This is a genomic window from Klebsiella sp. CTHL.F3a, assembly GCF_019890895.1.
In the GTDB taxonomy this organism is placed as follows: Bacteria; Pseudomonadota; Gammaproteobacteria; order Enterobacterales; family Enterobacteriaceae; genus Klebsiella; species Klebsiella grimontii.
On sequence record NZ_CP082360.1, the window covers coordinates 849,920 to 1,080,605 of the forward strand.

Sequence of the window (230,686 nt, forward strand, 5' to 3'; positions counted from 1 at the left end):
GCCCACAGGCTTAATGAAGTAAAGGGATGCATTTAGCGTACAGCAGACATGGTTGGGAAATGGCGCGTTGTGCGCAGCGGAAGCTGGCGCAACAGTACCCAGACGATGACCGCCGTCAGGATTTTATCGACCAGGTTCGCGCCAAGCACGGTAATCGCGACGGACTCCACCAGATTCTGGCCGACCGAGTGCATCCAGGCGACAAAGAGATCGGCACCGCTGCCGGTGACGCCGCCAAACAACGTAGTGCGAATAGGCACGGCGACAAGCGTGACGGCAAGAGTAATGATGATACCGCTGCCCACCACTTTCGGTAAGGTGCGAAACCATCCCGTCCGCGCCAGCCATCCGGCCACCAGCCCGATAACCATCGCCACCGGAGCGAAGGCGGCGGCGATAGGATCGGTCAACAACCCCCACAGCAGGTTAGTGAGTAGGCCAGTCAGCATTCCGACCACCGGGCCTAACAGCACCGCGCTGATTAAGGTGCCAATAGAGTCGAGAAAAATCGGTAATTTCAGCATGCTGATCAGCTGCCCGCCGACCATATTGATGGCGATAGCAATGACGATCAGGGCCAGAGACTGGCTGGAAAATTGGCGACGCGCCATAGAAGACCTCGTTTAAGTGAAGCGTTAGCGGGATGAAATGACCAGTTCGTCATAGCCGGACACCGCGCACGGCTGACGGCTAAACGCCACGGAGGTCAGTTCGCCGATCACCAGTTCAAGAGTGGTGCGGACGGTACAGCCGGGCATCATATGGCCGCCGAGCATGGCGCCTTGCGGATCGGACAGGGATAAATGGAGATGTTCTCCGGTTAATTCCAGCGTGCCATTCAGAGAAATCAACTCATATATTCCGTTCAATAAGGTGGTTTCATCCTGACCTGCAAAGCGTAACGCTACGTTGCTTAGGCTGCCGGTACAGCCGGCTATCCAGGCGGCCTGAATATGGTGTTGCTGCACGAACGCGCGCAGAAGGGAAAAAACCTCCTCGCCCGGAAGTAAGCGAAGCGCATAGTAACGTGCCGCAGAGGGCTGAATGTGGGGAATTGTCATGATTTTAGAGGGACTCCGAGACTCGGACGTAACGGTAATAATATCGCCGCTCTTCAGTATAGTTTCTGATATAAATCAGTATTAGCGGCCCGGCAACGAAAAGATATTGCTACGCTTATTCGCCATTCTGGAATATGGAATAAATTCCCCAGCAGATAGCGCGAAAGTGTGATGTAAGTCAGATAAATGGTTTCTCCAGCTGGACAATCATTCCTTTTATTCCTTGTTTGGCTTATTCTAGCTGAAGCGTTTCAGTCGTCTAAATGTTCGACAATTAATCAATCAGTCGCAGTTTGCGACAGGTAAGGTTTCCCTCAGAGCGTTGCTGCATTACTCTGTCAGCCACCTCTTATCATGGACAGCCTTGCAGGAGACCTATGACCATACGCATTGCGATTAATGGCTTCGGTCGCATCGGGCGTAACGTGGTTCGTGCTTTGTATGAATCCGGGCGTCGTGCGGAAATTACCGTGGTGGCAATCAATGAACTGGCGGATGCTGCCGGCATCGCGCATTTGTTGAAATATGACACCAGCCATGGGCGCTTTGCCTGGGATGTTCGCCAGGAGAGAGAGCAGCTGTTTGTCGGCGATGATGCTATTCGCCTGCTGCATGAGTCTTCCCTTGAGGTGTTGCCATGGCGTGAGCTGGCGGTGGATGTGGTGCTTGATTGTACGGGCGTTTACGGCAGCCGTGAACATGGCGAAGCCCATCTTCAGGCTGGCGCGAAGAAGGTGCTCTTTTCACACCCTGGCGGCAACGATCTCGACGCAACGGTTGTTTTTGGCGTCAATCATGATGAACTGCGAGCCGAGCACCGTATCGTCTCCAACGCCTCCTGCACGACCAACTGCATTATTCCGGTCATTAAACTATTAGATGATGCCTACGGCATAGAGTCAGGAACGGTAACGACGATCCACTCATCAATGAACGATCAGCAGGTCATTGATTCCTGGCATCCGGATTTGCGCCGGACGCGAGCAGCCAGTCAGTCGATTATCCCGGTTGATACTAAGCTTGCTGCGGGGATTACGCGTTTTTTCCCTCAGTTTAACGATCGTTTCGAAGCGATTGCGGTGCGTGTGCCGACCATTAATGTGACGGCTATCGACCTTAGCGTCACGGTGAAAAAACCGGTAAAAGCAAGTGAAGTCAACCAGTTGCTGCAAAAAGCAGCACAGGGTGCATTTCATGGTATAGTTGACTATACGGAATTACCGTTAGTCTCGATAGATTTCAACCACGATCCGCATAGCGCCATTGTTGATGGCACGCAAACGCGAGTGAGTGGCGCGCATTTGATCAAAACGCTGGTCTGGTGCGATAACGAATGGGGCTTTGCTAACCGGATGCTCGACACCACGTTAGCGATGGCCGCACAAGGTTTCAGGTAAGGCGCGCAGGCGCCTGCAAAACTTTATCAAGAATCAACGAGAGGATTCACCATGTCTGTAATTAAGATGACCGATCTGGATCTGGCTGGTAAACGCGTTTTTATCCGTGCTGATCTGAACGTACCGGTTAAAGAAGGGAAAGTAACCAGCGACGCGCGTATCCGTGCTTCTCTGCCGACCATCGAACTGGCCCTGAAGCAGGGTGCGAAAGTGATGGTCACTTCCCATCTGGGTCGTCCTACCGAAGGCGAGTACAACGAAGAATTCTCTCTGCTGCCGGTTGTTAACTACCTGAAAGACAAACTGTCTAACCCGGTACGTCTGGTTAAAGATTACCTGGACGGCGTAGAAGTCGCTGCCGGTGAGCTGGTGGTTCTGGAAAACGTTCGCTTTAACAAAGGCGAGAAGAAAGACGACGAAGCGCTGTCGAAAAAATACGCTGCGCTGTGCGATGTATTCGTCATGGACGCGTTCGGTACCGCTCACCGCGCGCAGGCGTCTACTCACGGTATCGGCAAATTCGCTGACGTGGCTTGCGCAGGTCCGCTGCTGGCCGCTGAGCTGGACGCTCTGGGTAAAGCGCTGAAAGAACCGGCTCGTCCGATGGTCGCTATCGTGGGTGGTTCTAAAGTTTCCACCAAGCTGACCGTTCTGGATTCCCTGTCTAAAATCGCTGATCAGCTGATCGTCGGCGGCGGCATCGCCAACACCTTCGTTGCCGCTCAGGGCCACAACGTTGGTAAATCCCTGTACGAAGCCGATCTGGTTGACGAAGCTAAACGCCTGCTGACGACCTGCGATATCCCGGTTCCGACTGACGTTCGCGTGGCAACCGAGTTCTCTGAAACCGCAACCGCCACCCTGAAATCTGTTAACGACATTAAAGATGAAGAGCAGATTCTGGACCTGGGCGATGCTTCCGCAGAGAAACTGGCTGAAATCCTGAAAAATGCGAAAACCATCCTGTGGAACGGCCCGGTCGGCGTGTTCGAATTCCCGAACTTCCGCAAAGGGACGGAAATCGTGGCTAACGCCATCGCAGACAGCGAAGCGTTCTCTATCGCCGGCGGCGGCGACACTCTGGCAGCAATCGACCTGTTCGGCATTGCTGACAAAATCTCCTACATCTCCACCGGCGGCGGCGCATTCCTCGAATTCGTGGAAGGTAAAGTTCTGCCGGCAGTAGCCATGCTCGAAGAGCGCGCTAAGCAGTAATTCAGTTCAGGCGGGGAGACCCGCCTGTTTTTCAGCGCGCGTAAAAGCTCGCGAACCTTCTTCAACGGTCGAAGATACAGATACAGGACTACGTAACATGTCTAAAATTTTTGATTTCGTAAAACCGGGCGTCATCACTGGCGACGACGTTCAGAAAGTGTTCCAGGTAGCTAAAGAAAACCAATTTGCTCTGCCAGCGGTAAACTGCGTGGGTACTGATTCCATCAACGCCGTTCTGGAAGCAGCTGCAAAAGTTCGTTCTCCGGTTATCGTTCAGTTCTCTAACGGCGGCGCTGCGTTCATCGCGGGCAAAGGCGTGAAAACTGACGTTCCTCAGGGCGCAGCCATCCTGGGCGCTATCTCTGGCGCGCATCACGTTCATCAGATGGCTGAGCACTACGGTGTTCCGGTTATTCTGCACACCGACCACTGCGCGAAGAAACTGCTGCCGTGGATCGATGGTCTGCTGGACGCTGGTGAAAAACACTTCGCTGCAACCGGCAAACCGCTGTTCTCTTCTCACATGATCGACCTGTCTGAAGAGTCCCTGCACGAAAACATCGAGATCTGTTCTAAGTACCTGGCGCGTATGGCCAAAATGGACATGACTCTGGAAATTGAACTGGGCTGCACCGGCGGCGAAGAAGACGGCGTGGACAACAGCCACATGGATGCTTCTGCGCTGTACACCCAGCCGGAAGACGTTGATTACGCGTACACCGAGCTGAGCAAAATCAGCCCGCGTTTCACCATCGCCGCTTCCTTCGGTAACGTACACGGCGTTTACAAGCCGGGCAACGTAGTACTGACCCCGACTATCCTGCGCGACTCCCAGGAATACGTTTCTAAGAAACACAACCTGCCGCACAACAGCCTGAACTTCGTATTCCACGGTGGTTCCGGTTCTTCCGCTCAGGAAATCAAAGACTCCGTAAGCTACGGCGTGATCAAAATGAACATCGATACCGATACCCAATGGGCAACCTGGGACGGTATCCTGCAGTACTACAAAACTAACGAAGCTTACCTGCAGGGCCAGCTGGGCAACCCGAAAGGCGAAGACCAGCCGAACAAGAAATACTACGATCCGCGCGTATGGCTGCGCGCTGCACAGACTTCCATGGTGACGCGTCTGGAGCAGGCATTTAAAGAGCTGAACGCGATCGACGTTCTGTAAGAAAATTTCGTTTCTTACCCGGAAGCCCGCAGAAATGCGGGCTTTTTTATTATTGGAACAACATGAAGTTTTGCTAAATAAATGTGATCAATTTGGCAAAACGCACTGTTATTGTTTACCCTTAACCTGTTTGCAATTATCAGGTTTGGTTATTTTATTTCCCGTCCGGGTATCCATAAGGAAAGTTGAATGGAAGATTTGAACGTTGTCGATAGCATAAATAACGCCGGTTCATGGCTGGTGCGCAATCAGGCATTACTGCTGAGCTATGCCGTCAACATCGTCGCGGCTCTCGCGATTATTATTGTCGGCTTGATCGTGGCGCGCATTGTTTCCAATACTGTGAATCGCCTGATGCGGGCGCGGCATATCGATGCCACCGTTGCCGATTTTCTTTCTGCGCTGGTGCGCTATGCCGTTATTGCTTTTACGCTGATCGCCGCTCTGGGCCGCGTGGGCGTGCAAACCGCCTCGGTCATTGCCGTCCTCGGCGCCGCGGGTTTAGCTGTAGGTCTGGCGCTGCAGGGCTCGCTGTCTAACCTTGCCGCTGGCGTCCTGCTGGTGGTCTTCCGCCCATTTCGCGCCGGTGAATACGTTGACCTGGGCGGCATCGCGGGAACCGTGCTGAACGTGCAGATTTTTTCTACGACCCTGCGCAGCGCGGATGGCAAAATCGTGGTGGTGCCGAACGGTAAAATCATCGCCGGGAATATCATCAACTTCTCCCGCGAGCCGGTGCGCCGCAACGAATTTATCATTGGCGTGGCCTACGATGCTGATATCGATAAAGTGAAGCAACTGCTCACTAATATTATCGAATCGGATGAGCGTATCCTCAAAGATCGTGAAATGACCGTTCGTCTGAATGAACTGGGCGCGTCATCGGTGAACTACGTGGTACGCGTATGGAGTAAAAGTAGCGATCTGCAAAGCGTTTACTGGGATGTTCTGGAGCGCATTAAGCGCGACTTTGACGCCAACGGCATCGGCTTCCCGTATCCGCAGATGGATGTGCATGTGATTCGTCCGCAGGAAAAAACAGAGTAGTTTTCCCCTCCAAAAGGCCGGTATGCCCGGCCTTTTATTCGAACCTGATTATTAGATTGGCTTATCAATGATTAATATTTTCAATTTCCTCTAATGATATTTGCGCGCTATATTCCCCGGCATTGACTCTTTCAGTGGAAATCACTCCCCATGTTATCGTATTACTTTCAGGGCCTTGCTCTGGGAGCGGCCATGATTTTGCCGCTCGGCCCGCAAAACGCCTTTGTGATGAATCAGGGCATTCGCCGTCAGTACCATCTGATGATCGCGCTGCTGTGCGCCATCAGCGATCTGCTGCTGATTTGCGCCGGGATTTTTGGCGGCAGCGCGCTGCTGATGCAATCGCCGTGGCTGCTGGCGCTGGTGACCTGGGGCGGCGTCGCTTTTTTATTGTGGTACGGTTTTGGCGCGCTGAAAACGGCCTTTAGCAGCAATCTGGAGCTGGCCAGCGCGGAAGTGATGAAGCAAGGGCGCTGGAAAATTATCGTCACCATGCTGGCGGTGACCTGGCTGAATCCCCACGTTTATCTGGATACGTTTGTGGTGCTCGGAAGTCTCGGCGGGCAGTTGGCGATGGAGCCGAAGCGCTGGTTTGCCTTAGGCACCATCAGCGCATCGTTCTTGTGGTTCTTTGGCCTGGCTCTGCTGGCCGCCTGGCTGGCTCCGCGCCTGCGTACGGCGAAGGCGCAGCGCATTATCAACGTGTTGGTCGGTCTGGTGATGTGGGTCATTGCCTTCCAGCTGGCGAATGACGGCTTCGCCCATGTGCAGGCGCTGCTTAACTAAGCCTTGTCCGATGGACTTTCTCCGCGTAAGCGCTAAGCTTGCTGGCATGCGTCTGTGTATAGACGACCAATGTAATATGGAGAAACGACAGTGAAGTTAAAAGTCATGGCCCTGGCGGCGGCACTCGGATTTAGCGCAATGGCAGTTCAGGCAAACGAGTTGCCAAACGGCCCACATATCGTCACTTCAGGTACCGCCAGCGTCGCTGCGGTTCCTGATATCGCTACGCTGGCGATTGAAGTAAACGTCTCCGCGAAAGACGCGGCATCCGCTAAAAAACAGGCCGATGAGCGCGTGGCCCAGTATCTCTCCTTCCTGGAGAAGAGCGGCATTGCGAAGAAAGACATTAACTCAGCTAACCTGCGTACCCAGCCTGATTATGACTATCAGAACGGCAAAAGCATTCTCAAGGGCTATCGTGCGGTGCGTAGCGTTGAAGTGACGCTGCGCCAGCTGGATAAGCTCAACGGTCTGTTAGATGGGGCGCTTAAAGCCGGTCTGAATGAGATCCGTTCAGTCTCACTGGGCGTGGCGCAGCCGGACGCTTATAAAGATAAAGCGCGTAAAGCGGCGATTGATGATGCCATTCACCAGGCTCAGGAGCTGGCTACCGGCTTCCACGGCAAACTGGGGCCAGTCTATAGCGTTCGCTATCATGTCTCCAATTACCAGCCAAGCCCGATGGTGCGGATGATGAAGGCCGATGCGGCGCCGGTTTCTGCCCAGGAAACCTACGAGCAGGCAACCATTCAATTTGATGACCAGGTGGACGTGGTGTTTGAGCTGCAACCGACCCAGCCTGCGCCAGCACCTGCTGAACCGGCGAAACCCGCCGAACAACCCAAAGCGGCGCAGTAATCCCATCGCCCGGCCTTCGCGCCGGGCTTTTTCTGTGACTATCTGTAAAAGTGAGAGCGCGACAAAAGTCTTTTCCCTGAATGAGGTAAGGATATATCCCTGTTCGACTATGAGGTGAGCATGGATATCTTTATTTCGAAAAAAATGCGCAATTTCATTTTGTTGGCGCAGACTAACAACATCGCCAGAGCGGCGGAAAAAATCCATATGACCGCGTCTCCCTTCGGCAAAAGCATTGCTGCGCTCGAGGATCGGATAGGCTATACGCTATTTACCCGCAAAGATAACAGCATCAGCCTCAATAAAGCGGGGCAGGAGCTCTATCAGAAGCTGTTTCCCATTTATCAGCGCTTATCGGCCATCGATAACGAAATTCACTTTTCCGCGCGCCGCTCGCGCAACGTCGTCATTGGCATCGACAATACCTATCCGACGATTATTTTCGATCAGCTCATCAGCCTGGGCGATAAATACGATGGGGTGACCACCCAGGCCGTAGAGTTCAGCGAGAATGGGGTGATTGATAATCTGTTTGACCGTCAGCTCGATTTTATTATCTCACCGCAGCACGTTTCGGCCCGCGTGCAGGAGCTGGAAAATCTGACCATTAGCGAACTCGCGCCGCTGCGTCTTGGGTTTCTGGTTTCCCGCCGTTATGAAGATAGGCCGCCGCAGGAACTTTTACGTGAGCTGCCCTGGCTGCAGATGCGCTTCCAGAACCGGGCCAATTTTGAGGCAATGTTGGACGCGTATATGCGCCCCAGCGGGATCAACCCGACGATTATCTATCGTCCCTACAGCTTTATGGCCAAAATTAGCGCCGTAGAGCGGGGGCAGTTTTTGACGGTTATTCCTTACTTCGCCTGGCGTCTGGTCAACCCGGCGAAGCTGAAGTACTTCGATGCGCCCGGCAGCGCGATGTATATGCAGGAGTATCTCTATTCGCTGAAAAACCATCGCTATACCGCCACGATGCTTCAGCACATTACTGAGGATCGCGTCGGTACGGAGGACTAGCCGAGCATGGAGCCGTACTCAAGCAGATTACGATGCAGGTCGAACGCGTGGGCGAGGTCGTGATGAATATGCCCACCGGGCGCGTTATCCAGGTAGCGGTGTAAATAGTCCCGATAGAGCGGGTGCGCGCAGTTATCAATGATGACGCGGGCGCGTTGCAGCGGCGATAGCCCGCGCAGGTCGGCGATCCCCTGCTCGGTCACGATCACCTTTACGCTGTGCTCGCTGTGATCGACGTGGCTGCACATTGGCACGATAGTAGAGATTTTTCCCTCTTTGGCGATGGAGGGGGCCATAAAGATAGAGAGCCAGGCGTTGCGCTCAAAATCGCCGCTGCCGCCGATACCGTTCATCAGATTCACCCCGGCCACGTGCGTGGAATTAGCGTGGCCGTAGATATCAAACTCCAGCCCCACGTTGAGGGCGATAACCCCGAGGCGGCGGATAATTTCTGGATTATTGGAGATCTCCTGCGGGCGCAGGACAATACGGCTGGCGAAGAAATCCATGTTGTCGTAAATCTTGCGCAAAGCATCGGCGGATACCGTCAGGCTGGAGGCGCTGACGCCGGTAATTTTCCCGCTTTCCAGCAGATTAACCACCGACTCCTGTAATACCTCCGAATACATCATAAAAGCGGGAATATCCGGATTCTCACCCAGCCGCGCCATAACCGCGTTATTGATATTGCCCACGCCGCTTTGCAGCGGCAGAAATTCAGGCGGGATGCGTCCGCGAGCTATTTCTTCGAGCAGAAAGGTGACCACGTTATCGGCGATTTGCTGACACACGGGATTGACTTTATCAAGCGCATTGCCGGCGTCGGGCAGTTCGGTCTCCACGACCGCGACAATCTTTTGCGGATCGATTTGCACGTACCGACTGCCCACGCGATCCATCGCATGAAAGATGGCGATGCTGTTGCGCCGCGGCGGGGCGCCGGGGATGACGATATCAGCCAGCTCGGCGACGCGCGGATTGTGGTAGTGATTAAGCTCGATGATCACTTTCTTCGCCCGCAGCAGCCAGGTTGGCGCGTTGCCGATACCGCTGGTGAGCCAGACTCGTCCGTCCGGCGCGATAGCCGAGGCTTCGATCACCGCGACATCAATCTCGCCAAAGAAGCCGTAGTTGACCATTTGCGCCACTTCGCTCAGGTGCAGGTCGACAAACCTCACCTCCCCTTGGTTGATTTTTTGCCGCAGCCCGGAGGCGGTCTGATACGGTGCACGCCACGAGACGGCATCGGCCGCCGAGAGCGCATCATCGGCGGCGGCGCTGATGGAGGCGCCGGTCAGCAGGCGGATCTGGAAAGGCTGCTGCGCCTGATGTAATACACCGGCGCGGCGAGCGATGGCCGCGGGTAGCGCTTTAGGCGAACCGGCGGGCGTGAACCCGCTGAACGCAACCATCTGGTCATGCTGGATAATCTCCGCCGCTTCATCGGCGCTCATCCGTTTCATTTTATACTCCTTAACCCGGCGTGATTAATGGCCGACGAACTGAGGTTTACGCTTTTCCATAAACGCGCTCATGCCTTCCTGATAATCCTCGCTGTCGTAAACGGCGCGACGCATTCCCTGAATACGTTCAAACTCATCGGAATTCATGGTGTGCGCTTCGCCAAGCACGCGCAGCTCTTCCTTAATAACCGCGATCGCCAGCGGTGCTTTCTCGGAGATGTGGTGTGCCATCTGCAAGGTAAAATCCTCCAGTTCGTCGGCGTCCACCACGTGATTGAGAATACCGACCGCCAGCGCGCGCTGGGCGGTAATCGGCAGGGCGGTGAAAATCAGCTCTTTCACGATGTGAAAGCCGGCGTCGCGGGTCAGATTGTGAATGCCGACCAGGTTGTAGGGCACGCCGAGATTCACCGGCGTCATAGAGAACGTTGACGTGCTGGCGGCGATGATCAGATCGGAGCTCATGATCATCTCAAACGCGCCGCCCCAGACGCTTCCTTCGACCATGGAGATCACCGGTTTCGGATATTTTTGGATCATGCGGGTGATCTGACGCAGCGGATCGTCATAGGAGAGCGGATCGCGGCGGCCGCTGGGCAGTTCATGGATGTCATGGCCGGCGGAGAAGACTTTTGCGCCCCCGGGCGCGCGTAAAATAACGCAGCGTATTTCCGGCCGGTTGAGATCGCTCAGCGCCTGCATCAGATCGTCGATGAACACCTTGCTTAAGGCGTTGAGCTTGCGGCTATAGTTGAACTCAATGACCGCGACTTTCTGAATAATTTCGACATTAACATATTGATAAGACATAAATATCCTTTCACGCAAAGTAATGATTCTGGAGAAATTCGCTAATCTGCCGCAGGCCGGTGCGCGGCGAGAGGCCGTTGTTTTTCACCGCCTGTAGCGTCTGCTGGAAGTAGCGCTCGAAGTCGGTTCGGGCAAACAGCAGGTGCAGCGCCTCGGTTTCGGTCTGCTTTTGCAGCCACTCCAGCGCCTGGCGCTGGCGCAGTTTTTCAAGCTCTCCGCTGTCAGTCAGGGTTGTTTTGAAATCCAGAACAGCGAGCCAGACGGCTTCGATGCCGCTCCGCTCCAGCGCGCTACAGCTCAAAACGCGCGGCTGCCACGCGGCGTGCTTGCGGCGTAGAATATGCAGGGCGGATTCATACATATGCCGGGTGATGGCGACGCTGGCGCGATTCTCGCCATCATCTTTATTGATGACGACAATATCCGCCATCTCCATAATTCCTTTCTTGATGCCCTGCAGATCGTCACCGCCGCCGGCGATCTGCAGCGAGATAAAGCAGTCCACCAGGCGGGAGACTTCGGTTTCCGACTGACCGACGCCGACGGTTTCGACAATCACCACATCGTAGCCCGCCGCTTCGCACAGCAGTATCAGCTCCCGCGCGCGCAGGCTGGTGCCACCGAGATGGCCGCTTGAGGGCACCGGGCGGATAAAGGCCGAATCCGATCGCGCCAGGTCGATCATGCGCGTTTTGTCGCCAAGGATGCTGCCGCCGCTGACCGGGCTGCTTGGATCGACCGCGATCACCGCAACCCGCAGGCCATGTCGAATCAGCAGCATGCCGAAGGCTTCCAGAAAGGTACTCTTTCCGGCTCCCGGCGTGCCGGTGACGCCAAGGCGCAGGGCGTTGCCGGTGAAGGGCATAATCGCATCCAGCAGCTGGGCGCTCAGCGCCTGGTGGCGTGGATGCTGACTCTCTACCAGCGTCATGGCCTGGGCAAGCGTGGCCCGTTCGCCCAAACGTAATCGCCGAATGGCGTCGGTCAGGGTGGATAGGTTAATCATGATGCTGGCTAATCCTCGTCAGGACGTCACGCACGCTCTCCAGCATCGGCGTGCCGGGGCCGTAAATGGCGGCCACGCCGCGGGCCTGCAGAAAGGCGTAATCCTGCGGCGGGATGACGCCGCCGGCGATGACGCAGATATCTTCCCGCCCCCATTTTTTCAGCGCGGCGACCAGCTCGGGGATCAGGGTTTTGTGGCCTGCCGCCAGCGATGAGGCGCCAACCACGTGCACGTCGTTTTCTATCGCCAGACGAGCAATCTCTTCCGGCGTGGAAAACATCGGGCTCAGGTCAACATCGAAGCCGAGATCGGAATAGGCGCTGGCGATCACTTTGGCGCCGCGATCGTGCCCATCCTGGCCCATTTTGGCGATCAGAATGCGCGGTCGGCGGCCGTTATCCATCAGGAACCGTTCGGTTTGCGCAACAATGGCGTCAAATTCGCAGGCGGCTGTGTCTGACTGATGGTAACTTTGCGCAATCACGCCTGTGACGCACTGGCTGGGTACCAGATAGCGGTCAAACGCCGCCTCCAGCGCGTCGGAGATTTCCCCCAGGGTGGCGCGAACGCGGGCGGCGTTTATCGCGGCAGCCAGCAGATTTTCATGATGCTGCGCGGCGTGGGTGAGGGCGTTCAGCGCGGCTTTTACCGTCACATCGTCACGCTGAGCGCGAATTTTTTCCAGCGAGGCGATCTGCTCGTTGCGCACCTTGACGTTATCGATCTCCAGCACCGCTGTTTTATCCTCTTTTTCCAGCTTGTACTTATTAACGCCGACGATGACGCGCTTGCCCTGATCGATCAGCGATTGTTCGCGGGCGGAGGCCTCTTCGATCATCCGTTTCGGCAGTCCGGCTTCGATCGCCTTAGCCATTCCACCCGCCTCGGCGATCTGTTGAATAATGGCCCGCGCCTCCTTGACGATGCGATCGGTCAGCGACTCCACGTAATACGATCCGGCCAGCGGATCCACGGTGCGGCAGATCTCCGACTCCTCCTGAATGATGATCTGCGTATTACGCGCAATGCGGGCGGAAAAGTCGGTCGGCAGGCCGAGCGCCTCGTCAAAGGCGTTGGTGTGCAGCGACTGGGTGCCGCCAAGCGTGGCGCCGAGCGCTTCGATGGTGGTACGGATCACGTTGTTATACGGATCTTGCTCGGTGAGGCTCCAGCCGGAGGTCTGGCAATGGGTGCGCAGGGCTAAGGATTTCGGATTGGTGGCGCCGAAGCCGCTTACCGCTTCGCTCCACAGATAGCGGGCGGCGCGCAGCATCGCAACGTTCATAAACAGATCCATGCCGATGCCGAAGAAAAACGACAGGCGCGGCGCGAAGTCGTCAATTTTCAGCCCGGCGGAGAGCGCGGCCTTGATATATTCGATACCGTCCGCCAGCGTAAAGGCCACCTGCTGCACGCAGTTAGCTCCCGCTTCACCCATGTGGTAGCCGCTGATGCTGATGGTATTAAAGCGCGGCATATTGCCCGAACACCAGGCGATGATGTCGGCGATAATGCGCATTGAGGGTTTTGGCGGGTAAATATAGGTATTCCGGCATAGATACTCTTTCAGAATATCGTTCTGGATTGTCCCGGTGAGCTGTTCCGGCGCAACCCCTTGTTCTTCCGCCGCGACGATATAAAACGCCATCACCGGCAGCACCGCGCCGTTCATGGTCATCGACACGGACATCTTATCCAGCGGGATCCGATCGAACAGAATTTTCATATCTTCGACGGTATCGATCGCCACGCCCGCTTTACCGACGTCGCCCGCCACGCGTGGGTTATCGGAGTCATAGCCCCGGTGAGTGGCGAGGTCGAAGGCGACGGAAAGTCCTTTCTGCCCGGCGGCGAGGTTGCGGAGATAGAAGGCGTTGGACTCTTTGGCGGTAGAGAAACCGGCGTACTGGCGGATGGTCCACGGCTGCGCGGTGTACATGGTGGCGCGCGGGCCGCGAACGTAAGGCGGCAGACCGGGCAGGGTGCCGGTCACTTCCAGATTATCAAGATCGGCTTTGGTATACAGCGGCTTAACGGCGATGCCCTCTGCCGTCTGTTTGATCAGGTCGTCGACGGTTTTTTCCCGCCGGCTAAGCTCTTTGTTGGCGAGCGTTTGCCACTCCTGCAACTCAGACATGTTGTGCTCCGTATTCGCAATAAAATGGGGTATTGCGAATACGGTGAGCTTTTTCATCGGCCCTGTCGCCAGCAAAAAACAGCCATCGATGCGTCGTTTTTTGCCGGATAAAATGTTTTATTTTGTGATGTATTTCAAAGATATGAGCAAAGAATGGTGGGTCACGCGGGCCGGAGGGCTCCGGCCTGCTTGCGGGGGTTAATCTTGCCTCAACACCTTGTGGCCGTAATCGATCAGCGCATCGGTCACCCGGCGCATCATGCGGCTTTCCGGCGCAAAACGGTGCCAGTAGAGCATCCGGCGCTGGAACAGGCCCGGCGTGAGGTTGATAAGCTCGCCGCTGTTCAGCTCTCTTTCAATTTGCAGATGCGGGATCATACAGCAGGTCGTTCCCTGGCGGGCCAGCTGCACGAAGGCTTCAGAAGAGTTGACGATATGGCAGGGCACGCTGCCCGGGGGCAAATCGAAGTTCTGCTGCAAAAAAGCCTGATGCATATCATCGAGATGATCGAATGCCACCACCGGTGCTTTCAGCAGCGCCGAGCGGGTCACTCCATTAGGGAAATAGCGTTGGGCAAACTCCTTCGAGGCGACGAACAGGTAGTCGAGGGCGCCGAGCTGATCGACCAGACAGCTTGGCAATGCCTGCGGCTGGATACTGACCGCGCCGACCACTTCGCCGCGGCGCAGGCGTTCCTGGGTCCGGGTCTCGTCTTCCACCTGCAGATTCAGGCGAATCGGGGAGTCCGAAAGCACGCTGGAAAGCGCGGGCAGCAGCCAGGTGGCCAGACTGTCGGCGTTGACCGCCAGCGATAGCAGCAGCGGCGTGGAGCCGGTTTGCTCATCGCCCAGCCACTCCTCTTCCAGCAGCTCAACCTGACGCAGCAGGGCCAGCAGCTTTTGCCCCTGTTCGGTAGGACGCGGCGGTACGGTTCGCACCAGCAGCGGCTGTCCAAACATGTTTTCCAGCTGTTTGATGCGCTGAGAGACGGCGGACTGCGTAATACAAAGCTTCTGCGCGGCGCGCTCAAACCCTCGTTCCCTGATTACTGCGTCCAGCGCCTGTAGTGTTCTGTAGTCCGGTCGTTTCATTGCCCTGGCGTGCCCCCTAATACTTTTCGTTAACTCGCACTATGACATAAATTTGTTTTTGATGAAGATGAAAAATTGGCGACTGCGTTGTGTGATCGCCATCGCAGGGACAATGGCCCCCCTGATGTTCTATAATGCGCCACAGGAATTCACATCTCGGACCATAATCATGACGCAAGATGAACTGAAAAAAGCGGTAGGCTGGGCGGCATTGCAGTATGTACAACCGGGCACTATCGTTGGGGTCGGCACGGGCTCCACGGCGGCGCATTTTATTGATGCGCTGGGTACCATGAAAGGGCAGATTGAAGGAGCGGTTTCCAGCTCTGACGCCTCTACTGAAAAACTGAAAAGCCTCGGTATTACGGTTTTTGATCTGAACAGCGTTGACCGTCTTGGTATTTATGTGGACGGCGCAGATGAAATCAACGGCCACATGCAGATGATTAAGGGCGGCGGCGCCGCGCTGACGCGCGAGAAAATTATCGCATCGGTCGCCGATAAATTTATCTGCATCGCCGATGCTTCCAAGCAGGTGGATATTTTAGGTAAATTCCCTCTGCCGGTAGAGGTGATTCCGATGGCGCGCAGCGCCGTAGCGCGTCAGCTGGTTAAGCTGGGCGGCCGTCCGGAGTATCGTCAGGGCGTCGTGACCGATAACGGTAACGTGATCCTCGATGTGTTTGGTCTGGAAATTCTGGACGCTATTGCGCTGGAAAATACCATTAACGGTATTCCGGGCGTCGTGACCGTCGGCCTGTTTGCGAATCGTGGTGCGGATGTCGCGCTGATTGGTACCGCTGATGGTGTAAAAACTATCACTAAATAGTCTGATCCGAGGGAGCGAATCGCTCCCTCGCAAATATTTTTTCTCCAGGCCTATTTTGGTGACTTCTGTCACATTTATGCGCCTTGTCTCAGTAACAATCTACCTTTCTTTTACTTTCTGGTGTTTTGTCCTGCTATTTCCCGCTGATTGATATTTCTTCAGGATGCCGACGCAAACGTTCATATTGCCGCAATAGTTTTTTTTGATATGTTGCTGAGAAGAACTTTCGTTCCGCACGACATCAGTTAAGACAAAAACAGGACGGGGAAATGGCTAAGGTATCACTGGAAAAAGACAAGATTAAATTTCTGCTGGTTGAAGGTGTGCACCAAAAAGCGGTGGACAGCCTCCGCGCAGCGGGCTACACCAATATCGAATTTCATAAAGGCGCGCTGGATAGCGAAGATCTGAAAGCGTCCATCCGTGATGCCCATTTCATCGGCCTGCGTTCCCGTACTCATCTGACGGAAGAGATCTTCGCGGCGGCGGAGAAGCTGGTTGCGGTCGGTTGCTTCTGTATCGGCACCAACCAGGTTGATTTAAACGCGGCGGCAAAACGCGGTATCCCGGTGTTTAACGCCCCGTTCTCCAATACCCGTTCCGTTGCTGAACTGGTAATCGGCGAGCTGCTGCTTATGCTGCGTGGCGTACCGGCGGCAAACGCTAAAGCGCACCGCGGCGTATGGAACAAGCTGGCGGTCGGCAGCTTTGAAGCGCGTGGCAAAAAGCTGGGTATCATCGGCTATGGTCATATCGGCACGCAGTTGGGTATTCTGGCCGAATCGCTGGGGATGCACGTCTATTTCTATGATATCGAAAGCAAACTGCCGTTAGGTAACGCCACCCAGGTTCAGCATCTCTCTGATTTGTTGAACATGAGCGATGTGGTGAGCCTGCACGTGCCGGAAAACGCCTCGACGAAGAATATGATCGGCGCGGAAGAGCTGGCGCTGATGAAGCCCGGCGCGCTGCTGATCAACGCCTCCCGCGGCACCGTGGTGGATATCTCGGCGCTGTGCGATGCGCTTGCGAGCAAGCACCTGGCGGGCGCGGCGATCGACGTATTCCCGACCGAGCCGGCGACCAACAGCGATCCGTTCAACTCTCCGCTCTGTGAGTTCGACAACGTTATCCTGACCCCGCACATTGGCGGCTCCACTCAGGAAGCGCAGGAGAACATCGGTCTGGAAGTGGCGGGCAAGCTGGCGAAATACTCGGATAACGGTTCAACGCTCTCCGCGGTTAACTTCCCGGAAGTGTCTCTGCCGCTGCACGGCGGGCGCCGTCTGCTGCACATCCATGAAAACCGTCCGGGCGTTCTGACCGCGCTTAACCAGATTTTCGCGGCCCAGGGTATTAACATCGCGGCGCAGTATCTGCAGACCACTCCGCAAATGGGCTACGTGGTGATTGATATCGAAGCCGAAGAAGATGTCGCGCAGAGCGCGCTGCAGGCGATGAAGGCTATTCCTGGCACCATCCGCGCCCGTCTGCTGTTCTAACTCCTTTTTTGCCAGCGGGCAGGTCATCGACCTGCCCCTTGTCTCCTGATAGACCCTTCTGCCATTTCCCGTCACCACCCAAACGCTTTGCGAGGCCTGCCGCAAACGGCGATTAAAACCGTCGGAGGTCGTTGTGCCTGAAAGAAAGGGATTTACGATAAAGACTCAGCGTGGGGCTGAAACGGGAAAGCCCCTACCGGGGCAGGGGCTCTAAAAGGAAAGGGACGATGATGAGACTCTTCATCATGCTGCTTATCCTGTTAATCATCGCCTGGCCAGCATATTAACTGAGAGAATGCAGGAGGGAGGTTCGCCTCCCTCACCCTTTACCCAGGAATTTAGGTGAAAAAAACAGCAATGTCAATTGTTCGGGCGTTTTACCAGAGCCAGGTTTTTGACGGCGTGATGACCGCTGGCAGCGGGATATCCCACTGCTCCGTCGGTAGCGCGTCGACCTGCTGGCAATCATGCGCGTAGCCGACCGGCTGCAGGCGATGCCGCCGCCAGTTTTGCAGCGTCCGGTCGTAAAATCCGCCGCCCATACCCAGACGCTGTCCGGCGGCATCAAACGCGACCAGCGGCGTTACCAGTACATCCAGCCGGCTAAGCGGGAGGACATCGCGCACGTCGAGCTTCGGTTCGCGGATTTTCAGACGATTCACCACCAGATCGCTGCTTGGGTGGTAGTGCAGAAACAGAAGATTGCCGGGGCTGAATGGATGAAGCACGGGGAGATACACCCGTTTGCCCGCCCGCCAGAGCTGATCAATCAGCGGCCGCGTATCCAGCTCGCCGTCAAACGAAAGAAATACCGCGACCGTCTGCGCGAGCAGAACCGGCGTATACGCCATCATTCTGTCCGCCGCCTGGAGGGCGAACTGGGTTTGCTGCTCCGGCGTTAGCGCGCGTCGGCGCTGGCGGATCTGCTGACGAATTTGCTGCCTGGTATAGGGGGGATCTGACAGTAGAGTCATACCTGAGTCTCATCGGTAAGCAAACGATACAAACAGGCGTAGTTTAATACACGACGGCAAAAGCCGAAAATTAACTTAAGGGGGATGAAACGAAAAAGAAGGGAATCTCCGAGATGCCGCCGCAGGCTGTAACCCTTGAACCCTTGGTTCAAGGTGAATGTGTCGTCACAGTTTTAAGGCTTCTCGGACGGGCCGAGCATGCTCACCAACCGTGGAGCGCCACATTCTTGTGGTATGAAATATCGGCTCAGGGGACTGGCCCGCTTGCAAACATCTCAGAGAAATTTTGTTCTTGCGATTACTCTAACACAGTTAAATGCAAAGTGTTATTCAAACTTCTGCCCGGGTCTTTCGCTTATGCGACCTTGCTCAAGCAATGCTTGTTCGATGGTCTGCTGAAGCATCCGAATACGCTGCTCCATGCTGGCCGCGTAGTCGCGGGTTTTCGCTTTTTCCTGAGTCAACTCATAGCTGATGTTCAACGCGGCGATGAAGACCAGCTGCTCAGTATTTGTGACTCTAGTGCGTTCTTTTAAATCTTGCAACCGCTGATTCAGGTCGTCAGCTGCCTGGTTTAAGGCATCCCTTTGTTCAGGCGGGCAATTCACTCGTAGTGAACGGCCAAAAATTTGGAGATCTACGGGTTGTGCAGACATGCCACCTTCCTGCTGATTGACTGCGCGGCCTTCACGCCCTGGGAGGGTCTGCGAAGGGGCGACACTATAGCTACCCTGGTTTTAAGATACAAGCCCTATTCTGGTTCACCAGGGTCCAAAGTGGTAGCATATCATGAATATTCCTCCCAACGATGACGAATGCGCATGTCTATACAGAACGAAATGCCTGGCTATAACGATGTAGACCAGTTACTGAACCAACAAGGGGTGGGATTAACCCCTGCCGAAATGCACGGTTTGATCAGCGGGATCCTGTGCGGCGGCAACAAAGACAGCAGCTGGCAGCCGTTGGTGCACGATCTGACCAACGAAGGTCTGGCCTTTGGCCATGAGCTGGCGCAGTCGCTGCGTAACATGCATTCCGCCACTAGCGATTCGCTGGAGGACGACGGCTTCTTATTTCAGCTCTACCTGCCGGATGGCGATGCGGTGAGCGTGTTCGATCGCGCTGATGCGCTGGCGGGTTGGGTAAACCATTTCCTGCTTGGACTGGGCGTGACGCAGCCCAAGCTGGATAAAGTGAAAGACGAAACCGGCGAAGCCATCGACGACCTGCGCAATATTGCTCAGCTTGGGTATGACGAAGACGAGGATCAGGAAGAACTCGAAATGTCTCTGGAGGAGATTATCGAATACGTACGCGTTGCCGCGCTACTGTGTCACGACACCTTCTCTCTCCAGAAACCCACCGCGCCGGAAGTGCAAAAGCCGACGCTACATTAATAAATTCATTAAATCGTTCAGGGGGCGTCATGACTCAGCAGGAATTTCTCTCTCGTCGCCAGGCTCTACTGGCGCAGATGCAACCGGGCAGCGCAGCGCTCATTTTCGCCGCGCCGGAAGCGGTACGCAGCGCAGATTCGGAATATCCCTACCGGCAGAGCAGCGATTTTTGGTATTTCACCGGCTTTAATGAGCCCGAAGCGCTGCTGGTATTGATTAAAAGCGATGAGACGCACAACCACAGCGTGTTGTTTAACCGCGTGCGCGACCTGACCGCTGAAATCTGGTTTGGCCGTCGCCTTGGGCAGGAAGCTGCCCCCGAGAAGCTGGGCGTCGATCGCGCGCTGGCATTTAGTGAAATCAATCAGCAGCTGTTCCAGCTCCTTAACGGCCTCGACGCTATCTACTTTGCGCAGGGCGAATATGCCTACGCCGACGAAATCGTGTTTAACGCGCTGGAAAAACTACGCAAAGGCGTGCGGCAGAATCTACAGGCGCCGAACTCGGTCATTGACTGGCGGCCGCTGGTGCATGAGATGCGCTTGTTTAAGTCGCCAGAAGAGCTGGCGGTGATGCGCCGCGCAGGCGAGATTTCCGCCCTTGCGCATACCCGTGCGATGGAAACATGCCGCCCGGGGATGTTTGAATATCATCTGGAAGGCGAGATCCTCCACGAGTTCAACCGTCACGGCGCGCGTTTCCCTTCTTATAACACCATCGTGGGCGGCGGCGAAAATGGCTGCATCCTGCACTACACCGAAAACGAATGCGAGCTGCGCGACGGCGATCTGGTGCTGATTGACGCAGGCTGCGAATACCGCGGCTACGCGGGCGATATCACCCGAACCTTCCCGGTTAACGGCAAGTTCAGCCCGGCGCAGCGCGAGATTTACGACATCGTCCTTGAATCTCTGGAAACCTCGTTGAAGCTCTATCGCCCCGGAACCTCGATCAACGAGGTTAACCAGCAGGTGGTGCGGATTATGATTACCGGCCTGGTGCGTCTGGGGATCCTGAAAGGCGAAATTGATGAGCTGATTGCTAATAACGCCCATCGTCCTTTCTTTATGCATGGCCTGAGCCACTGGCTGGGTCTCGACGTGCATGATGTCGGCAGCTATGACATCGACCGCTCGCGTATTCTCGAACCGGGAATGGTGCTGACCGTTGAGCCTGGGCTGTATATCGCCACGGATGCCGACGTTCCGGCCCAGTACCGCGGCATCGGCATTCGTATTGAAGACGACATCGTCATTACTGAGGACGGCAACGAGAATCTCACCGCCGGGGTAGTGAAAAAGGCTGATGATATTGAGGCGCTGATGGCGGCGGCGCGCCAGCTATGAGCGTCCTGATCGTTGGCGGCGGAATGACCGGCGCGACGCTGGCGTTAGCGATATCTCGCTTAACCGGCGGTACGCTGCCCGTGCATCTGGTTGAAGCATCCGCGCCGGAATCCGCGCAGCATCCGGGTTTTGACGCCCGCGCCATCGCCCTGGCTGCTGGTACCTGCCAGCAGCTGGCGCGCGTGGATATCTGGCAAGAGATAGCCGACTGCGCCACGGCCATTCAGCGCGTGCATGTTAGCGACCGCGGCCATGCGGGGTTTGTCACCCTCGAGGCTGAGGACTATGGGCTGGCGGCGCTGGGTCAGGTGGTTGAGTTGCACGATGTCGGCCAGCGCCTGTTTGCGCAACTGCGCAAAGCGCCGGGCGTGACGCTGCACTGCCCTGCCAGGGTGGAAAATGTCAGCCGCAGCGAAGAGAGCGTGAGCTTGCAGCTGGATAACGGCGAAACGCTCAGCGGTAAGCTGCTGGTCGCCGCCGACGGTTCGCGCTCCACTCTGGGAGCCCGCTGCGGTATCAGCTGGCAGCAACAACCCTATGAACAGCTGGCGATTATCGCCAACGTCAGTACCGCTCAGCCGCATAGCGGGCGCGCGTTTGAACGCTTTACCCCACACGGTCCGCTGGCGATGCTGCCTATGTCGCAGGGCCGCTGCTCGCTGGTGTGGTGCCATCCGCAATCGCGGCATGAAGCGGTTCTGAGCTGGTCTGACGAACGCTTTTGTCACGAGCTTCAGCAGGCGTTTGGCTGGCGTCTTGGCCGGATCGTCCAGGCCGGAAAGCGCAGCGTCTATCCGCTGTCGCTGACCTCGGCTACCCGCACGGTTGCGCATCGTCTGGCATTGGTCGGCAATGCGGCGCAAACGCTGCATCCTATCGCCGGACAGGGGTTTAACCTCGGTCTGCGGGATGTGATGAGCCTGGCGGAAATGCTGGCGCAGGCGCATGCTGACGGAGAGGATCCGGGTAGCTATCCGCTTTTAAGTCGCTATCAGGCCCGGCGCGCCGCAGATAAAGCCGCCACCATCGGCGTGACCGATGGGCTGGTGCATCTGTTCGCCAATCGCTGGTCGCCGCTGGTAGCGGGGCGCAATCTGGGCCTGATGGCGATGGAATTATTTACCCCGGCGCGCGATGCGCTGGCGCAGCGTACCCTCGGTTGGGTCCCCCGTTAAGGAGTGAAACGTGCAAAGTGTTGATGTCGCTATTGTTGGCGGTGGAATGGTAGGACTGGCCGTTGCCTGCGGTTTACAGGGTAGCGGGCTGCGCGTTGCGGTGCTCGAACAGGCCGCGCCTCAGCCTTTGAGCGAGGATGCGCCGCCGGCGCTGCGGGTGTCGGCGATTAACGCCGCCAGCGAGAAGCTGCTGAACAAACTGGGCGTCTGGCAGGATATTATCGCCCAGCGCGCCAGCTGCTACCACGGTATGGAAGTGTGGGACAAAGACAGTTTTGGCCGCATCAGCTTTGATGACCAGAGCATGGGTTTTAGTCACCTTGGGTATATTATTGAAAACGCCGTGGTTCACCATGCCCTGTGGAAAAATGCACAGCACTGTGCAGACGTCACCCTGCTGGCTCCGGCGCAGCTGCAGCAGGTCGCGTGGGGGGAGAACGAGGCTTTTCTTAGCCTGCAGGACGGCAACATGTTAACCGCCCGGCTGGTGGTTGGCGCCGACGGGGCCAATTCATGGCTGCGCAATAAAGCCGATATTCCGCTGACCTACTGGGATTATCACCATCATGCGCTGGTTGCCACTATTCGCACCGAAGAGCCGCACGAAGCGGTGGCGCGTCAGGCGTTTCACGGTGAAGGGATCCTCGCGTTCCTGCCGCTGAGCGATCCGCACCTTTGCTCTATTGTCTGGTCGCTCTCTCCTGAAGAGGCGGAGCGGATGCGGGCGGCGGACGATGCCGCTTTCAATCAGGCGCTGAATATTGCCTTCGATAACCGCCTCGGCTTATGCGCCGTGGAGAGCGAGCGCCAGGTCTTCCCGCTCACCGGCCGCTATGCGCGTCAGTTTGCCGCCCATCGTCTGGCGCTGGTCGGCGATGCCGCCCATACCATTCATCCGCTGGCGGGGCAGGGCGTTAATCTTGGCTTTATGGATGCCGCCGAGCTGATCGACGAACTGAAGCGCCTGCACGCGCAGGGCAAGGACATCGGCCAGCATCTGTATCTGCGTCGCTATGAACGCAGCCGCAAGCATAGCGCCGCGGTGATGCTTGCGGGGATGCAGGGTTTTCGCGACATGTTCTCCGGCAGCCATCCTGCGAAAAAGCTGCTGCGGGATATCGGCCTTAAGCTGGCGGATACATTGCCCGGCGTGAAGCCGCAGCTTATTCGTCAGGCGATGGGGCTCCACGACCTGCCTGCCTGGTTACGTTAAGTACATCACACTTCTCTCACCCGGCCTCGCGCCGGGTTTTCTCCTCTCATTTGAAATAATCTAATTTCACCTCGTTTTTCGCATTAGTTTTATTAATGTTACCTTTTTTTTGTTATAGAAATTAGGCTCATCATTTCGCAGAAAATATCATCATGCGCTGCTTTTTCACTTTATTAGTTTAATTTTATGCGGTTTAACCCGCTTTATTGCAGCCGAAAACTCTGTAGTCTCTTTAGCTGATTTTAGTCATAAGCTAATGTGATGTCCTGACCAGGCTTATGGTTTAGTGTGGATATCGGTGGTAAGTTCAGGCCAAAGAGAACGTTTGCGTCAGCGTCCGTTAGCGATGCCGGCGGCGTTTTTCGCGGCGCAAAAACGCCAGAAATAGTGGCTGGTTCCGTTTTATTCGATGAGGAAAAGATGGCTCAACAGACTCCGTTGTTTGAACAACACACGCTATGCGGCGCGCGCATGGTGGATTTCCATGGCTGGATGATGCCGCTGCATTACGGATCCCAGATTGATGAGCATCATGCGGTGCGCGGCGATGCCGGAATGTTCGATGTGTCGCACATGACCATCGTCGATTTCCACGGCAGCCGAATCCGCGAGTTTCTGCGCTATTTGCTGGCTAACGACGTAGCGAAGCTCACCGTGCCAGGTAAAGCGCTCTATAGCGGCATGCTGACCGCCTCCGGCGGCGTCATTGATGACCTGATTGTTTATTTCCTTTCTGAAGACTATTTCCGCCTCGTTGTTAACTCCGCCACCCGTGAAAAAGATCTCGCCTGGATCACCGAGCAGTCTGAATCTTATGGTCTTGAGATAACCGTGCGCGACGATCTTTCCCTGATCGCAGTCCAGGGGCCCAGGGCGAAAGAGAAAGCGGCGACGCTGTTTACCGATGCGCAGCGTCAGGCCGTGGAAGGCATGAAGCCGTTCTTTGGCGTGCAGGCTGGCGATCTGTTTATTGCGACCACCGGTTATACCGGCGAAGCGGGCTATGAAATCGCGCTGCCGAACGAGCAGGCGGTAGATTTCTGGCGCGGCCTGCTCGATGCGGGCGTTAAGCCATGCGGCCTCGGCGCGCGTGATACGCTGCGCCTGGAAGCGGGCATGAATCTTTACGGCCAGGAGATGGACGAAGGCGTCTCTCCGCTGGCGGCTAATATGGGCTGGACCATTGCCTGGGAACCGGCTGACCGTGATTTTATCGGGCGTGAAGCGCTGGAAATGCAGCGTGAAAAAGGCACCGAGCAACTGGTGGGCCTGGTGATGACCGAGAAAGGCGTTCTGCGCGGCGGCCTGCCGGTGCGCTTTAGCGATGCCGACGGCAATCAGAAAGAAGGCATTATCACCAGCGGCACCTTCTCCCCGACGCTGGGCTACAGTATTGCGTTAGCGCGCGTACCGGAAGGCATCGGTGAAACCGCCGTAGTGCAGATTCGCAACCGCGAAATGCCGGTCAAAGTGACTAAACCTGTTTTTGTACGCAACGGCAAAGCCGTGGTGTGATTTCCCTTTTGGAGATGAATTGATGAGCAACGTACCAGCAGAACTGAAATACAGCAAAGAACATGAATGGCTGCGTAAAGAAGCGGACGGCACTTATACCGTTGGTATCACCGAGCACGCGCAAGAGCTGCTTGGCGATATGGTTTTCGTAGACCTGCCGGAAGTGGGCGCCGTCGTTGAAGCGGGCGCAGACTGCGCGGTTGCCGAATCCGTCAAAGCGGCTTCCGATATCTACGCGCCGATCAGCGGCGAAATCGTTGCCGTCAATGACGAGCTGAACGACTCCCCTGAGCTGGTCAACAGCGAGCCGTACGCCGGCGGCTGGATCTTTAAAATCAAAGCCAGCGACGAAGCTCAGGTTGCCGCGCTGCTGGATGCGACCGCATACGAAGCTCTGTTAGAAGACGAATAAATACGCTTCATCTTTCACGCTGCAGGGGCGTTGGCTTCCTGCTACGCCAATGATTTTGCGTATTCTGGCCCGGTAAGCATCAGTGCTCGCCGGGCAAACCAGTCAGACAATCACGATTCACCGCACGTTCAGGAACCATCGCTCATGACCCAGACTTTAGGCCAGCTTGAAAACCGTGACGCCTTTATTGAACGTCACATCGGCCCGGACGCCCTGCAGCAGCAGGAGATGCTGAAAACCGTTGGCGCCGATTCGCTTAACGCCCTGATTGGCCAGATTGTGCCGCAGGATATCCAGCTGGCGACGCCGCCGCAGGTGGGCGAGGCAACCACGGAATTCGCCGCGCTGGCGGAACTCAAGGCGATTGCCGGTCGTAACAAGCGCTTCAAGTCGTACATTGGCATGGGCTACACCGCCGTGCAGCTGCCGCCGGTGATTCAGCGCAACATGCTGGAAAACCCGGGCTGGTATACCGCCTATACGCCTTATCAGCCGGAGGTTTCTCAGGGCCGTCTGGAATCGCTGCTGAACTTCCAGCAGGTGACCCTCGACCTGACCGGTCTCGATATCGCCTCGGCCTCGCTGCTGGACGAAGCCACCGCCGCCGCGGAGGCGATGGCGATGGCCAAACGCGTAAGCAAACTGAAAAACGCCAACCGTTTCTTCGTCGCCGCCGACGTTCACCCGCAGACTCTGGACGTGGTGCGCACCCGCGCGGAGACCTTCGGTTTCGATGTGATTGTCGATGATGCGGAAAAAGCGCTCGACCATCAGGACGTCTTCGGCGTACTGCTGCAGCAGGTGGGCACCACCGGCGAGGTTCACGATTACAGCAAACTGATTGCTGACCTGAAAGCGCGCAAAGTGATTGTCAGCGTCGCCGCCGATTTTATGGCGCTGGTTCTGCTGACCGCCCCGGGCAAGCAGGGCGCGGACATCGTTTTTGGCTCCGCCCAGCGCTTCGGCGTACCGATGGGCTACGGCGGCCCGCACGCGGCTTTCTTTGCCGCCAAAGATGAATTTAAACGCTCCATGCCGGGCCGTATTATCGGCGTATCGAAAGATGCGGCGGGCAATTCCGCGCTGCGCATGGCGATGCAGACGCGCGAGCAGCATATTCGCCGCGAGAAAGCGAACTCCAATATCTGTACTTCTCAGGTGCTGCTGGCCAATATTGCCAGCCTGTACGCGGTATTCCACGGTCCGGCTGGCCTGAAGCGTATCGCCAGCCGTATTCACCGTCTGACCGATATTCTGGCGGATGGTCTGCAGAAAAAAGGCCTTAAGCTCCGCCATGCGCACTACTTCGATACCCTGTGCGTTGAGGTTGCCGATAAAGCCGCTGTGCTGGCGCGGGCGGAAGCGCTGCGCATTAACCTGCGCAGCGATATTCATCATGCCGTCGGGATCACCCTTGACGAAACCACCACGCGTGAAGACGTCCTGAATCTGTTCCGCGCCATCATTGGCGACGATCATGGCCTGGACATCGATACCCTGGATAAAGACGTGGCCCTCGATAGCCGTTCGATCCCCGCCAGCATGCTGCGCGACGATGCGATCCTTACTCATCCGGTGTTTAACCGCTACCACAGCGAAACCGAGATGATGCGCTATATGCATGCGCTGGAGCGTAAGGATCTGGCGCTCAACCAGGCGATGATCCCGCTGGGCTCCTGCACCATGAAGCTGAATGCCGCCGCCGAGATGATCCCTATCACCTGGCCGGAATTCGCCGAACTGCATCCGTTCTGCCCGGTCGATCAGGCTGAAGGCTATCATCAGATGATCGCTCAGCTCTCCGACTGGCTGGTTAAGCTGACCGGCTATGATGCGGTCTGCATGCAGCCGAACTCCGGCGCGCAGGGCGAATACGCGGGCCTGCTGGCAATTCGTCATTACCACGAAAGCCGCAACGAGGGGCATCGCGATATCTGCCTGATCCCAAGCTCTGCGCACGGCACCAATCCGGCTTCCGCGCAGATGGCGGGAATGCAGGTGGTAGTGGTGGCCTGCGATAAAAACGGCAATATCGATCTGGCGGATCTGCGGGCGAAAGCCGAGCAGCATGCGGCGAACCTCTCCTGCATCATGGTGACCTATCCGTCCACCCACGGCGTTTACGAAGAGACCATTCGCGAAGTGTGCGAAGTGGTGCATCAGTTTGGCGGCCAGGTTTATCTCGATGGCGCGAACATGAACGCCCAGGTTGGCATTACCTCTCCGGGCTTTATCGGCGCGGACGTCTCGCACCTCAACCTGCATAAAACCTTCTGCATTCCGCACGGCGGCGGCGGCCCGGGTATGGGGCCGATCGGCGTGAAATCGCACCTCGCGCCGTTTGTACCGGGCCACAGCGTGGTGCAAATTGAAGGCATGCTGACCCGCCAGGGCGCGGTTTCCGCTGCGCCGTTCGGCAGCGCCTCCATTCTGCCGATTAGCTGGATGTATATCCGTATGATGGGCGCAGAAGGGCTGAAACAGGCGAGCCAGATGGCGATTCTGAACGCCAACTACATCGCTACACGGCTGAAAGACGCGTTCCCGGTGCTGTATACCGGCCGCGACGGTCGCGTGGCGCACGAATGCATTCTGGATATTCGTCCGCTGAAAGAAGAGACCGGCATCAGCGAGCTGGATATCGCTAAGCGACTGATTGATTTTGGTTTCCATGCACCAACCATGTCCTTCCCGGTTGCCGGTACGCTGATGGTTGAACCAACCGAATCGGAAAGCAAAGTGGAGCTGGACCGCTTTATCGATGCGATGCTGGCGATTCGCGGCGAGATCGACCGCGTGAAAGCCAGCGAGTGGCCGCTGGAGGATAACCCACTGGTGAACGCGCCGCATACCCAGGGTGAACTGGTGAGCGAGTGGAACCATCCGTACGCCCGCGAACTGGCGGTCTTCCCGGCAGGGCTGAACAACAAATACTGGCCGACCGTTAAGCGTCTGGACGATGTTTACGGCGACCGTAACCTGTTCTGCTCCTGCGTACCGATGAGCGAATACCAGTAATCTGCTGATGAGACTATCTTTTAAAGGCGCTGCGGCGCCTTTATTTTTTGGGAGAATGGCATGACGATAGCACTGGTAACGGGCGGCAGCCGGGGAATAGGTAAAGCGACGGCGCTGCTGTTGGCGCAGGAAGGTTATACCGTGGCGGTGAATTACCACCAGAATAGCGCCGCCGCGATCGGCGTGGTGAACGAGATTATCGCCAGCGGCGGCAAAGCCGTTGCGCTACGGGCGGACGTCAGCGATGAAGCGCAGGTGATGGCGATGTTTGCCTCGATCGACCGTCTCGGCGAACCGCTCTCCGCACTGGTCAATAACGCCGGGATTTTATTTACCCAAGGGACGATTGAAAGCCTTAGCGCCGAACGGATTAACCGGGTGCTGGCCACCAATGTGACCGGTTACTTCCTCTGCTGCCGGGAGGCGGTAAAGCGGATGTCGCACAAGCACGGCGGTAAGGGCGGGGCGATTGTGAATGTGTCGTCCGCGGCGTCGCGCCTCGGGGCGCCGGGGGAGTATGTGGATTACGCCGCGTCGAAAGGTGCGGTAGATACTCTGACCACTGGCCTGTCGCTGGAGGTGGCGGCGCAGGGGATTAGGGTTAACGGCGTGCGTCCCGGCTTAATCTATACCGACATGCACGCCAGCGGCGGTGAGCCGGGGCGCGTGGATCGCGTGAAGTCGATGCTGCCCATGCGGCGCGGCGGGCAGCCGGAGGAGGTGGCTCAGGCCATCGTCTGGCTGCTAAGCGATAAGGCTTCCTACGTTACCGGCAGCTTCCTTGAGCTGGCGGGCGGAAGATAATCGGCAGCTCGTTTCCCGGGGGGCGGCTAACGCCTTGCCCGGGCGACAAAATCTGCATACCGCACCCCATCCGTAGCCCTGCTAAGCGCAGCGCAAGCAGGGAAATGCCCTACGACGCCAGCCACAGCCGCAGGCGCATCCCCCAGCCGCTGGTCCAGCCGGTGGTGATTGACTTAACCTCGCCGCGTGAAATCACGATCAGGGTCGGCGTGACCTGCACATCCCACCGTTGGGATAGCTGACCTGTAGCGTCATTGATCGTCGGCAGCGCCGTTTTTTTATGCGCCAGCCAGCGCGTCAGGGCGGCGTTGTCGCCGGAACGGAGCGCTACCGTCATGACGTTGCCGCCATCGTCGGCCAATGCGGCCACCGAAGGCGTGGTATAGCGGCAAACGCCGCACCAGGTGGCCCAGACGTACAGCAGCAAAGGGCGCTCGTGGCTCAAGGCCGCCAGATCGACCGTTCGGCCATCAAGCGTTTGCAGCGGCGTGCTGGAGAAATTCTGCGGCAGCGCGGGCCTGCGCAGGTAATCCACCGCCAGGCTAACGGCGGCGACAATCAGCAGCCATATCAGGATCTGTCTGAAGACGTTTAGCATCATTTTTCTACATAGTGATGCGCCGGAAAGGCCGGCAGCGTGCGGCGTTGATTCGCGGAGTAAGCGTCAGCGGCTCAACGTTTGATGTGGTTTATCTTATCGGCTCAGCGCGCGTTAGCAATGCTAAAGCTGTAAAGAAGTGTCTGTTTTGTAGGAAGTTTTGCCCCCTTCCGGCTGGAAAGGGGCAAGATGATTACAGTTTCTCGCCGTTGCTGGCGATAACATCTTTGTACCAGTTAAAGCTCTTCTTGCGCGAGCGGGACATATCGCCGGTACCATCGTCATGTTTGTTGACGTAGATAAAGCCGTAGCGCTTGCTGTATTGACCGGTCGTGAAGGAGACGCAGTCGATGCAGCCCCACGGGGTATAGCCCATTAGCTCAACGCCGTCGTAAATCACCGCTTTGATCATCTCTTCGACGTGAGCGCGCAGATAGTCGATGCGGTAGTCGTCGTTGATGCTGCCGTCTTCTTCGACTTTATCGTACGCGCCGAAGCCGTTTTCGACGATAAACAGCGGTTTCTGATAGCGCTCATACAGTTCGCACAGCGCATAGCGCAGGCCTACCGGGTCAATTTGCCAGCCCCAGTCGGAGGCTTTGACGTGCGGGTTGGGCACGCTGCCCTCGAAGCCGGAAATTGCGTCGCCGCTGCCGCCTTCCGCTTTCACCGCATTGGTCATGTAGTAGCTGAAGCCGAGATACGCGCAGGTGCCTTCGCGCAGGATTTGGGCATCGCCGTCCTCCATGTTGATACTGAAGCCGCGACGTTCCCATTCGTTCAGGACGTAGCTCGGATAGTAGCCGCGCAGCTGGACATCGGTGAAGACGTAGCGTTCGCGCATGGATTCCTGGGCAAACATCACGTCTTCCGGCTTACAGGAGAACGGATAGAGAGGGACCATTGCCAGCATGCAGCCAACCTGCATCTGCGGATTGATTTGACGTGCCGCCTTCACCGCCAGTGCGCTGGCGACAAACTGATGGTGCAGCACCTGATACATGGTCTCTTCCGGGTTTTCATGCTCGGTATAGACCACGCCGGAGCAGCAGTAGCCAAACAGCGGCGCGCGCCAGTTACGCTGGTTATTGATCTCGTTAAAGGTCATCCAGTATTTCACTTTATGCTTATAGCGCTCGAAGACCACTTCGGCGAAGCGCACAAAGAAATCGACCACTTTGCGGTTGGTCCAGCCGCCGTACTGCTGAACCAGATGCAGCGGCATCTCAAAGTGGGAGAGGGTGATTACCGGCTCGATGTTGTACTTCAGCAGCTCATCGAACATGTCATCGTAGAATTTCAGCCCCTCTTCGTTCGGCTGGCTTTCGTCGCCCAGCGGGAAAATGCGCGTCCAGGCGATGGAGGTACGGAAGCACTTGAAGCCCATCTCGGCGAAGAGCTTGATGTCTTCTTTGTAGCGGCCATGGAAGTCGATGGCTTCATGGTTCGGATAGTACTTGCCCGGCTCTACCTGCTGGGTTATCTCGCGCGGCACGCCGTGCGCGCCGCCGGTAAGCACGTCGCAGATGCTCGGACCTTTACCGTCTTTATTCCAGCCGCCTTCAACCTGGTGCGCGGCGACGGCGCCGCCCCATAAAAAGTCTTTTGGTAAAGGAATTTTCTTCATCTTTGCTCATCTCGTCATAATTACTTGTTGGTTTCGAGTCTAACAAAGGCGATATAAATGTCACGATATAACAATTTTCCCTGAATGGAATTTGTTACATTGAAAAAACATCCTGTTATTTTCAGCGGAGTTTGCGCGCTAATTTACGCCCCAGTGTCTCCAGAATATAAATGACTGGGATCTGGGTGGTAATGTCATAGACGCCGCCAATGCGCGTTTGCGGAACGTGCCAGGAGAGATTAAAGTCGGCAAGCTTTGCCAGCCGCGAGTGCTCGTGGCTGGTAATGGACATCACTTTACAGCGATGCAGGCTGAACTGGCTGGCAAAGCGCAGGATCTCTTCGGTTTCGCCGGAGACCGACAGCACAATCGCCAGCGCATTACGCGCCATATCATTGGTCACCGGGAAATAAGGGTCATCGATATGGTTACTGAATTTCCCGACGTTAGAGAAGAAACGCGCGCCATATTTCGCCAGCGCGCCGGAGGTGCCGGCGCCGACGAAAATAATACGTTCCGACGACAGAATAATATCGACCGCCTGCTCGAGCAGTTGGTCAAATTCATCGTTATTAACGCTTTTAAAAAAGCTCATTATTTCGCTGGCACCGATATTTGCCTGTTGAGGCTCATTCTGCTCCAGATATAATTTAAAGCGTACGCGGAATTCCGAGTAGCCTTCGCACTGCAGCTTGCGGCAGAAGCGCAGGACGGTGGTCGTGGAGACTCCGGCCGCTTCCGCCAGTTCGCGGATGGTCATGTACATCACTTTGTCGCGATTTTTAATGACATAGTGATACACCATCATCTCAAGATTATTGAGACTGGCGATAGCGGCGTGGGAGAAGATACTCACAGTGGCAAACTCACAATTCATAATGACCAGGACGGAATGATATCATGCAGCCAAATAACATAACCTTTTTTCAGCGTTTTCAGGACGACATCCTCGCCGGACGTAAAACCATTACCCTCCGCGATGCTGCGGAATCGCACTTTAAAGCAGGCGATGTACTGCGCGTTGGCCGCTATGAAGATGACGGCTATTTTTGCACCATTCGCGTAGTCGCAACCTCGACGGTGACGCTGGATACGCTGAGCGAATGGCATGCGCAGCAGGAGAATATGACCCTGGCGCAGCTGCGCGAAGTGATAGCGGAAATCTACCCCGAAGAAAAGCAGTTTTATGTTATTGAATTCGAAAAACTTTAATTAAATAGTGAACGCCTGTTAGTTGAAATATTTATGTAAGCTATTGATTTTATACTGTTCACAAATATTCATCCTTTTATTTTAGCTAACAGGTGTTCACTGGAATCATTCTCAGTTAACCTAAGTGTGCTATTGAAAGCGTACTTGTTTTCGGAGTCAAATATGGTTCGCAAATCGTTAATCACGCAGGGATATTCTCTGGCAGAGGAAATTGCCAACAGCATCAGCCACGGGATTGGGCTGGTGTTCGGTATTGTCGGTCTGGTGTTGTTGCTAGTACAGGCGGTGGACAGCAACGCCGGCGCAACGGCCATCACCAGCTACAGCCTGTACGGCGGCAGCATGATTCTGCTGTTTCTCGCCTCTACGCTCTATCATGCTATTCCGCATCAGCGGGCAAAGCTGTGGCTGAAAAAATTCGACCACTGCGCCATCTATTTGCTGATTGCCGGGACCTACACGCCGTTTCTGCTGGTGGGGCTCAATTCGCCGCTGTCGCGCGGGCTGATGATCGTCATCTGGAGCCTGGCGCTGCTGGGGATCCTGTTTAAGCTGACGATTGCGCATCGTTTTAAGATCCTCTCTTTAGTGACCTACCTGACTATGGGCTGGCTGTCGCTGATTGTGGTTTATCAACTGGCGATTAAGCTGGCGGTGGGCGGCGTGACGCTGTTGGCCGTTGGCGGGATTATTTATTCGCTGGGGGTTATTTTCTACGTCTGCAAACGTATTCCGTACAACCACGCTATCTGGCACGGTTTTGTCCTGGGCGGCAGCGTGTGCCACTTCCTGGCCATTTATTTGTACGTCGGGCAGGTATAAATTTCGCGAAATCTCCCGGCTCGCGCTACGCTTTGCCGGGCTACAGGTTCACCGTCGCCTGAGGGCTGGTAGCCCGGACATGGCGCGCCAGCGCCGCCTCCGGGATATTCTCCGTTGGTGATGGCTTGCTTGCCTGGGCTACGGCCTGGTGTTTTTGATTCAGACCACGGCTTTCACAATATCCATTAATCTGCGGATATCTTCTGGCCGGGTATTGCCGGTTTGCGGGTCGATTATCGAGCTGTAAACATGAGGCATCACGCGAGGTACGCCGGCTTCCAGACAGCTTTGCAAAATAATGCCAAAGTTATCGAGATCGATTCCGCCGGTTGGTTCTATCAGCGTCATCCCGTTGCGCGCAGCGGTGGTCGCCAGCACATACAGCTCCGGTAGCGACTTCTCGCCGCCCATGGGGAAAAACTTCGCCGCATGGGCCCCCATATCCTGCATCATGCGTACCGCCGCATCGCAGGAGACGCGGGCCGGCGTGCCCTGACAGCTGCTGACGCCGGTGGAGATAAGCACCTCGCCTGGGGTTCCCGTCGGGCTGACCAGCGCATTAATGTAGGTCTGCTGCCCGCCTGTAGCCGCCAGCGCGCCTGCGGCAAACCCGCTGCCGGTAAAGGTCTGATTTACGTGCGCCGGGTGCAGCGCTGACGCGATCATCGCCGCTTTGTAATACTGTGCTGGATCGCCGGCCCCCAGGCCGACGGAGAGGGAGGGTATCTCCGCCATCCAGCGTTTGACTTCCTGGATACCTTCTTCCACGGAGGCAAACTGTGCCGAAAGGACGCCGATCGCCGCATGGCCTTCGGCGGCATCATAAATTTCCCGGGCGTTGGCGATATCTTTCGCCAGTACGTTAATTGCCACTCGTTGGCGATAAAAATTAATTTGCTGCATGGTTTGCAATCTCCTTTAAGCGCGTCACGATCAGGGCCATCTCCCCTTCAGCCACCGTTCGTGGGTCCAGACTAAAAACCCCCTGATGGAGGTTATAGCGCCGGGCGTAAATGGCGATATCGCCGTTGCGCAGCTGTGCTTCGACTTCGCGGGCATCCAGGCCCAGCTCCTCGGCATTCACCTGAATGCGGATACGCCAGATAGCGCGTCCGGCTTCATCCTGCTCAATATCGGCGGTTAAGCCCTTGATCTCTGAAATCGCTTTCGCGACGGGCTGGAGCTCCTCGGCAGCGACCGCCTTCTGTCCCTGATGATAGTGTTCCAGCGCATAAACCAGACCGACCATATTCTCCTTGCCGATTTTCATCGCCCGCGCAATACCGTGATGCTGCGCCTTACACGCCGCGATCCACTGTTTTTTTCCGGTGATGAATCCGGAGGTGGGCGCGTTAAACGCTTTTGCCCCGCTATAGATAACCATGTCCACTCCGCTCGCGACCCAGACGCGCAAATCCTCCTCGGCGGCGGCGTCGACAATCAGCGGCAGGTTGTGGCGCTGCGCGACCTGGGCGAAGTCCTCAATGCTCAGCATCCCTTTTTGCACGCAGTGGTGCGACTTCACGTACAGCAGGGCGGCGGTGCTGGTAGAGATCGCGCTCTCCAACTGCCAGCGCGCCGCCAGATTGCTTGAACCGACCTCCACGACGCGCCCACCGCCTAAGCGAATCGCGCTGGTGATGGGCGCGCCGTAATCGACGTTATGCCCGCGGAGCATGACGACTTCGTTGGCCATATCGCGACTGTCCGGCATCTGCATCACTCGCGCCTGGTCGCCATGGGTAATCGCGGCGGCCACGGCGATGGCGATTCCCGCCGAGGCGCAGGAGGTGATATAGCTGTCCTCCGCACCGGTAAAGCGGGAGACCCGCTCGCCGGTTCGGTCTACCAGCCTGTCGATTTCCACAAAGGCCGATGCCGCCCGCGCCGTTGCCTGCATCACCTCCGGCGCCACGCTGGAAACGCCCAGAATCGTCATTTTGCCGCAGGCGTTAATCACCTGTTTTAACCCCAGCTGTTGATAGATATTCTGCGTCATGGTTTACAGCACTCCCAGCAGCGAACAGACCACGCTGAGCGCGACAATTGACAGCAGAATGGTGGTGTAGCGCGGCCCTTTCTTCACCAGATAGAAGTAGATGGCAAACACCGCCGCCAGCGGCAACAGGCCGGGCGCGATAGAGTCGAGAATTTGTTGGACCACCACCTCCGAGCCCTTCAGCGCGCTGAGCTTTAAGGGGGTGGTGATTTTGACGTAGCTTGCGGAGAGCGCGCCCATCATAATCAGGCCCAGCACGTTCGCGCCGTAGATAAGCTCCTTAATTCGTCCTCCCTGGAGCAGGCCGATTATTGAGTCGCGTCCCAGGGTGTAGCCTTTGTGCACCATGCCGTAGCTGATCGCCAGCGTAATGGCCGGATAGAGAATTAAGGGCACAATGCCGCCCATCGCGCTGCCGCTGGCGGCGAACGGGATGAAAATAGCAATCAGCAACGGCATGACGGCCGCCCAGATGATCGAGTCCCCCATCCCGGCCAGCGGCCCCATCAGCCCGGTCTTAATCCCGGTGATAGACGCGTCGCTAATCGGTTCTCCGCGGGTTTTCTGCTCCTCCATCGCAATCGAGATCCCCTGAATCACCGCGCCAAAGGTTTGCTCAGAGTTGAAGAAGTTCAGATGGCGTTTTAGCGCCTCCACCTGCTCTTCTTTTTGCGGGTAGAGTTTTTTGATAATCGGCGTCATGGAGGCGCAGAAAATCAGACTTTGTAAACGTTCATAGGAGCTGGAAACTTCCGCGCCCAGCCAGTAGATAAACCAGGCCTTGGTGATGTCCGCTTTGGTCAGCGTACCGCTCTCACGTGCGCGCTCAACCAGTTCATGCTGCATTACGTCGCTACTCATCATGCTGCTCCTTCATTTTTCGCCAGGCCTTTAATCAGGAAGGCCACGCAGGTCCCAAAGATCGCCATCGCCATGATGTCCACCTTCAGGTACAGCACCGCAAAGAATCCGCCGATAAACCACGGCAGCAGGCTCTTCTTGCCGATCACCATAATGGTGATGGCAAAGCCCAGCGCCGGCAGAATGCCGCCCATAATTTCAAAGGAGTGAGTCAACCAGTGCGGCATCAGCTTGAGGAAACTTTCCACCACGTCCTGGCCAAAATAGTTGGCAGCAAACACCACCGGGAAACGCAGCACCAGGCCGAGCAATGCCGGGTAGAGGAACGCGCAGCGCATAATACCGCCCATGTTGGCCGTTTCCGCGTGTTTATCCGCCATATGGACCCACGCGGCGTTCAGCGTGCGTCTAAGCTGGTCAAGGAATACGCCGATCACGCCAAACGGGATGGCCAGCGCGATGGCCAGGTTCGGATCCATTCCGGCTTTTACGGCAATAGGAATTGAGATGCAGGCGGCCAGCGCCGGATCTGACGGCACGTTACCGCCGGGCGTTGAGGTCACGCCGAGGTAAACCAGCTGCATGCCAGCGCCAATAATCATCGCTGTTTCCATGTTGCCCAGCAGCAGGCCGACAAAAACGGCGATCACCACGGGTTGAAGCAGCATGGCGGAGAAGGTGTAGCCAAGGCGTAAGCGGGCAAACCAGTAATACAATCCCATCAGGCTTGCAAAGACTAAAGTATCCATAATTATTTACCCTGTTATCAGAGGATTAGAATTTTTTCAGGATATCGTCCAGCGACTGCGGCTTATCTTCCGGGATAGTCTGGAAGACCGCCTTAATCCCTCGACTTTTCAGGTCGTGAAGAATGGCAACGTCTTTTTCATCCAACGTGATGTTCTGGAAAACGACCTTGCGGTTCGGCCCGCCGCCTAAGCCGCCAACCTGAATGGCGGAAACATCAAACCCGAGCTGTACGGCCTCCTGAATCGCCGCGAGGGAAGGGAACAGCACCAACACGCTGCCGTCACCAAGCTGGTTTTCTTTCCACGATGCGGCAAAGCTCTGATTGCTGTAGCAATCCACTTTGATGTTTGGCGGTGCCGCCATCAGATAGATATTTTTCATAAACGGATCGGCGTCCAGCTCATCACTCACTACCGCAATCCGGTTGGCCTGGGATTGTCCGACCCATTTTGTCACCACCTGACCATGAATGAGGCGGCTGTCGATACGACATAACACGATGTTAGCCATGATATTTTTTCCTTATTGTGATTGTTGTAGCTGACGAACGTGGGCGACAACGTCCAGACAGCTGCTGCGCGCGGCTTCAACTAAGTCGGCTACGCAGGCGGATAGCGGCCCCTGTTCACGCTTGTCCAGCGCCTCCAGCAGCAGCGAGGCATTCAGTCCGGAAATCACCGCCACCGGATAATCGGCGCTTAGCCGCGCGGCCACGTTAGAGGTAGTCCCACCGATAAAATCGGTCAGAATAAGTGAGCCTTCGGGGAGGGTTTTCACGACAGCTTCTACGCGCTGATAAAACTCGCCCAATGTATCGACGGGCATCAGGGCTATTTCCGTTACGCCTTTAATTTCGCCCGTCACCATGCACAGGCTGTTGCAGAGCTGTTGTCCCCAGCCGCCATGGGTCAGCAGCAGGATCTGGGACAAGGGTTCAGTGGTAATCAAAATGGCCTCCTGGCGCTATTACGTTGACATACGTAATAAGAGCAAAGGCTATGCCAGAATTAGTGTCACATGGGGGGATAAGAGGGGCTGGCGCAGCGTAAAGCCACGCCAGTTAAGGGGTTAGCGATACAGCAGTTCGTAGATATAAAAATATTCCGCGTCGGATAACCGAATGGCATAAGCCTCTTCGATCGGCTGGAAGGCGGATTTAATGACACTAAACGCGCGGACGTCCAGCGCGGGCTGGCTCTCCAGCGACATCTGTAACGGTTTTCGGTTAATCACGATACGCTCGACCATACAACAGCAGTGGATCAGGAAGCGTAGTGTCACCTGGCGGCTGGGTTTTAGCGAAAGCGAGGTGGTTAAATGGTTAAACACGCCTTCCATCTCTTTAAGAATACGCTGGGGGTTGAGTACCGAAATATGGTTGATGATACTTTCCATGGTCAGCGCGCTGATAAATCGCATCGCGCTGCGCTCCATCTCCAGACGGCGCTCACTGCTTGAAAGGTCCGGCGTGAGCAGGCTAAGCACCAGCTCCGGCCCCTGCTCGGAGAACAGCTCTTCAAGTGAGATAAACGGAATGTCCGGTAGCCCCGGCTGGAAGGTGCCGACAATCCCCGCTAGCCGCTCACCGGCCAGCAGCGACTGCTGAACGCGCTCCAGGCTGCGAACCTCGTTGTAATCAAGGATTACCATTCGCGTATCCTGTGACATCAGCTCGCCAAAACTTTCCTCCAGCACTTTTTTGATTTTCTCTGCGGTTCCCATGCCCGTAATGCAGGAGATCACCAGCACCTTACCGCCATTCTCCTGCTGCGGAGTACAGAGCTGACAGGGGATATTTTTACTCTGCATTAATTCCGCAAGCTGCGGTAGCTCGCTGGTTTCATAGCTTAAATCCAGACCCAGCTCCAGCAGGCTGGTCAGCGTAATATTTGGCAGTAACAGGACGTCAATCTGGAATAACTTGCTGATGGTACTGCCAAAATGCACCAGTGAGCCGATATCCACCATCAGAATCAGCCGCCGGTAGCGTTGGGTTTGGATCAGCTGGGTTAGCGTTTCCAGCGTGTCATGCACCGACTGCTCAAATGGCATATCGATGGCGCTGAACAGCTCCCGCTCCAGCACTCGATTGACGTACTGGGCCTGGCTGGTCGCGGTCGTCGCGCCGTGAGCGATTAAAATGACGCCGCAGTCGGGACTGGCGTCGATACGCTGGCGATAATGGCGGCACTCTTTCAGGAACAGACATAACCAGACAATCTCCGTCGCCGGGCACTGAATATGCAGCAGCTCGTTGATTTTCCGGCACAGCAGAGTCGCGTTTTCATACTCGTCTTTGCAGCGGTCGAGGATCAGGCTGGAGGAGTAGAGCTGCGGGATCAGCCCGCGCTGGACGTAGCCAATCAGCGCCAGAAAGTGTTTTCGCAGCGGATTCATCAGGTTTTCTGGCAGCGTAAAGCCCAGCACCTGTTCCACACAGCCAATCAGCAGGGTCACCCGCTCTTCAATCCGATCGCCGTAGCGCGGCGGATGGGCCACGCTGTCGCGGCTGTAGAGACCATATTCAAAGATTGAACTGAGTTTGTTTTTGAGGATCGCCAGCGTCTCAGCCGGTGGGACATTGCTGTTGCGCAGGTTGATGTATTCGCGGGTGAGGAAGCTGTAAAACAGATCGCTTTCTTCGATCTCCGCTCCTGTCGCCAGAGAGGTTTTCAATGCGGGTAACGTGCGCGCATCGACGCTTAGCCGATCCTGGCCGTCAAACAAGGTATCGACGAGCAGGCGCTGTTCCGGGGTGGCGTTGAACGGCATGTCTACCAGCCGTTTATCCAGCCGGAGCGTGTCGTTATGCTCGGTCATTCCCGCGGCCCACGCCTGGGCGCAAAGAAACTGGATATCGCTTTTGAGCTGGCCGATATTGCCTTCCAGCGGCTTATTCAGCAACCAGAGCAACAGCGTTTTGTCGATACTGACCGTACGCTCAATTTTGCGGCTCTCACGCTGGAGAAAACCGACGATAAGCTCCACCTGTTCCTCCACCGAGCGCTGACGGATCCCAGGAAGATCGATACAGACCTGGATGCGCCTCTGGAACGTTCGCAGCAGCGCCGAACTGACCGGTTCGGTAGTGGCGCAAATCAAGCGTACCGTGATGGAACGCGCCGTGGCGCTTGAACCGAGCGGGCGATATTGACCTTTATCGAGAATGGAGAAGAGTTTTTCCTGCCCTTCATAAGGCAGGCGATGCACCTCATCAAGCAGCAGATACCCGCCGTCCGCCTGCTCCACCAGACCGGCTTTATTCTCACTGGCGCCGGTAAAGGCGCCCTGCCGATGACCAAATAAATGCGAAGAGAGCAGTTCCGGGTTGTGCGCATACTCGGCGCAGTTAAAGTAGACCAGCGGCGGGGGGGAGCCCGCGGCGTGTTCGCAGGCAAAGCGGTGCATCAGTTCGGCAAAGAAAGTTTTTCCCACACCGGAGGGGCCAGTCAACAGCACATGGAGCCCGTGAGGATAAAGCACCGCGGCGCGGCCTTTTTCCACCGCGTCACGGAGGCTACGGTCGTAGCCAATCAGCCCGCTGAAGGGGTCATCCGGCGAGCGATCTTCCTGATGCGGTAGAAGGTCGCCAACCGTGCGCACTTCACATTCGGTATCATTCAGTCTGCGCCCCAACAGCGTTTCCATTGCCTGACGGTGCAGAAAGAACACCGGTCGCCCTTTGCTTTTAATCGCCAGGCCGTCGTTCCATAACTGATTGAGGTCTTTACTGACCGAGTTACGCGCAAGCCCGAGGTTAAAGCCGATGGCTTCCGCCGTAAAAGCTGTTTCCTGTTCCAGATCCGCAAGACTCAGCCCGCGCGTTAGCCGCTCCAGTTCCCCCAGTATGACCTCAATCCGTCTCATCTCTTTACCGCTTAAGAAATAAATGATTGTTCAGAACATACACTATTATTCTACGCAAGAAAGTGGCCTGGGCCAGAGATGGCGCATTTGCGCAAAGCGCGGTCGCGGGTGTTTCGTGGTTTGCGGGTAGGGTAGCGCCGCCTCCGGGGAGAAGGCGGCCGGGAATGTCGCTTTAACGCTCTTCCAGCGAATACGGCAGCGGCTCAATGCTCAGGCTACCGGCATCGTCGCGCACGCGGAGCACGCTGTCCGGCTCCATATCGTTATTCATTACCACCTGCACCAGCAGACGGCCGTCGTCCAGCTGTACGGCAGCTAAAACGGTGCCGGTACGGCGCCAGTTTTCACCCATTTTCAGCTCCAGGTCTTCCCCGGCTTCAGGCACGCGGCTGGCCGTTCCCGCCAGATACCACAGGGCGCGCTTGTTGGCGCCGCGGAATTTAGCGCGGGCTACCATTTCCTGGCCGGTGTAGCAGCCTTTTTTGAAGCTGATGCCGCCCAGCGCCTGCAGGTTGGTGGCTTGCGGAATAAACTGCGCGCTGTTGGCGCTGTCGATAACCGGCAGACCGGCTTCGATATTCAGCGCCAGCCACTGCTGGCTATTGTTGAGCTGCGCTTCGCCGCGCAGGGTATCGGTGATGCGGGTGGCGGTTGCCACATCGGTCACCAGCAGGAAGCGCTCGGCCGGATGCTCAAACCACAGCACGCTGGTAGCGCCTTCGCTGACCACCTGTTTCTCGGCGTTCGGCAGCTGACTAAACAGCGGCGACAGCGCAGCGCGCGCCTGGAAACCGGCAACGCCCAGCAGCACGGATTCATCATCGGCGGCGATGGTCACCTTAGAGAACACCGCGTATTTTTTCAGTTCGGTCAGCTGCGCATCGCGCAGGCTGCGGCGCTCAATCCACGCAAAACCCTCGTTGCGGCGGAAAACGCGAAGATTGCTCCACATCTTGCCCTTGGCGTCACAATGCGCGGCAAGCAGATGCTGCTCGTCGGTCAGGTGGCTGACGTCGGCGGTAATCTGCCCCTGCAGATATTTTTCGCCATCCGGACCGGTAATCGTCGCCAGCGCCCAGTCGTCCAGCGTCATCAGCGTTAACGGCAGACGAGCGGAAGAGGAAGGCTGACGCGGAGGAAAAGGTGTAAAAGCCATAGTCATATCCTGAATAGCTTAACGCAGAGTGTGTGACTAATGGTAAAAGAGCTATGGTGCAATGCAAGCGCTTTTGACAGGCCATTCGTGCCCTAAAAAACCGGGAGCCAAAACGAGCGAAATAATCAATAACCTGATTATTTTAAGGATTTCATGGAATAGCGCTCGCGAATCTTGATATTCCAGTGAAGTCAGCGCCGAAAACGGGTTAAACTAAGAGATATTTATAAGTAGGAAGTAAAACATGGACATTAACAATAAAGCCCGCATCCACTGGGCATGTCGTCGAGGTATGCGTGAACTCGATATCTCCATCATGCCGTTTTTCGAGCATGAGTACGACACGCTAAGCGATGGCGATAAGGCGTTATTCATCCGCCTGCTGGAAAATGACGATCCGGATCTGTTCAACTGGTTGATGAATCATGGCGAGCCGGCTGATGCTGAACTGCAGCGGATGGTAAAATTAATTCAGACTCGGAATCGGGAACGTGGTCCTGTGGCAATCTGATTTACGCATCTCGTGGCGCGCGCAGTGGTTCTCACTGCTGATGCACGGCGTGGTGGCGGCGCTGGTGCTGGTATTGCCCTGGCCGCTGAGCTATACCCCGCTGTGGCTGATATTGCTGTCGCTGGTAGTCTTCGACTGCGTACGCAGCCAGCGGCGGATCCACGCCCGTCAGGGTGAAATAAAGCTGCTGATCGACTCGCGTCTGCGCTGGCAAAAGGCAGAGTGGGATATCATCGGCACGCCGTGGGTAATCAACAGCGGCATGCTGCTGCGCCTGCGGAATACGGAAAACCAACGTACCCAGCATTTGTGGGTCGCGGCGGATAGCATGGACGCGGGAGAATGGCGCGACCTGCGTCGGCTAGTGTTACAGAAACCGACGCAAGAGTAGGCAAGGGCTCAGGAGAACTGCTCAGCCATTTCACCGAGGATTTGCTCGCACCAGTTCTGAATGCGCTCATCGCTCAGGTCGTACTGGTTCGTTTCATCAAGCGCCAGGCCAACGAACAGCTGGCCGTCGGCGATGACCGGTTTCGGGCTGGTGAATTCATAGCCTTCGGTAGGCCAGTAGCCAATGAACTTAACCCCTTTGGTCGCCAGCTTATCGTGCAGCATACCGAGCGCGTCGAGGAACCATTCGCCGTAGCCGATCTGGTCGCCCATGCCGTACAGCGCGACGATTTTATCCTGCAGATCCAGCGTATCAAGCTGCTGCCAGACGGCCTCCCAATCCTCCTGGATCTCGCCGAAATCCCAGGTCGGAATGCCGAGGATCAGCACGTCATACTGCGTCATCAGGGTAGGGGAATCATCTTTCAGGTTGTGCAGCGTGACCAGTTCAGGGCCGATAATATCGCGGATTTTTTCTGCCGCCATTTCGGTGTAGCAGGTGCTGGAACCGTAAAAAAGACCTATGTTCATCGCGGAAACGTCTCAATTCTTGCTGTGACTTTGCGCTTAGTGTACCAGAAAGGCCGCGCCCGCCTGCAACTCGAATTATTTAGGGTATAATGGCGCCGTTTTAATAAGCAAAGAGGCCGGAGTGGAACAGGATCTCGCACGAATCGAGCAGTTTCTTGATGCCTTATGGCTGGAGCGTAATCTGGCTGAAAACACGCTAAGCGCCTATCGCCGGGACCTGACGATGGTGGTCGAATGGCTGCATCATCGTGGCCTGTCGCTTGCCAGCGTCAGCGGCGAAGATCTCCAGTCGCTGCTGGCGGAGCGGCAAACCGGCGGCTACAAGGCCACCAGCACCGCGCGCCTGCTAAGCGCGGTGCGTCGCTTCTTCCAGCATCTTTACCGGGAGAAAATTCGCCCGGACGATCCCAGCGCGCTGCTGGCCTCACCAAAGCTGCCGCAGCGGTTGCCGAAGGATCTGAGCGAGGCGCAGGTGGAGCGGCTGCTCCAGGCGCCGCTGGTTGAACAGCCGCTGGAGCTGCGCGATAAAGCGATGCTGGAAGTGCTGTACGCCACCGGTCTGCGCGTTTCCGAGCTGGTGGGCCTGACCATGAGCGACATTAGCCTGCGCCAGGGCGTTCTGCGCGTGATTGGTAAAGGAAATAAAGAACGTCTGGTACCGTTAGGCGAAGAGGCGGTGCTGTGGGTTGAGAACTACCTTGAATACGGCCGTCCCTGGCTGCTGAACGGCGTGGCGTCCGATGTGCTTTTCCCCAGCCAGCGCGCGCAGCAGATGACGCGCCAGACCTTCTGGCATCGAATTAAGCATTATGCCGTACTGGCGGGGATTGATAGCGAAAAGCTCTCCCCGCACGTGTTACGCCACGCGTTTGCTACGCATTTACTTAACCATGGCGCTGACTTACGCGTGGTGCAGATGCTGTTAGGACACAGCGATCTCTCCACGACGCAGATCTACACCCACGTGGCGACCGAGCGTCTGCGACAACTCCATCAACAGCATCACCCGCGTGCGTGAGTGCTGAAAAAAAGGACTGAGTATGAAAAAAGGTTTACTGATGTTCACTCTGCTGGCGACCACCTTATCTGGTGCGGCACATGCGGATAGCGCGGCGATTAAGCAACTGCTGGCGAAGCTGGGCGTGCAGAGTTCGGACGTGCAACCTTCGCCGATCAAAGGCATCAGCACCGCATTGACGGACAGCGGCGTGATATACGTTACCGATGACGGTAAGCACATTATCCAGGGGCCGATGTACGACCTCAGCGGCGCGCGGCCGGTAAACGTCACCAATACGCTGCTGGTCGGTAAGCTGAACGCGCTGGAAAAAGAGATGATCGTCTATAAGGCGCCGCAGGAAAAACACGTCATCACCGTCTTCACCGATATTACCTGCGGCTATTGCCATAAACTGCACGAACAGATGAGCGACTACAACGCGCTGGGGATTACCGTGCGCTATCTGGCCTTCCCGCGCCAGGGGCTGCAAAGCGAAGCCGAACAGAACATGAAGTCTATCTGGTGTGCCAAGGATCGCAACAAAGCCCTGGATAACGCGATGAGTGGCAAAGGCGTACAGCCGGCCAGCTGCGATGTTGATATCGCTAAGCACTACACTCTCGGCGTTCAGCTTGGCGTTAACGGCACGCCGGCGATGGTGCTGAGCGACGGCACGCTGATGCCCGGCTATCGCGATCCTAAAGACCTGAAAGCGCTCCTTGATGAGCATCAAAAACAGACAAGCGGTAACTGATTCGCGTGAAACAACAGATACAACTACGCCGCCGTGAGGCGGTTGACGGCGTCGATTTACCTGCCGATCTCCCGCCGCTGTTGCAGCGGCTGTACGCCAGCCGCGGCGTGCGCAGCGCGCAGGAGCTGGAGCGGGGGGTGAAAGGCATGCTGCCGTGGTCGCAGCTGACCGGCGTCGAAAAAGCAGTAGAGATACTTTATGGCGCATTTAAGCAGGGGCTGCACATCGTGGTGGTCGGCGACTTTGACGCCGACGGCGCCACCAGCACCGCGCTGAGCGTGCTGGCCCTGCGCGCGCTGGGGTATAGCAACGTTTCGTACCTGGTGCCAAACCGTTTTGAGGATGGCTACGGCCTGAGTCCAGAAGTGGTCGATCAGGCTCACGCCCGCGGCGCGCAGCTGATTATGACCGTGGATAACGGCATTTCTTCGCACGCTGGCGTCGATCATGCCCACGCGCTGGGTATTCCGGTGCTGGTGACCGATCACCACCTGCCGGGGGATTCGCTGCCCGCGGCGGAAGCGATTATTAACCCGAACCTGCGCGACTGTGAGTTCCCGTCGAAATCGCTGGCCGGGGTGGGTGTGGCTTTTTATCTGATGCTGGCGCTGCGCACTTTTCTGCGCGATAAAGGCTGGTTTGAGGAGCGCGGCATCGCGCCGCCGAATCTGGCTGATTTACTCGATCTGGTGGCGCTTGGCACCGTGGCGGACGTCGTACCGCTGGATGCCAACAACCGGATCCTGACCTGGCAGGGGCTGAGCCGCATTCGGGCGGGGAAATGCCGTCCGGGCATTAAAGCGCTGCTGGAAATCGCCAACCGCGACCCGCAAAAGCTGGCGGCAAGCGATCTCGGGTTTGCGCTCGGTCCGCGCCTGAACGCGGCTGGACGGCTGGACGATATGTCCGTCGGCGTGGCGCTGCTGCTGTGCGACAACACCGGCGAAGCGCGGGTGCTGGCCAATGAGCTGGACGCGCTGAACCAGACGCGTAAAGAGATAGAGCAGGGGATGCAGGCGGAAGCGCTGACCCTGTGTGAGAAGCTGGAGCGCAGCGGCGAGACGCTACCCGGCGGCCTGGCGATGTACCACCCGCAGTGGCACCAGGGCGTTGTCGGTATTCTGGCCTCGCGTATCAAAGAGCGTTTTCATCGCCCGGTTATCGCCTTTGCGCCTACCGGCGACGGTACGCTCAAAGGCTCCGGCCGGTCGATTCAGGGGCTGCATATGCGCGATGCGCTGGAGCGCCTGGATACCCTCTATCCGGGGCTGATTATGAAGTTTGGCGGCCATGCCATGGCGGCAGGACTATCGCTGGAAGAGGCGCGCTTTGAAGAGTTCCAGCAGCGCTTTGGCGAGCTGGTGACCGAGTGGCTCGATCCGGCGCTGCTGCAGGGCGAAGTGGTCTCCGACGGTCCGCTGGCGGCGGCAGAAATGAGCATGGAGGTCGCGCAGATGCTGCGCGACGCCGGGCCGTGGGGGCAGATGTTCCCCGAGCCGCTGTTTGACGGGCGTTTTCGTCTGCTGCAGCAGCGGCTGGTCGGCGAGCGTCATCTGAAGGTGATGGTTGAACCGGTCGGCGGCGGCCCGCTGCTGGACGGTATCGCGTTCAATGTTGATACTTCCCTTTGGCCGGATAACGGCGTTCGCGAAGTTCAGCTTGCCTATAAGCTTGATATCAACGAGTTCCGCGGCAACCGCAGCCTGCAGCTGATCATCGACCACCTCTGGCCAAATTGACAACAGTATATTAATGAGAGCGCGAATCCGGTAGAATTCCGCTCTTATCACCGCATTTTGACGAATCCATTAAAAGAAACCGACCATGTTTGAAATAAATCCGGTAAAAAACCGCATTCAGGACCTCACGGAGCGCTCGGGCGTTCTTAGGGGGTATCTTTGACTACGATGCTAAGAAAGAACGTCTCGAAGAAGTAAACGCCGAGCTGGAGCAGCCGGACGTCTGGAACGAGCCCGAGCGCGCACAGGCGCTGGGCAAAGAGCGTTCCTCGCTGGAAGCTATCGTGGATACGCTGGATCAGATGTCTCAGGGGCTGGAGGACGTTTCCGGCCTGCTGGAGCTGGCCGTTGAAGCCGACGACGAAGAGACCTTCAACGAAGCCGTCGCTGAGCTCGATGTGCTGGAAGAGAAGCTGGCGCAGCTGGAATTCCGCCGCATGTTCTCCGGTGAATACGACAGCGCCGATTGCTACCTCGATATCCAGGCCGGTTCCGGCGGTACGGAAGCGCAGGACTGGGCCAGCATGCTGACGCGCATGTATCTGCGCTGGGCAGAAGCGCGCGGCTTCAAGACCGAGATTATTGAAGAGTCTGAAGGCGAAGTGGCGGGCATTAAGTCCGTGACCATCAAGATTATCGGCGACTACGCCTACGGCTGGCTGCGTACCGAAACCGGCGTTCATCGCCTGGTGCGTAAGAGCCCGTTCGATTCCGGCGGCCGCCGCCACACCTCTTTCAGCTCCGCGTTCGTTTATCCGGAAGTGGATGACGATATTGATATCGACATTAACCCGGCGGATCTGCGCATTGACGTTTATCGCGCATCCGGCGCGGGCGGTCAGCACGTTAACCGTACGGAATCCGCGGTGCGTATTACCCACATTCCGACCGGCTTAGTGACCCAGTGCCAGAACGACCGTTCACAGCACAAGAACAAAGACCAGGCCATGAAGCAGATGAAAGCGAAGCTTTATGAGCTGGAAATGCAGAAGAAAAATGCCGAGAAGCAGGCGATGGAAGACACCAAATCCGACATCGGCTGGGGCAGCCAGATCCGTTCTTACGTGCTGGATGACTCCCGCATTAAAGATCTGCGCACCGGGGTGGAAACCCGCAACACTCAGGCGGTGCTGGACGGCAGCCTGGATCAATTTATCGAAGCAAGTTTGAAAGCAGGGTTATGAGGAACCAACATGTCTGAACAACAAGCACAGGGCGCTGACGCGGCAATTGACCTTAATAATGAACTGAAAGCCCGTCGTGAGAAGCTGGCCGCGCTGCGTGAGCAGGGTATCCCGTTCCCGAATGATTTCCGTCGTGACCACACCTCTGACCAACTGCACGCTGACTTCGATGGCAAAGAAAACGAAGAGCTGGAAGCGCTGAACGTTGAAGTCGCCGTCGCTGGCCGCATGATGACCCGTCGTATCATGGGTAAAGCCTCCTTCGTTACGCTGCAGGACGTTGGCGGCCGCATTCAGCTGTACGTTGCCCGCGACGATCTGGCGGAAGGCGTCTATAACGAGCAGTTCAAAAAATGGGACCTCGGCGATATCATCGCGGCGCGCGGTAAGCTGTTCAAAACCAAGACCGGCGAGCTCTCTATCCACTGCACCGAGCTGCGTCTGCTGACCAAAGCCCTGCGACCGCTGCCGGACAAATTCCACGGCCTGCAGGATCAGGAAGCGCGCTATCGTCAGCGCTACCTGGATCTGATCTCCAACGATGAATCGCGCAACACCTTTAAAGTGCGTTCGCAGATCCTGGCGGGCATCCGCCAGTTCATGGTCGGTCGCGGCTTTATGGAAGTCGAAACCCCGATGATGCAGGTGATCCCTGGCGGCGCATCTGCGCGTCCGTTCATCACCCATCACAACGCGCTGGATCTGGATATGTACCTGCGTATCGCGCCGGAACTGTACCTGAAGCGCCTGGTGGTTGGCGGCTTCGAGCGCGTGTTCGAGATCAACCGTAACTTCCGTAACGAAGGTATCTCCGTTCGCCATAACCCAGAGTTCACCATGATGGAACTCTATATGGCCTATGCGGACTACAAAGATCTGATTGAGCTGACCGAATCCCTGTTCCGCACCCTGGCGCAGGACGTTCTCGGCCATACTGAAGTGCCTTACGGCGATCAGACTTTCGATTTCGGCAAGCCGTTTGAAAAACTGACCATGCGCGAAGCGATCAAGAAGTACCGTCCGGAAACCGAGATGGCCGATCTGGATAACTTCGATTCTGCAAAAGCCATTGCGGAAAGCATCGGCGTTCACGTTGAGAAGAGCTGGGGTCTGGGCCGCATCGTGACCGAGATTTTCGAAGAAGTGGCGGAAGCGCATCTGATCCAGCCGACCTTCATTACCGAATATCCGGCAGAAGTCTCTCCGCTGGCGCGTCGTAACGACGAGAACCCGGAAATCACCGATCGTTTTGAATTCTTCATCGGCGGGCGTGAAATCGGTAACGGCTTTAGCGAGCTGAACGATGCGGAAGACCAGGCGCAGCGTTTCCTCGATCAGGTTAACGCGAAAGCCGCCGGTGACGACGAAGCGATGTTCTATGACGAAGACTACGTGACCGCGCTGGAGCATGGTCTGCCGCCGACTGCGGGTCTCGGTATCGGTATCGACCGTATGGTGATGCTGTTTACCAACAGCCACACCATCCGCGACGTGATCCTGTTCCCGGCGATGCGTCCGGTAAAATAAGCATTACGCGAATAAAAAAACCCAGCAGAGCTGGGTTTTTTTATGCCTGATTGCTAAAGCTGATTAATGCGTTACGCGCATTATCGTCCGCCGACTGCAGCACCATCCACGGGCTAAAAGCCCACGGCGTCGCGCGAATCCCGCTTAACACATCCGCAAGATGGCTCCATTGAAAATCCATCACTTCGTCAGGATTTATCCGTAATGCGCTGGCGACTCGTGCCGCATAGACCGGACAGACCTCGTTTTCGACAATGCCATTCGGCGCGACGGCCCGGTAACGGAACTCCGGAAAGACCGGGACGATGCGGGTAATCTCAACGCCGAGCTCAAAGCGGCAGCGGCGCTCAACGGCCTGTTCGAAGGTTTCGCCGGTTTGCGGATGCCCGCAGACTGAGTTTGTCCACACGCCTGGCCAGGCTTTTTTGCCCAGCGAGCGGCGCGTGACCAGCAGTTGGCCTTGTTCATTGAACAGCCAGCTGGAAAACGCGAGATGCAGAGGGGTATTGAGGGTGTGGGCGGCATACTTATCCAGCATACCTGTAGGCTTATCTTGCTCGTCCAGCAAAATGACATGTTCCCCGGCCATGACAACTCCTGAAATAGAAAATGACCCGGCACAAACCCGCCGGGTCATGTACTCAGGCCACTAGGGTAGCCCATAAATGGGACAAAGGCATTACCAAAACATGTTGGCCACGGGGGAGAGTGTGATATTACAGATGCGCCGCCAGGCGGCTCATGGATTAACTAGCCGTTTAACCCGAAGCATCATGAAGATCCTGGCGATGATATGTAGCCGCTTAGCCGGCCTTTAATACTTCTGTATGAAGGGTAGCGATTGGGGATTGCCCTGGGGACTGGTATGATAATCCCCCCTGGTTTTGAGGTGAATGTTTGTGTTAAGCGCAGGACGCCTGATGAGAAAACGCTTTGTTATCGCAATAATGTTGTTGAGCAGCCTGATCGTCGCGGGGTGTTCCAGCTCATCCGATTCCGGTTCCACCTATACCGTGAAGCGCGGCGACACGCTGTACGCTATTTCACGTTCCACTGGCACCAGCGTCAGGGATCTCGCCCGTCTCAATAATATTTCACCTCCCTATACCATCGAAGTTGGGCAAAAGCTGAAGCTGAACAGCGGCTCAGGGACTACGGCGAAGGCGGGGGCATCCGGCAAGAAATCGTCAGCGAAACGTACCGCAGCCGTGACGCCATCTTCGGCGGTGCCGCAGTCCTCCTGGCCACCGGTCGGGCAACGCTGCTGGCGCTGGCCAACCAGCGGTAAAGTAGTGCTGCCATACTCCACCAGCGATGGCGGCAATAAAGGTATCGATATCGCCGGTAAGCGCGGCCAGCCGGTGTATGCGGCAGGGGCGGGCAAGGTGGTGTACGTGGGCAACCAGCTGCGCGGCTACGGCAACCTGATTATGATTAAACATAATGAGGACTATATCAGCGCCTATGCGCACAACGACAAGCTGATGGTGAACAATGGCCAGAGCGTGAAGATCGGCCAGCAGATCGCCACCATGGGCAGCTCGGATGCGGATTCCGTGCGTCTGCACTTCCAGATTCGCTACCGGGCGACGGCGATCGACCCGCTGCGCTATTTGCCGCCGCAGGGCAGTAAGCCCAAGTGCTAAAAGGTTATTTTATCGGCAGTTAGCCTGGTTTGGGCTTGTCAGCGGGTGCGTAAGGTCTATAATGGCCCTCGCACCTCTTCGCGGGCGTAGTTCAATGGTAGAACGAGAGCTTCCCAAGCTCTATACGAGGGTTCGATTCCCTTCGCCCGCTCCAAACTTACTTCTACGTGACTCTCCTGAACTCAACTAACCCTTGTAATATCAACGATTTTACTTGTTTAATAGTCTACTGAACTCAATGTACTTCTATCCAGGTCAAGCCTGTTGTGGGGGTACGATAGGGGGTATTTTGATACCCCTGTTTGGGAGATACCCCCTATGAAACTTACTATTCGTCAAATAGACACGCAGAAACCAAGAGATAAAGCTTTCAAACTTTCTGATGGTGGAGGCCTCTATCTGCTGGTTAACCCTAACGGTTCACGGTACTGGCGTCTCAAGTACCGCTTTGCTGGTAAAGAGAAGCTTCTGGCTGTTGGCGTTTATCCTGACGTTACGCTGGCGCAGGCTCGCAATCGCAGAGAAGAGGCTAAAAAATTACTTGGAGAAGGGAAAGATCCTGCGCAGGAGAGAAAGCTGGACAAGCTCTCCCGTCAGATCGAGGTTGAAAGCTCATTTGAGGCGATTGCCAGGGAGTGGTACAAAAGGCGGTTTGATAACTGGTCTGTTTCATATCGTGAAGAAATGATGAGAACCTTTGAAAAGGACGTGTTTCCTTTCATTGGGCACAGACCAATCAAAGATATTAAACCGCTTGAATTGCTTGACGTTCTCTCAAAGCTGGAAGAACGAGGTGCAACAGAGAAGGCCAGAAAGGTTCGGCAGCGCTGCGGAGAAGTCTGGAAATACGCAGTGATCACGGGGAGAGCTGAATATAATCCGGCACCTGATTTAGCGAGTGCGCTAGTACCGCATGAGAAAGAGCACTATGCCTTCCTGACCAAGGAGGAATTGCCGGATTTTCTACGTATTCTAGAAACCTACAGTGGAAGCATCCTGGTTAAAATCGCTATGAAATTAACGATGCTCACGGGCGTCAGACCTGGAGAGCTGCGTAAGGCAGAATGGTCAGAGTTTGATTTTGAAAAGCAGCTATGGAATGTTCCAAAAGAGCGAATGAAGATGAAACGTCCTCATATGGTTCCATTGTCGAGTCAGGTAATAGCGCTTCTTAATCAACTCCGTCCTATAACAAGCATTAGCGGCTTATTATTTCCGGGACGAATCGACCCTAAAAAACCAATGAGCGATATGGCCCTTACTGTTTTGGTTAGGCGTATAGGGTATGCCGGTCGAGTTACAGGGCATGGTTTCCGCCACACGATGAGTACCATTTTGCATGAGCAGGGCTTTAATTCAGCATGGATTGAGCTACAGCTTGCCCATGTGGATAAGAACAGCATTCGCGGCACATACAACCATGCGCAGTATCTGGACGGAAGGCGAGATATGATGCAGTGGTATGCGGATTACCTCGACTCACTGAAAGCTTCGTAAGTAAAGCAGTACATTAAATAGAGAAGGCATCCCTTCATTAATGTTCGGGTGCCTTTTTGCTTTTTAACAACCCAAAATCAGGAGAATAACAAATGACTACGATATGCCCGCAATGTGGTTCTGAGCGCGTCAGTGAGCGAAATATTGGTAGGAAGGCAGGAGGTATTGTCGGCGGAGCGGCTGGCGCTCTTAGTGGTGCAGGTACGAGGGCAGCAATAGATTCTGTTGGTCCGGTGGTGGGAACAGCTACAGGGGCTGTCATTGGCGCAATACTGGGAAGATTTGTCGCCGGTGCGACGGGTGGCGCGGTAACAGGAGCATCGCTTGATGGCGTCCTGTTCGATCAATATGAATGTCGTGACTGTGAACATACATTTGACTAATTAGCTTTGGTTTTCCTTCTATCTACTCACCAAAAAACTCAGTAAATCCCCATTCATTTTCTTAATTACTTTTTCTTATTGATCTGCGCGACCGATCGGTATTGATTATTTTAATAGATAATAACTATCTATTGTGTGTTATTGATCGTTTTTATCGATAGGTAAAACAGATCAGTTTCTAAATTTCGATCGGTATTAACAATTTTACACCTCTCAGCCTTCCTGAAAAGATCACAAAAATTTGTCTTCATCAGTGAGTTACCTGCTGGGATTTTTGGACGTTGTTCGATGATTTTCGCAGCAATATTTTTGTCTGGATTGATTAGAAAAGAGAGGGAGTTAATGGAATACAAAGATAAAGGCGGTTTTAACCCGGTCAAAGATGCACTGGAGATTTTACCTGAAAATATCAGGGAGAGTATTTCAAGGCGAATAAATGAGGTTATCAACTATGAGCCAGTGATTGGCATCATGGGTAAGACCGGTGCGGGTAAATCCAGCCTGTGTAATGCGATCTTCAAAGGGAATATTTGTGCAGTCAGTGATGTGGAAGCATGTACACGGGAAACACAGGAAGTACGCATCCAGTTTGGCAAACGCGCAATCAGAATGATTGATATTCCGGGGGTGGGTGAAAGTGCAGTGCGTGACAGTGAGTACGAGCAGCTTTATCGGGAATTGCTTCCGAAGCTCGATCTCGTTCTCTGGGTCATTAAAGGGGATGATCGAGCATTTTCAGCCGATGAACATTTTTACAAAAACGTTCTGAAACCTGCCGGGGGTGAAGAGAAGACGCTGTTTGTGCTTAATCAGGTAGACAAGATTGAGCCTTGCCGAGAGTGGGACTTGAAAAATGCTCAACCTTCCCCGGCTCAGTTGAAGAATATCAGCGACAAGAAAGCAGATATCACTCGCCAGCTTGGTTTTACTGACCATCCGGTTATCGCTGTTGCGGCCAGTGAAGGTTACAACGTGACTCAACTGGTTGAAGCGATGGTTCGGGCTCTCCCGAAGCATGCGCAAAGCGGTGTAGCTTCGCAGGTAAAGGAGGAACACAAAACAAAAAACGTCGTAGAAGAAGCTACAGAAGGGTTCGGAGATACCGTTGAACGGATCCTTGATGACGTTATTGATGCCACGCTACCAAAACCGGTGGCAGTCGTGGTGAAAGCGGCGAAATCTGCCGTTGTCGGTGGTTTAAAGAAAGCCTGGAATTTCTTCTTCGGTTAAAAATCTGTTCAGCCTCCTGAAACTCAGGGGGCTTTTCTCATTGATGAAGGATTAAGTATGAAAAGATTACTCGGCGGTGCAATGCTGTTAAGCGCAGGTGTGCTCTCTGTGTCTGCTTATGCAAACCCGGAAGATTCCTGTGATGGCGAACAAACCATCTTTGATGCATATACCCTTAAGGGTGGGAAGCATGTCGGCGTGTGTTATGTCTACGGTAACGTCCGCTATGTTTTTGGTAGGGATTCCGGTAAACCTGAAATTTTACTCAATATTCCTGCTGAAAAAGTTGATTTCAGTATGGCAGGAAATGGTGATCAGAGTGTGAGCATACCCAACGGTAATTATACCTATGAGGTTGGAGAATATTTGCGGGGCGGTCCTTTCATTCAGGTCTGGAAAGGGCAGAAGTTTATAACTGAAATCAAGTTAGATGGCAGTAACTTTGCGAATAACATAGCGCAATATGTCAATCATTAATATCCTTTATTGATATGACAATTCTCAATGATTATTGCTTATTCGGATCTAGCTAATGGGTTTACCAGATTAAGAAGGAGCCTGAAGTGGAGAAATATATTAAATCTCTTATGCTGATTATTTCAGTGTCAGTATTTTCTGCGAATGCTGGTCAGCAGAAATCACCATTCAAAATGTTAGTGCAAACGTCTAAAACTTATGTCCATAGTGGTATATACAGCTACCGCTATAAATATACAATCACATCAATGACTGATGGGCTGGTAGTTAATGGTGTTATACTTAATCGAGGTCAATGTAAAACCGATGCTATTGCGCCGATGTCTGCCGAAAAAGAACGTCAGATCATGGAGCGTTTAAACCGTAATGCTATTATGCCGCGAGAAAATAGTACCTCGGCCCAACGGGATGAACCTCTCGGTGTAAGCGGCGTGCTGAATTTCTCCAAAACCTGGGTTTTTCATTCAAATACAAATAGTTCATACACGGACTACGCCCCCATTGAGATTGTCATCAATACCAATAAAGGTCAATGGTCATTCAATTATTGACAGGCGACAAGTACCCGGCAAATTTTTAGTATCATATATAAAGGATTGAAATGGAAAATATCAATGTACTAAAGAATAAAATCGATATAAAGGTAACAAAGTTTGTATTGCTGTCTGTTGTAACTGGTGGCATTTACCCCATGATGTGGCTATATCTGAACCAGCCAAAGTTAACAGAGCACATGAAAAATGAGTTTGTTGCCAGTGATTATCCTCTCTGGCTGTCTATAGTAACCGGATTTGGCTGGTTACTGTCAGATTTTGGTGTCGCGATAAGCGACGATGTGACAATTCTGGATCTTGTCGCAAGAGTCCTGTCGTTGGCATCAACTGTGATGGTTATCGTCTGGGCTTTCAAAGCCAAAACAGCCTTACAGGCTTATGTTTTAAAAGAATTTAAATTTGAACTGAAGATGAATCCATTCTATACGTTTATTTTTAGCATATACTATATCGTTTATTGCATTAATGACATGGAATCAGAGTTACAAAAACATAACATCATCTATAGCAAATAATTAATATTCTCCGGGGAGCCCAGCCGTTACGGCTGGGCTCCCCGACTTGCTTTTTATGTTTATTCAGAAAGCATAAGAATTACAGTGGTAACCAATTGTTTTCGTAGTTCTTTTAAAAAACATGGGGCCTTATGTTATCCATCGATGATATAGTGTGTTGATTAGATTTTATGTGCTTACTTGCAATGCTTTTTTCATTAATCATAAGAAATGGTTATCCGGTAATGTATTTCGTGCTGCTGCTCACAAGCAGACATGGTCTTGTTGCACCTGCCTTCCTTAAGGTTGTATTGAATGCGATGACCGTAACCTGGCGGGGGGGCACATGGTTTGAATGACTCTGGAATACATATATATCATCCGGATGCCTCCTTCGCCTGCGCTTCAGTATCTGTTTAATCGGAGCAGTTTTCAATACATAGTTCTTCCAGTCGTCCTCGTATGCCTGTATTAAATGAGTTATCGGTTATATGATCGTATTTAAGTCTTGTTAACCTTCCAACACTTAATTATGTATAATAAATCATAACCAATAGGTCTGATCACGTGTCTGATATATGCATAAGTTTGCTGTTAATCTCAAGGAACTGTCTGAAACTTAGTCTCTTGTCCATGCTTAGCTCCTGTATAATTCACTGTCGATACTATTCAAAAGTTGTGTCGCTCGTTGGTCCTGTGATTCCTGGACCACTGTAACTTCAGCTTTGTTAGGTTGTGTGATTTTTGCGCAACAAAATGAAGAACAGTTGACCTGGCATGTACATCAACCATTTCCACCTTTTAGTCACACCTGAAGGGCATTCTTCCTTCCGGGTGACTGTACGTCATATTACTGACCATAGACTGGCATTACGTTCTTTGACTCTGAGTATAAAATTACAATCCGCAACGTTAACATTCTGATTGAATTGATTTCATACTATTTCAGTCAGTCAGATTTTTTTCGGGAAACGCGGGGCTCGTTGAAGTCTCTTCCAGCCTTTAAATTGAGACCCATTCGTATTTGCGTTTGTTGAGCCGCCTCGCTCAACCCACTAAGGTTGTCGAGCCTGTGAGGAGGCCGCTTTGACTTTCGAACGCATTCATTATGCTTCTGCCTTGCCTTATCCTGGTCATTCCTGTCATGTGACATGAGCATGACTTCAAGCCATCGCTGAGCGGCTCTTCTGTATAATCCTCTGGCCTCCAGTTCCTCTGCTTTACTGTCCTTCATTTCACTTTTGTCCTTTACTTCCGGGTTAATGTTGCTATTCCATATTTTCATTCGCGAACAGTAAGTTATGTAGGGATACCCCTTCAGTCCCTCTCTCCAGCTTCTGTTTCTCCGGCATTACCCTATCGCTTAGTCAGGTTAATATGTAATGACTTAAATACGTGGCCACAGGTCAAAACATCTTGGCCAATTATATATCCTCAACCCTGAATCACTGGTCTGATGTTGCGTCTTTTTCAGCTGAAGTGCTTTCAGGCACATTGACCTGATGAGGCGGGGCGCATATTCTTTTGCTCTTATCATTCGCCGGGACATTCCTCAACGATGCTCCGGGATACTGAGAGAAGCAGCCCCTGGCAACAAAGTCAACTACCCCTTTGTCCCGCTCAGAGGTTGATTTACTCCTGCTGTCTGGGGCTTTTATGTTGCTGCCAGTACAGAAAGGAACATGCGAAGGTGTTCAGGTACTATAACACGTAGTATCCGCATATTGCCCGGGACTGCCATTCGTACAGGAGCATTTGATGCGGCATACCCGCCATAAGCTAATTGATAACTGGTATCTGGGAATATGAAGCTAAATTCAGAAATCAGAGTGAAAGTCACAGCATTTATGTTAGCGCATCTGTTTACTTAAAGTAGAAAAAAAGATAAATTATCTCTCCTGGTCTGGATATCTAAAAATAAGAACCAGGAACACTCTAAACATAACCGTTTGACCCGCTTTCTCTGTGCGGGTTATTTTTTATCAATGATTAGCCCAGTCAGAACAACGCCTGACTGCATGAGTAGCAAGTGTGGTGCCGGGTGACGACCGGAGAGCCTTTGATCAGCCATCGTGACTCGCGTCCTTTTAAGCATCAATAAATAACACATGCTGTTTACGCCCTTTTTATAAAAAAGGTACACCACTACCAGTAACTTATCGGGTATGGTACTGTATGTCAATGATTCGGGGGGAGTGTGATTATCCCTCACGGAATGACATGGGCAGTCCATGTCCGGATTTCTCAATCGATCCAGATATGCTTATTTTATCTGGCTGGTTATTAATGTTATCCGTACTAGTATATATGTACGGTGATACCATGACTTCTGAGGACCAGAAGTGTATGCCATACGAGGCAATAAAAAGTAATGACAATGAATGCCAGGGCCACAAGTATGCTCACAAATGGCGCATCACCTTCCTGTAAGAATATCCAGAAAGCATAAAAAAACAAAAGCACTGAAAATGATATCGCAACCAGTGCGAGTGAAATAAGCAGTACCTGCATATAGCCTTCCTTGAAATGTGACGGATAAAATGCGCGCTTTATCTTATTTTTGTCAAGTTTTTTTTCGCTGACATTTAATTTTTATTGAGGTTCAGATTGCATAAATATAATTTAAAAATGGACCTATAAGAATAATCCTATCATCATCACGATGTGAAGAAAGTACACTTATAAAAATAAAATGTTGTTAGCGATGGCAAAACCATCTTCTTTTCATTTTGAATAAGGATATATCATGAGATACATTAAAACAACTCTGGCCTGTCTTACAATAACTGGTTCGCTTTTATCATTCACAGCACATGCATCCAGTGAACTGAAGGGATGTGCTGCAAAAGAACATGAAATCCAACAACAAATTGACTACGCAACCCAGCATGGCAATCATCACCGGTTATCAGGTCTCGAAAAGGCACTGAGTGAATTACGTCAAAACTGTACTGATGAAAAACTGACTCTTGAACGTCAGCATAAAATTGCCGAGAAGGAAAGAAAGGTCAATGAAAGAATGGCTGAACTTGATCGGGCGAAAGAAACAGGCAGTACGGATAAAATCCGTAAGAAAGAAAAGAAACTTCAGGAAGCCAAAAGTGAACTTCTGAAAGCTCAGAATGAGTTGAATAAGTAACACTCCTACATCCGGAAGATACTTGATCGTAACGTGAAATCCGCGTCATATTTCAGACGCGGATTTTTAAAACTTTTCATTAAGGTTCAGAATAGCATTCTGCGTTTTAATGAGCTCTTCTATCTCTTCGAGTCTGTGATTAACTTTAATAGGTTCTTGAATGTCCTTTATAAATACAACCGATTTATCTCCATGACTGTGCACCATGCGTATTTCAGTTATCCTGACAATCACCGTTTTGCCTGTAAAATCTGTTAGTTTTATCATTATGTTATGCTGTGATAGTAATTTTTAACATTCTTCTGAATAGTCAGGAAATATCTGTATGCTTCAGACTATCAGCACACTTCGATCCCTGAATCAAAGATGTAAGGTCGGTTATGCTCACGGGCTTATAGAACAGATATCCCTGAAAGAGTTCAATACCTAACTTCTTTAGTTTTTCAAATGTAAACATATCTTCAACCCCTTCAGCGATGCAGTGTCTCCCGGTCATAGAGCAATAACCTGCAAGCGAAGTAATTAATGCCATATCTTCTTTGCTGGTCAATATATTATCTACAATACTTTTATCCAGCTTATACCCGTCGAAAGAGTATTTTCTGACCGGGAAAAATACACTTCCTTCAGAGAAGCAGTCATCGAGATAAAGTGTCACGCCCAGCGTACTGATGGACTCCAGCACATCTATAATATCGTGCGACTTGTGAAAGTCTGATTTTTCAGAGTATTCAAGTACGAGCCGGTTTCGCCATTGCATATTTTTTATCTGACGGCATGCCTCGGCACACATTCTTATCAGCCCGGAACACCCAGCTAATTTAGAATGAATATTAACCGAAAAGAAGACTTTCCCATCGTACCTGTTAATGCCGTCAATGGCATTTTTGAGACCCATCGCCGTCAGCAGCAACAAAACACTTTCGGATTTTAGTTCCGGTATAAACGTTTCTGGTGGAATATTCTTTCCCTTCTGACACCAGCGGGTTAGTATTTCAACCCCACATATCTGTCGTGAAGTGTCCACGATAGGTTGAAAAACAGGGTATACCTCCTGCATCTCAATACCTGCTATAAATTCTTTCTCGCCGGAAGATAATTCATCAGGGGCGATCGCTGCCTTCCATCTCCTGGATGCACCAGAAAGTCTCCTGGCCAGCTCTGCTGAGTTTTCGACCATTTTTTTTAGTCCCGATTTTCTCTGATTATACAGTGTCTTGGGTGCTACCTGACTATTCCTCGGGACAAGTGTGCTCCCGGGCAAACTGAAATAGTCGATAAGAGCCTCGGCTTCACGCAAGGTCAGTGCCGGTGTGTCGATGCCGCTTTTTTCGGCGATATAGTATTCTCTTACTTCATAAGGCAGGTTTAATTCAGTCCGCTCGATATACATACCAAGACGTTTTACACCCAGTTTTGAGGAAATAACCTTGGTTACGAAATGATCAAAAGAGCCTTCTGACATGTGTAAAATATTCTGTCTGACCCAGAAGCACGACACGCCACTGACAAATATGAACTTCGACTGAGGACAATAATATTTATCTGCGGTAATAATAATTCTCAGGACCAAGAGAAAATAAAAAGGTTCATCAGGAAGGTAAACCATATAGCTGTTAACTTCCGAGTTTGTCATCTTCAGGAGAATCTCAGATATGTCAGTATCTTCATTGATGACCACACTCACAGACTCTTTTTCAAAGACACTTTTAAGAAGATGACTCAGGCCTGAGGCAGCATAATTACACGGAGATATAATTCCCCAGCGACTGTCCCGACAACAATCTTCATTCTTATCATTATTCATTTCTTACACCTGGGAGATATATCTTCAAGATTTCTGTAGATTATGCATACTTCAGAGTGAGTCTATCCAAAACATGCTTACTTTAAAAATAATTAGTCTTGTGCTTATTATTTTTGTGAACGTGGAGTCTAGAGGCCTGCTCTTAACACCCCCTGCGATATTGCATCTTCATTAATTCTTTCTGTTAATACAGTTGTGTTCTGCAGGTCGGCCCCGTTTCGCGGGATGATAAGCAACGCGGGGAATCTGGTCAATCCCAGACTACCGGCCAGAGTAAGATCGTCCTTCAATACCTTCTGGCTTTTCTCTCTAAAATCAGGCAACGATACTTCGTCAGTAAACTCTTTTATTGTCGCTGCAATTACGTTCTTCTTGTCTGGCGTATCGTGAGATAAAATATCGGCGATACGTGAGAGATATGTTTTGTAAATAACCTCCCCCCTATCTTCGCGGATGAGCATACCCGCCACAATGATTTCCTCTTCATGGTTATTATCCACTCCCCCCGGAAGAGATAGACCTTTAATGATCACCCGAATCCCTTGCGGATGTTCTGACGACAAGTTAACAAGGCGGGGAATCAGTGCAAGGCTCTCGGGCTGTCTGAAATCAACAAATGCCACCACAGCAACCGGTGCTTTTTCCGGACCGAATGATGGTGTACTCACTGAATGCAATAATCCGGTCAGTTGCCCCAGAACCGCCTGAGCCATCGCCTGCTGCTGTGCAATTTTTTGCTGCTGACGTAATGTTTCACTCGCGGCAACTAAAAACTCAGGATGTTGTACCAGATACATCGCCATTGCCTGACCAACATTATCCATATCCAGTTGCTCAGCCGTTATCTTACCACTGCGCTCACCACCAGTATTATTAATTACCGGTGATGCCATCCCCGGCTGACTCAGCATGCCCAGAATAATAAGTGAATTTAACAGACACCAGCTAACTTTCTTCCCGAGACAATGATGAGTAACGTGCGAAAATTTACTTTCCCTGGCGATAGAATCAGACTGTAAAAAGACTCTCAATGGTATGCTCTCCATAAAATTTAACGGTAATGTTCTCTGTAACGCCTTCAGGGCATTCTTACTTCAGCGGCCCTGTACTTCTTTGTCAGGACACAAGTTGCAGGCAATATCCTTCCATCATCGTCAATTGTTTTCCATTCAATTTGACATTCCTCTCTTTTTCCACATCCATCTTCCTGCCGGCTAGAATAAGGAGGAAGGGGACTGACTGTTGGTACCTCAAGACCATTTACATTCAGTTCATAGAGCGTCACGTAATAAGCCGTAGGGTTTGATACCCATAAGTGTCCGTCTCTGTTCACCCATGTCAGTTTTTTATAGGCCTGACGGGCGTCAGCGGCGTTCAGCCCTTTCGGGCGATAAATTACTTTAAAGCGCGAGCGTACAGCAATCTGCACCGAATTAGGCCCTGAATGCCCTGACGGTATTGCGCTGACTGCCAGACGAAACAAGGATTCTCTGTCCTGCGGTAACAATCCACACTCTATACATGACATCAGTAGCTGGTTACTGCGCCCGGGTTTCAGGGCGATGAGCGGGGGAGTAATGATCAGTGCTGGCTTCTTTGCACATATTCCGGACCGGCTCTGTTTTTGTTGTACGTTATCTTGGACGCAGTCTGCTGCAGACTCAATGTCGCTTTTAACCAGGTAATTCAGCGTCCCGGTATTCTCCACCGTCACTCCTGTTGCCGGCCTCTCACCAGTAACCAGAAAGCGAGTGCCGTATACAACCAGTCCTGCCTGGGCGGATGAAATCGCAGTCAGCGTTAACAGGCAGATAACAATAAGCCGTGAAAAAGCATCGCGGCGTGGATATTCCCCGCTCACTCGTAGGTTACCGTGAAGCTGGTTGTGGCATCGGCTTTACCGGCGGACAGGGGCAGCCCATTTCTGACATACTGCGCATAGAACTTCATGGTCAGACTGGTACTGCCCGCAGGCAAAGGATACGCCGCTGTTGATGTTTTAAGGGGGATCCGTACTCTGTTGCTGTCGAGCAGGGCAATAGCAATCCCCGAGGCAACCGAAGGATCGTCATCGAGAGATAAGAGTTCAGTGTTGCTACTGTCCGGTGTACCTGAAAATTTGACCGATATTCCTGAAACCTGTGAAGCACAATTCGTAAACGTCAGCATAAATGAAGTCGGAGAAGCCTCGCCATTACCATTGGTGAATTGTTTAACCGGGACCGATCCCATCGAGACTGACTTTTCCTGATCGGCGGGCAGGACAGTACAGGTGTTAGCAATGATATTGCCTGTAACATTCACTTGCCCGCCGGCAGCATAAGAAACCCGGTCGAGTATTGTCGCCAGAACAACCAGCATGATATAGCCCGAATAAGTACGAAGCTGTGGTCTCAGAGAAAACATTATCGCGTCCTTACTGGTATTCAAGATCAAAAAACATGACTGCGTCTGCGAAGCCTGCAGTGACCACATTACGGGTTGATTTATACCTGAGCCTGTATGTCAAAGTATTTTCACCAGGAGAAATTGCGCCCGCACTGACCTGCGTGTTGAGTGCGATACTGCTCTCAGCATTCCCCTGCAGAATCTCCACGCCAACGCCGGTTGCCGCCCCTTCTTTCTGGGTGAGCTGCAGGAGCGCAGTATTATCCGGATCGGCATTTCCCTGAAAAGTAACTTTGGCACCGGATACCGAATCGGAACAGTCTTTCAGGTGAATACTGAACGATTTTGCCTGACTGGTATCACCGACAGACTGGAATGTGCCTATGCTCACGTCTCCAAGCGGCACCGTGATATTTTGCGATGTTGTTTCTACATCACAGGACGTTGCCGTGACGGTACCAGTGACAGTGAGGTTGCAACTGTTACTGGGGCAGGTCGCCGCCCCGGCTATCGATACCGTCAATATTCCCGTTACCAGCACGGCAACATTGAGTTTATGGATGAAAAAGTGACTGGATTTTGTCACCTGCTTAATCCTGCCAAAGTCAAAATGATACACAGTCCGGATTTTCATTGTTTCCTCCGTTAATTAAAGTCAAATCGCAAAACGGACAATGATGTAAATAATCCTACTGGCGGAGCGGTACCCGTAAGACTGATGGGATAAGCCTGTATAATAACATTCCCGGTTCCCCCGGAAAGCTGGAACGGAATTGTACTGTTGATATCATTTGGCACGAGTGGTGTGGTGCCATCGGGCTTGGTGATAACCACACCGACGGCACTGTTATCCGTCGCGAGTGCATTTGGGTAAGCTGTTGTAGGTTGCCCCTGAAGACGAACGGTCAGGCTGGCATTTTGTTCAACACCGCCTGCACACATAACCTTGACGGTTAAAGGACGGTTTATATACCCGGTGGGTCTGTTTCCTGCGCCACCAGAAACAAAATTTTTCTGCGCTATCTGGCCCAAATCGATCTGAAAAACAGAGTCAGGCATAATAGTGCAGGTTTCAGGGACTGTAATATTATAGTTAAGATAAACTAAAGCCGCTACCGTACCACCATTGCAACTTGAGTCTGAGAAACATACTCTCCAGGTACCGAGAAGCTTGGTTGATGAATAAGTACCACCGATCATGGGTTTTAGTATTTTAATTCTGGAATGCCAGTTTGTATTTGCCCATCGAGTTGAATTAGCCAAATCACGGCAGGTCAACGAGTTCCATACCCTGCGATTAAAGGGGGCATATATGTATCCGCAAAACTGCGACATAGCAACAGCCAGTGATATATAATCATCCATATCCTGGAAAACCCAGTCAGTCGGGCGGGTTTGATACGCAGGTATTGCCCCATTAATATCACTAAAAGATGAGCTGCAATATCCGGGGCAGTTATAAGGAAAGCCAGCGACGGTAAAGCTCGTTGATGACAGGACAGTGCCAGTTGTGTTGGTTGTCGTGGTTAGTGTGTTATTCAAACTGAGTGTGACTGTAGTTGCAGCAAATGCAGATGTCACGGAGCAAACAGTGGCAATCAGTAATAAGTAAATTTTGCTCATTTTTCTCTTCTCGTTGTTTGCCTGTAAAACAAACGCAAAACTGATATTCTTTGCTGTCAGTAATATCCAGAGTGTCAATTTTAAAAACTGATTAAATACAAGGAATACTGACCTACATATGATTGATTTTTTACTTGTTAAATGCATTCTGCTTTCATCCGGGTGATGGCCTGGTGAAGACTCTTCTCTTCGAGGCTATATTTAGCCACGCACTGTTGATGAGCCTCCTGTCCCCACAGGGCTTTAACTGTTCCAGTCAGAGGCAACCCGGACAAATACGCCTGTCCGTCATCGCCAACAATGCCTGAGTTATCATTACCCGGTATGCTGACCATTGCGCCAAAAGGAACAGGTTTACCATTGTGCATTAACACCATCAGGGCCCTTACCCCGACTCTGGCATTAAATTTAGCGCGTACCAGTGCACCTTTTGTCGGGACCACATTGACCACAGCATCATCAATGTCGGTGTGCGTATTAAGAGATGTCACATCGAGAGCAACACGATTTCGACGATATGTTGTGGCATAGGGAACAACAGCATATCCACGCCAGTCAGTACTGACCCCGGTTGTATTCTCTATACTCACACCATCGGCCCCCGGCGCTTCAATGAGCACATTAGTATCGCCGAGAGGCTGACTCAATGTCAGTCCATGCTCATGTAATACCACACCACCGTTCAGACCGTAGTTCAGTTGCCTGAAGCCCGGGCTGTAACTGTACCCGGTACTGACATTTCCGTATGTTCCCTGGTAATCCAGGCTGGCGTTGCCATTAGCACCACCTCCGGTATGATTGCTGTACCCCTGCTGAACACTGTAGTTAAGGTTATTGTCCCGCAGAGTCGTCCCGCTCAGGCCTGCCATCTGAGTCATGTTACCGTGTTTATCGGTGCTGCTATTGAGTGTGGCGTATAACGGTTTATTGCTGTCCGGAAAGAGCCATCTTCCCAGAGGCAAGGACATGTTAAAGGCGAAGACCTGGTCAGAACCGGCCTGTCCCTGTGCCTTATTATAGTTATATGTCAGGCTGTAACTAATATCGTTCCATGTTCCGGCGTAGCCTGCCTGCAGAAGTGCCGTTTTCTCATCAGTATGCCAGTATGACTGCTGGCTTGCAGATATAAAAACAGAACCATTGCGCCCGGCCTGTTGTGAAAGGTTTAGCTGAATTTTCCCTTTCCTGGCATAACGCAGATTGAAGTAATCACCGTAGGAACGTAATCCATCTTCGGTCTGATAGTTATACCCCTTCATTTTTTTGTAGGTCGTTTCATCTAACGTATAAAAACCCTGAGTTGAATAGCGATACCCCAGCAACTGGAAATTCGTTCCAATTTCGTTGAGAGACTTGGCATATAAGAATCGCATTGACTGTCCGCTGTGCGTACTATCGTCGGCGAGCTTACTGTTCGCTTGTGTGACATCCATTGAGAATGCCCCCCAGTCTCCCAGATTTTTACCTGCACCGACGGCAAAGGCCCGGTATCTATCTGATACCTGACCGCCACCGTACACCGTGAATCCATGACCTATGCCCCTGACAACGGTGGCCTGGACAAACTCAGGGTCTGTCTGACTGCTTATACTGCTTCTGTACCGGGCCGCAGTGAGTGCATATCTGAGGCCGCCTTCTCGCTGAAGTATGGGGACAGCAGAGTAGGGAACGGTGTAGGACGATACACTTCCATCCACTTCCTTAATACTGACGGTCAGATCACCACTTGACGAAGTCGGGTATAAATCGTTCACCACAAACGGGCCCGGAGGAACGTAAGTCTGGTAAATCGTATAGCCGTTTTGCCTCACCGTGACCTGAGCGTTACTTTTAGCAATCCCCCGGATCGTTGGCGCGAACCCTTTCATGCTGTCGGGCAGCATATTGTCATCGGAGGCAAGCTGCAGACCGCGAAAACTCAATGAATCGAATACATCACTGTTTGTCCGGCTGTCCCCCAGTGTCAGCGCAGCCCTGAGAGGAATGATGGTTCTCTCAAGGTAAGTTGACGCATGCTGCCAGTCACTATTCGTCTGAGTCCGGCTCTGGCTGTAATTCCAGCTGGAATTATCCCTCAGGCGCCAGGCGCCAATATTGAGCCCGCTGTTAAGATTCAGAAAGTAACTGTTATTTCGCGTATCTCCGCTGACTCTGCTGCCTGTAAAATTATAATTAAGCAGAACGGCCGGGATCCCTTGATCCCATTGTTCTGGCGGGATATAACCGCGGGCCTGATTCAAAAGAGCGGCCTGAGGAATGGTGATATCAAGCCGTTGCCGGTCAAAATCTAATGATGTACTGGCGTGAGGAATTGATGCCGGCAGATTTATGCACTCTTCATCCGAGGCCGCTTTGAGTCGGTCAAAGGCGGCTGTATTGACGCCCAGTGCCTCAATGTATTTTAATTTGAGGCAAGGTACGAGCCCAGTTCCGTCATCAACAGAACTGTCAAGCACTGCCTCAGACGTATTATCTTGTGCGGGCTTTTCGTTAAAAAGCTGGGAACGCGTTACCACAAACTCATTGTTCAGATAAATATCGACCCGATACTCACCAGGTGCCTGCTGGTTTTTCTGAAACCGGGAAAGATCCGCGACGGCATGAGGATCGTTTGACAGGAATGCGGGGTTAAAAAAGTTTTCGTTATCCCCTTGCTCAGCACGGGAACCCTGTGGATAGCAGGATAACGCTCCGATTAACGCGGCAGCGATCGGGAGCTGTCTGCAATAAAGACCTGGTAATGTCTGACTGTCCCTGTAATCTTTGCCGGCAGTGTACTTAGCTGAAGAGAAATGCTTCATATTGACTGCTTACCCTGTTTTAATTATGAAATGTATCTGCTGCGACCTTTTTAAAGGAGTCTTCATCCCACCCGGTTATTCAAATCAGAAGATTGATCATCCGTGAGCCCGATATTAACCAGCGGAGCAGGTTAATTTAGGTGTATAAGATCCATAGTCATTGACGGCTTTAAAGGTCACGCTGCCTGCCGCATTTTGGGGAACACGGAGAGAAATATTTCCCTTTGGTGGAACCATAGTGTTGTCCAGTTTCTGGAGTCCCACATTAACCTCAACCAGTGAAACATAATAAGGGGAGGGGTTTGTTATTTTCAACTGCCCGCCACTTCTTGTGCATTTCAGCTGTGCCGGGGCCTTATCTGCTGGCACAGGTAATCCTTTTGGGCGGACAAAGACTTTAATCACGCTTTCAATCGCAATCTGCAATACATTCTGACTCTGAATGGTATTGGGGTTCACAGACGGTATCGTTTTACTGTGCAGATAGAACACCGTTTCTCTGTCTGCCGGGAGTGCACCGCCAATATACATAATTCGTAATGTGCTTTCTGCTTTTGGTTTACTGACAAACAAGGGAGGGGTCACAACAAAGTCCGTCGTTTTTTGACCTGCGGCATTTTCCATCCAGCTCTGAATGAGATAACGTGACGTGCTGGATGAGTTTGTCACCGGTACGGATATTTCTGTTGCCCCCTGAGGATAGATCAGGCGAGTAGCGCCAAGTGAGGTCCCCCCTTTTTTGGTGTCCGCCGCACTGGCTGGCAGAATATAACCTGTGCTTAATAAGCCCATCAGCGATAAAGTGACAGAAATGTTTTTCAGTGTCTTATTCATATGAAATTTATGCCCATTCCCGGTTATATAATGTCCTGTATCTTATTCAGGCGAAGATCTTATTTTTGTACAGGGGACGCATCTTTTTCTGCCTGGTACCTGTCAGGGATAGTAGAGAGTAAAAAATACATTCGAGCTTGCATCACCAGCAATGACCTGCCGGCTGGTTGCCCGATAACGGGCTGTAAACGGTAATGTCACCGTTTCGCCGTTAAGAGAAGTAAGCTGCTGAGGCCGGGTATTGGGTATGATAAGTTCACCAGAGGCACTGAATATCCCAATTCCGACCCCCTGTGCAGCATTTGCGCCTTCTCCTGCACGGAAAACGAGTGGGTCTTTGCCATCGCTGACGCCATTGAACATAATTCCCACCTGCTTTTCTGAGGCGATGGTACAGTCGACAAGTACCAGACTAAATGCCACAGGATCTGCCCACGACCCTAATTCTTCGAAACGGGAGCTTTGCACCTGCCCCATATAAACCTGTTTGTTCTCGCTCTCCGTACTGACCGCACAGGTGCCGTCAGTGACCGCGCCCCGAAGATGAACAACACCGCCGTACTGGGTTCTGTTTTCAGCGAAAGTGACAGCCGTCCCAAGTAGGTAAAGGCAGACACATAAACAAAGTTTTTTTCGGGTATATGTCATAGAAGCTGTGTTCCTGAACCATCTGACTAATCCCTCCCTGAATACAAATTCAGGGAGGGGCAGAGAAACGATAAATCCGGCTCTATGCGAAGAACTTAGTTGTAGTAAACAGTAAACTGCGCATCAGCATCCGCTGCACCCGCGGTGGCGGAGCCGTAGGAGATAAACTGTGCAGTGAACGGAAGTGTTACAGTAGAGTTATCAATGTTTTTAGCTGCGCCCGGGACACCCGAGTTCGGTTTGATAACGGCATTGTTCTGGTCAAGGATTTGAATACCTACGTTGGTCGCAGCAACACCCGGAGTGGTGATACTGCTCACAGACAGGGCATCACCGGCTGCTGTGGCCGGGCCGCTGAATGCCACAGCAGCAGTCGCAGCAACAGTGGTGTCACAGTCAATCAGGTCAATATTAAAGGCGGTCTGGTTGGAAACTTTACCTGCGGCTGCCAGGGAAGTCGCTTTAGCCTGACCCAGTTTAACAGTCTGGTTGCCGCTGTTTGCAGATACAGCACAGGTTCCGTTGGTGATTTCACCAGTAAAGTGAACCGTGCCGCCATTAGCAGTTGAAGCCGCCAGCGCAGCAGTTGAGCTCAGGGCCAGTGCAGAGGTGACAACAAATGCCAGTGTTTTGATTTTCATAGCTTTTCCTTGGTTTTCCTTTGAAACGTTTAAGTGTTTGAAACACAAAAATTGCGGCTTTCAGGCGCTCCATGCATCCACTTCGGTACTCCAGACACGCAGCCACATAGCTGACACCTTTCGAAACATTTAAGAGTCAATTGGGGCCATTTTGACTCGTAGTAGATCATGCGGAATCATATTTTGATTTTTACTATGTTAATCATGAGGTTAATTATTTTTTCTGGAACTTTTTGAGAGGGTAAGGAAGGGAGGAATCTAGGTTTTTTTCTGGAGCGGCTGATAGCGAGAGTTATTCAGGGAATGGAGAAAGGGATAAGAAATTTCACCTTCTTCAATTAATTCATTATAAATCAATCATATAGGTGTTTTGTGGTAAATAATTCTGAAAATTCACTTGCGCAAAAAATAGAAATATTTTTACATATAGACAGTTTGGCCCCAATTGACCAGTTCGAATATGTTCTGATTGGGTATTTTCGCTGCTTGTTTCATCTCTTCGCTGAACCTCATTAGCCCTCTGCCAGAGTCCGACAAAACGACCTGCGTTGCTTGCTGTATACCGAACGGTATGACGGATGTTGCGGTGACCAAGGTAATCCTGGATAAGGCGGGTATCAGTTCCCCTTTCTGCCAGTTCAAATCCACAAGAATGCCTCAGCATATGGGGATGCGTTTCAATAACAATGCCAGCCTTTTCTCCTGCGCGACGAACAATGCGATAAGCCTGCTGGCGTGAGAGAGCTGTTCCCCGTCGGGAAAGAAAGACCAGGTCAGATTTGTCGGCTCCTTTCCAGCCTGAACGCTCACAGCTCCATGCATTTATGGCCTGTCTTTCATCATCTTCAAGCGGATGAATCGTGGAGAATCCGTTCTTAAGTCTGCGAACGTTAATACGACCGGCCCCCATATCGAAATCACGATAGCTGAGACCAAGAACCTCGCTTATTCGCATACCGTGCCGGAATGCAAGCAAAATCAGACAGTAGTCGCGTTTACCACTGTTTGTGGTAAGGGCAGCGGTAAGCATTGATTCAATTTCATCAGAAGTCAGATAAAGCCTGTGTTTCAAAATGATATCTCTCTGTAAAGTTGCTGAATGTCGTCTGACAAGTTTTAGAACGTCAGGCGTACAATTTGCTGATTGAATGTTTGTGCTAATAATAGCACAAGAAAAGCTATAAAATTCTTGATTTAAGACGGATTATTTATAAATAACAAAATTTAAATCTAAATATATTTGTATTTAAAAATGTTGTTATAACTTTAAATTGTGATGTTTTGACTGGCTCCATGAATCTCCGGGTCGTTGATATTACTTAAGTTAGTGATAGTCTTAATATTGCTTTTAACCGGTCGTTTAGTCCGGATGATTGATGTTTTAGGTCCGTACAGGTGCAGACGGCGAAGTGTTCAGGAAAAAATCACCATTGTTCAGCAGAGCCTTGAGCCCGGAATGACCATGTCGCTGGTAGCCCATCAGCATAGCGTTGCTACCAGTCAGCTGTTCCTGTGGCGTAAGCAGTATCAGGAAGACAGCCTCACAGCCGTTGCCGCGGGAGAACAGGTTGTGCCCGCGTCGGAGCTGGCATCTGCGATGAAGCAAATCAAATAACTGCAGCGCCTGCTGGGCAAGAAGACCATGGAAAACGAGCTGCTGAAAGAAGCTGTTGAATATGGTCGCCAAGAAAAGTGGATAGCGCATGTGTCCTTATTACCGGAGGATGGCAAATAAGCCTTCTCAGTCGTTGCCTCCGGGTATCACTTGCGCAATTGCATAACATGGCCCGGCGGTGAACTAACTAGCAGGATCGTCGGTGCAAGCGCAAGCCTGATGATACTGAAGCACTGGATCGTATCCATACAGTGATCGGCGATCTGCCTACGTATGGCCATCCTCGGATTGGGCACTGCTGCGCAGACAATCAGAAACTCACGACATGGACGTTTTCAATGCCAAACGCGTATACCATATCGTGCGTCAGAATGCGCTGCTACTTGAGCGTAAACCTGTAATAACGCCCTCGAAACGGGCGCATACAGGGAAAGTGGCTGTCGGGCAAAGTAATCGGCGATGGTGCTCTGACGACTTCGAGTTCAACTGTGATAATGGCGAAAAACTGCGTATCACGTTCGCGCTGAACTGCTGCTATCGCGAGGCACTGCACTGGGCAGCCATAACCGGTGGATATGACAGCGAAAACGAAAAGACGTCATACTGGGGCAGTGGAGCATCGCTTTGGTAACAGCCTGCCGACTTCTCCCGTTGAGTGGCTGACAGACAACGGTTCAGCCTACTGTTCTCATCGGACGCGTCAGTTCGCCAGAATGGTAGGACTGGAGCCTAAACACACGGTGGTACGTAGCCCGGAAAGCAATGGGATGGCGGAGAGCTTCGTGAAAACGATGAAGCGCGACTACATCAGCATCATGCCGAAACCTGACGGGTTAACAGCGGTAAAGAACCTTGCGGAGGCCTTCGAACATTACAACGAATGGCATCCGCACAGTGCTCTGGGATATCGTTCGCCACGGGAATATCTGCGGCGTCGAACCAGTAATGGGTTAAGTGATAAAAAGTGTCTGGAAATATAGGGGCCAAACCAGATTGAGAATCCATGAGAGGACAGATGTATTTCTGACCTCATTCCGACCGAGTTCCGCCACCTCCCAGGGATCAAAACGTATGCTACTATACTGAATCGATTTTAATGGTTCCGAGAGTTGCTCAAAAAGAGAGGCTAACTTCGTACAATCAATTCTAAAATTTCTTTCTGGTGTGGTATTTTCAACAATACCTTCAGGCCACTGCTTAAAAAAGTCAGGCAACCATTCATTCAGGGATGAACCAACATATTCCATCATGTACATCCTGTAAGTTCCGGAACGACTGAATATAAAATTCAGACATATTTTTTATACTAAAATTCGTAGTGTAAAGTTAATCACATAATCTGTGAAGCATCCATCTCAAAGAAAAGATTGATCAACATTATATTAAAATTGCATGAAGTGCCATGACATGAACATTGATTCTACTGTTTTGAGACAGATCTTGCGCTGCTGCTGCACACCTTCAATCCTGGCATGTTACTGCTTGCCTTTCTTAATGCTGCGTTAAAAGCGATTACCGTGACTGGGCGAGGGGAGCTTTTTACACGATTTGAATGACTCTGGAAGACATAGATATCATCAGGATATTGTTTTCTCCTGCGTTCAAGTATTTTTTCAACCGGAGTTGTTAATTCAATACATTGTTCTTTCAATCGTCCGTGTTCACGCAAAAGCAATGAGTGACCATCTATATCTTTGTATTGAAGGTCTATCAGTCTTCCTACACTCATACGAGTGTAAAAAACCAAAACCCACAAATCGGACCATGTATCTGAGATATGGATAAGTTTGCTGTTAATCGCCAGAAACTGAATGAAATTTAGTCTATTTTTTCTGTTCATGTAGAACTCTGATTTTTAAACTTAATTGCATAAGTAATTGTTTTTTTTAATGGTAAATAAGAGTTGGGGTTGAGTTATTTTCTTTTGTAAACTTCAGAAAAGACTTTATATAATAGATAATTCATTGTTGCCAATCTGGTTTAAAATGCAAAGACCTACCTAAAAAGTATATTGAAGTAGTTTATTCTAATTGATATCTATCTTTGCCAAATCTAGATTAGCGAAGGAGCATTGTTTACTTTCGGTTAAACGTGCTCCTGTTTTTTTTAATCAGCTATTATACTGATAAAAAATCCACACCAATCTCATTGATAAGACGAATCCTTATATGATGAATAATTATAATGAGAGGAACAGTTATAGAATACGCAGGTCCTGAGAAATAAAGCGATTTGAGGTTCGACTTTTTAATTAATTCAACAAGTTTAATAAAAGCTTCCATGTGTGTGGTATGATAATATCCATCTTCAGAGTGTCTATATAGCGTTTGAATTATTTTACTTATTAGTATTTTTTTGTTCTCATCTGTTGAAATAGACTCCTTTTTTAATTCATTCAAAACTTTTTCCAGAATAGACTGTTCTAAATATTTAAATCCAGTATTCTGATAATCTGGGATATTCAAATGCTCAGCAACATTATGAACAATTTCACTGTATATTACTCCATGACCTCTAACTTTATTAATGATGGAATCTCCACCCATTAATTGTATTTCATTAGTGAGTTTTATAGGATTCTTTTCATTCTCAGAGATTGAACTACTGTTCTTTAAACAAATTAGTTTTGCGATTATTTCCTTTTCCGAAACTGATGCATAGCATATTGGAATGTATAAAGGTACGTCCTTAGCAGGGAATGGGTTATTTTCAAAAGTGTTGTAGCCCGGAGCTACAAAGGAATTGCTGGCCCCGTCTAAGTTTAAATATTTTATTATCTCTCTTATATTTTCCCAGTAATCCATATGACCAAGAAAATCAAAAGGATGGTTTTTTATCCGATAAGATAACTCTGGTTGTGCCTGTATGGGATGGCGGCCTATGCATTTTTCAAAATCTGGTTTGACAAGTTTTAATACATAATCACTTGATGAGTAAATGTTATATATACGGCCAGATATGATTGACAATAAATTTTCACATTCACTATTATCCAGACTCCTGGCTCCTCCCATAAAAATGAGGTTGTCAATTTTTAGATCTTTGCAATCATCAGGATTTTTGAAAATAGTTTCTATTATTAATCTTGCACCTAATGAGTGTCCATACAGATTAATTCCTGTGTTTTTTAAATCATTATCTTTGATGAATTTTTTTAACTTACAAATAAATTCATAGGTTAAATTAGGAATGTTGCTCTCAATCGTTTTGAATCGCAATATTTCGTCATAACTTAATTTTGCTAATGCAATCATTGGATTGATTGCTACGTATTTAATCAGATTTTGGGGCTTTAACATATTCCCGAAAATTTTACCACAAGGCCAAAACATAAAAATATTAGTTTCTTTTTTTCGCTCAGGAATGAATTGTTTGAGAGATAGTTTATTATTATTACATCTAACTGCTGAATAACCATGAATAAATATATTTATGGTTTCTCCACGGTTATCGTTACAAAACTCAAAAGTTAATTCATTATCCATTTTATTTCTTTCTCCTTATTATTTAGCTATAAAGCTAATGAAACATTAACATCATCTTAGGTCTAAAAGCCACGCATTCCGTTGATAAAGGTATCAATCACACCACAAACCTTGTCATAGACACGTCTAAGCACCGTCTTCCTTTCAAGGATCCTTGGTGTCCACGTTAGAGCCCTGGCTACCTTGTCCTCACGTGGGGTCACATCTGTAAACAGGTAGTTATCCAGCAATGCGGCAATTTTGCTTTCATCCAGATTCTCTTCAGTACGAAGCATTACAACCGCTTTACGATTTTTATGTTCCGCTCTTCTTTTTGTAAACAGCACCGGCCGCCGAGATTAGATTTCCATTTTTATCAGGAGTTAATATGAAGTCCCCACCAACTCCACTAATAATAAGAGAACCATCCTTTTTTCTATACAATGCACCATCATAGTAACCATTGAGTCTTTTATTATTAAATATCACATAAAATCCATTAAAATCAGTTTCTCTCTTTATTTCAAATTCACAAAGATCACTACAGTTTCCCGTTATATCAGACCATACTCCGATTGGATTTCCTGTCCTTACGTACTTATCACCTGTTTTGTTGTATAGATAACCATTCCTCTCTTTGAGAAAATAATCACCACTGGAACTATTCACAATAAAAAGGTTGTTCTTCTGTTTTATTAGTGGCCCGTTAACTCCAGACGAAAAAGGCCCTTTGTCAAAATACACAAATAAATCGGACAGAGCAGAGTCCTTCTTCACTATTGTAAAACCACAGAGTACGGTGCATTCAGGGCTTTCATTCGCCCAGTAACCGGTGATATCTTTTTTTTCAGAATCGCAAGAAACAATAAGCAATGATGCTAAAATAACAATAAGAATTTTTATTCTCATTTCTTTCTCAATCCCATCGTTCAAAGTGTCGGTAAAAGATCATAAAGTATCAAGTGGAGTAACTAAACTTGCCCACCAACGCCTTTAAATTTTTCGATAAACGCCCCAATTTTCTGGAATACGGTCTGCTTTTTCGTTTTGTACTGAGGATTCAGCGGACTGAGTTTTGGTAGCGTCTCATTTAACTCCGTCCCATTTTCGGTAGCATATTCCCGTTTGAGTGATGTACGGATATAGCGCCTTGCCGCCTCTTCATTGAGGTTTTCTTCCTTAATCAACGCTTCCGCCTCCTGTTGTGATGTGATGGACGCCCTTCCCTGAAGTAGCCAGTGCCATACTCTACTGACTGCAATTAATTCTGGAGTGATATCACATGAACACAATCAGAGTTGTTGGTATCGACATTGCCAAATCTGTTTTTCAGGTATGCGTCTGGATGGTTGATGGTTCAATTGCATATAACAAAAAGATCTCCCGTTCAAAATTGCTGGATATCATTCGACAGTTCGAGCCCGGAACGCTTATCGCGATGGAAGCCTGCTCTACTTCGCACTTCTGGGGCAGAACTTTCAGAACGATGGGATACAACGTCAGACTCATACCTGCCCAGCACGTGAAAGCCTTTGTAAGAAGCCAGAAAAATGATGCAAATGATGCGCTGGCGATTTGTGAAACAGCATGCCGCCCCGGTATCCATTTTGTTCAGGTTAAAACTGCTGAGCAGCAGGATATCAAAGTGCTGCGAAATGCCCGTCAGCTCATGGTTGAGCAAAGAACGGCGCTGGCTAACCAGCTTCGTTCTCTGCTCGCTGAATATGGTCTCATTATCCCTGTTGGGATCCAGTGTATCCAGCAACACCTGCCTGAACTTATTGAAGATGCGTCGAACGAGTTAACTTTCACCGTTCGCCGTTTACTTTCTTCATTGCGGGAAGATATGCAGGCACTGAATGAACGCGTCACCGGTCTGGACAAGGAAATTGCTGCACTGTCTTCACAGCAGACAGCATATCGCCATTTATTAACGATCCCGGGAGTCGGCCCGCTCATTGCGGCGGCATTTATCAGTGATGTGGATGCAGGACAATTTTCCAGCGGCAGAGAATTATCCGCCTGATGCGGCCTGGTTCCCCGGCAGCACAGCTCGGGAGGCAAGCAACGATTATCCTCCGTGACAAAAAATGGCAATCGTAGTCTCAGAACATTAATCATCCATGGAGCACGGTCTGTAATGCGCTGTATGAAAAAGCGCGATGACAGTCTGGGCCTTTGGCTGCAAAGGCTTGAGGCTCGCCGAGGGTTCCTGAAAACCACGGTTGCACTGGCGAATAAACTGACGAGAATTATCTGGCGTGTGTTGACCGATGGTGTTGATTTTAATATGCACAAGGCCGTTACGATGAATTAACTAAAAACAATAATTTACAGAAAGCATATTTAACTGAGTTTGCAGGCACTGATGAGAAAACGGCTACCGTCCCTGTAACAGCCTGAAGTTGACCTGGGTAATCATATACCGGTGTAGTGATAAGGAAACAGGGCTCGGATAACATCATGGCGCGGGTAAATTAACCCACTAATGACGTCGGATATATGGTCGCAAACCGTATCGAACCAGTACTTGTAACACCCGGGGCGTCCATATATGGTCAACTAATTTTGGCCACACGACCTGACTGTTCATGGAACAGCCCCTCTGATTCATTTGGCGTTAAGCCACCGTTATACCAGTGGGGCCGGATGGCACTGTAATAGCCCGTGATGTAGCGGATTATCGCGCTCTGAGCCTCGTTGAAGCTGTTATAGCCCTTCGTCGGCACCCATTCGGTCTTCAGGCTCCGGAAGAACCGCTCCATCGGGGCATTATCCCAGCAGTTACCCCGTCGACTCATGCTCTGCTTTATCCGACAGCGCCACAGAGCCTGCCGGTACTGACGGCTGGTATAGTGGCTGCCCTGGTCGCTGTGGAACATCACGCCTGTTGGCTTACCCCGAAGCTCCCAGGCCATCTGCAATGCTTTGACCGTGAGGGCCGAGTCCGGCGACGTCGATATCGCCCAGCCCACAGGTTTGCGGGCGAACAGATCCAACACTACTGCCAGATAAGCCCAGCATTTTCCCGTCCAGATACAGGTCACATCGCCGCACCAGACCTGATCCGGCGCGGTAACCGCGAACTGCCGGTCGAGATGGTTCGGTATTTCAATGTGTTCGTTCCCGCCGCGTTTGTATTTATGCGCCGGGACCTGGCAACTGGCGATATCCAGCTCTTTCATCAGCTTACCGGCCAGCCATCGCCCGAGTCTGACGCCCTTAGCGCTGACCATCGTGGCGATACTTCTCGCGCCAGCAGAGCCACCACTGGCGTTCCAGACTTCACTGACGAGACTCCGTTTAACGGCACGCTCAGCGTCAGAACCCCTGCCATTTTTACGAATGTAGCGATAACTGCTTCGGTGAACACCGAACAGCCGGCACAATGGCGCTACCGGGTAGTGCGCCCTCAGACTGTCTATTATCGTGAACTGTTCAGGGAGTCGGACATCAAGAGCGCTGTAGCCTTTTTTAGGATTTCATTCTCCATTTCAAGGCGTTGTATCCGTTTTCTCATTTCCCTGAGTTCAGTCTGCTCAGGCGTCAGAGGCAGGCCCGGAGGCGTTTTCCCCTGGCGCTCCATACGTAACGATTTTACCCAGCGGTTGAGGGCGGAGAGGCTGACGTTCATCGCCTTAGCCGCCTCGCCGTGAGTGTAGTTCTGATCCAGGACCAGTTTTGCCGCTTCGACTTTAAATTCAGCAGTAAATGCTTTGCTCATTGGTTCACCTATAAGATGTTGAGGTGAGCATATCACCTCTACTCAGGTGGCCAAATTCAGTGTGCCACTACAAACTGACTCTGGTAAATGAAATAGCCTTTAGTCCTGATGGCATCGTCTTTGATGTCATCGGTAATGATGCTGTCATCAAGTGCTGCATAATGTATGCTCTCGTCCCCTTCTTCCATGTAGCTGGAAAAATTCTCACTGATGAAGCGATAGAAAAGTGCACCGAGTACATACTGTTTAAAATCCCATCCGTCTACTGAACCTCTGACATCATTGGCAATGGCCCAGATTTGACGGTGTAGCTCTGCACGCTGCTGAAGGCTTGTCATTTTTGATCCTGTCACTTTGTTTTTAACGACTACTGTTTCCGTGATTTTATCTTGATTTCTTGGTATCGGAAGCCCTGAGCCAATGATATCAGGTCGACAGGGCGGTTAGCGTAGTCATCACTTTTATAAAGGCAGGATTATACCACTACCTTCAACAGGTTTCGTACTGATAATAGTTGCTAAATTAGATTGTTTTCTCGTGCTATTTTACATAAACAAGGCTAATAAAAGGCGAATTCATTATTATTTCCGTAAAATATTACGCATTGCATGGTTTGTTGCCGTATTATAGTTACCATCGAGGATGGTGCGAGTTGGTTAAATGAAGAATAATTACAGTCAGCATAGTTGGGGGGAGCCCCCTCTACCAAAAGGGCCTGAGCACTTTGGTGAGCGCCTCAAAACTGTTATCGGGAAACAGTCTGTCGCCTCGTTTGCCAGAGATTGTGGGGTTTCCGAAGCCTCCATGAGGAAATACCTTAAAACCGATACCGTGCCGGGTATCGACAGTGTGGCTATGATTGCTGCCTGCTCGGGGCGTTCTCTGACCTGGCTCATTACCGGTGAAGGTGATCCCTTTACGGACAACGCCAGGCAGAAATGCTTTTCAGAAGAAGAAATCAAAAAGTGGTGGACTCTGATTTTTGACGCCCTGGATGCGGAAGATAAATCCAGTGTTATCATGGCTTTTCAGCAAGGCGGCCTGAACGCGGTGTTCAGCCCTGAGATTATGACTGGTAAAAGGAAGGGATAACGGTTTGAGCCACAAGAAAGAACACACTGTCATGGTCAACAAGGTGCTTCAGGAGCTTGCCAGGCAGCAGGGCCAGCCTGTCGAGGCTGTTCTGGAACAATTATTCTGCCGGGCCAGCATCGTTAATACGGGGCTAATGAATGAGTCTTTTCGTGAAGCCTTTCAGCAGCATTATCCCGGCAAGCCATTCAACCACGTTACCTGGTGTCCTTTCTGCCAGTGTTTCGACCTTATACAGCGCCCCGACCCAATGGTACAGGGAGAAGCTCTCTGGACATTCAGTTCCACACAGTTTTGATAACGGGTACTCCTTCCCCCCTATTTAATAAATAATCAAATAAAACAATGAAGTAAGTTCATTCCAGTCGTCAGTGAAATACGCTGTAAACGATTTTCACGCTAAGGGCAGGGAAACGTAAGGGTTAATCTGGTTAACGCTGTCAGGATAGGGTACAGGCTGCCTGGTGATGATGATTTATGTCGGTGACTGTATGGTCGCTGATTTCTGATACATTTTCCTTCTGATTATAATTCCAGCACCAGTCGCCATGGCTGATGCTGTATATCCCCATGTTGCAGGCTTTACAGTGTTTCTCCCCTTCATAATGCGCCTTGCACCATACACAGAACCAGTACCGCGTTGCTGTCAACGTCTCCAGTTCGTCAATTATCGTGCGTAACCGCAGGATGAAGACACGCCTTTTGATTTCAGTGTTGAGATAAACACAATTCGCCAATAGCGGTTTAGTTGCCTCATCGGGGCTGTGTACAAACCAGGCATCTTCTCCCGAGGTATCGTTGCGGAGTTTCACAGGGCAAGAGAAGGAAGGACAGAACCACTGAGCATCAGAAGCGTTTTTCATTTCTTTCGAAATCACGTAATGACCGTCACTGTCGAGAGCAAGGTATAATTTCAGATTTTTTTAACGTGGACTTATGCATAATTATTCACTCTCAGATGCAGGATGATTGTGGTTTATGAGCTATTTGAAATAGCTGTTCGTGTTATTCGATATGCCATCTCTCCCGTCGATGTTGTTTAAACGCACTGTAAGGCGTTTTGAGAGGGGGTTATGGTTAACACGATGAATTTACTGGGTTTATAGTTCGAGGGTCTTACAGGGCTTTACAGGCTGCCTTATGGGGGAATACGATTAATTGATTGTTATTATTGGAGTTTAATTACTTCCGTGACTGACTGATACGCTGCTGAACCCAGGCTTCGACTTCGCTTTGCATCCAGCGGGAACTGCGGCCCAGTTTGATTGGTTTCGGAAATTCACCGTCTTTAATCAGCTTGTAGAACCATTTGTCAGTTAATCCCGTAAAACGGGTGATGAATGCCATATCTACCATTTTGTCGTTAAGCAAAGTGGTGTTGTTATATCGAGTGGTCATGATGGCTGTCTCCATAGAGATAATGAGATATGGAGAAGCGCCGATACTGGTGATGTTTAACCGTTGACGCATTCTCCTTCTCAACATCCACATGCCAGTAAGAAATGACTGATTAGCCCTGGGAACATCCAAAACTACGATAGCCGTCGGACTTATCCTTGCTACGTTCTTTAGCGAGATAAAGCGCTCTTTCGGTCAGTTCCTGTAAATCTTGTCTGAAATAAGGTTTTTTACTGTTCAGTAAGTAGTATGCCCTGTAGGGGATATGAACCAACCCATGATACTTTTTCTCAGCATAATCCCGTTTGATTGCCCTTAACCATGCACGGACTATCATCCTGAAGAGAGTACAGCGATCGTAGTTATCATCGAGAGTCAAATAACCAGGACGGTGATAAGCATCTTTGTTTAGCAGAAGCAGAACGTGATAATGCCTTTTGTTACCTTCCTGATTGTATTCCCTGACCCAGATATACCTCATTTTACAGTTGAGTGATTTCTTTCCGGCTTTTTTCTTGCGGTAAATATCGGCTCGAATTTGGGCTTTCATTGATGTGATGAAGCGGGAGATTACATCCGGGCCTGTATAACACTGTGTAGGGCAATCCTGCCTGTCCTCTTCATCGGGAAAGCGTAGGTCAATCCGGATTGCCAGCGTACGAGGATATTGATTGAGAGCGTTGTCAACGGTGTCGATGATGCGTTCTACATAGATCGCGTTCATTAAGCCGTAGTGCTTATGGCGTTTGATGTTCATGAGGTGGTGTCCTTGGCTGATGGTGTTCAGTGTATCGGATACCTGGTAATGAATTACGGAATGCCGATTGCTCTTCTTCACTCCTACAGTTTGTGATCTTACGTTCCTTCCATCACGTCACAGGTTCTTTACCCCTTCATCCATTGGTTCTACATCTCTGTAGCTATTTGTCTATGTCTCTGTGTATGTCTATGTAGCCATTATTATTAACAATACGGAGCCCGGAAGGGCTGGAGCAGGGGATTTGCAATAGAAGAAGAAAACCATCAGAAAGAGCATACATACACCTGAAAATAACTCCGTAGTTAGCAGGACATCTCTGGGCTTAAGACCTGCCGCTTAGGCCATCGATTAATGAAGAAGAGGTGGACTGGCGGGAAGAAACACCAGGGAGTATTCCAGTATTATTTTACGATAAACCTGTGATCCATCACTGATAGAACCCCCTCACGTCAACGAATGCTGGAGAAACTGTTTTTCTTGCGTTATTTTAGTAACTGTATGTTTTTAAAGAAGGTGATTCACTTTGTGGGGATTCACTTTTTAATAAAGATATATAACCATAAAAATGTAAAAAGTGCGTCACTTTGTTAGGGCGGCATAGAAAATCAGGAGGGTACTAATGGCCGGAAAAAACCGAATGATCGTCAATTTCTCATCGAAAAAACTGAGGGATTTGATTGTTGAAATCGCGGAAAAAAACCATATGAGTCACTCGAAAGTCATCGAGAAACTGGTTTCATTCAGGCTTTTCGAGAGCAACGGTGATCCGGTGGTTGATGCTTTCTGTGATGCCAGTAAGACCGTCATGGAACAGCAGCAGAAAGACGATGGTGAGTTCAGTGTTGCTTTGTGTACTCCTTATTTAAAGCATAACGCACGTCTTTATAAAGTCTTTGGGGATTTATTCGGTAAGTGCTCTATTACTGTCGACAATATAAATAATGAAAAGTTGAACACCCTGAGTTTTGAAAAAGAATTAAGAAAATTAATAGAAGATAAAATAAATGGAATGAAGCCCCATGAATGGGAGTGGGTGTTTAGCAGCGCAAGGATTATATTGGCCGATTTGTGGTTGATCTTTTTTAACAAAATAAATATTGAGTATAAAGTTGAAAGGCGGGAGGGCAATTTCAGTGAGGTTAGTGTTAAATACAAAGCCAGTGATATATGTTGCATTCCTTTTAGTTTTAATAAACATGCTTCTCTGAAAGAAAAATATTGTAATGCAATGAGCCATCTTGATTTTAGTTCAGTCAGATATTACTCTTTCAAAAATGTAGCGACAAAAGGGTGGTGCAGGAATAAATATTCACATCTTCTTTTTATTCATCAGTCTTCGTCATCTGATAAAGGCGGTTTTTTTATTGGTGTGCAGTATGAAAAGAATGATATGAATTTTTCTGATGAATCGCCATCTACTCCCTTTGTACACCCTGAGGGGACATATATGTATACTGAGAAGGACAGCGCGGAGGATTTATATTCCCTCCACAGTTATGCACCATACAGCGATGTTAATCCTGAACTGAAAATCAACATTTATCATGAGCCTGCAAATATAAAAATCCGGAATCTCACCCCTGAGTTAAAAAGCAAAATCAAATAATGAGTTAAAGATAACATGCATAAAAATTCAGGAATACATAATCTGTATGTATAACAGAGATGGTTGGTGCAAACTTAACTTCGGGCAGGATGAACTGGTAAGTGGTAATATTATCCCTCATCGTCTCCTGTTTAACTGAGTATAGCGGGTTTACCACGAATTAACTCGCAGTGGCATCGGTTTCGCAGTCTCTGAGAGCAATACCTGTTTTTTTATATCAATCAGAAATAAAGGCCATGTTCCGTAAGGAGCATGGCCTTTTCTTTTTTCTTTGAGAAAGGAAATTGACCATGAAATTAGCCAGTCGTTTTGGTCGGGTGAACCAGATCCGCCGCGACCGCCCTTTAACACGTGAAGAGCTGATGAACCACGTTCCCAGCGTGTTCAGTGAAGAAAAGCATGAATCCCGCAGTGAGCGTTACACGTACATCCCAACCATTACCCTGTTAGATAGTTTACAGTGTGAAGGCTTTGAGCCTTTCTTTGCCTGCCAGACACGCGTTCGTGACCAGAGCCGACGGGAGCATACAAAGCACATGCTGCGTCTGCGTCGTGCCGGACAGTTAACCGGCCACCAGGTTCCCGAAATTATCCTCCTCAACAGCCATGACGGCTCATCCAGCTATCAGATGCTGCCGGGCCTGTTTCGTGGTGTCTGCACCAACGGCCTGGTCTGCGGGCAGTCATTCAGGGAAGTACGGGTGCCGCATAAAGGGGATGTGGTTGAAAAAGTCATTGAAGGGGCTTACGAGGTGCTGGGGATATTTGACCGGGTGGAGGAGAAGCGTGATGCGATGCAGTCCCTGATGTTACCGCCACCCGCACAGCAGGTACTGGCGCATGCCGCGCTGGCGTATCGCTTTGGTGAAGACCACCAGCCGGTGACTGCCTCCCAGGTGCTCACCCCCCCGCCGCTATGAAGACCGCAGCGATGACCTCTGGACCGTTTACCAGCGCGTGCAGGAGAACCTGATGAAGGGAGGGCTGTCAGGACGAACCGCACAGGGTAAACGCAGCCGGACTCGTGCCGTGAACGGCATTGACGGGGACGTGAAGCTCAACCGGGCATTGTGGGTGATGACTGAAAACATGCTGGCCCTGTCTGACCGTTGATGCCAGTCATTTTGATTACAGGAGATATATCAATGGATAAACACATTTCACTGACCCCTGAGGTGACAGAGCCATTCATCCTCACTGCCACTGTCGTACCGGATGAACAGCGCCTCTGTTTCTGGCCACAGCATTTTGGCCTTATTCCGCAATGGATAACCCTTGAGCCCTGCATCTTTGCCTGGATGGACCGGCTGTGTGCGGATTACAGCGGTGGAATCTGGAACTTTTACACCCTCAGTAACGGCGGTGCCTTTATGGCTCCGGAAGAGAGTGACGGTCTCTGGTCGCTGTTTAATAACCTGAATGGTAACGGCGCTGAAATGAGTGCTGAAGCTGCGGGTATTGCGGCCTGTCTGATGGCTTACAGCCACCATGCCTGCCGCACGGAGTGCGATGCCATGACAGAGCATTATTACCGTCTGCGCGACTATGCGCTGAACCACCCTGAGTGCAACGCCATTATGCACATCATCGACTGAGGTACTGCACCATGGAAAAACAGTTACCGTTGTTTGCATATGAACTGACGGCATCAGCACAACAGACCATCCGTGAGGCGCTGGCTCTGCTGGAGCGCCAGTTACGCGAGCCCGGCGCGTCGTTTACCTCCAGCAGCTCAGTACGTGACTGGTTAAGGCTTCAACTGACGATGGAGGAAAGAGAGGCATTTATCCTGCTGCTGCTGGATAACCAGCATCGCCTGATTAGGCACGAAACGCTGTTCAAAGGCACCATCAGCCACACCGAAGTCCATCCACGGGAAGTGGTGAAGGCCAGCCTGAGACATAATGCGGCAGCGGTCATTGTTGCTCACTGTCATCCTTCAGGTCATGCCGAACCCAGCCAGGCTGACAGACGGGTGACAGAGCGTCTGAAGAATGCTCTGGACCTTGTGGGTGTGCGTCTCCTGGACCACCTTGTTATCGGCGGAATGGATATCGTCTCGTTTGCCGAACGGGGCTGGTTGTAAGGGAGGAGTATTAATGAAAATTATCAGTAAGTGTCAGGCAATGGCGATATACCGCCAGCATCCACAGTCCCGGTTGTTCCGCTTCTGTACCGGCAAATACGCGTGGTCCGGCAGCATCTGCCACTATGCCGGTCGCGAGGTGGAAGATATCAGGGGGGTACTGGCCGTATTCGCAGAGCGCCGCCAGGACCGCAATGGTTCGTATGTCGTATTACGCAGCGTAAGCCTGAATTAATTCACGATTAAGGAGGACTACATTTTGTCGAAGAACACCACGATAACAACGCATGATATCAGCGAACTCTGGTGGGGGCTAAGACGCAGTGTCTCCCCGTGTTTTGGGGCCCGTCTGGTCCAGGAGGGAAATCGCCTGCATTACCTGGCTGACCGCGCGAACTTTGATGGTCAGTTCTGTGATGCGGATTTGCACCATCTTGACCAGTCTTTCCCGGTATTGATGAAACAGCTGGAGTTAATGCTCACCAGCGGTGAACTGAATCCCCGTCATCAGCACTGCGTCACGCTGTATGCAAAAGGTCTGACCTGCGAGGCCGATACGCTCGGTTCGCATGGCTACGTTTATATCGCGATTTATCCCACTCCCGTCACCACAGAATAACACCGTAATACTTCACCCTTCAGCAAACACATATTCCACTATAGAGATAACGTTTATGCAAACCAAATCATCCCCCTTCATGCGGGCGGCATCGTCACGTCCGTCTCCCGTGGGCGTCTGGCAGACCCTGCTGACCTCCCTGCTGGAACACCACTATGGCCTTACGCTTAACGATACGCCGTTCAGTGATGAACAGGTGATTCAGCAACATATCGAGGCGGGTATCTCGCTGGCCGATGCCCTGAATTTTATTGTAGAGAAGTACGAACTGGTCCGCATTGACCGGCCGGGCTTCAGCATTATGGAGCAGTCTCCGTTTATCACACCCATTGATATCCTCAGGGCCAGAAAGGCCACGGGGCTGATGAACCGTGGCACGTATAAAGAGGTGACGGCTATTACCAGAGGACAACAACCGCAGGCCAATACTTCAGGTAAGCGATGACTCGGATAAAAAGAACCGCATCCCGCAAGTACATAAACACCAGCCCTGAACGGCTGGTGTTTTTCTGACTATGAAGGAGAGAAATAATGGCCGGAAATAATGTTAATGAATCCGAAGTGTTAACCGGGCACACTGATGTGATTTGCTCCACCAGCATTGAACGTATTGTTACAGGCCGTAATGCTGCGCTGACACGGATTCAAAGCCTTATCAGTGAACTTGATGATATCTCCATTCTGACCCACGATATCGGCGGTGGTACAGCACAAGAGTGGGGAATGCGGGAGGGCCATCGCTACGATTGCTGGTTCACGGAAAAAACCGATAAAGCAATGAAAGCGATGACCCGCAATATTGATCGCCGCATCTGGCGAGAGCTGATGAATAAATCAGGCATGCTGAGCCTGATGGATGCTCAGGCGCGTGACGAGTGGCACCAAAGCCTGGAGAAAGACGATATCCCCGCGATCTCTGAAGACAATATCCTGAGTACCTTTGAGCAACTGCATAAAAGCAAAGGTGAGGTATTTGAGCGTGGCGTAATCAATGTCTTCAAGGGGTTAAGCTGGGACTATAAAACCAATAACCCCTGTAAGTTTGGTAAGAAGATCATCGTGGATGGTCTGGTTTCTTTCAATCGTTGGGGGTTTAGCTTCACCCATGGATACCGGCGTGACCAGCTGGTCGATCTGGAGCGTATGCTGACTCTGCTTGACGGCAAGACGCTACCGGATAACCGGGCTGATATTGCCTGTCGGCTGAGTGACCATATCGGTCAGCAGCGTACTTCGACGGTGTATGACGATGAGCTATTCAGAATTCATTATTTTCAGAAGGGGAGTGCGCACATAGTGTTCAAACGTCCCGAGTTGATTGAGCGACTGAACGATATCATTGCCAGGCACTATCCGGGGATGTTGTCGAAGCACACAGAGTGAAAGCAGGATATCATTACGTGCGATCGATTATGAAGTTAAGGGTGTGATGCTGAGGAGGAGTTTGTAACTGAACATAGTTTCTATTGTTCGCTAGAGCAAACCATAAATCATCAACTAATTGAATTTAATGAAGAAATTATAAGGGGGTATGTTTGGGGGTATGTAGTAAGATATAACCAAATAAATACATAAAAAACATATTGTTATCTATTGGGTTATAATCCCTTCGCCCGCTCCAGACTTCTGAATTCTGTTCTTCCCCTATAAATTGATCTGGTTAACCCGCCTGGCATACTTGCCTCTTGTTTTTTGTTATTTAATACATATGATTTTTAATATGTGATGTTGAACTTATATCTCTGTGGAGTATCCTGTCCGTCGACGATCGGGAGGAATGATGTCATTAACATCCTTACAGCTTTTCAAAAATCTGTCCGATGAAACCCGCCTGGGTATTGTGCTGCTGCTTAAAGAGATGGGGGAGCTGTGCGTGTGCGATCTCTGCACGGCGTTGGATCAGTCGCAGCCCAAGATCTCCCGTCACCTCGCTATGCTGCGGGAAAGCGGATTGTTGCTGGATCGCAAGCAGGGTAAGTGGGTGCACTATCGCTTATCACCACATATGCCTGCATGGGCGGCACAGGTAATAGAGCAGGCCTGGTTAAGCCAACAGGAGATCGTACAGACCATCGCCCGCAAGCTGGCATCAGCAAACTGTTCTGGGAGCGGTAAAGCGTTCTGCCTTTAAAAATTTGCCGTAACATATATGTTTTTTCGAATGTGATTTTCAGGGGGGTGGTATGCTACTGGCAGGTGCTATTTTTGTCCTGACCATTGTTCTGGTTATCTGGCAGCCGAAGGGGTTAGGCATCGGCTGGAGCGCGACGCTGGGCGCGGTACTGGCTTTGATTGTTGGCGTCGTACATGTCGATGATATCCCGGTGGTGTGGAATATCGTCTGGAACGCGACGGCGACCTTTATTGCCGTAATTATTATCAGCCTGCTGCTTGATGAGTCCGGCTTTTTCGAATGGGCAGCGCTGCACGTATCTCGTTGGGGAAACGGTCGTGGCCGTTTGCTGTTTACGTATATCGTTCTGCTCGGCGCAGCGGTGGCGGCGTTGTTTGCCAATGATGGCGCGGCATTAATATTGACGCCAATCGTGATTGCCATGCTGCTGGCACTAGGATTCAGCAAGGGCACGACGCTGGCCTTCGTGATGGCTGCCGGGTTTATCGCCGATACGGCCAGCCTGCCGCTTATTGTGTCGAACCTGGTGAATATCGTCTCGGCGGACTTCTTTGGGCTGGGATTCACCGAATATGCGTCGGTGATGGTGCCGGTCGATATTGCCGCCATTGGCGCCACGCTGGTGATGCTGCACCTGTTCTTTCGCAAAGATATCCCGCAGTCCTACGATCTGGCCCTGCTTAAATCACCGGCAAACGCAATTAAAGATCCGGCTACGTTCCGCACCGGCTGGATAGTATTGATTCTGCTGCTGGTCGGTTTTTTCGTCCTCGAGCCGCTTGGCATTCCGGTCAGCGCGATTGCCGCGGTAGGGGCGGTAATACTGTTTACCGTGGCAAAACGAGGTCATGCCATCAATACCGGTAAAGTGTTACGCGGTGCGCCCTGGCAGATCGTGATTTTCTCACTGGGAATGTATCTGGTGGTATATGGTTTGCGCAACGCCGGGCTAACCGAATACCTTTCAGGAGTGCTGAACGTACTGGCGGATAAAGGACTCTGGGCTGCGACGCTGGGTACTGGCTTCCTGATGGCTTTCCTGTCTTCGATCATGAACAACATGCCTTCCGTGCTGGTGGGGGCGCTCTCTATCGATGGAAGCACCGCAACCGGCGTTATTAAAGAGGCGATGATCTACGCCAACGTGATTGGCTGCGATCTGGGCCCGAAAATTACGCCGATCGGTAGCCTGGCAACGCTGCTCTGGCTGCACGTACTTTCACAGAAGAATATGACCATCACCTGGGGCTACTATTTCCGCACCGGGATTGTCATGACTCTGCCTGTGCTGTTTGTAACGCTGGCCACGCTGGCGCTACGTCTCTCTTTCACTTTGTCATGAGATACAAAAATGACCAACGTTACTATTTATCACAACCCGGCCTGCGGCACGTCGCGTAATACGCTGGAGATGATCCGCAATAGCGGTACTGAACCCACCGTTATTCATTACCTTGAAAATCCACCGCCACGCGATGAGCTGGTCAAACTCATTGCCGATATGGGGATCGCGGTACGGGCGCTGCTGCGTAAAAATGTTGAGCCATATGAAGAACTGGGCCTGGCGGAAGATACATTTACCGATGACCAGTTAATCGACTTTATGCTGCAGCATCCGATCCTGATTAATCGCCCGATTGTGGTGACGCCGCTGGGAACGCGCCTGTGCCGCCCATCGGAGGTGGTACTGGATATCCTTCCTGACGCGCAAAAGGGCGCGTTTGAAAAGGAAGATGGCGAGAAAGTGGTGGATGATAAGGGCAAAAGGCTGAAGTAAATTTCCAGCGGGACGGTATCACTATCACTGAACGTTGCCCTGGACGTGACGATTATCTGTAGATGCATCCTGATGTCGTTTCAGCCAGTATTGAATACTAATAATACCTGGCTGAAAAAGATCCGTGGTCAGGTAAGCTGGAAAATCACCAATAATCATCGCCAGCGGCAATAACATGACGCTGCCGTAACGGGAAATCGATGTTACTGATCTTTGGCGGTCTGCCCGGTACCGGGAAATCAACTATCGCTCGCCTGCTGGCCGCCAGGCTGGGCGCCGTCTGGTTACGGATTGATTCGATTGAGCAGGCGCTGATCCGCGCCAAAACCGTCACCCTGCACGATATAGGGCCGGCTGGATATCTGGTGGCGTACGCCATTGCCGCGGATAACCTCAGGCTGGGCAACGTGGTGATTGCCGACTCAGTTAACCCTATAGCCATTACCCGCCAGGCCTGGAGAGCGGTCGCGACCGGGAATGCCGTGCCTTTTCTGGAGATAGAATTGACCTGCCCCGACCAAACCCAGCATCGGTATCGCGTGGAAAACCGCGCGGCGGATATTCGCGGCCATATCCTGCCGGACTGGCAAAAGGTGATCACCCGTGAGTATGAGCCCTGGCGCACCGCCAGCCTGACTCTGGATACCTCTGTATTGACCGCCGAAGAGGCGGTCGAGAGGATCCTTCAACATATCCAGTCAGGCGGCCTGGCACGCCGGTAAGCGCATAAATAGCCTCCCGGGATACTGCCCGGCATCGGCGGCAAGAACCTACATAAAGAACTTCACGGCCTGCTGGAGGGTGGTGCCGACTCCCCATAACAGCGGCACGCTCACCGCTAACCAGCTTACGGTTAACAGCAGCGTGGACGGACGGGCCTCCCACGTGAGCTGGGCATCCTTATTGATAGTATACAGACCTTTCGCCTGCTGCTGCTGTTCCGCGGTCATCGCATGCTCTTCCGTCAGCGGACGCACCAGCTGATTACAGATAAAACCCATTACCAGCAGGCCGGTCAGGACCATCAGCGTAATATCATAGACGCGCTCGGGCGGAACCCCGTGCGTCAGCTGATACTCGCGCAGATAGTTCACCAGCACCGGGCCGCTGATCCCTGCCGCCGACCAGGCGGTTAACAAGCGCCCGTGAATCGCGCCCACCATTTGTGAACCAAAGACGTCGGCCAGATAGGCGGGAATACTGGCAAAGCCTCCGCCGTACATCGAAATGATAATGCACATCGCGCAGACATACAGCGCGATATAGCCGCCGTGATTCACCAGCGGCAACGTCCCGTACAGCACGGCGCCCAGGCAGAAAATAATCGCAAAGGTCATTTTGCGCCCGCACAGGTCCGACACCGATGCCCAGAAAAAACGTCCCAGGATGTTAAACAGGCTGAGCAGGCCGGTAAATCCTGCGGCCATGGTAGCAATGCGTTTCAGCTGCTCGCCGTTCAGCTCATGCCAGCTGAGATCGAGCGACAGCAGTTTACCGGCAAAGATCTCCTGCAGCATCGGCGAGGCCATACCGAGAATACCGATTCCCGCGGTGACGTTGAGCCATAGCACCATCCACAGCAGCCAGAACTGCGGAGTGCGGCAGGCAACGCGGACGTGCACCTGGATGGTGGGATTATTGCGGATCGTTTTTTGCGCCTTCTCACCCGAAGGATGCCAGCCCATGGGCGGCAGGCGATAGCCAAAGGTACCGGCAAGCATAAATAGGGCATAAATCGCCGCCAGCGCCAGAATGCTTTGCCATACCCCGTTGCCGGCCGGACTGGCAAAGTAATTCATCAGACCGTTTGCCAGCGGCGCGCCCACCAGCGCTCCCCCGCCAAAACCCATAATCGCCATCCCTGCCGCCATTCCGCGCTTGTCAGGGAACCAGCGCAACAGCGTCGAAACCGGTGAAATATAGCCCAGTCCGAGACCGATTCCGCCGATGACCCCGGCCCCCAGCCACAGCAACCATAGCTGATGGAAATAGATAGCGGCGCTGGATAGCAGCAGGCCGCCGCACCAGCACAAGGTGGCAATAAAGCTCACCAGCCGCGGTCCAACCTTCTCCAGCCAACTGCCCCACAGCGCCGCCGAACAGCCGAGAAAAACAAAAAACAGCGTGTAGGTCCAGCCGAGCATGGAGATTTTCCAGTCGCAATCGCGGGTAAACAGCTGCTGCCAGAACGACATATTGACGGGGCATTGCAAGGACGTGCTTCCTCCTATTAACTGCGACATAGGCAGCCAGTAAACGGAAAACCCATAGGCCATACCTATGCAGAGATGAACCGCCAGCGCGGCCGGTGGCACCAGCCAGCGGTTAAAGCCGGGCCTGGCGATGATACGGGGTTTCGCGAAAAAATCGCGTAAGGGAGAGACCGGTGCGGTCGCGATGTTTTCATTCATTTGCGCCATTTTCCTGTCCTTTTTGTCTATATTGGCCGACGAATGCCGCCGTCGGGGAACGTAGATAAAAGGCAAGAAAGATGCCATTTGATTAAAATATGTACAGAAATGGCGACTGAAGCGAGCAAGCTTCGCCGAACGGCTGAGGCGAAAAGCCCGCCACCGGCGACGGGCGCCCCTCTCGCGATAAAAATGCCGGGCGCGCTATTATTTTGATAAACGTCGGTCTCAGAGTGATACGCCGCGACCTGTAACGTTCGGGCCGTCTCCTCCCGGACATGGCCGGAGCACATGGCTAAGGCGTATTTCCCTGCAGGGCGGGCGAGAGCACCCGCCGCTCTTTAGCTTAAGGTATCAATCCATTCGCTCTGGCGCGGGTTCTGCCGACGATAGCAGTGTACCGACACCGCCAGCTGCGTCAGGTCGGTGAAGACCATCGGATCGAGCTGAATATGCTTTTTAATCTGCTGCAGCCGGTAGGTGAGCGTATTACGATGAATCCCCAACAGCAGCGACGTTTTGCCCGGTTCGGCGTTATTGGCTATAAAGCTGCTCAGGGTATCCAGCAGCACTTCGCCGGAATCATGCTCAAGCAGCTGGCGTACGTTATTGATAAAAAAATTCACCATATAGCTGTCCTCCAGCACCCGGAACAGGCAGAGCATCGCCATCTCGCGAAAGTAGTAGATTTGTCGCTGCGGCTGCACTTTGCTCCCCACCTCAATCACCGACCTGGCGAATCGGATGGCCTCGCGAATATCCGGGGCGTTGTCCGCCTGCACGCCAATCCCGATATGGTAATGGCTGATCTGATTGCTGAGAACAAACTCGATGCCCCGCAGCATCGTCTCCTGGGGGTCGCATAGCGTATTGAGGATAAGTATTTCATTGCTGCCCAGCAAAATGACGTCCCTTACCCCGGACAGCTGCGAGAATTCCCGCAGCAGCGTACTCAGTACTTCGCTTAGCTGGTGCTGTTCGACCTGCACGGTCACCACAACCGGCATCAGCGGCGCATTAAAACTGAAGCCGAGCTCCACCAGGCGATGAAGCGCTTCCTGTCCGGCGGGCGCGGCTCCCTGCTCAAGATACTGACAAAACAGAGTGTCGCGCAGACGCTGTCGCCAGTTAGTTTCCCGCATCTCTATGGCCTGGCGGACCAGTAGTTCGGCGGTGAGCACCGCCAGTTCAGCATAGCGGCTGATCGCCGCAGGATCGCCGCTGATGCCCACTACCATCACCACACGATCGTCATACATAATGGGGTGATTAATCCCGGGATGCACATTCTGAAAACGCGCCGCTTCCACGGTGTTATTAATACAAATGCGTTTACCGGTGCGTATCACCTCGCGAGCGATTTCATGCTGTTCGCCGATACGATGACGTTCACCTGAGGCAATAATCTGTCCATGATGGTCAATCACGTTCACGTTATGATGAATTATCGCCATTGCCCGGGCGACAATTTCATTAGCCAGCGCCGTCGTAATAATCATACAGTTATCCGCTTATGTGCCTCTCCGCGCCGTCCGCTCAGAAAGGTTCGTAGAACATTCTCCGCTGCGTCGGCGAGGAGCTGTTCGCATGTGTTCATCGACTCCGCCAGCGGCATAGGGCGCTGGCAGATAGACCACATCGCGTCAATATGGTGTTGATATAATTGCCGACTGCTCTCATCGCGTCCTCCGCAAAGGGCCACAACCGGTACGCCATGGCGCGCGGCTTTGCCCGCTACGCCCACCGGGGCTTTACCAAATGCGCTCTGACGATCGAGCCAGCCTTCACCGACGATGGTCAGCGCGGCATTGCTAAGATGGCGGTCGGCGTTTAGCAATTCCAGCACCAGGTCAATGCCCGGACGCAGCGTGCCGCCCGCATAGGCGATCAGCGCAGCTCCCATACCGCCCGCGGCCCCGGCTCCGGGCACTTCGCTGACGTCGTAGCCGAGCGTTTGCGTAAGCTGCCGGCTGTAGTGCGTCATACCCGCCTCCAGCTCGTTCAGCGCCGCCTCATCCGCCCCTTTCTGCGCGCCATAAACCCAGGTGGCGCCATCGGTTCCAAGCAGAGGGTTGGTGACGTCGCAGGAGGCCTGAATTTCGGCTTGCCGTAAACGTGGGTCCAGTTCGCTTAAATCGATGCGCTGGATATGCGCAAGATCCTGGCCCGCGGCGGGAACCGGCAGCAGCGTGCCGTCCTTACGCCAGAACCGTGCGCCAAGCGCCTGGGCAAAACCGATGCCGCCATCGTTGGTCGCGCTGCCGCCCAGCCCGATAATCAGACGCCGGCAACCGGCATCCAGCGCCGCTCTTACCTGTTCGCCCAGTCCAAAGCTGCTGGCCAGACGCACATCCCGCTGCGCTTTCGGCGTAAGCTCCAGCCCACAGCTTTGCGCCATCTCAATAATGGCCCGCTCGCCGGGCAGGATCAGAAACGCGGCCTGCATGGAGACACCGTAAGGCGAGGTACAGCGCTGCTGCTGCCACCTCGCGCCCTTCAGCTGCGGACTTTCCGCAAGGGTCGAGAGCAATCCCTCACCGCCGTCCGAGACGGGCATTTCGACCAGCTCCAGCGCCGCGTCAACCCGGCGCAATCCCTGTGCTACCGCTGCGCAAGCGGCCTGCGCGCTACAGCTGCCCTTAAACGAATCCAGCGCGATAACAATCTTCATGCGTTCTCCTGCGTTAATGCGCTTTGCGCGGCGTTTTATCGGTGGTCATGAGCTGCAACAACATCCCCAGCAGCGCACATCCCGCCATGGTAAAGAAGGCGTAGATATAACCCGCCGGATTTTCCCATCCCCCGCCAAACTGGATGAGCCAGCCCATAAGCAATGGCGAAATGCCGCCGCCGATAAACATCGCCGTGGTGATAATTCCGTTGGCGGTAGAGGTGGCGCGTTCTTCGGCGGAGTCCGAGGCCATTGCGTAATAGATAGGCCACACGGCGTTGGCCACCAGGCCAAAAAATAGCTGAATGGCGATAAGACGCGGCATATTGGTGGCGAAATAGAACAGCGCAATGCCGATACTCATCCATAGACCGCAGACGATCAGGGTACGTTTACGGCCAAAGCTATCGGACAGCCAGGGCCAGATTATCTGTCCCAGGGTACCGGTCAGCGTGAAGATAATACTTAGCCCGGCGGATGCCGCCAGCGACAGGCCGGAGACGTGATAAAGGTACGGCGGCAGCACAACGTTAATGCCCATATAGACAATTTGCGTCAGTAGGGTATTGCCCGCCGTCAGCGAAATATTGCGGTTGCGCAGGGTGCGTAAAAAGGTCTTCATCCCTTCGCCTTTGGCAACATGGCTGCTTTCCTGCGTCGCCGGGCGCGTCATCCCCTGGCTATCGATATGCTGATAAAGCGTGTTGATGCGATCGGCGGTGGAATATTTCGCCCAGAAGATCATTAGCGGTATGGCGACGATCAGCGCCAGCAGGAAGCAGTAGCGCCAGCTGCCTTCGCCAAATGCGGAAAGCACGAGGCTTGCCACCACGCCGCTCAGCAGCGCGCCAATCGGGTAGCCGGTATGATGTACCCCCAGCGCGAAGCCGCGCTTCTCTTTCGGCCACCACTCCGCGGTGTTGCTGACGCCGACGGGCTCGCCCCAGCCGGCCCCGAGGTTGACGCCAACGCGCAGCAGCACAAACGCCGTCAGTCCGTGGCTGATCGCTTTAATCCCGGAAATAAAAGAGAGGGCGGTATAGCCCAGCACCAGCGGTACCTGAAAGCGCGCTCGCTTCCAGCCTGAACCGTAGCGATCGCTCCAGATGGCGCCGGGGATATCCAGCACCGCCAGGGCAACCATAATCAGCGCGACGACGTTACCCCACTGTTCCGGCGAGAGCGAGAACTCCTTAGAGATGACCGGGCCAAGGCGCAGGATCATCTCCCGGTCGTAGGCGTTAAGCACCCAGATTAGCCAGCAAACCAGCAGCGAAACCCAGGAGAAACGATGTATCAGCCGCTTTTTTGCGCCTTGTTCGCCGGCAGGTGTGTGATTGATTGTTGTCATAGTCGTGTTTACTCCGCGGCGTCGCGACAGCATGGCGCGCGCCGCCAGGTATCAGGGTCAGAGTGGGTTCGCCGGGTATTATTGTTATCGCGGCGAGCCGGAGATTCGCTTAACCGGCAAAGCGCCGTTCCGCTACGCCGGTCACACCCAGGTCGTAAATGGCGAACAGGCTGCCGCGTAGCTGATTATCTTCCGGGAAGCGCGGTAGCGGCGGCTGCGCCATTGAGGTGACGTACAGCACGTCGAGGTTTTCGCCGCCGAACATCACGCTGGTGACTTTTTTCACCGGCATCTCAATGATGCGATCGACCTCGCCCTCCGGCGTGTAGCGCACCAGCTTGCCCGCGTAGACCAGCGCGTTCCACAGATAGCCTTCGCTGTCCACGGTGGCGCCATCCGCCGCGCCGCCTTCGCTGCGATCGACGTGGCAAAAGACTCGTTCGCCAGAGAGATCGCCGGTCGCGGTGTTGTAATCCCAGGCGCCGATCTCGCCTGTCCAGGTATCGGCAAAGTAGAACGTTTCGCCGGAGGGGCTCCAGCAGGGGGCGTTAGAGACAATGATATTTTTCTTCAACACGTGCAGTGACAGATCGGTATCCAGGCGATATAGCGCGCCGCTTGGCTCCTCTTCGCGCATATCCATCGACCCGAACAGAAAGCGTCCCTGACGATCGACTTTACCGTCGTTGAGCCGGTTAAAGGGCCGATCCGCTTCCGGTTGGTGCAGCAACGCCAGCTCGCCGCTGGCGAAGTCGAGCAGATGAACGCCATTCTGTAGCGCCACCACCGCGCCTTCGCCGTTCTGGCGCAGGGCGAAAGAGCCAATTTTCTGCCGCACGTCCCAGCTCTTAATCGCGCTGCCCTGCGCATTACAGGCGAACAGGCGCCCGTCGAGGCTATCTACCCACCAAAGACGCTGCTGCTCGACATCCCATACAGGACTCTCGCCGAGGCGAGTTTTTAAATCCAGTAACACTTCGATACGCATAAGGCGCTCCTGATTAAGCGTTTTCGCCGCGGGCCTGTTTTGCCGAGGCGGGGGTAGAGGATGACGAACTTTTAATCAATAGAGATGCCAGCGCGCCGACGATCAGTAGCGCGACGGCGAACCATAAGCCGGACGTCGCCGCGCCGGTGCGGTCCTCAAACGCGCCGAGGATAAACGGCCCGAGAAATCCGCCGCACAGTCCGAGGCAGTTAAGCAGGCCGAAACTGCCCGCCAGCATATGCCCGCTCATGATCGAGGGGAGCCAGTTAAAGATGATGGATTGCATGGCGAAGAACATGAAGGCGGCCAGCGAGAAGCCAAGCAGCGCCACGCCGTGGCCGGCAATTGCGCCAATCGCCATGCCGGTCGCCATGACCAGATACCCGGCCATCAGCATGCTGCGCGAACGCTGTTCCGTCCGGGCGAAACGTGGCAGCAGGATCCCGCCCGCGGCGGCGGCGATCCACGGGATGGCGGTCAGCAGACCGATCTGTAGCGGCGTCAGTTGGCCCCAGCTACCGATGATCCCTGGCAGGAAATAACTCAGGCCGTAAACCGAAAACTGATGGGTAAAGTAAATCAGCACCAGCAACAAAAATACGCGGGTGGTGAGCGCGGTTTTCAGGGAAAAACGGCTCGGCGTATGGCGCGTCTCCTCGGCTTCTTTCTCCAGCACCGCAGTGATTGCCTGCACGTCGTTGCTGTCCAGCCAGCGGGCGTCGGCGGGTTTATCCGGCAGCCTGCGCCAGACGACGAACGCCAGCGCTATCGCAGGCAGCCCTTCGATAAAGAACATCCACTGCCAGCCGTGCCAGCCGGACATTCCATCAAGGCTTAATAACAATCCGCCCAGCGGCGCGCCGATAATATTGGCCAGACAGACCCCCAGCAGGAACAGGCCGGTGGCTTTAGCGCGCTCTTCGCGGCCAAACCAGAGGGTCAGGTAGTAAATAATGCCCGGATACAGCCCCGCTTCGGCGGCGCCGAGCAAAAGGCGCATCACGTAAAAGGATGTAGGCCCGGTGACAAACGCCATGCCGCAGGAGATGATCCCCCAGGTGATCATGATGCGGGCGATCCAGCGCCGCGCGCCAATCCGGGTTAAAAACAGGTTGCTGGGGATCTCCAGCACTGCGTAGGTGAGAAAAAACAACCCGGCCCCGAGGCCGAATGCGGTTGCGGAAAGGCCGATATCCACCGACATGGTCGCTTTCGCCATGCCAATATTGGTACGATCAATAAAGCTGATGATGTACGCCACGATAAGCAGCGGCATCAAATGACGGTAGATCTTTTTATGGGTGCGCTGTAGCTGCGTCCCGTTTACCGCCTTTTCATTTATTGCGGACATGGTTATTATTTCCCCGTATTCGTGGTCAGAAGCCTTGCCGGGATCGCGTCGATCCCGTTCGTCAGCTCACAGGTTGTCGCCGGGTGCTGACCCGAACGACGCCCGGCCCGAAGCCCCACTTCGGGCCGTCTTTTCCTAAGCGCCTTCGCGCTCGAATAGCATAGAAATCCCCTGGCCGCCGCCGATGCACATGGTGACCAGACCGGTGCGCGCGCCGCTGCGCGCCATTTCATACATCAGTTTGACCGGCAGGATGGCACCGCTGGCGCCCACCGGGTGGCCGAGGGCGATCGCGCCGCCGTTGACGTTAACGCGGGCCGGATCGAGATGCAGATCGTTCATCACCGCCAGCGCCTGGGCGGCGAAGGCCTCATTGAGTTCAATTAAATCGATGGCGTGGACATCCATATTGAGACGGTCCATCAGACGCCGGGTAGCGGGAGAGGGGCCAAACCCCATAATATCCGCGCCGCAGCCGGCAACCGCCCAGCCGCGAATCCGCATGCGCGGGGTGAGGCCGCGTTTTTCCGCCTGCTGGCGGGTCATCATCACCAGCGCGGCCGCACCGTCGTTAATGCCGGAGGAGTTGGCCGCCGTCACCACGCCGTCGGCTTTAAATGCCGGGCGTAGCGCGGCAAGCTTTTCACGCGGGGTGTCGCGCGGGTGTTCATCGGTCGCAAACAGGCGGGTCGATTTTTTGCCGTCCGGCACCTCAAGGGCCAGAATCTGCTCGCGGAAGCGATCCTCAGCGATCGCCTTCAGCGCTTTCTGCTGGCTTGCCCAGGCGAAATCGTCCATCGCTTCGCGAGAGATACCGAAGCGTTGCGCGACATTTTCCGCCGTGATGCCGTTGTGATAAGGCCCTTCCGGCCAGGTAAGAATGGAGATCAGCCCATCTTCCAGCTCGCCGTGGCCCATGCGATAGCCATCGCGCGCTTTACGCAGGTAGTAGGGGAGCTGGGTCATATTTTCCGTTCCGCAGGCGACGACCACCTCGGCCTGGCCGCTTTGCAGCTGCATCATGCCGTCCGCGAGGGCCTGGAGCCCGGATCCGCACTGGCGGTTAACCGAATAGGCAGTGTTCTCCTGCGGGATCCCCGCCCGTAGCTGGCAGATGCGGGCGATAAAGCCGCTTTCGGCGATTTGCCCGACGTTGCCGACGATCGTTTCGTCGATATCCTGCGGCGCAAGCCCGGCGCGGTTGACCGCTTCGCGAATAACCGCTGCCCCGAGGTCATGCTGGTGGGTATGCTTAAGACTGCCGTTAAAGGTGCCAATAGCGGTACGAACGCCGCTGACAACCACAATATCATTAGCCTGTGTCATCGTTTTTCTCCTTACAGCACCATGCCGCCGCCGACGTTAATCACTTCACCGTTGATATAGCGTGCGCCGTCGGATGCCAGAAACGCCACGCACTCGCCAACGTCTTTCGCCTCCCCGGCGTAGCCCGCGGGTATCTTATTGATCATGATTTGCCAGACGTTTTCCGGGACGCCGCGCGTCATATCGGTATCGATAAAGCCCGGGCAGATGGCGTTAACCGTGACGCCTTTCTTCGCCAGTTCGCGGCAGGCGGTTTTGGTCATCCCCACCACGCCGGCTTTTGACGCCGAATAGTTGGTTTGCCCGACGTTGCCAAGCCAGCTGGCGGAAGCGATATTGATAATGCGGCCCGCGCCGCGCTCGCGCATGCGGATGGCGGCCTGCTGCATACAGAGAAAAGTGCCCTTCAGATTGACATCGATCACCGTGTCCCAATCCGCTTCGGAGAGTTTGTGCAGCATGGCGTCTCGGTTAATTCCGGCGTTATTCACCACAATATCCACCGGGCCAAACGCCTCTTCGGCCTGGGAAAACAGCGCTTCGACCTGCGGTTTTTCACCGATATTGCAGCTGATAAACAGTGCCTGCGCGCCCGATTCGCGCAGGGAGGCGGCGGCGGCTTCGCCGTGCGCGTCGCGATCGGCGATGATCACGCGCGCGCCTTCCCGCGCAAGCACCTGGGCAATGCCAAAGCCGATACCGCGAGCGGCGCCGGTGACAATGGCGGTTTTACTGGCAAGTTTCATAGCTAATTTCCTTATGAGTCAGAGGATGAATTCCGGGACAGATGTTCCGCGAGGCCGCAGGGCTGCGGGGTGAACAAGCGGCTGTCCATAACCTGAAGGTCCGTGGCGATCGTCGGACGAAAATCCATATGCGCCAGGATGTCGCGCTCAAGATCGATACCGGGGGCGATTTCCGTCAGCACCGGCCCCTCCGGGCGCAGTTCGAAAACCGCCCGTTCGGTGACGTAATGCATGGTTTGTCCTTTGGCGCGGGCCAGCTCGCCGTTGTAAGAAATCTGATTAACCCCGGCGACGAATTTGCGTACCTCGCCTTCGCGACGGATATGCAGCGCCCCTTGTTCACAGGCGATCTCCAGCCCTTTGGCGGTAAAAGAGGAGCAGAACACGACGTGGCGGGCATTCTGGGTGATATCGATAAAACCACCCGCGCCGGGGCAGGAGGTGCCGAGCCGCGTGGCGTTGACGTGGCCGTGCGGGTCCATCTCGCCGGCGCCCATAAAGGTGATATCGACCCCGGCGCCGTTGTAATAGAGCATTTGATCCTGGTGGCTTATCATCGCGCTCAGATTACGGCCGATGCCGAAATCAACGCCGCCCGCCTGCTGCCCACCGTAGATCCCTGACTCCACGGTGATGGTGACCTGCTCGCCGAGCCGTTCTTCGTGAATGATGGCGCCAATAACGTCGTTGGGAATGCCGGTGCCGAGATTGATGACGCAGTCGGGCGTCAGATAGCGGCAGGCAATCCGCCCGATGAGCTTGCGCAGGTCGAGCGGCAGCGGCGCGTTCTGCGCGGCGGGAAGCTGGATATCGCCGCACAGCGCCGGATCGAAGTCCCAGCTGGAGGTCTGGCGGTGATCCGTCTGCGGCTCTTCGCACACCACAATGGCGTCGATCAGGTTGCCGGGAACGGTGATGCTTTTCGGATGCAGCGAGCCTTTCGCCACGCGATATTTCACCTGCGCCAGCACCTTCGCCCCATAGCGTCTGGCGGCGAGAACCGCGTGCAGAACTTCCAGCTTCATCACCTCTTCATCGGTCGTGAGGTTGCCGTCTTCATCAGCATGGGTGCCGCGCACAATGACCACGTCCAGAGGAATGGCCGGGTAGAACAGATACTCGTCGCCGCGAAACGTCACGTGCTCGATCAGATCGGGCCGTTCGCGGGTGCGGGCGTTCATCCGCCCGCCTTCCATGCGCGGATCGACAAAGGTACCGAGCCCGACGGGGGAAAGGCGCCCCGTAAGTCCGGCAGCCATCGCGCTATAGAGATGAACGATCTGCCCCTGCGGCAGACACCAGGCTTCCACTTCGTTGTTGTTGATCATCGCCATCCAGCGCGGCGCCAGGCCCCAGTGCGAACCGATGAGGCGCGTCACCATACCCGGATGGGCGAAGTGCTGGATACCGCGCTGGCGATCGCTTTGCCCTGCGGCATGCAGCAGCGTCAAATCGCGCGGCTCGCCTCCGCTCAGAAAACGCGCTTCGATGGCGCCTAAAATGGATTCCGCCGCGCCGATAAGCGTCATCCCGACGGTACAGACGGTGTCTCCGCTGGCGACCCGCTGCGCCGCTTGATGGGCGCTGATAAATTTGTTGCTCACTTTTTATCCTCCGTTGATAGCGTGATGATGGATTCCGCGAGGCGCGTTTTAAGCTGCTGTTTGCTCACTTTTCCGTTATGGGTACGCGGTAAAACGCGGGTGAAAATAATGCGCGCCGGCAGCTTAAAGCGGGCGATTTTGACCTTCAGCCAGCCGAGGATCTCTTCGCTGGTCAGGTGGTGCTGACCGTCCGGCACGATAAACGCCACCGGCTCTTCGCCATAGACCGGGCTGGGGGTCGGGATCACGGCAACTTCCCGCACGCCCCGATAGGTAGAGAGGATGTTCTCCAGATCCAGCGAGTAGATCTTCTCTCCGCCGCGATTGATCATGTCTTTGCTACGGTCTTTGATGTACAGCCAGCCTTCGTCGTCGAGATAGCCAAGATCGCCGGTACAAAACCAGCCCTGCGCATCGCAGCTCGGGCGTCGTTCGCTGTGCTGCCAGTATTCGCGGATCACCACATCGCCTTTTAGCCAGATATGCCCGATTTGCCCGGCGGGGAGGGGCTGCTGGCGATCGTTGCGGATCGTAATGGCGAGACCGGGGATCGCCTGGCCCGAACTGCCGCATTTAGCGCTGCCCCAGACGTCGCCCGGAAAAATCGTCGCGGGTGAGGTCGTTTCGGTGAGACCGTAGATCGGCTGAATCGCCGTATGCGGGAACAGGGTTTTTAGCTCCGCGATCAGTCCGTCGCTCAGGTGGCCCGCGCCGCAGGCAATCGTGCGCAGCGCGGGGAAATCGCCTGGATGGCTGGCGCTCTGCTCGCGCGCAGCCTGGCAAAGCAGGATAAAAATGGTTGGCGAGCCGTGCAGAAAGGTAATGTTCTGCTCGCGCAGTGTGTTGATTACCTGCGGGGCGTTGAACCGGTGCTGTAGCCAGATGCTCGCGCCAAGGCTAATAAACAGCGCCAGCAGCGCCGACAGGCCGGTGATGTGATAGATAGGCACCGCCAGAATGGTGCTATCCGCGGCGGTAAGATGCAGTTTTTGCGTGTAAGCGTCAATCGCGCAGAGCAGGTTGTGGTGCGTGATAATCGCCCCTTTAGGCTCGCCGGTGGTACCGGAGGTAAACATCATCACCGCCGTATCATCGCGGTTAACCGGGGTCGGCAGACGGGTTAGCGGATCGGGAAGAGAGAGCGCCTGCCATTCGCTGAGCGAAATGCAGCGGGCGTCGGGAGTGTGTTTCAGCCAGTCCTGCACGGTCGCATCGAACAGCACGGCCCGGGGGGCGATATGACCCACCAGCTCCTCGCTTTCGGCCTGCTTAAGCTTAGTGCTGAAAGGGACCACTTCGATGCCCAGACCCAGCGCGGCAAATAGGACTTCGCAAAAAGCGGGATGATTCCCCCAGGCCAGCAGGATTCGATCGCCTTTGCGCAGCGACCAGACCTGGTCAAGCTGCGCCATCGCTCGCTGTACCCGCAGGTGAAAATCGCGGTACAGATAGCGCCGATCCTCAAACGCCAGCGCCAGCGCATCCGGGCTGCGGGTGGCGCTGCGGCTCAGGGCCTGGTAAAGATTCTGGAAGTCGGCGGAGGTGCTGCTCATTTGTCTCTCCTGATATCGCGTATTGACTGGATGTAGTCTGGGGAAATTCAGGAGAGGAAATTGCCGAATGGCTCACAATAGAAAATCAACAAAACAGAAGCAATTTTGTAACATTGCACAATAGGCAGGAGAGGCTGGGTAGGGGAGAGAAATCCTCGAATTACCTCGGTTTTTGTAAAGCCAGAGGAAGCCCGCTTTTAGACCCGTATTAACCGGGCCTAAAAGGGAGAAGGGAATCAGGCCGGCCGCTTAGCGCTTAAAGGCATCAAACTCGAGCCGTTCGCCGTCGGGGCCGCGAATAAGCAGGAAGCGCACATTTTCTTCCTCAATCGGCCCTTCATCGAGCGGATAACCGAGCGCCGCCAGCCGCCGCTGCACCGCATTCAGGTCGCTAACTTCCAGCGCCAGATGATCGATACCGCAGCGAGGAGCGTCAAAAGGCGTTCCTGTGGGCAGCTGGTACAGCTCAAGAACGGCGCCCCCCATTTCAAGGAAAGCGACTTCAATGGCGCCCTGCGGCGAAGGTTTGCTAAACCGCTGCTGGCGCTGAAAGCCCAGCGGTTCATAGAAGGCCAGCGAACGCGTTAAGTCGCTGACCTGATAGCCGATATGAGCAATTTTATTAACCAGTTCACGCATTTTATATCCCCTTACGCACGCACCAGAAACCGTAGAAAGCGACATATACAAAGCACAGGAGCGGGGCGATAAAGGCGATTTGCATATTGCCGCCGTTCATATCCGAGATAATGCCCATCACCAGCGGAATAACGGCCCCGCCGATAATCGACATCACCACGATCGAGCCCGCGGTCTGGGTATCTTTCCCCATGCCTTTAATGACCAGGCCAAAGTTAGTCGGCCAGCATGGCGCCATACAGAAGCTGACCAGAATGAGTGCATAGACCGCCAGCATTGAACTGCTGAACACGGCGACCAATAAAAGGACAGTGGCGGCCAGGGCAAAGGTGCCGAGCAGCAGCGCCGGATTCAGGCGGTTCATCAACCAGGTGGCCACGGTTTTACCCACGGCGTAAATCACCAGAGAAGCCAGCAGCCAGTAAGTCGCGGAGTGCTCGCTGGTGCCCTGCTGCACGAGCTGCACAAAGCGAATCGTGAAGCTCCATACGCCAACCTGGGCGCCGACGTACAAAAACTGCGACAGGATCCCGAGGCGAAAGCGCGGGATAGCAAACAGGCGTTTCAGCGTAGGTCCCATGCTTTCTGTCGGGATCTGCTGCTGTTGAGACGGCGTGCCCTTGCACGACGGGAATTTAATAAACACGAACACCAGCGCCAGTACTACCAGCACGGAGCCGATAATCAGATAGGGCCCGACCACCTGGCCGACCATCTGATGGCGCGCGGCGTCCGCGGCGGCGGCGGGCATCGCCAGCAGCTGTTCATGGCTCGGATCGTTTTCGCCAAAGACCATCACCTGGCCAATCAGCACGCCGGAAATCACGCCCAGCGAGTTGAAGATCTGCGAAAAGTTAATGCGTTGGGTGGACGATTGAATCGGGCCCAGCAGGCTTGAGTAGGTATTTGCCGACGTTTCCAGAAAAGAGAGTCCGCAGGCGATCACCCCCAGGCAGGCGAGGAACGCGCCGTAGGTCATGATCTGCGCGGCCGGAACGAACAGGAAACAGCCGAGGGCGTACAGGCACAGCCCAATAATAATCGCCGCTTTATAGGAATAGCGCTTAATCAGCGCCGCCGCAGGCAGGGCGACAAAAAAATAGCCGAGGAAAAAAATCGACTGCACCAGCGCCGTCTGGGTATCCGTTAAATCGAAGCCCTTTTTAAACTGGGCGATCAAAATATCATTCAGGTTACCCGCCATGCCCCATAGAGCAAACAGGCAACAGACCAGTAAAAATTGCAGCCAGGGGGTGTGCGGTAAATACGCGCTGGTGTCCAGTTTTTCATGGTGGACCGCCGCTTTATCGACCTTATCCGTTATTAGCGTACTCATTGAGCTATCCTCTTAATGGTTTTTATACAGTAGGGTTTATGCCATTTGATAATCAGAGGCGGCACGCAAAAGCCGTTCTCGTGCCTCCTGGTAATCCGGTAAAGATGATGCGCCCTGCTTTTCGACGCTGACGGCGGCATAGGCCGCCGCGAATCGGGCCGCGGTATGCAGCGGCTCGCCGCAGGCCAGACGCGCCGCCAGCGCGCCGTTAAAGGCATCGCCCGCGCCGGTGGTATCGCGGGGATGAGAAGGAAAGCACGGGATAGGGGATTTCACGCCCTGCTCGCTCAACAGGGCGCCCTTTGCGCCAAGGGTGATAATGACATTGCGCGCGCCCTGAGCATGGAGCATATCGGCGGCCTCGGCCGCGGCCGCCAGACTGTCAACCCGGCGCCCGGTCATTAGCCCGGCCTCCGTCGCGTTCGGCGTGAGCAGATCCACTTTGCTTAGAAAGGCGCGCTCAACGGGCTGCCAGGGGGCGGGATTGAGCACCACGAAGGCCCCGGCTGCTTTCGCGGCGTCAACGACCTGTTCAATGGCGGAAAGATTGTTTTCCAGCTGAACCAGAACCACATCCGCGCAGCCGATAGCGGGGACGCAGCTGGCGATTTCATCATCGCTAACCGTCATATTCGCACCGGGGTCGACGGCGATCATGTTTTCGGCATCGTTGCCGGCCACATAAATCAGCGCATTGCCGGTGGGGACATCTTCGGCGACCAGCAGCGTTACGGCGTTAAACCCCACGCCTTTTAGATGGCGGCGGGCAAAATGGCCGAACGTATCATTACCAATCTTGCCGATATAGTGGACATTCGCTCCCGCTTTTAGCGCGGCGGTGGCCTGGTTCGCCCCTTTTCCGCCGGCGCTGGTCATGCTCCCGCAGGCCACTAACGACTCGCCCGGGACGGGAAAGCGTTCCACTCTGGCCACCATGTCGAAATTGAATGAACCAAAAACGCAGACTTTTCCTGACATCATTCGCTCCTTTATACGCACTCGGGGGAGTGCAGCGCGGCGGACAGTTCCCGGGACATTTTTTCCCAGGCCTGCTCGAGCGGCATATCCGGGCGGAATAAGCCGCTGCTGCCCATCACTAATACCTGCGCCCCGGCGCCCAGCAGCTCACGGTAGGTGGTGCGGTTGCATGAGCCGTCGACTTCCAGCAAGAAGTGGAGGTCGCGGGTCTCTTTTAGCTGATGAAGCTGCGCGATTTTGGCGGTCATTTCGGGAATAAACGGCTGACCGGCATAGCCCGGATCGACGGTCATCACCGTGACCTTATCGAGCAGATGCAGATAGTGCTGCATGCTCTCAACCGGCGTGGCGGGATTGAGCACCATGCCCACCGCTTTACCCGCCTGGCGGATGGAATTGATGATGCGAAAGGCTTCCCGGCAAATGGTTTCCGGATGCAGTGAAATGGCGTCTGCTCCGGCTTCTATCAGCGCCGGGATAAATGCCGCAGGTTCCTCAACCATCAAATGGACGTCGATCGGCAGCGACGTGTAAGGACGAATCTGCGCGACAAAGCTGGCTGATAGCGCCAGATTTTTAACGTAGTGCCCGTCCATCACGTCGACGTGCAGCCTGTCGGCTTTGCTATTTAAAAAGCGCAGCTGTTCGGTCACTTGCATCATGTCCATGCACATGAGCGAAGGAGAAAGGTAATAACGCATAAGGCCTCTTTTTATTCCGGTAGTGGCTGATTTCAGGCAAAGTCTGGCCCTGCCGCGTGAAGCAGCGTTTCGACAATGCGCGTATTGGCCGTCACGTCATGACGGCGCACTCAGGCGATTTGTAAGCCGACGTTGTGCCAGGTCATCTCTTTTTCCAGCAGCGGATCGGTAAACTTTTCGGTAATTAAACAGTCCAGTTCGCCTAACCCGCCGATCCGCGCGACGCCCGTTCGCCCCAGCTTGCTGCCGTCGACTAATGCCACCGTCTGACGGGCGGCCAGCATCATCTGTTTCAACAGGGCGGCGTGGGCTTCCGTACCCGCATATAAGCCGCTATCGCGCTCCAGTCCCTGGCAGGAGAAAAAGAGCGTATCGACGGCGTACTCCCGCAGCGTTCGTGAGGCGGTTTCACCGAAGAACGACTCCTCGGTCGGGGAAAAATCGCCCCCCAGTCCCACGAGATGCAACGAGCGTCTGCTCATCAGCGTTTGCAAGATGCGGATGGAGGGCGTAATCACCGTTAGCGCCATCTCCGGCATCTGCCGGGCCAAAAACCAGCTGGTGCTGCTGCCGTCCAGGACGATGGTCTGTCCCGGCTGCAGAAACTGCAGCGCTTTGCGGGCAACGCGCATTTTTCCTTCGCTGTGCAGTAGCGTTCTCTGCTGAAAGCTTCCCTGGCTATCTTCGACCGGCAGAGCGGGCGACGCCGCCCGGATTGCCGGCAGCGGGTTCTCCGCCGCCAGCGCTCCTCCATGGCTCCGATTTAAGATCCCTTTCCGTTCCAGCGCGCTCAGATCGCGGCGAATCGTTTCCCTGGAAACCTGGGTCGCTTGCGCGATCTCATTGACCCGCATTACGCCGTGTTGGCCCAGCAGTTCGACAATCAAACGGTGACGTTCCAGCGGCAACATAGCTCTCTCCTGAAGTACATAATCAGATTACCTTTCCCTTGCGCGGGGCGTTGAGAGCGCGGGAATATCCTCTGAAGGCGATCTTTTCGTCGCCGGAGAGTGTGACAGGAAACGCATTTCAACCTCCCTCCCGGCACCCGTTTCCGCTACCTCGCTCGTTATCCGGTCATAAACAAAAACAAACAAAAATAAATGCAATATTGCGGTTGTGCCCGTTTATGCCCATTTACGCCCGTTCAGCAAGAGCTTCGCTCATTTTCCGTCTGCTAATTAAAAACAAATGAAAATAAAAAAATGCTAATTTGATCACGTTATTTTCATTTAATGCGTTTTTAAATGGATTTAAGCCGATTAACAGCATTAAATGAAAGCAACTAAAAACAAAGAGCAGGATGAAACCATGAATGAAACAACCCGTCGTTTTGCGCGTTTAGTCGACCTGAGCGCAGTCCAGGCCACCAGTACCGAAGCGGACGTTCGCGCCTGCGCCGAGCTGGCTACCCGATACAACATTATTTCCGTCCATGTGCTGCCCTGCTGGACGCGTTTTCTCAGTACGTTGCTGCCGCAGCAGGGAACGGGAGAGGTGATGATTGGCGGGCCGGTCGGCTTTCCCGGCGGCGGGCATGCTACTGATACCAAGGTTCAGGAAGTGCGGCAGCTGATTGCCGATGGCGCCCGCGAAGTCGATATGGTGGTGAACATCGGCAAAGTGTTATCCGGCGATTATGACTATGTGCGCGAGGATTTACGCCGCGTGGTGGACGCCGCCGCGCCGGTACCGGCGAAGGTGATCCTCGAAACGCACTATCTCAATGAGGAGCAGATTCGCCGCGTGTGCGATATCGCCGTAGAGGTGGGGATGAAGTGGGTCAAAACCTCCACCGGCTGGGCGCCGACCGGCGCGACGGTGGAAAAAGTCAGCATCATTGCCGACCAGCTTAAAGGCCGAATCGATATCAAAGGCGCAGGAGGCATTCGCGATCTGGAAACGGTGCGCGCGCTTTACCAGCTTGGCGTCCGCCGCTTTGGCATGAGCCACGGTGCGGTCAGCAAAGTGCTGACTGAACTGGAGCAGCACCCGGAGCGCTTTCCCGAGCTGAACGCCGATTAAACTGAGAGACCGCGGGCCTGATGGCCCGCCATAAAACGTCACCGGAGTCAGTGATGAAAGATAAAATACTCACGATTGATGTTGGCACTGGTAGTACCCGCGCCGCTATTTTGTGCGTTGATGGCACGATGGTCGGCTTTGCGCAGAGGGAGTATGAGCAGACCACGCCGCGTGCGGGCTGGTCAGAACAGGCTCCTTCTCTATGGTGGCGGGCCGCCTGTGAATGCATACGCGAGGTACTCTACCGCTATCCAGAAATGGTTACGCAGATTGCGGTCATTGGCGCCTGCGGACAGATGCACGGCACCGTCCTGCTGGACGACTGCGGCGAGCTGGTGGAGGACCGGGCGCTGCTGTGGAATGACAAGCGCAGCCAGCCGCAGGTGGATGCCTTTACCGCACGCGAAGGGCGGGAAAAGTGGCTGGCGCATTTAAATAATCCGCCCGCGGCGGCCTGGCCGGCTTTTAAATTAGCCTGGTGGCGTGAACATCATCCGGAGCGTTGGCCAAAGCTCGCCAAAGTGTTAATGCCGAAGGACTATATTAATTTCATGCTCACCGGCGCCCTGGCAACCGACTATAGCGAGGCGTCCTGCTATTTCCTGATGGACAGCGAAACCCGCAACTGGTCTTCGCAAGCCTGCGAAACGTTTGGCCTGCGGGTCGATCAGCTACCTGAGCTTAAACTTTCCAGCGACATCATCGGCCAGGTGACGCCGCGCGCATCCGATACGACGGGGCTACCTGTCGGTATCCCGGTGGTGGCAGGCACGTCCGATATGGCGGCCTCTCTGCTCGGTTCTGGCGTGTATGAGCCGGGGATGGCGTCCGACTCCACCGGCACGTCGACGCTAATAACGGTGGTATCGCAGCGGCCGTTACGTCATCCGCTGGTCAATAATCTTCATCTGGCTAACGCGGCCTGGGGTGGATTTACGATTCTGGATGCCGGAGGCGATGCCGTCCGCTGGGCGCGGCTGGCGCTGGCCGATAACCAGATAACGCACCCGCAGCTTTTGCAGGAAGCAGCCGCGGTGCCTGCCGGTGCGGAAGGGCTGCTCTTTCTTCCCTATCTGACGGGAGAGCGCCTGGCCGAGCACACGAACTCGCGGGCGCAGTTTTTCGGCCTGCAGCGCAAGCATCGCCGCGGCCATTTATTTCGCGCGGTTCTGGAAGGGGTGGCCTTTGCGTCCTGGCGCAACCTTCGCCAGCTGCAAGCGTGCGGGCAATATCCGCAGCAAATGATCGCTTCCGGCGGCGGCGCGCGCAGCCCGCTGTGGCTTGAAATCAAAGCGGCGGCGTACAATCTTCCGATATTATCCACGCGCAATCAGGAGAATGGCGTCACCGGATGCGGTATTATCGCCGGGGTTGGCGCAGGGCTTTACGCCGATTTTGCCAGCGGCGTGCGGCAGACGGTGCAGTTCGACAAGCTGATTTCGCCGGATCCCCGTCTGCGGGAATATTACCAGGCCTGCAGCGAGCTTTTTGATACGCTCTACCGGCAATCCGCCGCCTTATACGACAGGCTGGATGCGCTGAGTGCGGGACCAGACTGAAGGTATGCTATCGCGCGGAGAGCGCCGTAAATATAGAGAGAGGCAGAATGTTTGCAGAAGAAAGACAGGAGAAGTTGCTCAGTATTCTCAGGGAAAAACGCAAAGTGGCTGTTTCTGAGATGTGTGACGTCTTTAATGTATCTGGCGCCACCATTCGTGCCGATCTCCGACAGCTGGAAGAGGAGGGGCTGCTGACCCGTACCCACGGCGGCGCCGTTCTTCGCACGCGGGCAAGCTTTGAACAGGCCTCTGACGCGCGCGAAATCGTCAACCTCAGCGCGAAAGAGCGCATCGGCCAGCGCGCGGCGGCGCTGGTTGAGGATGGCGACATTATCGTGCTGGATACCGGTACCACGACCCTGCATATCGCGCGCAATATTCGCGACAGACAAAACGTCACGGTGGTGACCAACGATTACCAAATCGCCCGCGAGCTGGAAGCCAGCCCCTCTATTCAAACCATTCTGCTGGGTGGGATCGTGAAGAAGGGGTACCACTGCGTGGTGGCTATCAACGGGCGCTCCATTCTCGATACGCTGAACGTCGATAAAGCGTTTATGGGCGCCAATTCGCTGTCGCTGAAACACGGCGCCTGCGTGGCCGATATCATGCTGGCAGAAACGAAACGCGGCATGGTTGAACACGCCAGCCAGGTGATTATCGTCTGCGACTACAGCAAGCTGAATAACACCTCCCTTGCCCAATTTACCGCCGCGGATCGGATTGATACCGTGGTGGTCGATCGTCTGCCCGATGACGTTCAGGCGTATCGCAACGCCGGCATTCAGGTGATCTCCCTGGATGAAGAGGCGCACCCCTAGCGTTCTGTTCCGGCAGCGGCGCCACCGGACCCGGAGTGCCACGGTAAAGGGCTCGGTAATGCGCTGCGTAAAGGATACCCGCTGTTGGCTAAGATAAACCCGGCGCTGAGAAAGTGATGGTTTCTCCAGAATATAGCGAAATGAAACCACGCTGGATGAAATCGTCGTTGATAGTGGCGTACAGGAAAGATACCCCCGGAGGGTATAGCGCCTCAAACGTACCTGTATGCCATCGGGAGCATCGGCCTATCCGTCAACGAACAAACGGGTCACTGGTTTTCCCGCTTTTTAAAAGTTTTCAATACATTATGCGCATAGCTAATATAATCCTTAGCAAGTAGACATTTAAAATGTTACGTGAAACTTCTGAAAAACATGTCTAATGAAATAAAAAGTGGATTTTATTTCAATCTTTATGTCAGAATCGCGTTATGACAGTAAAAACCATATTTTATATATTGTCATTATGCAAGCCATAATGAGCGGTTATTACCGAACGCTACAGAAATAATATTCTGAGGCGTTGTCTGATTATCCGCATGGAGAATTATCGTGATGCTATCCTATTTTAAAAACTTCGCTGGTGATTATGTAGGATAGACATCATATGGCAGGAAGAATAAATGAGTTCGATGACAAATAGCCTGGAAAGATTAAGGGAAGAAAAGGAGAAAATAAAACGACAGCGGCATGAGTTTAAAATAAAATTCGTGTGCTTGTATGTCTCAATATTGTCACATCTAAAAGCTAACCCTGATAATAAAGTTACCAAGGGATCTTTTGGTGATACCAAAAAAATAACCGTGGCAAACGATGGATTCTTTTTTGATATTAGTTTCAAATATGACTATGCAAGAAATAAAGTGCGGATCGTTGTATCTGAAGAAAGTCTATCGCTGAAAGTCAGGCTCACCCTGAGGCTGGTGACATCAAAAGCGAAATGGCGCATTGTAAAAATATCCCATAAAAAGTTTAAGTATCTTTTTAGAGTCATGAAGCCACAAATGATTGAGGGGCTTATCGTCTTTTTGATCCGCTATCTGTAGATATTTCCTCTCCGTCAGCGGGCCATCTAGTCGGGATGCTCGCTACGAGCGTTCCTCCGGCTGCCGGTTGGAATATTCCCTGCCGCGAGTCCCGTCTTGTTTGAGTCGATGAGAATGCCATTAAACGGCGTTACTCAATAAAGCCCACCATTAATGCTGTTTTTTCCTGCTTTTCCCCCTTTTACCGCCCGGGTTTCCTGGTGGGATGAGGTTGCTATGGTAATTTATTAACTTATTGTAATTAAATAGAAAAGTATCATTTTTGTCATGAATGCCTCTGTCAATCACATTTCCCCTCTCACCAACTTTAAATCTGTAAAAGTAGACGTTTGTCGACTTTTCATCTAAAAAGTTGGGGGAAGGGACTAGACAGGACCATTATTAGGTTATCAAATGGTTAAATTACGTCACATTAAATGTGAATGATTGGTCTTATGTATAAAAGGCCAACACGCTTTCCGCTGCGTTAAAGCGCTGCGGACATCTTTGGGAGAAGTTATGCATTCCTCTGTTAATAAAAATGAAACTCGGACCTTTTTTGGTCATCCTTATCCCCTCGGTTCACTGTTTTTCACCGAAATGTGGGAACGGTTCTCGTTTTACGGTATTCGTCCGTTACTGATCCTGTTTATGGCGGCCACCGTCTATGACGGTGGGATGGGGCTGGCGCGCGAGAACGCGTCGGCCATTGTCGGGATCTTTGCCGGGACCATGTATCTTGCCGCGCTGCCGGGCGGCTGGCTGGCTGATAACTGGCTCGGGCAACAAAAGGCGGTCTGGTACGGTTCGATACTGATCGCTCTGGGCCATCTCTCCATCGCCCTGTCGGCGGTGATGGGCGATAGCCTGTTCTTTATTGGCCTGATGTTTATCGTGCTCGGTTCCGGCCTGTTTAAAACCTGTATTTCGGTGATGGTCGGTACCCTCTACAAAAAAGGCGATGCGCGCCGCGATGGCGGCTTCTCGCTGTTTTATATGGGCATCAACATGGGGTCGTTTATCGCCCCGCTGATCTCCGGCTGGCTGATTAAATCCCACGGCTGGCACTGGGGCTTCGGCATCGGCGGCATCGGGATGCTGGTCGCGCTGATTATCTTCCGCGTTTTTGCCGTCCCGGCGATGAAACGCTACGACAGTGAAGTCGGCCTCGATTCCACCTGGAACAGCCCGGTAGTGAAACGAAATGGCGTCGGCGCATGGTTGCTGGCGCTAACGGTGGGCGTGGCGGTTATCATCGCCTTGATTGCCCAGGGCGTTATCGTGATTAACCCGGTGGCGGTCGCCAGCGTACTGGTCTACGTGATTGCGGCGTCGGTGGTACTCTATTTTATCTACCTGTTCGTCTTCGCCGGATTGAGCCGCAAAGAGCGCGCCCGCCTGCTGGTATGCTTTATCCTGCTGATCTCTGCCGCCTTTTTCTGGTCGGCGTTTGAGCAGAAACCGACCTCGTTTAACCTGTTCGCTAACGACTATACCAACCGTATGCTCGGCTCCTTCGAGATCCCGGCGGTGTGGTTCCAGTCGATTAACGCCCTGTTTATTATTCTGCTGGCGCCGGTATTTAGCTGGGCGTGGCCTGCGCTGGCGCGTAAAAACGTGCGTCCGAGCAGCATCACCAAGTTTGTTATCGGTATTTTATGCGCGGCGGCGGGCTTTGGCCTGATGATGCTGGCGGCGCAAAACGTCCTGAGCAACAACGGCGCGGGCGTCTCGCCGATGTGGCTGGTGGGCAGTATTCTGATGCTGACGCTGGGCGAGCTGTGCCTCAGCCCGATTGGCCTCGCGACCATGACGCTGCTGGCGCCGGAAAGAATGCGCGGCCAGATGATGGGGCTGTGGTTCTGCGCCAGCGCCCTGGGGAACCTGGCGGCGGGTCTGATTGGCGGTCACGTGAAGGCCGATCAGCTGGATATGCTGCCCGACCTGTTCGCACGCTGCTCTATTGCGCTGCTGATCTGCGCCGCGGTGCTGTGCCTGCTGATTGTTCCGGTTCGCCGGATGCTGGAAAACACCCGTAGCGACAAGCCGCAGGAGCCCGCGGCTAACGCGTAACCCCGCAAAAACCCGGCGCGTTCTGCGCCGGGTTTATCCCTTAACGGTAAACAATACCGCCATCGATCAGAATCGACTGACCGGTAACATAATCGGAATCCGGGCCTGCCAGATAAGAGACCAGGCTTGCCACATCGTCCGGCGTTTCGGCGCGGCCAAGGGCGATGCCTTCAACGTATTTTTTATAAGTTTCGCCCACCGGCGCACCGGTAATTTCCGCAAAGCGCTTATCGATTTCGGTCCACATCCCGGTTCCCACAATCCCCGGACAGTAGGCATTAACCGTAATGCCGCGGCTGGCATATTCCTTCGCCGCCGCCTGCGTCAGGGCGCGTACGGCAAATTTGGTGGCGGAATAAACGCCCAGCAGCGCGAAACCATCATGACCGGCGATAGAGCAGGCGTTGATGATTTTCCCTTTCTGCTGACGATCGATGAATTTTTTCGCCGCCGCCTGAATACCCCACAGGGTACCCTGAACGTTGATGCGCATGATGCGGTCCACTTCTTCAGGCGTCACATCGGCCAGCGCCTGAACCTGGGCGATCCCGGCGTTGTTCACGATAATATCAAAGCCGCCCAGCTGTTTTTCCGCTTCATCAATGGCGGCGTACACCTGCGCGCGATCGGCGATGTTAGCGACGAAGGTGGCTGCTTTGCGTCCCAGCGCTTCCACTTCGGCGGCGACGGCGGCAATCCCTTCAGGGTTCACGTCGACCAGCATCACCGACGCGCCGTCTTTGGCCAGACGCAACGCAATACCGCGGCCAATGCCCTGACCGGCGCCGGTTACCAGCGCAACTTTATTTTCGATAGCCATGTCTGTACTCACCTTGTACTGATTAATAAACAGGGAGGCCCGCGGCCGATGTCGTCGTAGCCGCTGCGGCGAATGGCACTACTCTATCGGGCGCGATAAGCGTGGCCTACCCCCCTGATGGGGGGGATAATGAGCGTACGGACTGGATTAAGGAGTAATCGTGGTATGGCCTTTTTATCCTCGGCGGATGATGCGCTGGCAGCGCTTGTTCATCAGGAACCTTTACGCTTCACGGGGACGCTGCCGCTTATCTCCACGCGCTTTACGCCGCCCCGTACGCCGGAAAGTCTGCTGTCGCGGGAGCGCCTGCTACAGCGCCTCGACGCCGCCGTCTCCCGCCGTTTAACCCTGGTGCGCGCGCCCGCCGGATTTGGCAAAACCACCCTGCTGGCGCAGTGGTACCGGCACCGCCTTCGACAAGGGGATGCGCTGGCCTGGCTGAGCCTTGAAGAGGATGACAACGCGCCGCTACTGTTTATACGCTATCTGCAGGAGGCGCTGCGGCCCTTGTGGCAGGGGTGGAGCCCGTCGTTTCTGCAGCTGCTGCAAGGCGAGCTTCCGGCCGATCTCCCCCTGTTCTTTGCTGAACTCGTTAATCAGCTTAATCAGTGCCCGCACCCGCTGTATCTGATCCTCGACGACTATCAATGCATCAGCGATCCTGCGATTCATCAGGGAATGAGCTGGCTGCTGAACCATGCGCCGCCGGCGCTGCACCTGATTATCGGTAGCCGCAGTCAGCCGTCTTTAGCCCTCAGCCGTCTGCATATGCAGGATCAGCTGCTGGAGGTGTACGACCCCGAGCTGCGCTTTACCCCCAGCGAAGCCCGCGCCTGGTTCTCCGGCGCATCGGGGCTGGATCCGCAGGCGATCCCGCGGCTAATCGCGCTCACGGAAGGGTGGATCGCGGGAATGAAAATGGCCGCGCTCTCTGCGGACGCCTCCACGGCGATGGGGCACAGCGCCGGCTCGCGGTCAATCTCCCGCTATCTGGATGAGGTGATTTTCGCGCCGCTGCCGCCAGAGGTGCTCGACTTCCTTCTGCAGACCTCGATGCTTAATCGCCTGCATCCGGCGCTGTGCGACGTCGTCTGCGGCCGCAATAACGCCAGCGCGATGCTGGCGTGGATAGAGCGGCATAACCTGTTTCTTTCCGCGCTGGATGAAAGCGGCCTTTGGTTTCGCTATCACCCGCTGATGCGCGACGCGCTGCTGCACCGCCTGCGGCACAGCGGTGAGATTGATATTCGCCAGCTGCACGACCGCGCCAGCGGCTGGTTCGCCTCACAGCAGCTGTGGGCCGAGGCGATACGCCATGCTCTGGCCGCCGGGACGTCGGCGGCGAAGGATGCGGAAGCCGGCGCGCAGTCGCTGGCGGAAGAGGGGGATATCGATACCCTGGTGCAGTGGATCCGCTATCTGCCTGCGCATCCTGACCCGTCGCGCATTGCGCTGCAGCTAAACCTGGCCTGGGCGCTAGCCCACCGTTTCCGATTCAGCGAAGCCCGCCAGCTGTTGGATGCCATTGAGATGCAATCGGCGGCGCATGGCGAGGCGCTGGCCCACAGCGCGTGGGTTAAGCTGCGGGTAGTGCGCGCCATCTGCGAAGCCTTTGCCGACAATATCGACCGCAGTATCGCCATTGTCGAACCGCTGCTGCGCGAGGTGCCCTGCGGCGATATTTGGGTCGATGGCCTGGTATGCAACATCCTCAGCTACTGCCATCTGGCGGACTCCCGGCCGCAGCAGGCGCTGGAGGTTCAGCAGCGGGTATCCGGTGTTAACCTCGCTAACCGCAACCTGTTCGTGACGGTTTACCGGGCGTTCGTCATGGCGCAGAGCTATCTGCGTCAGGGAAATCTTGCCGAAGCGGAACGCCAGGCGGCACGGGCTCTGCGCTACGCGGAGCGGCACGCCGGTGAGAACGCCAGCAGCGGCGCAACCCTGGCGCCCATCCTGGCGGAGATCGCCTGGGAGCTGGGGAAGGGAGAGCAAGCGCAAAGCCTGCTGGTTCCGCGTCTGGAGACTATCGACAGCTTTTGTCCGCCGGACGGCCTTAGCCGCACCTACATCGTCCTGGCCCGCCAGGCCCGAGAAACGGGGCGGCTCGCGGAGGCCGAATCGCTATTACTGCATGCCGAAGGGCTGGCGGCCCAGCGCGGCTGGCTGCGGGCGCAGGCGCCGCTGCTGGCGGAGCGGATCGCCGTCGCGCTTCACGCGGGCGACAAACTGGCCGCTGAGGCGCTGCTGCTTCGTCTGCAGACCCTTAGCCAGACGGAGGCTGCCGGCGGATATATCGCGCTCAGCCAGAGCCGCCTCCTTATCGCCGCCGGCGAACCGTTGGCCGCCGCGCGGCTGTTGGATACGCTGGCCGGCGTACGGGAAACTAGCGGCGAGTGGCTGTTCGCCGTGCGTTTGCGGCTCAGGCAGGCGCTCGCCCTCTGGCGTGCCGGCGAGCGGGAGCAGGCGATGACTATCTGCCGACCGGCGCTTGCGCGCGCGCTGCATCAGGGGTTATGGCGCAGCCTGCTGGAGGGGAGGGAAGAGATGGCTGCGCTGCTGGCGGAGATACACAAGCGCGGCGCGGCGGATGATGCGCTGACCGCCGATATCGCCGCTGTGCTGTCGCGTTTCGCCGCCGCCGACATCGCGATTGATAGCGCCCGCCCGCAGCCGCCCGCCCTGCGGCTGACCGAACGGGAGCAGCAGACCCTGCGTTTAATTGCCGACGGCTATTCCAATAAGGGCGTCGCGCGCGAGCTGGGTATTTCGGCGGAAACCGTCAAATGGCACCTAAAGCAGCTGTATGAAAAGCTGCAGGTGAAGGGACGCATCCAGGCGGTAAACCAGGCGCGCGAATGGCGCCTGTTAAGCTAGCGCGATGGGGCGTTCTCGCTCAGCGCCGGGCCGCGGTAATCGCCGCCCAATGCTTTAATCAACGTGATATCAGTGCTGAGCCGCTGGGCCTGGATATCCAGCAGCAAAAGCTGCTGCGCGATGGCCGGGCGACGCGCCTCCTGCGCCGCATAGTAGCTGACCAGCCCGCGCTGATGGTGCGCGCTGGCGCTGCGGGTGGTCACCATCGCCGCCGTCACTTTCTGCTGCTGCAGGGCGGCCTGCTGGTTCAAATCGTTCAACTGGCTGGAGCTAATCGCCACGTCGCGCACCGCGTCCAGCACCGCCTGGTTGTACTGCTTAATCAGGATATTGCTCGCCGTACGCGTCGATTTCAGGGTGGCGTTTAAGCGCCCGCCGTCAAACAGCGGTAAATAGAGCCCCGGCAGTATATTGATCTGCTGGAAGGAGGACTTAAACAGGTCGCCGACGCTCAGGGCGTTGTAGCCCCAGAAGGCCTTGATATCAAAGCGCGGGTAAAAGGCCGCTTTTGCCGCGTCCACCTGGCTCATCGAGGCGCTAACGTAGCCGCGCAGCGCCTGCAGGTCCGGGCGGCGGGCCAGCAGCTCAAACGAGAGCGAGTCCGGGAGCGTTTCCTGCAGCGCCGGCAGCGCCACCGGATGGATCTCCGGCATGCTATGCGCATCAGCGCCTATCAGTGCCCGCAGGGTTTCCCGATACTGCGTTATCGTTCCCTGCGCCGTAATCACCTGCTGCTGCGCCGCCAGCAGCTCCGCCTGGGCATTGGCGACATCGACGCTATCCTCGACGCCGCGCGCGGTACGATGCTCATGGGCCCGCACCGAGAGACTGGCGATGGCCTCCAGTTGGTTAAGTAATTCGATTTTCTGGAAGGTTGCCTGCATCGCGAAATAGAGCTGGGCGACGCTGCTGGCGAGATCCAGCTCGATACCGGCGGTCTCCGCCTGGCGGGCGTTCTTTTCGCCAATCGCGGCGGCGACGCGGGCGCGGTCGGCGCCCCATAAATCGATATTCAGCGTTGCCCCTACGCCGACCGTATTCAACGTGTACCAGGGGCCGTTTTTATCCACCGGCAGGGAGAAGGAGTAGGGCCAGGTGAACTGTTTATTGGTCACCCGCAGGCGGTTTTGCGCCGCCACGGCGGTGGCCTGCACGCCCATTGCCGACTGCGCCAGCTCCACGGTGGACTGCGATTGCGAAATACGCAGCCGCGCAGCCTGCATAGTGGGTGAATTCTGCAACGCGCGGTTGACCAGCATATTGAGCTGCGGATCCTGATAGCCTTCCCACCAGCGCGCCGTCGGCCAGCCGCTATTCGCCAGATGGATCACCTGCGCCAGCTCGGCCTGCTGCGGCTTGACCAGCGGCACCTGGCCGGGATCGTCCTGAATTAACGCGCACCCGGTTAACAGCGTCAGGGCGAAGGCAAGCGCCGGGGTACGCCAGACGCGCGGAGGAGGAGTGATGTTTATCATGAGCGGGTTGCCTGTCGCGGAATAACGGAGGATGCAAAGGGCCACGCCGGCAGGGCGGCCAACGCGTGGACCAGCGGCGCGCCAAACGGATTCGCCGGGTCCGGGAGAAGCGCCTGAGAGCGTTCTGCGGTGGTTTGCTGCGCGTCGATACTGGCGGCGTAGTCCTCAAGCCGCGGGGCGCAGCGGGATAAAAAGGTATCCCCCGACGCCGCATTCAGGCGATAGCCTTCACTGAGGCGCAGGATCTCTTCTGCCTGACGAAAAGTCGCCCGCGTCGGCCAGTTTTTCGCTTCCGGCCACGGGTGCGCGTAGGTTCCCAACGGCTCGGCGGACACCCGGTTAATTAAGGTTTCGCTTTCGGTCAGCGCGGCAAAGAGCGGTACCAGTTGAACCTCATCGTCGCGGGCGGCGAGGGTCTGCGCCAGCTGACGATACAGCTGCGCCAGACGCGCCTTAAGCCGCGGCGCTTCGCTATCGGGCCATAAATAGAGATGAACAATGGAGGAGACCAGCACGCCGAGCAGGATACCGATAACCCGGTCGCGCAGTTCGGTAAGGTTACTGAGCGGGCCAAACCAGCTGAGGAACGCCAGCGCGAAGGTAAAGCCTATCTGAATGCCGGCGTAGGCGATGCGCTCCGAGCCTGCCGCAATCCACGCCGCCAGCGCGAAAACCGGCAGGGTCATCGCCAACAGGCCGCTTAGCGAGTCGGTCCAGGGTTGCACAAAGACCATCAGCAGAAGCGCAATCAGCGTAGCCAGCAGCGCGCCGCCGATGCGCAGCCACGTTTTCTGCATGGTGGCGCCCAGGCCCGGCTGGGCGACGATCACGCAGCTCAGCATGATGGTGTGGATGCCCTGCCAGTCGGCGGCGGTATAGAAAACGTAGCACAGCAGCGTCGCCAGCAGCGTTTTCAGGGCAAAGTGTAGATAGGCGGGATTGGACCACGCGTCCGGCAGTAGCAGCGGCGCTTTTTCCACTTCACCCTGCGGTAACGCGATGTCTTCGCCGCGCGCCAGCCGCGCCAGCACCTCGGCGATCTCCTGCAAAATGGCGCCGTTGGCGCCGTCGCGCGGGACCATCAACGGCTCAATATCCACCGCCGTGGGGCTGGGCAAATTATCCGCCAGCGCGTTAAGTTCGTGGGCTATCCGCTGACGCGCATCGGAATGGTCGTCGCCCGGCTGGAGCAGCGCCGTCAAATGATAGCAGCGCAGTGCGGCGGCCATCAGCGCCTGCCAGGCCTGCGGGTCGGCGGCGATCTCCGGCGTGGCGCGTGCAGCCTGCTGATACAGGGACTGCAGCTGGTTAAACTGCCCGGCGATCTCGGTAAAGGTAGGCTGCGACTCTCCAGCATCCGGTTGGCTAAGCACCTTCGCCGTCTGGCGCAGCATCACCACCAGCCGGGCTTTAAACTGATAGCCGGGAAAGGCCTGCTGGAAACAGGCGTTGACCAGCAGCGTCACCAGAATGGCGGTATTAATTGCTACCCATAGCCACAGCAGCAGGCGCACCAGAATTTCGCTCTGGCTGGTCATCGACGGGAAGGTCTGGGCGTAGATGACCGCCAGCGCCACCACGAAAAATGCCAGCCCCAGCTTGCCGAGCACCCGCATCAGATAAATGGCGCAGAAGAACAGGATCACCGAGGCGACCAGGCGGATCAGCGGATAGTCATAGGTCCACTTGATAATCAGCAGCACGCCGCCGAGCGCGACGCTGACGGTGAGCACGAAAACCACGCTGACCAGCTTAATCATCAGCACGTTAGGCTGGCTGACGTAAAACACCACGATCAGGGCGACGGCGAGGAAGGGAATATGCAACGTCATAAACAGCACGATCAGCACCGCGCAGCTGAGCGTCAGGCGCAGGGTGTAGTTCGCCCGCCCCGGCGCATCGTGGAGTTCACGGGTGAGAAACGGCCATAAGCTCTGCATGCCGTCTCCTTATTGCGGCTGCAGAACGGCGCTGGCGGAGGCGCCCATACGGAACAGGGCCGGGTCGGGGTCTTTGACGGCGATTTTGACCGGGAAGCGCTGGGAGACGTGGACCCAGTTGATACTCTTCTGGATGACCGGCAGGCCCTCGATGACGCTGCCGCCGTCGGGCAGAACGCCGGTGCCGACCGAGTCGACCACGCCCTCAAAGGTACGGCTGTGGTTGGTCATGACGGTGATTCTTGCCGGAACGCCGGGCCGCACGTTCTGCAAGTCGGTTTCACGGAAGTTCGCCACCACGTACCAGTGGTCGTCATCCAGCAGGGTAAAGACCGGCTTAAGGGCCGAGGCGTACTGGCCGATCGTCGTTTTCAGCGCCACCACTACACCGTTAAACGGCGCACGCACTTCGGTGAATTCAAGGTGCAGCTCCGCCAGCGCAATCTGCGCGAGGATCCCCGCGCGCTGCGCCACCATGGCATCGACGCCGGTCACGGCGGCGGAAGCCTGTTTCGCCTGCAGCAGGGTGGCCTCCAGTTCGGCGCGCGCCGCTTTTTCGGCCGTTCGCGCCTGATCCAGATCTTCTTGTGAGGCAAACCCTTGCGGTACCAGTGGCTCAAGGCGTATGCGTGAAGAGGTGGTCTGCTTAACCAGCGCTTTAGCGCGTTCAACGGCGGCGCTGACCGACTGCGCGTTGTACTCCTGCGCTTTGATCGTGCGCTGGGTCAGCATAATCTGCGCATCAAGCGTGGTCAGGCGGGCTTTGGCATCGTCGAGCATCGCCTGGTAGGGGCGCGGGTCGATGCGGAACAGCAGGTCGCCTTTTTTTACCCGTTGATTGTCGCGAATAGGCATCTCGACGATCCGCCCGCTCACTTCCGGCACCACGTCGATGGTGTCGGCATAGACGTAGGCATCGTTGGTTTCCGGCGAGGTTTGCAGCTGCCAGATAACCACAATTAGCGCCACAATAGCGGCGAGAACGAGCGCCAGCAGGGGCCATTTTTTGCGGATAACGCTTGAGCGGGATTGAGTCATAGGTATCTAGTTTACGAAGAACAGGAACCACAGAATCGTCGCGAACAGGAACATCAGCGCCAGATAGCTGAAGACCAGCGGAGAAAATCGCGACTGCCATCCTTTACGCACAATCAGGATATGGCAGGGAATAAGTAATAGCGAGGCGCCTAATAAGCAGAAGAACCAGCCTGGAAAGGCAGCGCCTAATACCGGAATCGCCGGGGATAATGAGCAGCCGGTGAGCGTAAATAGCGAGAATAAGAGCGAAGGGCGCGCCAGCTTTACAATGCGATTCAAGACTAAATACCTGAGTGCTCGGGTTAGGATGGAATGAGTTTAATCTCACTGCCAGGGAAATTAAAGATGGATATAACAGAAGCGTCCGTACTTTATCGGCAATCAGAACATTTTCTTTGGCTAAAGAGTGCATAGAAAATCATTCATTCTGCATTAATGGCGTGCGGCTACCGAAATAAAATTTCACCCGTTACCGATAGTCAGCGGTTGTTGGCAGGACTATGCTTAGAGACAAAGTTATAAAAAATAGTCAGAACTGAGGCAATGTCATGGATAAAGAACTACTGGACGCGGGTTATCGCGCCTATACCGGCGAGAAAATCGATGTCTATTTTAACACCGATATCTGTCAGCACTCGGGCAACTGCGTGCGCGGCAGCGCGAAGCTTTTCAACCTGAAACGCAAACCGTGGATCGTCCCCGATGAAGTGGACGTGGACACGGTGGTTAAGGTTATTGATACCTGCCCGAGCGGCGCACTGAAGTATCGCCAAAAATAAGCGAGGAAACGATGGAAATACTGGAAGGTCATAATAAGTTTTACGTCAATGATGCCGACGGGAATCAGGTGGCGGAAATTGTTTTTGTGCCTACGGGCGAGCACCTCAGCATTATTGAGCATACCGACGTCGACCCCAGCCTGAAAGGACAGGGGGTAGGGAAAAAGCTGGTGGCGAAAGTGGTAGAAAAAATGCGCGGCGAGCAGCGCAAAATTATTCCACTATGCCCGTTTGCCAAACATGAATTTGATAATACCCGCGAGTACGACGATATCCGCGCCTGAATAAATGCGCCAGCGCGCTGGCGCAACTATTTTAGCCTGGCGCGGTCGGCGACGTCTTCTGGGGATTTTTCATCCGTCGATAAGGCTCAGATTGCGGCCGGATAAAAGCTGGTGGATAAGGTCACTGACGTTTTCCCGCTCCACCGGCGGCGAAATGAGATAACCCTGAAAACGGTCGATCCCCAGAGCTCTCAGTCGGTTGAATTTATCCAGGCTGTCCACGCCTTCGGCAACACAGCGGCTACCGGTTAGCTGGCAGTAGTAAAGCAGGCTTTTGATCAGGGCCATGGCGTGAGGATCGCGCTGCATATCGTTGACGATGCTCATATCCAGCTTATAGGCGCTGAACCTGACCGACCTCACTGGAAACATGACGCTGCTTTGTGAAAAGCAGTCATCGAGCATAATGGCAAAGCCCTGCTTGCGTAGCCGGGAAATATTATCGGCAATTTTACTCTGCAGGTTGAGGTCCAGGGTTTCAGCAAATTCCAGTACCAACCTCGAGGACAGATGGGGCTCGCGCAGCTGTTGGCGCGCGGTCTCCAGCATGCGGATCAGGTTGTCATTGCTGGCGATAGCGGCGGGAATATTGACTGAGAAATAAAACTCACCTGGATGCAAATTGATACTCTCCACGGCCTCGCGAAGCATAAAGGCTGTCAACACCAGCCAGGCGTACGCGGAACGTATCTGCGGTAAAAACTCGCCGGGAAGCAGAACCTGACCTTTTTGCCGCCAGCGACAGAGGATCTCTAAACCTTTTAGCCGCATCCGATCGTCAGTGATGGGCTGGAAGACCGGGAAAATTTGCCGACAGTGAATCGCGTGGACAAATTCGCGCTCAAAGGCGGAGAGCGCGGCATCCGGCTGGATCTTCTGCCCTTTGGTCTGGCTGCCGGGGAAACGGGTTGCCAGCTGAGGATAATGTTCCACCATTTTTTTCAGTCCTGCTGTGCGCTGGTTATAAAGCGTTTTGTGGCTAATGCCGCGGCGCTTTGCCTGGGCGTTGACGCTGTATCCGCTGAGTAGACCGAGAATGGCATTGAGCTCCGGCCTGGTGAGCCCACCGGGGCGCTTTCCGCCGAGGCGTATCTCTTCGTCGGCCAACTGCTTAAGCGAAGGATATCTTTGCAGAATGTAGTCCTGGAGCACTGCGGTCAGGCTGGGGACGGGCAGGTCCGAGGCGGCGGATCGCACTTCAGAAAGTAAATGGCGATCGATGACCTGATGCAGCAGCGTGTGCCACAGCCAACTGGCCGGACTGCGGCTAAGGATCAGCATCGGCAGCGGCGTTGCCGAACGTTCGAGAAACGCAGCGGCCTGCTGTAGGGTGGCGAGCAGCCTGGCCGGCGTTTCCGGCAGAAAAACGATGATGCGGCGAATGTTCGCGTCGCCGGGAAGCCTCGTCGCATCCGACGGCAGCACAACGGGCTGCATGCTGTTGGCCATCATCACTTTGACTAATCCATCGGCGACCAGCGAGCAGGGCGAAAGAATATAGTCCATTCCCGTTCTATCACGCGCCGCAGGCGCGTTACTGGTAAACAAAGGTCACCCCAATAATGGATTGCACGTTGCCCGCGGTGACCTGGCCGCTGGTGCGCGCATAGGTTGCGGTGAGTCCCAGGTTGACCGCGGAGGTGCCCACGGTTCCCATTGAGACGGTACTGTTTGAACGCAGGATGGTGCCATTGCGCAGTAGCTGAACGCCAATGCCCTGAGCCGGTGAGGCGGAAGAGGTATTGGTGAAAACGGTGTTGGCGCTATCCGCCGTGGTGCCGGAGAGGTAAAAACCTATCTTTTGATTTTGCCCGCAGCGTACCGTAAGCGGAACAGCGGTTGAACCCGGGTACTCAGGCAGCGTTACCGTGACGTTGCGAGCGGAAACATCGCAGCCGCCCGTCGGGATAATCACGCTATTGTTGGAATAGATATTCCAGGTAAATTTTGAGGTACGAACGTTACCGCCGCCGTTGATATCGGAACCCACCTGATACATGACCAGCGTGGCGATATGCGAGCCGGCGCTTATCGCCAGCCCGGAGGCGGTGGATATTGGCGTCAGGTAGAGCTGGGTATTCCAGCTGGTGTAGTTACCGGAAGTAAAGTTGTGGCTGGCGGTCGGGGAGTTTAGCGGGAAGCTATAGCTAACCCCATAGTACTTTAAAGAGCCGGTAAAATTGGTCAACAGGCCGCTATAGGCCGAGCCCTGTAGCATGCTTACCATGTCGTTGCGCCGGTCCGGCGCGTCATTTTTACAAAAAATCGAGCTGGATAAGTCGACGACCAGGTTCTGCCCGGCCCCGAGGCTTGGCTGCAGGTTCACGTAGACGTTGGATACTTTCCCGCCGGAATCGCTATTTAATATGGTGCCGGTGGAGTCGTAGCAGGTATAGGCCCTGACGCTGGTGGAAAAGCCCGCTAACACAATCGCCAGCCACAGCGCCTTGACCAGCGCCATATGACATCTACGGGGAGCGGTAATCCGCTGATTCATAACGTTCTCCTGCCTTATAGCCAGGTGTAGGTGACGTTAATCACCGCCTGGATTGTTCCTTGCGTTGGCCCGCCATTAACCGTCAGCGCCCTGACGCGCAATGGAAAGCGGGTGGATTGCGTGGCATCGTTGACGGCCACCGTTTTGCTTGTGCCGTTGTTAAACCGGGCGCCGCTGGTGTCCTGCAGCTCCAGCTGGAGGTTGCCCGCCGTCCCCTGGTTTTTGTAATAGCCGGTGGCATCCGCCGTGCCGCTGAAGCTGGCGGTGACCCGTGAGGTACCAACCGGACAGTTGCTGAGCTCGAGCGTGACGTCATGCCAGCCTGATGCCGAGCCGGGTGAAAGCATGTTAAAGGTGTATAAATCACCGAGGTCGACGGTGGCCTTTGGGGTGGCGATGGTGCAGGGTTTGGCCACCACTTTGCCGTTAACGGTAATGGTCACATCGGCGGCTTGGGGGGCGCTGGCGAAGGTCATGATTACCGCCAGCAGCCAGGGTGCATGAGTCCATTTCATTTCAGCCTCCGGTTACTGAAATTCAAGCGTGAAGGTCGCGGTGGCATTAACGTGTCCTGCCGTAATCGGGACGCGCGCGGCCATCAGCCGGGCGTAAAAGTTCAGGGTGTTGGTCTGCCCAGGTTTCAGCGTGGTCCACGCGATGTTTGACGAGGGGGCGTTGAGTAGCAGGGGGGCCCGGCTGCCGTTAAGGATCTGCACGCCGATGCCGGATGCTGCTGATACGCCGCTGTCCAGCTTAAGCAGGCTGGTGTTGTCGCTATCCGCTACGCCGGTAAAACCGACTTTGACCGCGGTGACGGAACCGCCGCAGGGCGATAGCACGATGCGAAAAGGCACCAGCGGCGTGGTCGTGCCGACGGCATTAAACTGTTTGGCGGCGTTATTCATCAGGTCGACGGTAAAATCTTTTGACTCACCCGCCACGGCGCAGGTGTTATCCCTTACGTATCCGCTAATCGTAATAGTGCTATCGGCGGCAGGGGTGCTGAAGGAGACCAGAGAGAGTATGGCGCCCAGCAGATACAGGTTTTTTCTCATCATCATGCTTTCCTTAGCGGCACGCTGCCGACAGCTGGCTTAACGCCTGGTTCTGGCTTTCCGGCGGCAGACGGTAGTCGGCTTCACAGCTGGCGTCGGGTCCGTCTCCCCACTTCGCGCGCACCTTGCCCGCCAGCGGCATTCCGCTCAGATAAACCTGGCCGTTATCGGCGACGATGCTGCTATTCTGGCTATCGACAGCGGCGGCTATGGCGCCAAAAGGAACCGGTTTACCGTTGTGGGTCAGCGTTATCAGCAGCTTCATGCCGACGCTGGCCTTAAATTCGGCGCGCGCAATCGCCCCGTGGGTGGGCACAATACTGACCACCGCATCATCAAGATCGACGTTGTTGGCCAACGTATTGGTGTTCAGCGCCACCCGGTTTTCCCGGTATTCGGTGGCGTAGGGCAGAACGGCGTAGCCGCGCCAGTCGGTCCGTACCCCGGTCTGGTTTTCTACCTTCACGCCATCCGCGCCGGGGGCTTTGATCAGCACCACCGTATCGTTCATCGGCTGGCTCAGGGTGATGCCGTCGGCATGGGCCAGTACGCCGCCGCTCAGGCCGTAGTACAGCTGTTTGATGCCGTCGCTGCGGCTGTAGCCGACGTTGGCGTTGCCGTAGCCGCCGCGGTAGTTCAGCGCCGCGTAGCCGGTACCGCCGCTGTTGCCCTCACCGCCGCCGGCGTAGCCGGTCTGTACGCTGTAGCTCAGGTTGTTGTCCTCCAGCAGCGTGCCGTACAGCCCCGCCAGGCTGGTGGTCCTGCCGTTCAGATCGTTGGACATGCTGTAGCTGGCGTTACCGTTTCTCCAGGCCGACTTGCTGTCGGAGCGCATCCAGTGGCTGAACGGGATACTGACGTTGACGGCCAGCATCTGGTCACGACCCTGCTGCCAGGCGTTTTTGGTCAGGCTGTAGCTCAGGGTCCAGTTGATATCGTCCACGGCGGCATTAAGCCCGGCCTGGAGCTGCTGGTCGGCGCTGTTGGTTCCCCAGTAGGTCTGATGGCTGCCGCTCAGGTAGAGCGTGGCGGTGCGTCCCAGCTGCTGGGTAACGCTGAGCTGCACTTTGCCGCGCTTGTTGTACGCGAGGTTGTAGTAATCGGTGAACTTCGGCTTCATCTGCACCACCCCGTCCTGGGTCTCGATGTTGTAGCCGTTCATCCGGCTGTAGGTGGTGTCGGCGAAGCTGAAATAGCCGCGCGTCGAGTAGCGGTAGCCCACCAGCTGGATGTTGGTGCCGGTATCCGTCAGCGACTTGTTATAGAGGAAACGTACCGACTGGCCCTGACGATCGCTGTCATCGGGCAGGGTGGCGTTGGCCTGGGTGATATCCAGCGACAGCGCCCCCAGCTCCCCCATATTTTTGCCGACGCCGAGGTTAAAGGCGCGGTAGCGGTCCGCCAGCTGGGTGCCGCCGTACAGCGTCCAGCCCTCAGGAAGACCGCGCATTACGGTGCTCTGGAAGAACTTCGGTTTTTCCTGCTGATTGCTGCCGCTGCGGTACTCCCCGGCGGTGACGGCATAGCGGGTATGGCCCTCGCGCTGGAGCACCGGAACGGACGAGTAAGGGACGGTGAAGACCTGGCTGCTGCCGTCGGCCTCTTTGATGGTCACCTGCAGATCGCCGCCATTACCGGCGGAGTAGAGATCGTTGATGGTGAACGGGCCGGGCGGTACCGTGCTCTGGTAAATCTCATAGCCGTTCTGTTTCACCGATACCTGAGCGGTGCCGCGGGCAATGCCGTGAATGACCGGGGCAAACCCTTTCTGGCTGTCCGGCAGCATATTGTCATCGGAGGCAAGCTGCGCGCCGCGGAAGTTGATGCCGTCGAAGACGTCGCCGTTGGTGTAGCTGTCGCCGAGGGTCAGGCGCGAGCGCAGCAGCGTAATATCACGTTCAAGCCAGGTATTGATGTGCTGCCACTTGTTTTCATTGGTCGACGAGGTGCCGCCGCTGCTGTAGCTCCAGGTGGTGTTGTCGCGCAGGCGCCAGGCGCCGAGGTTGAGCCCGCTCTGCAGGTTCAGGTACGCATAATTGCTGCTGCCGCCAACGTCGTTGTGCACGTTGTTGCCGGTGAAGTTGTAGTTCAGCAGGCCGGCGTTAATCCCGTGGTCCCACAGTTCGGGGGGAATATAGCCGCGGGCGCGGTTGCCCATAAACGCCTGGGGTACGGTCAGATACAGCCGCTGCAAACCGACATCGAAGCGGGTAGTGGCGTCCTTGATGGTTTCGGTTAACGGTACGCAGGCATCGGATGCCAGAGCGCCGATCCCTTCAATGGATAACGTGTTGACACCCATCCCGGCCAGCTGCCCGCGCGTCAGGCAGGGGACCAGCGAGCGATCGTTTTCTCCGCTATTAAAAGTGACATCGCGGGTGGTCATAAACCCGTCATTGAGGTAAATATCGACGCGATAGGTTCCTGGAGGGACCTCCTGGCCGTTGGCGAATCCTGATAAATCCGCCACGGCGGCAGGGTCATCCGCTAAAAAACGCGGATTAAAATAGAGCTCCGCCTGCACAGAAAAGATCGGTGCGGCAAGTAACAGAGCCAGCGTGATTTGAGCGAAAGCGCGCGTATTCCCCGGCCCGTGGCTGCTTTTACGCCCGGAGTCCAGGCCGTCGAGTCCATATTTCAGATGTGACATAGTCCCTCCGGTCCAAAGTCGCCCGGCTGTCAGTTCTTATTTTTATTTCCGGGAGGACGCGGCCTCCCGTCGGTTATTGCGTGACGCCCTGCATCCGTGGGGTCAGCGCGCCGTAGTCGTTAATCGTCCGGTATGTAATCTCACGACCGGCATCGGCGGGCAATTTAACGCTGGCTTCACCCATCGGCGGAACCAGCGCATTTTCCAGCACCCGGGTTCCGGCGTTGAGTTCGGTGACCGTCAGGTAGTAGGGGGTGGGATTGACCAGCGTAAGCGTGCCGGCGCCGCGGCGAAACTTCAGTTTCTCCGCAGCCTGATCCGGCGGCAGCGCCAGCTTTGCCGGGCGGTAATAGAGCTTAATGCGGCTGATAATCGCCAGTTGCAGGGTGTTGTCGCTGAGCTTTGATTTATCCATTGACGGGATCGCCTTGACGTTCATCCAGAACAGCGTTTCCCGATCCTGCGGCAGCTGGTTGTTGGTGGCATCAATGATGCGCAGGGTGTTCTCTTTTTTCCCCTGCATGGCGAACAGCGGCGGGGTGATGACAAAGCGGCCGTCCTTCGCGCCATCGGCATTCTCCACCCATGACTGGATCAAATAAGTGCTCTTTTCGTCGTTGTTGGTGACCGCCAGTTGAACCTGCTTTTGCCCGGCAGGATAGATGACGCGGGTCGCCCCCAGCGCCACGCCGGCCTCGGCGCGAGCGGTAAATCCCATGGCGGCTATCATCAGCGCCCCCGCCAGTAAACCGCGCGTTATCGCCAGTGTTGTTCTCACGTTTACCCCTTTTATCGTCACCGTCGTTTCCTGTTTTCGGTTCGTCTGCTGATTCATTACTGGTAGGTCAGGGAGAACCAGGCCTGAGCGTTGGCCGCGCCACCGGTGACCTGGTGCCCTGTTGCCCGGTATTTCGCTACAAAATGCAATGTGGTTGGCCCGGTATACAATCTTGTCCAGGCGGCGGGAGGACCGTTCAATGGGATCGGATGGTCGTCTTTATCAAACAGAGCGACACCCACGCCGGTCGCTATTCCCGGTCCTTCGCCCACCGAGAGCACGTCCGGGTTTTTACCATCGGCGACGCCGTGAAAGGCCACGCCAACGCGCTGGCTGACGGCGGTACTGCACTCCTGCAGGTGGATATCGAAGGGAACTGGATTCGTATCTTCTCCGGCTGAATGAAGCCGATTACTGCTGATCTGTCCCATATTGACCGTCATCTGCTGGTCGCCAGCTTCAACGCGGCAGGACTCGGCAATGATGATGCCCTGAAAGCGCATATTTCCGCCGGGCAGCGTGACGTTCCATTGATTACCGGCCAGCGCCAGCGATGGGAGCAAAAATATCAACAGACCTGACTTCATCCTTTGCATCGTTATCACCCGAGTTCCGTTATGGATAACGGGCCTTCCTGGCCCGATATGCTTCCCTGCCTGATGAATGAATTACTGGTATTGCACTTTGAAGGTCGCGTCAGCGTTAGCGGTACCGGCAGTGGCTGCAGCGGTCGCATAGTAGCGCGCCTGGAACGGGATGACGTTGGTGCCATCGTTCAGGGTGGAAGCTGCGCTGAAGGTCGCGCCATCCAGCACCAGCGGCGTACCGGTACGGTCCAGGATCTGCACGCCGACGTTATTCGCGCTGCCTGCTGCGGAGCTTTGCAGCGCCAGTACGGTGGTGTTGGTGCTGTCAATTGCGGTGCCGGTGAAGGCGACGGCGGCCTTGGTGGCAACGGTGGTGTCACAATCGTTCAACTGGATATTGAAGCCGACAGCCGTGCTGGTGCTGCCTGGAGTAGCGAGTTTTGCCGAACGAACCTGGCCCATTGGAACGGTCTGATCGATTGAACCCGCGTCAATGGCGCAGGCTGCGTTGACGACTTCCCCTTTAAAATGCACCGTGCCGCCATTTACCGTGGTGTCGGCCAGCGCCGCCGCGGAGCTCAGAGACAGGGCTGACAGAACAACGATTGCCAGTGATTTGATTTTCATGTTGTTTTCCTTTGAACAATATCGGGATTACGAACCGATCTGGCCGTCATCATGACCTCCAGGTATTTCATGTTTCAGCCGAAGTTTTCGGCTGCGGTTCTGCATGTTTTTCACCCAAAAAATGAGACATTTGGGGCCATTTTGACTCGTTGGCGTAATTCACTGAAAATATAGCTTTTTTATGAAAAATTTGGTTTTTTAACCTGCTTTGTTGTTGTTTTTCGAGATAATGAATTGAAATAGTTAAGGCTTAATAAGCCATGGATGGCTATCGGCAACGCGGGGCCACGAAGGATGGGTAGCGGAAAGAAGGATGTTTCTGGAAAAAATTAAAAATAAAAAAATATTATTAATCAATGTGATATTGGTTTTTACACTCTGTTTGATGCATTCGATGGTTGCAAAAGGTTACTGAATATTTTTATGATGCACACAGTTTGGCCCCAATTGACCTGTTCGGTAAGCTATTTCCCCTTATTTATCAAATTCTTATTTTCCATTCTCTGATTTTGTAAATTCCACTCCATCAGGTTGTTGCGTTCCCAGAGTCCGGCGAATCGCGCGGCGTTGCTGGCCGTATAGCGTACGGTATGGCGAATGTTTCGATGGCCGAGGTAGTCCTGGATAAGGCGGGTGTCGGCCCCTCTCTCCGCCAGCTCGTAACCGCAGGCATGGCGCAGCATATGCGGGTGAGTATGGGTAGCCGTGCCAGCGTCTACGCCAGCGGTTCGGATGATTCGGTAGGCCTGCTGACGCGAAAGCGGAGTACCGCGTCGCGATATAAACAGCGCATCGGTTTTTTGCGCGCCTTTCCAGGCGCCGCGTACCTGGCTCCAGCGCCTGATGGCGTCACATTCATCGACCATCAGCGGATGTACGGTGGAGAATCCATTCTTCAGCCGTCGAATATTGATGCGGCCTTCGACCAGATCGAGGTCGCGATAGTGCAGATCGAGTAATTCGCTAATGCGCATACCATGACGAAAAGCGAGCAGGATTAGACAGTAATCCCGCTCTCCCGTTTGCCCGTGACGGGCTGCCAGCATCATCGCCTGAACTTCTTTACCGGTAAGAAAACGACGTCGGTTCACAATAAATAACTCCTGATATGATCTTGATAATTAACACGACCCTGCTGACAGCAGGGGGCGCTCACAAATAATTCGCAAGGTTAATCGCGTATTATATGAAGGGGATTAAGCATAGTTGAATAATGACATTGTAGCGGCTGTGGGACAGAATATTGCCAGATGATAAATCTTATTCTTATAGATTTTATTGATGGCGGCAACCTCTGCGCCGCGGTTCTTTTTCAGGTGTATAAAATTAAAAGGAAAAAAGCATGGTTGCGGCTATTTTAAACGGAAGGGAGTTGGTGCATTTATATGCTGGGTCATGCCCGAGGGGTAATAAGATAAATCATCGTAGCGCTGTGAACTTGCCGGAACAATAATCATAAACACCGTATGGTTAATTTTTATTAATGTTTACCGCTGCCTGACGGTTATTTTGACGCCCTCCATGGCATCGAGCATTACGGCAGAACAGGGCTCCGCTGTCTGTCTCTGCTTTCGTCCCAGATACCATAGAAACGGCCAGCGTTACTGGCGGTATACCATACGGTATGGCGAATGTTGCGGTGGCCCAGGTAGTCCTGGATAAGGCGGGTATCAATGCCCATGTTGGCCAGGGCGAAGCCGCATGAATGACGGAGCATATGCGGATGAATTTCGAGCGACAGCCCGGCATTATCGCCAGAGGCGGAAATAATCTGATAAAACTGCTGGCGAGACAAAGGATTACCTTTTCGTGAGAGAAATAACCATTCGCTGTCGGACTGCGGGTATGAGGCGCGGACATGCAGCCAGTTTTTTAATGCGCGGATTTCTTTATTCAGCAAAGGATGCGTTGTCGAAAATCCATTTTTAAGACGGTGAATATAGATGCATTTAGAACTAAGGTCGATATCGGAAATTTGCAGGCGGCATATTTCACTGGCGCGTAATCCGTGAATAAAACATAATAATGTCAGGCAATAATTACGCGTGGCATGTGCGCCACTGTTGGCCGCTTTGAGTAATGACTCTATTTCGTTGTGAGTCAGGAAGTTCCTTTTTTTTAAAATAGCATTGCTTTTCATTGAGTTCCCTTTATTATGCAGCCGGCTAGCGCATTTTTTGGCCGTTATCAGGTAATGATTAAGCTCGTCTGCATGTGCATTATTTATTGCTGCGGCGGGCAATATTTAAGCGTTGTGGCTTCTTTTGGATAGGTAGTTTTTATATTTATATTTATATTTTTGTTTGGCGTTACTCTTTGGGATAGGGCCGATATTCTGCTCATTGTTTTCTCCTTAAGTGGGTATACAGCAGTATATAACTTCTAATATTGTTAACCATACTGCAAAAACCTTCTTATGAATAGGGGAAACAGGATGCGCAAGAATTCTGGCGGATGGTAAGAGTTATTTTATTTAAAATGAGATAAACCTTAGCTGCTGCTAAGAGGATTATATCGGAAGGGCACATAATCAAAAATCAGGCTGATAAGGATCCCGGAGTCGCGTGTGGGCTAACTTCAGGGAGGTTATGGCTGATGCAAAAATAACCGTGAGGCGGGGCGTTTTACTGTACGTTTTTTCTTAATAATGCACTGGCGCGAACAGGCCGGTCGCTCACGCCTCATACTTCCTCCCTACCTCAACTGCTCCACGAACAGCACGGCGGCTACGGCGACCATCATCACGCCGGAAGCCATACTGACCTTGCGTGCGATTTGAGGCCGGGTTGCCAACAGCGCTCTGGCGCCGTAGCCGACCAGTAAATAGACCAGCGTGCAGGTCACCAGATGAATGCCGCCCAGCGCCGACATCTGCTGAGCCAGAGACCAGCTTCCCTGGGGATCGGTAAACTGCGGCAGCAGGGCCAGAAACAGAAGAAAGACTTTTGGGTTCAGACCGCTAATGCATAGCCCCTTAATCGCCCAGCGATTCCAGCTATCCGCGCTGTATTGCTGGGTGCCTGGCGTTGGCGGATGGCGCAAAATAGCGATTCCCAGCCACATCAGATAGCCCGCGCCCAGCAGGGTAATCGTCGACAGCGCCAGCGGGTGGCCGGCGATTAACACGCCGATTCCGGCGACGACGATCAGCGTGGCCAGTAGGTGGCCAGACATCAGTCCGGCGACGGCGGGTATCACGCGGCGTCCGTTGATTCCCGCGCTGATGGTATAGGCCCAGTCAGCGCCCGGCGTGATGATCAGCAGAAAAGAGACCAGCCAAAAGCTGGCGATAAAGCTCATTTCCATGGACAGCGCACCTCTGCGTGGTAACGGCAGTTTCTCATCATTTTCCCTCGTAAAGCGGCGATTATTTGAAGGAAAGAATATCGAGTTTATTGCGCAATGAGCTTTCAATGTTATGCTCTTAAGCGGTCTTCTGAGGGAAAATATTCCAAATGGATAGCATTGATAGAAAAATTCTTGCTGAACTCCAGTCCGATGGACGACTGTCGATAACCGAGCTAGCCGAGCGGGTGAATCTCAGCCTTTCTCCCTGTCATCGACGGCTGCGGACGCTGGAGCAGGAAGGCGTCATTACCGGCTACCGGGCCAATCTTGATCCGGCCAAAATGGGCTTCAACTTCCTGGCGATTGTCTTCGCGACGTTAAAAGAGGGCGATAAGAAAGCGGTGAGCGCGTTTGAGGACGCGGTAGAAGAGATCCCCCAGATCGTGCTGGCACAGCGCCTGTTTGGCGATCCGGACTACCTGATGCACGTGGTGACGCGCGATCTCCCGGCGTTCCAGAAACTGTATGATGACAAGCTCTCGGCGATGCCGGGCGTGCAGCACCTGCGCTCTACGCTGGTGATGAAGACGGTTGTGCAGGATCGCCCGTTTCCGCTCGGAAAGGGGTGAGCGCAGCCCGGACAGATGCGCAGCATCGCCTCCGGGGAAATAACGGTGATGCTTCATCAAAGATGCTCCGGCAGCAGTATGAGCACCCTGTCAAAGCAAAGTGGTATTACTCTTTTTCCAGCAGGCGCATAAAAACCGTCAGCGCTTCATCCAACTGCAGGCGCTGCGCTGCGGAAAGCCCGCTCAGCAGTTGCCGCTCATTCTCCACGTGGCTTTCCACCGCCTTATCGATGAGCTCTCGTCCCTCTGGCGTTAGCGCCACCAGCATACTGCGGGCATCTTCCGGGTTTGGTAGACGGCAAATAAACCCCCGTTTTTCCAGCGCCTTCAGGCGATGAGTCATGGTGCCGGAGGTGATCATTAACGTTGAAAAGAGCTGGGTGGGCGACAGCATGAACGGCTCGCCCGCCCGGCGTAACGTCGCCAGCATATCAAACTCCCAGCGCACCAGATCGTAGCGCACAAAGGCCGCTTCGATGCGCGGCTCCAGCAGCATCGTGCAGCGTTTCAGGCGGCCGATCGGCCCCATCGGGCTGCAATCGAGATCGGGGCGCTCCTGTTTCCACTGTTCAAGAATGCGATCCACGGCGTCGGTCTGCGGTGATTTGTCCATTCATGCTCACTTGTCTTGATATCAAGATAATTGTCGGTACATACTTAGGCCACAATTTACCTTGATATGAAGATAAAATCATGGCCTTTGTTTCGCGTAATGTGATCGTTGATTTACTGCTGACCGCGCTGGCGCCCGCCATCTGGGGCAGCACCTATATTGTGACCTCGCAGTTCCTGCCGCCCGATCGGCCGTTTATCGCTGCGTTGCTGCGGGTTCTGCCGGCCGGGATCGCTCTGCTGATCTGGAGCCGCCGTTTCCCGCTGCGCGCCGAGTGGTGGAAGCTGATCGTCACCGGGATCCTGAATATCGGCGCGTTTCAGGCGCTGCTGTTTATTGCCGCCTATCGGCTGCCGGGCGGTCTGGCGGCGGTGATTGGCGCCATTCAACCGCTGCTGGTGATGCTGCTGGCCTGGTGCGTCGATCGTCAGCGATCGCCCTGGCTGGCGGTACTCTCGGCATTGATGGGCATCGCGGGAATGGCGATGCTGCTGCTGTCGCCGCAAACCACCCTCGAACCGCTGGGGATCGCCGCCGCGTTTCTGGGGGCGATGAGTATGGCGTTGGGAACCTGGTTATCGCGGCGCTGGGCGATCGCTTTGCCGGTCATCGCGCTGACCGGTTGGCAGCTGCTGATTGGCGGTATCGTACTGGCGCCGATGGCGTTTCTGGTCGATCCGCCGCTGCATCAGGTGACGCTGACTCAGGCGGCGGGTTATCTGTGGCTGTGCGTTGCCGGGGCGATGCTGGCATATGGCCTGTGGTTTCGCGGCATCGGCCGCCTGTCTCCAGTGGCTGTGTCGGCGATGAGCCTGCTGAGTCCGGTGACGGCGGTGCTGTTAGGCTGGATCTTCCTTGGACAAAAAATTGAGGGAATGGCGCTGGTGGGGCTGGTGATTGTGTTGTTCAGCGTGCTGTCGATTCAGCGTGCGTTATCGAATAAGAGCGCCGTCGCGGGCCGATAACATCCCGGAGGCGATGCTGCGCATCTGTCCGGGCTATCGGACTGCAGACGGCAGTGAACCCACAGCCCGGGCTGTGGGTTCACTGTTCGCCAGCAACAAAAAAGCCCCATTAAGGGGCTCGACATTGCTGCGTGCTTATTATGTGGCGGGAGCCAGACCAGCCGCCGTCAGGCGACCTGTCCGGCAGCTCCCTCTGCAACCATTCGGTTATTTAGACAGCTCGGCGGTCATATGCACCTGATTACCGGTATACGCTTCGGTAATGTGGTAAGACTCGCCCTGGTCTTTAGCAATGGCGGCGATTTTGGCTTCGGCGTTGTCCAGCGTATCTGCGGTTACGCTAACAGGCTGAGCGAAGCTAGCGAAAGAGACCAGAGACAGCATACCGGCAGCGGCAAGTAATTTTACGTTTTTCATGGTGTTTATCCTTTTAACTTTTATGGTGGAAAGCGTGTTTGCTTTCGATGGACTTATAATAAGTCTGCTAACTATAACGCGCGTTGCAAAAAGTGCGATTTAGATCACATTTTTATGACGATATGATGACGGGTGTGCAAATTTTAACTTTTTATTTTCAATAAAAACAAAAGGATGGGTTGTCGTGAATCGTATTTTTGGTCACGGAAAATAATCTGACCAGAAGCGCAATTTTCCTGCTTCGGCTTATTAATCATTGTTTTTGTGAATGCAATGGGTGTTTTTTGAGCAAAAAGGCGGCCATATTTCGCTCGTTAACGAAGCATTGGGCTCGGGTGAAAAGCTACTGTGGCTCTCATACTGATTGCGTGAGGACGACGAAATGATTGCAGTACTCTTTGAAGCCGAGGTCACTCCGGCGAGCCAGGAACGTTACCTGGCGCTGGCGGCGGAACTGAAGCCGCTGCTGAACGACATTGACGGCTTTATCGCCATTGAGCGTTTTCAAAGTTTGAGCACGGCGGGGAAAATTCTGTCACTCTCCTGGTGGCGGGATGAGGACGCGGTGCTGGCATGGAAACGCAACCTTTGCCATCAGGCTGCGCAGAAAGAGGGGCGGGAGAGCATTTTCGCCTGTTATCACATTCGAGTGGCTCAGGTGCTGCGCGAATACCGTTCTTCACATTCCGATCCCCTGTAATAGGGTTACGTTTTGCCGTGGGGAAAATAAGCGAGGCGCTATGTTAAAACCTGTTGAACTGATTGAAGACGACGAGTCGCTGGCCGAGGCGATGGCGGTAGTGGCATCGGCGATGGCCGATGCCTCGCGGCTAAAGATCCTTTGCGCCTTAATGGATGGCCGGGCGTGGACGGCCACCGAGCTTTCCGCCGTGGCGAATATTTCCCCCTCGACCGCCAGCGCGCATCTTAGCCGCCTGATCAACAGCGATTTATTGATTTGCCTTGCCCAGGGCCGCCATCGCTACTACCGTCTCGCCGGTAGCGATGTCGCCGGTTTGCTGGAGAATATGATGGCCATGGCCGGCAAGCGCGCGGTGACGCTCTCAACCAGCACGCCGGTAAATTTGCGCGTTGCGCGTACCTGTTACGATCATCTGGCCGGAGAAGTGGCGGTATCGCTATATGATTTTATGCTGCGCGAAGCGTGGATAGCGCCTGACGGCACGGCCCTGACGCCCGCCGGGGAAGCGCACTTTACCCGCCTGGGGGTGACGGTGAAACGCACCTCGCGGCGTAAAGCGTGCTGCGGTTGTCTGGACTGGAGCGAACGCCGCCTTCACCTTGGCGGGGCGGCTGGGGCGGCGCTGCTGCAGCACGGTCTGCAGAAAGGCTGGTTTACCACCACCGCGGGATTTCGCGAAGTGACGATTACGCCGGCAGGATGGCGCGCGTTGCATCTGCATTTTCAACTGGCGGAAAGATCGTCGTGGATGATTAATTAAGAGTGTTCTCTATGTGGAGAAATAGCCTTCTATGACAAGATAGGTTGCTGTTTTGTTAATTCCATATCGCTTTTCCCTGTTCAATGTAAATAACAATGGTTTCGTTTCTTGCTATCAATCCCCCACAATTAATAGTTGTGAGCTATCTGTTACATTGATTAACAGCTCGTGAACATATGTATATTTGTCAGCGAAAAATAGCATTCTTTGACGCCGACAGCCTCGACGAATTCTTTCATTGAATTCGTTCCTGACGCCTTAAATATTGCGGCCTCCGGTCAGTCGAAGTTTCTATTAACAGTTGCACAAGTGAGCATCGCAAATCGCTTCTGACTTTTGTGCGAATTAACTGTTTGCTCATTGATACTTAATTCACTCTGACAAGGAAATGGCAATGAAAAAGGTTCTTCTCTCTGCTGCAATGGCGACTGCGTTTTTTGGTATGGCTGCAAATGCTGCTGATACCAATGTAGGCGGCGGTCAGGTTAATTTCTTCGGTAAAGTTACCGACGTATCTTGTACTGTTTCCGTAAACGGCCAGGGCAGCGATGCGAACGTATATCTGTCTCCGGTTACTTTAACTGAAGTTAAAGCTGCCGCGGCGGATACTTATCTGAAACCGAAATCTTTCACCATCGATGTTTCTGACTGCCAGGCTGCTGATGGTACTAAACAGGACGATGTGAGCAAACTGGGCGTGAACTGGACCGGCGGTAACCTGCTGGCTGGCGCAACGGCTAAACAGCAGGGCTACCTGGCTAACACTGAAGCCGCTGGCGCGAAGAATATCCAGCTGGTTCTTTCTACCGACAATGCTACCGCGCTGACCAAAAAAATCATCCCGGGCGACAGCACTCAGCCTAAAGCGGTCGGCGACGCATCTGCCGTTCAGGATGGCGCGCGCTTCACTTACTACGTCGGCTACGCGACCAGCACCCCGACGACTGTTACCACCGGTGTGGTTAACAGCTATGCGACTTACGAAATTACCTACCAGTAATATCGACTGAGAGATAAAGGCCGCCTCGCGCCGGGGCGGTTTATACCCGTCATTCGAATTATTTAGGGTATACAACAATAATAAAGCGGCCACTGCTGCCGCTTATTTTTTTATTCTGAGGTCAGCATGAAGCGTATTGCCCTTTTTTTCTGTTTCATTTTTAGTTTTGCGGCCCACGCCAATAATATTATTGTCAACGGCACCCGCTTTATTTATCCAGGAAATGAAAAAGAAATAACGGTGCAGCTCTCTAACACCGCCGACCGTCCAGCGCTGGCGCAAGCCTGGCTGGACAACGGTAATGCCGACGCGACGCCGGATACCATTACGACGCCATTTATTATCACGCCGCCTATTTCCCGCGTAGATGCGAAAAGCGGTCAGACTCTGCGTATTAAGCTCGGCAGCAGCGCGGGTCTCGCTAAAGATAAAGAGACGCTGTGGTGGCTGAACCTGCTGGAAATACCGCCGGTTGAGGCCAGCCAGAAGAATGAAGGGCAAAATATTCTGCAGCTGGCGATTCGTTCGCGCTTTAAGTTTATCTATCGTCCCAGCGGATTAGGCAATCGCGACGCCGCGGCAGAGAAATTAGCGCTCTCCGCTAATGGCAACAGCCTGTCCGTCAGTAACCCGACGCCCTTTTATATCACCGTAAGCCGTATCTCCCGTAACGGCGGCAAAGCGCTCAACAGCAAAACGGTCATGTTTGCCCCACAGTCCAGCCAGACCATCGCCCTCTCTTCCGCAGTGAGCAAAGGCGAGATCCTGACCGTTAACAACATTAATGATTATGGCGCAGATGTCGCAGTGAAAGTTACCGTCAAATAAGGGAAACGATCATGAAGCAGAGGTCAATCTGCCCGGGAAGATTAAGCACGGCTATCGCGGTTGCGCTGTGCTGCTTTCCGCCATTTTCCAGCGGACAGGAAAACCCGGGAACGATCTATCAATTTAACGATGGTTTTATCGTCGGCAGTCGCGAAAAGGTCGACCTGTCGCGTTTCTCGACCAGCGCGATTAGCGAAGGCGTCTATTCCCTTGATGTGTATACCAACGGCGAGTGGAAAGGGCGCTACGATCTGAAAATCACCGCCGATAAAGATGGCAAAATGGGCATCTGCTACACCAAAGCGATGCTGATGCAATATGGGATCTCGCCGGAAAAGTTTAACCCGCAGCTCAGCGAAAAAGAGGGCTTCTGCGGACGCCTACAGGAGTGGCGCAACGAGGCCAACGTCAAAGACACGCTGATTCAGTCCTCCCTGAGACTGGATATTGCCGTACCGCAAATCTACGAAGATCAGCGCCTGAAAAACTTTGTCAGCCCGGAATTCTGGGATAAAGGCGTTGCGGCGCTGAATTTAGGCTGGATGGCCAACGCCTGGAACAGCCATATCTCCTCGGCCAACGGCTCCGATAACAGTAGCGCGTATCTTGGCGTTAACGCGGGTCTGTCGTGGGATGGCTGGTTGCTCAAGCATATCGGTAACCTGAACTGGCAGCAGCAGCAGGGGAAAGCGCACTGGAACAGCAACCAGACCTACCTGCAGCGGCCTATCCCGCAGATTAATTCGATAGTCAGCGGCGGGCAGATTTTTACCAACGGCGAGTTCTTTGACACCATCGGCCTGCGCGGGATCAATCTGGCGACCGATGACAATATGTTCCCGGACGGCATGCGCTCCTACGCCCCTGAAATTCGCGGCGTGGCGCAAAGCAACGCCCTGGTGACGGTGCGCCAGGGCAGCAATATTATCTATCAGACCACGGTGCCGCCGGGGCCGTTTACCCTGCAGGATGTATATCCTTCCGGCTACGGTAGCGACCTTGAAGTGTCGGTTAAAGAGGCCGATGGCTCGGTCGAGGTATTCAGCGTGCCTTACGCCTCGGTGGCGCAGCTGCTGCGTCCAGGGATGACCCGCTATGCGCTCTCGGCCGGTAAAGTCGACGATAGTTCGCTGCGTAATAAACCGATGCTCTACCAGGGAACCTGGCAGCACGGTATCAATAACCTGTTCACCGGCTATACCGGCGTCACCGGATTTGATGACTATCAGGCGTTCCTGCTGGGGACCGGGATGAACACCGGCATCGGCGCGCTGTCATTCGACGTTACCCATTCGCGGCTGAAGAGCGAGACCCTCGACGAGCACGGCCAGAGCTATCGCGCCACCTTTAACCGCATGTTTACCGAAACCCAGACCAGCATCGTGCTGGCGGCGTATCGCTACTCCACCAAAGGCTACTACAACCTGAACGACGCTCTGTACGCCGTCGATCAGGAGAAGAACTACAGCAGCAACTACACCGTATGGCGGCAGAAAAACGGCATGACGTTTACCGTCAACCAGAACCTGCCGGACGGCTGGGGCGGCTTTTACCTGAGCGGTCGGGTAGCGGATTACTGGAACCGTTCGGGGACGGAAAAGCAGTATCAGTTTAGTTACAACAACATGTACGGTCGGCTCTCGTGGTCGGTCAGCGCCCAGCGCGTCTATACCCCGGATAGTTCCGGCCACCGCCGCGACGATCGCGTTTCTCTCAACTTTAGCTACCCGCTGTGGTTCGGTGAAAACCGCACCGCTAACCTGACATCGAATACCGCGTTTAACAATTCGCGTTTCGCCAGCTCGCAGATTGGCGTCAACGGTTCACTGGATAGCGAAAACAACCTTAACTACGGCGTGTCGACGACCACCGCCACTGGCGGCCAGCACGATGTGGCGCTGAACGGCAGTTACCGTACCCCGTGGACGACGCTGAACGGCAGCTATAGTCAGGGCGAAGGCTATCGCCAGAGCGGCGTGGGCGCCAGCGGGACGCTAATCGCGCATCAGCACGGCGTCGTATTCTCGCCGGAAACCGGCACCACTATGGCGCTGATCGAAGCGAAAGATGCCGCGGGCGCGATGTTGCCCGGTTCGCCGGGGACCCGTATCGATAGCAACGGCTACGCCATTCTGCCGTATCTGCGGCCTTACCGGATTAACGCCGTTGAGATTGACCCGAAAGGCAGCAACGACGATGTCGCCTTCGGCAGTACCGTGGCGCAGGTTGTGCCGTGGGAAGGTAGCGTGGTCAAGGTCTCCTTCGATACCACGCTGCAGAACAACATCACTCTGCGGGCGCGCCAGGCAAACGGCCTGCCGCTACCGTTCGCCGCGACAATTTACACCCCTTCCGGGAAAGAGATCGGCGTGGTGGGGCAGGGCAGCATGATGTTTATCAGCGACGCCAGCGCGCCGAAGGCCACGGTTAAGTGGAGCGGCGGACAGTGCTCGGTGGAATTAAGTCAGGAAAAAACAAAGGAAACGCTATGTCGCTAATGAAAAAACTGACGCTTTTTATTGGCTTAATGGCGATGGGGACTACGTCGGCGTGGGCGTACTGTACGCGCCTGTCGCAGCCGACGGTAAGCCTCGACATGGTAGTGGGCCGGGTGGTGGTTCCACCGGATCTGCCGGTAGGGTCGGTGATCGTTTCCCGCGACTGGACAATGTCGGCGCCGGGCGGGGCCAGCTATAGCTGTAGCAGCGGCACTAACCGCTTTGTGGCCAAAATCGTCGCCCCCGGGGCGACCGATCTGGGCAATAAAATTTATTCCACCAACGTGCCAGGTATCGGCCTGCGGTTTAGCCGCGGCGGGGCGACGGTCAATATCATCTATCCTGACACTTTCTCCAGCTACGTTAGCAGGACCACAAACTATTCGCTGGAGGGTTCCCGCTTTACGCTGGAGGTGATTAAAACCGCGAGCGTGACCGGCAGCGGTACCCTGGCGGCAGGTAAGTACACCTCTTATGACTGGGAGAACGGCAATAACCCGATCCTCGAAACCCGTCTGAGCGCCAACGCCATCACCGTGGTATCGCCCTCATGTACCATCCTGAGCGGCAAAAACATGAACGTCGATGTCGGCACCATCAAGCGCAGCGATCTCAATGGCGTCGGCACCACCGCGGGCGGGAAGGATTTTAATATTGAGCTGCAGTGCAGCGGCGGGCTAAGCGAGTCGGGATACGCCAATATCCAGACCTCTTTCTCCGGCACGTTGGCCACTGGCACCACGGTGAGCCGGGGCGCATTGCTGAACGAAAAATCCGGCTCCTCGCTGGCGAAAGGGATTGGTATCCAGGTCCTCAAAGAGGGCGTACCGCTGGAATTCAACAAGAAATACAGCGTGGGTACGCTGCGCACGCAAGAAACGCGATACATCACCCTGCCTCTGCACGCGCGTTTCTATCAATATGCGCCGACCACCAGTACCGGTGAGGTGGAGTCGCACATGATCTTTAACCTGACGTACGATTAATTCGGGAGGCGGGTATGCGTGATTCAGCACAATTGAAAAATAGCAAACGACTCATTCAGCTGGCCCTGATAAGCGGGATGCTGATTGCCTCCCCTGCGTCGGCTTTTGAGACCAACTACGATCGGGGACGGGTGGATTTTGCCGGACGGGTCACCGATATTTCATGCAGCGTGGCCCTAAACGGCGGCAACAACGCCGGGAGCGGCAGCGTCTGGCTGGCGCCGGTCAGCCTGGCGGAAGTCCACGAGCGCGGCGCCGGGGCATTTATGAAACCGCAGCCCTTCACGCTGGAGCTGTCGAACTGCCAGCTGCGGCACGACGGCGGCGCGGCGGATAAAAACGAGATCCGCCTGGTTAACGTGCGCTGGGTTGACGGATTTACGGTCAATGCGGTCAGCAATGAGAATGCTGGTTATCTGAGGAATACGCGGGCGGATGGCGCCAGCCATATTTTCCTCGCGCTGTCGACCAATGACAATAATACGCTGGATAAAAGCAATAAAATTGTTCCCGCCGACCCCTTACAAAACCGGGTACCGCTGGTAGAAAAAGCGGTGGATGGCGGCGTATTTACCTATTACATTGGTTACGTTACGCCAGCGCCGGAAAAAGCAACCAGCGGTCCGTTGACCAGCTGGGCGACCTGGGAACTTGTTTACAATTGAAGGGTTGATGGCCTTGCGCAAATGTTACAATTGATGCCGGAATCATCCGGCATTTATTTAAACGGTGAGATCTTCTTTGACCAGCTGTTCAATGCTGACTTCCTTCCAGTAGTGTCCCTGAATAGCAAACCACTCCATTCCCTGTAACCACGCCTTATGCGCTTCGCTTTCTACGCCTTCAATAATCACATTATGGTGATTGCGGGTAAGGAAGGTGACCAGTGCATCCATTAACGGCCGGCCGGAATCTTTTTGCATTAAAAGCCAGAAGAAGTCTTTATCGATTTTGACATAATCGAAATGATAGTCGCGAATGGCGCTAATACCGGCGTTGCCAGAACCGAAATCATCGAGCCAGAGCGTGGTGCTTTGCGGGTTGCTCCAGGTAGCGAGCGCCTTATTTAATAATTTATTTGAGTTCTCGGTAACTTCAAAATGGACGCAGCCGATATGGTTGACGAGCGCTTTAATCTCCGGGCGTAGCAATACGTTAAGTATATGGTCATCAACGTTGATCGTCGCCGAGATGCCATTTTGCTTAAACCACTGTTTATGTTTTTCAATGAGCGCCAGCTGTTCCATAAAAATGCTTTCACGTAATCCGGTATTGGCGTAGCGAAAGAAGTATTCCGGCGATATGGACATGCGGTCAAAGCGGCTCAGGCACTCCACGGCGACGAGCGTACCTTCTGGGGAAAACATTTTTTGAAAGACATAACGAACGGATATATCGCTACGTGATAAATTATGATCAGAAAAAAGAGTCGCGTTCATTATCTCTCGTCAAAATAAGGTCAGAGGTAAAGAGAGGTGGATATTATAGGTGACCTTTCTGCCGATGGGAATGATTATTAATGGCTTGTCGCCAATAAATTATCGGCTTTTGATTGGTCACCCACATATTTCTAGTTTCAACACTGATACATATTGACTATGCTTTTGTTCATTATCCGCGAACTATTCATTCCTAGTTTTTTCATAATATGTACCTTATGACTGTGAACCGTTTTATGATCAATGTCGAGAAGCACCGCAATCCTTTTATTGTTATTGCAGGCAATAATTAACTCCAGCACCTGAAGCTCCCTGGCGGTGAGCTTTCTGCGGGTACATAGACCCTGGCAGCCCTCGGCGGTTAAGGGCCTGCTGAGGATGGCTGAGTACGCTGACAAAGAGGATTTTTCTGTAAGAATCAATAGGTTTTCCAGATCAAGCAGTTCCCGGTACAGGCTGGAGAGCTCGCTTTTGACTATCAGAACCAGCATGGCGCAATGCGCGAGGCGATTGCGCAAAGTGTTCAGTAAGTCAACCGTTGTGGCCGCTGAGATATCTTTATGGATGATATTGATAATAACGGTCGCTGTCGGGGAAGCGCAGACTCCTTTCACGATATCCTGAAAGTTCAGGGTCGTGATGTCCGTGGCGTGATCGATCAAGTAATCATGAACTGATTGTCCGATGATATTATCATCGGTGTAAAGCAATATACTGTCCAATGGTTCAGACTCTCTTTTTTCTCTTGGCTTCCATAATCAAGTCGAGCAGCACTTTCTCTATTCTCTTCTTGTTATCAAGATGACGAAATTTGAACTGGCAAGAAATTTGGTAGTAGCTATCCGACTTTTCGTTATCATCTAAAGTCACCATGACAACGTTTTTTATAACTAAATCTACGGTAACTTCGCCATATTCAGCGAGGGCCAGTATGGCGTTCTTAAGGATGGCGTTATGGCTGAGGAATTTCAGATTGGGACTCTTGGTCATCAGCGCACAACCGCCATCCGAAATGTCTTTGATTTCGAATAGATAATTTTCTCCATTTTTATGCCGACCGTGACAGAAGAATTCGTGCTCGTGGCGCAAACGGAATCGGGGATCGCGCCGACGTTGTACCACCTGGATACATTCCGGCAAGGTAAAAGCGACCTTGTGGCATTTTCCTTCGCCGCTGGCGTAGCTTTTCTTTAGCGTGGAGCAAAACTCGATTTTTCCTGAATCGCTATGCAGAATAAATTTAACTTTATGCCCGGTGGGGATTTTGCTGGTGGTTAAGATATGAAACTCGGCAAAATCCACCCGCGTTAGCTGGGTAATAGTGCTTTTGTTATTAACAAAAACTTCTATCTCCGCCTGCTTTCGGAGCTCTTCCCTGAAAATAGCAATGATTTCATACTTACTGGTCTTTATCGTTCCCTCTGTCATGTGCAATCCTTGTAAATTGTTATTGTGTGTGGTTGATTTTTTATATAGCAATGCAAACATTCTGATTGTGTTAACCAGATGTTTTTATGAGCGTTTGATGTTGTTAGCTATCTTTGCAGCTAAATTGATTTGTATAAACTTTGAATGAGATATTGTTTTTCCTGTAATCAAGACTCCGAAATTTTTGGTGAGACAAAAACGACAGAAGCCTCCAATTAGGAGGCCAGTCGGAAAAGTATAAAGCTATGCTTTGCATAGGGTTATCCGTAAGAGAATAAAGCAGATAACCCCTAATTTGTAGGATGTATAGTGCCAGCGGCGTTAAGGTAATTCCAGGCAAATATTGAGATGAAGGCTTCTGCGAATATTCATCCGCAGAAGCCTGAAATCAGGCGTGGGGTTCCAGATTATCGAGAATGGTTAGCGCTTCAGGCGGAAGCGTTAATTGCGCGGCGGCGAGATTTTCATGCAGATGCGCTAGCGAAGAGGTACCCGGAATGAGCAGAATATTCGGCGAGCGCTGAAGCAGCCATGCCAGCGCCACCTGCATCGGGGTCGCGTCCAGAGAAGCGGCGACATCGTTAAGCTCCCGGGCCTGTAGCGGCGTAAAGCCGCCGAGCGGGAAAAAGGGCACCCAGGCGATATGCTGCGCCGCCAGTTCGTCAATAAGCGGGTCATCCTGACGGTTCGCCACGTTGTACTGGTTCTGAACGCAGACGATGGGCGTCATTTTTTGCGCATCGCTCACCTGTCTGGCGGTAACGTTGCTCAGCCCGATATGGCGAATCAACCCGCGTTCTTTAAGCTCCAGCAGGGTGGTTAAGGGCTCCTCCAGCGAACCTTCTACCGGACCGTGAGTGCCGAGCATACTGCGCAGATTCACCACCTCAAGCACGTCGAGACCCAGATTGCGCAGATTATCTTCCACCGCCTGAGTGAGCTCCGCGGGAGACATCGCGGGGAGCCAGTTGCCTTTTTCATCGCGGCGAGCGCTGACTTTGGTCACGATGCACAGATCGTCGGAATAGGGATGTAGCGCCTGGCGAATGAGCTGATTCGTGACGTGCGGGCCATAAAAATCGGAGGTATCGATATGATTGACGCCCGACTCGACCGCTTCCTGCAGTACGCGGATAGCGGTTTGCGGATCTTTTGGCGGCCCAAAGACGCCGGGCCCCGCAAGCTGCATCGCCCCGTATCCCAGACGATAAACCTGACGATCGCCTAACGTCGCGGTACCGGATAATTTTACGCTGGACATATAAACCCCTGCTCTAATGGTATGCAAAGGATCAGTGTATGTCCGTCAGGGAGATTGGGGGGATGAGAATGTTGGCAGAACGTGCGGCGAGCAAGAAACTCGCCGCAGAGCAAGGATCAGCTAAAAAACATCACTGATACGCAGAGCAAACCGACAACCAGGGTAATGAAGTTACCCACCGAGCGGTAGGGCTTCAGCGCCGGAATAAGGTACGTGGAGAGGGTCGGCATGATGAACAGGATCATCGCAATAAGCGGGCCGCTAATGGCGTAAATCATTGAAATAGCGTTGGGATTGATAAAGCACACCACGAAGGTCAGCGTCGATACCAGCAGGATCGACATCGCCCGGTTGAACGCGCGGCTCTTGCGAATACCCGCCTGAGCGAGAGACGTTTTGACGATTTCGCTGGCCCCTTCAATCACGCCAAAATAGGTACCCAGGAACGATTTCGACATCGCCACCACCGCCACAATAATCCCGGTGACCGCCAGCCACGCCGGTGACCCCGGCATCATCGACAGGGCGGAAAGAATGGTGACCCCTTGATTGCGCGCGGTTTCGATATAGCCCGCTGGTATCGACAGCAGGCAGCTGAAGACGAAAAACAGCACGCTGGCGCAGATGAGGGTGTAGGCCACCTTCATGATTTTTTTGCATTTACCCATGGCCAGCTCGCCGTATTTTTCCTGCTGATCGATAGCAAAAGTCGAGATGATTGGCGTATGGCTAAAAGCGAAAACCATCACGGGAATGGAGATCCAGATTTGGTGGAACGTGTGCGGGGTCAGCTGCATCTGGCTGGTCAGGTAAGCCGGCTGCCAGCTACCCATTAAATAGATGGAGAGGAACAGAAAACAGGCGATCAGCGGGAAGACTAAAAAGCCCATCACCTTAATGGTGACGTGGCGGCCCATTAAAAAGATCAGATTCAGCACCAGCACAACGGCCAGGCTGAGCAGCGCCCGTACCTGGGAGGTGATGGGGACATGTCGGGATAGCTGCTCCGCGAGCGAGTTAGTAATGGCGACCGCGTAGATCAGCACGACCACGAAAAAGGCGAGGAAATAGAGGCCGGTAATCAGGTTGCCGATCTTTTTACCGTAGTAGTGGTTAACGGCGCCGGTAATCCCCTCGCCCGGGGCGATGTTGGCGGAGAGAATAAACTGGCTCAGCGCTTTATGCGGCCAGTAGGTCAACGGCCAGGCGACCAGCGCGGTGATGAAAAGAACAATGGCGCCCGCGGATCCCAGTTGGATCGGCAAGAATAACGTGCCAGCGCCTACAGCAGTGCCATATAAGGCGAAACTCCAGAGAGTTTCTTCTTTAGACCAAATTTTAGACATTATGCGACTTTATCAACCAGAAAACGAACAAAAAGGAGTGCAATTTATCACATTTATGAATGGGCTGCGGCGATAGTTTCTGGCTAATAAGTGAAGCGGCGGAGCGCCCGTCAATCGATCGGGCGATCCGTGCAGGATGAGCGGCGAGCGGCGATTCGCTGCAGGCGAACCTTCATCACGCGCTCGCGCAGCGTATCCCAGGCCCAGTTGAAGGCCATGGTGTAGGGCAGGAAGAACAGCATGAAGCCGATTTCCAGCATAAACGCCTGCATCAGCGAGACGCCCAGCACCAGCGCGACCATGGTGACGCCAATAAGAATAAAGCCTGACTCAAAGCCGATCGCGTGCAGCGCGCGGACCCGCAGGTTGCGGACGACACGGGAAACCGGCCACAGGCGGTCAAACAGGGCGTTATAGATAATGTTCCAGACCATCGCCAGCGTCGCGAGCAGGATACTGAGCCCGCCCATTTCGACTACCGAACGCTGCATTAGCCATGCGGCGGTCGGGGCGAGGATCAGCGTCGCCAGACCTTCAAAGCTGATAGCGTGAATGACCCGTTCCGTCAGCGTTTTGCGCTGGGCGTTAACTTGTTGCATGGCTTGTTGCCTCCGGACTTTATAAGAAATTACCCGGCATTTTATGGATAAATATGATAAACAAAAGATAGTATCCATCGATAAAGTAGATAGTTCATGCGCTATTCTCCCGAAGCTTTAACCGCTTTTGTCGAATCCGTGGCCTGCGGTTCGTTCTCTGGCGCGGCGCGGCGGCTGCGTAAAAGCCAGTCCACCATCAGTACCGCAATCGCCAATCTGGAGGCCGATCTTGGCGTCACGCTGTTCGATCGCACCTCCAGGCAACCGACGCTGACGCCGCAGGGCGAACAGGTGTTGAGTTATGTGAAAGCGATTCTGGCGGCCAGCGACAGGCTGGATGAACTGGCCATTTCGCTGTCTGGCAACACCGAAGCGCGCCTGACCTTTGTGCTCTCCGATACGCTGCATCCCGATGTGCTTGAAGATCTGCTGGCGCAGTTCGATCGCCGTTTTCCGCATACCGAATTTGAGTGCCTGATTGGCGAAGATGACGATGTTATCGATCTGCTGCAAAAAGAGCGGGCGCAGGTGGGGCTGATTGAGGCCAGGGACAGCTATCCGACAGAGATAGGCAGTATCCGCCTGCCGATGCAAACCGAAATGGCTATCTTCGTGGCGCCCCGGCATCCGCTGGCGGCCCAGGGGAGAGTCACCCGTGACGAGCTGTTCAGCTGGCGCGAGCTGCGCCTGAGCACCTATCTGGACAATTCGGCGGAACCGGCGCGCGGTCTGGTCTGGTCGGCGCCAAACTATCTGCTGCTGTTCAGCATGGCGGCTCAGGGGCTGGGGTGGTGTATTTTACCCAGCGCGCTGGTGGAGGAGTTTGCCGGGAGCGGAAGCCTGGTGGCGCTGGATATTGCCGGCTGGCCGCGGATGATCTCTACCGATTTGCTGTGGAATAAAAAAGCGCCGCCGGGCGAAGCCGGAAGCTGGTTGCGTCAGCATCTGCAGGGGAATGGGCGCAAATAGGGGCCATTTATGCCATCGTCGACGATCTTTGTGATTTCCCTCACTTTTTTTAAACAATTGCGAAATTTTTTGATAACAATTCACTACTATGATGCTGTTTCTTTGCGCAGAGGCGGAGCAGAGGTAGAGGATGAAAGATGTCGTAATCGTCGGCGCGTTGCGAACGCCAATCGGCTGTTTTCAGGGCACGCTATCGCGTCATTCTGCGGTGGAGCTGGGCAGCGTTGTGGTAAAGGCGTTAGTGGAGCGCAGCGGCGTCGATCCGCAGAGTATTGATGAGGTGATCCTCGGCCAGGTTCTGACGGCAGGAACCGGACAGAATCCGGCACGTCAGTCGGCGATACGTGGCGGGCTGCCTAATACTGTTTCTGCCATTACCATCAACGACGTCTGCGGTTCCGGGCTGAAGGCACTGCACCTGGCAACCCAGGCGATTCAGTGCGGCGAAGCGGACGTGGTGATCGCCGGAGGGCAGGAGAATATGAGCCGCGCCCCGCATGTGCTGACCGATAGCCGGACCGGCGCGCAGCTGGGTAACAGCCAGCTTATCGACAGCCTGGTCCATGATGGCCTGTGGGATGCGTTTAATGACTACCATATGGGCGTGACGGCGGAGAACCTGGCGCGCGAGTACGGTATTAGCCGTGAATTGCAGGACGCGTGGGCGCTTAGCTCGCAGCACAAAGCGCGGCGAGCGATTGACTCCGGCCGCTTTCGCGATGAAATCGTTCCGGTGACCAGCGAACTCAACGGTATTCCGCGGCTGGTGGATACCGATGAGCAGCCGCGCGTTGACCCCAGCGCTGAAGCGCTGGCCAGTCTGCTGCCGACTTTTGACCAGCAGGGCTCGGTCACCGCGGGCAACGCGTCGAGCATTAACGACGGCGCGGCGGCGGTGATGATGATGAGCGAGACTAAAGCCGAGGCGCTGGGGCTGCCGATACTGGCGCGGATCCGCGCCTTTGCCAGCGTTGGCGTCGATCCGGCGCTAATGGGCATCGCCCCGGTCCATGCTACCCGCCGCTGCCTTGAGCGAGCGGGCTGGAAGCTGGATGAAGTCGATCTGATTGAAGCCAACGAAGCCTTTGCCGCCCAGGCCATTTCGGTGGGTAGGGTGCTGGAATGGGATGAGCGGCGGGTGAACGTCAACGGCGGCGCTATTGCGCTTGGCCATCCGATCGGCGCTTCCGGCTGCCGGATCCTGGTTTCCCTGGTGCATGAAATGATCAAACGCGACGCCCGTAAAGGGCTTGCCACGCTGTGTATCGGCGGCGGTCAGGGCGTGGCGCTGGCGGTGGAACGTTAATAAGTCTTTTCTAATATGCGTTAACTGAGCCTCCCTGTGGAGGCTTTTTTTTTCTTCCCACCAGGCGTTTCCCTCCCAAAAAACTCCTTTTTGACGCGCGATTTTGGTGAGCGTTGTCACGTCTTTTTGTGCCACCTTTTTTGAAACAAATATTTACGATCGCGATCACTAAAACATTATTGCCTAAAAAATAAAATACGGTTTTATAAAAACGAAACGATATTTTAATTATGAGGGGTAATTTATGTTCGCAAGATCTCTGGCCCTTGCTGCACTCTGTGGCATGTCCTTCGCGGCTTCAGCTGTCACGGTAGATTTACGTCACGAATTCATTGATGGCGGGAAAACGGATAAGAGTAACGCCGACCGCGTTTCCGTCTCCCACCGTTTCGCTAACGGCTTCGGCTTCTCCGTTGAGGCGAAGTGGAAATCGGGCGGCGAGAACACCAGCCAGCCTTATTCCGATTTCGTCGGCAATGGTCATGAAGAGAGCATTAGCTGGCAGTGGAAAGCGGACAAGAACTTCTCGGTTACGCCGGGGTTCAATATTGAAAGTAACGATAGCCGCTCGATCTACAAGCCAAACCTGCGCGTGCAGTACAGCTTTGATAATGGCTTCTACGTTGCTGCCCGCTATCGTTATGACTATACCCGCTACCCGGCGAATGCAGGGAAAGACGATGACAAAGTTAACCGTGGCGATGCGTGGGCCGGTTACGTCTTCGGCGACTGGCGTACGGAGCTGAACTACGTTTACGCGCGCAGTAGCGAAGGAGTTAAGCGCAACGACAACAAACCGTACTCGCAGGAGTACAACCTCAAGGTTGCCTATAAGCTGGATAAAAACTGGGCGCCGTACGGCGAGCTCGGCAACGTCGGCGTCAACGATCGCAGCGACCGCCAGACCCGCTTCCGCGTAGGTGTCGCCTACTCGTTCTAAATTAAAAAATGTCTTCATCGTTTACCCCGGAGCGGTCAGCCGGGGTTTTCTGTTGGTATGAATCCCTCTTCCCTGAGGCGGCGCAGCGCGCCCCAGCTACACGTCATGTAGCCCGGATAAGCGCAGCGCAATCCGGGGCAAACGTCGGGCATAAAAAAGCCCTCCGAAAGGAGGGCAAGGCCAGTTACAGAAACACTAACTCAAACAGTGGCTAACGCTATGCCTTCAGCATCTCAGGCTGCGGCGGCAGCTTCGCGATATAAACGGCAGGTTTGCCGTCTTTATCGGAGCTGAACAAAATGGCGCTATCGTCCGGCGTAAAGGACGGGTGCGGGTGGGTCACCTGGCGACTATTGGCCACCGTTGCCCAGGAGGTATCGTGCCGCGCGACGCGGAAATAGGCCTGCTTCGCGACATCGAAAGCGTACAGATACGGGTCGTTATCAATGGTGTAGCCGCTGGTGTCTTTGACGTCCACCGGGGTGCCGGAGCCATCGCCAACCAGCATCGTGCCGTCAAAGTTACTCATCAGATGCGAGCAGGCAGGCATCTGCATCACCGCTTCATTGACGCCGGTATCCGGGTTGAAGCTATAAATTGTTCGACCCTGCTGGCCCTTCAGATAAGAGACGTACACCAGCGCGGAGCCGTTCGGAACCCAGAATTCGTGAGTGCAGCTTTCGCCTTCCGCATGCGCTTTAACTTTACGCACGTTGCTGCCGTCTTCATTCACCATCCACATCCGCGCATCGACCAGGTCGTGCGGGCCTTCATGGCAGAAGGCGACGGTATTGTCATCGAACGGACGATAAATCGGATGGCCTAGCCATTTCTTCTCTTCGTGGATCACGCTGCTTTCGCCGGTTTGCAGGTCGACGCGCAGCAGGCGGCAGCGGGGGCCTTTGTGAAAGAAATCGTGGAAAATCTGCCAGTCGTTAAGCGGCGTCCAGTCGCTTTTGGCAATCTCAATGCCAACCAGTTTGGTGCAATCGCTGTTGGCCACCCAGGTGCCGTAGCCAACCCAGTCATCGGCAACGCGATAAACTTCGCGCTCTTGCAGCGTCGTGAGGTTAACTTCCAGCAGCGTCCGGTCGTTCTTCACGTAATAAAGGGATTTATCATCCGGGGAAAGGAAACCGCCAAATGTGTTATCACCAGCGCCTTCCGTTAGCTGCACCGCTTCGGCTTTTGCGAGGTCCAGCAGATAGTAGTTCCAGTTACCGTCGAACTCGCCGGCGAACAGCAAATGGCTGCCATCGTTAAAAAAACACTTCTGATAGAAATAGTTACGATGACAGGTCACTTCTGGTGGGGTTAAACGGGTGATCTCCGCGCCGGTGTCCGGATCGCGGCTGACGTCATAATTCAGTTTAACCCGCATGCCTTTAGCCATGATGTACTCCTTTTCCTTCCTGAGATGTCGCCCGCCTGCGTTGACCGGCCAGTGGAAGTAGATTTAAAAGATGGGTGTTAATTTATCAAAACATCGTTTCATTATTTGTGATGGCGGACGCAATTCGCAACAACTTCTTGCTGCAGATCGCGTTTTTTTGCTTTACGTGCGGCAGGTATCCCGGCGGTCTTTGTTTTCTTGTCGATTTTTTTCGATCCCTGGTCTTTTTTTTAAGTTCATTTTAACTAGCTGTATTTTAAAGAATTAAATAAATATTTCCGGATCAATTCTCCGGCGCTTCGTGATCTGTTTTGCATTTTTAACATTTAGCAGTCTTAAAATTGAAACGATGTTTTAATAATAATTGAAAATGACTTTAGCCGGGGATAAGATGTGCTCACAGTAAAACGGAACTCTGTTTTATTTTTAGAAGGGTCAATCCCTGAGAGTTCTTCAAACCATAAGGGTCTGCACAAGCAGCAGGCTGGACTATCAGAACCTTGCCTGTACCTACACAGGCTCTGAAAGATTAAGGAACCAAGTATGATTCTCGACGCATTCTCCCTGCAGGGCAAAGTAGCCGTGGTCAGCGGCTGTGATACGGGTCTGGGCCAGGGTATGGCGGTTGGCCTCGCGGAAGCCGGCTGCGATATCGTGGGTATCAATATTGTTGAACCGACGGAAACCATTGAGCGCGTTACGGCGCTGGGCCGTCGTTTTCTCAGCCTGACCGCCGATCTGCGCCAGATTGACGGCATTCCACAACTGCTGGAGCGTGCGGTAGCGGAGTTCGGTCATATCGATATTTTGGTTAACAATGCCGGTCTGATCCGTCGCGAAGACGCGATTGAATTCAGCGAGAAAAACTGGGACGACGTGATGAACCTGAATATTAAGAGCGTGTTCTTTATGTCTCAGGCGGCGGCGAAACACTTTATCGCTCAGGGTACCGGCGGCAAGATTATCAATATCGCCTCGATGCTCTCTTTCCAGGGCGGGATCCGCGTACCGTCCTACACGGCGTCAAAAAGCGCGGTGATGGGCGTGACCCGTCTGCTGGCGAACGAGTGGGCCAAGCACGGCATCAACGTCAATGCGCTGGCGCCGGGCTATATGGCGACCAACAATACCCAGCAGCTGCGCGCCGACGAACAGCGCAGCAGCGAGATCCTCGACCGTATCCCGGCGGGACGCTGGGGCCTGCCAAGCGACCTGATGGGGCCGGTGGTCTTCCTGGCTTCCAGCGCTTCTGACTACATCAACGGCTACACCGTGGCGGTGGATGGCGGCTGGCTGGCGCGCTAATATTTGCCGCGTTATCAGCGCAAAATGGAACCCTGCTTCGGCAGGGTTTTTTTATGGCTGAATAACAATTGTCCATATGATGAAATTGAAATAGTCCATATGGTTTACTTGTTTCTCAGCAGAGTATCTATGTTTAACAAGGGTCGGTGAAGTTGAAATGCTTATTTTCTGTTCTTTCGAAAGTTGAATGTCCATCACAAAACCATTGCCTGTAGCAACTTAATCCATATCTTTGGCTTGTCACGCCTGACACCTTGCGCCGCCGATCCCGTAGTTTCATCGTATGTCTTACTTCGTCTGGCGGGAAAAAAATGACCTCAATCAGTCACGACTCTACAACTATGCCGCGTACGCTGCGCGATACCCGGCGCATGAATCAGTTTGTCTCGGTTGCCGCCGCGGTGGCAGGATTGCTGTTTGGCCTTGATATCGGCGTAATCGCCGGGGCGCTGCCCTTTATTACCGATCATTTTGTTTTATCCAGCCGCCTGCAGGAGTGGGTGGTGAGCAGCATGATGCTGGGGGCTGCCATCGGCGCGTTATTTAACGGCTGGCTCTCTTTTCGCCTTGGGCGCAAATACAGCCTGATGGTGGGCGCAGTGCTGTTCGTGGCCGGTTCCGTGGGCTCCGCTTTTGCCGCCAGCGTCGAAATGTTGCTGGCGGCGAGGATCGTTCTCGGGGTCGCGGTGGGGATTGCCTCTTATACCGCGCCGCTGTATCTGTCGGAAATGGCGAGCGAAAACGTGCGCGGCAAGATGATCAGCATGTATCAGCTGATGGTAACGTTGGGGATCGTGATGGCGTTTCTCTCCGATACCGCGTTCAGCTACAGCGGCAACTGGCGAGCGATGCTTGGCGTACTGGCTCTGCCGGCGCTGGTGCTGATTATTCTGGTGATCTTCCTGCCGAATAGCCCGCGCTGGCTGGCGGAAAAAGGGCGTCACGTGGAGGCGGAAGAGGTGCTGCGGATGCTGCGCGACACGTCTGAAAAAGCCCGCGACGAGCTGAATGAGATCCGCGAAAGTCTCAAGCTGAAGCAGGGGGGCTGGGCGCTGTTTAAGGTCAACCGCAACGTGCGGCGGGCGGTGTTCCTCGGTATGTTGTTGCAGGCGATGCAGCAGTTTACCGGGATGAATATCATCATGTACTACGCGCCGCGCATCTTCAAAATGGCCGGCTTCACCACTACCGAGCAGCAGATGGTGGCGACCCTGGTGGTTGGCCTGACCTTTATGTTCGCCACCTTTATCGCCGTCTTTACCGTCGATAAGGCCGGGCGTAAACCGGCGCTGAAAATCGGCTTTAGCGTGATGGCCATCGGCACGCTGGTGCTGGGCTACTGCCTGATGCAGTTTGATAACGGCACCGCCTCCAGCGGTCTCTCCTGGTTGTCGGTGGGGATGACCATGATGTGTATCGCCGGCTATGCGATGAGCGCCGCGCCGGTGGTGTGGATCCTGTGTTCGGAAATTCAGCCGCTGAAGTGTCGCGATTTCGGTATCACCTGCTCAACCACCACCAACTGGGTGTCAAACATGATTATCGGCGCGACCTTCCTGACGCTGCTGGACGCGATCGGCGCGGCGGGAACCTTCTGGTTATATACCGCGCTGAACGTCGCTTTTATCGGCGTGACGTTCTGGCTGATCCCAGAAACCAAAAACGTCACCCTTGAGCATATTGAACGCAAGCTGATGTCCGGCGAGAAGCTGCGCAATATCGGCAATTAACTATAACGACTCGCGCGGCAGCCACGGGCTGGCAACCCGTACCGTCTCCCGATGGCTGTCGCCGTTAATAATGTGCAGGGCGCTCAGGCGCCCAATATCATAGTGCGGGAGCTGTACCGTTGAGAGCGGCGGAAAAAACAGATCGCCGATCCCCACCATATTGTCGTAACCCACCACAGCCACATCCTGCGGAATGCGCAGCCCCTGCGCCAGTAGCGTCTGATAGACCATAAACGCGATGCGGTCGTTGCCGCAAATCACCGAGTCGAACGGCAGCGTGGGTTGCTGAATATGCGCCAGCACGACAGCGGGAATATCGCGATAGTGCTCATCACCATAGGCCATATAGCTGTGATGGAGCGTATCCGGGTCAATCCCCGCTTCCCGGCAGGCGCGTTCCAGCCCCTGACGGCGGCGGACGGTCGCCAGATGATTCACCGGGAGATGCAGGCACAGCGGACGGCGGTAGCCCGCGGCCAGCAGAGCCTGCACCGCCGTATACTGGCCCTGTTCGTCGTCCGGGATATAGCTGGCCACCGGATCGTGCAGGCTTTCGCAGTTGGCCAGCACGCAGGGGAGGGTTAACAGCTTGGCCGGCAGCGGCACCTGGCGCAGGCCCATCGTGGTATAGATAATCCCGTCCGGACGGTGGGAGAGCAGCAGGTCGACAATGGTTTCCGGGCTATCGTCAGAGAACATATTGACCACGAAGCTGTTCCAGCCGTGCGCCCGCGCGGTCTCTTCGATGGAGAGCGTAATCTCCACCGAGAACGGCGTAGTGACGGTATCCAGCGCCAGCACCCCGATGGTGTTTGGCGTCGCGTGGGCGCCGCGAATTTTCTTCGCCGACAGGTCGGGGACATAGTTGGTCTCTTCGATAGCCGCCTGGACCCGAGCCAGGGTCTCCGGCTTGAGTCTTTCCGGGCTGTTTAGCGCTCGGGAGACCGTCATCAGCGACACATTCGCCAGCTTTGCCACATCTTTCAGAGATGCCATATTAAGTGCTCCACCCATGCCGTCGGCAACGGGTTTTACTAAGTTACTGATGTAAAAGGATCATGCGATATTCTATCGTACACCCGATGCCGATGCAGACGAGGAATATTTGATCGCGATCCCACTCTCATTATGTTAACGTTAACTTTTGTGATTAACATCATGAATCTCAGCAAAATGACATGAGATTCGTTTTTTGTTAACGTTACCATATCAGCATTACTCCTACATGAGAATGTCATGATGAAAGCGCACCCCTCACAAAGCTATCCGTTACTCAGCGCGTTACTGTTTTTCTTTTTCGTGACCTGGTCCTCTTCAGGTTCGCTGCTCTCGATCTGGCTGCACCAGGAAGTGGGCCTTAAACCGGGGGATACCGGGATTATCTTCTCGGTGCTTTCCGTCTCGGCGCTTTTCGCGCAGGTGTGTTACGGCTTTATTCAGGACAAACTCGGCCTGCGTAAAAATCTGCTCTGGTACATTACCGTTCTGCTGATCCTCTCCGGCCCGGCCTATATGCTGTTTGGCTATCTGCTCAAAATTAACGTGTTGCTCGGCAGCATCTTCGGCGGGATTTATATCGGACTGACCTTCAACGGCGGTATCGGCGTACTGGAGTCCTATACCGAGCGCGTCGCGCGCCAGAGCCAGTTTGAATTCGGCAAAGCGCGGATGTGGGGCTCGCTGGGCTGGGCAGTGGCGACGTTCTTCGCCGGTTTGCTGTTTAATATTAATCCGCATTTAAACTTCGCGGTGGCCAGCTGCTCCGGACTGGTCTTTTTTATACTACTGGCGCGACTGCGAGTCTCTTCCGCGCCGCACGCCATGCAGGAGGCGGTATCGGGCGGTAAAGTGACGCTGGAGGACGCTCTGCGTCTGCTGACCCTGCCGCGCTTTTGGGCGCTGGTATTCTTCGTCATCGGCACCTGTATCTACGGCGTTTACGATCAGCAGTTTCCGGTCTACTTCTCTTCCCAGTTCCCGACCTTACAGGAAGGCAACGAGATGTACGGCTACCTGAACTCGTTCCAGGTGTTCCTTGAAGCTGCCGGTATGTTCTGCGCGCCGTGGCTGGTTAACCGTATTGGCGCGAAAAATGGTCTGATCTTCGCCGGGATGGTGATGGCGATGCGTATGGTGGCGTCCGGGCTGGTGGAAGGGCCGCTGCTTATCTCCATTACTAAACTGCTGCACGCGGTCGAGTTGCCGGTGCTGCTGGTCTCCATCTTTAAATACAACAGCCTGAACTTCGACAAGCGTCTCTCCTCAACGCTGTATCTGGTGGGCTTTGCCTGCACCAGCTCGGTTATCGCGACGGTGCTGTCGCCGCTGGCTGGCTATAGCTATGAGAAATACGGCTTCGCCCAGTCCTATCTGATTATGGGACTGCTGGTGTTCTGCACCACCTTTATCTCCATCTTCTTGTTGCGTTCCAGTAAGTCCTCTTCGGACCCGCTGATGCCGCAAACTTCCGCTATCTGAATCAAAAGAGTAATGAATATGACTTATTCCATTCCCCGGGCCGAGCAAGAACTGCAGGCCAAACATGAAAAGCTGAACCTGCGCTGGTATCCGCGCTATCACCTGGCCGCCCGCGCGGGTTGGATCAACGATCCCAATGGCCTGGTCTGGTTCGACGGCTGGTATCACGCCTTTTACCAGCACCATCCGTACTCCACCCAATGGGGACCGATGCACTGGGGTCACGCGCGCAGTAAGGATCTGGTGCACTGGGAGCATCTGCCGGTGGCGCTGGCCCCGGAAGGCCCGGAGGATAAAGACGGCTGCTTCTCCGGCTCCGCAGTGGTGGATGGCGATACGCTGGCGCTGATTTATACCGGGCATAAATTCCATGGCGATCCCAGCGATGAAGCCAACCTGTATCAGGTGCAGTGTCTGGCGACCAGTCGCGACGGGATTCACTTCGAGCGCCAGGGGATCGTGGTCGACACTCCGCCGGGCATGCACCATTTCCGCGACCCGAAAGTGTGGCGAGAAGGGGACAGCTGGTACATGATCGTCGGCGCTCGCGATGGCGATACCGGCCAGGTGCGGCTGTATCGCTCAGCCGATCTGCGCCAGTGGCAGGACGCGGGCGTGCTTGATGAAGCGGAAAAAGAGATGGGCTACATGTGGGAATGCCCGGATTTCTTCGCCCTCAACGGCAAACATATCCTGATGTTCTCCCCTCAGGGGCTGGCGGCGAAAGGCTATCGCAACCGCAACCTGTTCCAGAGCGGCTATCTGCTCGGTGAGTGGCAGCCGGGGCAGGCGTTTGTACGCGAGGGGGAGTTTGTCGAAATGGATCACGGGCACGATTTCTACGCCCCGCAGAGTTTCCTCACGCCCGATGGTCGCCGCATTGTCATCGGTTGGCTGGATATGTGGGAATCGCCGCTGCCGGAGCAGCAGGACGGCTGGGCGGGCATGCTTTCGCTGCCGCGCGAGCTGAGCCTGAGCGCCGATAACCGTCTGCAGATGCGTCCGGCGAAAGAGGTCGAGAGCATGCGCGGCGCCAGCTTCCCGTGGCCGGTGACGACCCTGAAAAACCAGCAGACCACGATGGTGGAGAACTGCGAAGCGATGGAGGTGATCCTGCACTGGGATGGCCTGAACAGCAGCGCCGAGCAGTATGGCCTCAGCTTCGGCGAAGGTCTGCGCGTTTACGTGGATGCGCAGATGCAGCGCCTGGTGCTTGAGCGACACTATCCGCAGTATGGCCTCTGCGGCACCCGCAGCGTCCCGTTGACCGAAGGCGCCGATCTGAAGCTAAGAATATTCTTCGATAGCTCTTCGGTAGAAGTGTTTGTTAATGATGGCGAGGCCTGTCTCAGCAGTCGTATATATCCTGACGCCGCTCGCCGTGAATTAGCGTTATTTTCCTGGAGCGGTTCGGCGCATTTAAAAGAAGCAGGTGCCTGGCAGCTGGAATAAGTTTTACTGAATAGTTGTTAATAACCCGTCTTTGACGGTGGACGGGTTATTATTGTCGAGCTTTACCCATAAATAAAAAATACTATTTAACTAAATAATAAAGGGTTATTCCGATGAATAAAATCTGGGTCGGGTGTGTTCTGACGTCTTTATTTACCCCTCTGGCTAATGCTCAGGCGCCGTTATCCCTTGAGGAGCGGCTGGCGCAAATGGAACAACGGCTAAAGGCGACAGAGCAGCGGGCGGCCAGCGCGGAGGCGGAAATCCGCGCGCTAAAAAAACAGGAGGCACAAGCGACGACGGTGGCCAGCACCGCGCCAGCTAAACCCGCTTTACAACTTAATGATTATGGTGAATTAAAATTCTATGGCGACGTTGAGTTTAATATGGACGGCGCCAGCCGCACCGGTAGCCTGACGTCGGTGAAAACCAGCGCTAATAAAAACTGGGCGCCGGGAGATAAAGAGCGCTGGGATATTAACGGCCGTATTCTTCTGGGCTTTGATGGATTACGCAAAGGGGCTAACGGTAAATATGCCGGATTCAGCGTGCAGCCGCTGGCGGATATGAATGGCAAAATGAATCTTGATGATGCGGCCTTTTTCTTTGGTCAGCAGGATGACTGGAAAATTAAAATCGGTCGCTTCGAAGCCTACGATATGTTCCCGCTAAATCAGGATACGTTTGTTGAATATTCCGGCAACACGGCGAACGATCTGTATAGCGACGGCTACGGCTATATTTATATGATGAAAGAGGGGCGCGGACGCAGCAGCAGCGGCGGCAATTTCCTGCTGAGTAAAAATCTCGATAACTGGTATTTTGAGGTGAATACGCTGGTGGAGGACGGCAGCTCGCTGTTCGTGGACCAGAATTATCACGGCAACGCGCTGGATAACCGTAAAAATGTGGTTTACGTGCGTCCGGTCGCGGCCTGGCAATCCGGCGCCTGGTCGGTGGCGGCAGCGATGGAAAGTAACCTCGTTAATAATGCTTACGGTTATGAGAATCAGAATGGCCGCTGGGTCGATCAATCCAGCCGTACCGGTTACGGTATGACCATGAGCTGGAATACGCTGAAAACCGATGCCGAGAACGGGGCGGTGGTGAACGTAAGCACCGCGTATCTTGATGCGGCGGACGAAAAGGATTTCAGCGCCGGTATCAATGCGTTATGGCATCGCGTGGAGCTGGGCTATATCTATGCGCATAACAAAATCGACCAGTTTAATATGTCCGGCGTCAACGCGGAGTGCGATGGCGACTGCGCCATCCTGGCGCCGGGGCGCTACGATATCCACACCCTTCATACCTCATGGCATCTGCCGAATATTATGGATATGCCGAACTTTAATATTTATCTCGGAGCCTATGCGTCATGGCTCGATTCATCGGCGGCGAAAAGCGGCAATACCGATGAACGCTACGGCGCGCGGGTGCGGTTTAAATATTTCTTCTGACGGTCTTCCCGGGTCGCGGCGTCAACGCCTTACCCGGGCTACCTGTCCGCAGACGGCGGTGAACCTGTAGCCCGGGCAGGCGCTTTGCGCCGCCCCCGGGGAAGCAGGGTGATAATTCCCGGAGGCGATGCTGCGCATCTGTCCGGGCTACCTGTCCGCAGACGGCGGTGAACCCGTAGCCCGGCTAAGCACCGCGCGAGCCGGGACGTTGCCGAATCACTACACCTCCGCCAGATATAGCGCCGGCATGCCCTCTTTATCGGAGGTAAACAGTACCCAGCGGTTATCCGGTGAAAATGACGGATGCGGATGCGTCGCCTGCCGCTCGCCTTCAATCACTTTCCAGGTGGAGTCGTGGCGGCACACCGCAGTCTGCTTATCGGCGGCTATATCAAACACCCAGATAAACGGATCGTTAAGCTGTATATCGCCGGTGCTGTGCGGCGCGCCGTCGCCGACCACCAGCGAGCCATCGTGATTGCTCATCAGATGTGAGCACGGAGGAATGGCCATCAGCTGGCGGTTTTCCAGGGTTGCCGGGTCGGCGCGATACAGATAGCGATGCGGATCGTTTTCCTGATGCGCGACATAATAAAGCGCGGATCCATCCGGCACCCAGAATTCGTGGGTAAAACTCTCCCCCGGCTGGTGCTGGCGAACCTTGCGCATATGGCTGCCGTCAGCGTTGATAAGCCACATTCGGGCATCGATAGCATCGCGCGGGCCTTCGTGGCAGAAGGCGATGGTGCCGTCATCAAACGGGCGGTAAATCGGGTGGCCGAGCCAGCGTTTTTCCTGCAATACCACGCGCTGTTCGCCGCTGCGCAGGTCGATATTAATCAACCGGCACTCCGGCTCGGTGAAGTAGAAGGCGCGGAACTTGCCCCAGTCGGTCAGCGGCTGCCAGTCGCTTTTTTTGATTTCGATACCGACCATCTGGCTGCAATCGCTATTGGCGACCCAGGTTCCGTAGGCCACCCATTGGTCATCCACCTGATATACAACCTGCTCTTCCAGCGTCGCCAGGTCCACGCGGCGCAGCTGCTGGTTGTTTTTCACGTACCACAGCGACCGGTCGTCGGCGGACAGGAAACCGCCAAAGGTGTTATCACCCGGCCCATCGGTCAGTTGGGTGGCCTGCTGGGCGGCGATATCGAGTAGATAGTAATTCCAGTGGCCTTCAAAGGCACCGCCGAAAATCAGTTTGCTGCCGTCCCGGGTAAAGCATTTTTGATAGAAGTAGTTGCGGTGGCAGATAACATGCGGTGGCGTCATCCGGATCACCTGGTGACCGGTTTCGCTGTCCTGCGTGTGCAGAAAGCTCAGCGGGATGATTTTGCCTTTCATGATTCGATTCACTCCTTGCTAAAAAAATACCCCGCAGCCGGAGCTGCGGGGTAGATACGGATAGCGGTTAATTAGCGCATCGCGCGGCGCAGGATTCGGTCAGACTGACGTTGGAAGTCAATTGCCGTCTCTTCTACGGTTTTCTGCCCGTAGTCGATGTACTGCAGAGAGGTGCCGAACTGGGCAACGATCTGCGGGTCGTCAAAGTATGGCGACACCGAGAGTTTGGCCGGCAGGGACTGCGCCAGACGCAGGCCAGATACCGCCGGATCGTCCTCTTTGATCGCGCCGTTTTCGGTCAGGTATTGCACCGCGACTTTGCTCAACGGCACGCCGCGCTCCAGGCCCAGCGTCTCAACCCCTTCTTTGCTGTTCAGCAGGAAGTTGATCACCTTCGCCGCCGCTTCCGGGTTTTTAGTCGATTTACCAATCGAGAGCATCTGCGCGGGTTTAAAGAACAGGCCCGCGTCGGTGGCGCCCGGCAGCATCGGATAGCTGCCCAGCTCCAGCTTCGCCGGCGGCTTCAGGTTGTCGGAGTATTTGTTGATGGTGGAGTTCCACATATAGGTTCCCGCCCACTCGCCCTGAATCCACGGCTTCATTTCATACATATTGCTCTTGCCGAACGAGGCGTAGTACTTGGTGTCCGGCATGACGTGGCTGTCGATAAGCTTTTTATACATCTGGAAAAATTCGACCCACTGCTCTTTGCTGTAGGAGAATTTTTTGGTTTTTTCATCGATAGCCGGCTGGTTGTACTTCTGAATCATATATGAATTCAGCAGCGCCAGGGTGTCCTGGTGCTCCAGCACTACCGGGTAATACTGTTTACCCAGCTTGCTCTCGAAGGTTTTACCCGCCGCCATCAGCTCGTCCCAGGTTTTCGGGTACTCAACGCCCGCTTTTTTCCAGGTTTCGTCATTGAAGTAGAAAACGCGCGCGGTGACGGAGATCGGAATACCGTTAAGCTTGCCGTCCACCGTGGTGGACTGCAGCTCTTTGGCGTCAAACTGGCTCAGGTCGATCACATCCTTCATCTTATTCAGATCGTAGAAGCCTTCGCCGTTTTTCGAGAAGATCGGCAGCCAGTTCCAGTTGGTTTGCATCACATCCGGCTCGGTGCCGCCGGCGATTTGCGTGGTCAGGCGCGAAAGGTGACCGTCCCAGCCGGTATATTCCGCCTTCACGTTAATATCCGGATTGAGTTTATGGAACTCTTCCAGCGCCTTCAGGGTCACCTGGTGGCGGCCGTTGCCGCCCCACCATGACATACGCAGGTCGACATCCTTCGCCATGGAAGGCAACGCGGTAAGGGCCAAAGTTGCGGAGATTGCGGCGCTTAAAAGCACTTTTTTCATTTTAATACTCCAGGGTTCACAGAGAGATGTTCTGTTCAGTTTTGGCGTCAAAGATATGACACTTGTTGAGATCGAATTTGAAATGCACCTTGCGATGCAGCCCTTTCTCAATCATGGGCTTCGCTTCATCTGACGGCACGCGGGCGGTCAGTTCATAATCGGCGACCTTCAGATAGACGAAGAATTCATGGCCCATGTTTTCCACGCGTACCATTTCGCCGGTGCATGAACCTTCGGCGAACGGTTCATCGGAGATGGAGACAAACTCCGGGCGCACGCCGAAGAACACCTGCTGGTTCTTGTGGGTGTCGACCTTGCTCTGCAGCCTGTCGTTGAGCGGCAGCAGGCCATCGCCAACGGTCAGATGCAGACGGCCCGCTTGCTCAACCAGCTTGCTGGGACGAATATTCATCTCCGGCGCGCCGATAAACCCGGCCACAAACATGTTTTTCGGCTTGTGGTAGAGGTTGTCCGGGGTATCCACCTGCATGATATGACCCAGCTTCATCACGCAGATGCGGTCGCCCATGGTCATCGCTTCGGTCTGATCGTGGGTAACGTACACGGTGGTCGCCGGTTTACCGGATTTCTTCAACTGCTTATGCAGGTCGGAAATACGGATGCGCATCGAGGCGCGCAGCTTGGCGTCAAGGTTAGAGAGCGGTTCATCGAACAGGAACACATCCGGTTTCTTCACAATCGCGCGGCCAACCGCCACGCGCTGCGCCTGGCCGCCGGAGAGCTGACGTGGCAGACGATCCAGTAGCTCTTCCAGCTCAAGGATTTTCGCCGCTTCGTTAACCTGGGCTTCAATCTGATCTTTCGGCAGCTTGCTCAGCTTCAGGCCGAAGGCAAGGTTTTCGCGCACCGTCATATGCGGATAGAGCGCGTAGTTCTGGAACACCATCGCGATACCCCGCGCTTTCGGCGCGAGGTTGTTTACGATTTTCTCGCCGATCCGCACTTCGCCGCCGCTGATGGTTTCCAGACCGGCCAGCATGCGCAGGGTGGTGGATTTGGCGCAGCCGGACGGCCCAACGATAACCATAAACTCGCCGTCCGCAATTTTCAGATCGATACCATGTACCGCCTTGAAGCCGTTGGAGTAGACCTTTTCCAGTTTGTTGAAAATAACTTCAGCCATGATATTTCCCTCTTAACCTTTAATTCCGCTGCTGGTAACGCCCTGTACGAAGTAGCGTTGTGCCAGGAAGAACACGATGATGGACGGCAGAATGGAGATGCTCGCCATTGCCAGAATTTCGTTCCACGGAGCGCCTTCCGTGACGTCGATGGACATTTTCAGCGCCAGCGCGATCGGATATTTATCCACGCTGTAGACGTAAATCAGCGGACCGATAAAGTCGTTCATGGACCACATGAACTGGAACAACGCCACCGAGATAATCGCCGGTTTCAGAATCGGCACCACCACGTACCACAGCACCTGAATGGAGTTGCAGCCGTCGATCTGCGCCGCTTCTTCCATGTCGCGCGGAACGCCGCGCAGGAACTGAATCAGCATGAAGACAAAGAACCCCTGGGTGGCGAAAGCCAGCGGCAGGTACAGCGGCAGATAGCTGTTCAGCATGCCCATTTCACGGAACATCAGGTACTGCGGAATCAGCAGTACGGTGCTCGGCAGGAGCATGGTGGTGATCAGCGTCGCGAACCAGAATTTCTTCCACGGGATTTCGAAGCGGGCAAAGCCGTAGGCCACGATGGTGGAGGAGATAATGGTCAGCAGTACTTTCGGGATCACATACTTGAAGGTGTTCAGCATGTAGTGACCGAAGTTGTACTCGGTACCGGTTTTCCAGCCGTTGATAAAGCCATCCCAGGTCGCGTGGGCAGGCCACAGGCTCAGGGTGGTGAAGATCTCGTGGTTCGGTTTGAACGACGCCGAGAACATCCATACCAGCGGGTAGAGCATCAGCAGGCCGACGAACAGCAGGATCACATAGCGAATCGAGCGGCTAATTTTTTCACGACGCAGCGTCCGCGCGACTTCACGTTCGGCGATGTCCCTTGCTTCAGAGATGTGTTGGATATCAGCCATTTTTGCCTCCCTTATCGGCGGAGTAGAACACCCAATATTTCGAAGACTTAAACGCGATGGCGGCAAAGACCGCGACCACCAGGAACAGCACCCACGCCAGCGCCGCGCCGTAGCCCATATCGAAGTACTTAAAGGCGGTGTCGTAGATGTAGAGCGAGAACAGATAGGTGGAGTAGGTCGGGCCGCCGCCGGTAATGACGTACGGGCCGGTAAACTCCTGGAACGCCTGGGTGGTCTGCATGATGAAGTTGAAGAAAATCACCGGCGTGATCAGCGGCACCGTGACCTTCATAAACATCTGCCATTTTGACGCGCCATCGATCATCGCCGCTTCATATTGTGATTGCGGAACGTTCTGCAGCGCCGCGAGGAAGATAACCATGGCCGAACCGAACTGCCAGACGCGCAGCAGGGTGACGGACATCAGCGCCAGCGAAGGCTCGCCGAGCCAGTTGACCGGATCGAAGCCGAGCACGCCGATAAAGCTGTTCAGCAGGCCGTCGATAGCAAACAGCGCGCGCCACAATACGGCAATCGCCACCGAGCTACCGAGAATGGACGGGATATAGTAGGCGGTACGGAAAAAACCAATGCCGCGCAGCTTAAAGTTGAGGACAAACGCGATCCCCAGAGCGAAAGCCAGTTTTAACGGGATGGTTAAAAAGACATACGCGAACGTCACGCCCATGGATTTCCAGAAGAGGCCATCTTCGGTCAGCATGTAGCGATAGTTTTCGATGCCGTTAAACACCGGTGGGCTCATCAAATCGTACTCAGTGAAACTGAGGAAGAAAGATGAAACAAAGGGAAAGGCGGTAAAGACTATCAACCCTATGATATAGGGCGATATCCATGCCAATCCCAGCATTTTGTTTTCATTCATACATACCTACCTGGCTTGCGAGTTTGTAATACGGATTCGGGTTGACTGTCTCTCCCGCGGTAGCCGCCGGAGAGTTAATGCGTTCCTGGTATGTCGGCGGTAAATGCTTCCTTGTTAACTGTGCGTTTGTTGAGAACTTTTGCGCTCTTATCATCCCTGGAGAGCATATGTTTTTTGATTTTGTCTTACCCAGCGTTCTGATTTTGTAAAACGCCGTTTTAATTTTATTTTATTGCTATTTATTACGGAGTCATTCGGTTCATCGCGGAAATGTGATCAAAGTCGAAACGATGTTTCAAAAAGGTGCTGGCGCGCGCATTTTGCCAGGGGGGCAGGTCATAGAAAAGGATGAGAGACAGGCGCAGTGAGGTGATTCAGGTGGGATTAATTGCTCGGCTAATCATTGCGACATGACATACATTATGACAATTATTATTGGCGGAAAAGTTCAGAAAATGGTGGGCATGCGCGGCATGCCCCAGGGAGGAGAGATTACTTTTGCAGAAAATCCTGACGAACGGGGGTAAAGGTATCCAGCAGCGTGCCCGGTTTCAGGCACACGCAGCCGTGCATAATGTTCGGTTTCTTGTAGAGCGTATCGCCGGCGCTGACCACGTGCTTTTCATCACCGATGGTGAACTCAAACTCGCCGGAGAGCACATAGGTGAGCTGCTCGTGCGGGTGATTATGCATCGGCCCGATAGCGCCCGCTTCGAAGTTCACTTCAACCGCCATCATCTTGCCATCGTGCGCAAGGATGCGGCGGGTGACGCCATTGCCCAGATCTTCAAGGGTGGTCTCTTTATGAAAAATAAACATCCGCTGGTCCTGTAATTAAATGAAACAATGTTTCATTTAATCTATCGCATAATCTTCTAAAAGGAAACGATCGCCTGGAGAAGTGGAAAGTCGATCACAACTTTGTTTTACTGAAACTTCACGCACGGAGGGATGATGAAAACAATTGGTCTGTTAGGCGGCATGAGCTGGGAATCGACGATTCCTTACTATCGTCTTATTAACGAAGGTATTAAAACGCGCCTCGGCGGCCTGCACTCTGCCAGCCTGCTGCTGCATAGCGTAGATTTCCACGAAATTGAAGTCTGCCAGTCCACCGGCGACTGGGATCGGGCGGGCGAGATCCTCGCCCGGGCGGCGCTCGGGCTACAGCAGGTGGGCGCCGAGGGGATTGTCCTGTGCACTAACACCATGCACAAAGTCGCGCAGGCCATTGAAACGCGCTGCGATGTGCCGTTCCTGCATATTGCCGATGCGACCGGCCGGGCGATTACCGCGAAGGACCAGCGCCGCGTGGCTCTGCTGGGGACGCGCTATACCATGGAGCAGGATTTTTATCGCGGCCGCCTGCAGCAGCAGTTCGCTATCGACACGCTGATTCCGGAGGCGGAAGATCGCGAACGTATCAACCAGATCATCTTCGACGAGCTGTGCCTGGGAACCTTTAGCGCAGACTCGCGCGACTACTATCTTCAGGTTATTGAGCTCCTGGCGGAGCAGGGTGCGGAAGGGGTGATTTTCGGCTGTACCGAAATCGGCCTGCTGGTGCCGGAAGAGAGCAGCCCGCTGCCGGTATTTGATACGGCCGCGATCCATGCGGCGGACGCGGTGGAATTTATGCTGTCGTAAGTACTGCTTCGAGCGGCGTCAGGATGCGCGGCATGCTCTCTTGCAGATGGCGGGCGAAGGCATCGACCAGCGCGGAGCCGGGACGGTGCAGCGGGCGCACCAGGCTAACGGTAAAAGGCACTTCCACGCTAAAGCGGCGTACCACCACGCCGTTCCCGGCATAATCGAGGGCGGTGAGCGGGTTAACCACCGAAATGCCGACCCCGGCCCGCACCATCGCGCAGATGGAGGCGGCGCTGTGCGTCTCCACCACCATCCGCCGTTTGACCTGATGTTCGACAAACAGGGCATCGAGCAGCTGGCGATAGCTATCGGTGCGCGACAGGCTAATGTAGTTTTCGCCGTGAAAATCCGCCGGCGTCAGCGCCGGCTTTGCCGCCAGCGGATGGCCCTGCGGCAGTACGCACACTTCATTGAGGGTCAGTAGCGGCGTACGCTCGGTTCCGGCGGGGGTATGCAGGGTTTCCGTTAATCCCAGATCGTGGCGCTGGGCCGACAGCCACTCCTCCAGCAGCGGTGATTCCTGAGGGACGATTTGCAGGCTGACGTCCGGGTAACGGGCTAAAAACGGCGCCAGCAGCAGCGGCAATAGCGATTGGGAGAAGACCGGCAGACAGGCTATCGACAACTCCCCCTGGCGGAATTCGCGCAGGCTTTCCGCGGCGCTGACGATTCTGTCCAGGCCATACCAGGAGCGTTGGACCTCTTCAAACAGACGTAATCCCTGAACCGTAGGCTGCAGGCGCCCGCGGGTACGGGAGAACAGCGTCAACCCCAGCACCTTTTCAAAACGCGCCAGCTCGCGGCTAACGGTGGGCTGCGAGGTATGCAGCATACGTGCGGCCTCGGTCAGATTGCCGGTGGTCATCACCGCATGGAAGATTTCAATATGGCGCAGGTTGACGGCGGGCATGGGTGTTCCTTAAGTGGCGCAAGCCATATCATTTTTGCATAGACTGGCAATAAAACGATATTTTTTATTACGTACGCGCTGTGGCGTAATCGTAAAAAACAGAGATAACGCACACACATAGCACCGGAGTTCTTTATGCCACACTCGCTTTACGCCACCGATACCGACCTGAGCGCAGAAAACCTGCTGCGTCTGCCCGCCGAGTTCGGCTGCCCGGTTTGGGTTTACGACGCGCAGATTATCCGCCGCCAGATTGCCCAGTTGAGCAAGTTCGACGTGGTGCGTTTTGCGCAGAAGGCCTGCTCCAATATCCACATTCTGCGCCTGATGCGCGAGCAGGGCGTGAAGGTCGATTCGGTGTCGCTGGGCGAGATCGAGCGCGCGCTGGCGGCAGGGTACGATCCGCATCAGCATCCGGACGATGTTGTCTTTACCGCTGACCTGATCGACGACGCGACGCTGGCGCGGGTTAAAGAGCTGCAGATCCCGGTCAACGCCGGCTCAATTGATATGCTGAGCCAACTGGGCGAAGTTTCTCCTGGCCATCGCGTCTGGCTGCGGGTTAACCCGGGCTTCGGCCACGGCCATAGCCAAAAAACCAATACCGGCGGCGAGAACAGCAAGCACGGGATCTGGCACAGTCATTTAACGGCGGCGCTGGAAGTGATGCGCCGTTACCAGCTCCAGCTGGTGGGTATTCATATGCATATCGGTTCTGGGGTCGATTATGGCCACCTGGAACAGGTTTGCGGCGCGATGGTGCGCCAGGTGGTTGAATTCGGTCAGGATCTGCAGGCGATCTCCGCCGGAGGCGGGCTGTCGATCCCCTATCACGAAGGTGAAGAGGCGATCGACACCGATCACTACTTCGGCTTGTGGAACGCCGCGCGCGAGCAGATCGCTAAACATCTGGGCCATCCGGTGAAGCTTGAGATCGAGCCGGGTCGTTTCCTGGTGGCGGAATCCGGGGTGCTGGTTTCTCAGGTCCGCAGCGTGAAGGAGATGGGCAGCCGCCACTTCGTGCTGATTGACGCCGGCTTTAATGATTTGATGCGCCCGGCGATGTACGGCAGCTATCACCATATTACCGCTCTCGCCGCGGACGGCCGCGATCTGCGCGCTGCGGCGGAGGTTGAAACCGTGGTGGCCGGGCCGCTGTGCGAATCGGGCGATGTCTTTACCCAGCAGGAGGGTGGGAAAGTGGAAACCCGCCTGCTGCCTGCGGTGGCGCCGGGGGATTATCTGGTGCTGCACGATACCGGCGCTTACGGCGCGTCGATGTCTTCAAACTACAACAGCCGTCCGCTGCTGCCGGAGGTGCTGTTCGACAACGGCAAAGCGCGGCTGATCCGCCGTCGCCAGAACATTGAAGAGCTGCTGGCGCTTGAGCTGCTGTAAGGTGGTGCCCGATGGCGCTTCGCTTATCGGGCCCGCTCATTATGGGTAATACGGCCCAATTGTCACCGATTCGCGCAGCACCAGGGTGCCGGTAAACGGCGGGATGGTCTCGATCGGCTGACCGTTGGCCAGCTTGATGGCCTGATCGATAGCGGTGGTGATCATGTTATCGATCGGCAAATAGACCGTCGACAGCCCTGGCTCCAGCCATTTGGCGCTCGGCGCGTCATCAAAACCAAACAGCGAAATATCCTGCGGGATCCGCAGCCCTGCCTGATGCAGCGCTTTCGACGCGCCCAGCGCCATATCATCGTTACAGGAAAACAGCGCGCTAAAGGGCGTCTTCTCTTCCAGCAGCTCGCAGCACAGCTCATAGCCGCGGCTCATGGTGGAGTCACCGTATTTCACCTTCGCCGGATCCCACTTGATTCCGTGCTTTTTCAGCGCGTTACGATACCCTTCCAGGCGGGCTTTGCCCGTCGGCGTGTGCATCGGCACGGTCAAACAGGCAATATCGCGATGGCCCTGGGTAATCAGGTACTCCACCGCCTGGAACGCCGCATCCTGCTGTTCAAAGAACACGCAACGTTCCCGCGCCTGGCTAACATCGCGGTTAATCACCACCAGCGGCATGGCGATGGACTCAATCAGCGACATGATCTTCTTTTCGCTCATATGGCGGGTGTAGAGCACGATGGCGTCGCACTGGCGATCGGCCAGCATCTGCACCGCCTCTTCTTCACGCTCTGGCGCATCGTGGCCGTCGGTGACGATTAGCTGTTTGCCCCAGGCTTCCGTCTGGCGGGAGGCCTGCTGCAGCAGGCGGCCAAAATAGAAGCCATCAAAGGTGGAAACCACCAGGCCGATGCTGTTGCTCGTGCGGTTCGCCAGCGAGCGGGCGAGAAAGTTAGGCCGATAGCCCAGCTCTTCCATCGCCTTAAAAACCTGTTGGCGGGTGCTCTCTTTTACCTGACCCGTGCCGTTCAACACGCGGGAAACCGTCGCTTTAGAGACGCCTGCGCGAATTGAGACATCCAGCATTGTAGCCATTCATCCGATTCCTGATATCACGTGGTAACCCGCAGTTTATCACAGACATTCAGGGGGATATGGCCTCATGGCGCGGCAAAAAAACCATCGCGATCACGCTTTTACAGGAATTGATCGAGTGGAAAATAAAACCGCCAATGCGGTATGCCAATTATCGCCATTCTGGAATACCAATGAGCGCGTTGAGAGCTTAATCACAGAACTTATTTTCACCAGTCGCTATTTTTTGGTATGCCAATAGGTGTTTGGCTGTACACCTGGTGCGCTATAAGCCCTTAAACCTGAGGTATCCTCTATGGCATTGCAGGACAAACTGATCGACTCACTGGGGAGTTTCGCCACGAAATTCAACAGCTACCGCTACATCATGGCGATAAAATCCGCTTTTATTACCCTGATGCCGGTGATCATCGTTGGCGCCTTTTCGGTGCTGATTTCCAATATGGTGCTGGATCCGAAAAACGGACTCGCCAGCTTTCAGTCGCTCTCATTTCTGGCGGCGCTCAAACCGATTACCAGCGCCATCAATTATGCGACCCTTAACTTTCTCAATATTGGCGCGGTCTTTCTTATCGGCATCGAGCTGGGGCGGATTAACGGCATCAAGAGCCTGTTCCCCGGTCTGCTGGCGGTGATCTGCTTTATCTGCGTCACGCCGACCACCGTCGAGATGATGGTCGACGGCCAAATGCATGAAGTGAAAGATGTGCTGCTGCGCCAGTTTTCCGATACCCGCAGCCTGTTCCTCGGCATGTTTATCGCCATTCTGTCGGTGGAGATCTACTGCTGGCTGGAGGGTCGCAAGGGGCTGAAGATCAAGATGCCGGATACCGTACCGCCCAACGTCTCGGCGTCATTTTCCGCGCTGATCCCGGCCATTATCACCACCACGGCGATCGCCACCTTTGGCTTTATTTTTCATCAGGCCACCGGCATGTACCTGTATGACGCGGTCTATCAGGTGGTGCAGCAGCCGCTGGAACGCGTGGTGCAAAGCCTGCCGGGGATCCTGCTGCTGATGTTTGTCGCGCAGCTGTTCTGGGTTATCGGTATCCACGGCAACCAGATGATCAAACCGATCCGCGAACCGCTGCTGCTGGGAGCGATCACCGTCAATATGAGCGCCTTTGAGCAGGGCAAAGAGGTGCCGAATATCATCACCATGCCTTTCTGGGATGTTTATATGAGCATCGGCGGATCGGGGCTGACGATTGGCCTGCTGATCGCGGTGATGATCGCCACCAAACGCAAAGAGATGAAAGAGATCGCTAAGCTGTCGATTGGGCCGGGCCTGTTCAACATCAACGAACCGGTGATTTTCGGCATGCCGATCATGCTCAACCCGATCCTCGCGATCCCCTTTATCATCACGCCGCTGGTGACCGGCAGCATCGGCTACTTCGCGACCGCCGCCGGTTTTGCCGGTAAAGCGGTAGTGATGGTGCCGTGGACCACGCCGCCGCTGATCAACGCCTGGCTCTCCACTGCAGGTTCGATGGGCGCGGTGGTGACCCAGCTTATCTGTATCCTGACCGCGGTGCTGATCTATCTGCCGTTCGTCAAAATTGCCTCCCGTCGCGCGGAAAACGCACAGCGCCAGGCGGAAAATCCCCCCACCAGCCAACAGATATGAGGACACGATGACGACAGTAAGGATGGCGATCCCCCACGACTTTATCCTCGGCGCCGCCGCTTCGGCGTGGCAAACCGAGGGCTGGAGCGGCAAAAAAGAGGGCCAGGACTCCTGGCCGGATCTGTGGTACAAAAACGACCGCCACGTCTGGCATAACGGCTATGGCCCGGCGGTGGCGACCGATTTTATCAACCGCTTTCGCGAAGACGTGCAGTTGATGAAGCTGGCGGGGCTGACCCACTACCGCACGTCGATTAACTGGTCGCGCTTTCTCACCGACTATGAAAACGTCACGGTCGATGAAGACTATGCGGCGTACTACGACCAGCTCTTCGATGAACTGCTGGCCAACGGCATCGAGCCGATGATCTGCCTTGAGCATTATGAACTTCCCGGCCATTTGCTGGAGCAGTACGGCGGCTGGGCGTCGAAAAAGGTGGTTGAGCTGTTTGTGCAGTACGCGGAGAAAGTGTTCGCCCGTTATCACCACAAAGTGACGCGCTGGTTTACCTTCAATGAACCGATCGTGGTGCAGACCCGCGTTTACCTGGACGCGCTGCGCTGGCCTTACGAGCAGAACACCGGCACCTGGATGCAGTGGAATCACCACAAGGTGCTGGCGACGGCAAAAGTGGTCCGGCTGTATCGCGAGAAAGGCTATTGCGGCACGGTCGGCTGCATTCTTAACCCGGAGGTCACCTACCCGCGTTCAAACGCGCCGCACGACGTGCGCGCCGCCGAACGCTACGATTTGTTTTATAACCGGGTTTTCCTCGATCCGCTGGTACACGGCATCTACCCGCCCGAGCTGTTGACCCTGCTCGAACAGCACCACGTCTCCTGGGATTATGACGCGGAAGAGCTGGCGCTTATCCGCGAAAATACCGTCGATGAGCTGGGAATTAACCTTTACTACCCGCATCGCGTCAAAGCTCCCTCGCGCGCCTGGCATCCGCAGACGCCGTTCCACCCGGCTTACTATTATGAGCCCTTTGAGCTACCGGGGCGGCGGATGAATAGCTCTCGCGGCTGGGAAATTTATCCGCAAATCATTTTTGATATGGCGATGCGGATCAAGCAGGACTATCGCAATATTCCGTGGTTTGTGGCGGAAAGTGGCATGGGCGTGGAAAACGAAGGGCAGTTTCGCAATCGCGAAGGCGCTATCGCCGACGACTACCGGATCCGTTTTATCAGCGAGCATCTGTGGCAAACGCTGCGCGCGAGGGAAGCGGGGGCCAACTGTCACGGCTACATGCTGTGGGCCTTTACCGACAACGTTTCGCCGATGAACGCGTTTAAAAATCGCTACGGGCTGATTGAAATCGATTTACAAAATAATCGTGCCCGGCGGCCCAAGGCTTCCGCCAGCTGGTTCCGTAAGCTAGGCGAGAGTCGCGAATTGACGCTGGATATTGACGATGAGTGGCGCTAGGCGGGCGGAAATTTTGCTAAGATAGCGGCCGATATTGACTCGCAGGTTCATAACGCACAGGTGATATTGTGGAGAAGGCTATCATTCCGCCGGAAAAGAAACCCTACCAGGAAATAGGTGATGATTTACGCGCACAGATTGCGCAGGGGCGCTACCCCATCGGGTCGCGCCTGCCGCCGGAACGCAATATCGCCGAGACCTACGGCGTGAGCCGGACCATAGTGCGCGAAGCGCTGCTGATGCTGGAGCTGCAGGGGACGGTCGATATTCGCCAGGGCTCCGGGGTGTACGTCATGCGCATCCCGCACGAGGACGATAGTGAGGAAGAGCAGATGCTGAGCAGCGACGTCGGGCCGTTCGAAATCCTGCAGGCCCGCCAGCTGCTGGAGAGCAATATCGCCGCCTTTGCCGCCAAAATGGCGACCCGCGCCGATATCGATAACCTGAAGCGTATTATCGAGCAGGAGCAGCGGGCTATTGCCGCCAACGATACCAGCCAGGATAACGCCCGGCTGTTTCACCTGGTGCTGGCCGGGGCGACGCAAAATCAGATGCTGCTGGCGACGGTCGAGCGCATCTGGCTGCAGATGGACAGCAGCCCGCTGTGGCAGCAGTTCAACGTGCATATCGCCAGCCGGGCGTACCGGCTGAAGTGGCTCGGCGACCGGCAAACGCTCCTCGCCGCCCTGCGCCGACGCGATGTGATGGGGGCCTGGCAGGCAATGTGGCAGCATCTTGAAAACGTCAAAAACAGCCTGCTGGAGCTCTCCGATGAAGACGCGCCGGACTTTGACGGCTATCTGTTTGAATCGGTGCCCATTTTTCAGGGGAAGCTGGTGTGATCATTCAGCCCCTGCACGCCGCGCCGCAGCACGCTTCACGGGTGACGGAATGGCTATGGCAGGCTTTTGGCGGTGAAACGCTGCCGCAGGCGTTCTTCGCCAGCATTGTCGGGCATAGCCAGACGCCGGGGGCGCTGCCGATGACCTTTATTGCCGCTGAAGGGGAGACGCTGCTGGGCACCGTCGGCCTGTGGCGCTGCGATTTAATCAGCCGTCAGGACCTTTATCCGTGGATGGCGGCGCTCTACGTGGCTCCTGAGTCGCGCGGGCGCGGGCTGGCGGGGAAACTACAGCAGCACGTGATTGGCTATGCCCGAACGCAGGGCTATAGCGAGCTGTTTCTCTACTCCGCCTGCCGCGATTTTTATGAACGTTTCGGCTGGCAGTATATCGGCGAAGGCCTGGATTATCCGGCCGCCGCCGTCAGTTTATACCGCTACGATTTATCGCTATCGAGAGGCGCAATCACCGAGTGACGGCGGACCAGCGTGGGGCTGAAAAGGTGGGTAATCTCCGGCGGCGGGCGATGTTCCGCCAGCGCTAACGCCAGCTCCGCGGCCTGCGTCGCCATGGTGACAATCGGATAGCGTACGGTGGTCAAACGCGGGCGCACGTAGCGCGAAATCAGCACGTCATCAAAGCCAATCAGCGAAATCTCGCGCGGCACATCAATCCCGTTATCGTTTAATACGCCCATAGCACCGGCGGCCATTGAGTCGTTATAGCAGGCTACGGCGCTGAAGTTCCTGCCGCGACCCAACAGCTCGGTTATGGCCTGTTCTCCACCGCTCTCATCGGGTTCGGCAAAAGTCACCAGGCGATCGTTGCACGGCAGATCGCTCTCTTTTAACGCCGCGTAGTAGCCCTGCAGGCGGTCTTCGGCATCGGAAATAGCGTGGTTTGAGCAGAGATAGCCGATGCGGGTGTGGCCCTGCTGGATCAGGTGGCGGGTCGCGAGCCATGCGCCGTAGCGGTCATCCAGCGCAACGCAGCGCTGCTCGAAGCCGGGGAGGATGCGGTTAATCAGCACCATGCCGGGAATTTGCTTCATCAGCGAGGCCAGTTCGTCATCGGGGATCATTTTGGCGTGGACCACCAGCGCGGCGCAGCGGTGGCGAATCAGTTGTTCAATCGCCTGGCGCTCTTTATGGAGATTGTGATAGCCGTTACCGATCAGCAAAAAATTGCCGGTATTGTAGGCGACCTGCTCGACGGCTTTCACCATCGCGCCGAAGAAGGGGTCGGAGACATCGCCCACCACCAGGCCGACGGTTTCCGTTGACTGCTGCGCCAGCGCGCGGGCGTTGGCGTTGGGGTGATAATTTAGCGTTTCCATCGCGGCGCCTACCGACTGGCGCGACGCTTCGCTGGCTTTCGGGGAATTGTTGATAACGCGGGAGACGGTAGCGACGGAAACTCCTGCGAGCCGGGCTACATCCTTAATAGTCGCCATACCAGGCCTTTTTTAGGGTAAGCGTTTACATAACGTTTATGTTACGGGAAAGCGCGGCAGATTCAAGGGTTGCTACTTTTGGGTTCATGCAATTGTGACGCAGATTAGCGTTGCTGGTGAAATAGTTACCCACAGGCGAGCGGAGAATGATTCCGGAAAACGACAATTCACACCTTTGCTTACACTTTGCGATTGGCTGTTGCGAATGTTCGCTGGTTTACCCATTCATTGCATTGATATTCTGGCTATCCCAGAGGTATTGATAGGTGGAGTCAACTTCAGGTTGACCACTTAATTACACCAGCCTGCGCAGATGCGCAGGTTTTTTTTTGCCCGCCGTTGGCCATTGTTACAGTTCGCGAAAAAAGTAATAACTGGTTGCACTTAGGCTCATTCCTTTGCGTTTTATGGCTGGCGGCGGCGGCGGGAAAAACGAGACAATCAGGATCCCAGAGGTATTGATTGGTGAGTTTTTTAAGTACGCTTTTCGTACTGATTATCTTGCACCGACCTGCGCGGATGCGCAGGTTTTTTTTGTCCTGAATTCCGCTCCTCCTGGTGCATTTTCCGCCCCTTCTCATGTAACCTGCTTTGACTGATTAACCGGTCAAACGGAGTTGTTATGCTTTTGGGATTTTTTAGACTGCTTTTCAAAGGATTGTACCGGGTCAAGTTAACCGGTGACCCGCAGGCGCTGTATCAGCAAAAGGTGCTGATTACGCCAAACCATGTCTCATTTATTGACGGCGTACTGCTGGCGCTTTTCCTGCCGGTGCGCCCGGTGTTTGCGGTCTATTCCTCAATCAGCGATCGCTGGTTTATGCGCGCGCTAAAGCCGATTATTGATTTTGTGCCGCTGGACCCGACCAAACCGATGTCGATAAAACATCTGGTCCGCCTGATTGAGCAGGGGCGCCCGGTGGTGATTTTCCCGGAAGGGCGGATCACGGTGAGCGGTTCGCTGATGAAAATTTACGACGGCGCCGCCTTTGTGGCGGCGAAGTCGCAGGCGACCATCGTGCCGCTGAGAATCGAAGGCGCTGAATTAACCCCCTTTAGCCGCCTGAAAGGGCTGGTCAAACGCCGTCTGTTCCCGCGCATTCAGCTGCACCTGCTGCCGCCGACGCATCTGCCGATGCCCGATGCGCCTCGCGCCCGCGAGCGGCGTAAAATTGCCGGTGAAATGCTGCATCAGATCATGATGGAAGCGCGGATGGCGGTGCGCCCGCGCGAAACGCTGTATGAGTCGCTGCTGGCGGCCCAGTACCGCTTCGGCGCGCGCAAAAACTGCGTGGAAGATATCAATTTTCAGCCGGACACCTACCGTAAGCTGCTGACCAAAACCCTCTTCGTGGCGCGCATTCTGGAAAAATACAGCGCCCAGGGCGAAAAAATCGGCCTGATGCTGCCGAACGCCGGAATAAGCGCGGCGGTGATTTTCGGCGCGATCGCCCGCGGCCGGGTCCCGGCGATGATGAACTATACCGCCGGAGTCAAAGGCCTGAGCAGCGCCATTACTGCCGCGGAAATCAAAACCGTGTTCACCTCACGCACCTTCCTCGAAAAAGGCAAACTCTGGCACCTGCCGGAGCAGCTGACTCAGGTGCGCTGGGTGTTCCTCGAAGATTTAAAAGGCGACGTCACCGCCGGCGATAAGCTGTGGATTTTTGCTCACCTGATGATGCCGAAGCTGGCTCAGGTTAAGCAGCAGCCGGAAGACGCGGCGATGATCCTCTTTACCTCCGGCTCGGAAGGCAACCCGAAAGGGGTGGTGCATAGCCATAAAAGCCTGCTGGCCAACGTCGAACAAATTAAAACCATTGCCGACTTTACCGCGAACGATCGCTTTATGTCGGCGCTGCCTCTGTTTCACTCCTTTGGCCTGACGGTCGGCCTGCTGACTCCGCTGTTTACCGGCGCGGAAGTGTTCCTCTATCCCAGCCCTCTGCATTATCGCGTGGTGCCGGAGCTGGTGTACGACCGCAACTGTACCGTGCTGTTCGGCACCTCCACCTTCCTTGGCAACTACGCCCGCTTCGCGAATCCGTATGATTTTTACCGCCTGCGCTACGTTGTCGCCGGGGCGGAGAAGCTGCAGGAGAGCACGAAGCAGATCTGGCAGGACAAGTTTGGCCTGCGCATTCTTGAAGGCTACGGCGTCACCGAATGCGCGCCGGTAGTCTCGATCAACGTGCCGATGGCGGCGAAAGTGGGCACCGTTGGCCGCATTCTGCCGGGGATGGACGCGCGTCTGCTGGCGATGCCGGGAATTGAAGAGGGGGGCCGTTTGCAGCTTAAAGGGCCAAACATTATGAACGGCTATCTGCGGGTGGAAAATCCTGGGGTACTGGAAGCGCCAGCGGCGGAAAATCAGCATGGTGTCATCGAGGCTGGCTGGTACGACACCGGGGATATCGTCAGCTTTGACGAGCAGGGCTACGTGCGGATTCAGGGCCGCGCGAAGCGCTTTGCCAAAATCGCCGGTGAGATGGTGTCGCTGGAGATGGTCGAACAGGTGGCGCTGGCGGTTTCGCCGGACAAAATGCACGCTACGGCGATTAAACAGGACGCCAGCAAAGGCGAGGCCCTGGTGCTGTTTACTACCGATAATGAACTGAATCGTGAAAAACTGCTGCGCTATGCCCGTGAACACGGCGTACCGGAGCTGGCGGTACCGCGCGACATTCGCTGGCTGAAGCAGCTCCCGGTACTGGGCAGCGGCAAGCCGGACTTTGTCACCCTTAAAGGCATGGTTGAACAGGCGGAAGATTCGGATGAGTGAGTCAGTACACACTAACACGTCGCTGTATTCGAAAGGGATGATGGCGGTTATCTGCGCCCAGTTTCTTTCGGCATTTGGCGATAACGCGCTGTTGTTCGCCACCCTGGCGCTGATGAAGCAGCTGTTCTACCCGGAGTGGAGCCAACCGGTATTACAGATGTTGTTTGTGGGCGCTTACATTCTCTTCGCGCCGTTTGTCGGACAGTTTGCCGATAGCTTTGCCAAAGGGCGGGTGATGATGGTGGCGAACGGCCTGAAGCTGGTTGGCGCAGGCTGTATCTGCTTCGGCGTGAATCCGTTTATTGGCTATACGCTGGTGGGCATCGGCGCCGCCGCCTATTCTCCGGCTAAATACGGCATCCTCGGCGAGCTGACCACCGGCGATAAGTTAGTGAAAGCGAATGGCCTGATGGAGTCATCGACCATTGCGGCAATCCTGCTCGGCTCGATGGCGGGCGGTATTCTCGCCGACTGGCACGTTGTGGCGGCGCTCAGCGTCTGCGCGGTGGTGTATGCCGGGGCGGTCGTTGCCAACCTGTGGATCCCGAAGCTGCCGGCGGCTCGCCCCGGACAGTCGTGGCGCTTCAGGCCGATGACCCACAGCTTCTTCAGCGCCTGTACGACGCTATGGCGCAACGGTGAGACCCGCTTTTCGTTAGTCGGCACCAGCCTGTTCTGGGGGGCGGGCGTGACGCTTCGCTTCCTGCTGGTGCTGTGGGTCCCGGTGGCGCTGGGCATTACCAGCAACGCCATGCCAACCTACCTTAACGCGATGGTGGCGGTGGGGATCGTACTGGGGGCCGGCGCGGCGGCGAAGCTGGTGACGCTGGAAACGGTGTCGCGCTGTATGCCTGCCGGGATATTGATTGGCGTGGCGGTTATCTTTTTCGCCATCCAACAGGCGCTGCTGCCGGCGTTTGCTCTGCTGCTGCTGCTCGGGGCGTTCGGGGGCTTCTTTATCGTGCCGCTGAACGCGCTGCTTCAGGAGCGCGGCAAACATACGGTTGGCGCGGGTAACGCTATCGCGGTGCAGAACCTCGGCGAAAACGTGGCGATGCTGCTGATGCTGGGCCTCTATTCGCTGGCGGTGAGCATCGGTATTCCTGTCGTGGGCGTAGGGATTGGCTTTGGCGTGGTGTTCGCGCTGGCGATTACTGCCCTGTGGATTTGGGGACGACGCAGATAGTCTCTCTGGTGGCGCTTCGCTGACCGTATACGTATTTTCCCGGAGGCGGCGCGTCGCGCCTGTCCGGGCTACAAACCGCACGAACTTGTAGCCCGGACAGATGCGTAGCATCGCCTCCGGGAGCTTTTACGGCCTTACGGTGCCGGGTAGGTATAAACCTGATGCACCGCTTCAATCTCGGCTAAAACCTCTGCGCTTAGCTCCAGATGGAGGCTTTCGACGTTGGTCTTAAGCTGCTCCATGGTCGTCGCGCCAAGCAGGGTGCTGGCGACAAAAGGCTGACGACGCACGAAGGCCAGCGCCATCTGCGCCGGATCAAGGTTGTGCCGCCTGGCGATATCGACATAGGCCGCTACCGCTTTTTGCGTTTGCTCGCCGCTGTAGCGCGTAAAACGGCTGAACAGCGTGTTGCGCGCGCCAGCCGGTTTCGCGCCGTTGAGGTATTTCCCGGTCAGCGTACCGAACGCCAGGCAGGAATAGGCCAGCAGCTCCACGCCCTCATACTGACTGACTTCCGCCAGGCCCACTTCATAGCTGCGGTTCACCAGGCTGTACGGGTTCTGAATCGTCACGATGCGCGGCAGATCGTGCTTATCCGCCAGGTGGAGATAGCGCATTACGCCAAACGCCGTTTCGTTGGAGACGCCAATATAGCGAATCTTACCAGCGCGCTGGAATTCGGCCAGCGCGTCCAGCGTATCCAGCAGGGTGACGACCGGCGCGGAATCGGCCCAGGTGTAGCCCAGCTTGCCGAAACAGTTGGTCGGGCGCTGAGGCCAGTGTACCTGATAGAGGTCGAGATAATCGGTCTGCAGACGCTTCAGGCTATCGTGCAGCGCATCGCGGATGTTTTTGCGATCCAGCTTGTGGTCAGGACGAATGCTGCTGTCGTTATTGCGGGCGGGGCCGCTGACTTTAGAGGCGACAACCAGCTTTTCGCGATTGCCGCGCTTCGCCAGCCAGTTGCCGACGTAGGTTTCCGTCAGGCCCTGGGTTTCCGGGCGCGGCGGGACGGGATACATTTCCGCGACATCAATCAGGTTAATGCCCTGACTCACCGCGTAATCGAGCTGTTCGTGCGCGTCTGCCTCGCTATTCTGCTCACCAAACGTCATTGTGCCCAGCCCCAGCGTGCTGATCTCAAGAGAACTGTGTGGGATACGGTGATACTGCATAGCCGGCTTCCTTTTTTTATCAACAAGGTCAGGCATTACCCGACAAAGGAATATAAAAATGGCAGAGGGGGAGAAAAAGGGGAAGTAAAAAATCAAAAAAGCCGGGTTGACGCGCTCCGGCCCGCTTAATGCTGGCGGGCAGATCCGGTTTGTCCCGACTCTTTTCTTAAATCTGAAGAATAATGAAAGCTGCTCAACCCGGCGATAAATGAGACATCGCTGCCCGGCGGCGGGTCTTAACGTTTAATAATCTGCGAAACGTCGTCACGATTGATCTGCATTTTATTACCCTGCTGATCTTCGTAGCTGATAAGGCCGGTATCGTCATCTATGGCGGGCTTACCGTCGGTCAGAATCATGCGACCATCTTTGGTTGCCATGACGTAATCGCTGCTGCAACCGGAAACCGAGAACGCCAGTCCTACGGCGGAAATCAATACTGCCCATTTTTTCATCGTTATCACCCCTATTATAGCCGCACCTCGTACCAGTATATTAATAGCCTGATTTATGAGACATAAAAAGCAGTTAAGTCTTAAAAAAGGATTGCAGCCCGTTTCAGGGCTGCATTTTAGCGGGCTACAGCGGATTTTTTTTATTGCGCAGCAGGTTGAGGCTTTCAACTGCAATCGAAAAGAACATCGCGAAGTAGATGTAGCCTTTCGGCACGTGCACGTCGAAACTTTCGAGCATCAACGTGAAGCCGACGAGGATCAAAAACGACAGCGCCAGCATTTTCACCGAAGGATGGCGGTCAACAAAATCGCCTATCGGACGAGCGGCGACCATCATTACCAGCACCGCGATGACCACTGCCGCCATCATGATAAACAGATGGTCCGACAGCCCGACGGCGGTGATCACCGAATCGAGACTGAAAATAATATCCAGCAGCATAATCTGCACGATGGCGCCCATAAAGGAATGGACGTTGGTTTTCAGCCCTTCTTCTTCGCCTTCAATGGATTCGTGAATCTCTTTACTCGCCTTCCAGATCAGGAATAGCCCGCCCAGCAGCAGGATCAGATCGCGAAACGAGATCTCCTGGCCTAACACGGTAAAGAGCGGATTGGTGAGCTTGACGACCCACGCGATTGACGCCAGCAGTGCCAGACGCATGATCATCGCACCCATTAGCCCAATGCGGCGAGCGTGAGCCCGTTGCGCCGTGGGCAGCTTAGCGACCACCAGAGAGAGGAAAATAATATTATCGATCCCGAGCACTATCTCCAGCAGCGTCAGCGTACCAAGCGCCAGCCAGGCGTTAGGATCGGTTACCCATGCAAATAACATCGTTCAAAGTCCTGCAAAATAGAAAGATGCGATTATATGCAACCGCTACGGCAGAACAAAAAAATAATCATCCGCAGGCCGTTATTTAGGAGGAGAGAAGGAAGTGGCGGGCCAACAGGGCGGCGGTAAAGTTTTTCTTCAGGTAGAAACCGCGCGGTAAGGTGAGGATCGGCTCGCCGCGGGCGCCGACGGCCTCGGTCAGCGCTTTGCTGTTTGCCGCTTTCGGGCGCAGCTGCAGCACTTCGCCATGGCGGGCGGTAATACGTTCGACCTGGCCGAGCACGATCAGATCCATCAGCTCTTCCCAGTCCATCCGCAGCTGGCGATCTTCTTCTTCGCTGGGGCTCCACAGCAGCGGAGCGCCGACGCGGCGATCGGCCAAAGGGATCGTCCGCTCGCCCTCTACCGGCACCCACAGCACGCGCTTGAGCTTATGGCGCACGTGGCTGCTCTCCCAGGTCACGCCGCTGTTGCCGGTGAGCGGCGCGACGCAGACGAAGGTGGTTTCCAGCGGGCGGCCTGAAGAATCGATGGGGATCGTTTTCAGCTCGACGCCGAGGGCGGCGAAATCCTGCTCCGGCTTACTGCCTGCGCTGGCGCCCAGCCATATCTCCAGCAGAATGCCGATCCAGCCTTTATCGCGTTTTAAATCGCGCGGAATCGGAATCCCGGCAAGCTGGGCCAGTTCACCCAGCGAATAGCCTGCCAGCTGCTGCGCCTGGGCCAGAAGTTGCTCCTGGCTTTGCGGGGGGGATAAGAGCGGCGCGATGGTCGGCATAACGTAAAACCTCTGACTAAAAAGTGAGCAGTAATTTCATCCATTGTGGATAGAGTTTACCTTTTCTTGAGTAAGTATGACAATTTGATGATTCGTATGGCTTTTTTTTCATTTTTTTGTCGCTGTGAAAATGGTGAAACCGGGTTTTCCAGAACTGGTCACCGACAATGAACAGGATCTTACACCCTGTTATCCACAGAAAAATGGGATAACTGGGGAAAAGCGCCACTACTGTTTCCATTTACAGCCTTGACGTGAGAGGAAAATCGAGTTTTTAGACAAAATATGCCCAGCTCGATTGTGTAATCTGTGGATAAAATCAACATTGCTCGATCTTTCATCAGTTCCAGGATCGCTTATGTGATGATCGTCACGTTATACTGTGAATTATGAAATTTAAACATGCTAACATAATGAAAATTAGGTCATTATTATTAATGGTTATGGCTACGCCGTTCGGATGATTCCGGGTTTTCCCGGGTTAATTCCATACTTCTTCACAACTCTATCCACAGAAAAAGTGAATAAAATCGTCCGGGTATGGCTTTCGCTGTTTATAACTCTGGGTATTACTGTGAGTTATTCAAATGTTATTCGAACTCATCGCTCTCACAGAGTGGTTTACCGTTTCCAGCGAGTGTGAAACAATCATTCACATTGAAGCTTATTTTGAGGTAGTCCGGTGATTGATGACGATGGCTACCGCCCAAATGTCGGTATTGTAATCTGTAATCGCCAGGGCCAGGTTATGTGGGCCAGGCGCTATGGTCAGCACTCGTGGCAGTTCCCGCAAGGGGGCATAAATCCAGGAGAATCAGCAGAGCAAGCGATGTATCGGGAATTGTTCGAAGAAGTCGGGTTAAGCCGCAAAGATGTGCGGATCCTCGCTTCAACCCGTAACTGGTTGCGTTACAAATTGCCTAAACGTTTGGTGCGTTGGGACACTAAGCCGGTATGTATCGGCCAGAAACAGAAGTGGTTTCTCCTGCAATTGATCGGCAGCGATGCGGATGTCAATATGCAAACCAGCAGTACACCTGAGTTTGATGGCTGGCGATGGGTAAGCTACTGGTACCCGGTGCGCCAGGTGGTGTCGTTTAAGCGCGACGTATACCGCAGGGTGATGAAAGAGTTCGCCAGCGTCACGATGGCGCTGGCGGAAAGCACGCCTAAGCCGCAAAGCGCGCCTGCATATCGACGTAAAAGAGGTTAAGCCACGCACATTATGCTCACTCGGTTGCGAGAAATAGTCGAGAAGGTCGCGAGTGCGCCGCGTTTAAACGAGGCGCTGGATATCCTGGTCACCGATATCTGCGCCGCGATGGAGACGGAAGTCTGTTCGGTTTATCTGGCTGACAATGACCGACGCTGTTATTACCTGATGGCGACGCGCGGGTTGAAAAAGCCCCGCGGGCGCATCGTTGCGCTTGCTTTTGACGAAGGCCTGGTCGGCCTGGTGGGCCGCCTGGCGGAACCCATTAACCTCGCCGACGCGCAAAAGCACCCCAGCTTTAAATACATTCCCGCAGTAAAAGAGGGCCGTTTTCGCGCCTTCCTCGGCGTGCCAATTATCCAGCGGCGTCAGCTGCTCGGCGTGCTGGTCGTGCAGCAGCGCGAACTGCGCCAGTTTGACGAAAGCGAAGAATCATTCCTGGTCACTCTGGCCACGCAAATCGCCGGCATTCTCTCTCAGTCCCAGCTGAACGCGCTGTTTGGTCAATACCGTCAGACCCGCATCCGCGCGCTGCCCGCCTCGTCAGGCGTGGCGATTGCCGAAGGCTGGATGGACGTCAGCCTGCCGCTGATGGAGCAGGTGTATGAAGCCTCGACGCTCGATACCGCTTCCGAGCGCGAGCGGCTGACCGGCGCGCTGGAAGAGGCGGCGAATGAGTTTCGCCGCTACAGCAAGCGCTACTCTGCCGGCGCGCAGAAAGAGACGGCGGCTATCTTTGACCTCTATTCGCATCTGCTTTCCGACGCGCGCCTACGCCGCGAACTGTTCGCCGAAGTCGATAAAGGCGCGGTGGCTGAATGGGCGGTGAAGAAGATCATCGAGAAGTTTGCCGAACAGTTTGCCGCGCTCAGCGACGGCTATCTGAAAGAGCGCGCGGGCGATCTGCGCACGCTGGGCCAGCGGCTGCTTTTCCATCTTGATGACAGTATTCAGGGGCCAAACACCTGGCCGGAGCGTATCGTGCTGGTGGCGGATGAACTGTCGGCCACCACCTTAGCGGAGGTTCCTCAGGATCGTTTAGCCGGCGTGGTGGTGCGCGATGGCGCGGCCAACTCCCATGCCGCGATTATGGTGCGCGCGCTGGGCATTCCGACGGTGATGGGCGCGGATATTCAGCCTTCGCTGCTGCACGGGCATACCCTGATTGTTGACGGCTATCGCGGCGAGCTGCTGGTCGACCCGGAGCCGGTGCTGCTGCAAGAGTATCAGCGCCTGATCAGCGAAGAGAACGAGCTTAGCCGCCTGGCTGAGGACGATCTTGAACGCGCTTCCGAACTGAAAAGCGGCGAGCGGGTAAAAGTGATGCTCAACGCGGGCCTCAGCCCCGAGCACGAAGAAAAGCTCGGCAATTTCGTCGACGGTATCGGCCTTTACCGTACCGAAATCCCCTTTATGCTGCAAAGCGGCTTCCCGTCTGAAGAGGAGCAGGTTGCCCAGTATCAGGGCATGCTGCAGATGTTCAACGAGAAATCGGTCACTCTGCGCACGCTGGACATCGGGGCGGATAAACAGCTGCCGTATATGCCGATTAGCGAAGAGAATCCGTGCCTTGGCTGGCGCGGCATTCGGATCACGCTCGATCAGCCGGAGATCTTTCTGGTACAGGTCCGCGCGATGCTGCGGGCCAACGCCGCAACCGGAAACCTCAGCATCCTGCTACCGATGGTCACCAGTCTCGATGAAGTGGATGAGGCTCGTCGCCTGATCGATCGCGCCAGCCGCGAAGTGGAAGAGATGATTGGCTACGCCATTCCCCGCCCGCGTCTTGGCGTGATGCTGGAAGTGCCGTCGATGGTCTTTATGCTGCCGCAGCTGGCGAACCGCGTTGATTTTATCTCCGTTGGCACCAACGACCTGACCCAGTACATTCTGGCGGTGGATCGCAACAATACCCGGGTCGCCAGTATGTACGACAGCCTGCATCCGGGCGTACTGCGGGCGCTGGCGATGATTGCCCGCGACGCCGAGCGTTTTGGTATCGACCTGCGCCTGTGCGGCGAAATGGCGGGCGATCCGATGTGCGTGACGATCCTGATCGGGATGGGCTATCGCCATCTGTCGATGAACGGTCGTTCGGTGGCGAGAGTGAAGTATTTGCTGCGGCGCATCGATATCAATGAAGCCCAGGAGCTTTCCCAGCGTAGCCTGGACGCGCAGATGACCGCCGAAGTGCGCCATCAGGTCGCGGCTTTTATGGAGCGACGCGGACTCGGCGGCCTGATTCGCGGCGGCCGGTAGCGGGGGCTACGGTTCATGAATTTGTAGCCCGGGTAAGGCGTTAGCCGTGACCCGGGACAACGCTGACGAGATTCGAGCGGCCTGAGGGTTGGGTCGTCCGGACAGGCGCAGCGCGCCGCCTCCGGGAATGCTCAACCGCGAATTCGCATTCGTATACATATCTTTTACATGTCCGGCGCGGATCGCCCTTCGCGCTTATGCTATCATTCGCAGCCTTTGGAGCGCCCGTTTCTGACGCGCGCGAACGATCCCCGCTGTCCACTTTCGGCGGAATAACAAGTGTTTATGGTGACAGATGAATAGTGGCTACCTGCATTTTCCGGAGTTTGATCCGGTAATTTTTTCCATTGGACCGGTCTCCCTTCACTGGTACGGCCTGATGTACCTGGTTGGGTTTATATTTGCGATGTGGTTGGCCACCCGTCGGGCCAATCGTCCGGGCAGCGGTTGGACAAAAAACGAAGTTGAAAACCTGCTGTACGCTGGCTTCCTCGGGGTTTTCCTCGGCGGGCGTCTTGGCTATGTCTTCTTCTACAACCTACCGGTGTTCCTCGACGATCCGCTCTATCTGTTCCGCGTCTGGGACGGCGGTATGTCCTTCCACGGCGGCCTGATCGGCGTGATTCTGGTGATGATCATTTTCGCCAAACGCACGAAGCGTACCTTCTTCCAGGTTTCCGATTTTATTGCGCCGCTGATTCCGTTTGGCCTCGGCGCCGGGCGTCTGGGCAATTTTATCAACGGCGAACTGTGGGGCCGCGTCGATCCGAACTTCCACTACACCATGATTTTCCCCGGCTCTCGGGCGGAAGACCTGGCGCTGCTGCCGTCACATCCTGAGTGGCAATCGCTGTTCGATACCTACGGCGCGCTGCCGCGTCACGCTTCCCAACTCTATGAGTTGGCGCTGGAAGGCGTCGTGCTGTTCCTGATCCTGAACCTGTTTATCCGCAAGCCGCGTCCGGCAGGTTCGGTTTCCGGTCTGTTCCTGATTGGCTATGGTCTGTTCCGCATCATCGTGGAGTTTTTCCGCCAGCCCGATGCGCAGTTCACCGGCGGCTGGGTACAGTACATCAGCATGGGTCAGATTCTTTCGATCCCGATGGTGCTTGCGGGTATCATCATGATGGTCTGGGCGTACCGTTGTCGTCCGCAGCAACAAAATTCTTGAGGAACCATGAAACAGTATCTTGATTTGATGCAGAAAGTGCTCGACGAGGGCACGCAAAAAAATGACCGCACCGGTACCGGCACCGTCTCTATCTTCGGCCACCAGATGCGTTTTAACCTGCAGGAAGGATTCCCGTTGGTGACGACCAAACGCTGTCATTTACGCTCCATCATCCATGAACTGCTGTGGTTCCTGCAGGGTGACACCAACGTGGCGTATCTGCACGAAAACAACGTCACTATCTGGGACGAGTGGGCGGATGAAAACGGCGATCTGGGGCCGGTCTACGGCAAGCAGTGGCGTTCCTGGCCCGCGCCGGACGGCCGTCATATCGACCAGATCAGCACGGTGATGGAACAGCTGAAGAACGACCCGGATTCTCGCCGGATTATCGTCTCGGCATGGAACGTCGGCGAGCTGAACAAAATGGCGCTGGCCCCGTGCCACGCGTTCTTCCAGTTCTACGTCGCCGACGGCAAGCTCTCCTGCCAGCTCTATCAGCGCTCGTGCGATGTATTCCTCGGCCTGCCGTTCAATATCGCCAGCTACGCGCTGCTGGTGCATATGGTGGCGCAGCAGTGCGACCTCGAAGTGGGCGATTTTGTCTGGACCGGCGGTGATACGCACCTGTACAGCAACCACATGGAGCAGACGCACCTGCAGCTGAGCCGCGAACCACGGGCGCTGCCGAAGCTGGTGATCAAACGTAAGCCGGCATCGATTTTCGACTACCGTTTTGAAGACTTCGAAATCGAAGGCTACGACCCCCATCCGGGGATTAAAGCGCCAGTGGCGATTTAACCCGGAAGTGACGACGAAAAACCGGTGCCTGCGAGCGCCGGTTTTTTTATGCGCCAGCAAGGCCAAACGGCGCAGTAACCCGCTGTCAGAAGACTTTTTTGCGAGCAGGTATCCTGCGTCTCTGCAACCCGTTGCAATACCATAAATACTCTCTGAAGCGCGACGCAAACCCGCATTTTACTGTTCGAATAAAGCCTCAATGCTCCGCATACTTGGGCCATGAACAGAGAACATGGCTACACCCTGATTGAAACCCTGGTCACGATGGTCGTGGTCGTCATTCTTGGCGCCAGCGGGCTTTACGGCTGGCAGAGCTGGCAACGGCAGCAGCGCTTGTGGCAAACCGCCTGTCAGGTCCGCGACTACCTGGTGCTGCTACGCGATGACGCCAACTGGCACAACCGCGATAGAGTGTTAAGCGTCGGCCAGGGCGCGGCGGGGTGGTGCCTGAGCGCCAGCGGGCCGATGGCCGACTGTAGCGTCAGGAACGCTTTCACGCTGCAACCGCTCTGGCCGGAGGTTTCGCTCAGCGCGATGACGCCGGGGCTGGGATTCTATGGCCTGCGTAATACCGCCTGGGCCGGGCATATCCGCCTGCAAAGCGCGGCCGGCGGCTGGAACATAATCGTTTCAAACTGGGGGCGAATCCGCCTCTGTCGCGGCGAGGAGATAGCATCATGCCTGTAACATGCCGCGGTTTTTTGCTACCGGAAACGCTGATCGCGATGGCTATCAGCTCCGTACTGCTGCTCGGCAGCGCGCGTTTTCTCCCGGCGCTGCAGTGGGCTACGCTTCGCCAGACCCGCCAGCAGTCGCTGGAAAATGAGCTCTGGCAGCGAATCTACACCGTAGCGAAGCACCTGCAGCGCGCCGGCTATTGCCGTGGCCTCTGTCGCGGGCAGGCGCTGTATATTGCAGGCGGCGGTGATTGCCTGCTGGTGAGTTGGGATAGCAACAGCGATGGCGTCTGGAATAGCGCGCCGTCATCGGAATCGGATACCACCGGGTTTCGTCTGCGCGATGGCGCGCTGGAAACCCTGCGCGGAGCAAGCGCCTGTAGCGGCAAAGGCTGGGAGAAAATGACCAACCCGGCGGCGATTCAGGTCACCGCGTTTCAGGTTACGCGCCTGGAGAGGGCGGGCTTCTCGCCTGAATTATCGATCGCGCTGGCGGCGCACTCGGTCGCCGACCCGCAAATCCGCGCGCGGGCGGAATACGCCGTAACGGGATATAACCTGTGAATCGCCAGCGCGGGCTCTCTTCGCTACTGATGGTACTGCTGCTTTTAGCGCTCGGCAGTTTATTACTCCAGGGGCTGAACCAGCAGCAGCGTTCGCTGTTAGCGCAGACGGCCAGCGAAACACAGGCGCTTCGCGATGCCGCTGGCGCGCATTCTGCGCTGCAGTGGGGGAAGGGGCTCGCCTGGTCTCTCCAGGAAACGGTTAGCTGCCAGCAGAACGCGGCGCTCGGCTGGCGCGCCTGCTTGCGGATCTTTAGCGACGCCTCGGTATTGCTAATTGGCGGCAGCGATGGCGGCGGCATGCTGCTGTGGCAGTCAGGCGCAATCGAACAAAGCCGCATTCGCTTTTCGCCTCACGGCTGGAGCGATTTTTGCCCGTTAAAGGAGGCGAGCCTATGCCAGATGCCCTGAGGCGGCAGAGAGGGTTTAGCCTGCCTGAAACGCTGCTGGCTTTAGTCTTGCTTATCGCAACTGTGACCACGCTGGCCGGCTATCAGCGAGGGTTGGCCAACGGCTTTATGCAGCTTAACCAGTACCGTCAGCTGTGGCGCGATGCGTGGCGATTCGCTCAGCTTAGCCCACCGGTGATTCCCGCGAATCGCCAGGTATCCCGTGTGCAGACATCGGTGCAAAGATGTGTCAGCATCACGGTAACGATCACCATGCCCGCAGCCAGGCGGGCGCAGATGACCCGGCTGCATTGCCCGGTCAGTCAGTAACCAGGAGCGAATATGTTAAGGGTGTACCACTCAAACCGTCTGGATGTGCTTGAAGCGTTGATGGAGTTTATCGTCGAGCGCCAGCGGCTGGATGACCCTTTTATGCCGGAAATGGTGTTGGTGCAGAGTACCGGGATGGCGCAGTGGCTACAGATGACGCTGGCGCAGCGCTTCGGCATCGCGGCCAACATTGAGTTCCCGCTGCCCGCCAGCTTTATCTGGGATATGTTCGTGCGGGTACTGAAAGATATTCCCGGAGAAAGCGCGTTCAGCAAACAAAGTATGAGCTGGAAACTCATGACCCTGCTACCGCAGCGGCTTGACGATGAATCTTTTACGCTACTGCGCCACTACCTGCACGACGATAGCGACAAGCGTAAGCTGTTCCAGCTGGCCGCCAGAGTCGCCGATCTCTATGACCAGTATCTGGTTTATCGCCCCGAGTGGCTGATGCGCTGGGAGGCCGATCGGCGCGTGGACGGCCTGGGCGATGCGCAGGAGTGGCAGGCGCCGCTGTGGAAAGCTCTCGTGGAATATACCGCCGAGCTGGGCCAGCCGCTGTGGCATCGCGCCAATTTGTACCAACGCTTTATCAGCGCGCTTGAAGCGGCCGAAGAGCCGCCCGCCGGGCTGCCGTCGCGAGTCTTTATTTGCGGGATTTCGGCGCTGCCGCCGGTATATCTGCAGGCGCTACAGGCGTTGGGTAAGCATGTCGACGTCTATGTCCTTTTCACTAACCCGTGTCGCTACTACTGGGGCGACATTAAAGACCCGGCATTTCTCGCAAAACTGCTGTCCCGCCAGCGCCGTCACCACCGCGAAACGACGCGAGCGCTGCCGCTGTTTCGCGATACGGAACAGGCTCCAGGGCTGTTCAACGACGCCGGGGAGCAGGATGTGGGTAATCCGCTGCTGGCTTCCTGGGGCAAGCTGGGGCGCGACTATATTTATCTGCTGGCGGGTCTTGAGCGCTATGAAGAGCTGGACGCCTTTGTCGATATCGCGCCGGATAACCTGTTGCATAATCTGCAGGCGGATATTCTTGAGCTGCGCAATGCGGCGGTGGCCGGGCGCAGCGCCGAGGAGTTTGCCAACAGCGGCAGCAAGCGGCTGCTGGCCGCGGATGACCGTAGCCTGACGATTCATGTCTGCCACAGCCCGCAGCGCGAGGTTGAGGTGCTGCACGACCGGCTGCTGGCGATGCTGGAAGAGAATCCCGAACTCACCCCGCGCGATATTATCGTCATGGTGGCGGATATCGATAGCTACAGCCCCTATATCCAGGCGGTCTTCGGCAGCGCCAGCGGCGAGCGCTGGCTGCCGTGGGCGATATCCGACCGGCGCGCCCGTGAATCGCATCCGGCGCTGCAGGCGTTTATCACTCTCCTTTCGCTGCCCGACAGCCGCTTCGCCAGCGAAGACGTGCTGGCGCTGCTCGACGTTCCGGTACTGGCCGCGCGCTTTAACATCGACGAAGAGGGGCTGCGCTACCTGCGCCAGTGGGTTAACGAATCCGGCGTACGCTGGGGAATGGATGACGACAACGTGCGCGAGCTCGACCTCCCTGCTACCGGCCAGCATACCTGGCGCTTTGGCCTGACGCGTATGCTATTGGGCTACGCCATGGACAGCAGCGAGGGGGAGTGGCGCTCGGTGCTGCCTTATGATGAGTCGAGCGGTCTTATCGCCGAGCTGGTGGGCAACCTGGCGTCGCTGCTGATGCAGCTCAATCTCTGGCGTCGCGGGCTGGCCCAGGATCGCCCATTAGCCGAGTGGCTGCCGCTATGCCGAGACCTTCTGAACGACTTCTTCCTTCCGGACAGCGAAACGGAGGCCGCCCTGGCGCTGATAGAACAGCAGTGGCAGGCGGTGATTGACGGCGGCGTCGACGCGCAATATGGCGAAACGGTACCGCTGTCGCTACTCCGCGATGAGCTGTCCCAGAGGCTCGATCAGCAGCGTATCAGCCAGCGCTTTCTCGCCGGCCCAGTCAATATTTGTACCCTGATGCCGATGCGTTCGATTCCTTTCAAGGTGGTCTGCCTGCTGGGAATGAACGACGGCGTTTATCCGCGCACCCTGGCGCCGCTGGGCTTTGATTTAATGAGCCAGAAGCCGCAGCGCGGCGACCGTAGCCGTCGCGATGACGACCGCTATCTGTTCCTTGAAGCCCTGATGTCTGCCGAACAGAAGCTGTACATCAGCTATATCGGCCGTTCTATTCAGGATAACAGTGAACGTTATCCCTCCGTTCTGGTTCAGGAGCTGGTGGACTACATCGGCCAGAGCCATTGCCTGGAGGGCGACGAGGAGCTGGACTGCGATGCCAGCGAACGCCGCGTCAAAGAGCACATCACGCATCTACATACCCGCATGCCTTTCGATGCCGCTAATTTTCTGGCCAATGAAGATCAAAGCTATGCCCGGGAATGGCTGGCGGCCGCCAGCCAGCAGGGGGAAGCGCACAGCGCGTTCATCCAGCCGCTGCCGGCGCCGGAAATCGATCGCTTACCTTTCGAACAGCTGCTGCGCTTCTGGCAACACCCCGTTCGCGCCTTCTTTCAGCAGCGGCTGCGGGTGAATTTCCGCTCGGAGGAGAGCGAGATCCCCGACGATGAACCTTTTATCCTCGAAGGGCTGAGCCGCTATCAGCTGAACCAGCAGCTGCTCAACACCCTGATTGAAGAGCAGGACGCCTCGGCGATGTATCGCCGCTTCCGTGCCGCCGGCGAGCTACCCTACGGCGCTTTCGGCGAGCTGGCCTGGGAAACCCAGCGTCAGGAGATGCAAAACCTGGCCGAACGGGTGATTGCCTGCCGCCAGCCGGGGCAAAGCATGGAAATCGATCTGCAATGCAACGGAGTCAACATAACTGGCTGGCTGCAGCAGGTACAATCCGACGGTTTGCTGCGCTGGCGGCCTTCGCTATTAAGCGTGGCCCAAGGGATGCAACTTTGGCTGGAGCATCTTGTCTATTGTGCTAGCGGCGGTAGCGGCGAAAGTCGGCTGTTTGTGCGTAAAGAGGGCCAGTGGCGTTTTCCACCGCTGGCGCAGGAGCAGGCCCAGGGCTACCTTAACGATCTGGTTGACGGTTACCTGCAGGGAATGTCCAAACCGCTGCTGCTGCTGCCGGAAAGCGGCGGCGCATGGCTAAAAGTCTGTTATGACGCCGAAAAGGATGTCATGTTAATGGACGAAGAGACGCAGCAAAAAGCGCGCAGTAAATTTCTACAGGCTTATGAAGGGAACATGGTGGTCAGCGGTGAAGGTACCGACGTCTGGTATCAGCGCCTGTGGCGTACCCTGGAACCAGAATACTATGAAGAGATCCTTACGCATACGCAGCGTTATTTGCTACCGGTGTTTCGTTTCCATCAGTCCGAATAACATTGTAATAGTATAAAAATTGCGCACTGGACGGCAGTTCAATTATGATGCGCAGCGAATCACGGACTGATGTTTTATTAAGAGCTTATCCCATTAGGTTATTTTATTTGCCTGTTTGGGCTTGGGCAGTGCTCACAATCCTCACGTACTATGTGTACGCTCCGGTTGTTCCGCGCTGTCCGCGTCCAAACTGGCTGCAACAATGACACCTACCGGGAAAAGCTCTAAGGCTGCCAATTATGCAGCGCCAGGTTTGTTAATGATGAGGTCCGTGAATGCCCCGCAGTTTATGGTTCAAGGTTATTGTTTTACTGGCCGCCCTCTGGGCGCCGTTAAGTCAGGCAGACACCGGATGGCAACCGATCCAGGAAACCATCCGTAAAAGCGACAAAGATACCCGTCAATATCAGGCGATCCGCCTCGATAACGGCATGGTGGTGCTGCTGGTTTCCGATCCCCAGGCGGTAAAATCGCTGTCGGCGCTGGTCGTTCCCGTGGGATCGCTGCAGGATCCCGCCGAGCATCAAGGGCTGGCCCACTTCCTGGAGCATATGACGCTGATGGGCTCGAAAAAGTACCCGCAGCCGGATAGCCTCGCAGAGTTTCTCAAAATGCACGGTGGCAGCCACAACGCCAGCACCGCGCCGTATCGCACCGCCTTCTATCTTGAAGTGGAAAACGACGCCCTCGACGGCGCGGTCGATCGCCTGGCCGACGCCATCGCCGCGCCGCTGCTGGATAAAAAATATGCCGACCGCGAGCGTAATGCGGTGAATGCCGAGCTCACGATGGCGCGTACCCGGGACGGGATGCGAATGGCGCAGGTTAGCGCGGAAACCATCAACCCGGCGCACCCCGGCTCGCAGTTTTCCGGCGGTAACCTTGAAACGCTGAGCGATAAGCCCGGCAAACCGGTGCTTGATGCCCTGCACGCTTTCCGCGATAGCTGGTATTCCGCCAACCTGATGAAGGCGGTGATCTACAGCAACAAGCCTCTGCCGGAGTTGGCAAGCATCGCGGCGGCCACCTACGGTCGCGTGCCGAACCACGATATCAGCAAACCGGAGATTACCGTCCCGGTGGTGACCGATGCGCAAAAGGGCATTATCATTCACTACGTCCCGGCGATGCCGCGTAAAGTGCTGCGCGTGGAATTCCGCATTGATAACAATAGCGACAAGTTCCGCAGCAAAACCGATGAGCTGGTGACCTACATGATCGGTAATCGCAGTCCCGGCACGCTCTCCGACTGGCTGCAAAAGCAGGGGCTGGTTGAAGGCATTCGCGCGGACTCTGACCCGGTGGTCAACGGCAACAGCGGGGTGCTGGCGATATCTGCGACCCTGACGGACAAAGGTCTGGCACACCGCGATGAAGTTACCGCAGCCATCTTTAGCTACCTCAATCTGCTGCGCAGCCAGGGGATTGATAAACGCTATTTTGATGAGCTGGCCCACGTGCTGGCGCTCGACTTCCGCTACCCATCCATCAACCGCAATATGGATTACGTCGAATGGCTGGCGGACACCATGATCCGCGTGCCGGTGGAGCATACGCTGGACGTGGTCAACATTGCCGATCGCTACGATCCGCAGGCAATCAAAGACCGCCTGGCGATGATGACGCCGCAAAATGCCCGCATCTGGTACATCAGCCCGAAAGAGCCACATAACAAGACAGCCTACTTTGTCAATGCGCCCTATCAGGTGGATAAAATCAGCGAGCAGACCTTTGCCGACTGGCAGCAGAAGTCCAGCGCCATCGACCTCAAGCTGCCGGTGCTGAACCCCTATATTCCGGATGATTTCAGCTTAATCAAAAGCGATAAGGCTTACCCGCATCCGCAGCTGATCGTTGATGAACCGACGCTGCGGGTGATTTACGCGCCGAGCCAGTACTTCGCCAGCGAACCGAAAGCGGATATCTCGCTGGTTCTGCGGAACCCGCAGGCGATGGACAGCGCCCGCCGCCAGGTGATGTTTGCGCTCAATGATTATCTGGCGGGCATTGCGCTCGACCAGCTCAGCAACCAGGCGGCGGTCGGGGGGATCAGCTTCTCTACCGGCGCGAATAACGGCCTGATGGTTAACGCCAACGGCTATACCCAGCATCTGCCTGAGCTGTTTAACGCCCTGCTCGACGGCTACTTCAGCTATACGCCAACCGAAGAACAGCTGGAGCAGGCCAAATCCTGGTACGCTCAGATGATGGATTCGGCGGATAAAGGCAAAGCCTACGATCAGGCGATCATGCCGATTCAGATGGTTTCGCAGGTGCCGTACTTCCAGCGTGAAGAGCGGCGGGCGCTGCTGCCGTCGATTACGCTGAAAGAGGTGCTGGAGTACCGCGCTAATCTCAAGGCGAAAGGGCGACCGGAGCTGATGGTCATCGGTAATCTTACCGCCGATCAATCCACCGCCATGGCGCGGCAGATTCAAAAACAGCTCGGCGCCGACGGCAACGAGTGGTGCCGCAACAAAGACGTGCTGGTCGACCATAAACAGCTGGCGATTTTTGAAAAAGCGGGCAACAGCACCGATTCCGCGCTGGCCGCCGTCTTCGCGCCGCCGAACATTGACGAATACGCCAGCTCCGCCGCCAGCTCGCTTCTCGGGCAAATCGTACAGCCGTGGTTCTATAACCAGCTGCGTACGGAAGAACAGCTGGGCTACGCGGTCTTCGCCTTCTCGATGAACGTGGGCCGCCAGTGGGGAATGGGGTTCCTGCTGCAAAGCAACGATAAGCAGCCGGCTTATCTCTGGCAGCGTTTCCAGGCCTTCTTCCCCACGGCGGAAGCCAAACTGCGGGCGATGAAGCCGGAAGAGTTTGCGCAAATTCAGCAGGCGGTAATTGGTCAGATGCTGGAAGCGCCGCAAACGCTGGGCGATGAAGCGTCGAAGCTGAGCAAAGATTTCGATCGCGGTAATATGCGTTTCGATTCACGTGATAAAGTAGTGGCTCAGATTAAATTGCTGACGCCGCAAAAGCTTGCCGACTTCTTCCATCAGACGGTGGTGGATCCGCAGGGCATGGCAATGCTCTCCCAGGTTTCCGGTAGCCAGAATGGCAAGGCGGAATACGCGCATCCTCAGGATGGCAAAGTCTGGGAGAACGTCAGCGCATTGCAGAAATCCTTACCCCTGATGCGAGAGAATGAATGACCGACACCGCCGAGTCTCTTGACCCCCTGCGCTTGCCCCTGACGGGCGAGCGCCTGATAGAAGCCTCTGCGGGCACAGGAAAAACCTTTACCATCGCCGCGCTCTATCTGCGGCTGCTGCTGGGGCTGGGCGGTGAATCCGCCTTTCCCCGGCAGGTTAGCGTGGAAGAGCTGCTGGTGGTGACCTTTACCGAAGCGGCGACCGAAGAGCTGCGCGGGCGTATTCGCAGCAACATCCACGAGCTGCGTATCGCCTGCCTGCGCGACAGCGCCGACAACCCGCTTTACGCCGGGCTGCTGGCGGAAATCGCCGATAAAACCCAGGCCGCGCAAACGCTGCTGCTGGCCGAACGCCAGATGGACGAAGCGGCGGTGTTTACCATTCACGGCTTCTGTCAGCGGATGCTGAGCCTCAACGCCTTTGAGTCCGGCATGCTGTTCGAACAGCAGCTGATTGAAGACGAGTCCCGCCTGCGCTATCAGGCCTGCGCCGACTTCTGGCGTCGCCACTGCTACCCGCTGCCGCGCGAAATCGCGGCGGTTATCCACGAAGCGTGGAAAGGGCCGCGCGATCTGTTGAAATCCATCGACCGCTGGCTACAGGGAGAGGCGCCGCAGCTTAAATCTCCGCCGCCGGCTGACGAAACGCTAGCCGAACGCCATCAGCAAATTATCGAACGCATCAACGCGCTGAAGCAGCAGTGGCTGGCACAGGTGGGCGAGGTTGAGGCGGTGCTGGAAAACTCGGGCCTCGACCGGCGCAAGTTCAATCGCGGCAATCAGGGGAAATGGCTGGAGAAAGTGACCGCCTGGGCCCAGGAAGAGACCCTGAGCTACCAGCTTCCGGATGCGCTGGAAAAGTTCTCCCAGGTCTTCTTGCTTGAGCGCACCAAAGCGGACGGCGCGCCGCCAGTACACCCGCTGTTCAGCGCGGTAGAAGCGCTGCTGGCGACACCGTTAACCCTGACCGATCTGGTGATCGCCAGGGCGATGGTTGAAATCCGCGAAGCGGTCGCGCGGGAGAAACGCCGCCGCGGCGAGCTGGGCTTTGACGATATGCTCAGCCGCCTGGATGACGCCCTGCGCGGGGAGAGCGGCGAAGCGCTGGCCAGCGCGATTCGCCAGCGCTTTCCGGTGGCGATGATCGACGAATTTCAGGATACCGACCCGCAGCAGTACCGCATCTTTCGCCGCATCTGGCGGCGTCAGGCGGACACTGCGCTGCTGCTGATTGGCGACCCAAAACAGGCTATCTACGCCTTCCGCGGCGCGGATATTTTCACCTATATGAAGGCGCGCGGGGACGTCACCGCCCACTATACGCTCGACACCAACTGGCGCTCCGCGCCGGGGATGGTTGACAGCGTCAATCGCCTGTTTAGTCTCAGCGATAATCCCTTTATGTTCCGTGAAATCCCGTTTATGCCGGTGAAGTCGGCCGATAAAAACCAGGGGCTGCGCTTTACTGTCGATGATGCTGCGGTACCGGCGATGAATATCTGGCTGATGTCGGGCGAGGCTGTGGGCGCGGGGGATTACCAGACGTTTATGGCTCAGCTCTGCGCGGCGCAAATCCGCGACTGGCTCAGTGCCGGCCAGCAGGGCAAGGCGCTGCTGTGGCGCGGTGAAAAAGCGGAGCCGGTGCGGGCTTCAGACATCACGGTACTGGTGCGTAATCGCCAGGAAGCGTCATTAATCCGCGATGCCCTCCAGCTGCTGTCGATTCCTTCCGTGTATCTCTCCAATCGCGATAGCGTGTTTGAAACGCCGGAGGCGCAGGAGCTGCTGTGGCTGCTCCAGGCGGTGTTGGCACCTGAACGCGAAAATACGCTGCGCAGCGCGCTGGCGACGTCGATGTTTGGCCTTAACGCGCTGGATATCGAAAATCTCAATCACGACGAACGGGCGTGGGATGAGCTGGTTGAGGAGTTTAGTCGCTACCGGCAAGTCTGGCGGCAGCGGGGCGTCATGCCGATGCTCCGCGCGCTGATGAGCGCGCGGAGCATCGCTGAAAATCTGCTGGCGACCAACGGCGGCGAGCGGCGCCTGACCGATATTCTGCATATCAGCGAGCTCCTTCAGGAGGCGGCGAACCAGCTGGAGAGCGAACATGCGCTGGTGCGCTGGCTGGCGCAGCATATCGCCGAACCGGACAGCAACGCCTCCAGCCAGCAGATGCGGCTGGAAAGCGATAAGCATCTGGTGCAGATCGTCACCATCCATAAATCGAAAGGGCTGGAGTATCCGCTGGTCTGGCTGCCGTTTATCGCGCGGTTCCGTAAGCAGGATCAGGCGTTTTATCACGACAGAAGCTCCTTTGCCGCCGTTCTCGACCTGGGCCAGGATGAGGGCAGCATGGAGCTGGCGGAGGCCGAGCGTCTGGCCGAAGACTTACGTCTGCTTTACGTCGCGCTGACCCGCGCGGTCTGGCACTGTAGCCTTGGCGTGGCGCCGCTCAGCACCCGACGCAGCGACAAACCTGGCACCAGCGATTTTCATCACAGCGCGCTGGGCCGTTTGCTGCAGGGCGGGGAAGCGATGGATGCCGCGGGGCTGATGGCGCGCCTGCAGGTGTTCTGCAGCGGGGACATTGCCCTGCAGCTGCCGGATATGGCGGCGCAGATGCCGTGGCAGGCTCCGCAGGCGGAGCTGCCGCCGCTTTCAGCCCGTATGCTTGAGCGGTCGGTGACCGATGACTGGCGGGTCACCAGCTATTCCGGCCTGCAGCAGAATGGACACAGCGTGGCGCAGGATCTTCTGCCGCGATTGGATGTCGATGCCGCTGGCGTCGGTAAGGTCGTGGAGGAGCCGCAGCTTACGCCGCACCAGTTCCCGCGCGGCGCGTCGCCGGGAACGTTTCTGCACAGTTTGTTCGAAGATCTCGATTTTACCCAGCCGATTCCCGCCGACTGGATGGCGGAAAAACTTCAGTTGAGCGGCTTCGAGGAAAAGTGGACCCCCGTGCTGACCGCATGGCTCGACGGCGTACTGCGTACCCCTCTGCCTGGCGCGGGGATCGCCCTCAATCAGCTGAGCGAGCGCGATAAACAGGTGGAGATGGCGTTTTATCTCCCCATCGAACAGCCGCTGGATCCCCTGCGTCTGGATGCGCTGATTCGCCAGTATGATTCGCTCTCCGTGGATACCCCAACGCTCGATTTCCGCCAGGTGCGCGGGATGCTGAAAGGCTTTATCGACCTGGTGTTTCGCCACAACGGCCGCTACTACCTGCTGGATTACAAATCCAACTGGCTTGGGGAAAACCGCGAGGCTTATACCCAGGAGGCGATGAGGCAGGCAATGCGTTCGCATCGTTACGATTTGCAGTATCAGCTCTATAGCCTGGCGCTGCACCGCTATTTACGCCACCGTATGGCCGATTATGATTACGAACGCCATTTCGGCGGCGTTATTTATCTCTTTTTACGCGGCATGGACGGGCAGGAAGGCGGGCAGGGGATCTTCACCACCCGGCCGGCGCTGCCGCTGATTAACGGCCTCGATGCGCTGTTTGCCGGGGAAACCCTGGAGGTTGTGCTATGACCATGGATGAACTGTTGCAGCAGGCGGTTGAACAGCGCCTGCTGCGCCCGCTGGACGTCCAGTTTGCGCTCATGGTGGCGCAGGAGGCGCATCCGGCGGTGAAGCTGACTGCCGCAATTCTCAGCCGCGATGCCGGAGAGGGGCACGTCTGCCTGCCGATTTCACGTCTTGCCGACGATGAACTCCTGAGCGCAAAGACAACGGCTCTGAGTGAGCAAATCCTTGAACTGACCGGCGCTGCGGAGGGCTGGCTGCCCCTGCTGCTCGATTCGGAAGCGGTGAGCCGCGGTGAGCGGCCGACGCCGATGATCCTCTGCGGCGAACGGCTCTATCTCAACCGCATGTGGCGCAACGAATTAACCGTCGCGCGCTTCTTTAACGAAGCCAACCAGGTGCTGGAGGTAGATGAAACCCGGCTGGCCTCGACGCTCGACGCGCTGTTTCCGCCAGGGGATGAAATCGACTGGCAAAAGGTTGCTGCCGCGGTTGCTCTGACCCGACGGATTTCGGTGATCTCCGGCGGCCCCGGGACCGGTAAAACCACCACCGTCGCCAAACTGCTGGCGGCGTTGATTCAAACCAACACCAGCCCGCGCTGCCGTATTTGTCTGGCGGCGCCGACCGGTAAAGCCGCCGCGCGCCTGACTGAATCCCTCGGCGCTGCGCTGCGCCGCCTCCCTCTTACCGACGAACAAAAGGCGCTGGTGCCGACCGAAGCCAGCACCCTCCATCGCCTGTTGGGCGCGCAGCCGGGAAGCCAGCGGATGCGTTATCATGCCGGGAACCCGCTGCATCTTGACGTGCTGGTGGTCGATGAAGCCTCAATGATTGACCTGCCGATGATGTCGCGCCTGATCGAGGCGCTGCCTGAACACGGGCGGGTGATTTTCCTTGGCGACCGCGATCAGCTGGCTTCGGTAGAGGCCGGCGCGGTGCTGGGGGATATTTGCGCGTGGGTTAATGCAGGGTTCACCCCGGCGCGGGCGGCGCAGCTTGGCCGCTTGACCGGTCAGCCGGTGCCGGCAGGCGAAAGCGAGATTGCCGGCGCCCTGCGCGATAGCCTGTGCCTGCTACAAAAAAGCTACCGTTTTGGCCGCCACTCCGGTATCGGCCATCTGGCCTGGGCGGTGAACAGCGGTGAACGCCGCGCGGTCAGGGAGACGCTGCGTCAGTCGTTCGACGATATCGCCCTGCATCCGCTGAGCTCCACCGAGGAGTATGAAGCGATGCTCGTTCAGGCGCAGGCAGGTTACGGCCGTTTTCTGCAGCTGCTGCGTGAACGGGCCGAGCCCGCAGAGCTGATTGCCGCCTTTAGCGAGTTTCAGCTGCTCTGCGCGCTGCGCGATGGTCCTTATGGCGTTAGCGGCGTGAACGAACAGCTGGAGCAGATGCTGAACCGCAAGCGGGCGATTGCTCTGCCGCGCCATTCGCGCTGGTATGAAGGACGGCCGGTGATGATCTCCCGCAACGACAGCGCGCTGGGGCTGTTTAACGGCGATATCGGTATTGCGCTGGAAAGAGGCGATGGCCTGCGCGTTTGGTTCCCGATGCCCGATGGCAGCATCAAGTCGGTTCAGCCAAGTCGTCTGCCGGAGCACGATACCGCCTGGGCGATGACGGTGCATAAATCGCAGGGGTCAGAGTTCGATCACGCGGCGCTGATCCTGCCTTCGCGCAGCGTGCCGCTGGTAACCCGCGAGCTGGTTTATACCGCTATTACGCGTGCGAAACGGCAGCTGTCGATTTATGCCGATGAGCAGGTGCTGACCCAGGCGGTTGTCGCGCGTACCGAACGCCGCAGCGGCCTGGGGGATATTTTTTCCGCCGGGTGAGAGCCCGGCGGCTATTAGGACACCAGTAAAAGCATCAGCCATAGCAGCGAGATGGAATTCATGGCGAGAAAATACTTTGCCGAGCCTTTGGGGATCGGAGGCGTTGAGACATTAACCACCACGATAATCACGGTTGAAATCACAAGGTTAATGATAGACAGGACAATGAAAACAAAGAAAATGAACAGCCCGGCTCCCAGGGCGCTTCCGGAAGCGCCGCCGCTGCCCATCATCATCAGCAGAACGAGTAACCAGGGATAAAGCGCAATAACGGTGACGATTAGCTTTATATTCTTCACAAACCAGTTTGGTGATTTCTGCATAATAAGTACACATCCTTTGTGTTTTGCAATGAAACGCTTAGAGATTAAATATCGGGAAAATTACCCACAGTAAAGAGATAGACTTTATTGCCCAGAAATAACCGGTATTTACTTTTTCTCTGGTCGTGATAAATATATTAATTAGCATAATGAAAATTATGGAAATAATAAGATTAATGAATGACAGGGTGGCCAGCGCACAAGCAAATGCCGCGCCTGCGCTGAAAAATCCGCCTGCGAGTTTATTCCTGACATTAAGAGAGACCAACACCATCAGCAGCCAGGGATATAAAGAGAGTAGTGTGCCAATTATTCGCCTGTAGCGAGGGGAACCGTTTTCAAAAAGGATCATTCAGGCTGCTCTCCATGCTTATATTGCAACTCCGTTCTTAAACTACTATAAGCGAGGCCAGCTATCAGGGGAATAGATTATAAATAATTGGGTTGTTGGACGAGAGATAATTATCCCCGGTTACGGATGGGTTTCCGGGGATAATATTATCAGGCCAGGTCTGCCATCAGCACCTTGGAGCGGCGCTGATAGTTGTACATCTCTTTTTTGCTCTCCGGCAGCAGGTCGACGTCGACCGGCGTAAATCCGCGCTCCTGGAACCAGTGAATGCTGCGGGTTGTGAGCACAAACAGCTTGCTGAGGCCCATTTGCTTCGCCTGCGCGGCAATGCGTTCGAGCAGCACTTCGCCGCGCGATGAGCTGCGGTAATCCGGATGCACCGCCACGCAGGCCATTTCGCCGATCTTCTCTTCCGGGAAAGGATAGAGCGCGGCGCAGGCGATGGTGGTGTTGTCGCGCTGAATAATGGTGAATTTGTCGATTTCCATCTCCAGCTGTTCGCGCGAACGCCTGACCAGAATGCCCTGCTGCTCCAGCGGGCTAATCAGCTCGAGGATACCGCCGATATCGTTAATGGTGGCGCGGCGGATCTGCTCGGCGCTCTCCATCACTATCTGGGTACCGATACCGTCGCGTGAGAACAGCTCCTGCAGCAGGGTGCCGTTTTCCTGATAGCTGATCAGGTGGCAGCGGCGTACGCCGCTGCGGCAGGCTTTTACCGCGCCGCGCAGGAAGCGCACCGTGCCGGAGCTGTAGTCTTCATCCGCTTCCATCTCTTCGACGCGCGCCTGGGCTTCGTTGGGGAACAGTTCGGGGACGATCTCGCCGTCCTGATTGTAAACCCCCTGCGATGAGCAGAAGCCAATCATCTTTTCAGCTTTCAGCTTAATCGCCAGCTGGGTGGCAATCTCTTCGGAGGTCAGGTTAAAGCTTTCGCCGGTGACCGACACCGCAACCGGGCCCATCAGCACGATCGCGCCGTTATCCAACTGGCGGTGAATCGCTTCTTCATCAATGCGGCGAATGCGCCCGCTGTGGCAGTAATCCACACCGTCGTCCACGCCTAACGGCTGCGCGATAATGAAATTGCCGCTGACCACGTTGATGTGAGCGCCCTGCAGCGGTGTGTTGTTGAGGCTCATCGACAGGCGAGCGGTAATTTCCAGCTGCAACATGCCCGCCGCCTGCTTAACCAGCTCGAGCGTTTTAGCGTCAGTCACTCGGGTTTGTTTGTGATAAACCGGCTCATGGCGATGTTCGGCCAGATTGGCGTCAATCTGCGGACGAGCGCCATAGACCACCACCAGGCGAATGCCCAAACTGTGAAGCAGACCAATGTCGTTGACAATACTAGAGAAATTATCATGCTCAATGGCTTCTCCGCCCAGCATGATGACAAACGTTTTACCCCGATGGGCGTTAATATAGGGAACAGAATGGCGGAATCCCTCTACCAGTTCGGTGCGACGTTCCTTCACCATGACACAACCTCAATGCATGATTATTCGTAATTAATGTATTTTTATTCTGTTTTGTCGGCAAACGCAAGCCCCAATTTTGGACGGAGCCAGGAAAAAGGTGTGAGCCAAATCAGGGTGTCAAAGATTGTTTACCCTTTTATAGATGACAGGTTATACGCCTTTCGTTAAAGTTTCCGGTCAATCTGTTTGTTTTCAATACGAATGATTTCTTACTGCTTGGGAGTGGCATGTCGGGATACAAGTCAGGATTAAGCCGCCGCCGTTTTTTACAAGGGGCGGGCGCCATGTGGTTAATGAGTGTGAGCCCGGTTGGCCTGGCTGCCGCGGCGCAGGTGGTTGCCGTACGCGTATGGCCATCGTCGACCTACACCCGCGTGACCGTGGAGTCCAACCATATCCTGAAATATCGGCAGTTTGCGCTCAGCAATCCTGAACGTCTGGTGGTGGATCTGGAAGGGGTTAATCTCAATTCCGTACTTAAAGGCATGGGGGGGCAGATTCGCGGCGACGACCCCTATATTCAATCCGCCCGCGTGGGGCAGTTCGATCCGCAAACCGTACGCATGGTGTTTGAGCTAAAACAGAACGTGAAACCGCAGCTGTTCGCGCTGGCTCCGGTCGCCGGGTTTAAAGAGCGTCTGGTTATGGACCTCTATCCCGCTAACGCCACCGACGTGCAGGATCCGCTGCTGGCGCTGCTTGAGGATTACAACAAAGGCGATCTTCAGCGGCAGGTTCCGCCAGCGGAGAGCGGGCCTAAACCGGGTAAAGCCGGGCGCGATCGGCCCATTGTTATCATGCTCGATCCCGGCCACGGCGGCGAAGACTCCGGCGCGGTGGGGAAATACCGCACCCGCGAGAAAGACGTGGTGTTGCAGATTGCCCGACGGCTGCGCGCGCTGATCGAGAAAGAGGGCAATATGAAGGTCTATATGACCCGCAACGAGGACGTTTTTATCCCGCTGAAGGTCCGCGTCGCCAAGGCGCAGAAGCAGCGCGCCGACCTGTTTGTCTCTATTCACGCCGATGCCTTTACCAGCCGTCAGCCCAGCGGATCGTCGGTGTTTGCCCTGTCAACCAAAGGGGCCACCAGTACCGCGGCTAAGTATCTGGCGCAGACCCAGAACGCCTCGGATCTGATCGGCGGCGTCAGCAAAAGCGGCGACCGCTACGTCGACCACACGATGTTCGACATGGTGCAGTCGCTGACCATCGCCGACAGCCTGAAGTTCGGCAAGGCGGTGCTGGAAAAGATGGGCAACATTAATAACCTGCACAAGAACCGGGTTGAGCAGGCGGGCTTCGCGGTGCTGAAGGCGCCGGATATTCCATCGATTCTGGTGGAAACCGCGTTTATCAGTAACGTCGAAGAAGAGCGTAAATTGAAAACGGCGAAATTCCAGCAGGAAGTAGCAGAGTCGATTCTGGCAGGGATTAAAGCCTACTTCGCCGACGGCGCGACGCTGGCAAGGCGAGGGTAACGCAACAGGAAAAGGATATGGCTCTACTGAAGAGCGCCCACGGCGGCAATATCCGCGAGGCCGCCGCGCTGTTGGGCATCTGTGCGGAACAGCTGCTGGATTTTAGCGCCAATATCAATCCGCTGGGGATGCCGGAAAGCTTAAAGCGCGCCATCATCGACAATATGGCCTGCGCCGAACGCTATCCTGACGTTGAGTATCAGCAGCTGCACCTCGCGCTGGCGGAACACCATCAGATCCCCGACTCATGGATCCTCGCCGGAAACGGCGAAACTGAAGCGATCTTTACGCTGGTTCAGGGTCTCAAGCCGCGCCAGGCGATGATCGTCACTCCGGGCTTTGCCGAATACCGCCGGGCGCTGCAGTCGGTGGACTGCGCGGTACGGGAATTTCTGCTGTGTGAAGAGGATGGCTGGCAGCTCACCGGGGCGATTCTTGACGCTCTGACGCCGGATCTGGACTGTTTGTTTCTCTGCACCCCGAACAACCCAACCGGTCTGCTGCCCGAGCGCCGTCTGCTGGAGATGATTGCTGAACGCTGTAAGTCGCTGGGAATCGCCCTGATTCTCGATGAAGCATTTATCGATTTTATCCCCGATGAGCCGGGGTTTATTCCGCTACTGAGCCGCAACCCGCACGTGTGGGTGCTGCGTTCGCTGACTAAGTTTTATGCCATTCCCGGCCTGCGTCTGGGGTATCTGGTCAATGGCGATGCGCGAGCGGTGGCGAGAATGCGCGAGCGTCAGATGCCGTGGTCAATCAACGCTTTTGCCGCGCTGGCCGGGGAAATTATTCTCCAGGATAGCGTCTATCAGCAGAAAACCTGGCAGTGGCTGGCGGAAGAGGGGCAGCGCTTTTACCATCAGCTGCGCCACGTTCCCGGTCTGACGGTCTATCCCGGGCAGGCCAACTATCTGTTTCTGCGCTGCGACGTGCCGGATCTGGATCTGCAATACGTGATGCTGCAACGGCGCATCCTGATCCGCAGCTGCGCTAACTACCCCGGGCTCGACGGACGCTACTTCCGCGTCGCGATCCGCAGCCAGCAGGAGAATACGCAGCTGCTAACGGCTTTCAGGCGGGTTTTTAACGGGTAGATGTTCCGGGCGTCTGCCGCCATTGTTCGTCTGCGTTCTTCCCAGTGGCGCTGCGCTGACCGGGCTACGGGTTTACAGCCGTCTGCGGTCCGGTAGCCCGGGTAAGGCGCGCAGCGCCGCAACCCGGGGAATGCGCCGGGATTAATGCATCGGTGCGGCTTATCCCCGCCTCGCTCTGCGCTTAGCCGGGCTACGGATTCATAGCCGTCTGCGGACCGGTAGCCCGGACAGGCGCGCAGCGCCGCCTCCGGGGAGGTATGGCTGCTGTAGCGTTAGCGAAGCTTGACGCCGCCCTGCACCATGCGCAGCAGATGTTGCCGGGGCCAGAGCTCGCTAAGCCTCGTTTCCTGCAGCCGCCGCTGCAAATACTCAATATCGTGACGCTGGCGGTCGAGCATCAGGCCGACCACGCTGCCGCTGTGCGCCACGTTAATGCCGTATAAATCGCACTCTTCCACCAGCCCCCGCAGCGTATCAAAACCCGGCTTCGGCAGCAGATGCTGGCTGGCGATGGCGCTCAGCGTCGCCGCCTCGCCCATCCGTCGAGGATCGTCGGTCTGGCAGGCCTGCTGAACTTTCTCCCAGGCCTGATGCAGCGCGGCGGAATGGGCATGCAGCTTTTCGAGCCGGGGAAGGCGGTGGTAATCGGTGGTCAGCAGCGTGGCGGGGCTTTCCAGTACCAGCAGATCGAGCTGAGGCTGGCAGCTGCAGGCAATTTGCGTGGCGGCGGTGTTGTGGTCGAACAGGGTCAGCTGGCGGAACAGGGTGCTGTCGGTGGGTTCCAGGGAAACGCAGAGCCGGGCGAGGGTGGCTTCATCCAGCGGATGGCCGAGATGATGCGCGGTGGCCACCGCCGTCGCGGCGATATCCGCGGTGCTGCTGGCCATCCCCTTGGCGACCGGAATCGTAGAGCAAATATCGATCCGAATTTCTTTGCTCAGCGCTGGCGGATAGCGCCAGTAGCTCAGCAGTCGGTCAACCATCGCCCGCGACAGCGGGCGTTCATCCGCGCGAGGCGAACCGTAGTCCACCTCGACGGTGCTGTACCAGTCAACGGGGCAGGAGACCAGCTTCTCGCTGCCGAGGATCCAGCCCTGGATAAGTTCCCCACAGGAGGCGGGGCATTGTGCTACGGCCACGTATTCACCTTTTTACCCGTTATACTTCAAGCTACAGGAGCGTTGGCTGCTCTCATTCACCCCAGTCACTTACTTATGTAAGCTCCTGGGGACTATGAGGGACATCCCTGTCCCTCACTAAAGCCAGCCTTTGGCTGTTCAAATTCGTTCCAGACGAATTTGTCACTCGTTTGCCGCGTTACTCGGCCTGCGGCCTCGCCCCTACGGGGCCAGCGCAAGCGCTGTTCAAAGCACAAGTGCTTTGTCCTGTAACTTGAATTATTTAGGGTAAAGTTTCAGAATTTTAAGCGCATAGTGTCATGCCGATCCCGTTATTACCATGATTCACCGCAACTTGCCGGACGGCGAGCTCAGGCTGAAACGGTTAATGTCTGCGCTTCGGGAAGCGCGAGGCGCATCACGTCGCGGGCAATCATCAGCTCTTCATTGGTATTGATGACCGCCACTTTGACCAGCGCATGTTCGGCCTGAATAAAGGTGGCGTTGTGCTGGTTTTTCTCTTCATCGACCGACAGCCCGAGGAAATTCAGGTTATGGCAGATGGCGCTCCTGGCACGGGCCGAGTTTTCGCCGATGCCGCCGGTAAAGATTAGCGCATCAATTCCACCCATCTGCATGATATAGCTGCCGATGGTGGCGCGAATACGCTCGGCAAATAGCGCCAGCGCCAGGGCCGCCCGACGATTACCGCCGTCCGCCGCCTGTTCGACATCGCGATAATCGTGTGAGACGCCGGAAACCCCCAACAGGCCGGATTCGTTATTCAGCAGCTGATTCAGCTGCTCCGGCGTTTGCCCCTCATGCAGCGCCAGCCACGGTAAAATCGACGGATCGATATCACCGCTGCGGGTGCCCATCATCACCCCGGACTGCGGCGTAAAGCCCATTGAGGTGTTCACCGAACGCCCGCCTTTAATGGCGCAAACGCTGCTGCCGTTGCCGAGATGGCAGCAAACCACGCGCAGAGCGCTCAGCGGCACGCCCAGCTTTTCCGCCAGCGTCGCGCTGACGTACTTATGGCTGGTGCCGTGGAAGCCGTAGCGGCGAATGCCCAGCTCGCTGTAGTAGCGCCACGGCAGCGGATAGATAAACGCGCGCTCGTCCAGCGTCTGGTGAAAAGCGGTATCAAACACCGCTACCGACGGCGTATCGGGCAGCAGCTGGCGGAAGACTTTGATTCCCAGGGCGTTAACCGGGTTATGCAGCGGAGCCAGCTCGGCCAGACGCTCGATTTCCGCTAAGCTTTCATCGGTCACCGGCGTCGAATCTTTAAAGCGCTCGCCGCCGTGCGCCACGCGGTGGCCGACGCCGTCAATATCCTGCAAACTCTCAATAATGCGGTAGCCGAGGAGCTTTTCCAGCAGCAGCGTGACGGCTTCGCGATGATCGGCGATCGGCGCCGATTCCCGCCATTTCTGCGCCGGCGTTTTGAGGGTCACCTGGGCGTTTGCCATACCGATACGTTCAATCAATCCCTGGCAGAGCGTCTCGCCCTGGGGCATTTCCAGCAGCTGGAATTTTAACGATGAGCTGCCGGCGTTGATGGCCATTATTTTGTAAGACATAGGGGGTCCTTCGAATTCAGAAAATCCAGCACCGCGTCGAGTCCCGAATTGTTCAACGCGCTGGTAACAAAAATCCGCCCGGCGCCAGCCTGCGTAAGCCACTCCGCGATGAGCGATATCCGCTGCGGGTCGGCGAGGTCGGCTTTGGTGACCAGGCCAATCGTCGGGCGATTCATCGGGGCGGTAAACCCAGGCGAAAACGGCGACCACTGGGCGTCGGCGTTCAGTACCAGGGCGATAACGTCAGCCTCGCAGGCGCTGGTCAGTAGAGCGCTATACAGGCAGCGGTTCTCCAGATATTCCCCCGGCGTATCGATGGCCATCGGCGACCATTCGATAGCCTGGGTTTTCTTATAATGGAGCGCTTCACCGCGCAGGCTTTGCGTTAGCGAGGTTTTGCCGCACTGGCTGGGGCCGATAAACATCAGGCGCTTCATTGCGCTACGTCCGGGTGATTGCGCAGGTGGTGAACTGCATCATCTCGCCCAGAGTGCGCGTCACCTGCTTGAGGGCATATTCCACGGCGGAAACGTCGCCGGTCAGCACCACGGCCCCGGTAAAACGGTCGAGAAAACCGATCTCCACCGCGCCGGATTTGGTGGCGATATCACAGGCGATAATCGACGCCTCGCTGGGGGTAATGGTGAGGATGCCAATGGCGGAAACCGCATCCTGCAGACCGAGCTTCTTAAAGAGATCTTTTCCGGGATTGGCAATCAGGTGCGCGAGGGTGACCTGTTTCCCCGGCACGTACTCCTGAATCATGCGATCCGTTGTCGGCTGTCTTTCCATTATCCCTCCACCATCTGTCGCCACATCGCTTCATGCGGGCGCGGGATCACTGAACGATAAACCAGTAGCCCTTTTTCGCCCGCGCTTTCGCTGGCCACCGTGACCGCGTTATTGACGTCGGATACGTCGCCCGCCACCACCATGTAACATTTACCGCCGATGCCGAAGGCCATATGCACCCGCACCAGGGTGACGTTTGAGCCTTTCACCGCCCGATCGGCGGCGCTGATGCAGGCCGCAACGCTCCAGGTTTCAACGATGCCTACTGCCTGGCGCTTATCTACGCTGTTCAGGCCGCTGATGGCCGGAAGTACGCTGGGATGAATATTCGCCAGCACCAGGCTGTCAACGAGCATTTCGCTGGCCTGCGACGCGCCAGTTTCAATGGCCTGCTGGATAGCGCCGATATCTCCGCCGAGCATCAGCAAAAACTTACCCGGGCAGATAGTCTTGCTGACCAGCAGATTGACGTTGGCGCTTTTCAGCATCGCATCGCCGAGCTCCATTCCTTTGGCAATGCTGGTGAGTTCTAAAATTCCTATAGCCTGAGACATGGTTAACCTCTTACCACCGTGATGGCCTGTTCGCTGATGGCCGCAACCACGCCGTCGATGCTGGCGTGAATCGGCGCGCCTAATACGCCTGCCGGGATATCGGCAACGCATTGCCCGCGCGTAACGCGTTCTCCTACCGCAACGTTGGCTACCGCGCTGGCGCCGATATGCTGGCGCAGCGGCAACGTCACGGTTGCGACCGCCGGTTCGTCTTCCACCAGCGGCGCCTCCTGATACCAGGGGCTTAGCCCCAGTTTGGCGATCAGCCGCTTCACCGGCACCAGGCGATATTTCGCCATCTCATCTGCCGGATAGAGCGGCCCTTCGTAGCGCTGGTTTTGCGCCCGCAGCTCGCGTTTGAGCATGCGGTTGATGCGCATCGGCGAGATCCCCACCGGGCAGGCCACGCTTTCGCAGACGTTGCACTCTGAGCAGGTGAGGGCGCTCAGCAGCAGCTGCGGCGTGGCGGCCTGATGAAAGTTCACCGCCCGTACCAGCAGGTGCGGAGAGAGTTCGTGGCCGATCAGATGCCGCGGGCAGAGATCGGTACAGAGTCGGCACTGTTCGCAGACGGTGCGGGCCACGGAAAGCACCGTGCGCTCATCCTGCATCCGTCGCTGAATAAGCGAATGGCTTTTCGGCAGCACCAGCAGGCCGCCGGTGGTTTTGGTCACCGGGCTATCGAGAGAGGTAATCAGGCCGCCCATCATCGGGCCGCCGTTAATAAAACCGGGGTCGTCGACCGTCGCGCCGCCCGCCAGCGCCAGCACTTCGCGCAGCGACATGCCGATGGGGACGGTGACGGTCAGCGGCCTGGCGACCGCGCCGTTAACGGTCAGCGTCCGGCGGGTCACCGCAAACTGCTGCTCGACCGCGCGGGCCATGTTGAGCACCGTTTGCACGTTATTCACCACGACCCCGACGCTGGCCGGCAGCGCGGCGGGCGCGACCCGGCGACCGGTCGCCAGCCAGATAGTCAGCACCTCATCGCCTGCGGGATAGACATCGGGCAGAATATGCAGGCGAATACCGGCAGGCAGCAGCGGGGTGAGCGCATCGATAGCCCGGCGGTATTTCTCTTTCAGGGCAATCACCCCTTCGCGCGCGCCGGTTGCCGTCATTGCGTATTGTACGCCGCGGACAAGACGCGCAGCCTGCTGCCACATCAGCTGCTGGTCGACCTTGAGCATCGGTTCGCACTCGGCTGCGTTCACCAGAAAAATCTCTACCTGCGCCTGCAGCTTCACGTGGGCGGGAAAACCCGCGCCCCCCGCGCCGACCACGCCCGCTGCGCGAACGCGCTCACGGATGTCATCAGCGCTCAGGGCCATTTCAACAGCGTTGACGGCGTGACTCATAGCAGTTCCTCCAGCAGTTCCCGAATCTCCTCGGCGCTGGCCGGGCGAGGATTGGTGCGTAGCGTGACGTCAGCCAGCGCGGCCTGCACCATCGCCGGAATGCGCGCTGAAAATGTGGATCGTCCCTCTTTCAACGCCACCGCCAGCGAAGGCAGCGCGCAGCGCTGCTTGAGCCGTTCGATTTGCTGGATCAGGGCATTGATCGCCGTAACGTCGTTGGCCTCTGGCGGGCAAAATCCACAGGCTTTTGCCAACCGCGCGTAGCGTTTGGCAGCACGGGGAACAGCGGCGTTAAAGCGGATAACCGTGGTTAACAGCAGCGCGTTGGCAAGACCGTGCGGGAGATGAAACTGTCCGCCAAGCTGGTGCGCGATGGCGTGGTTAAGCCCCAGTCCCGCCTGGCTGAAGGCCATCCCGGCAAGGGTTGAGGCGTTGTGCATTTTCCCGCGCGTCGCCACGCAGTCGCCTTTTTCCACCGCGGTGGGCAGATACTGAAACACCAGTTTGGCGGCTTTTTCCGCCAGCGCGTCGGTAAAGTCGCTGGCGTGCGGAGAGACCCACGCCTCCAGCGCGTGGGTCAGTACGTCCATGCCGGTGTTGGCCGTAATCTGCGGCGGCACGCTGACCACCAGCTCCGGGTCAAGGATCGCCATATCGGGATAGAGCGCGTTGTTAAACAGCGGATACTTGATGCCTTTATCCGGGTCACTAATCACGCAGGCGCTGGTCACTTCCGAACCGGTGCCGCTGGTGGTTGGTATCGCCACGCAGGTTTCGATATTGATGCCGCTCTGCTGGCTGAACCAGACGATAGCCTTCGCCGCATCCATCGCCGAGCCGCCGCCGAAGCCGATAACCACTTGTGGCTGCAGAGCCTGCATTTGCGCAATGCCCTGCGCCACGGTGCGGATGGTGGGGTCCGGGGTTATCTCGCTAAAGACGCTGATGCGGTTATCTGCGGGTAATGCGTTGCGCAGGGTCTCCAGCAGCGGCGAGCGCGCAAGAAAGCCATCGCAGATGATCCAGATGTGCTTGTTGGTAAAGCGCCTGAGCGCCGCCAGGCTACCCTGACCGCTGTACAACCGCGTTTGTAGTGAGAAAGTCTTCATCGCGACCTCGGTTAGCGAATGGAAAAGCCGTTGGTCAGCACGCAGCGACGGGAGCGGGCAAAGGTGCGCGCCGAGGTCGTCCCTTCGCCGGTCGGCGTGGCAATGGTAAAGGTGGTAAAGCCTTCACCGCCGACGCCGATCCCGGCATAAGAGGGGCCGTTCTTGACGAAAATCGAGGTTTGCAGGGTGCGGGCTGCGAGGTTCAGGCGCGACACATTTTGCGAGTGCATAATGGCGGTATGATGCAGTCCCTCTTCAACCTTCAGCGCCAGGGCCAGCGCGCTATCGAAATCGCTGACTTTCACTATCGGCAGCATCGGCATCAGCTGTTCGCTGGTGACCCACGGGTCGTCGGCGTTGACGATAGCGATCAGCAAGCGCGGCGCTTTCGCCGGAACGGCGATCCCGGCGGCTTCCAGCAGCGCCGATGGGCTTTTTCCGACCAGCTTCTTATTGGCCAGGCCTTCCGGCAGGCAGGCGGCGCGGAGCTTGTCGGTATCGGCCGGGCTTAGCAGCAGCGCGCCGAAGGTTTGCATTTGCTGTACCAGACGTTCAGCGACGCTCTCCACCACAATCAGGCTTTTCTCGGCAATGCAGGGCAGGTTGTAATCGAACGAGGCGCCGTTGATGATATCCTCCGCCGCTTTGACCAGGTCAGCGGTTTCATCAACGATGCAGGGGGGGTTGCCCGCGCCAGCACCAATCACTTTTTTACCGCTCTTCATGCCCATCGCCACAATGCCGGGGCCGCCGGTAATAGCGAGGACCACAATGCGCGGATGGGCCATCATCTGTTGGGTCGCTTCAAACGTCGGTTCCGCTACGGTGACCACCAGGTTGCGGATGCCGCAGCAGCGGAAGGCAATCTCTTCAATCAGGCTGATGAGCTTGAGTGAGACCTTTTTCGCTCCCGGATGCGGGCTGAAGTAGACGCTGTTGCCCGCCGCCAGCATGCTGATGCTGTTGTTGATGATGGTCTCCGTTGGGTTGGTGCTCGGTGCGACCGACCCGATTACGCCAAACGGCGAATACTCAAACAGCACCATACCGCCGTCGCCGGTCAGCGCGGTGGTGGTGAGATCTTCCACACCGGGGGTGTTGTCCAGCGCAGCCTTGTTTTTCAGGTATTTATCTTCTTTGTTGCCCATTCCCGTTTCATTGGCGCTCTCTTCCGCCAGCGCGGTCAGCAGCGGCGTCAGCTCCTGACGTATCGCGCTGATGATGGCGCTGCGGGTTTTCAACGGGCACTGCTGATAACGTAAGAACGCCTGGTGCGCGGCGTCGATGGCCTCGCTGACGGACTGGAAAATCCCTTTGCCCTGCGGCTGGATCGGCGTTTGCGCTGGCGTGGTTAATTGCTCGCTAAGAATGGTGCGAATAAGGGTTTCGAGTTCAGAAGTATTCATTGATGAGTTCCCACATTAATGGCCGCGATGGCGGCCAGTGCTATGTCCATGTCCTGCTCAACGCTGCCGCCGCTGATGCCAAGACCCCCGATTAATAAGCCGTCGCGCCACAGGGCGTAACCACCGCCAAAGGTGACCACTTTTCCCTGTAAATGCGTTTCGAGGCCATAAAGCGCGGCGCCCGGCTGAACCACATCGCTCAGCTCATGGGTCGCCGTTTTCATCGCCACCGCGGTCCAGGCCTTTTTCGGCGCCAGTTCGCTGCTGACCAGCAGGGCGTCCGGCATCCGCCAGGTCACGGTCTCGGTACCGTGGGCGTCAACGATGCTGATCACCACCGGCACCTGTAGCCGCTGCGCGCGCTCGACGGCGGCGCGGGTGAGCTGGTGTAGATCGTGGAATGAGAGGGCCACGGGCGTCGTCTCCTTACTGCGGCTCGGCTGGCTGGCGGCCAGATAGCGCCGGCTTATTTCACGGATAAGGTTGTTCTGGTGCGCGTCGCTATCTTCGGCGCGGGCCAGGGCGTACAGGCAGTCTGATAAGCGATTGATGTAGCGCATCAGCACCTGGCGCACATTGACTTCCGCCGCCAGCTCCACCAGGCGGCGTTCGGCCCGGCGGGCCAGCGTACGGGCAAAATGCAGGCGGCTCGCAGCTTCGCAGCGGCCGGGTAAAATAAAGCTGTGCAGCGGTTCGACGCGGGCCATGGCCCGATCGATGGCGGCTTCCAGGGCGGAAATTTCTTCGCTGCTGATGTAGCGCTGTTTGGGCGACGGCCGTTCGCTGTCGCTGGCCAGTTCCGCGCTAAACCAGAAAATTTGCTGCTGGATGGCCTCGAGCAGGGCGCGGTGATTTTCATCCGCGGCGGCGCAGGCGCACAGGCTCAGCGCGGCATTCAGCTCGTCCAGCGTGCCGTAGGCTTCAACCCGCGGATGGGTTTTACTCACCCGCTGGCCGGTAAAGAGTGAGGTGGTGCCAGCGTCGCCCGTTCGGGTATAAATCGCCATATTCGCTCCTTAACGTGAAAGCGTATCGACAATGCCGACGACGGCGAGGTCGATGGCCTCGTTTGGCCCGGAAAAAACGTGCCTGGCGCTGGAGCCGCCGCTGAGCAGAACCAGCTCGCCGATCCCCGCGCCGACGGAATCCACGGCGACTTCATCGCCGGAGGTGGGCGAGGCGGGAAGTTCGCCATCGGCGCTGACCCTCCGCACAAGCAGCAGCTTTTTCCCGACCAGGGAAGGCGATTTTTGCGTGGAGACAACCGCGCCCGTGACTCGTGCCAGATGCATGATTTACTCCTGCTTAATTAATTGAATATTCCGCGCGCGCGCCGCGTCGCGCGCCAGGGCGGTCACGAGGCATTTGCGCTGAATAACCAGACGCCCGTGACCTAGCGGCGCGACGTCGCGATAGCTGAGCACCGAACCGGCGTGTAAAACCAGCGGCAGCCCGCGTTCGTCGGCAAAGGTCAGCGGCAGGCGAGCCAGTTTTTTAACCGGGATAACCGGCAGCAGCTGGCCGTGCAGGGTGAGCTGCACGCGGATGCCGAAAGCCAGCGCATCGTGAATGTTGCGGGCGGCGGCATCGTCGGTGTCCGCCTCCGCCAACTGGTTCAGCAGCGGCAGGTCGACGAGCAGGATGCGCAGCGACGCGTGCTGGCAGAACAGACTCCGGCAGTCGGCATCACGCAGTTGCGCAACGCTCAGCGTCGCCGTGCTTTCGGCACGCCGCTGCAGCCGGGAGACGATCGTCTCCACAATGCGCTGCAGAAGTTCAGCGTTCATCGCGGGCCTACCAGCCGGGCAAAGACCTGCGGGCTATCGGCCCCGGCGGCGTTAGCCTCATCGGTATCAATATGCATTTCGAGGCGCATGTCCGGCGAAACGCGAACCGCCACGTTGTTGAAGATAAGCCCGCGCTCGTCGCCTTCAATGGCCACCGAAACTCTGTCGCCGTGGGCGACCCGCAGGATCAGCGCATCGAGCGGCGACATATGAATATGCCGCTGCGCGACGATAACCCCTGACGCCAGCTCCAGCTCGCCAAAAGGGCTGACCAGGCGGATGCCCGGCGTGCCCTTGAGGTTGCCGGACATTCTCAGCGGCGCCGCAACGCCCAGGGTTCTGGCATCGGTACGTGAGATTTCCACCTGGCTTACCGAGCGCAGCGGGCCGAGCAGGCGTACATTTTTCAGTTGCCCCTTCGGCCCCACCAGGGTGACGGTTTGCTCCGCGGCATACTGTCCCGGCTGCAGCAGCGCTTTTTTCTCGCTGATGGGATGGCCGGGGAACAGGCGTTCGTAATCCGCCGCGGACAGGTGGATATGACGATTTGAAACCCCCAGCGGGATGGGCCGTAGCCGCATCTCGTCGAGAACTTTACTGACCGTTGATTCCAGAAGCTGTTTATCCATTACGCCTCACCTCGCTTGCCGGGGTGAATGCAAAGCGAGCGCGGCTCGCCCTTCTGGCGCGGACATTTCGGGTCCAGACACAGGTTGCAGCTAACCAGACCCTGTTCCTGCGGGAGCGCTTCGGAAACCCTATCTGCCGTCTCTGACGCTTCAGGCTCAGGTTGCATGACGGAGAGAGGGGGCGTCTGCGTGCGCAGGATCCCTTCTCCTGGCCTGGCGATGACTTTGTGGGCCACCAGGCCATTTCGCTGTTCGGCAAACTGCGCACCGGTGGTGATAGCCGCCTGCACGGAGGCCACATCACCGGTAATTTTAATCACCGTCCAGCCTGAACCATTGGTCTTTTCGAGGGCGACCAGCGTGATAGAAGCGGATTTCGCCATGATATCGGCGCAGCTAATAGCCAGTGCCAGACCACAAACTTCAAGTAATCCCAGTGATTGCTTCACGCGGTGCTCCTTATTCGCCATCAATCAGGCTGATTTCGGTAAAATGGCCTCAACGTCGCTGTGCGGACGCGGGATCACGTGGCAGGATTTCACTTCACCCACTACGCTTGCCGCCGCGCTGCCCGCGTCCACCGCCGCTTTGACCGCGCCGACGTCGCCGCGAACCATCACGGTCACCAGACCAGAGCCAATTTTTTCGTAGCCAACCAGCTGCACGTTGGCGGATTTCACCATGGCGTCGGCGGCTTCAATAGCGCCCACCAACCCTTTTGTTTCAACCAGTCCCAGTGCGTTATTCATCCTGCTGTTCTCCTGTTGCTTAGCGATTCAGGTCCCGGAAAGGGACCCCTTTGACCAGCCGTGCCGCGTTATTACCGGTGTTGCGATAGGCCTGACTGTCCTGATGATGCATCAGCGTAAAAAGCGGCGCCGATGCGGGTAAATTCTTGTAGTGCACGACCAGCGTATGGCGGTCGCAGGCGATGCCCACCAGCAGCGGCGAACTGCGCGCCGCCTGCCAGGCGCTGTCCACGACCTCTCCGGCCGGCTGATGCTGGAGCAGGAAAGGGATGCCTTCCTCTTCAATGCCCAGCAACACTTCGCGCCACAGGCCGTCGCAGCCGTCGATGGCGGTAATGACGATGGCCGGGGCGCTGTGCTTACTGTCCATGCGCAAACTCCTTATGCCAGGAGAGAATCAGCCCGGTGGCCACCGCGTTTCTCGGGCCTTCGCTGCCGCGAATATTTCCCCGCCCGGCAACCAGGCGGTAGTGCGCCAGCGCATCGGTGACCAGCTGCGGGACTTCGAAATCCAGCGACGAGCCGCCGACCAACACCACGAACGGAATATCGCGAATGTTGCCGGTCGGGCTGACCTGACGCAGCGCGCGCAGGGCGTTGGTGACAAAGACCCGCTCTTTGGCGCTGCGGCGAATGGCGCGTACTTTTTCCAGTGCTAAGTCGCCGGGTAGCGGCACCAGTTCCTCCGGTTTCACCACGCAGACACGAGCGAATACAGCGGGAGGCAGCGGCGTTGAGAAGAACTGCACGCTGCCGTCCTCGTGGCGCAAATGGAACAGGCTTTCGACCTTAGCCAGCGGGTATTTCTTGATCTCTTCCGCCAGATAGCGGTCTTCCAGCCCCAGCTCGCGGGCAATGATCATCGTCACCATATCGCCTGCTCCGGCGAGGTGGGTGGCGATGATTTCGCCTTTAGGGTTGATGATGGAGGCATCGGTGGAGCCTGCGCCGAGGTCGAGGATCGCCAGCGGTCGGGTGGTGCCCGGCGTGGTCAGCGCGCCCAGGATGGCGGCTTCGGCCTCGGCGCCGCCGATCTGCACGTCGATATTAAGCTTCTGCTCGATCTCGCGGGCGATCATCGCCATCTGCAGGCGATCCGATTTCACCATCGAAGCGATGCCGACGGCCTGCTCCAGCGAGAACTCCCCGGCCAGACCGCCGGTGACGCTCACCGGTACCGAGGTATCAACGGCCAGCAGGTCCTGGATGAATATTTCGCTACTCGGCTTGTTGGTCAGCTCGGCCATGGTCTGGCGCACGTGTTCCAGCATGCCGCCGATATTGGTGCCAGCCTCGCCGGTGACGTTATCGAGCCTGCCGCAGCCGTCGACCGCTTTCATGATGGCCTCGGCGCCGGCGGCGACATCTACGCGCACGCTGCGCCCCTGGGCCAGCAACGCCAGGTTACCGGCGGGGATCGCCCGCGCTTTGACATCGCCGGATGGCGTTTTGACCACCACGGCGGAACGGTTGCCAATCAGCGCGCGGGCCATCGGGACGATGTTTTTCGTCTCCTCCGGGTTGAGGTTGAATACGGTAGCGATGCCGTAAGGGTTGGAGAGGGTTTCGATAACCTTCCCCGGAACGGCGACTTCAATCGCCGCCAGCATCCCCAGCGGAATGCGGTCGATGTACAGCACTTCGTCAACGATTGGCAGCGGTTTTTCCAGCCGGTTGCTGACCAGCACGCCGTCGTCGCGCTGCAAAATGACGCCGGTAATCTGATACCCGGCGCGCAGGGAGGCGTTGATAACGTTCGCGATATCGGCAAAATCGAAGGTCGATGACACCACCAGGATATAGGGGGCGTCCGCCGGGCGGGTTAACAGCTCCTGCGGCGTAATAGTGATGCCAACGCCAAGCCCCACGCCGCCGGGCGTTTTCGGGTTATGACCGATCATGGTCGATTCGGTGATGATGGTTTCGGTAATGGTTTCCATCGCCACATCGCCAATCACCGGCGTGGCTTCGTTAATGCGGATGAGCGAAATATCGCTGACATTGATCCCCGCGCGCTTTGCAACGAGAGCGAGGGCCTCCTGAATGCCGAACACGTTACGCAACGTGCCTTTAATCCCGGTGGTTTCCGCTAGCGCGCTATGTGTAATCGTCAGCGCGCCGGCCGCATCCAGAGTCGCCAGGGCGACTTCCGTTGATGAGTTGCCGATATCAATGCCAGCTATATATCGCATTGTTTACCCCTAAAGTTAATCGTCGCCTTTAAGTTTCTTACGCTCGACGTACAGCGTGGCCGCTTCGCGAACGAAAGCGGCGCAAATCTTCGCCTGATAGCGACTTTCGAGATCGTCGGCGATCGCCAGCAGCTCCTCTTTCGTCGAGCGATAGGGGCGGAGGGCGTTGTAGATTTCAAGAATGCGATCGTCCGGTACCGCGGTCAGCTCGGCGGCGCGTTCGAAGTTCATCGCCAGCCGGTCGCGGCCCGCGTCTTTGGCGATAGACGCCTGTAAGCGCAGGGTTTCCGGGGTGATACGCATATCCTGGGCGGTGACTTTGTTGCTCAGTACGTTTTCCAGCGTAAAGTCGTCCAGCGTTTTATTGGTGGCGGTTTTCACCCATTCCGGGTGCTTGTTCGCCAGCGGATAGTCGCTGACCCTGGCGCTACGGGGCGCGCCGCCAGCCGCCGGAGCCGCCGCAGGCGCCTCGCCCTGCAGGCTATTCATGCGGCTCAATACGTCGCGGACCATCGATTCAATTGCGTCGGTATTCATGGAGTTATCCTTTATCAAAGCGCCACGCGCAGTTCCTGCGGGTTTTTACCCGTCACCACGTACTTGGTCTCTTTAATGTGCAAAATGGCCGATTTCGCCTGGTACTTTGGCCGCGCCATCTGATCATTCAGTGTCGGGACCGGCTGCGGCGATTCGCGTTTCGCATAGCGGGCGGCGTTCTTACCAATCTGACGGTAGGTGTCCAGGGTCAGCAGCGGCGCCTGTGGGAACAGCTCCAGGTTGGAGAGCGGCGGCAGCCCCTGCTGGTGGATAACCGTGGTGCCTTTCGATTGGATGCCGATAGAGATGCCGGAGCCGCTCAGGCGATTGCCCTCAACGGCGACGAAGGCCACGTCGGAGGATTTAAAGCAGCGAATCACGCGCGCTTTAATGCCTTCTTCTTCAATACCGGCAATCACTTCGCGCAGAATGCTCTTATGCGGGATGCCAACGATATTGACGGTCTGCGCCAGGCCGAAAGCCGGGCCGACGGCGATAATCACTTCGTCCTGCTGGGTTCCCTGACGCGCTTCGCCCACTTCGGTCAGGAAGCCGTCGCCGGCAGGCGCTGCGGAGGCAGCCGGCGCATTAAACGAGACCGGTTTATCGCTGCCCTTCATTTCGCTAAGCACGTCTTCAATTATCTGGCGCAGCAATTTTTCATTAATTTCCATTTCTCACCCCTTAATCAATCTCGTTGGGATCAAGAGCGCCAGGGATGTTTTTAATCTCTTCCCAGCGTTCGCCCTGCAGGCGATAACCCGTTGCCGGACCGGCATAATCGTTAACGTCGTTGACGGCTGATAGCACCTGTCCGTCGCCGACGATAATCGCGGAGGTATGCAGATAGTCCCCGGTCAGCTTGGCCTTCTGGATGTTGAGCATGTCCTGGGCCACGTCGGTAAACCCGCCCTGCGCCAGCGCTTTCACCACTTCCAGACCGTTGCGGTTTTGATTGATGATTTCCTGGGCGAACTTGATGTCTTCGACGATGTTACGCTCCGGCATATCTTTCGAACCGTGAGCGTAGGTCGCGGCTTCAACTTCCTCATCAGTAATCGGCGGCAGCCCCATTCCGGCAAACACGGCCTGCAGCGCGCGGGCGGCTTTGTTACGGATGGCGATGACGTCCTCTTCACGAACCGGACGCAGACCGCCGTCCACCTTCAGGTCGCGCTGGATAACGTTGTAGTCGTCAAAGTCTTCGGCGTCTTCGTTGGAGCCGGCGAACATGTTGTCGTAGTTCGGCACCGCGGAATAACCGGAGGAGATGAAGTCGGTTCCCGGCAGGAACTGCATCAGCAGGCGCGCGGTGCGACGCATATCGGAGTGGGTAAAGGTCTGGTCGTTACTGGAGGCGCATTCCAGATCCAGCGACGAGCAGATCAGGTTTTCCGCCAGCACCGCACGAATGCCTGACGGCACCGCAGACGGTACGCCGATGCAGCTCACCGAGCCGTTTTGCAGCCCCTGAACGCCGGCGGCTTTGGTGATGTAGATGCAGCGCGCTTCCAGATAAAGCATGGATTTGCCTTCGGCGTAGCCCATCTGCACTTCCGAGCCGGAGCCGGAGGTGAAGCGCATTTTCAGGCCGCGAGAGGCGTAGGACGAGGCCAGGAAGCCCTTCGACCACGGGGTGTCGTCGCCGTCGGTAAAGACCGGCTCGGTGCCGTAGACGGAGATGGTTTCGGCGTAGCAGGTATGGCCCAGCATGCCGAGCTTCAGCTCGGTGGCTTCTTCCAGCGAGCACTGAGTCAGCACGCCCGGACGGCCTACCTGCGAGCCCACCAGCAGCGCGATGGCGTTAAACGGCGCATAGCGCGCTACCGCAACCGTGGTTTCTTGTTCGTCAAATCCGCGCCATGCGCCTTCGGCGGCGTCGGCGGCAATTTGTACCGGGTTATCTTTGACGTTGGTGACGTGGGCCTGCTGGGACGGGGTGCGGCGAGCGCGCATTTTCTGCATCGCCATCATCATCTCGACCACGTTCATATGCGAAACCACTTCGACGATTTTCGCCGGCGTCATCGCGGTGGTCAGCGGGACGATTTCGCTGCGTTTGACGTTCGGATCGCACAGCATATTGGCCAGCTTGACCGAATCCATCGCCATCACTTCTTCAGCGCGGTTCAGATTGATGCCGTAGCGGGCGATGAAGTGGTCGATCAGGTCAAATTCGCTTACCGGTTTCCCGTCCAGCTCGGTTACCGCGCCGTTAACGATTTTAATCGACGGTTTCGGGTCGTTCGGGCTTTCCATTGCGATAAAGCCTTCTTCGATCCACTCTTTAACGAAGCCGTCCTGATTCACAGGGCGTTTCGCCAGTGCTTCAAATCTTTTCGATCTCATGAATCAGCCTCGTGGGTATCAGATGTAGGACGGGCGATCGTTTTTCGGTTCAGAACCGAGGGTCGCAAGGACGGTTTTGCCGATTTCGCGCGCCGAGATGACCGCCTGGCGGACCGCGCCGGAGTCGCCGGAAATCACCAGAATGGCTTCGTTACTGAAGCTGGTGCCGTGCGCCGGGGAGCTATAGGCCACGACTTCAACGTTGGCTGACTTCAGCGCGGTATCGGCCATCAGTACGCCAACCGAAGCCGGCGCGCCGACGATGATGCCGCAGGCGCGGCCAATCGGCGCGCCGAACGCTTTTTCCAGGGCGTAGCTGGCGCGAGCGGTGTACTGCAGCTCGATATGTCCGGCTTCGTTGCCGTAAACATCGCCGAAGGTGCGGTCGAGCTCTTTCAGGGCGACTTCGATACCGCGCTTAACGTCGGAAACGTCGTTGCCGCCTAAAATAATCAGCGAACCGTGGCCCGCGCCGCCTTTGGTATCGCGCGGAAGCTCAATGCTGACCACTTCGGTGTTGGTGGCTTTCACCGCTTCGTCCGCCGCCATAATGTGCGGGCCTGCGCCGGTGCGGGCGCCGAGAATGCCGATGGAGCGATAGCGTTTTTCAAGCTTCATCGCGTCCAGCAGGGCGGTATCGACGTTGGCGATCACCAGGCCCAGGGTGTCGCCAATGGCGGTCCCGACAAATTCCGTTAAACTGCAGCTTTTTTCTGCCATAGCCGTCTCTCGTATTGGATGGTTTTCAGTAGGGATGGCCTGCTGTTCCGGCGTTGCCACACGGGCAATCACCTGAGCCATGATCTGTTCAACCAGCTCATTGCTGCTCATTGGCTAATTCCCTTCGGTAAGATTTTTTCTACATCGGTGTGAGGGCGTGGGATGACGTGTACGGCTTTCACTTCTCCCACGTTACGTGCGGCGGCGGCACCGGCATCGGTGGCCGCTTTCACCGCGCCAACGTCGCCGCGCACGATGACGGTGACCAGCCCGGAGCCAATCTTTTCATAGCCCACTAACATCACATTGGCTGACTTCACCATTGCATCAGCGGCCTCTATGGCTGCGGTTAAGCCTTTGGTTTCTACCATTCCTAGTGCTTCTTGTTGCATAAAGACCTCGCATGGAGTGTTCCGATAGTTGGGACTATAAGAAGATGCGAGGAAAAAGAATGGCTGACTTGAATTTGATGGTGAAAAAATAGTGGGTGTTTAATAATATAAAATTGTCATTTATAAATTTAATGCAATGATTTTATTATATATTTTTATTTTGTCTTATGTGATTATCTTGTTTTGTATATTCCATATTTACAAATTTATTCATGACGAATTTAATTTTATCTGCTATGCGAGAAAAACTGATTTGTGATGTTTGTTGGAAAAAGAGGAGTTGGTTTTAGCAATATTTTTGCATGCCAAAGGGACAGGTTAATTACAGAATCCACGCGTCAGCGTAGCTCTTCCGGCTTATTCCATGACAATAATTTGTTATTGATGCCCGAATTTTCCGGAGCTGCCGTCGGCAGGTTGCCAACAATTTGTGGAGCGGAGTTCATATAGTGATGCTCGTTGTACTCTACTGCCAGCAGGAGGTTGGCTGGTCAGGACACGAACTCTGCTAAGAAGGTGTCACCATGAATGATTCGTTAAAAGCGCAATGTACCGCCGAGTTTCTGGGCACCGGGCTGTTTTTGTTTTTCGGCATCGGCTGCCTGAGCGCGTTGAAAGTGGCGGGCGCGAGCCTCGGGCTATGGGAGATATGCATTATCTGGGGGCTGGGGATCTCGCTTGCCGTCTATCTGACGTCGGGAATATCCGGCGGTCATCTCAACCCGGCGGTGACCGTGGCTTTATGGCTATTTGCCTGCTTTCCCGGACGAAAAGTTTTCCCCTATATCGTTTCACAGGTCGCGGGCGCCTTTGGCGGCGCGGTGCTGGCCTATGTGTTGTACAGCACTATGTTTACCGAGTTTGAATCCGCCCACCATATTGCTCGCGGCAGTGTGGAGAGCCTGCAGTTGGCGAGTATTTTCAGCACCTACCCGGCGGCGTCGCTGAGCATCTGGCACGCGGCGCTGGTCGAAGTGGTAATCACCTCCATGCTGATGGGGATGATCATGGCGCTGACCGACGATGGCAACGGCGTGCCGAAAGGGCCGCTGGCCCCGCTGTTGATCGGTCTGCTGGTGGCGGTCATTGGCGCCTCAACCGGGCCGCTGACCGGCTTCGCGATGAATCCGGCACGTGATTTTGGACCGAAGCTGTTTACGTGGATGGCGGGCTGGGGCGATATCGCGATGACCGGCGGAAGGGATATTCCGTATTTTATTGTACCGATTATTGCGCCGCTGATCGGCGCCTGCCTCGGCGCGGCGATCTATCGTTATCTGATAGGGAATAACTTACCGTGTAATACCTGTAAATTAGAGGATTAATGTATCGGCTGAAATAGCTAAAAAATTTCATGAACCGGTATCACGAACTGGCCAAAAACGTCTCCCACGGATGGGAGACTTTTGCTATCGTAATATTCTTTTATCGTTGGCGGTAAATGATGATGAAAGGCAGTGAATATTAAAAAAATGTTTTATTTATAACAAAAAATTAACTGAGAGGTTTTATCATGATTTCTGCGAGCACACTGAACTCA

At 55.2% G+C, this 230,686-nt stretch carries 216 protein-coding genes, 1 tRNA gene, 1 other RNA gene and 7 pseudogenes (2 of these 225 cut by a window edge); 99 read left to right on the plus strand and 126 right to left on the minus strand.

The features are described from left to right. The 3 genes in view from K7H21_RS04055 to K7H21_RS04065 are tightly spaced (at most 24 nt apart) and all read right to left on the minus strand, a layout consistent with a single transcriptional unit that may run on beyond the window. Nucleotides 1–32, minus strand: the start of a protein-coding gene (locus tag K7H21_RS04055; RefSeq protein ID WP_049112186.1) for an energy-coupling factor transporter transmembrane component T. It extends 676 nt beyond the left edge of the window; only the first 32 of its 708 coding nucleotides appear in the window; the start codon lies at nt 30–32; its stop codon lies off the left edge, out of view. Further along, the gene (locus K7H21_RS04060) at nt 33–611 is read right to left on the minus strand and encodes an ECF transporter S component (protein ID WP_223035594.1); all 579 of its coding nucleotides are present in this window, start codon (nt 609–611) and stop codon (nt 33–35) included. 24 nt (nt 612–635) lie between these two features. Next, entirely contained in the window at nt 636–1,061 is a 426-nt protein-coding gene (locus K7H21_RS04065; protein WP_223035595.1) for a PPC domain-containing DNA-binding protein, read from the minus strand. Between the two features lie 377 nt (nt 1,062–1,438). Between K7H21_RS04065 and epd the strand changes: the two genes are divergently transcribed. The 7 genes from epd (at nt 1,439) to srsR (ending at nt 8,558) form a co-directional block, all read left to right on the plus strand. Beyond that, a complete protein-coding gene (gene epd / locus K7H21_RS04070; protein WP_004125050.1) occupies nt 1,439–2,458 on the plus strand; it encodes an erythrose-4-phosphate dehydrogenase in 1,020 nt (339 codons plus the stop codon). Between the two features lie 51 nt (nt 2,459–2,509). Further along, nucleotides 2,510–3,673 carry a phosphoglycerate kinase gene (gene pgk, locus K7H21_RS04075; RefSeq protein ID WP_004125049.1) on the plus strand — a complete coding sequence of 388 codons (1,164 nt, stop codon included), beginning with the start codon at nt 2,510–2,512 and terminating at the stop codon, nt 3,671–3,673. Nucleotides 3,674–3,770: 97 nt separating this feature from the next. After that, nucleotides 3,771–4,850 (plus strand): class II fructose-bisphosphate aldolase, encoded by a 1,080-nt coding sequence (gene fbaA, locus K7H21_RS04080; RefSeq protein WP_004125043.1) that lies wholly within the window; start codon nt 3,771–3,773, stop codon nt 4,848–4,850. Between the two features lie 189 nt (nt 4,851–5,039). Further along, on the plus strand, nt 5,040–5,897 hold the full coding sequence (locus tag K7H21_RS04085) for a small-conductance mechanosensitive channel MscS (protein ID WP_004125028.1): 858 nt from the start codon (nt 5,040–5,042) through the stop codon (nt 5,895–5,897). 150 nt (nt 5,898–6,047) lie between these two features. Then, on the plus strand, nt 6,048–6,683 hold the full coding sequence (gene argO / locus K7H21_RS04090; RefSeq protein WP_032741948.1) for an arginine exporter ArgO: 636 nt from the start codon (nt 6,048–6,050) through the stop codon (nt 6,681–6,683). A 90-nt stretch (nt 6,684–6,773) separates the two neighbouring features. Beyond that, nucleotides 6,774–7,541: an oxidative stress defense protein gene (locus K7H21_RS04095; protein WP_004125023.1), complete on the plus strand. Its 768-nt coding sequence runs from the start codon at nt 6,774–6,776 to the stop codon at nt 7,539–7,541. A gap of 120 nt (nt 7,542–7,661) precedes the next feature. Beyond that, nucleotides 7,662–8,558, plus strand: a complete 897-nt coding sequence (gene srsR, locus K7H21_RS04100) for a LysR family transcriptional regulator SrsR (protein ID WP_004125020.1) — start codon at nt 7,662–7,664, stop codon at nt 8,556–8,558. Here srsR and K7H21_RS04105 read toward each other — a convergent pair. From K7H21_RS04105 to argP, 5 genes are all read right to left on the minus strand, one after another. Beyond that, nucleotides 8,555–10,021: an acetyl-CoA hydrolase/transferase family protein gene (locus tag K7H21_RS04105; protein ID WP_142445241.1), complete on the minus strand. Its 1,467-nt coding sequence runs from the start codon at nt 10,019–10,021 to the stop codon at nt 8,555–8,557. The two genes, srsR and K7H21_RS04105, sit on opposite strands and share 4 nt — an antisense overlap. 24 nt (nt 10,022–10,045) lie before the next feature. Further along, the gene (gene scpB, locus K7H21_RS04110) at nt 10,046–10,831 is read right to left on the minus strand and encodes a methylmalonyl-CoA decarboxylase (protein ID WP_004125013.1); all 786 of its coding nucleotides are present in this window, start codon (nt 10,829–10,831) and stop codon (nt 10,046–10,048) included. Between the two features lie 10 nt (nt 10,832–10,841). After that, nucleotides 10,842–11,837 (minus strand): methylmalonyl Co-A mutase-associated GTPase MeaB, encoded by a 996-nt coding sequence (gene meaB / locus K7H21_RS04115; protein WP_142473821.1) that lies wholly within the window; start codon nt 11,835–11,837, stop codon nt 10,842–10,844. Continuing rightward, entirely contained in the window at nt 11,830–13,974 is a 2,145-nt protein-coding gene (gene scpA, locus K7H21_RS04120) for a methylmalonyl-CoA mutase (RefSeq protein WP_049112566.1), read from the minus strand. The genes meaB and scpA overlap by 8 nt, the downstream gene beginning before the upstream one ends. A gap of 198 nt (nt 13,975–14,172) precedes the next feature. Continuing rightward, the gene (argP, locus tag K7H21_RS04125; protein WP_004105608.1) at nt 14,173–15,066 is read right to left on the minus strand and encodes a DNA-binding transcriptional regulator ArgP; all 894 of its coding nucleotides are present in this window, start codon (nt 15,064–15,066) and stop codon (nt 14,173–14,175) included. Nucleotides 15,067–15,235: 169 nt separating this feature from the next. On the opposite strand from argP, the gene rpiA reads away from it, so the two are divergent. Both rpiA and serA read left to right on the plus strand, forming a co-directional pair. Then, on the plus strand, nt 15,236–15,895 hold the full coding sequence (rpiA, locus tag K7H21_RS04130; RefSeq protein WP_004125006.1) for a ribose-5-phosphate isomerase RpiA: 660 nt from the start codon (nt 15,236–15,238) through the stop codon (nt 15,893–15,895). A 269-nt stretch (nt 15,896–16,164) separates the two neighbouring features. Next, the gene (serA, locus tag K7H21_RS04135) at nt 16,165–17,397 is read left to right on the plus strand and encodes a phosphoglycerate dehydrogenase (protein WP_195729285.1); all 1,233 of its coding nucleotides are present in this window, start codon (nt 16,165–16,167) and stop codon (nt 17,395–17,397) included. Nucleotides 17,398–17,774: 377 nt separating this feature from the next. Here the strand turns inward: serA and K7H21_RS04140 are convergent, their stop codons facing one another. The 3 genes from K7H21_RS04140 to zapA all read right to left on the minus strand — a co-directional run bounded on the left by K7H21_RS04140 (nt 17,775) and on the right by zapA (nt 19,027). Continuing rightward, entirely contained in the window at nt 17,775–18,371 is a 597-nt protein-coding gene (locus K7H21_RS04140; RefSeq protein ID WP_049114439.1) for a 5-formyltetrahydrofolate cyclo-ligase, read from the minus strand. 101 nt (nt 18,372–18,472) lie between these two features. Next, nucleotides 18,473–18,656: non-coding RNA, 6S RNA (gene ssrS / locus K7H21_RS04145), on the minus strand. Nucleotides 18,657–18,697: 41 nt separating this feature from the next. Beyond that, the gene (gene zapA, locus K7H21_RS04150; RefSeq protein ID WP_004105598.1) at nt 18,698–19,027 is read right to left on the minus strand and encodes a cell division protein ZapA; all 330 of its coding nucleotides are present in this window, start codon (nt 19,025–19,027) and stop codon (nt 18,698–18,700) included. 165 nt (nt 19,028–19,192) lie between these two features. Between zapA and K7H21_RS04155 the strand changes: the two genes are divergently transcribed. From K7H21_RS04155 to K7H21_RS04190, 8 genes are all read left to right on the plus strand, one after another. Then, the gene (locus K7H21_RS04155) at nt 19,193–19,771 is read left to right on the plus strand and encodes a YecA/YgfB family protein (protein ID WP_087828548.1); all 579 of its coding nucleotides are present in this window, start codon (nt 19,193–19,195) and stop codon (nt 19,769–19,771) included. Between the two features lie 29 nt (nt 19,772–19,800). Next, nucleotides 19,801–21,117: a Xaa-Pro aminopeptidase gene (pepP, locus tag K7H21_RS04160; RefSeq protein ID WP_223035596.1), complete on the plus strand. Its 1,317-nt coding sequence runs from the start codon at nt 19,801–19,803 to the stop codon at nt 21,115–21,117. Continuing rightward, a complete protein-coding gene (ubiH, locus tag K7H21_RS04165; protein WP_049114440.1) occupies nt 21,114–22,292 on the plus strand; it encodes a 2-octaprenyl-6-methoxyphenyl hydroxylase in 1,179 nt (392 codons plus the stop codon). Before pepP ends, ubiH begins: the two co-directional genes overlap by 4 nt. 10 nt (nt 22,293–22,302) lie before the next feature. Continuing rightward, nucleotides 22,303–23,505 (plus strand): FAD-dependent 2-octaprenylphenol hydroxylase, encoded by a 1,203-nt coding sequence (ubiI, locus tag K7H21_RS04170; protein ID WP_142482091.1) that lies wholly within the window; start codon nt 22,303–22,305, stop codon nt 23,503–23,505. A gap of 420 nt (nt 23,506–23,925) precedes the next feature. Then, nucleotides 23,926–25,020, plus strand: a complete 1,095-nt coding sequence (gene gcvT, locus K7H21_RS04175) for a glycine cleavage system aminomethyltransferase GcvT (RefSeq protein ID WP_049114444.1) — start codon at nt 23,926–23,928, stop codon at nt 25,018–25,020. Between the two features lie 22 nt (nt 25,021–25,042). Continuing rightward, entirely contained in the window at nt 25,043–25,432 is a 390-nt protein-coding gene (gene gcvH / locus K7H21_RS04180) for a glycine cleavage system protein GcvH (protein WP_049114442.1), read from the plus strand. 144 nt (nt 25,433–25,576) lie between these two features. Beyond that, nucleotides 25,577–28,450: an aminomethyl-transferring glycine dehydrogenase gene (gene gcvP / locus K7H21_RS04185; protein ID WP_223035597.1), complete on the plus strand. Its 2,874-nt coding sequence runs from the start codon at nt 25,577–25,579 to the stop codon at nt 28,448–28,450. A 60-nt stretch (nt 28,451–28,510) separates the two neighbouring features. After that, nucleotides 28,511–29,254 carry an SDR family oxidoreductase gene (locus K7H21_RS04190; RefSeq protein WP_112166769.1) on the plus strand — a complete coding sequence of 248 codons (744 nt, stop codon included), beginning with the start codon at nt 28,511–28,513 and terminating at the stop codon, nt 29,252–29,254. A 109-nt stretch (nt 29,255–29,363) separates the two neighbouring features. Here the strand turns inward: K7H21_RS04190 and K7H21_RS04195 are convergent, their stop codons facing one another. The 3 genes from K7H21_RS04195 to K7H21_RS04205 all read right to left on the minus strand — a co-directional run bounded on the left by K7H21_RS04195 (nt 29,364) and on the right by K7H21_RS04205 (nt 32,329). Then, nucleotides 29,364–29,855 carry a protein disulfide oxidoreductase gene (locus tag K7H21_RS04195; RefSeq protein ID WP_142473819.1) on the minus strand — a complete coding sequence of 164 codons (492 nt, stop codon included), beginning with the start codon at nt 29,853–29,855 and terminating at the stop codon, nt 29,364–29,366. Nucleotides 29,856–30,045: 190 nt separating this feature from the next. After that, on the minus strand, nt 30,046–31,479 hold the full coding sequence (locus K7H21_RS04200; RefSeq protein WP_223035598.1) for a 6-phospho-beta-glucosidase: 1,434 nt from the start codon (nt 31,477–31,479) through the stop codon (nt 30,046–30,048). Between the two features lie 121 nt (nt 31,480–31,600). Beyond that, on the minus strand, nt 31,601–32,329 hold the full coding sequence (locus tag K7H21_RS04205; RefSeq protein WP_024358621.1) for a MurR/RpiR family transcriptional regulator: 729 nt from the start codon (nt 32,327–32,329) through the stop codon (nt 31,601–31,603). A gap of 50 nt (nt 32,330–32,379) precedes the next feature. Between K7H21_RS04205 and yqfB the strand changes: the two genes are divergently transcribed. After that, on the plus strand, nt 32,380–32,691 hold the full coding sequence (yqfB, locus tag K7H21_RS04210) for a N(4)-acetylcytidine aminohydrolase (RefSeq protein WP_049115563.1): 312 nt from the start codon (nt 32,380–32,382) through the stop codon (nt 32,689–32,691). A 162-nt stretch (nt 32,692–32,853) separates the two neighbouring features. Next, nucleotides 32,854–33,513 (plus strand): PAQR family membrane homeostasis protein TrhA, encoded by a 660-nt coding sequence (trhA, locus tag K7H21_RS04215; RefSeq protein ID WP_004124978.1) that lies wholly within the window; start codon nt 32,854–32,856, stop codon nt 33,511–33,513. 159 nt (nt 33,514–33,672) lie between these two features. On the opposite strand, the gene dagF is transcribed toward trhA, so the two are convergent. The 8 genes from dagF to ygfZ all read right to left on the minus strand — a co-directional run bounded on the left by dagF (nt 33,673) and on the right by ygfZ (nt 42,146). After that, entirely contained in the window at nt 33,673–34,416 is a 744-nt protein-coding gene (dagF, locus tag K7H21_RS04220; protein ID WP_049115562.1) for a 2-dehydro-3-deoxy-phosphogluconate aldolase, read from the minus strand. After that, nucleotides 34,403–35,512: a D-glucosaminate-6-phosphate ammonia lyase gene (dgaE, locus tag K7H21_RS04225; RefSeq protein ID WP_223035599.1), complete on the minus strand. Its 1,110-nt coding sequence runs from the start codon at nt 35,510–35,512 to the stop codon at nt 34,403–34,405. The genes dagF and dgaE overlap by 14 nt, the downstream gene beginning before the upstream one ends. Before the next feature lie 3 nt (nt 35,513–35,515). Continuing rightward, a complete protein-coding gene (locus K7H21_RS04230; protein ID WP_162626088.1) occupies nt 35,516–36,376 on the minus strand; it encodes a PTS system mannose/fructose/sorbose family transporter subunit IID in 861 nt (286 codons plus the stop codon). Further along, nucleotides 36,373–37,122 (minus strand): PTS mannose/fructose/sorbose/N-acetylgalactosamine transporter subunit IIC, encoded by a 750-nt coding sequence (locus tag K7H21_RS04235; protein ID WP_004124968.1) that lies wholly within the window; start codon nt 37,120–37,122, stop codon nt 36,373–36,375. The genes K7H21_RS04230 and K7H21_RS04235 overlap by 4 nt, the downstream gene beginning before the upstream one ends. 25 nt (nt 37,123–37,147) lie before the next feature. Continuing rightward, nucleotides 37,148–37,633: a PTS sugar transporter subunit IIB gene (locus tag K7H21_RS04240; protein ID WP_004124965.1), complete on the minus strand. Its 486-nt coding sequence runs from the start codon at nt 37,631–37,633 to the stop codon at nt 37,148–37,150. A gap of 12 nt (nt 37,634–37,645) precedes the next feature. Beyond that, complete coding sequence (locus K7H21_RS04245; protein WP_004124962.1) at nt 37,646–38,071, minus strand: PTS sugar transporter subunit IIA; 426 nt, start codon at nt 38,069–38,071, stop codon at nt 37,646–37,648. Nucleotides 38,072–38,191: 120 nt separating this feature from the next. Continuing rightward, entirely contained in the window at nt 38,192–40,990 is a 2,799-nt protein-coding gene (gene dagR, locus K7H21_RS04250) for a transcriptional regulator DagR (RefSeq protein ID WP_004124960.1), read from the minus strand. A gap of 172 nt (nt 40,991–41,162) precedes the next feature. Then, nucleotides 41,163–42,146, minus strand: a complete 984-nt coding sequence (gene ygfZ, locus K7H21_RS04255) for a tRNA-modifying protein YgfZ (protein ID WP_049122979.1) — start codon at nt 42,144–42,146, stop codon at nt 41,163–41,165. Nucleotides 42,147–42,390: 244 nt separating this feature from the next. Between ygfZ and sdhE the strand changes: the two genes are divergently transcribed. Together sdhE and K7H21_RS04265 are read left to right on the plus strand one after the other, a co-directional pair. Continuing rightward, on the plus strand, nt 42,391–42,657 hold the full coding sequence (sdhE, locus tag K7H21_RS04260) for an FAD assembly factor SdhE (RefSeq protein ID WP_004124953.1): 267 nt from the start codon (nt 42,391–42,393) through the stop codon (nt 42,655–42,657). Continuing rightward, the gene (locus tag K7H21_RS04265) at nt 42,638–43,048 is read left to right on the plus strand and encodes a protein YgfX (RefSeq protein WP_004124948.1); all 411 of its coding nucleotides are present in this window, start codon (nt 42,638–42,640) and stop codon (nt 43,046–43,048) included. The genes sdhE and K7H21_RS04265 overlap by 20 nt, the downstream gene beginning before the upstream one ends. Nucleotides 43,049–43,056: 8 nt before the next feature. Here K7H21_RS04265 and fldB read toward each other — a convergent pair whose 3' ends face one another. Continuing rightward, entirely contained in the window at nt 43,057–43,578 is a 522-nt protein-coding gene (gene fldB, locus K7H21_RS04270; protein WP_004124946.1) for a flavodoxin FldB, read from the minus strand. 121 nt (nt 43,579–43,699) lie between these two features. Here fldB and xerD point away from each other — a divergent pair, with 121 nt between their 5' ends. The 5 genes from xerD (at nt 43,700) to lysS (ending at nt 49,782) form a co-directional block, all read left to right on the plus strand. Beyond that, nucleotides 43,700–44,596 (plus strand): site-specific tyrosine recombinase XerD, encoded by an 897-nt coding sequence (gene xerD / locus K7H21_RS04275; RefSeq protein ID WP_004124942.1) that lies wholly within the window; start codon nt 43,700–43,702, stop codon nt 44,594–44,596. 22 nt (nt 44,597–44,618) lie between these two features. Beyond that, nucleotides 44,619–45,332 carry a bifunctional protein-disulfide isomerase/oxidoreductase DsbC gene (dsbC, locus tag K7H21_RS04280; protein WP_142471602.1) on the plus strand — a complete coding sequence of 238 codons (714 nt, stop codon included), beginning with the start codon at nt 44,619–44,621 and terminating at the stop codon, nt 45,330–45,332. A 5-nt stretch (nt 45,333–45,337) separates the two neighbouring features. Beyond that, nucleotides 45,338–47,071, plus strand: a complete 1,734-nt coding sequence (gene recJ, locus K7H21_RS04285; RefSeq protein ID WP_004124937.1) for a single-stranded-DNA-specific exonuclease RecJ — start codon at nt 45,338–45,340, stop codon at nt 47,069–47,071. Nucleotides 47,072–47,156: 85 nt separating this feature from the next. Next, a protein-coding gene (prfB, locus tag K7H21_RS04290; protein WP_098066859.1) for a peptide chain release factor 2 occupies nt 47,157–48,255 on the plus strand; the annotation gives its coding sequence in 2 pieces (ribosomal slippage) (nt 47,157–47,231 and nt 47,233–48,255; 1,098 coding nt in all). 9 nt (nt 48,256–48,264) lie between these two features. Then, nucleotides 48,265–49,782 carry a lysine--tRNA ligase gene (gene lysS, locus K7H21_RS04295; protein ID WP_004124930.1) on the plus strand — a complete coding sequence of 506 codons (1,518 nt, stop codon included), beginning with the start codon at nt 48,265–48,267 and terminating at the stop codon, nt 49,780–49,782. Between the two features lie 40 nt (nt 49,783–49,822). Here lysS and idi read toward each other — a convergent pair whose 3' ends face one another. Further along, nucleotides 49,823–50,371 (minus strand): isopentenyl-diphosphate Delta-isomerase, encoded by a 549-nt coding sequence (gene idi, locus K7H21_RS04300; protein ID WP_223035600.1) that lies wholly within the window; start codon nt 50,369–50,371, stop codon nt 49,823–49,825. Nucleotides 50,372–50,702: 331 nt separating this feature from the next. On the opposite strand from idi, the gene actS reads away from it, so the two are divergent. The 7 genes from actS (at nt 50,703) to K7H21_RS04335 (ending at nt 56,084) form a co-directional block, all read left to right on the plus strand. Then, a complete protein-coding gene (gene actS, locus K7H21_RS04305) occupies nt 50,703–51,428 on the plus strand; it encodes an amidase activator ActS (protein ID WP_004124922.1) in 726 nt (241 codons plus the stop codon). A gap of 80 nt (nt 51,429–51,508) precedes the next feature. Then, nucleotides 51,509–51,582 (plus strand) — tRNA-Gly (locus K7H21_RS04310). Nucleotides 51,583–51,746: 164 nt separating this feature from the next. After that, entirely contained in the window at nt 51,747–52,925 is a 1,179-nt protein-coding gene (locus K7H21_RS04315) for a tyrosine-type recombinase/integrase (RefSeq protein ID WP_223035601.1), read from the plus strand. A 725-nt stretch (nt 52,926–53,650) separates the two neighbouring features. Continuing rightward, nucleotides 53,651–54,538: a GTPase family protein gene (locus K7H21_RS04320; protein WP_223035602.1), complete on the plus strand. Its 888-nt coding sequence runs from the start codon at nt 53,651–53,653 to the stop codon at nt 54,536–54,538. 57 nt (nt 54,539–54,595) lie between these two features. Beyond that, a complete protein-coding gene (locus tag K7H21_RS04325) occupies nt 54,596–55,015 on the plus strand; it encodes a hypothetical protein (RefSeq protein WP_172754582.1) in 420 nt (139 codons plus the stop codon). An 86-nt stretch (nt 55,016–55,101) separates the two neighbouring features. Then, complete coding sequence (locus K7H21_RS04330; RefSeq protein WP_223035603.1) at nt 55,102–55,566, plus strand: hypothetical protein; 465 nt, start codon at nt 55,102–55,104, stop codon at nt 55,564–55,566. Between the two features lie 50 nt (nt 55,567–55,616). Further along, nucleotides 55,617–56,084: a DUF4234 domain-containing protein gene (locus K7H21_RS04335; RefSeq protein WP_223035604.1), complete on the plus strand. Its 468-nt coding sequence runs from the start codon at nt 55,617–55,619 to the stop codon at nt 56,082–56,084. A gap of 928 nt (nt 56,085–57,012) precedes the next feature. Here the strand turns inward: K7H21_RS04335 and K7H21_RS04340 are convergent. Then, the gene (locus tag K7H21_RS04340) at nt 57,013–57,348 is read right to left on the minus strand and encodes a PerC family transcriptional regulator (protein WP_323053392.1); all 336 of its coding nucleotides are present in this window, start codon (nt 57,346–57,348) and stop codon (nt 57,013–57,015) included. 1,461 nt (nt 57,349–58,809) lie between these two features. Between K7H21_RS04340 and K7H21_RS04345 the strand changes: the two genes are divergently transcribed. Then, nucleotides 58,810–59,202 carry a DUF1090 domain-containing protein gene (locus tag K7H21_RS04345; RefSeq protein ID WP_223035605.1) on the plus strand — a complete coding sequence of 131 codons (393 nt, stop codon included), beginning with the start codon at nt 58,810–58,812 and terminating at the stop codon, nt 59,200–59,202. 310 nt (nt 59,203–59,512) lie between these two features. On the opposite strand, the gene K7H21_RS04350 is transcribed toward K7H21_RS04345, so the two are convergent. From K7H21_RS04350 to K7H21_RS04400, 11 genes are all read right to left on the minus strand, one after another. After that, on the minus strand, nt 59,513–61,009 hold the full coding sequence (locus K7H21_RS04350; protein WP_223035606.1) for an EAL domain-containing protein: 1,497 nt from the start codon (nt 61,007–61,009) through the stop codon (nt 59,513–59,515). A 128-nt stretch (nt 61,010–61,137) separates the two neighbouring features. After that, on the minus strand, nt 61,138–62,040 hold the full coding sequence (locus tag K7H21_RS04355; RefSeq protein WP_223035607.1) for a hypothetical protein: 903 nt from the start codon (nt 62,038–62,040) through the stop codon (nt 61,138–61,140). Nucleotides 62,041–62,087: 47 nt separating this feature from the next. Continuing rightward, on the minus strand, nt 62,088–62,870 hold the full coding sequence (locus tag K7H21_RS04360) for a fimbrial biogenesis chaperone (RefSeq protein WP_223035608.1): 783 nt from the start codon (nt 62,868–62,870) through the stop codon (nt 62,088–62,090). Next, nucleotides 62,867–63,415, minus strand: coding sequence for a fimbrial protein (locus K7H21_RS04365; RefSeq protein ID WP_223035609.1), 549 nt, complete (start codon nt 63,413–63,415; stop codon nt 62,867–62,869). Before K7H21_RS04365 ends, K7H21_RS04360 begins: the two co-directional genes overlap by 4 nt. Nucleotides 63,416–63,425: 10 nt before the next feature. Further along, the gene (locus K7H21_RS04370) at nt 63,426–64,031 is read right to left on the minus strand and encodes a fimbrial protein (RefSeq protein WP_223035610.1); all 606 of its coding nucleotides are present in this window, start codon (nt 64,029–64,031) and stop codon (nt 63,426–63,428) included. 11 nt (nt 64,032–64,042) lie between these two features. Continuing rightward, nucleotides 64,043–65,167 carry a fimbrial protein gene (locus K7H21_RS04375; protein WP_223035611.1) on the minus strand — a complete coding sequence of 375 codons (1,125 nt, stop codon included), beginning with the start codon at nt 65,165–65,167 and terminating at the stop codon, nt 64,043–64,045. Continuing rightward, nucleotides 65,158–67,821: a fimbrial biogenesis usher protein gene (locus tag K7H21_RS04380; protein WP_223035612.1), complete on the minus strand. Its 2,664-nt coding sequence runs from the start codon at nt 67,819–67,821 to the stop codon at nt 65,158–65,160. Before K7H21_RS04380 ends, K7H21_RS04375 begins: the two co-directional genes overlap by 10 nt. A gap of 114 nt (nt 67,822–67,935) precedes the next feature. Then, entirely contained in the window at nt 67,936–68,655 is a 720-nt protein-coding gene (locus tag K7H21_RS04385) for a fimbria/pilus periplasmic chaperone (protein ID WP_223035613.1), read from the minus strand. A gap of 102 nt (nt 68,656–68,757) precedes the next feature. Beyond that, a complete protein-coding gene (locus K7H21_RS04390) occupies nt 68,758–69,303 on the minus strand; it encodes a fimbrial protein (protein WP_223035614.1) in 546 nt (181 codons plus the stop codon). A 95-nt stretch (nt 69,304–69,398) separates the two neighbouring features. Further along, a complete protein-coding gene (locus tag K7H21_RS04395; protein WP_223035615.1) occupies nt 69,399–69,944 on the minus strand; it encodes a fimbrial protein in 546 nt (181 codons plus the stop codon). A 346-nt stretch (nt 69,945–70,290) separates the two neighbouring features. Continuing rightward, on the minus strand, nt 70,291–71,016 hold the full coding sequence (locus tag K7H21_RS04400) for a tyrosine-type DNA invertase (protein ID WP_213802239.1): 726 nt from the start codon (nt 71,014–71,016) through the stop codon (nt 70,291–70,293). A 297-nt stretch (nt 71,017–71,313) separates the two neighbouring features. Between K7H21_RS04400 and K7H21_RS04405 the strand changes: the two are divergent. Further along, nucleotides 71,314–72,539, plus strand: a pseudogene (locus K7H21_RS04405) (IS3 family transposase). A 440-nt stretch (nt 72,540–72,979) separates the two neighbouring features. Here the strand turns inward: K7H21_RS04405 and K7H21_RS04410 are convergent. The 5 genes and pseudogenes from K7H21_RS04410 to K7H21_RS04430 form a co-directional block, all read right to left on the minus strand. Next, nucleotides 72,980–73,399, minus strand: coding sequence for a hypothetical protein (locus K7H21_RS04410; RefSeq protein ID WP_223035616.1), 420 nt, complete (start codon nt 73,397–73,399; stop codon nt 72,980–72,982). Nucleotides 73,400–73,676: 277 nt separating this feature from the next. Then, nucleotides 73,677–75,044 carry a DUF726 domain-containing protein gene (locus tag K7H21_RS04415; RefSeq protein ID WP_223035617.1) on the minus strand — a complete coding sequence of 456 codons (1,368 nt, stop codon included), beginning with the start codon at nt 75,042–75,044 and terminating at the stop codon, nt 73,677–73,679. A gap of 62 nt (nt 75,045–75,106) precedes the next feature. Further along, nucleotides 75,107–75,319 (minus strand): hypothetical protein, encoded by a 213-nt coding sequence (locus K7H21_RS04420; RefSeq protein WP_223035618.1) that lies wholly within the window; start codon nt 75,317–75,319, stop codon nt 75,107–75,109. 19 nt (nt 75,320–75,338) lie between these two features. Further along, complete coding sequence (locus K7H21_RS04425; protein ID WP_223035619.1) at nt 75,339–75,932, minus strand: hypothetical protein; 594 nt, start codon at nt 75,930–75,932, stop codon at nt 75,339–75,341. 62 nt (nt 75,933–75,994) lie between these two features. Beyond that, nucleotides 75,995–76,228, minus strand: a pseudogene (locus tag K7H21_RS04430) (type I restriction endonuclease subunit R, EcoR124 family); the annotation flags it as partial. 77 nt (nt 76,229–76,305) lie between these two features. Between K7H21_RS04430 and K7H21_RS04435 the strand changes: the two are divergent. Next, nucleotides 76,306–77,340: pseudogene (locus K7H21_RS04435) on the plus strand (IS110 family RNA-guided transposase). Nucleotides 77,341–77,581: 241 nt separating this feature from the next. Here K7H21_RS04435 and K7H21_RS04440 read toward each other — a convergent pair. Then, nucleotides 77,582–78,747 (minus strand): IS3 family transposase gene (locus K7H21_RS04440; RefSeq protein ID WP_223035620.1). Its coding sequence is split into 2 segments (ribosomal slippage): nt 77,582–78,501 and nt 78,501–78,747, totalling 1,167 coding nucleotides; the frame shifts between segments, so codons are not numbered across the junction. Between the two features lie 74 nt (nt 78,748–78,821). Further along, nucleotides 78,822–79,085: pseudogene (locus K7H21_RS04445) on the minus strand (type I restriction-modification system subunit M N-terminal domain-containing protein); the annotation flags it as partial. 322 nt (nt 79,086–79,407) lie between these two features. On the opposite strand from K7H21_RS04445, the gene K7H21_RS04450 reads away from it, so the two are divergent. Next, the gene (locus K7H21_RS04450) at nt 79,408–79,839 is read left to right on the plus strand and encodes a helix-turn-helix domain-containing protein (RefSeq protein WP_172754589.1); all 432 of its coding nucleotides are present in this window, start codon (nt 79,408–79,410) and stop codon (nt 79,837–79,839) included. A gap of 4 nt (nt 79,840–79,843) precedes the next feature. Then, nucleotides 79,844–80,137 carry a hypothetical protein gene (locus K7H21_RS04455; RefSeq protein ID WP_172754590.1) on the plus strand — a complete coding sequence of 98 codons (294 nt, stop codon included), beginning with the start codon at nt 79,844–79,846 and terminating at the stop codon, nt 80,135–80,137. A gap of 142 nt (nt 80,138–80,279) precedes the next feature. Here the strand turns inward: K7H21_RS04455 and K7H21_RS04460 are convergent, their stop codons facing one another. The 3 genes from K7H21_RS04460 to K7H21_RS04470 form a co-directional block, all read right to left on the minus strand. Continuing rightward, nucleotides 80,280–80,717 carry a putative zinc ribbon protein gene (locus K7H21_RS04460; RefSeq protein WP_172754591.1) on the minus strand — a complete coding sequence of 146 codons (438 nt, stop codon included), beginning with the start codon at nt 80,715–80,717 and terminating at the stop codon, nt 80,280–80,282. 304 nt (nt 80,718–81,021) lie between these two features. Beyond that, a complete protein-coding gene (locus K7H21_RS04465) occupies nt 81,022–81,237 on the minus strand; it encodes a helix-turn-helix transcriptional regulator (protein ID WP_172754607.1) in 216 nt (71 codons plus the stop codon). Nucleotides 81,238–81,349: 112 nt separating this feature from the next. Then, complete coding sequence (locus K7H21_RS04470) at nt 81,350–81,994, minus strand: inovirus Gp2 family protein (protein WP_228751064.1); 645 nt, start codon at nt 81,992–81,994, stop codon at nt 81,350–81,352. Between the two features lie 622 nt (nt 81,995–82,616). Here K7H21_RS04470 and K7H21_RS04475 point away from each other — a divergent pair. From K7H21_RS04475 to arsC, 11 genes and pseudogenes are all read left to right on the plus strand, one after another. After that, nucleotides 82,617–83,603 (plus strand): hypothetical protein, encoded by a 987-nt coding sequence (locus K7H21_RS04475; RefSeq protein ID WP_172754592.1) that lies wholly within the window; start codon nt 82,617–82,619, stop codon nt 83,601–83,603. A 290-nt stretch (nt 83,604–83,893) separates the two neighbouring features. After that, nucleotides 83,894–84,716, plus strand: a pseudogene (locus K7H21_RS04480) (DUF932 domain-containing protein). A gap of 32 nt (nt 84,717–84,748) precedes the next feature. Beyond that, on the plus strand, nt 84,749–85,198 hold the full coding sequence (locus K7H21_RS04485; RefSeq protein ID WP_223035621.1) for an antirestriction protein: 450 nt from the start codon (nt 84,749–84,751) through the stop codon (nt 85,196–85,198). Nucleotides 85,199–85,209: 11 nt separating this feature from the next. Beyond that, nucleotides 85,210–85,689, plus strand: coding sequence for a RadC family protein (gene radC, locus K7H21_RS04490; RefSeq protein ID WP_196550769.1), 480 nt, complete (start codon nt 85,210–85,212; stop codon nt 85,687–85,689). A 13-nt stretch (nt 85,690–85,702) separates the two neighbouring features. Beyond that, nucleotides 85,703–85,924 (plus strand): DUF987 family protein, encoded by a 222-nt coding sequence (locus K7H21_RS04495; RefSeq protein ID WP_108704385.1) that lies wholly within the window; start codon nt 85,703–85,705, stop codon nt 85,922–85,924. Between the two features lie 24 nt (nt 85,925–85,948). Beyond that, the gene (locus K7H21_RS04500; RefSeq protein ID WP_223035622.1) at nt 85,949–86,308 is read left to right on the plus strand and encodes a type IV toxin-antitoxin system YeeU family antitoxin; all 360 of its coding nucleotides are present in this window, start codon (nt 85,949–85,951) and stop codon (nt 86,306–86,308) included. 55 nt (nt 86,309–86,363) lie between these two features. Next, nucleotides 86,364–86,753 carry a TA system toxin CbtA family protein gene (locus K7H21_RS04505; protein WP_223035623.1) on the plus strand — a complete coding sequence of 130 codons (390 nt, stop codon included), beginning with the start codon at nt 86,364–86,366 and terminating at the stop codon, nt 86,751–86,753. An 86-nt stretch (nt 86,754–86,839) separates the two neighbouring features. Beyond that, a complete protein-coding gene (locus tag K7H21_RS04510; protein ID WP_223035624.1) occupies nt 86,840–87,691 on the plus strand; it encodes a DUF4942 domain-containing protein in 852 nt (283 codons plus the stop codon). 397 nt (nt 87,692–88,088) lie between these two features. Next, entirely contained in the window at nt 88,089–88,439 is a 351-nt protein-coding gene (locus K7H21_RS04515; RefSeq protein ID WP_004124874.1) for a transcriptional regulator, read from the plus strand. Nucleotides 88,440–88,491: 52 nt separating this feature from the next. Then, nucleotides 88,492–89,784: an arsenite efflux transporter membrane subunit ArsB gene (gene arsB, locus K7H21_RS04520; RefSeq protein WP_004124871.1), complete on the plus strand. Its 1,293-nt coding sequence runs from the start codon at nt 88,492–88,494 to the stop codon at nt 89,782–89,784. A gap of 9 nt (nt 89,785–89,793) precedes the next feature. After that, the gene (gene arsC / locus K7H21_RS04525) at nt 89,794–90,219 is read left to right on the plus strand and encodes a glutaredoxin-dependent arsenate reductase (protein WP_087828524.1); all 426 of its coding nucleotides are present in this window, start codon (nt 89,794–89,796) and stop codon (nt 90,217–90,219) included. Nucleotides 90,220–90,312: 93 nt separating this feature from the next. On the opposite strand, the pseudogene K7H21_RS28890 reads toward arsC, so the two are convergent. Then, nucleotides 90,313–90,396, minus strand: a pseudogene (locus K7H21_RS28890) (hypothetical protein); the annotation flags it as partial. Nucleotides 90,397–90,419: 23 nt separating this feature from the next. Between K7H21_RS28890 and K7H21_RS04535 the strand changes: the two are divergent. Continuing rightward, nucleotides 90,420–90,941 (plus strand): P-loop nucleotide/nucleoside kinase family protein, encoded by a 522-nt coding sequence (locus tag K7H21_RS04535; RefSeq protein WP_049114950.1) that lies wholly within the window; start codon nt 90,420–90,422, stop codon nt 90,939–90,941. 48 nt (nt 90,942–90,989) lie between these two features. On the opposite strand, the gene K7H21_RS04540 is transcribed toward K7H21_RS04535, so the two are convergent. The 15 genes from K7H21_RS04540 to K7H21_RS04610 all read right to left on the minus strand — a co-directional run bounded on the left by K7H21_RS04540 (nt 90,990) and on the right by K7H21_RS04610 (nt 108,785). Further along, on the minus strand, nt 90,990–92,639 hold the full coding sequence (locus K7H21_RS04540) for an OFA family MFS transporter (protein ID WP_142445234.1): 1,650 nt from the start codon (nt 92,637–92,639) through the stop codon (nt 90,990–90,992). Nucleotides 92,640–92,971: 332 nt separating this feature from the next. Then, nucleotides 92,972–94,129 (minus strand): CdaR family transcriptional regulator, encoded by a 1,158-nt coding sequence (locus tag K7H21_RS04545; protein WP_004124860.1) that lies wholly within the window; start codon nt 94,127–94,129, stop codon nt 92,972–92,974. Further along, complete coding sequence (locus K7H21_RS04550) at nt 94,126–95,301, minus strand: glycerate kinase (protein WP_004124858.1); 1,176 nt, start codon at nt 95,299–95,301, stop codon at nt 94,126–94,128. The genes K7H21_RS04545 and K7H21_RS04550 overlap by 4 nt, the downstream gene beginning before the upstream one ends. A gap of 13 nt (nt 95,302–95,314) precedes the next feature. After that, nucleotides 95,315–96,685: an MFS transporter gene (locus tag K7H21_RS04555; RefSeq protein ID WP_162557762.1), complete on the minus strand. Its 1,371-nt coding sequence runs from the start codon at nt 96,683–96,685 to the stop codon at nt 95,315–95,317. A 76-nt stretch (nt 96,686–96,761) separates the two neighbouring features. Then, complete coding sequence (locus K7H21_RS04560) at nt 96,762–97,640, minus strand: SMP-30/gluconolactonase/LRE family protein (RefSeq protein WP_004124853.1); 879 nt, start codon at nt 97,638–97,640, stop codon at nt 96,762–96,764. A 13-nt stretch (nt 97,641–97,653) separates the two neighbouring features. After that, nucleotides 97,654–98,991: an MFS transporter gene (locus K7H21_RS04565; RefSeq protein ID WP_004124842.1), complete on the minus strand. Its 1,338-nt coding sequence runs from the start codon at nt 98,989–98,991 to the stop codon at nt 97,654–97,656. A gap of 135 nt (nt 98,992–99,126) precedes the next feature. Continuing rightward, a complete protein-coding gene (locus K7H21_RS04570; protein ID WP_004124840.1) occupies nt 99,127–100,317 on the minus strand; it encodes a thiolase family protein in 1,191 nt (396 codons plus the stop codon). 11 nt (nt 100,318–100,328) lie between these two features. After that, the gene (gene fabG, locus K7H21_RS04575; RefSeq protein WP_004124837.1) at nt 100,329–101,063 is read right to left on the minus strand and encodes a 3-oxoacyl-ACP reductase FabG; all 735 of its coding nucleotides are present in this window, start codon (nt 101,061–101,063) and stop codon (nt 100,329–100,331) included. Nucleotides 101,064–101,074: 11 nt separating this feature from the next. Continuing rightward, nucleotides 101,075–102,667: an acyl CoA:acetate/3-ketoacid CoA transferase gene (locus K7H21_RS04580; RefSeq protein WP_223035625.1), complete on the minus strand. Its 1,593-nt coding sequence runs from the start codon at nt 102,665–102,667 to the stop codon at nt 101,075–101,077. Continuing rightward, the gene (locus tag K7H21_RS04585; RefSeq protein WP_223035626.1) at nt 102,664–104,220 is read right to left on the minus strand and encodes a class I adenylate-forming enzyme family protein; all 1,557 of its coding nucleotides are present in this window, start codon (nt 104,218–104,220) and stop codon (nt 102,664–102,666) included. The genes K7H21_RS04580 and K7H21_RS04585 overlap by 4 nt, the downstream gene beginning before the upstream one ends. 249 nt (nt 104,221–104,469) lie before the next feature. Further along, complete coding sequence (locus K7H21_RS04590) at nt 104,470–104,859, minus strand: VOC family protein (protein WP_004124827.1); 390 nt, start codon at nt 104,857–104,859, stop codon at nt 104,470–104,472. A 1-nt stretch (nt 104,860) separates the two neighbouring features. Next, complete coding sequence (gene fucP, locus K7H21_RS04595) at nt 104,861–106,195, minus strand: L-fucose:H+ symporter permease (protein ID WP_142470256.1); 1,335 nt, start codon at nt 106,193–106,195, stop codon at nt 104,861–104,863. A 36-nt stretch (nt 106,196–106,231) separates the two neighbouring features. After that, nucleotides 106,232–107,173 (minus strand): ribokinase, encoded by a 942-nt coding sequence (locus K7H21_RS04600; protein ID WP_004124820.1) that lies wholly within the window; start codon nt 107,171–107,173, stop codon nt 106,232–106,234. Nucleotides 107,174–107,184: 11 nt separating this feature from the next. Beyond that, nucleotides 107,185–107,874, minus strand: a complete 690-nt coding sequence (gene alsE, locus K7H21_RS04605; protein ID WP_112166788.1) for a D-allulose 6-phosphate 3-epimerase — start codon at nt 107,872–107,874, stop codon at nt 107,185–107,187. A gap of 110 nt (nt 107,875–107,984) precedes the next feature. Next, nucleotides 107,985–108,785 carry a DeoR/GlpR family DNA-binding transcription regulator gene (locus K7H21_RS04610; protein WP_004124815.1) on the minus strand — a complete coding sequence of 267 codons (801 nt, stop codon included), beginning with the start codon at nt 108,783–108,785 and terminating at the stop codon, nt 107,985–107,987. 364 nt (nt 108,786–109,149) lie between these two features. Between K7H21_RS04610 and deoC the strand changes: the two genes are divergently transcribed. The 5 genes from deoC to K7H21_RS04635 all read left to right on the plus strand — a co-directional run bounded on the left by deoC (nt 109,150) and on the right by K7H21_RS04635 (nt 115,377). Further along, complete coding sequence (deoC, locus tag K7H21_RS04615) at nt 109,150–109,899, plus strand: deoxyribose-phosphate aldolase (RefSeq protein WP_087828519.1); 750 nt, start codon at nt 109,150–109,152, stop codon at nt 109,897–109,899. A gap of 53 nt (nt 109,900–109,952) precedes the next feature. Then, nucleotides 109,953–111,458 (plus strand): xylulokinase, encoded by a 1,506-nt coding sequence (locus K7H21_RS04620; RefSeq protein WP_004124808.1) that lies wholly within the window; start codon nt 109,953–109,955, stop codon nt 111,456–111,458. A 47-nt stretch (nt 111,459–111,505) separates the two neighbouring features. After that, nucleotides 111,506–112,279: a DeoR/GlpR family DNA-binding transcription regulator gene (locus tag K7H21_RS04625; protein ID WP_004124804.1), complete on the plus strand. Its 774-nt coding sequence runs from the start codon at nt 111,506–111,508 to the stop codon at nt 112,277–112,279. 623 nt (nt 112,280–112,902) lie between these two features. Then, nucleotides 112,903–113,325, plus strand: a complete 423-nt coding sequence (locus tag K7H21_RS04630; RefSeq protein ID WP_004124801.1) for a hypothetical protein — start codon at nt 112,903–112,905, stop codon at nt 113,323–113,325. A gap of 498 nt (nt 113,326–113,823) precedes the next feature. Next, on the plus strand, nt 113,824–115,377 hold the full coding sequence (locus K7H21_RS04635) for a peptide MFS transporter (protein ID WP_004124798.1): 1,554 nt from the start codon (nt 113,824–113,826) through the stop codon (nt 115,375–115,377). A gap of 40 nt (nt 115,378–115,417) precedes the next feature. On the opposite strand, the gene K7H21_RS04640 is transcribed toward K7H21_RS04635, so the two are convergent. After that, a complete protein-coding gene (locus tag K7H21_RS04640; protein WP_004124794.1) occupies nt 115,418–116,197 on the minus strand; it encodes an acetoin reductase in 780 nt (259 codons plus the stop codon). A 165-nt stretch (nt 116,198–116,362) separates the two neighbouring features. On the opposite strand from K7H21_RS04640, the gene K7H21_RS04645 reads away from it, so the two are divergent. Next, nucleotides 116,363–119,074, plus strand: a complete 2,712-nt coding sequence (locus tag K7H21_RS04645; RefSeq protein ID WP_223035627.1) for a LuxR C-terminal-related transcriptional regulator — start codon at nt 116,363–116,365, stop codon at nt 119,072–119,074. Here K7H21_RS04645 and K7H21_RS04650 read toward each other — a convergent pair. Genes K7H21_RS04650 through K7H21_RS04665 form a run of 4 tightly spaced genes read right to left on the minus strand, consistent with a single transcriptional unit; the run spans nt 119,071 to nt 123,806 of the window. After that, nucleotides 119,071–120,549 carry an MdtP family multidrug efflux transporter outer membrane subunit gene (locus K7H21_RS04650; RefSeq protein ID WP_142469421.1) on the minus strand — a complete coding sequence of 493 codons (1,479 nt, stop codon included), beginning with the start codon at nt 120,547–120,549 and terminating at the stop codon, nt 119,071–119,073. The genes K7H21_RS04645 and K7H21_RS04650 overlap by 4 nt on opposite strands. Then, nucleotides 120,546–122,489, minus strand: coding sequence for an FUSC family protein (locus K7H21_RS04655; RefSeq protein ID WP_195322504.1), 1,944 nt, complete (start codon nt 122,487–122,489; stop codon nt 120,546–120,548). Before K7H21_RS04655 ends, K7H21_RS04650 begins: the two co-directional genes overlap by 4 nt. A 9-nt stretch (nt 122,490–122,498) precedes the next feature. Next, a complete protein-coding gene (mdtN, locus tag K7H21_RS04660; protein WP_004124783.1) occupies nt 122,499–123,527 on the minus strand; it encodes a multidrug transporter subunit MdtN in 1,029 nt (342 codons plus the stop codon). Nucleotides 123,528–123,533: 6 nt separating this feature from the next. Further along, nucleotides 123,534–123,806, minus strand: coding sequence for a YtcA family lipoprotein (locus tag K7H21_RS04665; protein ID WP_004124782.1), 273 nt, complete (start codon nt 123,804–123,806; stop codon nt 123,534–123,536). A gap of 269 nt (nt 123,807–124,075) precedes the next feature. Here K7H21_RS04665 and yjdI point away from each other — a divergent pair, with 269 nt between their 5' ends. Beyond that, entirely contained in the window at nt 124,076–124,306 is a 231-nt protein-coding gene (gene yjdI, locus K7H21_RS04670) for a 4Fe-4S mono-cluster protein YjdI (protein ID WP_004124779.1), read from the plus strand. A gap of 11 nt (nt 124,307–124,317) precedes the next feature. Further along, entirely contained in the window at nt 124,318–124,590 is a 273-nt protein-coding gene (locus tag K7H21_RS04675) for a GNAT family N-acetyltransferase (protein WP_004124777.1), read from the plus strand. A gap of 69 nt (nt 124,591–124,659) precedes the next feature. Here K7H21_RS04675 and K7H21_RS04680 read toward each other — a convergent pair whose 3' ends face one another. The 11 genes from K7H21_RS04680 to K7H21_RS04730 all read right to left on the minus strand — a co-directional run bounded on the left by K7H21_RS04680 (nt 124,660) and on the right by K7H21_RS04730 (nt 136,090). After that, nucleotides 124,660–126,096 (minus strand): EAL domain-containing protein, encoded by a 1,437-nt coding sequence (locus K7H21_RS04680; protein WP_004124775.1) that lies wholly within the window; start codon nt 126,094–126,096, stop codon nt 124,660–124,662. 28 nt (nt 126,097–126,124) lie between these two features. Then, on the minus strand, nt 126,125–127,051 hold the full coding sequence (locus K7H21_RS04685) for a fimbrial protein (RefSeq protein ID WP_170100957.1): 927 nt from the start codon (nt 127,049–127,051) through the stop codon (nt 126,125–126,127). Nucleotides 127,052–127,101: 50 nt separating this feature from the next. After that, nucleotides 127,102–127,602, minus strand: coding sequence for a type 1 fimbrial minor subunit FimG (gene fimG / locus K7H21_RS04690; RefSeq protein WP_004124772.1), 501 nt, complete (start codon nt 127,600–127,602; stop codon nt 127,102–127,104). Nucleotides 127,603–127,614: 12 nt separating this feature from the next. Next, nucleotides 127,615–128,142, minus strand: a complete 528-nt coding sequence (fimF, locus tag K7H21_RS04695) for a type 1 fimbrial adaptor subunit FimF (RefSeq protein ID WP_162626091.1) — start codon at nt 128,140–128,142, stop codon at nt 127,615–127,617. Nucleotides 128,143–128,155: 13 nt separating this feature from the next. After that, nucleotides 128,156–130,792, minus strand: a complete 2,637-nt coding sequence (locus K7H21_RS04700) for a fimbrial biogenesis usher protein (protein WP_223035628.1) — start codon at nt 130,790–130,792, stop codon at nt 128,156–128,158. Between the two features lie 73 nt (nt 130,793–130,865). Then, nucleotides 130,866–131,591, minus strand: coding sequence for a fimbria/pilus periplasmic chaperone (locus K7H21_RS04705; protein ID WP_139529813.1), 726 nt, complete (start codon nt 131,589–131,591; stop codon nt 130,866–130,868). A gap of 35 nt (nt 131,592–131,626) precedes the next feature. Beyond that, nucleotides 131,627–132,166 (minus strand): type 1 fimbrial minor subunit FimI, encoded by a 540-nt coding sequence (gene fimI, locus K7H21_RS04710; RefSeq protein ID WP_004124751.1) that lies wholly within the window; start codon nt 132,164–132,166, stop codon nt 131,627–131,629. A 72-nt stretch (nt 132,167–132,238) separates the two neighbouring features. Further along, nucleotides 132,239–132,784, minus strand: a complete 546-nt coding sequence (gene fimA / locus K7H21_RS04715; RefSeq protein WP_004124748.1) for a type 1 fimbrial major subunit FimA — start codon at nt 132,782–132,784, stop codon at nt 132,239–132,241. Nucleotides 132,785–133,248: 464 nt separating this feature from the next. After that, nucleotides 133,249–133,875 carry a tyrosine-type DNA invertase gene (locus K7H21_RS04720; RefSeq protein ID WP_004124745.1) on the minus strand — a complete coding sequence of 209 codons (627 nt, stop codon included), beginning with the start codon at nt 133,873–133,875 and terminating at the stop codon, nt 133,249–133,251. 443 nt (nt 133,876–134,318) lie between these two features. Then, complete coding sequence (locus K7H21_RS04725; protein ID WP_004124742.1) at nt 134,319–134,924, minus strand: tyrosine-type DNA invertase; 606 nt, start codon at nt 134,922–134,924, stop codon at nt 134,319–134,321. Between the two features lie 554 nt (nt 134,925–135,478). Continuing rightward, nucleotides 135,479–136,090 carry a LysE family translocator gene (locus K7H21_RS04730; RefSeq protein WP_004124739.1) on the minus strand — a complete coding sequence of 204 codons (612 nt, stop codon included), beginning with the start codon at nt 136,088–136,090 and terminating at the stop codon, nt 135,479–135,481. A gap of 149 nt (nt 136,091–136,239) precedes the next feature. On the opposite strand from K7H21_RS04730, the gene K7H21_RS04735 reads away from it, so the two are divergent. Beyond that, nucleotides 136,240–136,701, plus strand: coding sequence for an Lrp/AsnC family transcriptional regulator (locus K7H21_RS04735; protein ID WP_004124737.1), 462 nt, complete (start codon nt 136,240–136,242; stop codon nt 136,699–136,701). Between the two features lie 106 nt (nt 136,702–136,807). On the opposite strand, the gene K7H21_RS04740 is transcribed toward K7H21_RS04735, so the two are convergent. Then, nucleotides 136,808–137,314, minus strand: coding sequence for a MarR family winged helix-turn-helix transcriptional regulator (locus tag K7H21_RS04740; protein WP_223035629.1), 507 nt, complete (start codon nt 137,312–137,314; stop codon nt 136,808–136,810). A gap of 80 nt (nt 137,315–137,394) precedes the next feature. Between K7H21_RS04740 and K7H21_RS04745 the strand changes: the two genes are divergently transcribed. Beyond that, a complete protein-coding gene (locus K7H21_RS04745; protein ID WP_004124726.1) occupies nt 137,395–138,279 on the plus strand; it encodes an EamA family transporter in 885 nt (294 codons plus the stop codon). Between the two features lie 207 nt (nt 138,280–138,486). Here the strand turns inward: K7H21_RS04745 and K7H21_RS04750 are convergent, their stop codons facing one another. After that, entirely contained in the window at nt 138,487–138,696 is a 210-nt protein-coding gene (locus K7H21_RS04750) for a YdgH/BhsA/McbA-like domain containing protein (RefSeq protein WP_004105360.1), read from the minus strand. Nucleotides 138,697–139,078: 382 nt separating this feature from the next. Here K7H21_RS04750 and K7H21_RS04755 point away from each other — a divergent pair, with 382 nt between their 5' ends. From K7H21_RS04755 to K7H21_RS04785, 7 genes are all read left to right on the plus strand, one after another. After that, entirely contained in the window at nt 139,079–139,396 is a 318-nt protein-coding gene (locus K7H21_RS04755; protein ID WP_004124723.1) for an antibiotic biosynthesis monooxygenase family protein, read from the plus strand. Between the two features lie 40 nt (nt 139,397–139,436). Then, nucleotides 139,437–140,159, plus strand: coding sequence for an ArsR/SmtB family transcription factor (locus tag K7H21_RS04760; protein WP_223035630.1), 723 nt, complete (start codon nt 139,437–139,439; stop codon nt 140,157–140,159). Between the two features lie 394 nt (nt 140,160–140,553). Next, on the plus strand, nt 140,554–141,159 hold the full coding sequence (gene mrkA / locus K7H21_RS04765; RefSeq protein ID WP_004124717.1) for a type 3 fimbria major subunit MrkA: 606 nt from the start codon (nt 140,554–140,556) through the stop codon (nt 141,157–141,159). Between the two features lie 126 nt (nt 141,160–141,285). Next, entirely contained in the window at nt 141,286–141,987 is a 702-nt protein-coding gene (locus tag K7H21_RS04770) for a fimbrial biogenesis chaperone (RefSeq protein WP_004124715.1), read from the plus strand. A gap of 11 nt (nt 141,988–141,998) precedes the next feature. Next, nucleotides 141,999–144,485: a fimbria/pilus outer membrane usher protein gene (locus K7H21_RS04775; protein ID WP_004124712.1), complete on the plus strand. Its 2,487-nt coding sequence runs from the start codon at nt 141,999–142,001 to the stop codon at nt 144,483–144,485. Further along, nucleotides 144,476–145,471 (plus strand): fimbrial protein, encoded by a 996-nt coding sequence (locus K7H21_RS04780; protein ID WP_004124708.1) that lies wholly within the window; start codon nt 144,476–144,478, stop codon nt 145,469–145,471. The genes K7H21_RS04775 and K7H21_RS04780 overlap by 10 nt, the downstream gene beginning before the upstream one ends. 14 nt (nt 145,472–145,485) lie before the next feature. Next, a complete protein-coding gene (locus tag K7H21_RS04785; RefSeq protein ID WP_004124696.1) occupies nt 145,486–146,136 on the plus strand; it encodes a fimbrial protein in 651 nt (216 codons plus the stop codon). Nucleotides 146,137–146,193: 57 nt separating this feature from the next. Here the strand turns inward: K7H21_RS04785 and mrkJ are convergent, their stop codons facing one another. The 6 genes from mrkJ to K7H21_RS04815 form a co-directional block, all read right to left on the minus strand. Continuing rightward, the gene (gene mrkJ / locus K7H21_RS04790; RefSeq protein ID WP_004124691.1) at nt 146,194–146,910 is read right to left on the minus strand and encodes a cyclic-di-GMP phosphodiesterase MrkJ; all 717 of its coding nucleotides are present in this window, start codon (nt 146,908–146,910) and stop codon (nt 146,194–146,196) included. 137 nt (nt 146,911–147,047) lie between these two features. Beyond that, complete coding sequence (locus K7H21_RS04795) at nt 147,048–147,632, minus strand: helix-turn-helix transcriptional regulator (protein WP_004124688.1); 585 nt, start codon at nt 147,630–147,632, stop codon at nt 147,048–147,050. Nucleotides 147,633–147,636: 4 nt separating this feature from the next. Next, the gene (locus K7H21_RS04800) at nt 147,637–148,338 is read right to left on the minus strand and encodes a flagellar brake protein (protein ID WP_004124685.1); all 702 of its coding nucleotides are present in this window, start codon (nt 148,336–148,338) and stop codon (nt 147,637–147,639) included. Between the two features lie 388 nt (nt 148,339–148,726). After that, entirely contained in the window at nt 148,727–149,599 is an 873-nt protein-coding gene (locus K7H21_RS04805) for an aldo/keto reductase family oxidoreductase (RefSeq protein ID WP_004124682.1), read from the minus strand. A gap of 116 nt (nt 149,600–149,715) precedes the next feature. Further along, complete coding sequence (locus tag K7H21_RS04810) at nt 149,716–150,945, minus strand: amino acid permease (RefSeq protein ID WP_004124679.1); 1,230 nt, start codon at nt 150,943–150,945, stop codon at nt 149,716–149,718. A 110-nt stretch (nt 150,946–151,055) separates the two neighbouring features. Next, nucleotides 151,056–151,544 carry a multidrug/biocide efflux PACE transporter gene (locus K7H21_RS04815; protein WP_004124676.1) on the minus strand — a complete coding sequence of 163 codons (489 nt, stop codon included), beginning with the start codon at nt 151,542–151,544 and terminating at the stop codon, nt 151,056–151,058. A gap of 96 nt (nt 151,545–151,640) precedes the next feature. Between K7H21_RS04815 and K7H21_RS04820 the strand changes: the two genes are divergently transcribed. The 3 genes from K7H21_RS04820 (at nt 151,641) to K7H21_RS04830 (ending at nt 154,759) form a co-directional block, all read left to right on the plus strand. Next, the gene (locus K7H21_RS04820) at nt 151,641–152,513 is read left to right on the plus strand and encodes a LysR family transcriptional regulator (RefSeq protein WP_223035631.1); all 873 of its coding nucleotides are present in this window, start codon (nt 151,641–151,643) and stop codon (nt 152,511–152,513) included. 130 nt (nt 152,514–152,643) lie between these two features. Next, a complete protein-coding gene (locus K7H21_RS04825) occupies nt 152,644–153,819 on the plus strand; it encodes an acetyl-CoA C-acetyltransferase (protein ID WP_004124670.1) in 1,176 nt (391 codons plus the stop codon). A gap of 244 nt (nt 153,820–154,063) precedes the next feature. After that, nucleotides 154,064–154,759 (plus strand): porin, encoded by a 696-nt coding sequence (locus K7H21_RS04830; RefSeq protein ID WP_004124666.1) that lies wholly within the window; start codon nt 154,064–154,066, stop codon nt 154,757–154,759. 217 nt (nt 154,760–154,976) lie between these two features. Here K7H21_RS04830 and K7H21_RS04835 read toward each other — a convergent pair whose 3' ends face one another. Next, entirely contained in the window at nt 154,977–156,152 is a 1,176-nt protein-coding gene (locus K7H21_RS04835; protein WP_004124664.1) for an oligogalacturonate lyase family protein, read from the minus strand. 543 nt (nt 156,153–156,695) lie between these two features. Here K7H21_RS04835 and kduD point away from each other — a divergent pair. Together kduD and araE are read left to right on the plus strand one after the other, a co-directional pair. Beyond that, on the plus strand, nt 156,696–157,457 hold the full coding sequence (gene kduD / locus K7H21_RS04840; protein ID WP_004124661.1) for a 2-dehydro-3-deoxy-D-gluconate 5-dehydrogenase KduD: 762 nt from the start codon (nt 156,696–156,698) through the stop codon (nt 157,455–157,457). Between the two features lie 311 nt (nt 157,458–157,768). Continuing rightward, the gene (gene araE / locus K7H21_RS04845; RefSeq protein WP_004124659.1) at nt 157,769–159,187 is read left to right on the plus strand and encodes an arabinose-proton symporter AraE; all 1,419 of its coding nucleotides are present in this window, start codon (nt 157,769–157,771) and stop codon (nt 159,185–159,187) included. On the opposite strand, the gene K7H21_RS04850 is transcribed toward araE, so the two are convergent. Continuing rightward, on the minus strand, nt 159,188–160,183 hold the full coding sequence (locus tag K7H21_RS04850) for a LacI family DNA-binding transcriptional regulator (protein WP_004124657.1): 996 nt from the start codon (nt 160,181–160,183) through the stop codon (nt 159,188–159,190). Between the two features lie 240 nt (nt 160,184–160,423). Between K7H21_RS04850 and K7H21_RS04855 the strand changes: the two genes are divergently transcribed. The 3 genes from K7H21_RS04855 (at nt 160,424) to K7H21_RS04865 (ending at nt 164,577) form a co-directional block, all read left to right on the plus strand. Further along, entirely contained in the window at nt 160,424–161,665 is a 1,242-nt protein-coding gene (locus K7H21_RS04855) for an MFS transporter (protein ID WP_004124655.1), read from the plus strand. Between the two features lie 18 nt (nt 161,666–161,683). Continuing rightward, complete coding sequence (locus K7H21_RS04860) at nt 161,684–163,117, plus strand: glycoside hydrolase family 32 protein (protein ID WP_049112503.1); 1,434 nt, start codon at nt 161,684–161,686, stop codon at nt 163,115–163,117. Between the two features lie 113 nt (nt 163,118–163,230). Beyond that, complete coding sequence (locus K7H21_RS04865) at nt 163,231–164,577, plus strand: carbohydrate porin (protein ID WP_142471587.1); 1,347 nt, start codon at nt 163,231–163,233, stop codon at nt 164,575–164,577. Nucleotides 164,578–164,796: 219 nt separating this feature from the next. On the opposite strand, the gene K7H21_RS04870 is transcribed toward K7H21_RS04865, so the two are convergent. The 6 genes from K7H21_RS04870 to K7H21_RS04895 form a co-directional block, all read right to left on the minus strand. Then, nucleotides 164,797–165,927 (minus strand): oligogalacturonate lyase family protein, encoded by a 1,131-nt coding sequence (locus tag K7H21_RS04870; protein ID WP_032742198.1) that lies wholly within the window; start codon nt 165,925–165,927, stop codon nt 164,797–164,799. Nucleotides 165,928–165,995: 68 nt separating this feature from the next. Beyond that, a complete protein-coding gene (locus K7H21_RS04875) occupies nt 165,996–167,282 on the minus strand; it encodes an ABC transporter substrate-binding protein (protein WP_004124644.1) in 1,287 nt (428 codons plus the stop codon). Between the two features lie 16 nt (nt 167,283–167,298). Next, entirely contained in the window at nt 167,299–168,426 is a 1,128-nt protein-coding gene (locus K7H21_RS04880; protein WP_004124642.1) for an ABC transporter ATP-binding protein, read from the minus strand. 12 nt (nt 168,427–168,438) lie between these two features. After that, a complete protein-coding gene (locus tag K7H21_RS04885) occupies nt 168,439–169,341 on the minus strand; it encodes a carbohydrate ABC transporter permease (protein ID WP_004124639.1) in 903 nt (300 codons plus the stop codon). Then, nucleotides 169,334–170,224, minus strand: a complete 891-nt coding sequence (locus tag K7H21_RS04890) for a carbohydrate ABC transporter permease (protein WP_004115132.1) — start codon at nt 170,222–170,224, stop codon at nt 169,334–169,336. Before K7H21_RS04890 ends, K7H21_RS04885 begins: the two co-directional genes overlap by 8 nt. A 492-nt stretch (nt 170,225–170,716) precedes the next feature. Then, nucleotides 170,717–171,043, minus strand: coding sequence for a cupin domain-containing protein (locus K7H21_RS04895; protein WP_004124635.1), 327 nt, complete (start codon nt 171,041–171,043; stop codon nt 170,717–170,719). A 135-nt stretch (nt 171,044–171,178) separates the two neighbouring features. Between K7H21_RS04895 and K7H21_RS04900 the strand changes: the two genes are divergently transcribed. After that, nucleotides 171,179–171,871 carry an aspartate/glutamate racemase gene (locus K7H21_RS04900; protein ID WP_004124634.1) on the plus strand — a complete coding sequence of 231 codons (693 nt, stop codon included), beginning with the start codon at nt 171,179–171,181 and terminating at the stop codon, nt 171,869–171,871. Here the strand turns inward: K7H21_RS04900 and K7H21_RS04905 are convergent. Beyond that, complete coding sequence (locus tag K7H21_RS04905) at nt 171,858–172,784, minus strand: LysR family transcriptional regulator (protein ID WP_049114677.1); 927 nt, start codon at nt 172,782–172,784, stop codon at nt 171,858–171,860. The genes K7H21_RS04900 and K7H21_RS04905 overlap by 14 nt on opposite strands. A gap of 135 nt (nt 172,785–172,919) precedes the next feature. On the opposite strand from K7H21_RS04905, the gene lysA reads away from it, so the two are divergent. After that, entirely contained in the window at nt 172,920–174,182 is a 1,263-nt protein-coding gene (gene lysA, locus K7H21_RS04910) for a diaminopimelate decarboxylase (protein ID WP_223035632.1), read from the plus strand. 39 nt (nt 174,183–174,221) lie between these two features. Here the strand turns inward: lysA and K7H21_RS04915 are convergent, their stop codons facing one another. After that, nucleotides 174,222–175,223, minus strand: coding sequence for a LacI family DNA-binding transcriptional regulator (locus tag K7H21_RS04915; RefSeq protein ID WP_162626078.1), 1,002 nt, complete (start codon nt 175,221–175,223; stop codon nt 174,222–174,224). 304 nt (nt 175,224–175,527) lie between these two features. On the opposite strand from K7H21_RS04915, the gene K7H21_RS04920 reads away from it, so the two are divergent. The 4 genes from K7H21_RS04920 (at nt 175,528) to K7H21_RS04935 (ending at nt 179,618) form a co-directional block, all read left to right on the plus strand. Next, nucleotides 175,528–176,865, plus strand: coding sequence for a PTS sugar transporter subunit IIC (locus K7H21_RS04920; RefSeq protein WP_142445218.1), 1,338 nt, complete (start codon nt 175,528–175,530; stop codon nt 176,863–176,865). A gap of 7 nt (nt 176,866–176,872) precedes the next feature. Then, nucleotides 176,873–178,300 carry a glycoside hydrolase family 1 protein gene (locus tag K7H21_RS04925; protein ID WP_112166514.1) on the plus strand — a complete coding sequence of 476 codons (1,428 nt, stop codon included), beginning with the start codon at nt 176,873–176,875 and terminating at the stop codon, nt 178,298–178,300. A 68-nt stretch (nt 178,301–178,368) separates the two neighbouring features. Continuing rightward, nucleotides 178,369–179,142: a GntR family transcriptional regulator gene (locus K7H21_RS04930; RefSeq protein WP_004105268.1), complete on the plus strand. Its 774-nt coding sequence runs from the start codon at nt 178,369–178,371 to the stop codon at nt 179,140–179,142. Beyond that, nucleotides 179,139–179,618, plus strand: a complete 480-nt coding sequence (locus tag K7H21_RS04935; protein ID WP_004124615.1) for a GNAT family N-acetyltransferase — start codon at nt 179,139–179,141, stop codon at nt 179,616–179,618. Before K7H21_RS04930 ends, K7H21_RS04935 begins: the two co-directional genes overlap by 4 nt. Here K7H21_RS04935 and galR read toward each other — a convergent pair. Continuing rightward, nucleotides 179,579–180,595: an HTH-type transcriptional regulator GalR gene (galR, locus tag K7H21_RS04940; RefSeq protein WP_004853879.1), complete on the minus strand. Its 1,017-nt coding sequence runs from the start codon at nt 180,593–180,595 to the stop codon at nt 179,579–179,581. The genes K7H21_RS04935 and galR overlap by 40 nt on opposite strands. A gap of 622 nt (nt 180,596–181,217) precedes the next feature. Here galR and aas point away from each other — a divergent pair. After that, nucleotides 181,218–183,377 (plus strand): bifunctional acyl-ACP--phospholipid O-acyltransferase/long-chain-fatty-acid--ACP ligase, encoded by a 2,160-nt coding sequence (gene aas / locus K7H21_RS04945; protein ID WP_049114675.1) that lies wholly within the window; start codon nt 181,218–181,220, stop codon nt 183,375–183,377. Beyond that, nucleotides 183,370–184,563, plus strand: coding sequence for a lysophospholipid transporter LplT (lplT, locus tag K7H21_RS04950; protein ID WP_004124605.1), 1,194 nt, complete (start codon nt 183,370–183,372; stop codon nt 184,561–184,563). The genes aas and lplT overlap by 8 nt, the downstream gene beginning before the upstream one ends. Nucleotides 184,564–184,697: 134 nt before the next feature. On the opposite strand, the gene K7H21_RS04955 is transcribed toward lplT, so the two are convergent. The 5 genes and pseudogenes from K7H21_RS04955 to K7H21_RS29270 all read right to left on the minus strand — a co-directional run. Further along, nucleotides 184,698–185,738 carry an NADP(H)-dependent aldo-keto reductase gene (locus K7H21_RS04955; protein ID WP_004124602.1) on the minus strand — a complete coding sequence of 347 codons (1,041 nt, stop codon included), beginning with the start codon at nt 185,736–185,738 and terminating at the stop codon, nt 184,698–184,700. A 236-nt stretch (nt 185,739–185,974) separates the two neighbouring features. Next, nucleotides 185,975–186,193 carry a YgdI/YgdR family lipoprotein gene (locus K7H21_RS04960; protein WP_004105255.1) on the minus strand — a complete coding sequence of 73 codons (219 nt, stop codon included), beginning with the start codon at nt 186,191–186,193 and terminating at the stop codon, nt 185,975–185,977. Between the two features lie 124 nt (nt 186,194–186,317). Next, the gene (locus tag K7H21_RS04965; protein WP_004132983.1) at nt 186,318–187,031 is read right to left on the minus strand and encodes a TerC family protein; all 714 of its coding nucleotides are present in this window, start codon (nt 187,029–187,031) and stop codon (nt 186,318–186,320) included. Between the two features lie 85 nt (nt 187,032–187,116). Further along, the gene (gene mutH / locus K7H21_RS04970) at nt 187,117–187,809 is read right to left on the minus strand and encodes a DNA mismatch repair endonuclease MutH (protein ID WP_004124598.1); all 693 of its coding nucleotides are present in this window, start codon (nt 187,807–187,809) and stop codon (nt 187,117–187,119) included. Between the two features lie 88 nt (nt 187,810–187,897). After that, nucleotides 187,898–188,038: pseudogene (locus tag K7H21_RS29270) on the minus strand (hypothetical protein); the annotation flags it as partial. Between the two features lie 453 nt (nt 188,039–188,491). Between K7H21_RS29270 and rppH the strand changes: the two are divergent. The 12 genes from rppH (at nt 188,492) to recD (ending at nt 207,134) form a co-directional block, all read left to right on the plus strand. Then, nucleotides 188,492–189,022, plus strand: coding sequence for an RNA pyrophosphohydrolase (gene rppH, locus K7H21_RS04975; protein WP_004124593.1), 531 nt, complete (start codon nt 188,492–188,494; stop codon nt 189,020–189,022). Between the two features lie 12 nt (nt 189,023–189,034). Then, complete coding sequence (gene ptsP / locus K7H21_RS04980; RefSeq protein ID WP_004124590.1) at nt 189,035–191,281, plus strand: phosphoenolpyruvate--protein phosphotransferase; 2,247 nt, start codon at nt 189,035–189,037, stop codon at nt 191,279–191,281. A gap of 295 nt (nt 191,282–191,576) precedes the next feature. Continuing rightward, a complete protein-coding gene (lgt, locus tag K7H21_RS04985) occupies nt 191,577–192,452 on the plus strand; it encodes a prolipoprotein diacylglyceryl transferase (RefSeq protein WP_004124587.1) in 876 nt (291 codons plus the stop codon). Nucleotides 192,453–192,458: 6 nt separating this feature from the next. After that, nucleotides 192,459–193,253, plus strand: coding sequence for a thymidylate synthase (thyA, locus tag K7H21_RS04990; RefSeq protein ID WP_004124584.1), 795 nt, complete (start codon nt 192,459–192,461; stop codon nt 193,251–193,253). 219 nt (nt 193,254–193,472) lie between these two features. After that, nucleotides 193,473–193,940 carry a prepilin peptidase-dependent protein gene (locus K7H21_RS04995; RefSeq protein WP_004124582.1) on the plus strand — a complete coding sequence of 156 codons (468 nt, stop codon included), beginning with the start codon at nt 193,473–193,475 and terminating at the stop codon, nt 193,938–193,940. Beyond that, on the plus strand, nt 193,931–194,494 hold the full coding sequence (locus K7H21_RS05000; RefSeq protein WP_172879899.1) for a prepilin peptidase-dependent protein: 564 nt from the start codon (nt 193,931–193,933) through the stop codon (nt 194,492–194,494). Before K7H21_RS04995 ends, K7H21_RS05000 begins: the two co-directional genes overlap by 10 nt. Further along, nucleotides 194,491–194,904 carry a DUF2509 family protein gene (locus tag K7H21_RS05005; protein ID WP_223035633.1) on the plus strand — a complete coding sequence of 138 codons (414 nt, stop codon included), beginning with the start codon at nt 194,491–194,493 and terminating at the stop codon, nt 194,902–194,904. Before K7H21_RS05000 ends, K7H21_RS05005 begins: the two co-directional genes overlap by 4 nt. Continuing rightward, nucleotides 194,889–195,212 (plus strand): prepilin-type N-terminal cleavage/methylation domain-containing protein, encoded by a 324-nt coding sequence (locus K7H21_RS05010; RefSeq protein ID WP_223035634.1) that lies wholly within the window; start codon nt 194,889–194,891, stop codon nt 195,210–195,212. The genes K7H21_RS05005 and K7H21_RS05010 overlap by 16 nt, the downstream gene beginning before the upstream one ends. 12 nt (nt 195,213–195,224) lie before the next feature. Further along, a complete protein-coding gene (gene recC / locus K7H21_RS05015) occupies nt 195,225–198,599 on the plus strand; it encodes an exodeoxyribonuclease V subunit gamma (RefSeq protein ID WP_087829938.1) in 3,375 nt (1,124 codons plus the stop codon). 275 nt (nt 198,600–198,874) lie between these two features. Beyond that, a complete protein-coding gene (gene ptrA, locus K7H21_RS05020; RefSeq protein ID WP_223035635.1) occupies nt 198,875–201,760 on the plus strand; it encodes a pitrilysin in 2,886 nt (961 codons plus the stop codon). Then, entirely contained in the window at nt 201,757–205,302 is a 3,546-nt protein-coding gene (gene recB, locus K7H21_RS05025) for an exodeoxyribonuclease V subunit beta (RefSeq protein ID WP_142445210.1), read from the plus strand. Before ptrA ends, recB begins: the two co-directional genes overlap by 4 nt. Next, nucleotides 205,299–207,134 carry an exodeoxyribonuclease V subunit alpha gene (recD, locus tag K7H21_RS05030; RefSeq protein ID WP_087829929.1) on the plus strand — a complete coding sequence of 612 codons (1,836 nt, stop codon included), beginning with the start codon at nt 205,299–205,301 and terminating at the stop codon, nt 207,132–207,134. Before recB ends, recD begins: the two co-directional genes overlap by 4 nt. A gap of 14 nt (nt 207,135–207,148) precedes the next feature. Here recD and K7H21_RS05035 read toward each other — a convergent pair whose 3' ends face one another. The 3 genes from K7H21_RS05035 to argA form a co-directional block, all read right to left on the minus strand. Next, nucleotides 207,149–207,457 (minus strand): hypothetical protein, encoded by a 309-nt coding sequence (locus K7H21_RS05035; RefSeq protein WP_004124564.1) that lies wholly within the window; start codon nt 207,455–207,457, stop codon nt 207,149–207,151. A gap of 37 nt (nt 207,458–207,494) precedes the next feature. Beyond that, nucleotides 207,495–207,809: a hypothetical protein gene (locus tag K7H21_RS05040; protein WP_142445209.1), complete on the minus strand. Its 315-nt coding sequence runs from the start codon at nt 207,807–207,809 to the stop codon at nt 207,495–207,497. Nucleotides 207,810–207,958: 149 nt separating this feature from the next. Continuing rightward, the gene (gene argA / locus K7H21_RS05045; RefSeq protein ID WP_004105227.1) at nt 207,959–209,290 is read right to left on the minus strand and encodes an amino-acid N-acetyltransferase; all 1,332 of its coding nucleotides are present in this window, start codon (nt 209,288–209,290) and stop codon (nt 207,959–207,961) included. A gap of 227 nt (nt 209,291–209,517) precedes the next feature. Here argA and amiC point away from each other — a divergent pair, with 227 nt between their 5' ends. Then, nucleotides 209,518–210,771, plus strand: a complete 1,254-nt coding sequence (amiC, locus tag K7H21_RS05050) for an N-acetylmuramoyl-L-alanine amidase AmiC (protein ID WP_004124560.1) — start codon at nt 209,518–209,520, stop codon at nt 210,769–210,771. 17 nt (nt 210,772–210,788) lie between these two features. Further along, nucleotides 210,789–211,868, plus strand: a complete 1,080-nt coding sequence (gene cobD / locus K7H21_RS05055) for a threonine-phosphate decarboxylase CobD (protein WP_172880310.1) — start codon at nt 210,789–210,791, stop codon at nt 211,866–211,868. Between the two features lie 272 nt (nt 211,869–212,140). On the opposite strand, the gene K7H21_RS05060 is transcribed toward cobD, so the two are convergent. The 21 genes from K7H21_RS05060 to pduA all read right to left on the minus strand — a co-directional run bounded on the left by K7H21_RS05060 (nt 212,141) and on the right by pduA (nt 229,146). After that, nucleotides 212,141–213,007: an L-threonine kinase gene (locus tag K7H21_RS05060; protein WP_142470351.1), complete on the minus strand. Its 867-nt coding sequence runs from the start codon at nt 213,005–213,007 to the stop codon at nt 212,141–212,143. Nucleotides 213,008–213,357: 350 nt separating this feature from the next. Further along, entirely contained in the window at nt 213,358–214,572 is a 1,215-nt protein-coding gene (locus K7H21_RS05065; protein ID WP_004124553.1) for an acetate/propionate family kinase, read from the minus strand. Then, nucleotides 214,557–215,009 (minus strand): propanediol utilization protein PduV, encoded by a 453-nt coding sequence (pduV, locus tag K7H21_RS05070; RefSeq protein WP_223035636.1) that lies wholly within the window; start codon nt 215,007–215,009, stop codon nt 214,557–214,559. The genes K7H21_RS05065 and pduV overlap by 16 nt, the downstream gene beginning before the upstream one ends. Nucleotides 215,010–215,013: 4 nt before the next feature. Beyond that, nucleotides 215,014–215,364 (minus strand): propanediol utilization microcompartment protein PduU, encoded by a 351-nt coding sequence (gene pduU, locus K7H21_RS05075; RefSeq protein WP_004124546.1) that lies wholly within the window; start codon nt 215,362–215,364, stop codon nt 215,014–215,016. Next, nucleotides 215,364–215,918: a propanediol utilization microcompartment protein PduT gene (pduT, locus tag K7H21_RS05080; RefSeq protein WP_223035637.1), complete on the minus strand. Its 555-nt coding sequence runs from the start codon at nt 215,916–215,918 to the stop codon at nt 215,364–215,366. The genes pduU and pduT overlap by 1 nt, the downstream gene beginning before the upstream one ends. Nucleotides 215,919–215,920: 2 nt before the next feature. Then, nucleotides 215,921–217,276 (minus strand): cobalamin reductase PduS, encoded by a 1,356-nt coding sequence (pduS, locus tag K7H21_RS05085; protein ID WP_049123346.1) that lies wholly within the window; start codon nt 217,274–217,276, stop codon nt 215,921–215,923. Then, complete coding sequence (gene pduQ, locus K7H21_RS05090) at nt 217,273–218,385, minus strand: 1-propanol dehydrogenase PduQ (protein WP_004124538.1); 1,113 nt, start codon at nt 218,383–218,385, stop codon at nt 217,273–217,275. Before pduQ ends, pduS begins: the two co-directional genes overlap by 4 nt. A gap of 11 nt (nt 218,386–218,396) precedes the next feature. Continuing rightward, nucleotides 218,397–219,791 (minus strand): CoA-acylating propionaldehyde dehydrogenase PduP, encoded by a 1,395-nt coding sequence (gene pduP / locus K7H21_RS05095; RefSeq protein ID WP_223035638.1) that lies wholly within the window; start codon nt 219,789–219,791, stop codon nt 218,397–218,399. After that, entirely contained in the window at nt 219,788–220,798 is a 1,011-nt protein-coding gene (gene pduO, locus K7H21_RS05100; RefSeq protein ID WP_004124530.1) for a two-domain cob(I)yrinic acid a,c-diamide adenosyltransferase PduO, read from the minus strand. Before pduO ends, pduP begins: the two co-directional genes overlap by 4 nt. Before the next feature lie 9 nt (nt 220,799–220,807). After that, a complete protein-coding gene (pduN, locus tag K7H21_RS05105; protein ID WP_004124529.1) occupies nt 220,808–221,083 on the minus strand; it encodes a propanediol utilization microcompartment protein PduN in 276 nt (91 codons plus the stop codon). A 3-nt stretch (nt 221,084–221,086) separates the two neighbouring features. Continuing rightward, nucleotides 221,087–221,578, minus strand: a complete 492-nt coding sequence (gene pduM, locus K7H21_RS05110; RefSeq protein ID WP_142468461.1) for a microcompartment protein PduM — start codon at nt 221,576–221,578, stop codon at nt 221,087–221,089. Beyond that, nucleotides 221,575–222,207, minus strand: a complete 633-nt coding sequence (locus K7H21_RS05115) for a phosphate propanoyltransferase (RefSeq protein ID WP_004124527.1) — start codon at nt 222,205–222,207, stop codon at nt 221,575–221,577. Before K7H21_RS05115 ends, pduM begins: the two co-directional genes overlap by 4 nt. Beyond that, the gene (locus tag K7H21_RS05120; RefSeq protein WP_087829907.1) at nt 222,207–222,677 is read right to left on the minus strand and encodes a BMC domain-containing protein; all 471 of its coding nucleotides are present in this window, start codon (nt 222,675–222,677) and stop codon (nt 222,207–222,209) included. The genes K7H21_RS05115 and K7H21_RS05120 overlap by 1 nt, the downstream gene beginning before the upstream one ends. A gap of 3 nt (nt 222,678–222,680) precedes the next feature. Beyond that, complete coding sequence (gene pduJ, locus K7H21_RS05125) at nt 222,681–222,956, minus strand: propanediol utilization microcompartment protein PduJ (RefSeq protein WP_001057755.1); 276 nt, start codon at nt 222,954–222,956, stop codon at nt 222,681–222,683. 19 nt (nt 222,957–222,975) lie between these two features. Beyond that, on the minus strand, nt 222,976–223,326 hold the full coding sequence (pduH, locus tag K7H21_RS05130; RefSeq protein WP_004124522.1) for a propanediol dehydratase reactivase beta subunit PduH: 351 nt from the start codon (nt 223,324–223,326) through the stop codon (nt 222,976–222,978). Continuing rightward, nucleotides 223,316–225,148 carry a propanediol dehydratase reactivase alpha subunit PduG gene (gene pduG / locus K7H21_RS05135; protein ID WP_049114663.1) on the minus strand — a complete coding sequence of 611 codons (1,833 nt, stop codon included), beginning with the start codon at nt 225,146–225,148 and terminating at the stop codon, nt 223,316–223,318. Before pduG ends, pduH begins: the two co-directional genes overlap by 11 nt. Before the next feature lie 15 nt (nt 225,149–225,163). After that, nucleotides 225,164–225,685: a propanediol dehydratase small subunit PduE gene (pduE, locus tag K7H21_RS05140; protein WP_004124517.1), complete on the minus strand. Its 522-nt coding sequence runs from the start codon at nt 225,683–225,685 to the stop codon at nt 225,164–225,166. Nucleotides 225,686–225,699: 14 nt separating this feature from the next. Further along, complete coding sequence (pduD, locus tag K7H21_RS05145; RefSeq protein ID WP_004124509.1) at nt 225,700–226,359, minus strand: propanediol dehydratase medium subunit PduD; 660 nt, start codon at nt 226,357–226,359, stop codon at nt 225,700–225,702. 10 nt (nt 226,360–226,369) lie between these two features. Then, on the minus strand, nt 226,370–228,034 hold the full coding sequence (gene pduC, locus K7H21_RS05150; RefSeq protein WP_004124506.1) for a propanediol dehydratase large subunit PduC: 1,665 nt from the start codon (nt 228,032–228,034) through the stop codon (nt 226,370–226,372). A gap of 18 nt (nt 228,035–228,052) precedes the next feature. After that, a complete protein-coding gene (gene pduB / locus K7H21_RS05155) occupies nt 228,053–228,865 on the minus strand; it encodes a propanediol utilization microcompartment protein PduB (RefSeq protein ID WP_004124503.1) in 813 nt (270 codons plus the stop codon). Next, nucleotides 228,862–229,146 carry a propanediol utilization microcompartment protein PduA gene (gene pduA / locus K7H21_RS05160; protein WP_001183618.1) on the minus strand — a complete coding sequence of 95 codons (285 nt, stop codon included), beginning with the start codon at nt 229,144–229,146 and terminating at the stop codon, nt 228,862–228,864. Before pduA ends, pduB begins: the two co-directional genes overlap by 4 nt. A 524-nt stretch (nt 229,147–229,670) precedes the next feature. Between pduA and pduF the strand changes: the two genes are divergently transcribed. Together pduF and pocR are read left to right on the plus strand one after the other, a co-directional pair. Continuing rightward, entirely contained in the window at nt 229,671–230,471 is an 801-nt protein-coding gene (pduF, locus tag K7H21_RS05165) for a propanediol diffusion facilitator PduF (RefSeq protein ID WP_004105118.1), read from the plus strand. A gap of 188 nt (nt 230,472–230,659) precedes the next feature. Further along, a protein-coding gene (pocR, locus tag K7H21_RS05170; RefSeq protein ID WP_004124495.1) for a transcriptional regulator PocR crosses the window boundary here: on the plus strand, nt 230,660–230,686 show its beginning. The gene runs 885 nt beyond the window's last position; 27 of the gene's 912 nt are visible here — the first part of the coding sequence; the start codon lies at nt 230,660–230,662; the stop codon falls past the right edge of the window.

Bases quoted from the DNA above. Each gene is read 5' to 3' on its own strand.
- pduS (WP_049123346.1), bottom strand. From the start codon at position 217,276: ATGAGTCACGCCGTCAACGCTGTTGAAATGGCCCTGAGCGCTGATGAC.
- pduV (WP_223035636.1), bottom strand. From the start codon at position 215,009: ATGAAGCGCCTGATGTTTATCGGCCCCAGCCAGTGCGGCAAAACCTCG.
- argA (WP_004105227.1), bottom strand. From the start codon at position 209,290: ATGGTGAAGGAACGTCGCACCGAACTGGTAGAGGGATTCCGCCATTCT.
- K7H21_RS04850 (WP_004124657.1), bottom strand. From the start codon at position 160,183: ATGGCATCTCTGAAAGATGTGGCAAAGCTGGCGAATGTGTCGCTGATG.
- pduU (WP_004124546.1), bottom strand. From the start codon at position 215,364: ATGGAAAGACAGCCGACAACGGATCGCATGATTCAGGAGTACGTGCCG.
- pduJ (WP_001057755.1), bottom strand. From the start codon at position 222,956: ATGAATAACGCACTGGGACTGGTTGAAACAAAAGGGTTGGTGGGCGCT.
- K7H21_RS04815 (WP_004124676.1), bottom strand. From the start codon at position 151,544: ATGCAACAAGTTAACGCCCAGCGCAAAACGCTGACGGAACGGGTCATT.
- fimF (WP_162626091.1), bottom strand. From the start codon at position 128,142: ATGAGAAAAAACCTGTATCTGCTGGGCGCCATACTCTCTCTGGTCTCC.
- sdhE (WP_004124953.1), top strand. From the start codon at position 42,391: ATGGACATTAACAATAAAGCCCGCATCCACTGGGCATGTCGTCGAGGT.
- zapA (WP_004105598.1), bottom strand. From the start codon at position 19,027: ATGTCTGCACAACCCGTAGATCTCCAAATTTTTGGCCGTTCACTACGA.
- K7H21_RS04880 (WP_004124642.1), bottom strand. From the start codon at position 168,426: ATGGCTGAAGTTATTTTCAACAAACTGGAAAAGGTCTACTCCAACGGC.
- K7H21_RS04645 (WP_223035627.1), top strand. From the start codon at position 116,363: ATGGCCTTTTTATCCTCGGCGGATGATGCGCTGGCAGCGCTTGTTCAT.
- dagR (WP_004124960.1), bottom strand. From the start codon at position 40,990: ATGAGACGGATTGAGGTCATACTGGGGGAACTGGAGCGGCTAACGCGC.
- K7H21_RS04865 (WP_142471587.1), top strand. From the start codon at position 163,231: ATGAATAAAATCTGGGTCGGGTGTGTTCTGACGTCTTTATTTACCCCT.
- K7H21_RS04590 (WP_004124827.1), bottom strand. From the start codon at position 104,859: ATGCGTGAACTGGTTAATAAAATTGCTCATATCGGCTATCAGGTCAGC.
- K7H21_RS04830 (WP_004124666.1), top strand. From the start codon at position 154,064: ATGTTCGCAAGATCTCTGGCCCTTGCTGCACTCTGTGGCATGTCCTTC.
- fucP (WP_142470256.1), bottom strand. From the start codon at position 106,195: ATGAGTACGCTAATAACGGATAAGGTCGATAAAGCGGCGGTCCACCAT.
- lplT (WP_004124605.1), top strand. From the start codon at position 183,370: ATGAGTGAGTCAGTACACACTAACACGTCGCTGTATTCGAAAGGGATG.
- yjdI (WP_004124779.1), top strand. From the start codon at position 124,076: ATGGATAAAGAACTACTGGACGCGGGTTATCGCGCCTATACCGGCGAG.
- K7H21_RS04955 (WP_004124602.1), bottom strand. From the start codon at position 185,738: ATGCAGTATCACCGTATCCCACACAGTTCTCTTGAGATCAGCACGCTG.
- pduP (WP_223035638.1), bottom strand. From the start codon at position 219,791: ATGAATACTTCTGAACTCGAAACCCTTATTCGCACCATTCTTAGCGAG.
- amiC (WP_004124560.1), top strand. From the start codon at position 209,518: ATGTCGGGATACAAGTCAGGATTAAGCCGCCGCCGTTTTTTACAAGGG.
- pduG (WP_049114663.1), bottom strand. From the start codon at position 225,148: ATGCGATATATAGCTGGCATTGATATCGGCAACTCATCAACGGAAGTC.
- K7H21_RS04895 (WP_004124635.1), bottom strand. From the start codon at position 171,043: ATGTTTATTTTTCATAAAGAGACCACCCTTGAAGATCTGGGCAATGGC.
- K7H21_RS04905 (WP_049114677.1), bottom strand. From the start codon at position 172,784: ATGCCCGCCGTCAACCTGCGCCATATTGAAATCTTCCATGCGGTGATG.
- K7H21_RS04860 (WP_049112503.1), top strand. From the start codon at position 161,684: ATGACTTATTCCATTCCCCGGGCCGAGCAAGAACTGCAGGCCAAACAT.
- K7H21_RS04855 (WP_004124655.1), top strand. From the start codon at position 160,424: ATGATGAAAGCGCACCCCTCACAAAGCTATCCGTTACTCAGCGCGTTA.
- gcvP (WP_223035597.1), top strand. From the start codon at position 25,577: ATGACCCAGACTTTAGGCCAGCTTGAAAACCGTGACGCCTTTATTGAA.
- K7H21_RS04065 (WP_223035595.1), bottom strand. From the start codon at position 1,061: ATGACAATTCCCCACATTCAGCCCTCTGCGGCACGTTACTATGCGCTT.
- K7H21_RS04875 (WP_004124644.1), bottom strand. From the start codon at position 167,282: ATGAAAAAAGTGCTTTTAAGCGCCGCAATCTCCGCAACTTTGGCCCTT.
- K7H21_RS04335 (WP_223035604.1), top strand. From the start codon at position 55,617: ATGGAAAATATCAATGTACTAAAGAATAAAATCGATATAAAGGTAACA.
- K7H21_RS04785 (WP_004124696.1), top strand. From the start codon at position 145,486: ATGCGTGATTCAGCACAATTGAAAAATAGCAAACGACTCATTCAGCTG.
- K7H21_RS05115 (WP_004124527.1), bottom strand. From the start codon at position 222,207: ATGGATAAACAGCTTCTGGAATCAACGGTCAGTAAAGTTCTCGACGAG.
- K7H21_RS04155 (WP_087828548.1), top strand. From the start codon at position 19,193: ATGTCTATACAGAACGAAATGCCTGGCTATAACGATGTAGACCAGTTA.
- K7H21_RS04060 (WP_223035594.1), bottom strand. From the start codon at position 611: ATGGCGCGTCGCCAATTTTCCAGCCAGTCTCTGGCCCTGATCGTCATT.
- K7H21_RS04740 (WP_223035629.1), bottom strand. From the start codon at position 137,314: ATGGACAAATCACCGCAGACCGACGCCGTGGATCGCATTCTTGAACAG.
- ygfZ (WP_049122979.1), bottom strand. From the start codon at position 42,146: ATGGCTTTTACACCTTTTCCTCCGCGTCAGCCTTCCTCTTCCGCTCGT.
- K7H21_RS04200 (WP_223035598.1), bottom strand. From the start codon at position 31,479: ATGAAGAAAATTCCTTTACCAAAAGACTTTTTATGGGGCGGCGCCGTC.
- mrkJ (WP_004124691.1), bottom strand. From the start codon at position 146,910: ATGAACGCGACTCTTTTTTCTGATCATAATTTATCACGTAGCGATATA.
- K7H21_RS04900 (WP_004124634.1), top strand. From the start codon at position 171,179: ATGAAAACAATTGGTCTGTTAGGCGGCATGAGCTGGGAATCGACGATT.
- K7H21_RS04345 (WP_223035605.1), top strand. From the start codon at position 58,810: ATGAGATACATTAAAACAACTCTGGCCTGTCTTACAATAACTGGTTCG.
- arsC (WP_087828524.1), top strand. From the start codon at position 89,794: ATGACCAACGTTACTATTTATCACAACCCGGCCTGCGGCACGTCGCGT.
- K7H21_RS04380 (WP_223035612.1), bottom strand. From the start codon at position 67,821: ATGAAGCATTTCTCTTCAGCTAAGTACACTGCCGGCAAAGATTACAGG.
- K7H21_RS05010 (WP_223035634.1), top strand. From the start codon at position 194,889: ATGCCAGATGCCCTGAGGCGGCAGAGAGGGTTTAGCCTGCCTGAAACG.
- K7H21_RS04555 (WP_162557762.1), bottom strand. From the start codon at position 96,685: ATGCTGTCGCGACGCCGCGGAGTAAACACGACTATGACAACAATCAAT.
- K7H21_RS04655 (WP_195322504.1), bottom strand. From the start codon at position 122,489: ATGCAGAGCTTATGGCCGTTTCTCACCCGTGAACTCCACGATGCGCCG.
- idi (WP_223035600.1), bottom strand. From the start codon at position 50,371: ATGGCCGGGGAACATGTCATTTTGCTGGACGAGCAAGATAAGCCTACA.
- K7H21_RS04920 (WP_142445218.1), top strand. From the start codon at position 175,528: ATGGCATTGCAGGACAAACTGATCGACTCACTGGGGAGTTTCGCCACG.
- ubiH (WP_049114440.1), top strand. From the start codon at position 21,114: ATGAGCGTCCTGATCGTTGGCGGCGGAATGACCGGCGCGACGCTGGCG.
- pepP (WP_223035596.1), top strand. From the start codon at position 19,801: ATGACTCAGCAGGAATTTCTCTCTCGTCGCCAGGCTCTACTGGCGCAG.
- K7H21_RS04760 (WP_223035630.1), top strand. From the start codon at position 139,437: ATGTTAAAACCTGTTGAACTGATTGAAGACGACGAGTCGCTGGCCGAG.
- K7H21_RS04725 (WP_004124742.1), bottom strand. From the start codon at position 134,924: ATGAAAAGCAATGCTATTTTAAAAAAAAGGAACTTCCTGACTCACAAC.
- K7H21_RS04755 (WP_004124723.1), top strand. From the start codon at position 139,079: ATGATTGCAGTACTCTTTGAAGCCGAGGTCACTCCGGCGAGCCAGGAA.
- fimI (WP_004124751.1), bottom strand. From the start codon at position 132,166: ATGCAAAGGATGAAGTCAGGTCTGTTGATATTTTTGCTCCCATCGCTG.
- K7H21_RS04105 (WP_142445241.1), bottom strand. From the start codon at position 10,021: ATGAAACGGATGAGCGCCGATGAAGCGGCGGAGATTATCCAGCATGAC.
- pduO (WP_004124530.1), bottom strand. From the start codon at position 220,798: ATGGCGATTTATACCCGAACGGGCGACGCTGGCACCACCTCACTCTTT.
- K7H21_RS04570 (WP_004124840.1), bottom strand. From the start codon at position 100,317: ATGACACAGGCTAATGATATTGTGGTTGTCAGCGGCGTTCGTACCGCT.
- K7H21_RS04775 (WP_004124712.1), top strand. From the start codon at position 141,999: ATGAAGCAGAGGTCAATCTGCCCGGGAAGATTAAGCACGGCTATCGCG.
- K7H21_RS04820 (WP_223035631.1), top strand. From the start codon at position 151,641: ATGCGCTATTCTCCCGAAGCTTTAACCGCTTTTGTCGAATCCGTGGCC.
- K7H21_RS04230 (WP_162626088.1), bottom strand. From the start codon at position 36,376: ATGATGAGTAGCGACGTAATGCAGCATGAACTGGTTGAGCGCGCACGT.
- K7H21_RS04550 (WP_004124858.1), bottom strand. From the start codon at position 95,301: ATGAAGATTGTTATCGCGCTGGATTCGTTTAAGGGCAGCTGTAGCGCG.
- pgk (WP_004125049.1), top strand. From the start codon at position 2,510: ATGTCTGTAATTAAGATGACCGATCTGGATCTGGCTGGTAAACGCGTT.
- mdtN (WP_004124783.1), bottom strand. From the start codon at position 123,527: ATGACTCAATCCCGCTCAAGCGTTATCCGCAAAAAATGGCCCCTGCTG.
- recB (WP_142445210.1), top strand. From the start codon at position 201,757: ATGACCGACACCGCCGAGTCTCTTGACCCCCTGCGCTTGCCCCTGACG.
- K7H21_RS04650 (WP_142469421.1), bottom strand. From the start codon at position 120,549: ATGATAAACATCACTCCTCCTCCGCGCGTCTGGCGTACCCCGGCGCTT.
- K7H21_RS05000 (WP_172879899.1), top strand. From the start codon at position 193,931: ATGCCTGTAACATGCCGCGGTTTTTTGCTACCGGAAACGCTGATCGCG.
- ptsP (WP_004124590.1), top strand. From the start codon at position 189,035: ATGCTCACTCGGTTGCGAGAAATAGTCGAGAAGGTCGCGAGTGCGCCG.
- mrkA (WP_004124717.1), top strand. From the start codon at position 140,554: ATGAAAAAGGTTCTTCTCTCTGCTGCAATGGCGACTGCGTTTTTTGGT.
- fldB (WP_004124946.1), bottom strand. From the start codon at position 43,578: ATGAACATAGGTCTTTTTTACGGTTCCAGCACCTGCTACACCGAAATG.
- K7H21_RS04375 (WP_223035611.1), bottom strand. From the start codon at position 65,167: ATGCATTTAACAAGTAAAAAATCAATCATATGTAGGTCAGTATTCCTT.
- pduE (WP_004124517.1), bottom strand. From the start codon at position 225,685: ATGAATACCGACGCAATTGAATCGATGGTCCGCGACGTATTGAGCCGC.
- K7H21_RS04365 (WP_223035609.1), bottom strand. From the start codon at position 63,415: ATGTTTTCTCTGAGACCACAGCTTCGTACTTATTCGGGCTATATCATG.
- K7H21_RS04925 (WP_112166514.1), top strand. From the start codon at position 176,873: ATGACGACAGTAAGGATGGCGATCCCCCACGACTTTATCCTCGGCGCC.
- K7H21_RS04190 (WP_112166769.1), top strand. From the start codon at position 28,511: ATGACGATAGCACTGGTAACGGGCGGCAGCCGGGGAATAGGTAAAGCG.
- K7H21_RS04805 (WP_004124682.1), bottom strand. From the start codon at position 149,599: ATGTCCAGCGTAAAATTATCCGGTACCGCGACGTTAGGCGATCGTCAG.
- K7H21_RS04965 (WP_004132983.1), bottom strand. From the start codon at position 187,031: ATGTTATTTGCATGGGTAACCGATCCTAACGCCTGGCTGGCGCTTGGT.
- pduA (WP_001183618.1), bottom strand. From the start codon at position 229,146: ATGCAACAAGAAGCACTAGGAATGGTAGAAACCAAAGGCTTAACCGCA.
- K7H21_RS04535 (WP_049114950.1), top strand. From the start codon at position 90,420: ATGTTACTGATCTTTGGCGGTCTGCCCGGTACCGGGAAATCAACTATC.
- pduQ (WP_004124538.1), bottom strand. From the start codon at position 218,385: ATGAAGACTTTCTCACTACAAACGCGGTTGTACAGCGGTCAGGGTAGC.
- K7H21_RS04510 (WP_223035624.1), top strand. From the start codon at position 86,840: ATGGCCGGAAATAATGTTAATGAATCCGAAGTGTTAACCGGGCACACT.
- K7H21_RS04635 (WP_004124798.1), top strand. From the start codon at position 113,824: ATGCATTCCTCTGTTAATAAAAATGAAACTCGGACCTTTTTTGGTCAT.
- actS (WP_004124922.1), top strand. From the start codon at position 50,703: ATGAGAAAACGCTTTGTTATCGCAATAATGTTGTTGAGCAGCCTGATC.
- K7H21_RS04890 (WP_004115132.1), bottom strand. From the start codon at position 170,224: ATGAATGAAAACAAAATGCTGGGATTGGCATGGATATCGCCCTATATC.
- lgt (WP_004124587.1), top strand. From the start codon at position 191,577: ATGAATAGTGGCTACCTGCATTTTCCGGAGTTTGATCCGGTAATTTTT.
- K7H21_RS04585 (WP_223035626.1), bottom strand. From the start codon at position 104,220: ATGAGCAGCACCTCCGCCGACTTCCAGAATCTTTACCAGGCCCTGAGC.
- K7H21_RS04600 (WP_004124820.1), bottom strand. From the start codon at position 107,173: ATGTCAGGAAAAGTCTGCGTTTTTGGTTCATTCAATTTCGACATGGTG.
- argP (WP_004105608.1), bottom strand. From the start codon at position 15,066: ATGAAACGACCGGACTACAGAACACTACAGGCGCTGGACGCAGTAATC.
- K7H21_RS04320 (WP_223035602.1), top strand. From the start codon at position 53,651: ATGGAATACAAAGATAAAGGCGGTTTTAACCCGGTCAAAGATGCACTG.
- K7H21_RS04835 (WP_004124664.1), bottom strand. From the start codon at position 156,152: ATGGCTAAAGGCATGCGGGTTAAACTGAATTATGACGTCAGCCGCGAT.
- K7H21_RS04825 (WP_004124670.1), top strand. From the start codon at position 152,644: ATGAAAGATGTCGTAATCGTCGGCGCGTTGCGAACGCCAATCGGCTGT.
- gcvH (WP_049114442.1), top strand. From the start codon at position 25,043: ATGAGCAACGTACCAGCAGAACTGAAATACAGCAAAGAACATGAATGG.
- K7H21_RS04700 (WP_223035628.1), bottom strand. From the start codon at position 130,792: ATGTCACATCTGAAATATGGACTCGACGGCCTGGACTCCGGGCGTAAA.
- mutH (WP_004124598.1), bottom strand. From the start codon at position 187,809: ATGCCGACCATCGCGCCGCTCTTATCCCCCCCGCAAAGCCAGGAGCAA.
- radC (WP_196550769.1), top strand. From the start codon at position 85,210: ATGGAAAAACAGTTACCGTTGTTTGCATATGAACTGACGGCATCAGCA.
- trhA (WP_004124978.1), top strand. From the start codon at position 32,854: ATGGTTCGCAAATCGTTAATCACGCAGGGATATTCTCTGGCAGAGGAA.
- pduD (WP_004124509.1), bottom strand. From the start codon at position 226,359: ATGGAAATTAATGAAAAATTGCTGCGCCAGATAATTGAAGACGTGCTT.
- K7H21_RS04240 (WP_004124965.1), bottom strand. From the start codon at position 37,633: ATGGCTAACATCGTGTTATGTCGTATCGACAGCCGCCTCATTCATGGT.
- K7H21_RS04465 (WP_172754607.1), bottom strand. From the start codon at position 81,237: ATGACCACTCGATATAACAACACCACTTTGCTTAACGACAAAATGGTA.
- K7H21_RS04915 (WP_162626078.1), bottom strand. From the start codon at position 175,223: ATGCTGGATGTCTCAATTCGCGCAGGCGTCTCTAAAGCGACGGTTTCC.
- fabG (WP_004124837.1), bottom strand. From the start codon at position 101,063: ATGAAACTTGCCAGTAAAACCGCCATTGTCACCGGCGCCGCTCGCGGT.
- K7H21_RS04140 (WP_049114439.1), bottom strand. From the start codon at position 18,371: ATGACTCTACTGTCAGATCCCCCCTATACCAGGCAGCAAATTCGTCAG.
- dsbC (WP_142471602.1), top strand. From the start codon at position 44,619: ATGAAAAAAGGTTTACTGATGTTCACTCTGCTGGCGACCACCTTATCT.
- dagF (WP_049115562.1), bottom strand. From the start codon at position 34,416: ATGCAGCAAATTAATTTTTATCGCCAACGAGTGGCAATTAACGTACTG.
- K7H21_RS04195 (WP_142473819.1), bottom strand. From the start codon at position 29,855: ATGATGCTAAACGTCTTCAGACAGATCCTGATATGGCTGCTGATTGTC.
- epd (WP_004125050.1), top strand. From the start codon at position 1,439: ATGACCATACGCATTGCGATTAATGGCTTCGGTCGCATCGGGCGTAAC.
- K7H21_RS04385 (WP_223035613.1), bottom strand. From the start codon at position 68,655: ATGAATAAGACACTGAAAAACATTTCTGTCACTTTATCGCTGATGGGC.
- dgaE (WP_223035599.1), bottom strand. From the start codon at position 35,512: ATGACGCAGAATATCTATCAACAGCTGGGGTTAAAACAGGTGATTAAC.
- kduD (WP_004124661.1), top strand. From the start codon at position 156,696: ATGATTCTCGACGCATTCTCCCTGCAGGGCAAAGTAGCCGTGGTCAGC.
- K7H21_RS04675 (WP_004124777.1), top strand. From the start codon at position 124,318: ATGGAAATACTGGAAGGTCATAATAAGTTTTACGTCAATGATGCCGAC.
- lysS (WP_004124930.1), top strand. From the start codon at position 48,265: ATGTCTGAACAACAAGCACAGGGCGCTGACGCGGCAATTGACCTTAAT.
- K7H21_RS05120 (WP_087829907.1), bottom strand. From the start codon at position 222,677: ATGGCGAATAAGGAGCACCGCGTGAAGCAATCACTGGGATTACTTGAA.
- K7H21_RS04475 (WP_172754592.1), top strand. From the start codon at position 82,617: ATGGCCGGAAAAAACCGAATGATCGTCAATTTCTCATCGAAAAAACTG.
- K7H21_RS04770 (WP_004124715.1), top strand. From the start codon at position 141,286: ATGAAGCGTATTGCCCTTTTTTTCTGTTTCATTTTTAGTTTTGCGGCC.
- K7H21_RS04395 (WP_223035615.1), bottom strand. From the start codon at position 69,944: ATGAAAATCAAAACACTGGCATTTGTTGTCACCTCTGCACTGGCCCTG.
- K7H21_RS04885 (WP_004124639.1), bottom strand. From the start codon at position 169,341: ATGGCTGATATCCAACACATCTCTGAAGCAAGGGACATCGCCGAACGT.
- K7H21_RS04685 (WP_170100957.1), bottom strand. From the start codon at position 127,051: ATGGCGCTGGTCAAGGCGCTGTGGCTGGCGATTGTGTTAGCGGGCTTT.
- K7H21_RS04735 (WP_004124737.1), top strand. From the start codon at position 136,240: ATGGATAGCATTGATAGAAAAATTCTTGCTGAACTCCAGTCCGATGGA.
- K7H21_RS04315 (WP_223035601.1), top strand. From the start codon at position 51,747: ATGAAACTTACTATTCGTCAAATAGACACGCAGAAACCAAGAGATAAA.
- K7H21_RS04340 (WP_323053392.1), bottom strand. From the start codon at position 57,348: ATGAAAATATGGAATAGCAACATTAACCCGGAAGTAAAGGACAAAAGT.
- K7H21_RS04565 (WP_004124842.1), bottom strand. From the start codon at position 98,991: ATGTCCGCAATAAATGAAAAGGCGGTAAACGGGACGCAGCTACAGCGC.
- K7H21_RS04235 (WP_004124968.1), bottom strand. From the start codon at position 37,122: ATGGATACTTTAGTCTTTGCAAGCCTGATGGGATTGTATTACTGGTTT.
- deoC (WP_087828519.1), top strand. From the start codon at position 109,150: ATGAAAGCAACTAAAAACAAAGAGCAGGATGAAACCATGAATGAAACA.
- K7H21_RS04410 (WP_223035616.1), bottom strand. From the start codon at position 73,399: ATGAACAGAAAAAATAGACTAAATTTCATTCAGTTTCTGGCGATTAAC.
- K7H21_RS04730 (WP_004124739.1), bottom strand. From the start codon at position 136,090: ATGGAAATGAGCTTTATCGCCAGCTTTTGGCTGGTCTCTTTTCTGCTG.
- K7H21_RS04680 (WP_004124775.1), bottom strand. From the start codon at position 126,096: ATGGACTATATTCTTTCGCCCTGCTCGCTGGTCGCCGATGGATTAGTC.
- K7H21_RS04505 (WP_223035623.1), top strand. From the start codon at position 86,364: ATGCAAACCAAATCATCCCCCTTCATGCGGGCGGCATCGTCACGTCCG.
- scpA (WP_049112566.1), bottom strand. From the start codon at position 13,974: ATGTCTGAGTTGCAGGAGTGGCAAACGCTCGCCAACAAAGAGCTTAGC.
- K7H21_RS05040 (WP_142445209.1), bottom strand. From the start codon at position 207,809: ATGATCCTTTTTGAAAACGGTTCCCCTCGCTACAGGCGAATAATTGGC.
- galR (WP_004853879.1), bottom strand. From the start codon at position 180,595: ATGGCGACTATTAAGGATGTAGCCCGGCTCGCAGGAGTTTCCGTCGCT.
- K7H21_RS04750 (WP_004105360.1), bottom strand. From the start codon at position 138,696: ATGAAAAACGTAAAATTACTTGCCGCTGCCGGTATGCTGTCTCTGGTC.
- lysA (WP_223035632.1), top strand. From the start codon at position 172,920: ATGCCACACTCGCTTTACGCCACCGATACCGACCTGAGCGCAGAAAAC.
- K7H21_RS04370 (WP_223035610.1), bottom strand. From the start codon at position 64,031: ATGAAAATCCGGACTGTGTATCATTTTGACTTTGGCAGGATTAAGCAG.
- fbaA (WP_004125043.1), top strand. From the start codon at position 3,771: ATGTCTAAAATTTTTGATTTCGTAAAACCGGGCGTCATCACTGGCGAC.
- meaB (WP_142473821.1), bottom strand. From the start codon at position 11,837: ATGATTAACCTATCCACCCTGACCGACGCCATTCGGCGATTACGTTTG.
- K7H21_RS04390 (WP_223035614.1), bottom strand. From the start codon at position 69,303: ATGACATATACCCGAAAAAAACTTTGTTTATGTGTCTGCCTTTACCTA.
- K7H21_RS04800 (WP_004124685.1), bottom strand. From the start codon at position 148,338: ATGACAGAGGGAACGATAAAGACCAGTAAGTATGAAATCATTGCTATT.
- K7H21_RS04610 (WP_004124815.1), bottom strand. From the start codon at position 108,785: ATGTTGCCGCTGGAACGTCACCGTTTGATTGTCGAACTGCTGGGCCAA.
- yqfB (WP_049115563.1), top strand. From the start codon at position 32,380: ATGCAGCCAAATAACATAACCTTTTTTCAGCGTTTTCAGGACGACATC.
- thyA (WP_004124584.1), top strand. From the start codon at position 192,459: ATGAAACAGTATCTTGATTTGATGCAGAAAGTGCTCGACGAGGGCACG.
- K7H21_RS04450 (WP_172754589.1), top strand. From the start codon at position 79,408: ATGAAGAATAATTACAGTCAGCATAGTTGGGGGGAGCCCCCTCTACCA.
- K7H21_RS04540 (WP_142445234.1), bottom strand. From the start codon at position 92,639: ATGGCGCAAATGAATGAAAACATCGCGACCGCACCGGTCTCTCCCTTA.
- fimG (WP_004124772.1), bottom strand. From the start codon at position 127,602: ATGAAATGGACTCATGCACCCTGGCTGCTGGCGGTAATCATGACCTTC.
- K7H21_RS04545 (WP_004124860.1), bottom strand. From the start codon at position 94,129: ATGATTATTACGACGGCGCTGGCTAATGAAATTGTCGCCCGGGCAATG.
- K7H21_RS04640 (WP_004124794.1), bottom strand. From the start codon at position 116,197: ATGGCTATCGAAAATAAAGTTGCGCTGGTAACCGGCGCCGGTCAGGGC.
- gcvT (WP_049114444.1), top strand. From the start codon at position 23,926: ATGGCTCAACAGACTCCGTTGTTTGAACAACACACGCTATGCGGCGCG.
- ptrA (WP_223035635.1), top strand. From the start codon at position 198,875: ATGCCCCGCAGTTTATGGTTCAAGGTTATTGTTTTACTGGCCGCCCTC.
- K7H21_RS04085 (WP_004125028.1), top strand. From the start codon at position 5,040: ATGGAAGATTTGAACGTTGTCGATAGCATAAATAACGCCGGTTCATGG.
- pduH (WP_004124522.1), bottom strand. From the start codon at position 223,326: ATGGACAGTAAGCACAGCGCCCCGGCCATCGTCATTACCGCCATCGAC.
- pduM (WP_142468461.1), bottom strand. From the start codon at position 221,578: ATGAACGCTGAACTTCTGCAGCGCATTGTGGAGACGATCGTCTCCCGG.
- pduC (WP_004124506.1), bottom strand. From the start codon at position 228,034: ATGAGATCGAAAAGATTTGAAGCACTGGCGAAACGCCCTGTGAATCAG.
- K7H21_RS04495 (WP_108704385.1), top strand. From the start codon at position 85,703: ATGAAAATTATCAGTAAGTGTCAGGCAATGGCGATATACCGCCAGCAT.
- scpB (WP_004125013.1), bottom strand. From the start codon at position 10,831: ATGTCTTATCAATATGTTAATGTCGAAATTATTCAGAAAGTCGCGGTC.
- pduT (WP_223035637.1), bottom strand. From the start codon at position 215,918: ATGTCTCAGGCTATAGGAATTTTAGAACTCACCAGCATTGCCAAAGGA.
- K7H21_RS04630 (WP_004124801.1), top strand. From the start codon at position 112,903: ATGAGTTCGATGACAAATAGCCTGGAAAGATTAAGGGAAGAAAAGGAG.
- araE (WP_004124659.1), top strand. From the start codon at position 157,769: ATGACCTCAATCAGTCACGACTCTACAACTATGCCGCGTACGCTGCGC.
- cobD (WP_172880310.1), top strand. From the start codon at position 210,789: ATGGCTCTACTGAAGAGCGCCCACGGCGGCAATATCCGCGAGGCCGCC.
- K7H21_RS04325 (WP_172754582.1), top strand. From the start codon at position 54,596: ATGAAAAGATTACTCGGCGGTGCAATGCTGTTAAGCGCAGGTGTGCTC.
- pduB (WP_004124503.1), bottom strand. From the start codon at position 228,865: ATGAGCAGCAATGAGCTGGTTGAACAGATCATGGCTCAGGTGATTGCC.
- alsE (WP_112166788.1), bottom strand. From the start codon at position 107,874: ATGCGTTATTACCTTTCTCCTTCGCTCATGTGCATGGACATGATGCAA.
- K7H21_RS04625 (WP_004124804.1), top strand. From the start codon at position 111,506: ATGTTTGCAGAAGAAAGACAGGAGAAGTTGCTCAGTATTCTCAGGGAA.
- recC (WP_087829938.1), top strand. From the start codon at position 195,225: ATGTTAAGGGTGTACCACTCAAACCGTCTGGATGTGCTTGAAGCGTTG.
- pduF (WP_004105118.1), top strand. From the start codon at position 229,671: ATGAATGATTCGTTAAAAGCGCAATGTACCGCCGAGTTTCTGGGCACC.
- recD (WP_087829929.1), top strand. From the start codon at position 205,299: ATGACCATGGATGAACTGTTGCAGCAGGCGGTTGAACAGCGCCTGCTG.
- K7H21_RS04415 (WP_223035617.1), bottom strand. From the start codon at position 75,044: ATGGATAATGAATTAACTTTTGAGTTTTGTAACGATAACCGTGGAGAA.
- K7H21_RS04420 (WP_223035618.1), bottom strand. From the start codon at position 75,319: ATGCTTCGTACTGAAGAGAATCTGGATGAAAGCAAAATTGCCGCATTG.
- K7H21_RS04470 (WP_228751064.1), bottom strand. From the start codon at position 81,994: ATGAACATCAAACGCCATAAGCACTACGGCTTAATGAACGCGATCTAT.
- K7H21_RS04620 (WP_004124808.1), top strand. From the start codon at position 109,953: ATGAAAGATAAAATACTCACGATTGATGTTGGCACTGGTAGTACCCGC.
- argO (WP_032741948.1), top strand. From the start codon at position 6,048: ATGTTATCGTATTACTTTCAGGGCCTTGCTCTGGGAGCGGCCATGATT.
- aas (WP_049114675.1), top strand. From the start codon at position 181,218: ATGCTTTTGGGATTTTTTAGACTGCTTTTCAAAGGATTGTACCGGGTC.
- arsB (WP_004124871.1), top strand. From the start codon at position 88,492: ATGCTACTGGCAGGTGCTATTTTTGTCCTGACCATTGTTCTGGTTATC.
- rpiA (WP_004125006.1), top strand. From the start codon at position 15,236: ATGACGCAAGATGAACTGAAAAAAGCGGTAGGCTGGGCGGCATTGCAG.
- srsR (WP_004125020.1), top strand. From the start codon at position 7,662: ATGGATATCTTTATTTCGAAAAAAATGCGCAATTTCATTTTGTTGGCG.
- serA (WP_195729285.1), top strand. From the start codon at position 16,165: ATGGCTAAGGTATCACTGGAAAAAGACAAGATTAAATTTCTGCTGGTT.
- K7H21_RS04780 (WP_004124708.1), top strand. From the start codon at position 144,476: ATGTCGCTAATGAAAAAACTGACGCTTTTTATTGGCTTAATGGCGATG.
- K7H21_RS04560 (WP_004124853.1), bottom strand. From the start codon at position 97,640: ATGCGTATCGAAGTGTTACTGGATTTAAAAACTCGCCTCGGCGAGAGT.
- K7H21_RS04485 (WP_223035621.1), top strand. From the start codon at position 84,749: ATGGATAAACACATTTCACTGACCCCTGAGGTGACAGAGCCATTCATC.
- K7H21_RS04960 (WP_004105255.1), bottom strand. From the start codon at position 186,193: ATGAAAAAATGGGCAGTATTGATTTCCGCCGTAGGACTGGCGTTCTCG.
- K7H21_RS04350 (WP_223035606.1), bottom strand. From the start codon at position 61,009: ATGAATAATGATAAGAATGAAGATTGTTGTCGGGACAGTCGCTGGGGA.
- pduN (WP_004124529.1), bottom strand. From the start codon at position 221,083: ATGCATCTGGCACGAGTCACGGGCGCGGTTGTCTCCACGCAAAAATCG.
- K7H21_RS04745 (WP_004124726.1), top strand. From the start codon at position 137,395: ATGGCCTTTGTTTCGCGTAATGTGATCGTTGATTTACTGCTGACCGCG.
- K7H21_RS05065 (WP_004124553.1), bottom strand. From the start codon at position 214,572: ATGTCTTACAAAATAATGGCCATCAACGCCGGCAGCTCATCGTTAAAA.
- K7H21_RS04995 (WP_004124582.1), top strand. From the start codon at position 193,473: ATGAACAGAGAACATGGCTACACCCTGATTGAAACCCTGGTCACGATG.
- fimA (WP_004124748.1), bottom strand. From the start codon at position 132,784: ATGAAAATCAAATCACTGGCAATCGTTGTTCTGTCAGCCCTGTCTCTG.
- K7H21_RS04515 (WP_004124874.1), top strand. From the start codon at position 88,089: ATGTCATTAACATCCTTACAGCTTTTCAAAAATCTGTCCGATGAAACC.
- K7H21_RS04810 (WP_004124679.1), bottom strand. From the start codon at position 150,945: ATGTCTAAAATTTGGTCTAAAGAAGAAACTCTCTGGAGTTTCGCCTTA.
- K7H21_RS05035 (WP_004124564.1), bottom strand. From the start codon at position 207,457: ATGCAGAAATCACCAAACTGGTTTGTGAAGAATATAAAGCTAATCGTC.
- K7H21_RS04425 (WP_223035619.1), bottom strand. From the start codon at position 75,932: ATGAGAATAAAAATTCTTATTGTTATTTTAGCATCATTGCTTATTGTT.